A 229318-nucleotide genomic window follows, 5' to 3' on the forward strand; every position below is an offset into this window, starting at 1 on the left:
CGCGGAGGTAGGCGACGGCGACCCCGTACCCGAAGTACTCGTTGCGGGCCGGCAGTGGTCTCAGCAGCACGATCTGCTCCAGCAGTGCGGCGGCCCGCCAGTACGCGTCCGGTGAACCCACCGCCAGCTGCGGGGTGTTGACGCGGTGCCGGGCGACCGCGGCGACGAGGGCCGAGTAGTCGAGGACGGCCAGTTCCTTGCCGAGGAGTTCTTCCTGCCGGTCGAGGAGCCAGCGGACGTCGATGTGCAGTTCCAAGGTCAGGCCGCCCGGTGCGGGCGGTGCACGGCTGCCGGGAGGCCGCCGAAGTCACGGTCGAAGGCCTCGGCGATGCCGGGCCGGGAGACGGCCTCGCGGAACGCGGCGGTGGCGCGGCCCAGTGCGAGCTGGTTCTCCTCCTGCACGGCGAGCTCGGCGAGATAGGCGCGCACGCTCTGTCCGCGCGCAGCGGCGATCGTGGCGAACCGGTCACGCGTCTCGGTGTCGATCTTCACGGTGGTGTCGGCCATGCCCCGAGTATGCACCCGCGACTACCCGTACGAATACAGGAGGCGGCGGACGAGGCTGATTCCGGTCGTCCCTCCGGTGGGCCGGCCGTCGCCGGGAGCTGTCCGCCGCCGAGGACTCTCCGGCGGGCAGGTCCTAGGATCGGGCCCCATGATTGTATGGCTCAACGGCACCCATGGTGCAGGCAAGACGACGACCAGTGCGCTCGTGCAGCAACTCCTTCCGGATTCACGGGTGTTCGACGCCGAGAAGGTCGGCGAGACGCTCATGGACATCAAGCCCGGACTGCCCTGGACGGGCAACTTCCAGCACTGGCCGCCCTGGCGCCCGCTCGTCGTCGAGACCGCCCGCCGCGTGCTCGACTACACCGGCGGCACCCTGGTGATGCCGATGACGGTCCTGGTCGAGGAGTACTGGCGCGAGATCAGTGCGGGTCTCGCCCAGCACTCCGTCCCCGTACGGCACTTCGTCCTCCACGCCGACCGGGAGACCCTCGTCGGGCGCATCGAGAAGGACGACGCCATGGGTATCTCGTCGTTCCGCCTCGACCACCTCGATCCCTACGCCGAGGCGGCCCGCACCTGGCTGCACGACGAGGCCGAGGTCGTCGACACCACGCATCTCACTCCCGCCGAGGCGGCCTTGCGGATCGCGGAAGCGGTCAAAGGCTGAGATCCGTTACGGAAGTTCCCGTCGGCCGGTGTCCGCCGGTGTCCGCCGGGGCGTCGGGCTCGGCGCTCAGGGGCAGCAGCCCGGGACGTTTGGCGGTGCGGCCGTCGCCCGAGGACCGGCCGCGCAGCCGACGGCCGAGCCAGGGGCCCAGGAAGGCGGCCGCCCAGCGCAGTTCGGCTGCCGCGGCCCGCAGGCCCGCGGGGGTTTGCCGCGGGGGCAGCGGCAGCGTCCAGGAGTCGTCGCTGCCGGGCAGGTGGATGGCGTGGGCGACGGCCGCGGCGATCCGCTCGTGGCCGAGGGGACCGGCGTGGAGCCGGTCCGCGCTCCACAGCCGCGGGTCGGCGGTGACCGCCTGGCGGCCGGTTTCAGCGACCGTGACCCCGTGCCGGGCGGCCGCCGCCCGGACATGGGCATTGAGGTCGAACACGCGGGACCTGACGGGCCGGGCGAGGGGCACGAGCTGTCCCACGTCGGGAAAGGTCACGGTCACCACATGGGCCCCGGCGGCCGTGAGCGCGGCGAACATCTCCTCCAACTGCCCGGCCACCGCCGCGGCGTCGAACCGGGGCCGGAGGAGGTCGTTGACCCCGGCGACCACGGTGACAAGGTCGGGGCGCAGCGCCAGGGCGGGCCCCAGTTGTTCGGCGCGCACCTGGCCGGCGACCTTGCCCCGGACGGCCAGATTGGCGTACCGCAGCCCGGGGTTGACGGCCGTGAGCCGCTCGGCGAGCCGATCGGCGAAGCCCCGCAGGCCGACGGTGTCGTCCCCGTCACCGAGCCCCTCGGTCTGGCTGTCGCCCAGCGCGACGTAGCGCAGGTACACGCCCGCGCGCAGGTCGTCACTGTCGTGCGGGCGGTCGGTGTCACGCGGGTCGTCACTGTCGTGCGGGCGGTCGGTGTCACGCGGGTCGTCACTGTCGTGCGGGCGGTCGGTGTCGCGCTGGTCGTCCTTGTCGTGCGGGCGGTCGGTGTCGCGCTGGTCGTCCGCGTGGTGCGGGCGGTCGGTGTCACGCGGGTCGTCCTTGTCGTGCGGGCGGTCGGTGTCGCGCTGGTCGTCCGCGTGGTGCGGGCGGTCGGTGTCGTGCAGGTCGTCCTTGTCGTGCGGGCGGTCGGTGTCGCGCTGGTCGTCCCCGTCGTGCGGGCCGTCGCCGTCGCGCAGGTGCTCACCGCTCGGCACGGGTCGACTGCCTCTCCCTGAGTACGGCTGCGATCCGCAGGCACCAGTCCCGGTGCTCCTGCTCGAAGGAGAGACCGCGCAGGCAGGTCAGATACGGCCCGATCCGCTCGCCCCGGCGCAGGAATTCGTCCTCGTCGGCGTCGCCGCGCAACTGCCGCAGCAGCGTGCCGAGGAGTTCGATCTTGCCCTCCGCCGCGGACGCCCGCTCCTGGAGCTGCTCGATCACCGGGGCGGTGCCGATGCGGTCGGCGACCTGGACCTTGACGAGCAGATCGTCGCGGATGAACGAGGGCTTCGCCACGGCCGCGGCGAACCTCTCCAGCTCGGCCCGGCCCGCGTCGGTGACCCGGAACAGCCGCTTGTTGGGCCGCGTCTCCTGAATCACCTGCCGGCCCGCGACCAGCCCTTCCTTCTCCAGCTTGGTCAGCTCGGCGTACAGCTGCTGGGGCAGGGCGTGCCAGAAGTTCGCGACGCCCACGTCGAACGCCTTCGCCAGCTGGTACCCGCTGTACTCGCCGTCCAGCAGCGCCGCCAGCACGGCATGTCGCAAGGCCATCGGAGCAGCCCCTTCCTTTTCGTCGTCCGACACGGCACCATACTCAAGAATCTGACTAGTCGCATTCTTGAGTAATGAGTGAGTGCGAGTGAGTACGAGGAGGAGTCATGGAGGCTGCCGAGCGTTTCCGCGCCGCAGTGGAGAAGGGTGAACTCGCCGCGCTGGACGACCTGTTCACCGAGGACGTCCGTCTCTACAGCCCGGTGAAGTTCACCCCCTTCGAGGGCAGGCCCATGGTCCTGGGGCTGTTCGGCGTGCTGCTGCGCACCTTCGAGGACTTCCGCTACGTCGGGCACTTCGAGGGCGCTTCCGAGACCAGCACGGACGGCGAGGAGGCCCCGTCGGAGGTGCTGCTCTTCCGGGCCACCGTGGACGGCAAGGAGATCCACGGCATCGACCTGCTCCACTTCGACGAGGCGGGCCTGATCAAGGAGTTCACCGTGATGGTCCGCCCCCAGTCCGCCGTGCAGGCCCTGGGCCGGGCGGTGCTCGCCGGCCTGACGGCCGCCGGTCTCGTCCCCGGCCCCGAGGGCGCCGACGGCGAGCGGCGCCCGTAGGCTGGTGCCGCGGTGGATCAATCGGCAGGGGAGGGGCGTGAGTTGACCGGTCCAGCGGAACGTGAGTTGACCGGTCCAGCGGAACGTGGGTCGACCGGCACAGAGGAACGTGAGTCGACCGGTCCGGCGGAAGCCGAAGCGGAATCCGGCGGGGCGGCGGCCGGCGGGCTGGTCATCTTCTTGAACGGCACGTCCAGTTCGGGCAAGTCGAGCATCGCCAGGGAACTCACCGCGGCCCTCGACGAGCCGTCGTTCCACATGCCCGTGGACGCGTTCCACGCCATGCGGTCGGGGCCCGAGCTGACACCGGATCAGCTGCGGGTCGTGCTCAAGCGCACCTGGCTCGGGTTCACCGTGCGGTCGCAGGCATGGCCGCGGCAGGCAACACCGTCGTCGTGGACCACGTCCTGAGCGAGCCGTGGCGTCTTCGCGACTGTCTGGCCCTGTTCTCCCCCGGGGACGTCGTCCTCGTCGGAGTGCGCTGTCCGCTGCCGGAACTGGAACGCCGGGAGCGGGCGCGTGGCGACCGGCCGGCCGGGCTGGCCGCCCACCAGTTCGACCGCGTCCACGCCCACGGCGTCTACGACATCGAGTGCGACACCGGCAGCGCGAGCCCGGCCGAGTGCGCCCGGGAGATCAAGGACTTCCTGCGCCGACGGCCGACCCCCACCGCGTTCGAACGGATGGGTGCGGTGGCCCCGGCCGTCACCCCCGCATGACCCGGCACCGTTCGATGAACGCCTCCAGCGCCAGCTCGAACGCGAGGTCCGCCCGGCGGCCGTCCAGCGCTTCCAGCGCGCGGGCGAGCTGCGGGGTGGCGCCGCGGTCGGCGAGTTCCCACATCAGGTCGGGTGCGGCCAGGTCGAGTGCCGAGCCGAGCACCAGGTTCTCCAGGGCCGTGATCAGCACGAGTACGTCGGGGAGCGGGAAACCCTCGGCCAGGAGGCGGCGTACCGCGCGTTCGTAGTGGGCCAGCACTCTCGGGGCGCGGATGGGCGTCGTCATCACGAGCGGGATGACCCGGGGGTGGGTGGCCCAGGCGGCCAGGTAGGAGCGGGCCCAGACCATCAGGGCCTCGTCCCACGCGGGCAGGTCGAGGGCGGCGTCGTCGATGGCGTAGGAGACGTGCTCGCGCATCAGCTCGATGACCCCGGCCCGGCCTTCCACGTGGTGGTACACGGAGGCCGTCTGCACTCCGAGGCTGCGGGCGATCTGCGGAACGCTGAAGTCCCCCTGCGCCGCGACGAGTTCGAGAGCAGCCAGGGTGATGCGCTCGCGGTCGAGCAGCGGTGTGCGTGGTCGTCCCATGGCCCTGTGCGTCCCGTCGTTCCTGTTTCCGTCGTTCCTGTTTTCCCGGCGTCGGAAGGTCTTCCCGACTGCCCTGGCAGGAGGCTACATTGCCGAAACCATCAGCCTTTAGGTTTTCTGCCGCGGAAGGGCTCCTCCCGTATGCCCGAATCCCCTGCCGGTCCCGCCACGCCGCCCGCCGACGCGGACCCCCCGCACGCCCCCACCCTGCGCGGCAGCCTTGGCACCGTGGACATCGCCTTCTTCGTCGTCTCCGCGGCCGCCCCGCTCACCGTGATGGCCGGAGTCGCCCCCCTCGTGATCCTGCTGGGCGGTGTCGGCGCGCCCGTCGGATACCTCCTGGCCGGGCTGACGCTGGCGCTGTTCGCCGTCGGCTTCACCACGATGACCCGTCATGTCCGCGGCAGCGGCGCCTTCTACTCGTACATCACCCGCGGCCTCGGCCGCCCCGTCGGCCTCGGCGCCGCGCTCCTCGCGCTCGTCGGCTACAACGGGATGGCGATCGGCGTCTACGGGCTGCTCGGCTCGGCCACCTCCGACACCGCGCGGGCCCTGTGGGGGATCCAGCTGCCGTGGCTGCCGATCTCCCTGGTCGGCATGGTGGTGGTCTGGTACGGCGGCTTCCGCTCCATCGACTTCGGGGCCAAGCTCCTGGGCGTGCTGCTCGCCGCCGAGACCGGCATCCTCGTCCTGCTCGCAGGTGCGGTCCTGCTCAAGGGCGGCGCGCACGGCTTCTCGTTCGACGGCTTCACGCCGCAGCACGTCTTCGTCCCCGGCCTCGCGGTGGTGCTCGCCTTCGCGTTCGGGGCCTTCACCGGCTTCGAGTCCACCACGATCTACCGGCGCGAGGCCCGTGACCCGGGCCGCACCGTCCCCCGCGCCACCTACCTCGCGGTCGGATTCCTGGGCGTCTTCTACGCCTTCACCGTCTGGATCGTCATCCAGGCGTTCGGCCAGGACGGTGTCGTGCGCGCCGTGGCCGCCGACCCCGGAACGCTGTTCTTCACGGCCATCACGCGGTACGTCGGCGGATGGGCCGCGACCCTGATGCACCTCTTGATCATCACCAGCATCCTGGCGTCGCTGCTCGCCTTCCACAACGCGATCAACCGGTACGTACTCGCCCTGGCGGAAGAGGGCGTACTGCCCGCCGGGCTCGGCCGGGTGCACCCGCGCCACCGCTCCCCGTACCACGCGGGCTTCCTGCAGACCGGGCTCGGCGCGGTGGTGGTGCTCGCCTTCGCGGCCGCGGGCGCCGACCCGTACACCGAGCTCCTGCTGTGGGTGAACACCCCCGGCGCGCTGGCCCTGCTGGCGCTGCAGCTCCTCGCCGCGATCGCCGTCCCCTGCTGCTTCCGGCGGATCCCGCACCGGGAGGGACGGCTGCGCACGGTGGTCGCGCCGGTCGTCGCCGCCGTGCTGCTGACCGGGGCGATGTACCTCTCGGTCTCGAAGATCGAGCTGATGACCAGGGCCCCGACAGCCGTCAACGTGGTCCTCGTCTCGCTGGTGCCCGCGGTCTTCCTGGTCGGCGTCGCCCTCGCCCTCCGGCTCCGGCGGACCCGGCCCGAGGTGTACGCGTCCTTCGCCGCGGACACGGACGAGTAGGGCGGCGCCCTGCCCGCCGACACCGCATCCCACCCCCAACTCCCCTACCGCACAACGCTGGAGACCCGCCATGACCTCTGCCCCCAGCACCGTCCTGACCGGAGCCAAGGTCCGTACCCTCGATCCCGCCCGGCCGTTCGCGACCGCGGTGGCCGTGCGGGACGGGCTGGTCCTCGCCGTCGGCGACGCGCACGACGTACCGCACTGGCGCGGGCCCGGCACCGAGGTCGTCGACCTGGCAGGTGCCACCCTCACCCCCGGGCTCGTCGACGCGCACAGCCACCCGGTCTGGGGGCTGGAACTCACCGCGGGACTCGACCTCACCGGAGTCCGGGACCTCGACGGGCTCCGGGCCGCACTCGCGGGCGCGGAGCGCGTCGACGGCTGGGTCATCGGCTGGGGGCTCGACCACAACGCCTTCGGCGGCCGCCCCGTCGACCGGGCCCTCATCGAGGAGACCCTGTCCGGCGCACCCGCCCTGCTGCGCCTGTACGACGGACACTCCGCCCTCGCCACCGGCGCCGCACTGGCGGCCGCCGGAATCACCGGGCCGCGTACGTTCGCCCAGCACGCCGAGGTCGTCTGCGACGCGTCCGGACGGCCCACCGGACACCTCGTCGAGCACGCCGCGTGCGGCCTGGTCACCGCCGTGATGCCCAGGACCTCGTACGACCACCGCCGTGCCCGCCTCACCGAACTGCTCGGCGGGATGGCGGCGACCGGCCTCACCGGCGCCCACGTCATGGACCTCGGCGACGGCGACGTCCCCGACCTCCTCGCCGCGGTCGAGCAGGAGGACGACCTGCCGGTCCGGCTGCGTCTTGCCCCCTGGTGCATGCCCGGCGCCGACCGTGCCGCGCTCGACGAGCTGATCCGGCTGCAGGGCCGGGCGGGACGACGGTGGCAGGTCGCGGGCGCGAAGTTCTTCATGGACGGCACGGTCGAGGGCGGCACCGCCTGGCTGGAGCACGCGGACTGCCACGGCCAGGGCACCGAGGCCTTCTGGCCGGACCCGGCCGCCTACAGCGAGGCGGTGCGCACCCTGCACGAGGCGGGGGTACGCACCGCCACCCACGCCATCGGGGACGCGGCCGTCCGGCACGTCCTGGACACGGTCGAGGCGCTGGGGGAGAGCGGGCGGCTGCGCCACCGCGTCGAACACATCGAGACCGTGCCGGACGACACGATCCCGCGTTTCGCCCGGCTCGGCGTCATCGCGTCGATGCAGCCCCCGCACACCGCGTACACCAGGGCCGACCACAGCGACGAATGGTCGCGCCGCCTCGGCGGCGAACGGGCCGGACGGGCCTGGCGCTGCCGGGACCTGCGGGACGCGGGGGCCTTCGTCGCGCTCGGCTCGGACTGGCCGATCGCCGACTACGACGTCCGCCGGGTCCTGGCGACCGGCCGTGACCCGCTCGGCGCGGCCGCCGCCGGCCGGCCCCTCACCGGCCTCATGGCACTCGAAGGCTGCACCACGCACGCGGCCGTCGCGGCGGGGGAGGCGGAGGTGTCGGGCCGCATCGCACCGGGCCTGCGCGCCGACCTGACGGCGTTCGGCCTCGACCCGGTCGAGGCCCCCGCCGACGAGGTGGCCCAGGCGCCGGTGCGCCTGACCATGACGGGCGGTCAGATCGTGCACAGGGCCTGAGCAGGCGGCGCCCCATAGGGGCGCGGGGAACTGCGCGACCAGCCACGACGGCGCCGCAGATGAGCAACGGCGCCTCGCGGCACATCCAGCGGAGCGCTCAGCGCTTCGGCTTGGGCCTCGTCTCCGCCTCGTTGGTCATCCGTACGACGACGCCGGTGGCCGCGTTCGAGCCGGTCACGGCGTGCGGTCCGGAGACCGGGTTGCGCGGCAGCCGGTAGCCGTCGGGGGCGACGGTCTCGCGCACGTAGTACGCGCCGAGCGGCAGCCTGTCGAAGTCGCAGCGGCCCCGGCCGTCGGTGGCGCAGCCCGTGCCGATCTGCTGGTCGCGGTCCGGGCCCGAGGTCTGGAGGCCGGGCCTGCGGCCGCTCTCCCGCCACAGTTCCACGACGGCACGGGCCAGACCGCGTCCGGTGCGGGCATCGACCTTGCGCACCTGGAGCCGCCCGCGGACCTCGGGGACCACCGTCTTCTTGTTGCGTACGACGGTGGTGATGCCGGGCCGGGGGAGCGGGTCGGTGACGTCGAACGGCCCGTAGACGTTGGGGTCCGGCAGGTCGTAGCCCGCCGGGGCCTTGGTCTCCTGCCAGTAGTAGGAGTAGCCGACCCTTCCTGTTCCGCGGCACCCGCCCTGTGCGTCGGTGGTGCACGGCTTGCCGCGGCGCCGGTCGGGGCGCATGCCGGAGGTCTGGAGGCCGGGGACACCGTTGGCCTCGCGCCAGAGCTGGAAGACGGCGCCCGCCAGCGGTGCGCCGGTCGCCTCGTCCTGCTTGATGATCTTGAGATCGCCCTTGAGCGGCGCGGGCTTGCCGCAGGTGGGCAGGTCGCCGTTGAAGGGGTACGCGTGGAACTCCTGCCCTCCGCCGCCGGAAGCCGAGCTCTGGTGGGTGAGCGAACCGGTGGTGAAGAAGCGCCCGTTGACGCCCGGCAGCGATACGGACGTCTCCGAGGTCTGGTTGCCGATGAGCACGCTGCCCTGGAACTGGCCGGTGCCCTTGAGATCCACGGCCGTGGCGTCGGGGAAGTTCCACAGCAGCCGGTCGCGGATCCCGTTCAGCGCGTCGGTGGTGTCGTCGATGCCGCCGCTGTACGTGTTGATGGTGCGGTTCGTGCCGAGGACGTTGACCAGGATGGTCGCCCCGGCCGGGATGTTGTTGAAGACGATGCCCTGCTGGCCGCCGTTGGCCGACGTCAGGTCGAAGTCGGCGTTGAAGACCTGGAGGGCGGAGGTGCCGTCGCCGGTGAAGACGGTCTGGCCGCCCTGGTTGACCGAGGTGCCGGTGGCCGGGCGCATACCGGTGTCCCCGTCGGCGTAGCACTGGCTCGCGTCGGACAGTTCCTTGCGCAGCCCGGCGTACGGAACGGCCGCGGCGGGGTCGAGGGTCTTGGTGCCGACGACCGTGCCGGTGAGCGGACCGGCGTGCCGGACCACGCCGTCCTCCGCGATGAGACGCTGACCGGCGGCGATGGTGACGGCGCCGCCGGTGACGAGGTAGTCCGCGCCGACGGGCGGCGGGACGCGGGAACCGACGCCCGCGACGCCCACGTTGTAGATCTGGCTGCCCTCGGGCGACTTGTTCATGTCGAACGAGCCGAGCACGACGACCCGCCCCTCCGCCTCGGCCGCCTTGCCGCGCACCCGGAAGTCGCCGCCGGCGAAGACGTTGATGCCGTTGTCGTAACCGGCGATGGCGCCGTTGTTGATCGGCGGGTACGGATCCGGGCAGTCGCCCGGCACGCAGGGACCGAGCCCGCCGGGCAGCGGATCCGCCCGCACCGCCTGAGGTGTGGGCGGCTCCGCTGCGGCCGCCGGGCCGGGCGCGCCCAGCGGCAGGAGCACGGCGCCGGCGGCGAGCCAGGTCACCCCCGCCACTCTGAGCCCCGTACTGCCGAATCCGCCAAGGACCGTGTGCACCGTCGTCACCACTCCTCCGTCGTCACTCCAGAACTCCGAAACTTCGCTGCCCGTAATCTGCTGACGTCTCGTCAGTCCGGCGAGCGGGAAGCGTCCGGCCGGGTAGTGAATGCGCCCGAATGGCCCCTTTACGTGGACGGCTCGCGGGCCGGCTCCGCCCGCCGGGCCCGTCAGTGGCCACCCCGAAGTGCCTGATACCATAGCTTTCCGGTGTGATTGGAACTTATCCGGCGCTCTTGGAGCGACCCGACGCCCCTCCGCCGCCGAGCACGTCCCCCGCCCCGCCCGCGCCCGCCGCCTCCCGCCGTCTCCGCCTCCGGTTCGCCGAGGGGGCGGCCGTCGTGCTCGGCACCGTCGGCACGGCCGTACAGGCGGCGCGGCTCGGGCACTGGCTCATCGACGACGCGGCGATCACCTTCGCGTACGCGCGCAGCATCGACGAGGGGTACGGCCCGGTCCAGCAGCACGGCGCCGAACCGGTCGAGGGGTACTCCAACCCCTCCTGGCTGGCCCTCCTCGTCCTCGGCCGCCGCCTCGGCCTCTTCGACAGCGGTACGACCCTGGCGGGCGTCGCCGACCTGGTCTGGTACCCCAAGCTCCTCGCGCTGCTCTGCGTGGCCGGGATCCTGGTCGCCGTGACCGCGACCGCACGCGCCGCCTTCCCGGACCGGCCGCTCGCCGTCCCCGCCGTGACGCTCCTCGCGGGAGCGGCGGCCGCGGGCAACTTCTCCTTCGTGATCTGGCTGTTCTCCGGTCTGGAGAACCCCCTGTACGCGCTGGCCGTGTCCGTGCTCGCCGCCGTACTGGCCAGGGCCGCGGCCAGGGGCACCCTGCTCGCCGGGCGCACCGCGACGGCCGCCGGGCTGCTCGCCCTGCTGGCGGCGCTGACCCGCCCGGACGGGGCGGCCTACGTGCTGGCGTATCCGGTGGTGCTGCTGCTGTTCGCCCGCCGTACGGCATGGGGCCGCACCGCCCGCTCCGCCGCCGCGTCGCTCGCCGCGTTCGCCGTGCCGTACGGCTCCTTCCTGCTCTGGCGGCACGAGACCTTCGGGCGCTGGGTGCCGAACACGGCCGTCGCGAAGTCGCAGGGCGCACCCTCGCTCGCCGAACTCGCGCGCACCGGCGAGCTGTTGACGTACGCGGGCTGGCTGCTGGTACTGGTACTCGTCGGGTGCACCGGCCTGGCCCTCAGCCGTCCCGGCCGGGCCCGCCGGGCGGTGGCGGCCGTCCTCGTCCCCCTCGCGCTCGCACTCGGCGTGTACGGGGCGCTCGCCCCCGACTGGATGACGATGTACCGCTTCGCCACCCCCGTGTGGTCGGTGGGCGCGCTGGCGGCCGGGCTCGCCCTGGTCGCGGCCTGGCCTGCGGTCCCCGCCCGAGGGCGCCCCGTACTGGCCGCCACCACGGTCGTCGCGCTCGCACTCTCCGCCGCCGGACGGCAGGGCGCGGACACCCGCTTCGAAGCCCACCCGACCGTCCCGATGTGCCACGTGGCCGAGCGCTACGGGGAGACCTTCAACACCTACGCGGACCAACTGGGCCTGGACGAGGCCACGTTGGCGCTGCCCGACCTGGGCGGCACCCTCCTCACCACCCGGCTGACGGCCCTGGACATCGCCGGACTCACCGACCGCCGCCTCGCCGACGCCCACGCCGGCCACGACACCGCACGGGTCCGCGACCACGTACTGCGCGAGGCGCGCCCCGAGTTCATCCACGTGCACAGCGCGTGGGGTCGCAGGACCGGCCTCACCCGGGAGGCACTGACCGCCCACGGCTACGTGCCCCTGACGCTCAGGGGCACGCACGGCGACTGGCTCCGCCACGACGCCGTGCGCGACGAGCGCCGCATCGAAGCGGTGCGCGGCTGGGCCCAGGACCACGCGAACCGCCTCGACCGGCGGGAGTTCGAGTCCGGCAGGGCGGGCTGCGGCGACACGCTGCTCCCGGGGCGGACAGCGGCACGCGGGACGACCGACAAGCGGGACGAGCGATGAGGCGGGACATGGACGTGCGAGGACAGGACGCGGCGGATGGCCTGGAGGCCCGGCCACTGAGCAAGGAGGCGGTCTCCGCCTGGCTGGAGCTCCACGAGGCGGTCGAGCGGGTCGACCGGGTCGGTGCGCACGTCGACGCGGAGGAGCTCGCCGCGGTGCTGGACGACCCCAAGCTCGACCCGGCGCGGGACACCCTGGGGTGGTGGGACGGGCCTCGGCTGGTGGCGTACGCGGTGCTGCACACGCCGCACGGCGCCGTGGACGCGGCACGCTTCGAGGGGGACGCCGCGGTGCACCCCGACTGGCGGCGGCGCGGCATCGGAACCCGGCTCGTCGGCTGGCTGGAGGCCGGGGCCGCGGCGCGGCACGCGGCGGACCCGGAGCTGTCCGCCCTGGAGGGCGAGCTGCTGCTGGACGGGAAGGCCGGTGACGAGGGGCTGGCGAAGCTGACCGCGAAGTGCGGCTTCGTACCGACCCGTTGGTGGTTCCTGATGAAGCAGCCGCTGGGCGGAGAGCGGCCGGAGCCCCGCCCGGCCCCCGAGGGCACCCGGCTCGTTCCGTACGGGACGGAGTACGACGAGGCCACCCGGCTCGCGCACAACGACGCCTTCCGCGACCACTGGAACTTCGTCCGGCTCGACAGGTCCGACTGGCGCACCTGGCTCACGGGAGCCGGTTGGGCCAGGCCCGAGATGTCCCGGCTGCTGGTGTCGGGCGACGAGGTGGTGGCGTACCTCCTCGCGGAGGAGAGCGAGGCGGAGACGGCCGCGACGGGCCTCCGGGACTGCCATGTCGGCCACCTCGGGACCCGGCGGGCCTGGCGCGGCCGGGGCGCGGCACCGGCGCTGCTGGCCGAGTTCCTCGGTGCGGCCCGCGACGCCGGGTACGACACGGCGTCACTGACCGTGGACACGGCCAACCCGAGCGGTGCGCTGGGGTTCTACGAGCAGGTCGGGTTCGTGGTGGACCGTGAGACGGTGACGTACGCGCGCCCGTTGGGCGAGGTACGTCTGTCCTGAGGCCGGGCGCGAGCCGGGGCATGAGCGCGGAGCGCAGCCGCAGGGGGCACTGTTCGGTGACCTTCGGATCGTGAGAGGTTGCCCAGGCAGACCTTCCCTGGCTTTCCGTGCTTCCGCAGGAGACAGACATGCCCCAGCTCTTTCCCGCCCTCGAAACAGCGGGCCGCGCACCCGCCCTGCGGTTCGGCGACCGTTCGCTGGACTACGCGGGACTGAGGGCGGCGGCCTCGGCCACCGCGGTCCGCCTCGCAGGTGCCGGGCGGGTCGCCCTCTGGGCCACCCCGACCCTGGAGTCCGCGGTGGGGGCGGTGGCCGCGCTCCTCGCCGGAGTTCCCCTCGTGCCGGTCAACCCCGGCAGCGGCGCCCGCGAACTCGCGCACGTCGTGGCCGACAGCGCCCCCGAACTCGTCCTCGCGGCCCCCGGGGCGGAGCTCCCGGAAGCGCTGGCAGGACTGCCCGTCGTCCACCCGGACCTCGCACCGGAGGGCCCGCTGCCCGACCTCCCCGAAGAACCGGGCGACGAGGCGCCCGCGCTGGTCATCTACACGTCCGGCACCACCGGCCCGCCCAAGGGGGCGATCCTGCCGCGCCGGGCGGTCCGCACCACCCTCGACTCCCTCGCCGACGCGTGGAAGTGGACCGGCGAGGACGTCCTGGTGCACGGGCTGCCGCTGTTCCACGTGCACGGCCTGGTGCTCGGCGTCCTCGGCCCGCTGCGCCGGGGCGGCAGCCTCCGGCACCTCGGACGCTTCTCCCCGGACGGGGTCAGGGAGGAGCTGGCCGACGGGGCCACCGTGCTCTTCGGCGTGCCGACGATGTACCACCGGCTCGCCGAGGCGCTGCCGGGCGACCCGGCACTGGTCAAGGCCCTCGCCGGTGCCAGGCTCCTCGTCTCCGGCTCCGCCGCGCTCTCCCGCCGCGACCACGAGGCCATCACCGGGGCGACAGGACAGCAGGTCGTCGAGCGGTACGGCATGACCGAGACGCTCATGAACACGAGCGTACGGCCGGGCGGCCCGCCCCGGCCCGGCAGTGTGGGAACGCCGTTGGACGGCGTCGAGCTGCGGCTCGTGGACGACGAAGGACGGCCCGTCGACGCCCTTGACGGAGAGACGCTCGGCGAGATCCAGGTGAAGGGCCCGAACCTCTTCACCGAGTACCTCGGCCGGCCGGACGCCACGGAAGCCGCCTTCGACCAGGGCTGGTTCCGCACCGGCGACATGGCGACCCGGGACGCCGACGGATCCGTACGGATCGTGGGCCGCCGCTCCACCGACCTGATCAAGAGCGGCGGTTACAAGATCGGGGCGGGCGAGATCGAGAACGTGCTCCTGGAACACCCCGCCGTCGCCGACGCAGCCGTCACCGGCGAACCCGACCCCGACCTGGGGGAGGCCGTCGTCGCCTGGATCGTGCCGAGGGACGCGGCCGCCCCGCCGAGCGAGCAGGAGCTCGCCGACCACGTCGCCGGCCAACTCGCCCCGTACAAGCGCCCCCGGATCGTGCGGCTGCGGGAGGCACTGCCCCGCAACGACATGGGGAAGATCATGAAGAAGGCGCTGCGGGACTGACGGGAACACGTACCGACAGCGAGGACACGGAGGACCCCGTCCGAACCGGCGGATCGGGGCGGGAACTGCTCAGGTCACTGCTTGCCAGGGCGGTCGATGTCGGTGAACTGGAAGGGCTTCTGGACACGGTGCCCGCGTACACCAAGCGTCTGCTTGGTGTACGCGGAGAAACTGACGCAGCTCTGCGGGCAAGGGGGCGTCCGGCGTGGGTTTCCGCTATTCGTCGGCACCTGACTGCGAACCCGACGTCCGGCGGGGGCAGTTGACACGTTGAACGGGCGGATCCCGGCGTCCGGGTCGACCAGGAGATGCCCGGGAATTCCCACCTCTCCTTCGCGAGGAAGACAGCGCAGTGGGTGCGTACGGCCTGTTCCACCGGACCGGAACGCACCCCCCGTGCTCAAGGCGCTCGACGAGCACCGACGGGTGGTCCACCTCGCGGCGGAACGCCCCGCAGGGCCGACTTCTTCGTACTCGACCGGCTGCCGGCGCTCATCACTGACCGGAACTCCGGCCGCCGGGGCTCCCCTTGACATTCCACGGACCCGGATTGAAAGATGATCGACGGGGCGTTGAGGGGGTCGGCGAATTTCTTCCTGTTCTTCCGTGATTCGACGGGACGTTGGCCCGCAGGGAATCACCCCAACTTATCTTCGCTTTACCTCCAACATTGTTAGGGCGGCCGCGCCGCATGTGCGCTGTACTTCCGGACCAGTTCCTGGAGAGTCAATGACCGGAATACGACCGAGGATCTTCTCGGTGGGCACCGCGGTGCCTTCCACCTCCTACACACAACAGGAAGTCCTCGATTTCTTCGGCGTCGACGACCCGAGCATCACAGGGGTCTTCCTCAACAGCGCGATAGAGCGCCGCCACTTGACGCTCCCGTCCGCCGCGGCGGACGGCTCCCGGCGGACGGAGACCCAGGGCGAGCTGCTGCGCAAGCACCGCGCGAACGGCATCGAAATGGGTTCCCGCGCGGTGGAGGAGTGCCTCAAGCGCGCGGGCGCCCACCTGTCGGACGTCCGGTACCTGTGCTGCGTCACCTCGACGGGACTGCTCACGCCCGGCTTCAGCGCCCGGCTCGTCAAGGAGCTGGGGCTCGCCACGTCCTGCTCCAGGCTCGACGTGGTGGGCATGGGGTGCAACGCCGGCCTGAACGCGTTGTCGGCCGTGTCCGGCTGGGCCCTCGCGCACCCCGGGGAGCTGGCCCTCATGGTCTGCATCGAGGCGTGTTCGGCGGCCTACGTCTTCGACGGCACGATGCGAACCTCGGTCGTGAACAGTCTGTTCGGGGACGGTGCGGCCGCGATCGGGGTACGAGCGGACCCGGCCGAGGCCGAGGCCGTGACGGAGGGGCCCGCGCTGCTGAAGTTCGCCAGCACGATGATGCCCGAGGCCATAGAAGCGATGCGCTACGACTGGGACGACGACCAGGGCAAGTTCAGCTTCGCTCTGGACCGCGACGTCCCCTACGTGGTCGGGGCCAACGCCGAGGAGGTCGTGGGCAGGCTCCTGGCAGGCACCGGAGTGCGGCGCTCGGACATCTCCCACTGGCTGATCCACTCCGGCGGCAAGAAGGTCATCGACTCGGTGCGGGTCAACCTGGGGCTCACCGTGCACGACGTGCGCCACACGACCGGTGTGCTCAGGGACTACGGGAACCTGTCGAGCGGATCGTTCCTCTTCTCCTACGACCGGCTCCTCGAAGAGGGGCTCGCGAAGTCGGGCGACTACGGGGTCCTCATGACGATGGGCCCCGGTTCCACGATCGAGACAGCTCTAGTGCAGTGGTAAGGGGAACGGTGACCACACCGACGACGGACGGCGGACCCGCTACGGCCGCCCGCGGCGACCAGACGCCCATGACGGTCGAACTCGACGGGCGTGCGTCCCTGCCGGAGTTGACCGCCCTGCTCCAACAGGCCTGCGACCTGGCGGAGGACGGCCGGAGCTCGGCCGCCCTGCTGCTGAGACTGACGAACACCGGAGCATGGTCGGAAGACCTGGGGATACACCAGGTGAACCGCTGGGAGCGAGCCGTGCGCAGGCTCGAACTGCTCGGCGCCCTGACCGTCTGCACCGTCGACGGCACCTGCGGCGGCGCCGCCCTCGACGTCTTCCTGGCAGCCGACCGGCGCATCGCGGGCAGCGGCCTGCGCATCGTGCTGAACGGCCGCGACGGCCTGCCGTGGCCGGGCATGACGCTGTACCGCCTGACCCATCTGGCGGGCGCCGCGCAGACCCGGCGCCTGCTGTTCCGCGGCGACGGACTCGGCGGCGACGAGGCACTCGCCCTCGGCCTCGTGGACGAGATCAACGACGACCCGGCGCGGGCCGAGAGCGTGCTCGACGAGCTCGGCCGGGCCGGGGCCACGGAGCTGGCGATACGCCGCCGACTCGTACTGGAGGCGATGACGACCAGTTACGAGGACGCGATCGGCCCCCACCTGGCGGCCTGCGACCGCTCCCTGCGAAGCCGTGGACAGGCCGGTGAGCTCGCACTGTGACCGCCGATCCGATACTTGGCGGGGCCCTGGCGGACGACGCGAAGCTCCTGGCCGAGCACGTACGGACGGCCGGTGGGTCGGCCGAGGCCGTCGAGTCCTGCCGGCGGGTGCGCCAGGCCTTCATGCACCGCCACGCCGACGAGCTGTACGACCTGCTCACCGACCACCGCCGACGGCCGCTGCGGCTGGCCGAGCTCGTGGACGCGGCGGCGGAACGCTTCGACGGCCTGGTGCCGACCCCGGCCCAGATGGAGCGCGAGCGCGTCCGGCCCCAGGCGGAGAAGGAGGGCCGTGAGATCGACCAGGGCATCTTCTTCCGGGGCGTACTCGCCTCGCCGTCGGCCGGCGGGCACCTCCTTGACACGATGCTGAGCCCCACGCCCCGGGCGCTCTCGCTGCTCGACGCGTTCCGCAGGGACGGCCGGGCCGACCTGGGGTCCGTGCACATCGAGCGGCGGGACGGCGCCGCCCACCTGACGGTGAACAACCAGCACTGCCTCAACGCCGAGGACAACCGGCTGATCGACGACATGGAAACGGCCGTCGACCTCGCCATGCTCGACGAGGGGGTAAGGGTCGGGGTGCTGCGCGGCGGCGTCATGACCCACCCGCGCTACCAAGGGCGCCGCGTGTTCAGCGCCGGCGTGAACCTCAAGGACCTGCACGAGGGCCGGATCTCCTTCGTCGACTTCCTGCTGCGCAGGGAACTGGGCTACATCAACAAGCTGATGCACGGAGTCCTGGTGGACCCCGACCCGGGCGCCTATCCGCAGCGCACCGTCCACAAGCCCTGGATCGCCGCGGTGGACTCGTTCGCCATCGGCGGCGGCATGCAACTGCTCCTCGTCTTCGACCACGTGGTCAGCGCCGACGACGCCTTCTTCAGCCTGCCGGCCGCCCAGGAGGGGATCGTCCCCGGACTCGGCAACCTGCGGCTGTCCCGGCTGACCGGCGCGCGTCTGGCCCGGGGGGTGATTCTCGGCGGACACCGGATCAGGGCCACCGACCCCGAAGCAGCGCTGATCTGCGACCGGGTGGTGCCCCCTGAGGAACTCGACGAGGCGGTGCGGGAGGCGGTCCGCTCCCTGGACAACCCGGCGGTCGTGGCGAACCGCATGATGCTCAACCTCGCCGAGGAGCCCCGGGACGGCCTGCGCGGCTACCTCGCCGAGTTCGCCCTGGTCCAGGCCCGCCGGCTGTACGCGGCCGACGTCGCCGCGAAGGTGGGCCGGTTCTCCGCGGAGTCCGGTGCGCGGAAGGAGCACCCGTGATGCCGGAGCTTGAGCAGGACACCCTGCACGCCTCGCTCCAGGACCCGCTGCTCGACTCGATCGGCTTCCTCAACGAGATCATGTCGCGGTTCCCCCAGGCGATCTCGTTCGCTCCCGGCGCACCCCATCTGGCCCATCTCCTGAACGACGACCTCACGCGGTACGTGGGGCTCTACCTGGACCACCTGCGCCGCACCCGAGGCCTGGACCTGCACGGGGCACGCCGCCTCCTGTACGAGTACGGGCCGGCCAGGGGCCTGATCAACGACCTGGTGGCGGCGGCGCTGCGGGACGACCTCGGCAGCGCGGTGGAACCGGAGTCCGTGGTGATCACGGTCGGTGCGCAGGAGGCCATGCTGCTCACCCTGCGGGCACTGTGCCGCGACCGCACCGACGTCCTGGCAGTGGCCGAGCCCTGCTTCGTCGGGATCACCGGCGCCGCCCGGCTCCTGGACGTCGACGTGATCGCCGTGCCCGAGGACGGAAGGGGTCCCGACCTCGCCGCCCTGGAGCGGGAGTGCGCCCGGCTGCGGGCCGCGGGCCGTCGGGTCCGGGCGATGTACGTGGCGCCCGACTACGCCAACCCGTCCGGCACCGTGATGGACCTGGCCGCGCGCCGTCGCCTCCTGGACGTGGCGGCGCGGCAGGACTTCCTCCTGCTGGAGGACAACGCGTACGGGTTCACCGCACCCGAGGAGCACCGGCTGCCGTCCCTGAAGGCGATGCCGGGCGGCGACCGGGTCGTACTGCTCGGCACGTTCGCCAAGCTCTGCCTGCCCGGCGCCCGGGTCGGCTACGCCGTCGCGGACCAGCCGGTGCTCACCCCGGACGGCCGCGGGCGGCTGCTCGCCGACGAACTGGCCTCGCTCAAGAGCATGGTCACGGTCAACACCTCCCCGCTCGGCCAGGCCGTCATCGGCGGAATGCTCCTGGAGCAGGGCGGCACCCTCGCCAAGATCGCCCGGGAACGCAGCGCCCTCTACCGGCGCAACCTGGGACTCCTGCTCGACGCCTTGGACCGGCACCTGAGCCCGGACGGGCGGACGTTGCCGGGGATCACCTGGAACCGGCCGGAGGGCGGCTTCTTCGTCCGGATGCGGGTGCCGGTGCGGGCGGACGCGGCGCTGCTGGAACTGGCGGCCTCCCGCTACGGGGTGCTGTGGACACCGATGTCCCAGTTCTACCGGAGCCAGGACGGCGACGACGAACTGCGTCTTTCCTGCAGCTACCTCGACGCCGAGGGAATCGAGGAGGGCGTGCGCAGGCTCGCCGCGTTCCTGCGCGACCCGGTGTTCGGGCGATGAACGACCGACCCCGGCCGGTGGGTGGTGGCGTTGCCGGTGCGCTGCGTCCTTCCCACTCAGCGGGAAGCAGCTGCTGCGTTCGGCGGGCACCGGTGGAAGGCTCCGTGCGTGATAGCGCACTTGAGTGAGAACACACCCGCCACCGACACGGACGTGGTTGTCGTCGGCGCAGGAGTCACCGGCCTCTACACCGTCCACAGGCTCCGCACCCTGGGCCACCGGGTGCGGGGCTTCGACCGCGCCGCTGACGTCGGCGGCGTGTGGTACTGGAACCGCTACCCGGGCGCACGCTGCGACGTGGAGTCCTTCGACTACTCGTACTCCTTCGACGACCGGCTCCAGCAGGAGTGGGACTGGACCGAGAAGTACGCCACCCAGCCCGAGATCATGAGCTACCTGCACCATGTCGCCGACCGCTTCGCGCTGCGCGGCGCCTACACCTTCGAGACCTCCGTGCTCGGCGCGGAGCTGGACGAGCGGTCCCTGACCTGGACGGTGCGCACCGACGGCGGCGAGAAGGTCACCGCGCGGTTCGTCGTGTTCGCCGTCGGCTGCCTGTCGAGCGCGCAGCGCCCCGGCGTCCCCGGCATCGACTCCTTCGCGGGCCGCTCGTACCACACCGGTGAATGGCCGCACGAGGGCGTCGACTTCACCGGACTGCGCGTCGGCGTGGTCGGCACCGGGTCGTCGGGGATCCAGTCGATTCCTGAAATAGCCGAGCAGGCAGCCGAGTTGACGGTGTTTCAGCGGACGCCCAACTACTCGATCCCGGCCGGGAACAAGCCCCTGGACGACGCCCGGCGCGACGACCTCAAGGCCCACTACGCCGAGCGGCGCAGGCTCGCCCGGCTCAGCGGCGGCGGCTCGCCCTTCACCACGTACCCGAAGAAGACCTTCGAGGCCGACGAGGACGAACGGCGCGCGGCGTACGAGAAGCGCTGGGAGCTGGGCGGCGTCCTGTACTCGAAGACCTTCCCCGACCAGCTGGTGGACCGGGCCGCCAACGACGCCGCCCGCGTCTTCTGGGAGGAGAAGGTACGTGCCCGCATCGAGGACGGGGCCGTCGCGGAGCTGCTCGTTCCGAAGGACCATCCCATCGGGGCCAAGCGGATCGTCACCGACACCGGGTACTTCGAGACGTACAACCGGCCGCACGTACGGCTGGTGAGCCTGCGCGGCAATCCGATCGCCCGCGTCGAGGCGGACGGCGTGGTCCTGGCGGACGGGGAGCACATCGCCCTCGACGCGCTCGTGTACGCCACCGGCTTCGACGCGATGACCGGTTCGGTGGACCGTATCGAGGTACGGGGGAGGGGCGGGCGCACCCTCAAAGAGGCGTGGGCGGCGGGGCCGCGCACCTACCTCGGCCTCGGCACCGACGGCTTCCCGAACTTCTTCAACCTCACGGGTCCCGGCAGCCCCAGCGTCATGGTGAACGTCATCCTGGCGGGCGAGCAGCACGGCGACTGGCTCGCCGACCTCCTGCAGTACCTGGACGCGCACGGCCACCGCGCCGTCGAGGCCACCGGGGAAGCGGTCGACGACTGGGTGCGGGAGTGCCGGGACCGCGCTGCGGCGACACTCCTCATGGAGGCGGACTCCTGGTACCTGGGCGCCAACATCCCGGGGAAGCCACGGGTGTTCATGCCGTTCGTCGGCGGCTTCAAGGCGTACCAGGAGATCATCGACGGGGTCGCGGCCAGCGGGTACAAGGGCTTCGAGCTGATCTGAACCGTGCGCGGCGGACGGGGGCGCGACGAACCGTTGCGCCCCCGTCCGCCGCGCATCAACCGTGCAGCGCCCTGCGCAGCGCAGCGAAGGCGTCGTCGCGGGTCCGTGCCGCTTCCGGCAGCGCGCCCGCCATCGACAGGAAACCGTGGAACATCCCCGGCAGGTGCGTCATCCGCACCTCCACCCCCGCGTCGGCCAGTGCGCGGGCGTACGCCCAGCCGTCGTCGCACAGCGGGTCGAGCCCCGCCGTCACCATGTGGGCGGGCGGCAGCCCCGACAGGTCGGCGCGGCGCAGCGGCGAGGCGTACGGGTCCGCCCCGTGCGCGGGGTCGGCCAGGTAGCGGTCCCAGTACCAGCGGACGTGGTCGGCGGTGAGGAAGTAGCCCTGGGCGTTGCGCTCGTGGGAGGCGCCGTGCCGGGTCGGGTCCAGCATCGGGTAGTACAGCGCCTGGCAGACGAGCTCCGGGCCGCCCCGGTCCTGCGCGGTGAGCGCCATGACGGCGGCGAGGTTCGCGCCCGCGCTGTCCCCGGCGACCGCGAGCCGCCGCCCGGGGTAGCGCTTCGCCGCCCACAGCAGCGCCGTGTAGCAGTCCTCGGGGGCAGCGGGGAACGGGTGCTCGGGGGCGAGCCGGTAGCCCACCGACACGACAACTGCCCCTGTGGCAACGGTCATCGCCCGGCAGAAGCCGTCGTGCGAGTCGAGCCCGCAGAGGCAGAAGCCGCCGCCGTGCGCGAAGACGACGACGGGGACTTCGCCCGTGCCGTCCGTGCCGCCCGTGCCGTCCGTGCCGCCCGTGCCGTCCGTGCCGCCCGTGCCGTTCGTGTCGCCCGTGCCGTCCGCACCGTTCGTCGGGTCGTACACCCGCACGCGTACCCCGTTGGCGTCCTCGTCGGCGACGTGCGCCACTTCGATGTCCGATGCGGGGGGTGCGGGGCGGGCCGCGAAGAAGGCGCGTACGTCCTTGATGTCGGTCAACTCGCTGCCCAGTGCGGGGAATTGGGATGATGCGGCGTCGATCAGGTGCCGTACCTCGGGGGCGGGCTCGAAGGGGGCGGGTCCGAAGGGGGCGGGTCCGAAGGGGTTGGGTCCGAAGGGGTTGGGTTCGGAGGGGTTGGGCTCAACAGGCATCGTCGTCAGACCTTTCCTGCGCCGGTGTCTTCCCGGCTGCTGCCCGCCAGGGCCCGCAGCTCGTTCTTGAGGACCTTCCCGGCGGCGTTGCGCGGCAGGGCGTCCAGGGGGACGAAGCGGCGCGGCACTTTGAAGTTGGCGAGCCGCTGCCGCGTCCATGCGGTGAGCGCCTCCGCGCCGGGCAGGCCGCCGTCGGCCGCCGGTACCAGGAAGGCCACCCCGACCTCACCCAGCCGCTCGTCCGGGGTCCCCACCACCGCCGCATCGGAGATCGCCGGATGGGCCCGCAGGGTGTTCTCGACCTCGGCCGGGTAGGCGTTGAACCCGCCGACGACGTACATGTCCTTGAGCCGGTCGGTGAGGGTGAGATATCCGTTCTCGTCGAGGACGCCCACGTCGCCCGTGTGCAGCCAGCCGTCGGTGTCGATGGCGGCGGCGGTGGCTGCGGGATCGTCGAGGTACCCGCGGGTGACGTGGTGGCCACGGGTGACGACCTCGCCCTGCTGTCCGGTCGGCAGCGGCGTCCCGTCGGGGCCCACGACGCGTACCTCCACCCCCGGGATGGCCCGGCCGACGCTGCGCCTCAGCGTCTCGGTGGGGGAGTCGACCGGGCAGACGGTGACGACACCGGTGGATTCGGTGAGGCCGTACGCGGCGAACACGTCGCGCGCGCCCAGTACGTTGCGGATGTCGTCGATCAGCCCGGTCGGGATGTTGGCCGCCCCCGTGCCCGCCATCCGCAGCGAGGACAGGTCGAACTCCGTCCGGCGCGGATGGGTCAGCAGCCCGTGGAAGATCGACGGAGCGCCGGTGAGGACGCTGATCCGCTCGTCGGCGATCCGGCGCAGGGCGCGGTCGGCGTCGTACACCTCCTCGGGGACGATCGTGGCGCCGCGCAGCAGACAGGCGACGATCCCCGCCTTGTACCCGAAGGTGTGGAAGAACGGACTGATCAGCAGATACCGGTCACCCTCGCTCAAGGTGACGGCCTCGGCCCACGCGTCGAAGACGCTCACGGTCTGGTGGTGGGAGGTCATCACCCCCTTGGGGCGGCCGGTGGTGCCGGAGGTGTACTGGATGTCGGAGAGGTCGTCCGGGCGTACGGCGGCGGCACGCCGAGCCCGCACCTCGTCGGGTACGGACTCGCCCGCGGCGAGGAACTCCGCCCAACTCGTCGTACCGGCAAGGGAGTCGAGCCCGGCCTCGCGCAGTACGACGGTGCTGCGCAGCCCGCCCAGATCCTCGCCGGAGTCCCGCAGCATGGCGACGTGGTCCGTACCGAGGAACCCGCGCTCGGCGAACAGCACTGTGCACCCGCTGCGCCGAACGATGTCGGCCGCCTCGCCCGCCCGATAGCGGGTGTTGAGCGGTACGAGTACCGCACCGACGGAGACTGCCCCGAGCGCGGCCACGATCCAGGCCGGGCTGTTGGGCGCCCAGACCGCGAACCGGTCACCCGGCTCGATCCCGTGCGCGATCGCGGCCCGCGCGGCGGCCCGGACGCGGTCCCGCAACTCGGCGAACGACCAGCGCACTTCGTCGCAGACGAGCGCCTCGCGGGGCCCGAAGGCCAGGGCGGCGACCTCGGGCAGATCGGCGAGGGTCGTGGCGGCGGTGGGCATGGAGCCTCCGGAGTGGAACGGGGGAGAGCGGACGGGGAGCGATACCGGTGGCCCATGACATCGGGACGAGAGGGTCGTGGACCAGAGCGGTTTCCCGGTGAGCGGGATCATGCGAGCGAGGCGCGCCCCTTCAGGGGCGCGGGGAACTGCGCGACCAGCCACAACGAACCCGCACGAAGCCCCCAGCCCCGCGGCAGCGGTTTCGGGAAGGGGCGGGGAGGGGCCGATCCCGCGAAGCGGCCCACCCACGCGCACCTGTGCACCCGGGCAGCCGGCCAGGGACCAGAGCGCGACATCTCAACCGCGCCGCGCACGCGGGACTCACCCGGGAACGTCGCCGCGCAGCAGCAGGGCGGCCAGGGCCAGTGCGTTTCCGCGTGCGGAGGCGATGTCGAGCCCGGTGAGTCCGGTGATTCTGGCGAGTCGGTTGTCCACGGTGTTGGGGTGCAGCCCCAGGTGGTTCGCGGTGCTGCGCCGGTCGTGCCGGTGTTCGAGGTGGACGCGCAGGGTCTCGATGAGTTCGGGCCGGTCGCCGACGGGGTCGAGCAGGGCGGCGATGCGGTCGCTGCTCTCGTCGCGGCGGGAGAGGTGGTACTCCAGCAGGACGTCGTCCATGCGGTGCGGGCCGGGGGGCCGGCCGCAGGCGCGGGCGACCCGGACGATCTCGGTGGCGGTACGGGCGGCGGCCGGTACGTCCTGGGCGGCGGCAGCGGTGACCGCGGCCAGCCGGACACCGTCGCCGCAGAGCTGCCGGATCCGGGTCGCCAGCTCGGCGCAGACACGGACGCCGTCCGGGTCGTCGGCCGGCTGCGGAGCGATCACATGGCCGCCGTCGGCGCCGAGCAGGGACACCGCACCGGCGCCGAGCGTGCGGTCGAGAACGGTCTGGATCCGGCGGACCCGACGGCGGCCCGCGACGGCCGGGGTGGCAGGTGCTTCCTCCTTCGAGAGATGAACGTGGACGACGAGCGAGGGGCCTTCGAGGCCCAGCTCGTCGAAGGCGCGCGAGGGCGGCAGGGAGCCGTCCAACAGGCCGCGTACCAGCGAGCGGTGGTGCTCGCGGCGTTCGGCGGACAGCGCGGCCTGCTCGTCGAGGTAGGTCTCGGCGACGGCACCGATGATGGCCTCGTGACCGCGCAGGAGGAAGTCGACGAGTTCGATGAGCGCGCCCTCCTCCCCCTCGGCGGCCTCGGCCCGGAGCGCCTGCCACAGGACGTAGACGCCCGTGGAGTGGCTGCGCAGCAGGGTGTGCAGGGGCATGCCCTCGTCGGCGCGCTGGGCGGCGCGTTCGCGGAAGAGGCTGAAGTCCCCTGCGCGGCCACGGGTGTCGCGCACCCGGCGGAGGAAGAGGCGCAGCCCGCTGCGGACCGTCGCGGCTATCTCCACGTCCTTCACGTCGGCGGGGAGATCGGCGTACCCCGGCAGCTGCTCGAAGGTCTCGCGGGCCATGTGGCGGGCGAGCTCGTTCACCCGGCTCTCGCACCGGGCGGCGAGGGCCTGCGCGGCGGGTGACAGCGGCGGGTACGAGCCGTGGCGGTCGGGACGCAGGTCGGGACGCAGGTCGGGAGGCAGGTCGGGACGCAGCTCGGGAGGCAGGTCGTTCGGCACCGGGCGGCTCCTCCGTGGGGCTGTGCAGGGCTGTGCAGGGCTGTGCAGGACGGTTCGGGACCGTGCGGGACGGTGCGGGACCGTGCGGGACTGTGACGGATCACAAGCCGGGGCGCGTCCGACTGTGAGGACGGAGGGTATCTCCCCGCCATGATCCGGCACAGACTCCGTGGACATCAGCCGACCACCTGCGCGGGCGGGCGAGGTGGTCCCCGAGCGTGAGCACGAGGAGCCGGACGCCATGACAGAGCACAACCCCCAGGAGCACCGCGACGGCGGCGGCTACGTCGCGTACACGGACCGGGTCTGGTCGGGCCAGGAGTCGCTGCTGGCCCACTTCACCGGGAAGTTCACCGACGGCGGGCTCGTCCCCCTCGGCGAACGGACCGCCTTCTTCCCGGCCTTCGCGAACGTGGCGGTGTTCGACACCGGGGACGGCCTGGTGCTGGTCGACTCGGGCGACTTCCGTACGGCCGCCCCGCTGCACGAGTCGGTACGCGGCCGCTCGACGGCTCCGGTGCGCGCGGTGGTCTACACCCACGGCCACGTCGACCACGTCTTCGGCGTGGGCCCCTTCGACCGGGAGGCCGCCGACGCCGGGACCGCGCGCCCCGAGGTCTTCGCGCACGAGGCGGTCGCGGCGCGCTTCGACCGCTACCGGGAGACGGCCGGTTACAACACCTGGATCAACCGAAGGCAGTTCGGCGTGCCGTCCCTGGAGTGGCCGACGGAGTACCGCTACCCGGACACGACGTACCGCGACCGACTCACCGTACGGCGCGGGGAGTTGACCTTCGGGCTGGTGCACGCCCGCGGGGAGACCGACGACCACACCTATGTGTGGATACCGGAGCTGAAGACCCTGTGCACGGGCGACCTCTTCATCTGGAACTCGCCCAACGCGGGCAACCCGCAGAAGGTCCAGCGCTACCCGGTGGAGTGGGCGCGGGCGCTGCGCGACATGCAGGAGCTGGGCGCCGAAGTGCTGCTCCCCGGGCACGGGGTGCCGATCCTCGGCTCCGACCGCATCCATCAGGCGCTCGGTGACACGGCGGAGCTGCTCGAATCGCTGTGCACCCAGACCCGGGACCTGATGAACGCGGGCGCGCGCCTCGACGAGGTGCTGCACGGCGTGAAGGTGCCGGCCGGCCTCCTGGAGAAGCCGTACCTCCACCCGGCGTACGACGAGCCCGAGTTCGTCGTACGGAACCTGTGGCGGCTGTGGGGCGGCTGGTACGACCAGAACCCGGCGCACCTCAAGCCCGCCCCCGAAACCGCGCTGGCCGCCGAGCTCGCCGAGGCGGCCGGAGGCGCGCGGGCGCTGGCGGACCGGGCCGGGCGGTTGCTCGGCAACGGGGAGCTCCGGCTGGCCTCGCACCTGGCCGAGACCGCCGCGCTGGCCGCGCCCGCCGACCGCGAGGTGGCCCGGATCAGGGCCGAGGTCTTCGCCCGCAGGGCCGAGCGCGAGACCTCGACGATGGCGCGCGGCGTCTTCCACTGGGCGGCCGCGGAATCCGCAGCCGTGGCGGCGGGCACGGACGTCGCCACGGAACTGACGCGCAGCGACGAAGGGCGGCGACGGGCCGCCGGAGCCATCAGCGTCGGTGCCGTCGACAGTCCGGGCGCCGTCGACGACGACGGCTGCGGCTGTGGCAGCCCTGTGGTCGAAGGATCGAACGCCGGTACTGAGCAAGGGGCTTGACCGTGCGGGCAGAGCCGGCCGTGACCCGGCGCGAAGGCCCGGCCGGCGGCCCCGGCGGCCGGCAGGCCTGGACGACCACCTGGCTGCTGCTGGTCTTCATGCTGGTGAACTTCGCGGACAAGGCCGTGCTGGGACTGGCCGGGCCGGAGATCATGAAGGAGTTCGGCCTCGGCCGCCAGGAGTTCGGGGCGGCCCAGGCCGCGTTCTTCAGCCTCTTCTCGCTGTCCGCGCTGGGGGTGTCGTTCCTGACCCGCAAGGTGCGCACCTCGGTGCTGCTCCTGGGCATGGGCCTGCTCTGGTCGGCCGCCCAGCTGCCGATGCTCTGGGGCGCGGCGGGGTTCGGGACACTGATCGTGACGAGGGTGCTGCTCGGCTTCGCCGAGGGGCCGGCGGCGCCCGTGGCGGTCCACCACGTGCACGGCTGGTTCGAGCAGCGGGAACGCACCCTGCCGACGGCGATCCTCATGGTGGGTGCGGCGGCGGGGGTCGCGGTGGCGGCACCCGCGCTCGGTGCGGTGATCTCCCACTTCGGCTGGCGCTGGGCCTTCGGGGTCGCGGGACTCGCAGGCCTGCTGTGGGCGGCGGTGTGGGCGGTCAAGGGCAGGGAAGGGCCGCTGGCACCGCCCGTGGGCCGGGCCGCACGCCCCGCGGACGGCGAACCCGGGGCCGCGGAGGTGCCGTTGCGGACCGTGTTCCTCACCGGCACGTTCGTCACGGCGGCCCTGGGCGCGTTCGCGGCGTACTGGGTGATGAGCGCGAAACTGACCTGGCTGCCCGACTATCTCCACACGGTGGTGGGCTGGGACCTCGGGCAGTCCAGTGCCGCGGTCGGCGGAGGTGCCGTGGCCAACGGGGTGGTCCTGCTGGCGCACGGGCTGCTCGGCCGCCGGGCCGCCCTGCGCGAGACCGGTGGAAGACCGGGCGGACGGCGGGGTGGAAGACCGGGTGGAAGGCTGCCCGCCGGAGCGGGTGCCGGGTTGCTGCTGGTGGTCTCGGCGGGTGCGGTGACCGTGTTCGCCACCGTCGACGCGCTGTGGATCAAGATCCCGATGATGTTCGGCCCGATGGCGGTCGCCCTCGTCATGCTCACCGCCGCGCAGACGGCCGTCGCCCGGATCACACCGCCGTCCCAACGGGGCGTCGCACTGGGCGCCCTGGTCGCCGTCTTCGCCCTCGGCGGCATCGCGTCCCCGCTCGTCCTCGGCCGGATCGTGGACGGCGCGGCGACAGCGACGGCCGGCTACGAGAACGGCTGGCTCGTCACCGCCGCCCTGCTGCTGGTCACCGGGGTCCTGGCGGCCCTCTTCCTGCGCCCGGAAAGGGACGCCGGGCGCCTCGGCGTCCCGGAGTCCCCGGCCTCAGGAGTCCCCGTCAGTCACTGACAGCGGCCCTCGGGCGGCGTCGGGGTTCACCCAGCAACCGGGGTTCACCCAGCAACCCGGGTTCACTCAGCAACGCGCGTTCACCCAGCGCCCGTGATCACCCGCACAGTTCGGTGAAGCGGCGCACGTCGATGTTGCCACCGGAGATGATCACGCCCACCCGGGAAGGGAGTTGGCCGATCCGGCCGGCGAGCAGGGCGGCGAGGCCGGTGGCGCCGCTGGGCTCGATGACGATCTTCAGTCGTTCGAAGGCGAAGCGCATGGCGTCGCGGATCTCGTCGTCCGTGACCAGGGCGATCTCGTCGACGAGCCGCCGGTTGACGGAGAACGTCAGCTCGCCGGGCGTCTGGATCGCCTGGCCGTCGGCGATGGTGCGCGGTACGGGGACGGTGATCCGCCGGCCCGCCGACAGGGACTGCCTGGTGTCGTCCCCTGCCTCCGGTTCCACCCCGATCACCCGCGTACCGCCGTACAGGCCCTTGGCCGCGGTGGCGCTGCCCGCGATGAGCCCGCCGCCGCCCACCGGGGCCACCAGCGCGCCGAGTTCACCGCACTCCTCGATCAGCTCCAGCGCCGCGGTGCCCTGCCCGGCGATGACGTGCGGGTGCTCGTACGGCGGGATGAGCGTCAGGCCGCGCTCGGCTGCCAGCGCCTCGCCGAGCGCGATCCTGTCCCCTGCGTACCGGTCGTACGTGACGATCTCCGCGCCGTAGCCGAGAGTCGCGTCCACCTTGGACTGCGGGGCGTCCTCGGGCATGAGGATCACCGCCGTGGTGCCCAGCTCCCGCGCGGCAAGGGCGACGGCCTGGGCGTGGTTGCCGGAGGAGTAGGCGGCGATTCCCTTGGCCAGTTGCTCCGGTGAGAGACGGGAGGCGGCGTTGTACGCACCGCGGAACTTGAACGCGCCGATCCGCTGGAAGTTCTCGCACTTGAGCCGCACCTCGGCACCGACGCGCTCGTCCAGGGTGCGGGAGTGCAGGACGGGGGTGCGGTGGGCGACGCCCTTGAGGCGTGCGGCGGCGTCGCGTACGTCGTCCAGGGTCGGTTGCTGGGGGAGTGTCACGTCTGTGCTCCGTTTCCGGCGGGCCGGCTGGCGGGTGGACCGGCTGCCTGGTCCGACAGTAGTCCGTACATCACCCGCACCGGCAGCGCCGGGTTGGCGGCGGCGTGAGCGCCCAGTTCCTCGTCGTCGAGGAGGGCGAGCAGCCGCTCGGCGGGCAGTCGGGGGTGGCGTGCGGCGCCCGCGCGGACGGTCGGGTCCGGGTCGCGGGTGAGCAGGCCGGCGGTGTCGGGCCGGAGGCCGGGGTCGAGTACGGCGAGGCGCCGCTCGGCGGGGGCGTCCGCCTCGGCGAAGCGGGCCGCGAGTCCCGCGACGGGGAACCGCGGGTGTTCGGGCAGCAGGCCGCCGGTTCCCGACGGGTGCTCCAGATGGCTGCGCAGCAGCAACTCCGGTGGCGGGGCGGGGTGGTTGTGGGCGAGCAGCATCCGTACGCCCGGATCCTCGTCCCGGGCCAGCAGCGCCACCAGCGCGGCGGGCAGCCCGGGGTCCTGGGCGGCCCGCCGCCGCAGCAACGGGTGACGCGAGCGGGCGTACCGGGCGGTGTCCGCCGGGTCGGGGGCCGGGCGGAGATGGTGGGCGCGCGGGCCGAAGTCCTCGTCGTCCGGATCGGTGTTCACCGTGTAGTCGATCGCCGCCCGCTCGTCCTCGCTCAGCCCTGACCGCAGCGAGACCGCGGTGCGTACCCGTGGATCGGGGTCCCGTGCAAGGGAGTTGACCATTTCGGGCGCGAGGTCGTCGCGGTGGGCCAGCTCCAGTCTGACCTTCGGGTCGGGGTGTGCGACGAGAGCGGCGACGACGTCCGGGGGAGTGCTGTGGTTGTGGGCGAGGACCCACTGGTTCTCGTGGTCGTCCTCGCTCAGCAGCCAGTCGACGACCGTCCGTGTGAGGGGGCGGTTCACCAGGATGTGTGTGGTGGCGTGACTGCGCGGCGCGGGCAGTGGGCCCAGCTCGCGCTCCATCGCCTCGGCGTCCTCGGTCTCCAGTACGCGCTCCGCGGCGGCCCGCACCTGCGGGTGCGGGTCGGTCAGCAGCGCCGCCCGTTCGTCGTCGGAGAGAAGGGTCCACAGGGAGACGGCCATGCGTCGTACGGAGGCGAAGGGGTGTCGGCAGTAGGTGAGTTGGAAGCGAAGGGCTATCTGCCCGGAGACGACCAGCTCCTGCAGGCAGTCGTTGTCGTACGTCGTCAGCATCCGGTCGACCACCGGGTCGGGGAGCGGGCGCACGGGCCGCTTGCCGTCCCGCCCCGGACGGCCGGAGAGGTGTGCCCGCACGATCCACTCGGGATCGTCGACGAGCAGCCCGCGCACCGCGGGATCGACGAACGGGTTGCGGGCCAGGGCGCTGCGGACCCGGGGGAGCGGGTGCGTGACGATCGCCGCGGCCACCTCGTCGGGGAAGGAGGGGCGGCGCGAGGCCAGTGCGGTCCAGCCGCTTTCGTACGAGGGCTCCAGCAGCCGGAGGAGCAGGTGTGCGGGGGCGGCGGGGTTGACGGCGAGACCGTCGAGCAGGGAGGTCATGCCACGCTCCGATGGACGGGGGCGGGGACGGGGCGGGGGCGGGGGCGGGATCAGGCACATCCCCCGGCGTCACCCTAGACGACGGCCACAACGCGTGTGAGGCGAAAGCTTCTTGCCTGCGTGCGAGACGCAACGTATCGTCTTGGTGAGGGTCGCCGAGGGGCGCCCCAAGCACATCCGAAGGTCTGGTTCCGCATGCCGCGCACGCAGCAGGCCGCGCGGCGGACCGCGCACGCGCCGGACCGCGCGCGCCGGACCACGCACGCGCCGGACCACGTACGAAGGAGCACCATGGAGCAGTTCATCGAGGCAGCACCCGGAGTACGCCTGTGGGCCGAGGCGGTGGGTGACGCCGGGGCTCCGCCGCTGCTGCTGGTCATGGGCGCCCAGGCCTCGGGCAAGGGCTGGCCCGACGAGTTCGTGGACATGCTTGCCCGGCAGCACCGCGTGATCCGCTACGACCACCGTGACACCGGGCGTTCCACCTGGTCCTTCGCGGAGTGTCCGTACCGGGTCGTCGACCTCGCCGAGGACGCGATCGCGGTGCTGGACGGCTTCGGTGTCGACCGCGCGCACGTCGTGGGGTTCTCCCTGGGCGGAATGCTCACCCAGCTTCTGATCGCCGACCACCCCGACCGGCTGCTCAGCGCGACCGTGCTGGGCACCTGCGCGCTCAGCACCGTTCCGTACGTCCACCCGGACGGCACGCGCACCCCGCCCGGCCAGCTGCCGGAGATCGCGCCCCACGTGCTGGAGATGTGGGCCAGGCCGGTCGAGGACCGGGGCCTGGAGGCCGAACTCGACCGGAGGGTCGAGCACTGGCGGGTGCTCTCCGGCGACCAGCTCCCCTTCCACCCCGAGAGCGCCCGCGCCCTGGAGCGGCGGATCATCGAGCACACGGGGCACCACGGCACCAACACCGCGCACGGCAGCGCCGACCACAGCGGCATGGACCGCACCGAGGCACTCGCGAAGAGCGACGTGCCCACCCTGGTGATCTCCTCGCCGGCCGAACCCGTCTTCCCGCCGCCGCACCCGCAGCACATCGCCCAGGTGATCCGCCGCACGCATGTCGTCGAGATCCCGGGCATGGCCCACGCGCTGCCCGACGAGGTCCTGGCCCCGCTCGCCACCGCGGTCCTGGAACACACCGCGGGGCACTGATCCCGTCACTCACTCGGGGACGGAGGCCTGCGGGTCGACCGGGCGCTCGAAGAAGGTCTCCAGCACCACCGTGGCCCGCGTCCCGCTGACCCCGTCGACGGCGTGGATCCGGCGCAGTACGTCCTGCAGTTGCTCGGTGCCGGCGGTCCTGACCTTCACCAGCACCGAGGCGCTGCCCGCGATGACGTGCGCCTCCAGGATCTCGGGGAGCGCGGCGAAGTCCTGCGCCGAATCACCCATCCACGAGGTCGAGTCGACCATCACGTAGGACAGGACGGAGGCGCCCACCGCGGCCGGGTCCACCTCGGCCGCGGTGCGGCGGATGACACCGCGCTCGCGCAGCTTCCGTACGCGCTCGTGCGTGGCACCGGCGGACAGGCCGACGGACCGGCCCAGCGCGGCGTAGGACGTGGTGGCGTCCTGCTGGAGCCGTGTCAGCAGGACGCGGTCTATGTGATCCACAACTCTCCGTTCGTCAACGTCTTGTGCCGACCATACGACATCCTGCAGTCTCGCTATCAGGCCAAACAACGTTCGGCACAGGGGTGGTTGAGACATGTACGAGATGTTCGACGAGAGGTTCCGCACCGGGCGGTGCATGAACGGTGACGAAGCGCTGGAGGTGCTGTACACCGGCTGCCGCTGGGCGGAAGGCCCCGTCTACCTGCCCGCCTGGCGGCAGTTGATCTGGAGCGACATCCCCAACGACCGGATGCTGCGCTGGGACGAGGAGACCGGTGCGGTCAGCCTCTTCCGGCGCTCCGCCGGGCACACCAACGGCAACACCCTCGACCGCGAGGGCCGGTTGATCACCTGCGAGCAGGGCAACCGCCGGGTGACCCGCACCGAACACGACGGCACCGTCAGCGTGTTGGCCGACCGGTGGCAGGGCAAGCGGCTCAACAGCCCGAACGACGCGGCGGTGAAGTCCGACGGCTCGATCTGGTTCTCCGACCCGGACTTCGGCATCACCAGCGACTACGAGGGCTACCGCGCACAGAGCGAGATCGGCTCCAACAACGTCTACCGCATCGACCCGGTGACCGGTGAGGTGCGGCAGGTCGCCGACGGCTTCGGTGCGCCGAACGGCCTGGTCTTCTCGGCCGACGAGAGCCGGCTGTTCGTCTCCGACACCCGGGCCGGTCTCATCCGGGTCCTCGACGTGCGCGACGACGGCACGCTGTCCGACGGCAAGGTCTTCGCCGAGGCGGGAGCCCGCGAGAAGGCCCGCTTCGACAACCTCCGTTTCGACGACGAGGGCCGCCTCTGGGCCGCCGCGATGAACGACGGAGTGCACTGCTACGACCCCGACGGCACGCTCATCGGGCGGATCGACGTCCCCGAGGCGGTGGCCAACATCTCCTGGGGCGGCGCGAAGCGCAACCGCCTCTTCATCACCGCGGAGACCAGCCTCTACTCGGTGGTCATGGCCGTCACGGGCACCCACCCGACCGGACCCGGGCGTCGGCCCTGGCTGAACGCGTAACCACTGCCGCGTGTCCGAAAAGTGTCGAACCTGTGAACGAGACTGTTAGTCTCGCCTGGGTTTTCGACTATCTGACGGGGTGGCACATGAGGAAACGATTCATCGCGTTCGGCGGCGTGGCTCTGGCCGCACTCGCGGCGGTGCCGGCAGCGGCGGCGCCGCTGCCCCGGCCACCGCTGGTGAGCCTGAACGTATCGGGCAGCCACTACGGACTGACCGAGAAGACGGACCCGTACCAGACGCCGCCGGCCGCCGACTACACCTCCGTCGGGATCAACGGCGCGCTGTCCGGCGACGACCGCACCCCGATGGTCGGCCAGAAGGACCCCAAGTGCGCGGACTGGATCGACGCGCTGCCGCAGCCGACGATGCCGACCAGCGAGGCGTACTGCTGGGACACCGAGATGCAGGGCAAGCAGGGCAAGGAGAACGCGCATCTGATGCCCTGGGTGCCGCAGGGCATCGCCACCTCCGGCGAGGCGCAGCTGAGCGGCATCCCGATCGGCGGCAACAACCGGACTGCGGTGGTGAGTTGGACCTGGCAGAACACCAAGCAGGACCCGGTCACGGATCCCAACAACCCGCCGCCGGTCAAGAAGGACTACCGGCACAACTCCGTGAAGCTGGCCTTCGTCAACCTGGACGACATGAAGTACCGCTTCGTGCTCCCGGTCTGGATCGACGAGGCGGGCGTCCAGCGGCGGATCTACGGACACGGCGGCGGGCTGGCCTGGTACGGCCCGTACCTGTTCATGGCCAGCACCGCCAACTGGGAGGGCAAGCCGGGTCCCGACGCGGGCAAGGCCGGAGTCCGCGTGTTCGACACCCGCAAGATCTACAAGAAGAAGGACGGCAGCGGCGGCGACTACCAGTACGTCCTGCCGGAGGTACGGCACTACGTCTCCGGCGGCACCTCCTTCGACTACGTCTCGCTGGACCGCAACAGCGCCGGTGGCGCCAGCCTGGTCGGGGGCAACTACAAGAACTCGGGCGACCTGAACACCTACGCGGGCACCGAGGTCTACCGCTACCGGTTCGGCGACGACTACCGGCTGAACCCGACGCCCGTCCAGGGCTGGAAGTCGACCGTCCCGCAGGACGCCGCCGACGCGATCAGCGACGTCCAGGGCGTCCAGGCCAACGGCGACACGCTGTACTTCAACATGTCCAAGGGGAAGCTGGCCAACCGCCGCTTCGCCACGGCCGGTGTCGGCGGGGCCGCGTCGGACTGGACGATCAAGTCGCGCAAGGACTCGTCGTACCGCCCCCAGGACCTGTCCCTGTGGTACGCCACCAACGAGCTGTGGAGCCTCACCGAGGGCGAGGAGGACCGGGTGCTGTACTCGGTGAAGCTGGACGCGCTGAAGTAGGAACGGGCCCGTCCGTGCGGTGAGCCGAGGCGGGGCGTGCCCCGTCTCGGCGTGCCCTGCCTCGGCGCGCCCAGGGTCGGTGCGTCCCGTCTCGGCGTGCCCAGGGTCGGTGCGTCCCGTCTCGTCCGCGTCGTCGTCCTAGGGCGGCACGTCCCCCGACGTGCGGTGCTGACCCCTGAGCTGTCTGAGGAAGTACGCCGCCTCGCCGCTGACGCTGACCCCCGTGGCCAGGATGATCAGCATGGCCATCGCCTGCACCATCTGGGCGATCCCTTGCTGGACGTGATTGACCGCCAGCTCGCTCAGGGCCCGGTAGAGCATGCTGCCGGGCAGCAGGGGGGTGACGGCGGGGATGACCAGGGGGAGAGCGGACACGCGGGCCCGCTGTGCCAGGTACTGGCCGACCGCGCCGATGGATACGGCCATGATGCCGGTGGACGACAGCCGCAGGAAGCCCGCGTTGCGCAGGGCGAGGTACCCGATGACGCCCCCGACCCCGAGAAGGGCCGTGATGATCCACTTGCGGCGGGGCACATGCATCCGGGAGGCGAGCGCCACCGTGAACATCGCGGCGCCGAGCAGCCGCCAGGAGAAGTAGTCCAGGGACTTGGTCTGCGGCAGGATCGGCAGGCTGTAACCCGCCTTCGCCGCGAGGGCCATGACCGCCCCCGTCCCCGAGACGATCGCGAGGAAGACGAGCAGCGACTCCATGAGCCGGGCGTACGCCGTCACATAGTGACCGGTCAGGGCGTCCTGGACGGCGCTGATGATGGTGAGGGCGGGCAGCAGGGCCAGTACGCCGCCGACGATGATGGCCGGGCCGTAGTGGCCGTGGCCGAGATTGTCGGCCACGACGGCGAACACCGCGGCGGGCAGCACGGCGAGTGCGATCCGGTAGAAGGCGGGCACGCCGTAGGCGGCGAGCGCGGTGGAGACCCGTCCGGCGAGGGTGGCCGCGACGAAGGAGGGGATCACGACCGGCAGGTCGCCACCCGCGATCAGGCTTCCGGAAGCGGCGACCAGGCCCGCGTGGGCCGACTCCTTGCCCCAGAGGGCGGCACGGCTCTGGACGGCCTCGGTCGCGGGCGCGGGGCAGAGACCGATGACGCGCGCACGTGCCTCGACGGCGGTCAAACGGCCGTCGCTGATCTCCTGGATGAGCCGGTGGGTGCTTTCCAGCGCGGTGAAGTCGAGGGTGGTGCGGCGGATGACCCTGTGCTCGGACGTGGGTTCCGTGTCGTCGGCCATCCGGCCCGTCAGTGAGACCACCCACAGCGTCACATCGGGCTCGCACCACTGGAGTCCGTACGTCTCCGCCGTCACCAGCATGCCCGCGACCGTCTCTTCGGCGGCCGCGCCGTTGGCCATCAGGGAATCGCCGATCAGCAGCGCGAGGGCGATGACGAACGCGGCGTCCGGGTGCTCGGGGTCGGCGGGCGGCGCCATGAACGGATCCGGAGCGGACTCCAGACCACGCAGCCGCCCCAGGCTTCGCTGGAGCCAGGGCAGGGACTTGCTGGGCAACGGGCCCTCCAGCACTGGGGTTGGACTTCGGTGACTTCTCTGACTTCGGTGACTTCTCTGACTTCTGTACGGGTACGTGGGCCCACCTCGACCGTCCCGGGTGGGCCCACGCTGCTCGTGCGGTCTAGCAGTAGGGCTCGACCGCGCCGACGTTGGCGGCCCAGCCCGCCGGGATCCAGCCGCGGCCGTCGGACAGCTTGTACCAGCGCGGGTTGCCCCGGACGGGGTCGGAGTTGACCTTGCACCGGATGTTCATGATGCGCCCCTTGGGCAGGGAACCCACGGGCTTGTAGCCCAAGCCAGGGCCGCTGCGGATGGCGAGGCTGCTGGGGATGATCCGTACCCGGTAGCGGCTGTGCTTCGTGTCGTTGGTCGCCTCGCCCCCGGGGCCGCGGGGCCCCCTGGGCCCCCGATCACCCTTCGGCCCGGCCGGCCCGCGCCCGCCCTGGGGACCTGCCGGACCGGCGTTGCCCTTGGGGCCGGTGTTGCCCTGGGGCCCGACGTTGCCCTGGGGCCCGACGTTGCCCTGGGGCCCGACGTTGCCCTGGGGCCCGGCAGGCCCCTGCGGTCCTGCCGGGCCTTCGGCCCCGGTGCTGCCCTTTGCGCCCGTCGGGCCCGCATCACCGGTGTCGCCCTTCGCTCCTGCGGGCCCTGTGGCGCCTGCCGGACCTGCCGGACCTGCCGGACCTGCGGGGCCTGCCGGTCCTGCCGGTCCTGCCGGTCCTGCCGAGCCCGCCGGGCCGTCAGCTCCCGTGTCTCCCCGGGGACCCGCCGCTCCCGTGTCCCCCTTCGGACCTGCATCACCGGTGTCACCCTTGGGCCCGGTCGCGCCGTTGTCGCCCTTGGCGCCTGTAGGGCCTGTCTCACCTGCCGGTCCTGTTGGGCCTGCCGGTCCTGCGGGACCGTCGTTTCCTGGGTCGCCTTGGGGGCCTGTGGCTCCTGCGTCGCCCTTGGGGCCTGTATCGCCGGTGTTGCCCTTGGGTCCGATCGCACCGGTGTCGCCCTTCGGGCCTGCCGGGCCTGCCGGTCCTGCGGGGCCGTCAGTTCCTGGGTCGCCCTTGGGGCCTGCGGCTCCTGCGTCGCCCTTCGGGCCCGTGTCGCCCGTATCACCCTTCGTGCCTGCCGGACCTGCCGGACCCGCTGGGCCTGTCGGACCCTCCGGGCCTGCGGGACCGTCAGTTCCCGGGGTGCCTTGAGGGCCCGCCGCTCCCGTGTCCCCCTTGGGACCCGTGTCGCCGGTGTCGCCCTTGGGCCCGGATGTCCCGGTGTCGCCCTTGGGGCCTGCCGGACCCGTAGGGCCGTCAGCCCCCGCGTCGCCCTGCGGACCCGTCGCTCCCGTGTCCCCCTTGGGGCCTGTATCTCCGGTCTCGCCCTGGGGCCCGGTCGCGCCGGTGTCGCCCTTCGGGCCTGCTGGGCCTTCGGCCCCCGTGTCTCCCTTCACACCGGTGGGGCCTGCGGGACCGTCAGCCCCCGTGTCGCCCTTGGGACCTGTGGGGCCGTCAGCCCCTGTGTCGCCCTTCGAGCCCGCCGGTCCTGCTGGTCCCGCCGGTCCTGCGGGGCCTTCCGCTCCTGTGTCGCCCTTCGGGCCCGCATCGCCCGTGTCGCCCTTCGCGCCTGTGGGACCGGCAGCCCCCGCATCGCCCGTGTCGCCTTTCGCGCCCGCAGGTCCTGCAGGCCCTGCGGGGCCTGGAGCCCCCGTGCTGCCGGGGTCTCCCTTGTCGCCCTTCGGGCCGGCGGGGCCTTGCTTGGTGACCGGTGGGTCGAACGTCGAGTCACTCACGTCGGCGGTGACCGGACCGTTGTTCGCCGTGTCGGAGTCGGGCGTGATCGCGTTGACCCATGCCTGGTTCACCGGCAGGTTCGCCGCGGTGGACGTCATGGTGCCGTTGACCACGATCGTGACGGATTCACCGGCCGGAATGGAGGGGATCGGGCAGTCGAGCTGCGTCCCGGCGCCCCCGGACAGTGCCGTGGTCGTGCAGGGACCGCCTCCCTGGACGACCGAGGCCTGTGGGTTGACGACAGTGGGAGGCAGACGGTCGTGCACCACTGTCGCCCGGGCGGTGTCCGGGCCCGCGTTGCTGACGGTGATCTGCCAGGCGACGCCACCGCTGGGGCTCACGGTCTTGGTCGTCATCTTCTTGGTGACGCTCAGGTCCGCGTCCGGCGGGTCCTGGGTGACCCGGATGTTGGCGAGCATGGGGCCGCATGCCGCGCTGGACCGTGTCTCCGTCGACGTGAAGGTGACGGTCGGATTGTCCGAGCCGGCCGTGAACGTATACGTACTGTCGCGCCAGTTGCCCGTGTTCCGGGTGGCGACGCCCGGCGTGGTGAAGGCCATGGTCTGACCGCCGGTGCCCGACACGGTGAAGGGCTGGCCGGTCGCCAGCTGCGTCAGGGAGCAGCCGTTCCAGGTGTTCGGGCTGCTGCCGAAGGTCACGGTGACCGTGGCGCCCTGCATGATGCCGTTGAGCTGCTGGCTGAGGCTGACGGGGGAGCCGCCGTTGAGGTCGACCGCCTGGAGCCCGTCGGCCCGTTTGGCCATGGCCGCCGAGTAGACCTCTGTCGTGCCGTTCCAGTTCGGCACCGTGACGCCGCTGAAGGACTGGTCGCCGTTGGACACCGCAGGGTTGGCGAAGGTCCCGTTCGTGACCGGGACGGGTACGGGGGCGCGCTGGGCGGCATGTGCCGCCACCGGCAACGATGCCGCCTGCAGAGCGAGAAGCAAGGGGGTCACCACTGCGGTGCGTCTGCCCGGCCTTCGCGACGTGTGTCTTCTGCTGCGCATGGCACTCTCCACGGTCGAGGTGGCGGGAGCAGGGCACCTGCGCGGCGCAGATGATCATACTTCCGCCGTTGCTGGCGTCGTGCAGCCAGCAGCATGGAATCTGATGGGGAGTCATACCGTTTTGCGACACGCCGCCGGGCCCGCCGTGCCTTCTCCCGGTGGCCGCAGCCGGGGGCGGCGTGCGGCAGCGGTTTGTGGCGGCAGGCGGCGGAAGGTGGGGGAAGAGCGGCCCGGGGCCGAAGTGTTGGCTGGTTTCCCGCTGGCAACGGCCCGGCCGGGCTGGTGAAACTGAGGACGTGGAGCCCCACCCGCCCCGCTCCTCCCGCGCGCCGCTGTACCGGTGCCGAGGAGGCGGGAGCGGAAGTGGCGCGCCGCGCACCGGCTTCGGCCGCATTCCTGCGGCTGTCGATTCCCTTGCACGGCGACGCACGTCAGGAGGCTTCCATGACTGCACGACCGAGCAGCGCCACCACTGATGCCGACACGAAGCACGGCACGAAGCACGGCACGAACGCCACCACCGGCGCCGACTGGGGCAAGGCGGACTTCGACGACATCTACGACCGCCCCGACCCCCGCTCGTACTTCGCCACGATGCGCCCCCTGGCGTACCAGATCCCCCACCACGGCCAGGCCGTCTTCCGGGCGCTGACCGGCGCGCTGCGCGGTCTGCGCCCCGACCGGACACCGCTGAACGTCGTCGACCTGTGCTGCTCCTACGGGATCAACGCGGCCCTCCTCAACCACCGGGTCACCCTGACCGAGCTGTACGCCCGCTACACCGCCCGCCACCTGGCCACGCTCTCGGCCCCCCGCCTTACGGCCGAGGACCGGGCCTTCTTCACCGCACGCCGCATCCCCGATCCGGTGTCGGTGACGGGCGTCGACGCGGCGGCCCGCGCCACCGGATACGCGCGTGACGTCGGCCTCCTCGACCACTCCTTCGCGGAGAACCTCGAAGTCGGCGGGCCGAGCCCCGCCCTGCGCCGCGCGCTGGCGGGCACGGACCTCATCACCGTGACGGGCGGCATCGGCTACATCCGCACCCGGACCTTCAGCGGGCTCCTCGACTGCATGCCGGTCCCGCCGTGGGTGGCCTCGTTCGTGCTGCGCACCGTGCCCTACCGGCCGATCGCCGAACTGCTCGCCGCCTCGGGCCTGGTGACGGAGAAGCTGCCCGCCCGCACCTTCCGGCAGCGCCGCTTCGCCGACGACGCCGAGCGGAACGCGGCGTTCGACGCCCTGGCCGCGGCCGGTCTGCGTACGACGGGCAAGGAGGCGGACGGCTACTACCACGCCGACCTGTACCTGTCCCGGCCCGCGGCCGACGTCGCCGCGCTGCCCCTCGCGCGTCTGCTGTAGCGGAACTCCGTAACCGAACCCCGTTGCGGGGACCCCTCTCATCCCGCACTTCTGCGGCTGGTACTTTTCACTCCGTCGGGAAAGTTGGCTATACAACTTCAGGCGACCCTGAGGAGTGCGTGTTGACCGAGTCACTGTCCGTAGACGTAGTAGACCTGCCGCTCATGTGGCTGCGCGACAACTGCCCCTGTTCCCGGTGCCGGGACCCGCGCAACGGCCAGAAGCTGTTCCAGATAACCGACCTGCCGGCCGGCCTCGCGCTCGGCGCGGTCCGGCAGAGCGCCGACGGTGGCGACGGTGCCGACGGCGCGGCCGTGGAGATCGACTGGGCGCCCGACAGCCACCGGTCGACGTACTCCGCGCGGTGGCTGGCTGCCAACCGGCCCGGGGCCGACACCTGCGAGGGCCCCGGCGACCGGCGCGGCGAGACGGGCAAGACGCTGTGGACCGCCGCGGACCTGGAAGGCCGGATTCCGGAGGCGGACTGGGCCGCCTACCTGGGCGACCCGGCGGTCAGGGCACAGGTGCTGGAGTCGGTGCTCGCCCTCGGCTTCGCCCTGCTGCGCGACGTGCCGTGCCGGGAGGGCCAGGTGCTGGAGGCGGTCGAGTCCTTCGGCTACGTACGCGAGACCAACTACGGGCGGCTCTTCGACGTACGCGTCGAACCCGACCCCACCAACCTGGCCTTCACCGGTGCGCGGATCACGCCGCACACCGACAACCCGTACCGCGACCCGGTGCCCACGCTCCAGCTGCTGCACTGCCTGTCCAACGCGGCGGTCGGCGGCGACTCCGGTCTGGTGGACGGGTTCAAGGCCGCCGCGCTGCTGCGCGAGGAGGACCCCGGGGCGTTCGCGGTACTTGCCCGGACGCCGGTGCCGTTCCGCTTCAGCGACTCCCGCACCGTACTGGAGGCGGACCGGCCGATGATCGACGTGGACGGGCACGGCCGGATCCGTGAGGTGCGCTTCAACAACCGCTCCATCGCCACCCTGCGACTGCCCGCCGACCAGCTGGACGCCTTCTACCTGGCCTACCGGACCTTCGCCGAGATCACCCTGCGCCCCGCCCTCCAGCTGAACTTCCGGCTCTCGCCGGGCGACTGCCTGATCTTCGACAACGTCCGCCTGCTGCACGCCCGTACCGCATTCGAGGAGAGCGGCGCCCGCCACCTGCAGGGCGCGTACGCCGACATCGACGCGCTGGCCGGCACGCTTGCCGTACTGCGCCGCGAACGGGCCGCGGCGGGCGGGGAGTTCCTCGACGGGCTGGCCGCGCTCTTCGAGGGCGAGGGCGCGGGCGTCTACCTGGGCGAGGAGGTGACCATGGCCCAGCACATGCTGCAGGCCGCGGTGCGCGCCGAGGCGGCGGGCGCCCCCGACGCGCTGGTGGCCGCCGCACTGCTGCACGACCTCGGCCACTTCCACGGGCCGGTCAGCGGCGAGGAGCTGATGACCGGCACCGACAACCGGCACAGCCACACCGGCGCGGACCGGCTCGCCGAGTGGTTCGGCCCCGAGGTCACCGAGCCGATCCGACTGCACGTGGCGGCCAAGCGCTATCTGTGCGCGGTCGAGCCCGAGTACTTCGGCCGGCTCTCCGAAGCCTCGGTATACACCCTCAAGGTGCAGGGTGGTCCGATGAATCCGACCGAGGTGGCCGCGTACGAGAAGAACCCGTACGCGGCGGACGGGGTCGCGGTGCGTCGCTGGGACGACGAGGCCAAGGACCCTGAAGTGACCGCCCCCGGCTTCGCACACTTCCGGCCGATGCTGGCGGGCCTGCTGCGGACCGCCTGATTCCGATCGTACGTACGGTCTGGGGCTCGCGCCCCGTCAGCTGTCCCCGGCCGGGCGGCGGGCCAGCGAACCGGTGGCGGCCGAGCTGTGAACGGTGAAGGACACGGTGTCCGGCAGGTACCGGTCATCGGACCATTCGATCGGGATGCCTGCTGGATCCGTACTGCACCGACGCTCGCGCAGCAGCGGGTCACCTGGCCGGCAGCCGAGCAGCCGGGCGTCCTCCTCGTCCGCCCGGCACAGGTCGACGGTGTGCTGGGCATCCGCGAACAGCACCCCCGACTCCTCCAGGGCCAGGGTGTACGACACCGTGTCCGGCGCCAGCCGGGCCACCAGCGCGCCGACGGCCGGCGGAAAGACGGTGTGCTCCACCATCACCGGGCGCCCCGAGAGCGAGCGCAGCCGTCGCACCTCGTAGACCTCGGTCCCCTCGGGCAGGCGCAGCTGCGCGCGCTCGGCCGCGTCGGCGGGCCGGGTGCCCGCGGCGACGATCCGGCCGCCCGGCTCCTCGCCGGTCGACCGCGCCCAGCGGGTGAAGCTCAGCAGCTCGCCGAAGCTCTGCGGCCGCGGTGCCCCGAGCACGACCCGCCGGGTGCCGCGCCGCGAGGCGATCAAGCCCTCGGCGCGCAGCGCGGCCATCGCCTGGCGCACGGTGCCCCGGGAAACCCCGTACCGCTCGGCGAGTTCGGCCTCGGCGGGCAGCCGCCCGCCGGAGCCGTACCTGCCGTCGCCGATCTCCCGGCCCAGGTCCGCGGCCACCTTCCGGTACAGCGCCTGATCCTTCGGCGGACGCTTCCCGGCTCCGGCTCCGGCTTCGGCTCCGGTTCCGGCTTCGGTCCCGCTCCCGGCTCCGGCTCCGGTCCCGGCCTCGGCCGAGTCCTGGGTCACCGGGCCTCCGAGCCGGAGCGGGCGTACCGGGCGTACCGGGCGTACCTGCGGATGCGGTAGCGCAGTCCGGACGTCGAGTCCTGCCAGCCGGTGTCCTCGGCGACCTCCCAGGTCCGGTCAGGCGTCGGGGCGTAGGTGTCGCCGCTCACCGTCGCGTCGACCTCGGTCACCGAGAGCGTCGTGGCGTACTCCAGGGCGGCCCGGTAGATCTCCCCGCCGCCGATCACCCAGACCGCTTCAGGGGCGTCGGTCTCCTGGGTGTCCGACCGCAGCGGCTCGGCCGCGAGCTCCAGCGCCTCGGCGACGGACCCGGCGCGTTGCGCGCCGTCGGCGGTCCAGTGCGGATCGCGGGTCACCACGATGTTGCGCCTGCCGGGCAGCGGGCGGAACCGCGGCGGCAGCGAGTCCCACGTCTTGCGCCCCATCACCACGGGGCGACCGAGGGTGGTCGCCTTGAAGTGCGCCATGTCCTCGGGCAGCCGCCAGGGGATCGCGTTGCCCGCGCCGATCACGCCGGCAGGGGTCTGCGCCCAGATCAGCCCGACGTCCATCCCGACGTCCATCCCGACGTCCATCCCGGCGTTCGTCCCGCCATTCAGCCCGCCATTCATCCCGACGCTCATACCGCGACCGGGGCCTTGATGGCCGGGTGGTGCCGGTAGCCGACCACTTCCACGTCGGAGTAGGCGTAGTCGAAGAGCGAGTCGGCCCGGCGCAGCTTCAGCCCGGGGAACTCCAGCGGGGTGCGCGACAGCTGCTCGGTCACCTGCTCCACGTGGTTGTCGTAGATGTGGCAGTCGCCGCCGGTCCAGATGAAGTCGCCCGGCTCCAGGCCGACCTGCTGCGCCACCATGTGCGTGAGCAGGGCGTAGCTGGCGATGTTGAACGGGACGCCGAGGAACAGGTCCGCGCTGCGCTGGTACAGCTGGCAGGAGAGCCTGCCGTCGGCGACGTAGAACTGGAAGAAGGCGTGGCACGGCGCGAGCGCCATCTTGTCCAGCTCGGCGACGTTCCAGGCGGAGACGATCATCCGGCGGGAGTCCGGGTTCCGGCGCAGGGTGTCGAGGACCTCGCTGATCTGGTCGATGTGCGAGCCGTCCGGGGTGGGCCAGGAGCGCCACTGGGCGCCGTAGACCGGGCCGAGATCACCGTTCGCGTCGGCCCACTCGTCCCAGATGGTGACCTTGTGCTCCTGGAGCCAGCGGGCGTTCGAGTCGCCGCGCAGGAACCACAGCAGCTCGTACACGATGGACCTGAGGTGCACCTTCTTGGTGGTGACCAGCGGGAACCCCTGCGAGAGGTCGTAGCGCAGCTGGTGCCCGAAGATGCTCCGGGTACCGGTGCCCGTCCGGTCGGCCTTGGCCGTTCCGGAGGTGAGTACCAGCCTCAGCAGGTCTTCGTACTGGGTGTCTGTCTGGGTGTCTGTCTGGGTGTCCGCCACGGCCGTCGAGTCTACTGTCCGCGCGGACGGTGACCTTCCGGCCGGGTCGGTGGCGTGGCCGCGAGGGGTCACCGGCGGGCGTCGAGCCAGTGCCGGCGGCCCAGGCTGACCAGGCGCAACTGGCGGCGGGCCAGTTCGGCGGTGGTCTCCTCGTCGCCGGGTTCCGTGTCGAGGAACGCCGACGCGGTCATCACCATGTGGTCGACGTACACCCCGGCCAGCATCACCAGGTCCTCGCGCGACCAGCCCGCTGAGTCCGGCAGCGTGCCGAGCGCGTCGGCCACCTCGTCGGCGAACAGCCGCAGTTGGGCTCCGATCGCCTCGCGCACCGGGCGCACCCCGCCGTGCCGCTCCCGGGCGATGAACCGTACGTGGGCGGGGGCGGACCGGACGAGGTCGGCGATCAGGGCGACGGTGAGGGCGATACGGGCCTCGCTGTCGTCGGCGTCGGGCGCGGCCAGGCTCGCGCGGATCGCGCCGTGCAGGCCGCCGAGCGACTCCTCGACCAGGGCGACGCCCAGCTCGGCGGTGTCCTTGAAGTGCCGGTAGAACGCGGTCGGGGCGACCCCGACCGCCCGGGTCACCTCACGCAGACCGAGGCTGCTCAGGCTCTGGTGCTCCAGGAGGCCGAGGGCCGCGTCCATGAGGGCCTGACGGGTCCTGAGCTTCTGGGTCTGCCGGATCCCCGTGGTCCCTGTGGCGCTACCTGCGGTGTGACTCATGTCATCCAGTAAACAGTCGTACTCCGAAGAAGGGAAGCGCGGATATGTGCTTCAGTGGACAACTGTAACTACAACTGTTCACTCAACCCATCAACCCCCCTTCCCTCGCGAGGTGTTGAACCCGTGATCGCTCTCGTCGCCGTACTCCTGCTCCTGGGCGTCCTGCTGGGCCCGGTCGCCCACATGCCGCTGCCCGTCACCCTGATCGCCGCCGCGCTGATCGGCTGCTGGCTGCTGGTCTTCGCCGTCCGGGAACGCCGACACCGCTGAGATCCGGCACCACCTGAGAGGACTCGTCATGCAGCTCACCGCACCCACCGCACCCACCAGCACCAGCACCAGCACCGACCGCGCCCGCCGCGTCGGCCTGCGCGACGCCGACGGGATGGCCGTCGCCTCGTTCGTGCTCGGCCTCGTCGGACTGCTCGCCATGAACATCCTGCTGGGCCCGGCCGCCCTCGTGCTCGCCACCCTCGCCCTGCGCGGTGGCACCACCCGCAGGTTCCGGGCCTGGCTCGGACTCGGCCTCGGCGTCGCCGACCTCGTGGTGCTCGTCACCGTCGTCGACCTGAGCAACACGGTCTCCTGGAGCTTCGGCGGCTGAGGGCGGCCGGCGTCCGACGGCTAGACGAGCAGAGTGCGCAGATCGGCGATCTCGTAGCCGCGGGTGCGGACCGCGTCGATGATCTGCGGCAGCGCCTGGGCGTCGAGAATGGGGACCTGCCCGTCGAGGGAGCCGACGTGCATCTGCAGGATCGCGCCCGGCCGGAGCGCGTCCATGGCCCGCTCGACCGCCTTCTGTACGGTCATGCCGCCGAGCAGGCCCTTGTAGCCGTTGGTGTCGGTGGTCCACTCGATGTCCGCGAACCCCATCGCGTTGACCTCGGTGATCCGAGCGGGCGAGGTGGCGCCGTAGGGGAAGCGGAAGAACGGCAGCGGCTCCGTGCCGATGGCCCGGCGGATGGCGTGCTGGGCGAGGGTCACTTCCGCGGCGCGCTCGGCCGGGGTGAGGGCCTTGAAGCGCGGGTGGGTGTGGGAGTGGTTCCCGAGCCCGTGTCCGGCCGTGGCGATCGCGTGCGCGGCCCTGGGGTGGCGCTCGGCGAACTGGCCGGTGAGGAAGAAGGTCGCCCTGGCCTCCTGCTGCCGCAGCACCGTCAGGACCGTGTCGAGGCCGGAGTCGTCCCAGGCCGCGTTGAAGGTCAGCGCCATCACCCGGCGCGAGGTCGGGATCGTACGTACGGCTCGGCCGAAGAGGCGCTCCAGCGGTGCGGGGGCGACGGCCGGAAGCGGGGCGGGCCGCGGAGCGACGGCCGGAGGCCGGCCCGCCGGACGCGCGGCGGCCCGTGCGTCGGACGGCGCCGCGAATCCGGCCGAGGCCGAGGCGGTCAGGGCGGGCAGCAGGGCGTGCAGGACGGCCCGTCGGGGCAGGGAGAGGCTCATACGCCGCAACGTAGCGGTCCCCGATGCGCCGGACGGGACGCCGCGCGTCCGCTCAGTTGTGCCGGATCAGCGAATCCACCAGTCCCGTGCGGGTGTTCGGGAAATCCAGCGGAATGATGCCCAGGCCCCGCCAGCCGCTCGCCTCGGAACCGTCCACCAGGGCGTGCACCTTCGGGTTCAGACGGTCGGAGTTCCACCGGGGCGGCAGACCGGCGGCGGTGCTCACGAAGTTGATGTACTGCTTGCCCGGCTGGGTGGCGGCCTTCCTGAACTGGGCCTCAATCTTCGGGTACTTGGCGAACGGCTCCGCCTGGTAGTCGTCCTGGAGGTCGAAGACCGACGTGTCGCCCCAGCGCACCCCGCCCGGCAGCCCGCCGTTGTCCGCGAGCAGGACGACCCGGCCGCGCGCCTGCCCGAGGGACGGCAGCGCGTCGGCGATCAGGAACAGCGAACGCCATCCCCTGCGGTCGAGGTAGTCGGTGAACAGTGCCCCGAACTCCGTGTCGGAGACTTCCGAGTACTCCTGCTTCACCCGCATCAACACCGTCTCCGACGGCCGCGCCGCCAGGAAGTCCCGGCAGGCCGTGAGGACGTCGTCGAAGTTGAGCTTCTGGTAGAACGCGCCGTGATGGATCGAGAACGACCCGTCGAAGGCCCGGCACCGTACGTCGAGGAAGCGGATGCCGGACACCAGCTGCTCCGCGATCGTGGTGTTCTGGCACTCCACCCACGGGCCGCCGAACCGGGCTCCCGAGTCATGGGTGCCGGGCACCGTCAGCGTGCGCAGCGGCCGCGCGGAGTCGATCCCGGCCATCCAGTCCTGCGTCCCGTGTACCCGTACCCCGCGAGTCCGGACCCCGGCGCCCGCCGGAGCCGTGCCCGCGTAGGTCAGAAGTCCGGTGGCGGAGAGGGCCGCCGCACCCCTGAGGAACCCTCGTCGGTCCATGCGCAACTCTTCTCCCTGGCGTCGCTCCGGTCACACGTGCGAATCCAAGCACATATGAGGGAGCCTCAACCAGGGTGTAAAAAGCCGCACTTGGGGCAAATTGGGGAGTGATGTCCCCGTCTTCTTAGTTCCCGTCCACGTTTCCGCTCCCGTCCCCGTCCCCGTCGCCGGCTGCTTCCGCGTTGTGCCTCTGCCGCTTGCCGACCACCACGGCCGCCGCGACCGCGCTGCCCACGAATGCGGCGGCCACCGTCCACGGCTGGTCGAAGCGGTGGCCGGTGGCATGGTCGAGCGAGTGGCGTCCAGGACCCACGAGACCGATCGCGGCCGCGGTGAATCCGAGGAAGGCGGGGTACTCGTACCCGCCCGACTGGGCGAAGAACCCGGCGGGAGCGTGTACGGCGACAGCGCCCGCCATGGCCCCCGCGGCAGCCGCACCGGCCGCCGGAGTGGCGAGGCCGAGTGCGAGGAGCGCGCCGCCGCCCGCCTCACCGAGACCCGCGGCGACCGCGCTCTGCGTGCCCGGCGTGAACCCCATGGACTCCATGGCGGCGCCGGTCCCCCGGATGCCGCCACCGCCGAACCAGCCGAAGAGCTTCTGCGTGCCGTGCGCGGCCAGCACCGCGCCGGTGCCCACCCGCAGCACGAGCAGACCGAGATCGCGGCGGTGGTTCATGCAGGAGGCCATGTCTTCTCCAGGCTTCGGTGAGGGGCCCCTTCTTCGGGGTGACGTTTCCACTCTCCGATGCCCGCGGTGCCCGAGTGGCGCGGTACTACGCCAGACGAGAACCGCACGAGAAGTGCACCAGCACCGCATGAGCACCGCACGGGAATCCCGCCGCCGGGCCCACGACGCGCGTGCTGGCGCGCCGTCCGCCCCGGTCGCAGACTTGACGGCATGGCGATGGGCAGGCGCAGTGCCGGACTCCTCCTCTTCCGGATCACGGGCACCGGGGAGGGGACGGGTGCGGAGACGGGTGAGGCACCGGAGACGGAACGGGACGTCGAAGTGCTGATCGGGCACATGGGCGGCCCGTTCTGGGCGCGGCGCGAGACGGCTGCCTGGTCGGTGCCCAAGGGCGAGTACGGGCCCGACGAGGAGCCCGCGGCCGCCGCCCGCCGGGAGTTCGAGGAGGAGCTCGGGCTGCCCGTCCCCGACGGAACCTGGCTTCCGCTCGGTGAGGCGCGTCAGAGCAGCGGCAAAACGGTCACCGTGTGGGCGCTGGAGGCGGATCTTGACCCGGCGGCCGCGGTGCCGGGGACGTTCGTCATGGAGTGGCCGCGCGGGTCCGGCGTACAACAGGAGTTCCCGGAGCTGGACCGGTTCGCCTGGTGCACGCCGGAGCAGGCGGCGGAGCGGCTGGTGGCGGGCCAGCGGATCTTCGTCGACCGGCTGCGGGCCCGGGTGCGCGGTACGGCCGCCCCGTAGCCGCGCCGACCGGCCCGCCGCGACGTCAGTTGAGGGTGTCGGGGTCGGGACCCGTACGCATGCCGCGGTCCAGCGCCCCGATGGCGTCGATCTCCTGCTCGGTCAGTACGAAGTCGAAGACGTCGAGGTTCTCGCGGATGCGGGTCTCGGTGACCGACTTCGGGATGACGACGTTGCCGGTCTGGAGGTGCCAGCGCAGCACGACCTGGGCAGGGCTCTTGCCGTGCCGGGCCGCGATGGACACGATCGCCTCGTCCTTGAGGACGGCGCCCTGCGCGAGCGGGCTCCACGCCTCGGTGAGGATGCCGCGGCGGGCATGGACCTCGCGCAGCTCCCGCTGCTGCAGGCCCGGGTGCAGCTCGATCTGGTTGACCGCAGGGACGACCGAGGCGCCGGCGAGCAGACGCTCCAGGTGGGCGGGCTGGAAGTTGGAGACGCCGATGGCGCGGGTGCGCCCGTCGGCGAGCAGCTTCTCGAAGGCCCGCCAGGTGTCGGAGTAGAGGTCGCGCTCCGGGGTCGGCCAGTGGATCAGGTAGAGGTCGACGTGGTCGAGGCCCAGCTTGTCGAGCGTGGCGTCGAAGGCGGCGAGCGTGGCGTCGTACCCCTGGTCGGCGTTCCACAGCTTGGTGGTGATGAACAGCTCGTCGCGGGCGATGCCGGACGCGGCGATCGCCCGGCCGACGCCGCGCTCGTTTCCGTAGACGGCGGCGGTGTCGATGCTGCGGTACCCGGCGGCGAGTGCGGCGCCGACGGCGGCGGTGGTCTCCTCGTCGGGGACCTGGAAGACGCCGAAGCCGAGCTGGGGCATCGTGACGCCGTTGTTCAGGGTGACGGTGGGGACGTGGGGGAGGGAGGTCATGATGCGCTGTTCCTTGTCGGTGCGGTGACTGTGTACGGGGGTGGGGTGTGGTGGTCAGCGGTGGGCGGTGACGGCCTTCCCGGCGGAGGTGGTCCCGGCCGGGGAGGGGGCGGGCGCCGTGACGCCGGGGGATGCGGCGCCGGGCGATCCGGCGACCACACCGGAGGTCGTCGGGCGGGCGGGCTCCCGGCGCTCCAGCAGGCTGGAGACGACGGCGAGGACCAGGGCGGCGGCGGCGAGGGCCGCGCCGACCCAGTTCGCGGAGGTGTAGCCGTGTCCGGCGGCGATGACGATGCCGCCGAGCCAGGCGGCCAGGGCGTTGCCGAGGTTGAAGGCGCCGATGTTGACCGCGGACGCCAGGGTGGGCGCGCCGTGCGCGTAGTCCAGTACCCGCTTCTGGAGCGGGGGCACCGTGGCGAAGCCGAGGGCGCCGATGAGGAAGACGGCGACGGCCGCCGTGACCTTGTTCTGCGCGCCCACGGTGAAGAGGGCGAGGACCACGGCCAGGCCGCCGAGCGCGGTGAGGAGCATCGGCATGAGCCTGCGGTCGGCGAACTTCCCGCCGGTCAGGTTGCCCGCCACCATGCCCAGGCCGAAGAGGACGAGGAGCCAGGTGACGGAGGACTGCGCGTAACCGGTGACGTCGGTCATCATCGGGGCGATGTAGGTGATGGCCGCGAAGACCCCGCCGAATCCGAGCACGGTCATCGCCATGGCCAGCAGTACCTGGGTGTTCTTGAAAGCGGCCACTTCGTGCCGCAGCCGGACGCCCTCCGCCTTGGGCATGTCCGGCACCAGCTTGGCTATGCCCGCCAGGCCGGCGATGCCGAGCGCAGCGACGAGGTAGAAGGTGACGCGCCAGCCGGCGCTCTGTCCGACGAAGGTGCCCAGCGGCACGCCGACGACGTTGGCGACGGTCAGGCCGGTGAACACCATGGAGAGGGCGGCGGCCTTCTTCTCGGGGGCGACCAGTTCGGCGGCGACCACCGAGCCGATGCCGAAGAACGCGCCGTGGGTGAGCGAGGCGACCACTCGGCCGACGAGCATCACGGAGAAGCTGGGGGCGGCCGCCGAGACGACGTTGCCCACGATGAACAGGCCCATGAGCAGCATCAGCATGTTCTTGCGGGAGATCCGGGTGCCCAGGACGGTCATGAGCGGTGCGCCGAACATGACCCCGAGGGCGTATCCGGTGACCAGGAATCCGGCGGTGGGCACCGAGACGCCGAAGTCGGCGGCGACGTCGGGGAGCAGCCCCATGATGACGAACTCGGTGGTGCCGATTCCGAAGGCCCCGATGGCGAGGGCCAGGAGCGCGAGAGGCATGGGAGGGACCTTCCGAGGTACGTTGCGTTAGCGCCTTACAAGCGAAGACAATAGTTGCAGACGCGGGCTAATGCAAGCGCGGTGTATTGAGTGGGGCGTGCGGGGCGCTTGCCGCGGGGGTGCGGGAGAGTGCTTGCCGTACGGGTGTGTGTGGGTGAGGACTCGCCGTCGAGGCGTGCTCATGAGCGAATGCTCGCTGCGCGGGGACGGGCGAGGGGCTGCCGCGAGGGTGCGGGTGGGTGCTGGCTGTACGGGTGTGGGTGAGTGCTCGTCGTCGGGGCGTGCTCGTGAGTGAACGCTCGCTGTGCGGGGGCGGGCGAGGGGTTGCCGCGTGGGTGAGGGTGGGTGCTGGCTGTGCGGGTGTGGGTGAGTGCTCGTCGTCGAGGCGTGCTCGTGAGTGAAGGCTTGCTGCGCGGGGGCGGGTGAGGGGTTGCCGCGTGGGTGAGGGTGAGCGCTTGCCGTACGGGCATGGGTGAGTGCTCGTCGCCGAGGCGTGCGCATGTGGCCGAGGCGTGCGCATGCGTGCGTGCTTGCCGCGCGGGCATGGGCGAGTGGTTGCCGTGCGGGTGCGGGTGAGCGCTCGCTGTACGGGTGTGGGCGAGTGCTTGCCGGTGCGGCATGTGCATGCGTGCGTGTTCGTCGCCGAGGCATACGTATGCGTGTGCGCTCGCCGTATAAGGGATGGGTCGGTCGTCCGCCACATGCCGTTCGCGGAGGCGTGGCCGATTGTCGACGCGCTCCCGGTGCCGCACTCGCCGGGCGGCCGGAATGTGCGGCGGGTGTGCCGGGCGTACTCGGCCGGATTCCGACGGCACCCGGGCAAACCTCGCGCGGACACGATCATCGTATCGAGCTAATGTCACCCGATTCTCCGGGTCGAAGGGCCGGATCGGTCGCTACTGTCCCCGGTGTCCGGACGGATTCCCTGGCCTTTGACCCCAGTTGTGCCTCTTGCTCGGCAAGGGGCGCTCGGCAATGGGCACAGGCCGGCCGCCGCCCCGACCAAGCCGCCGCCCCGACCAAGGAGAGCCCGCCCGATGAGTGTTGACACGAGCGCCGAGCCGCAGGCGGCACCGCCGCAGCAGTCGCTGGGCACGGCAGCGGCCCGCAACCTCGCCACCACGACCAAGTCCGCCCCGCAGATGCAGGAGATCACCTCCCGCTGGCTGCTGCGGATGCTTCCCTGGGTGGAGACCAAGGGCGGGGCGTACCGGGTCAACCGCCGGCTCAGCTACACCGTCGGGGACGGGCGGGTGGACTTCGTCCAGGACGGTGCCGACGTCCGGGTGATCCCCCGCGAGCTCGGCGAACTGGCCCCGCTGCGCGGCTTCGACGACGTCCAGGTGCTGACCGCGCTCGCCGACCGGTGTGTCCAGCGCGACTTCCGGGCGGGCGAGACGCTGGCCGAACGGGGCGCGCCCGCGGACCGGCTCCACCTGATCGCCCACGGCCGCGTCAGCCAGACCACCGTCGGCCAGTACGGCGACGAACTGTCGCTGGCCGTGCTCGCCGACGGCGAACGGTTCGGGGACAACGCCCTGTTGGACGAGGAAGCCCAATGGGAGAGCACCGCCACCGCCGAGACGGCGGGCACCCTGCTCACCCTGTCCCGCGCCGACTTCGCGGCCGTCGCGGACGCCGCGCCCGGCCTCCGGGAGCACATCGCGGCATTCCGGGAGCTCCCGCGGCAGCGGCAGAACCACAAGGGCGAGGCGGAGATCGCGATGTCCGCCGGACACGCGGGCGAACACCAACTGCCCGGCGCCTTCGTCGACTACGAGCTGAAGCCGCGCGAGTACGAACTCTCCGTCGCGCAGACGATCCTGCGGGTCCACAGCCGGGTCGCGGACCTCTACAACGGGCCGATGAACCAGACCGCGGAGCAACTCAGGCTCACCATCGAGGCGTTGCGGGAGCGCCAGGAGTACGAGCTGATCAACAACCGGGAGTTCGGCCTGCTCCACAACGCGGACTTCAAGCAGCGCGTCCAGACGCACTCGGGCCCGCCCACCCCGGACGACATGGACGAGATCCTCTGCCGTCGCCGGGGCTCCAAGTTCTTCCTCGCCCACCCCAGGACGATCGCGGCGATCCGGCGCGGATTCACCGAGTACGGGCTCTATCCGGCCCAGGTCGACCTCGGCGGGGAGCAGGTGGCGGCCTGGCGGGGCGTCCCGATCCTGCCCTGCGACAAGATCCCGATCACCGAGGAGAACACCAGCTCCATCCTCGTGATGCGCACCGGCGAGGACAACCAGGGCGTCATCGGCCTGCGCCAGACCGGCCTGCCGGAGGAGTACGAACCGGGCCTTTCGGTCCGCTTCATGGGGATGAACGAACAGGCGCTCATCTCCTACCTCGTCACCACGTACTACTCCGCCGCCGTCCTCGTGCCGGACGCGCTCGGCGTACTGGAGAACGTGCAGATCGCCCACTGGAGTGCATAGAGGGCCGTGAGAGCCACCCGTTGGGCGCGCGCGGCTGCCGCCCACAGCCGCGCGCGCATGCCCGCCGAGCCCCCGGCTGCCGCCACAGCCCGGGCCGCGTACGCCTGCTGAGTCCCCGGGCCCCGAGCCGCGCCCGTCCGCCGGGCACACCCCGGGGCCCTTCACAGCCGAACACCCCAGCAAGGAGCCATGGATGCCCGCGCCTGAGCCGACCCCTCCGCAGTCGAGCCTCCCCGAGGCCGCCTCGCGCTTCGGGGCGCACGTCCTCGCCGACGCGGCGGCCCGCGCCTGCGACGTCGCGGCCGCCACCGGAGGCCCGCCCCGCGTGCCGTCCCTGCCGGGACCGCCGGGAGCGCCGGGAGCGCCGGAGACGGCTGCGCCCACTGCTGCCGCGCTCACTGCCGCCGTGCCCACCGTCACCGTTCCCGCCGCCGCGTCCCCCGACACCGCTCCCGCCGGTGGACTCGCCCTCGCCGAAGCCCCGTTGCCCGCCGTGTTGCCCGCCTTGCCCACCGTGCTGCCCGCCGTCGACCTGGCACGGATCCTGCGGGGTCCCAGCGGAATCGGTACGGCAGCCCTGCGCCTGGCACCGCAGGAGGAGCCCCCCGCACGGTCCGGGGCGGCCGAGGCAGCCGAGGGCAGACCGATCCCGGGCCTCTACCACCACCCCGTACCGGAACCCGACCCCGTACGGGTGGAGGAGATCGGCCGCAGGATCAAGTCCTGGGCGCTGGACGAGGTCGAGCTGTACCCCGACGACTGGGAGGACCAGTTCGACGGCTTCTCCGTGGGCCGGTACATGGTCGGCTGCCACCCGGACGCCCCGAGCATCGACCACCTGATGGTCGCCGCCCGTCTGATGGTCGCGGAGAACGCCGTCGACGACTACTACTGCGAGGACCACGGCGGCTCCCCCGTCGGACTCGGCGAACGGCTGCTGCTCGCGCACACCGCCCTCGACCCGCTGCACACCACCAAGGAGTACGAGCCCCCGTGGGCGCGGTCGCTCCACTCGGACGCGCCCCGGCGCGCCTACCGCTCCGCCATGGAGTACTTCGTCCAGCTGTCCAGCGCCTCCCAGGCCGACCGGTTCCGGCACGACATGGCCCGGCTGCACCTGGGCTACCTCGCCGAGGCCGCCTGGGCCCAGGAGGACCGCGTACCCGAGGTGTGGGAGTACCTGGCGATGCGCCAGTTCAACAACTTCCGCCCCTGCCCCACCATCACCGACACCGTCGGCGGCTACGAACTCCCCGCGGACCTCCACGCCCAGCCCGCCATGCAGCGCGTCATCGCGTTCGCGGGCAACGCCAGCACGATCGTCAACGACCTCTACTCGTACACCAAGGAACTCGCCGCCCCCGGCAAGCACTTGAACCTGCCCGTGGTGCTCGCCGAACGCGAGGACCTGTCGGAACGCGACGCCTACCTCAAGGCGGTCGAGGTCCACAACGACCTCATGCACGCCTTCGAGGCCGAAGCGGCCGCCCTGGCCGCCGACTGCCCCGTGCCGAGCGTGCAGCGCTTCCTGCGCGGCGTTGCCGTCTGGGTCGACGGCAACCACCACTGGCACCAGACCAACACCTTCCGCTACAGCCTTCCCGACTTCTGGTGAGAAGACCTCTGCGCCGCTGAGGACTCTCCGCCACCGAAGGCCTTTCCCCTGCCCATGAGAAGAATGGAATCATCTGTGACCAGCACTGAATTCACCACCGCCGCCACCGCGTTCGTCCCCTCGCCCTCGACGCCCTACCAGGGCGACATCGCCCGCTACTGGGACGGCGAGGCCAGGCCCGTGAACCTGCGCCTCGGCGACGTCGACGGCCTCTACCACCACCACTACGGCATCGGCGACGTCGACCGCGCCGCGCTCGGCGACCCCCAGGACAGCGAGGCCGAGAAGAAGCTGATCGCCGAGCTCCACCGGCTGGAGTCGGCCCAGTCCGAACTCCTCCTGGACCACCTCGGCGACATCGGTTCTGGCGACACCCTGATGGACGCCGGCTGCGGCCGGGGCGGCTCGATGGTCATGGCCCACCAGCGCTTCGGCTGCAAGGTCGAGGGCGTCACGCTCTCCGCCAAGCAGGCCGAGTTCGGCAACCGGCGCGCCCACGAACTCGACATCGACGACCACGTCCGCGCCCGCGTCTGCAACATGCTGGCCACGCCCTTCGAGACCGGGCAGATCGCCGCCTCGTGGAACAACGAGTCGAGCATGTACGTCGACCTCCAGGACCTCTTCGCCGAGCACTCCCGCGTCCTTGAGGTCGGCGGCCGCTACGTCACCATCACCGGCTGCTGGAACCCGCGTTACGGCCAGCCCTCGAAGTGGGTCTCGCAGATCAACGCGCACTTCGAGTGCAACATCCACTCCCGCCGGGAGTACCTGCGCGCCATGGCCGACAACCGCCTCGTACCGCAGGCCGTCATCGACCTCACGCCCGCGACGCTGCCCTACTGGGAGCTGCGGGCCACGTCCTCCCTGGTCACGGGCATCGAGGAGGCGTTCATCAACTCCTACAAGGACGGCTCCTTCCAGTACGTCCTGATCGCGGCCGACCGCGTCTGACCGCAGCTCAGTAGCTCAGTCAGAAGGGCCGGGGCCGCATCCCGCGGTCCCGGCCCTTCTGCGCTTGTGCCCTTCAGCGGGTGCGTCGAGTGCGGTGCTGTCGGGCGCGGAATCTGATGTCGGCGTGCAGGGGAGTGGGGGCGAGGGCCGCTCGTGCTCGGTCGAGCGGTCCGTCCTCCAGGGCGCGGAGCACTGCTCTCGGGTCGGAGCGCTGCTCCAGGAAGACCGTGATCCGGACGTACGGTGCACGACCCGCCCGGCCGAGACCGACCCGTGCGCGGCGCACCCCGGAGACCCCTTCCACCTCGTCGGTCATCGCGGCGGTGAGCGCGTCAGGACTCAGCCACAGCCGGGGCCCGGCCAGCGCCAGCCGACTGCGCCGGCGCGCACCGCGTACGACGAGCCGGACCGACAGGCCGAGCACGGCCAGCAGGACGGCCGCCAGCGCACCCATGACCGAAGGCGCCCACCAGTCGTACGTTCCCGCCGCGCCCGCCTCCGCCCTCGGCAGCGGCCACCAGCCGGGCAACCGCCGGGCCCAGTCGGCCCCCGGCTGCACCGCGCGGTTGCCGACCACGAGCCAGAGACCGCCCACCAGGGAGGCGACGGCCAGAAGCAGGAGAGCGGTACGGGGCGCTGCGATACGGCGTGCGGTCATGCGTCCGCCTCTCGGGTCGCCCCCTGGGTCGCTCCCTGGGCCACTTCTTTGGGCCCTTCCCCGGTCGCTCCATCCGTGTGGTCGGACGTCGCGCGCAGTCGTACGCGCGGGCGCAGCGGCCGTGCCAGGCCCAGGGAGTCGAGCGCGCCGCTCACCGCCGCCGTCAATTCTGCTTCTACGGAAGGGAGTTCGCCGTAGGCCGCGCGGGCGCGCACCGTCGCCCTGCGGCGGCCCGCCCGTACCCGGACCGAGGTGACGCCCGGCACCGCGAGCGCCTCGTCCCGCAGTAACAGCGCGACGGCCGAACGGTCCAGCACGGCACTGGTGCCGTCCGTGCGCACGGTCATCGGCACCCGGTTGCGCAGCCCCGGCAGCACCGCCGCACCCAGCAGCCACAGCCCGCACCCGAGGACCACGGCCCCCGCAACCAGCGAGGCGGGGTCGGCGAGGGACGTGGTCGCGATGCGGTGCAGGACGTCCGGTCGTGGAGCGGCCGGCAGGACACTGTGCCCGGTGCGCCGCGCGACGGCCTCACCGAGCAGGTACGCCGCCCCGGCCGCACCCACGAACGCCACCAGGAACACGGGCAGCCGACGGGGCGACCAGGGACGGCGCGCCTTGGGGGGAGCGGGCTCGGGTGCGCCCAAGTACTCGGCAGCGGGCGGTACTTGAGGGACGTCGACGGCTTGTGGGCGTGTGACCGTCACCCTGCCCCGGCGCTGAATCCCGCTCAGCGACGTCACCCGAACCTCCGGCGGCGGGACCGTCAGCCCCGTCAGTTCCGCCGTGCGCCGTGCCACGTGCTGCTGGAGCCGTTCTCCGGTATCGGCGAGATCGGCTTCGTACGGTACGGAGAGGCGCAGGGCGACGGTGGCGGTGCGGCCCGTGCGGCTGACCGTCGCCGACGGGAGAGCGGACGGGGCAGTGGTCGGGGCAGTGGTCGGGGCGGCGGTAGCGGCACCTGTCGGGTGAGCGGTCCGGGCGGCGGGGCCGTCGCCGTGCAGGGCTTCCAGTGCGGACCGGGCGGCGATGCGGCGCACCGCCCGGTCCGCGATCGTGGTGGTGCCCCGTTCGGCCGGAGCGACGGCGGCGGCACGCGGGCCGTCCTGCCGGTGCGGTGGGGCGGTCATCGTGGCCTCCGGTCGGAACCGTTCGAGCGGTCCAGCCGGTCCCGCACGCGCTGCCGTGCGTCCTCGTCCTCCAGCACGTACCCGACCGCCCAGCCGACGGCCCCGCAGAGCGCGATCACGAGGAACGCGCCGAAGCCGCCGAACCAGCCCGCGAAGCCCAGGGCGATGCCCGCGAGAACTCCCAGCTGTGAGCTGTTCATGGGTGACCCGTTCATGAGACGCGCGCCTCGTCCTGTCCGGAGTCCTGGTCGTCATCGGGCAGGTGCACGTCGTTGACCGTAATGTTGACCTCGACCACTTCGAGGCCCGTGGTGCGCTCGACCGCCGAAACGACGTTCTCGCGGACGTCGCGGGCGAGGTCCGCGATGGCCACGCCGTACTCGACGACCAGGTCCAGGTCGATGGCCGTCTGCACCTCGCCGACCTCGACCTTGACGCCCCGGCCCACGCTCGGCCGGCCGACCGGGACCCGGTCGCGGACCGCACCGATGGTGCGCGAGAGACCGCCGCCCATGTCGTGCACGCCGGGGATCTCGCGGGCCGCGATGCCGGCGATCTTCACGACGACGAGGTCGGCGATGGCGGTCCTGCCCCGGGTGGCGGCCGGTTCGTCCGCGCCGGTCCTGCCGGGGACGGGAGCGGCGGAGGCGCGGGACGTTTCGGCGGTGCGGGTGTCGGTCTGTTGTGCGGCCATGAGAAGTCTCCCGGGACGGCGGTGCTCTTGCTGGTTCGCCTCGTTGGACTCCGTACCCGTCGATTCGTCACGCGCCCGGTCCGAATTCCTTCCGCGGTCCCTTCCGCGGAATTCAGTGATCCGCACGCGTGACGGAACGGGGCACACCGTGTCGAAGAGACGCAGGTGAGGACGAGGGAGAGGAGCCGGCAAGTGCCCGGAAACGGGGATGGGGATGACGGAGGCGGCGGCATGGACGCCGAGGACGCCGGGGATTCCGAGGGCGCGGAGAGCGCCGTGCCGCTGCCCGACCACTTGCTCGCCCTGCGCGCCGGGGAGGGCGACGAGGGCGCCTTCGAGGTGCTCGTACGACGGCATGCCCCCGAGCTGCTGCGGCTGGCCACCCGCATGCTCGGCGACACGGCCGAGGCGGAGGACGCCGTCCAGGAGGCCTTCGTGAGCGCGTGGCGGAGCCTGCCGGAATTCCGCGGCGACGCGGCGTTCCGGACCTGGATGTACCGCATCGTCACCAACCGGTGTCTGAACCAGCTGAGAACCAGGCGGCCCACCACCCGTCTCGACGCCGTACCGGAACGGGAGACCCCCGGCCACGAGGGCTCCCCGGTGCGCGACGCGGAGGCGGGCGCGGCGCTGCGCGAACTGTCGCGCGCCCTGGAGGGTCTTTCGCCCGAACAGCGGGCCTGCTGGCTGTTGCGGGAGATGCACGGACTGTCGTACGAGGAGATCGCGGATACGGTCGGAATCAGCCCGCAAGCGGTACGCGGCCGGATGTTCCGCGCACGCCGAGCTCTGACGGAGGCGATGGCGGCATGGCGATGAGTGGACACACGGGGCCGCCGGGCGACGGCGGTGCCGGAGACAGCGAGGGCGAGGACCTGCTGCCGTGCGGGCGTTCCCTGTACGAGGTGTGGGAGGACAACGAGACCGGGGCCCAGGCGGAATCCTCGACGGCGTCCGGCCACCGGCCCGCCGACTGCCCGCACTGCACCGCCGCGCTCCGGGAACTCCGGGCGCTGGACGACTTCGTACAGCAGGCGCGTACGGAGGACGAGGCCGCGCCGCCGCCCGACGCGGCGGCCGTCGCCGCCCGGGTGATGGACCTGGTCCGGCTGGAACTGCGGCCCGGCCGGACGCTGCCCCTCGGCGAACCCGAGGAGGACCACTGGATCGTGGAGGCGGCGGTCGCGAGGACGCTCAGGACCGCGGCCGAGAGCGTTCCCGGCGTACGGGCGGGAAGCTGCCGGGTCGCACCGGCGGCGGGTGCCACGGCGGGGCCGCGCGCCCCGGTGCGGGTCACCATCGAGGTCGAGGCGGGCTCCGGGCGTGCGCTGCCCGAACTGGCCGAGGCGGTGCGTACGGCGGTGACCGGTGCGGCGGACCGGGCGATCGGCATGCGGGTCGCGGTGGTCGACGTGGCCGTGGTCGACCTCTTCGACGAAGTCGAGGCCGAGTCCGGAGCCGAGTCCGGAGCCGAGTCCGGGGCCGAGTCCGGGGCCGAACAGCAAGCGGCGGAGGAGGACCAGTGGTGATGCACGGCGAGCACGGCGGGGAGGGCGGGCAGGGCGGACGCCCCGGTGCGGCCGGGCCCGTACCGCGGGAGACTCCGCGCGAGACCGGCGAGCGGCTGGCGCGGGCGGTCGCGGAGGCGGCGGTCCGGGTGCCCGGAGTCGCGTTCCTGCGGCCCCGGCTGAGCGACCTGATCCGGGGTGCGGCGGCGGTGGACCGCCTGCGGGGGAAGCCCGCCGGGGACCGGGCCCCGGCCGGCGTCCGAGCCCGGCGCGACCCGGACACGGCCCGCTGGCAGGTGGAGGTGCAGCTCACGGTGCGGCACGGCCACCGGGCCGTGGACGTGGCCCGGGAGGTCCGGGCGGCAGGCGAACGGGCGGTGGCCGGGACACCGGTGGAGATCGCGGTGACGGTGGCGGGGATCGCCTGACGGCCACCGGACACGGGTGACGGTGGCCGGAGCGGAGCGGTTCACGTGCCGCCGGTCGGAGGCCTGCACCAGCGGGCTCCATCCGATGGGTGTCGCCTGCGCCGTCATCACCGTGCTCAGCGCGACCCTCGCACTCACCGTGCTGCGCCCGCGCCCTTCAACGGACCCGCGAAAGCAGGTGCGTTGAACAGCGCGGACGCGCCGGACAGCCCCCGTGCGAGGTGGGCCCCGCCGACCGCGTCGCCGCGATCCACGACGCGATCGGCGGGCTGCCCGGTACGGAGGTGTGCGGGGCGCTCTACGAGAGCGTCGGCAGCGCCGCCTGCATCTCCTCGGGCCGCACGGCTGCCGCCCGCCTGTCGGCGGGCTGACCCGCGCGGCCCTGCTGCGCCGGAAGGGAAGCTTCCCGGGGCGCGGTGCCGGAGCCGGAACCGGTCGCCGTGCCGGGGCCCGGGTCCGTGGCGGACCACCGGCCGTCCCCGCGCTGTTCGACCAGCCCGCACCGGGACAGTCCGTCCAGGTGCTTGGCGACGGTGCGTGCCGTGAAGCCGACCGCCTCGCTGAGGTCCTCCGTCGTGGCGCCCCGCGCCCCGCTGTCGTGCAGACAGTCCAGGGTGCGCTGCGCGTGCCGGCTCACACCGTCCGGAGGCGTCCGCCCGGCGCCGGACGCCGCCACCCGCTCGGTTCCGACGGACGTCTGCTCGGTGCCCGAGGACGTCTGCGCGACGGCGCTGGACGCCTGTGCGACACCGGTGGATGTCCGTGCGGCGTCCGTGGCCGTCCGCGCGGCGACAGGCTCGCGGACGGGCCGGTCCTTGCGCCGGTCAACGGGGGTCACGGGCCGGGGAGTCCGGTTCACCCGACGGTGTTTACGGCCCTTCTGTTTGTCGTTCCTGCTCGTACGGCTCAACACGATCTCCTTCGGTGTACGAACGGTCACTCGATCCAACGAAGAAGTCCGGGAAGGGAGTCGACGGTTGACGCACTTTTCTGAGGAGTCACCGATCCGGGCCAACGGGACGGGAGCTCAGGGCCAGCCGGACGGCCTCTTCCGGCTGCGGGCCGTGACCCGCCGCACGTGCGTGCGGGGCGACGGACACCTCGGCGTCGGGGGCCGGGCCGGACCCGCCGCAGCACGCACAGCGGGGCCGCCACCGACGAACACTCGCGTCGGCGGCGGCCCCGCTCAGCCATGGTCCCGTTCAGGCTCAGCCCCTGCGGAACCGCAGCGTCCGCAGTTCGAACGGGCGTAGCCCCACGGCCACCCCGCCCGCCACCGGCTCCGGCTCCGCGCCGTCGAGCGGCCGCTCAAGCAGGTCGGTCGCGACCACGTCCGCCGCCGCGAAGCCCGGCGTGAGGACCGTACGGGCCCGGCCGCCGTGCGCCTCGTGGAAGCGGACCACCACGTCGCCGCTGCCGTCGTCGGCCAGCTTGAGGGCGGTCACCACGACCGCGTCGTCGTCGACCGTGACCAGCGGGGCGACCTCGCCCGCACCGGTCAGCGCGCGCTCCGGCAGGTTCACCCGGTAGCCCTCGCGGACCGCGTCTCCGATCGTGGCGCCCGGCACCAGCGAGTGCCGGAAGCGGTGCACGCCCTGGTCGGTCTCCGGGTCGGGGAAGCGCGGGGCGCGCAGCAGCGAGGCCCGCAGGGTCGTCGTCGTACCGCCGTCGCCTTCATCTCCGTCGCGGACCGTGCGGGTCACGTCGTGTCCGTACGTCGAGTCGGTGACCAGCGCGACGCCCCAGCCGGGCTCCTCCATGTGCACGAAGCGGTGGTTGCACGCCTCGAACTTGGCCGCTTCCCACGAGGTGTTGGTGTGGGTCGCCCGGTGGAAGTGCCCGAACTGGGTCTCCGAGGCGTACCGCTCGGCGTGCACGTCCAGCGGGAAGGAGAGCTTCAGGAACTTCTCCGTCTCGTGCCAGTCCACCTCGGTGTCGATGTCCAGGCGGCGCGACCCGGGCCGCAGGCTCAGCACCTGCGTGGCCTTCGAGCCGCCGAAGGAGCGCACGACCCGCACCGCCGCGACACCGTCCCCGACGTCCTTGAGAGCCGCGACCTCGTCCGCGTCCGTCAGGTCCGTGACCGTGTTGCGGTAGAAGGCGTCGACGTCCCAGGCGTCCCACATGTTGGGGAAGTCCGGGTGGATCTGGAGCAGGTTCGCGGGCAGACCCGGGGCGACGGTCTCCCGGCCCGCCCCGATGTCGTACGCGGAGACGACCAGCCCCCGCGAGTCGACGACGACCCGCAGCAGCCCGTTGTCGAGGACGAACGAACCGTCCTCGCCGTCACTGAGGAGCGCGTCCCCCGCCCGTACCGCGGCAGCCGCACCACCCGCGGGCACCCCGTCACGCCCGTGCGGAGCCGAGTTGAAGACCAGCGGTGTGCTGCCCTCGCCCGCCAGCGCGCGCTGCGCGCCGTCGATGATCGCGGTCAGCTCCTCGGCCACCTTCCGGTACGTGGCCTCCGCCTCGCGGTGCACCCAGGCGATGGACGAGCCGGGCAGGATGTCGTGGAACTGGTGCAGCAGCACCGTCTTCCAGATCCGGTCCAACTCCTCGTACGGGTACGGGAATTGGGTGCGGACCGCGGCGGTGGCCGCCCACAGCTCGGCCTCCCGCAGCAGGTGCTCGCTGCGCCGGTTGCCCTGCTTGGTGCCCGCCTGGCTGGTCAGCGTCGCCCGGTGCAGCTCCAGGTACAGCTCGCCCACCCAGACCGGCGGCTTCGGGTATTCGGCCTGCGCCTTCTCGAAGAACTCCGCGGGCGTGCCCCACTCGACCCTCGCGGAGCCCTCCAGGTCCTTCAGTCGCGCCGCCTTGGCGATCATCTCGCGGGTCGTGCCGCCACCGCCGTCGCCCCAGCCGGTCGGCGCGAGCGACACCGAGGCGACGCCCTTGTCCTTGAAGTTCTTCGCCGCGTGGGCGATCTCGCTGCCCTTCATCGAGCAGTTGTAGGTGTCGACGGGCGGGAAGTGCGTGAAGATCCGGGTGCCGTCGATGCCCTCCCACTGGAAGGTGTGGTGCGGGAACTTGTTCACCTGCGACCACGAGATCTTCTGCGTGAGCAGCCACTTGGCGCCGGACGCCTTGATGATCTGCGGCAGCCCGGCCGCGAAGCCGAAGGTGTCCGGCAGCCACGCCTCGTCGTTCTCGACGCCGAAGTTCTCGATGAAGAACCGCTTGCCGTGCACGAACTGACGGGCCATCGCCTCCGACCCCGGCATGTTCGTGTCGGCCTCCACCCACATGCCGCCGGTCGGCACGAAGCGGCCGTCCTCGACCGCCGCGACGACCTTGGCCCACACCTCGGGCCGGTGCTCCTTGATCCACGCCCACTGCTGGGCCTGCGACATGGCGAAGACGAAGTCCGGCTCCTCCTCAAGGAGCGCCGTCATGTTCGACGTCGTACGGGCCACCTTGCGGACCGTCTCGCGCAGCGGCCACAGCCATGCCGAGTCGATGTGCGCGTGCCCGACGGCGGTGATGCGGTGCGCGGACGGCTCGGCGGGCGTGGACAGTACGCCTTCCAGGTGCGAACGGGCAGCGGCCGCACTGCCGTTGACATCCTGGAGGTCCACCGCGTCCAGCGCCCGGTCCACCGCGCGCAGGATGTCGTAGCGGCGCGCGGACTCCACAGGCAGCTCCGCCATCAGCTCGCCCAGCACCTCCAGGTCGATGACCAGCTGCCAGACCGTCTCGTCGAAGACGGCGAGGTCCATCCGCTCGATCTTGTACAGCGGGTTGGAGTGCGAGGTCTCGATGTCACCGAGCCGGGTCGGCAGGAAGGGGTGGTAGTCGAGGAGCACGGGGTTGGAGGCGCCCTCGATGCGCAGCTCGACCTTCTCGCCGCCCTCGACGGGGGCGCCGATCCGCACCCACTGGTTGCGCGGGTTGAGCCCCTTCACCGGGGTGCCGTCGGGCCGGTAGACCAGGCCCTCGCACTGGAAGCCCGGCATGTTCTCGTCGAAGCCGAGGTCGAGCAGCGCCTCGACGTGGCAGCCCGCCCACTCCTTCGGCACCGTACCGGTCACCGTGAACCAGCTCGTGCCCCACGGCCTGCCCCACATGTCGCCCACGGCGACCGGCTTCGGCTCGGCCGCCAGGCCCTCCTCGACGGGCACCGGCTCACCGGGCGCGTCCCACACGGCGACCTCCAGGGGCACCGAAACGGGGTATACGGCAGGACGGATGCGCTCGTCGAGTACGCGCTTGAGCCGGGCCTCGACAAGTCCGCGGTCGTCGTGCATGGGGAGGTCTCCTTCGGTGCGTGTTGCTGGTGCTACGAGAATGAGGGGAGGGGTGTGAGAGGGGTGTGAGGTGTACGAAGCGCCCGCCGGGAGGACGGGAGCGTCAGGCGACCTGCTCGACGGTGACCACGTCCGTGATCCCCCGCGCCGCCAGGTGCGCCGCGTCCTCGGCGCGCGAGGCGAGCACCGCGGTGGGACGCACGCCGTCCGCGGCGAGCCGGAAGAACGCCTCGTAGAAGGCGCCGCCCGGTGCGCACACCGACCGGGCCGGGGTGGTCAGGCTGTCGCCCGCGTCCACCACCAGGGCGGTCGTACGGGGCGCGGGCGCGAAGGTACGGGTCCCGTCGGCGTACTCACGGGCGTACCGCTCCAGGACCCGCGCCGTGTCCTTCGGCTTCCGGTCGTTGGTGAGCACTCCGAGCCCGTACTCCAGCTCGGGGAAGTCCGCCAGCGAGCGCGACACGTCGTGCGAGCACCACCAGGTGACGCCCCACAGCCGCGGGCAGTCCAGCGCGGCCCGCAGCGTCGCGTCGGTGAACGCGGCGGCGTGCTCCGGCGGTACGAGGGGGGCCGGCGCGCCGACCTCCTGGAGCCACACCGGGCGGTGCGGGTCGCGCGCCCAGGCCTGCGACAGCTCGACGAGGTAGGCGGCGTGGTGCTCGCTGGGCACCGAGGCCCGGCCGTGCAGCTGGGCGGTGCCGTTGAAGACCCAGGAGTGCACCGCCGTCATCGCGCCGTGCCGGGCGGCGTGGTCGGGGGTGAAGGGCATGTCGTCCTGGTACCAGGTGGCGTCGTACTCCGCGTGCAGGTGCGGGCGGCCGGGCGCACCTTCCTCGCAGGCGGCGAGCATCCGGGTCAGCCAGGCGTCGATCTGCTCGGGGGTGGCCCGGTCCGGGTCGGGGTGCGGGTCGGCGGAGAACTGGTTGACCTCGTTGCCGACGGTCATCCCGATGAAGTTGGGCCGGTCGGACAGGGCCTGGGCGAGCGTCTTCAGGTACTCGGCCTGCCCCGACATGACGTCCGGGTCGGTGAAGAGGTTGCGGCGGTGCCAGGTGCGGGTCCAGGCGGGCAGGAAGTCGAAGCTGGACAGGTGCCCCTGGAGGCCGTCGACGTTCACGTCGAGGCCGAACTCGGCCGCGGCGTCGGCCATGTCGAGCAGCTGCTCCACGGCGCGCGGCCTGATCAGCGACCGGTTGGGCTGGAAGTACGGCCACAGCGGGAAGACCCGGACGTGGTCCAGGCCGAGCGCGGCGATCGACTCCAGGTCGGCGCGGACGGCGCCCGGATCGTAGTCCAGCCAGTGGTGGAACCAGCCCTGGCTGGGGGTGTAGTTCACGCCGAAGCGGGGTGCGGCCATCGAGGAGCTCCAGAAGAGGTACGGGGGCGGGCGTGGCGGGCCTGACGGGCGAGGGAACTCAGCCCTTGACCGCGCCTTCGCCGACGCCGCGGAAGAAGAAGCGCTGCAGACCGGCGAACATCACGATCAGCGGCGCGACGGCGATGATGGTGCCCGCCGCGACCACGCGCTGGTTGTTGGCGAAGGTGCCGTGCAGGAAGTTGAGCCCCACGGTGAGCGTGAAGTTGTCGGAGTCCGACAGGACGATCAGCGGCCACAGGAAGTCGTCCCAGGCGCCCATGAAGGAGAAGATCGCGACCACGGCGAGGGTGCCCTTGACCGAGGGCAGCGCGATCCTGGTGAAGCGCTGCCACACGTTGGCGCCGTCGACGACGGCCGCCTCCTCGATCTCGTACGGGATGGCGCTGAAGGCGTTCCGCATCAGCAGCACGTTCATCGCGCCGATGCAGCCGGGCAGGACGACCGAGAGGAGGGTGTCGTTGATGTCGAGGCTGCGCATGGTCGCGAACTGGGCGATCATGATCGCTTCCATCGGCACAAGGAGCGCCGCCACGAAGACGAGCGAGGCGACGCCGCGCCCCTTGAAGCGCAGCCGGGCGAGCGCGTAACCGGCCATGGCCGCGCCGACGATGTTGGTCAGGACGTTGGTGACCGCGACCTTCAGCGAGTTCAGGATGTAGTCCCAGACCGGGATGATGTCCGCGACGCCCTTGTAGTTGTCGAACGTCGGGTGCTGGGGCAGCAGTTGGGGCGGCGAGGTGAAGATGTCCTCGGTGGCGCCCTTGAGCGACGTGGACAGCTGCCACAGGAACGGGCCGATCATGACCAGCAGCACCAGCGTCAGCGCCAGGTAGCGGACCACGTACCGCCAAGTGGGCGTCCTGCGGCCGGACTTGCGGGCCCGGCCGGGGCGTACGGGGCGGGAGTCGGACTTGCGCGCGGCCGCGGGGACCGCCGGGGAGTCGGTCGTGGTGCTCATCAGTCCTTGTCCTTCCGGTCGGCCCGCAGGACGAACAGCATCAGGATCAGCGTCAGTACGAACAGCGTGATCGAGATCGCGGAGGCGTACCCGGTGCGTCCCTGGAGCCCGGTGCCGACCCGCTGGATCAGCATCACGAGGGTGGTGTCCTGGCCGCCAGGACCACCGGTGGGACCGGCGATCATGAAGACCTCGGAGAAGACCTTGAAGGCGGAGACCGAGGACAGCGCGCCCACCAGGACCATGGTCGGGCGGACCGCGGGAACAGTGATGGAGAAGAAGCGCCGGACCGCGCCCGCCCCGTCCACCTCTGCCGCCTCGTGCAGCTCACGGGGCACGTTGGTCAGCGCCGCCAAGTAAATGATCATGTAGTAGCCGAGGCCCTTCCAGACCGTCAGCAGCATCGAACTCAGCAGCAGCAGCCACTGGTTGGAGAGGAACGGCACGGGGTCGACGCCGATCATCTGCAGCACGCCGTTGATGAACCCGCGGTCGTCCAGCATCCACACCCACATCAGGGCGACGACCACGACGGACGCCACCACGGGGGTGTAGAAGGCGGACCGGAAGAAGGCGATGCCCGGTACGTGCTTCTGTACGAGGAGCGCCAGCAGCAGCGGCAGGAACACCAGCAGGGGCACGACCACGACGACGTACAGCGCACTGTTGCGCAGCGCCACCCAGAACTGCTCGTCGCCGAACAGCGCCTGGAAGTTGGCAAGGCCGACGAACTTGCCCTCGGTGAGGGTGCGGGCGTCGGTGAAGGACTTCCACACCGTCGCCAGGAACGGATAGAGGTTGAACGCCAGGGTGATCAGCAGACCGGGTGCCAGGAACAGCCAGGGGCTGAGGGCGCGGTGGGTGCGGCGGCGCCCGTCCTGCCCGCCGCCGCGCGCGGAGCCGCGACGGCGGGTGACGGGGGACCCGCCGGAGGACCGGGAACCGGAGGACTGGGAACCGGCGGACGCGGAACCGGCGGCCGGGACCGCCGTTCCGGGTCCGGTTCGGGTTTCGGAGGAGGTGCTCACGGGGGCGGCAGTCCTGTCAGTTCTGTTCGAGGAGCTTGTTCATCTGCTCCACCGCGCTGTCCAGCACGGCCTGCGGAGACGCCTTGCCCTGGAAGCACTTGGCTATCTCGTTGCGCAGGATCGTCTTCATCTCGTCGCTGAAGAGCACCGGCGTGTAGTTCACCGCGGTCGGCAGCATCTTGGCCGACGCGACCCGGATCCGGCCCTCCTCGGTGCCGTCCGCCTTGGTCCAGTACTCCTTCTCCAGGGAGCCCTTGGTGGAGGGGAAGACCGCGACCTTGTGGCCGAAGGCCTCCTGGTTCTTCTGGTCGGTGACGAAGTGCGCGAAGGCGACGGCGGTGGCCGCGTTCTTGCTCTGTGAGTTCACCGACAGGCCCTGCAAGTACATGTTCTGCTTGCCGGTGTTGGTGGGTACGTCGGTGATGCCGAGGTTGTCGTACAGCGAAGGGGCGTTCTTCTTGAACTTGTCCAGGTCGTGGGCGCTGCCCGGGTTCATGGCGATCTCCTGCTGGAGGAACTTCGTGCCCGTCCCGTCGTCCTTCAGCGTCAGGGTCTGCTTGTGCAGCGCGCCCTGGTCGTACAACTTCTTGTACTTGGTGAGGAGTTCGACACCCTTGGCGCTGTTGAGCGTGAACTTCTTGCCGGCCTTGTCCATCGGCTCGACGCCGTAGCGCCCGAAGTCCTCGATGGTGGGCGGCTGGCCGAGGGTGGCCCTGCCCTTCTTCGCGAGCTGCCCGGCCGTGGCGAACAGCTCGTCGAAGGTCTTCGGCGGCTTCTGCGGATCGGCGCCGCCGTCCTTGAACATCGTCTTGTTGTAGAAGAGCGGCCCGCTGTTGAGGTACCAGGGGAAGGAGTACGTGCCGTCCATGCCCGGCATCCCGAAGCCCTGCCAAGCACCCTCCAGGTACTCGGACTTGAACTTCGACGCGACCTTGTCCTTGTCCAGGTTGAGCAGCAGCCCCGCCTTCGCGAGCGGGTAGGCCAGGTCCGGGGAGAGGTTGACGACGTCCGGCAGCGAGCCGGCCGACGCGTCGGCGCTCAGCTTGTCGGCGTAGTTGTCGGCCGGCTGGTCCACCCAGTCGACCTTGGCACCCGGGTACTGCTTCTCGAAGTCCTTGATGACGCCTTCGAAGTAGCCCTTGAAGTTCGCCCTGAGGTTCCAGGTCTGGAACTTGATGGTGCCCTCTACCTTGCCGTCGGTGGACGAGGCCGCGTCACCGCCGCCCCCGCCACCGCACGCGGTGACCACGGAGAGACAGAGGACCGTACCGAGACCGACGGCTGCCCGGATCGCGACGCTGCGACGAATGGACATGGGTGACTTACTCCTTGCCTGGGTTCTTGCCTGGTGCGAGAAGCTCGGCGTCAGCCTGTAATGCGATTCCCTTTACGTCAACGCTCGATAAGCCCTCCGAATTTATGAAAGCGCAGGTCAAGGGCGCTAAAAAGAACTAAATTCTCTAAACTCGGGGCAGTCGTACCGCATAAGGTGAGCGATATGAGAGGCGTTACGACGACGCCCAGGAGCAACCCGAAGGGATCTCTGCGGACATGGCAGCGCCCAGGGCAATGGAGCCCTCACCGCCCCGCATACCGACGCTGAAGGAGATCGCCCGCGAGGCCGGGGTGTCCACGAGCGCGGTGTCCTTCGCCCTCAACAACCGCCCCGGTGTCTCGGACGCGACCCGCCGCAGGGTCATCGAGGTCGCCGAGCGGCTGGGCCGGGGCACGGGCCCCGGCGGCCGGAGCCCCGCGGCCGAGCGGTCCCGGGCGATCGGGATGGTGCTGGCCCGCCCCGCCGGAAGCCTCGGCGTCGAGGCGTTCTTCCTCCAGGTGGTCTCCGGCATCCAGGCCGGTCTCGCACCGCACGGCCACGCCCTGGTCTTCCAGATGGTCGACGACATCGAGGCCGAGTGCGACCTGTACCGGCGCTGGTGGGCCGAGGGCCGCGTCGACGGGGTGATCGTGGTCGACCCCAGGGTGAGCGACCCGCGCCCCGACGTCCTGTCGGTGCTCGGACTGCCCGCCGTCGTCGTCGGTGCGATGGACACGCCGGGCGCCGCACGCCCGGGATCCGCCAGGTCCGGCCCCATGCCCGTCCTCGGCTCGGGCCGCCGGGCCCGGCTGTCCAACCTCTGGGCGGACGACGCAGGCGCGATCGACCTGGTCATCCATCACCTGTACGAGCTCGGGCACCGCCGCATCGCGCACATGGCGGGCCCGCCGGGCCTGGCCCACACGGCCCGCCGCATCGCCGCACTGCGCTCCACCGCCCGACGCCTCGGGCTCGACCACACGGTCTCCGTGACCACCGACTTCACCGACCGCCAGGGCGCCAAGGCGGCCCGCCGGCTCCTCTCGGGCGCCATGCAGCCCACCGCGCTCATCTGTCACAACGAGGTGATGGCGGTCGCGGCGGCGGGCGTCGCCACCGAACGCGGACTGCGCATCCCGCAGGACGTGTCCGTGGTGTCCCTGGAGGACTCGGCGATCTGCCGCACCTTCCACCCCCGGATCACCTCGCTCTCCCGCGAACCGGGAGCGTTCGGCCACCGGGCGGCCACCGAGGTGCTGAGTCTCCTCGCGGGCTCCGAACCGCGCTTCCTGCAGGACCCGCTGCCCCGCCTCGAACCCCGCGAGAGCACCGCGCCGCCACCGGCGGAGAGCCGGCGGCCCCCTGCGGTGCCGCCACCGCGCGCTAGGCCCTGACTCCACGAAGTCGTCGGCCTGCCCAGCCCGGCCTTGCCCAACTAGCCCAGCCATGTCCTGCCCAGGCCTTGTCCTGCCCTGCCCAGTTCAGCCCAGCCCACGAGACGAGTGAGCACCAGCCACATGAGCCTTCCCCTGCCCCTCCCGTCCGGCACCGCCCCGCACCCGGCCCTCGTCGCGGCGATCGACATCGGCGGCACCAAGATCGCCGGAGCGCTCGTCGACTCCACAGGCGCGCGGCTGGTCCGTACCCAACTGCCGACCCCCGCCACCGAGGGCGCCGATGTGCTGACGGCGCAGGTGCACAAGGTGCTCGACGCACTGCGCGCCCACCCCGACTAGTCCCGGGTCGCGGGCGTCGGCATCGGCTGCGCGGGACCGGTGAACACCGTCGAGGGGACCGTCAGCCCGGTCAACATCCCCGGCTGGCGCGACCATCCCCTGGTCGACCGGGTGCGTACGGCCGTCGATGGGCTGCCCGTACGGCTCATCGGCGACGGGCCCGCGGTGGCCGCGGCCGAGTTCTGGTGCGGCGCGGCCAGGGGCCGTACGAACGCCCTGTGCATGGTCGTCTCCACCGGCGTCGGCGGCGGCCTGCTGCTCGACGGCAGGCTCTACACGGGACTGAGCGGAAACGCGGGACACATCGGGCACATGAGCGTGGAGCTGGAGGGCGAGGAGTGCCCCTGCGGCGCCCGCGGCTGCGTCGAGCGCCTGGCCAGCGGCCCCAGCATCGTCCGGTACGCACTCGCGCACGGCTGGACCCCGCAGGACGGTGCGTCCGCCTCGGCCCAGTCGGTGGCCGAAGCCGCGCGCAACGGCGAGGCGGTGCCACTGGCCGCGTTCGGCCGTGCCGCGCGTGCGGTGGCCGCGGCGGTGGCCGCCACCGCCGCACTGGTCGAGCTGGAGGTCGTGGTCGTCGGCGGCGGGGTGGCCGGGGCGGGCGACCTGTTCTTCGGGCTCATACGCGGCGAACTGGAGCGGTACGCCACCCTCTCGTTTACCCGGAACGTACGCGTCCTGCCCGCCGAAACGGGCACCGACGCGGGCCTGGTGGGCGCCGCGGCGGTCGCTTTCGGCGCGGTCGCCGGGCCTGCGGCCTGAGCACACCGGGAAGCCCGTGCCCCGAGCCCGCCGAACCGTGGGTCCTGGCCGATCGGGCGGTTCACCCGGGGTCCTTGCCGGTGTGCAGGAGACCCGCGAGGTCGGTGCCCCACCGGGTGAGGTACGGCACGGCGTCGGGGAGCAGGACGGCGAGGGCCGCGGCGGCGCAGGTGCCGAGGGCCAGCGTGACGTTCAGCGCCCACCTGCCCCTGCCCGGTGCCACCAGCCGGTTCGCGGCCGCGAAGAGGACGGTCACGAGGACGGCGAGGGCCCCGAGCAGGCCGGCCGTCTGCCAGCTCCGTCCGCCGTCCAGCAGGGCGGTGGCGGCGGACGCGGCCAGGCTCGTCCCGCTCGCCAGGACCACGAGGACGAGGGCCGGGACGAGAACGGTGCGCAGCAGCAGCCGAGCACGGCGGGCGGCCCTGCCCCGCCAGGTGGCCCGGTCCTGCCGGGCGGTTCTGTCCTGCCGGGCGGTTCTGTCCTGCCGGGCGGAGCGCGGTGCCTTTCCCCCGTTCCGCCCCACCCACTGCTCCGGCCGGTGCTTGCGGTGCACCCGGTCCGCCCTGCTGATGAACCACCAGCCCAGCGCGGGAGTGAGCCCGGTGAACGTTCCGGTGAAGGCGGACACGGCCGGGGAGTGCCACGACACCTTCGCGTTGCCCCGCCCCCGCCCCACCAGGAGCACGAGGCCGACCAGCGGCGGCGAGTCCGGATCGAGCGTCCAGGAGACGCTGCCCGCCGATGCCGGGGGACGTTGCTTCTTGACGGCGGACTCGATCCGGACGATCCGCCGCGACCCGCCGAGGGTTCCCCGCGCCAGCAGCTCTCCGGAGGAGATGTCCTCCAGGACCCAGTGCACACGGACGCCCGGGGTGGTGCTGGAGATGCGCAGCCAGCCGGTGGCGCGCCGGTGGTCTCCCCAGAACTTGTCGGAAGGCAGCGCGGACAGCACGGCCGAGACGCCGGAGAAGTCCTTGTGCCCGATGTACCAGGCGATCTCGGGCTGGAGCGGGAGCCGCCGTACGGACACGTGGGCGGCCCGCGGAGGCGATCCCTGGACGTACCGGAGAGGGAAGTTCCGTAGCTGCTGCGGGACTTCGGCGGCGAGGACGGCCAGCCAGAACAGGCCGAGCAGTACGAGCAGCCACACCGTGGGCCACGCCCAGTGGACCGATCCCGCGCACATTAGGACCAGGCCGAGGGTCACGTAACCGCGGGGTCCTCTGCGGCCCTCGGGGTCGGCGGGGCGCGAGTGCTTGACGCCGTAGTACTCCCGCATGGCGGCGCGGGACCGGTGCGGCAGGTCCCAGCCGGACCTCAGCGTGGTGATCGACCAGGCGGAATCCAGGGCCTGTTGGGGCAGGCCGTTGTCAGCGGGGCCGACGGCGACCGCTCGATGACTGGCGGTGCCGATACCGGTGCTGGTGTTGCTGCCGTGGGGGCGGGGATCGGACTGCCCGGTCGCCGCGGACGACCGCGACCACAGTTCCCACAGCGCCTCCAGGGCCCGGCGCTGCTCCGGCTGCTCGTCAGCGGGCAACAGCGGGAGGCAACTGCCGAGGATCTGGTCGAACCGGTGGCGTTCCATGGTCTGTCTGCCGTTGAGCATCTTCGACAAGGAGTCGTCGGTCATCGACGATCCCACGGCCCTCACCAGGCCCCGCTGCGTACCCACCGTGGCCTTTATCAGGGAGCGCAGCGCTTCGCTCACCTTGATCCACTCGGCGGGCACACCCTGTTCTGCCAGCTGTTCTTTCCCGTAGGCGCTCCGGCCGGTGCGGGGCGGCGGGGGCGCCCCGGTGGATCTCGCCTCATTTTCTGGAGTTTTCTTCGGCATCCGCACCTCTCCTGAACTGGGCAGACATTTTCTTCCGGCAGTTGTATCAGCTCGTCAGAAAACCACCAGGGCTGCTTTCTTGGAAGGCACAAACGAGGAAGGAACCCTCAGCATGATCGAAGTGGTCAGCCTGCTGACGGCAGTTGCCGGAGCCGTCCAGGCAACACTGCTTGTACTCAACAGCGTTCAGCGCCGCAGGACCCGCAGGCCCGAGAGGGCGCAGCGGGTGCGGCGGACGCGGAGGGCGCAGCGGACACGGCGGGCCCAAGGCGCGCAGCAAGCGCAGCGGGTGCACTGGGAGCAGCGGGCGAGGCGTCGGCGCCAGGAGTGACGCTCCCGGGTGGTGCGGGCAAGGAGCGCTCTCGTGAAGTGGCTGAAGTGGGCTGCCGTTTCGCACGGTGCGGACGTTCCGAGCCGGAGCCCCCATATGTCGTATCAGCGGGAAATCCGATAACACTCGGTCAGGTGAATATGCCACCTGTTTATCGCAGCGGGGCTCGGAATCCCGCTAGCTTCGACCTGAAAGCCCCGCGCCCCGAGAGCAGTTGAAGGGCCGGGTCGGAAGGGCCAGAAGGAGAGGAGATCTTCGTGGAACGGGAAAATGAGATCTACGAGCCGCCCGAGGTGATGGAGGTCGGCGAGTTCGCAGAGCTGACCCTCGGTTCGAGGGACGGCACATTCTACGAGGGGGGCCTGAGGGCCTGGTACGTCCGACCGTAATCCGGAAAGGACCGAAGGGCTTTGACCAGTGAGGCGTGGTTCGCCGTCCTTCCGGACGCCGAATCTGCATGCATCGCGGCGCGGTTGTTGCGGCCCCTGGCCGCCGGAGTGGTCGCTCACCACTCCGGTCGTCCGTGGCTGCTGGGCAGTTGGCCGCCCGGCCATGTGGTCGTCGCCTCGGTGGGTGATGCCCGACTGGCGGTGATCGGACGGTGTCCGGTCACCGTCGGCGGACTGTCGGACCGGCTGAGCAGGGTGCGGGACGTCGCCGACGTCGACCGGGCAACAGCGGGGCTGGCGGGCAGTTTTCATACGGTCGTCTCCGTCGGCGGCCGGGTGTCCGTCCGAGGCACCGCCTCGGGGGTGCGCCGCGTCTTCTACGCACGGGTGGGCGGGGTGACGGTGGCGGCGAGCCGTGCCGACCGCCTTGCCGTTGCCGTCGGATCCGGCGTGGACGAGGGGCAGTTGGCCCTGCATCTGCTGTCCTCCCCTCCTCCGTACCCGCTCGGCGAGGCGCGTGGACTGTGGCAGGGCGTCGATGCGGTGCCCGCCGGGAGCGGGCTGCTGCTCGGACCGGCCGGGCGCGTTGCCGTCCGGCGGTGGTGGAACACCCCGCAGCCGCATCTCCCGTTGGAACAGGGGGCGTTGGAGGTGCGCAAGGCACTCGCGACGGCAGTGGGGTCCTGCACGGCCGGTGCGGGGACGGTGAGCGCGGACCTGTCCGGAGGCATGGACTCCACGAGCCTGTGCTTTCTGGCGGCAGGCGGTACGGCTGGTGGTGCCACCGGCGGTACGGCTGGAAGTGCCACCGGCGGCACGGCCGACGACGGCACCAGCGGCGCGGCCCGCCTGATCACCTTCCGCTGGGAAAGCGTCGACGCGGCCAACGACGATGCCGCCTGGGCCGGAGCGGCAGCCGCCCTGCTGCCCGCCGCGGAACACGTGGTGCCCGAGCGCTCCGAGGCACCGCTGTGGTTCGGCGGCATGAGCAGCCTGCGGACGGTGACCGACGAACCGGGCATCTGGGTCCGGGACAGCGCCCGTCTCGTCACGCTCGCCCGGCTGATGACCGCACGCGGATCGCGACTGCACCTGTCGGGCGCCGGCGGGGACGAGCTGTTCTGCGCCCCTCCGCCGTACCTGCACGACTACGTACGCAGCAACCCGCGGGACTCCCTCGCCCGAGTGCGCGGACAGCGGGCCCTCCAGCGGTGGCCGCTGTGGCCGCTGCTCAGGGAGCTCGCCGACCGCCGCACGTTCGGCCAGTGGCTGGCCGCCTGGTCCGGCCGGCTCACCGCCCCCGCCCCTCCCGGGTCCGGCACGGACTGGGGGACGTATCTGCACCTGCCGCCCTGGGCCACCCCGGAAGCGGTCCACGTCGTGCGGCGTCTGCTGCACGAAGCGGCGGCCCGGGACCCGCGGCCGCTCGCGCCCCAGCGCGGCCAGCACGCGGCGCTCTCCACCACGCAGGAGTGCGGCCGCGCCGCCAGGCAGGTGGATCAGGTCACCTCAGGCCTGGGACTGCCGTACGCCGTGCCCTACCTGGACGACGGCGTGATCGAGGCGGCGCTGTCCGTACGGGTCGCCGAGCGCGCGGTGCCCGGCAGGTACAAGCCGGTCCTCGCCACGGCGATGCGCGAGATCGTGCCCGACGCGCTGCTGGCCCGGTCCACCAAGGGCGAGTACTCCGCCGACTTCCACCGGGGGCTGCGCCACCACAAGGCCGCGCTCGTCGAGCTCTTCGACGATTCGCGGCTGGCCGGGGCGGGGCTTCTGGACGCGGCCCGGCTCCGCGAGAGCCTGCGCCGCCCCCATCTGTCCGCGCACGTGATGCGTTCCCTCGAAAACACCCTGGCCTGCGAGCGGTGGCTCCGTACCGCTCCCACCCCCCGAGGAGCACCATGTCCTTGATCCTTCGCCCCGACGTGTCCGTGGCCGAGACCGAAGACGGTGCGGTCCTGCTCGACGAAGTCACGGGCCGGTACTGGCAGCTCAACAGGACCGCCGCGTTCATCCTGCGGGCACTGCGCGACGGGGCCACCCAGGAGCAGACCGCGGGCCGGCTCCGCGAGAGACATCCGGCGCTGCCCGCCGACCGGGCGGCCGACGACGTGGCGTCCTTCGTCGACGCGCTGGCCGAGGCACGTCTGGTGGCACCCGCATGAACGGGCGGCCGGATCCGGGGGACACCGGGGACAGCAGGGACACCGGGGACAGCGGCCGTCGGCCCCGGCGCCCCGCGGTGCTGGCCGCCCTGGCCGCCGCCAGGCTGCTGATCCTGCTGCCGCCCCGGCGGATCCGCCGGGCCCTGTCGTTCCTCCGTCGCGGTGCGGCCCCGGCCACCATGGAGCAGGCGCTCGCCGCCCGGCGGGCCGTCGTCGCGACGAGTGCGCGCTGCGCGGGCGAGGGCTGTCTGCAGCGTTCCGTGGCGACGGCACTGCTCTGCCGCCTCGGGGGAGCCTGGCCCGACTGGTGCACCGGGGTGCGTACGGCGCCCTTCCGGGCACACGCCTGGGTGGAGGTCCAGGGGCGGCCGGTCGACGAGCCCTTCCCCACCGGCTACTACCAGCTGCTCATGACGGTGCCCGGCAGGCCCCGGGAGCGGGGTTGACCCGGCGGCGGGAGCGCCGGGCCTCCCCTCCGGAGCAGTTGCTCTTCGGCGGCCGGCTCAGGACCGCCGACGGCTGGACGGCGTACGAGGGCGCACACGCCAAGGCTTCGTTCTGGGTGATCCTGTGCCAGGTCCCGCGGCTGATCGGCGAGACCGTCCGGCTGGCCTGGCGCGGCGACCGTACGGCACTGGTCGCGGTGGCCGTCGCCCAGCTCGGCCAGGCCGTGGCGACGACGTTCGGTCTGCTGGCCACCAACCGGGTCCTGGTCAGTCTGTTCGCCGCCGGGCCCACCGCCGACCGCATCGGCGCCGCGGTGCCCTCGCTGCTGTGGGTCGGCGGGGCCAGCGCCCTGGCCGCCACGCTCCGTGCCGTCTCCCTGGGCGCCGCCGGGCGGTTGGAGCCGACCGTCGAGCGCATCGCCGCACTGACCATGCTCACCCCGGTGGTCGAGGTCGAGATGGCGCACCTGGAACAGGCCCGCTTCCAGAAGCTGCTGGAGTCGGGACAGCACGGGCAGACCGCGGCCCGCCGCCTGATCCAGCACGCCCTGGGCATCGTCGAGTCCGTCATGGCGCTGGCCGCCGTCACCGGAGTGCTGACGATCCTGCACCCCGTGCTGCTGCCGCTGCTGATCGCCATCGTCGTCCCGAAGGCCTGGGGAACGGTACGGGCCGCACGGCGCACCTACACGTCCATCCAGGTCTGGGTCGAGCACGTGCGCCAGCAGGACGCGCTGCGCCGCCTGCTGATCGGCCAGCAGGCCGCCCCGGAGCTCCGGGTGCACGGCGCCGGCCCCTTCCTGCTCGAACAACTCGACCGGATGGGCCGGGAGGCCGCCGCCGAGCAGACGGTCCTCGCCCGGCAGGAGGCCACCACGGACCTGGCGACGTCGGTCCTGTCCGGCCTGACCGCCGCGGCCACGTACGCCCTGCTGGCCTGGCTGCTCACGCACGGGCACATGCCCCTGGCGTCCGGCGCCACCGCCGTCCTGGCCCTCACCACCGGCACGGTCGGGCTGCGCCGGCTGGTCACCAACATCGACCACCTCTACGAGCAGTCGCTGTTCATGACCGACCTGCTCAGGGCCAGGGACGAGGCGGCGGCCCACGCCATTCCCAGCGGCGGCACCCCGGTGCCCGCCCCGCCGGAGCTGATCGAGTTCGACGGAGTCGGCTTCACCTATGCCGGGCGGGAGAAACCGGCGCTCGACTCGGTGTCCCTGCGGATCGAGCGGGGCCAGGTGGTCGCCCTGGTCGGTGCCAACGGCAGCGGGAAGACCACCCTCAGCAAACTCCTCGCGGGTCTCTACCTGCCTTCCGAGGGGCAGATCCGCTGGGACGGCGCGGATGTGCGCGACCTGGACCGCCGCCAGCTGTTCGACCATGTCGCGCTGGTGCTCCAGGACTACCAGCGGTGGCCCTTCACGGCCCGGGCCAACGTCGCCATCAGCCGTCCCGAGACCTTCCACGATCGCGCCCGGCTGGAGGAGGCGGCCCGGCTGGCCGGTGCGCACACGGTGGTCGAGGACCTTCCGCGCGGCTGGGAGTCCCTGTGCGAGAAGGGGTACGAAGGCGGCGTCGACCTGTCGGGCGGGCAGTGGCAGCGGCTGGCGCTGGGACGGGCCTACTTCCGCAGGGCGGCCCTCCTCATCTGCGACGAACCGACCAGCAGCATGGATCCGGCCAGTGAGATCGCCGCGTTCCGGCAGATCCGCGAGCTCGCCGCCGACGGGCAGACGGTCATCCTCGTCACGCACCGTCTGCACAGCGCCCAGACGGCCGACGTGATCCATGTCCTGGACCGCGGCAGGCTCGCCGAGTCCGGCGACTTCGCCTCGCTGATGGCCCCCGGCGCCCCCGGTCCCGGCCTGTTCCGGGAGATGTTCCTGGCCCAGGCGGAGCAGTACGGCAGACAGTCGAGCGACCCATCTTGTTGCATCTAGATGCTTACCGATATATCGTTACGAGTGTCGGTGACGATACCGGCACGAGTGCGACGACATCGGAGGAGTTCGATCATGAAGAGCATGCGCAGGAATCACGAGTTCGGTCCCGAGGGACACCACCGCTTCGAGCGGCGCGAGCGTTTCGGCGGAGGCCCGGGAGCTCCGGGCGGCTTCGGCGGAGGCCCCGGAGAAGGCGGCGGCCGCGGCGGGTTCGCACCCGGTGGGGGCTTCCAGGGGGAAGGCCCCGGGCGACCCGGCGAGTGGCGCGGCAGGAGCCACCACGGAATGGGCGGCGGCCCGCACGGCATGAGGGGCGGCGGCCCGCGCGGCGGCGGCCGTGGCCGGGCGCGGCGCGGCGACGTGCGCGCGGCGGCGCTGGCCCTGCTGGCCGAACGGCCGATGCACGGTTACGAGATGATCCAGGAGCTGGAGTCCAGGACCGGTGGCGTGTGGCGCCCCAGCCCCGGCTCCCTCTACCCCGCACTGCAGCTGCTGCAGGACGAGGGCCTGGTCACCGCGGACGACTCCAGCGGCAAGCGGCTGCTGACCCTCACCGACGCCGGCCGGGAGGCCCGCGAGGCGGCCGGAGCGGACCAGCGCCCCTGGGAGCACATCACCGCGGGAGTCCCGCCGGTGCACAAGGTGCTGCGGGACGGCATCGAGCAGATCGCCACCGCCACGCGCCAGGTCGCCGCGGTGGGTACCGAGGAGGAGAAGGCCCGAGCGGTCCAGATCCTCACCGACACCCGCAAGGCGCTGTACAAGCTGCTTGCCGACAGTGAGTGAGCAGATCTGTCCCCCGTCGTGCGCGGGGGGTCCGTCATATGTGTGTGGGGTCCGGCCGTCGGTCGGACCCCACACACATATGCGGAGCAAATCCGGGCACATTCTTGCCTGATTGGCAATATTGCCCTGAAGATAATCTTGCCGTGGCGGCAAAATCTGCTACGTTGCCCGTATGGCACCTGAAGAAACCGCTCGTACGACGGGGCAGCCCGGACTCCGCGAGCGCAAGAAGCGGGAGACGCGGGTCGCGCTGAGCCGGGCGGCGATCCGGCTCTGTGTTCTGCACGGCTGGGCCGAGGTGACGGTCGATCAGATCGCTGCCGAGGCCAATGTCTCCGTCCGTACCTTCCGCAACTACTTCTCCGGCAAGGCCGAGGCGATCGCGGCCAGTCACCTGGAGCGGATGCTCGGGGTCGCCGACGACCTGCTCGCCCGCCCGGCCGGCGAACCGCTCTGGGACTCGCTGCGCCACGCGGTCCTGGGGCAGTTCGCACCGCCGGGGGACTCCGCGCCGCAGGGCGAGCGCTGGCGCGAAGGGGTGCGGCTGATGCTGGCCGAGCCCGCGCTGGCGGGGGAGATCATCAAGGCCGGCGCCGCCGCCGAGCGGGAGCTGGCCAGGGCCGTCGCCCAGCGCACCGGCACAGACGCCGAGCGCGACATCTACCCCAAGCTGGTCGCCGGCGTGATCACGGCCGCCAGCTCGGCGGCCGTCGAGCACAGCATGCGCGCCGAGGGGCCCGTGCCGCTCGGCGAAGCCCTGACCCAGGTCTTCGAGCACCTCGCCACCGGCCTGCGTGTTCCTTCGTCACACCATCAGGAGGCATGATCGTGACAGCTGACGTGGTCATAGTGGGCGGCGGTCCGAACGGGCTGATGCTGGCCTGCGAACTGAGCCTGGCGGGCATCCACCCGGTCGTCCTGGAGCAACTCCCGCACCCCGGCACCGAACCCAAGGCCAACGGCCTGGTCGGCCAAGTGGTGCGACTGACCGACCACCGCGGACTGTACGAGCCGCTCAGCGGCAGCCCGGAGCCCCCGCAGCCGAACTCCGCCTACTTCATGTTCGCCGCCATGGGCCTCGACCTCGGCCTCCTCGACACCAGTCCGGTGTACGGGCTGGCAGTCCCGCAGCCGCGCATCGTCGAGGTCCTGGAGGAGCGCGCCCGCGCACTCGGCGTCGACGTGCGGCGCGGGCACCGGGTCACGGCCGTCGCCCAGGACGAGGCCGCCGTCACCCTCGACGTCTCAGGCCCCGACGGCGACGAGCGGCTGCGGGCCCGCTACGCGGTCGGTGCGGACGGTGCGCGCAGTGTGCTCCGCAAGCTGTCCGGGATCGGGTTCCCCGGCGTCAGTTACGACCGGCGCACCAGCCGCACCGCCCACGTCACCGTCCCGGCCGACCGGGTCGACCCGGCCAACGGCGCCCTCACCGTCCCGGGGCACGGTCCTGTCCTGCCCTTCCTGCCCCACCAGACCGAGCGGGGCGGCTTCTCGTACGCGCCGTTCCCCGGCCGTCCGCCGCTGGTCAGCACCACCGAGTGGGACCAGCCCGCGACGGACGAACCGATGACCCTGGCCGAAATGGAGTCGAGCGTCCGCCGGGTCCTCGGCGTCGAACTGCCACTGGGCCCGCCGGACGGGGAGGGCCCGCACGTGCTGCGGCGGCTGGACGGCGGCAACACCCGGGTCGCCGACCGGTTCCGTGACCGCCGGGTCTTCCTGATCGGCGACGCCGCCCACGTCTACGCCGCCGGCGGCGGGCCCGGCCTGAACCTCGGTCTGCAGGACGCCGCCAACCTCGGCTGGAAGCTCGCCGCAGCCCTGCACGGCACCGCCCCGGCAGGCCTGCTCGACAGCTACGACACCGAGCGCCGCCAGGCCGCCCGCCGCATGGTGCTCCACGCCGAGGCACAGGCCGCGCTCACCGCGCCGGGCAGCGACACCAGGGGCCTGCGCGAGCTCTTCACCGAGCTGCTCACCCGCAAGGAGGTCGTCCAGCACCTCGCCGACCTCACCGCGGGCACCGATGTGCGCTACGAGATGGGCCTCGCCGATCCCCACCCCGCGGTCGGCTACTTCGCACCGGAGCTGGAACTGATCACCGAGTCGGGGAAGGTGCGGTTCGCCGAACTCGCGCGCGGCGCACGGCCGTTGCTGGTGGACCTCACCGAAGAGCATTCGCTGACAGCAGTACTGACGGAGAGTCAGACGGCCGAGGGTGCCGTTGACGTCGTCGTCGCGAAGGGCGGCCAGGCCGGGCTCACCGGCCTGCTGGTCCGTCCCGACGGTTACGTCGCCTGGGCCTGCGCCTCACCCGTACCGGATCCGGCCGAGACGGCCGCGCTGCGGACGGCCGTCGCGCGCTGGTTCAGCGTTTAGCAGAGGGTGTCCCGGGGTGGGGGCCCCTCACCCCGGCGCGGACAGTGCAGCAGCGATACGGGTGGAATGCCTGGCCAGCCAGGGCAGCCCGCAGGCGAACGCGTTCACCCCCTGGGTGAGCGTGCCGAGCGCATGGACCGGGGCTCCGGCGCCGTCGGCTCCCGTCAGGAGTCCGGTCAGCGGATCCGCCTCGACGCCGCCCAGCGGATGCGCCCTCGCGTGCCCCTCCCGGACCATCCTCGCCACCGGCCCCTCCCGGGAGTCGGGCGGAACCCCCTCCGCTTCCGTGAGGTGCTCGTCGGACGGCCGCAGTACGGCGTTCACCACCAGGTCCGCTTCCCGAACGGCGCCGACGCCCGGTGCGTCGGGCAGCACGCGGAACGCTGCCCCGCCCCGGCCCCCGCCCCGTTCGATGCGCCCCGCCACCACGCGCAGCACCTCGCGGTCGAAGAGTTCCCGCACCCGCACCGCGGTGTGCGCCGGCATCGGGAAGAGCAGGCTCCGCAACTTCCGGCCGGTGCGCCCGTCCAGCCGTCGCCGGTCCGCGAGCCCCAGGAGCCCGGCCGCCTCCGCTCCGGTCCCGCCCACCGCATGCCGCAGCACGCGCAGTGCCCGCGCGGCCGTCCCCCCGTCGTCCAACTGCCGCCGCAGCCGGTCCGCCGCGCTCTCCGAGCCGCCCCACTCCACCCGGAGATCCGCGAACGAGAGTCCCTCGGCCGCCAACTCCGCACCCAGCAGCGCCAGTAGACCCCCGAGCCCGCCCTCTGTTCTGATCCGGTCGAGGGTGAAGTGCCGGACCGGATGCGGGGGACCGGCAGGCCGTACGGACGGCAGCAGCCCCCGCCGCGACACCAGCGTGATCTCCCGGCACCGTCCCGCGTCGGCCAGCGCGCACGCCACGTCCACGGCCGTCAGCCCCGTGCCCGCCACCGCGACCCGGGCGCCCGGCGGTACCGCGGCCACCAGTTCCTCCAGCGGATACGGGGCCAGCACCCGGCCGTCCGAGCGCGCCAGGCCGTACGGGTCGGCGGGCTCGGACGCCCCGCAGCACAACACCGCCGCCGCGCTCTCCAGCCGCCGTACCGCGGCACCGGCCGTGCCGGGCAGCGGTTCCCACCGCGTGTCGACACCGTCCGGAGTGCGGCGCACGCGGGTCACCCGGCCGGTCAGCACGTCCACCCGGCAACCGCGGCGCCGCAACCGGGCGGCGGCCTCACCCGCCGTGTGTTCCAGGTACCGCCCGAAAACGGCCCGGTGCGGAAAGGCGGTGCCGGCCGTCCCGGTCGCCTCGGCCCAGCGGAGATAGTGACCCGGATCCCCCGGCCGTACCGACATGGCGGCCGCCCCGATGTTGGTCAACGACGCCACCGCGTCCGCCCCGAACGCGAGGCCGCGCCACCGCCGCACTCCCGGTCCCACCACGGTGATCCGTCCCGGCGGAGCCGCCGCGCCCACCGACAGCGCGTCCAGCAGCACGGCCGCTCCCACGCCGTCCCCGACCAGCGCCACGGGGGCCAAGGCACCGACTCCTCCCTCAGCTCCCGGACTTCAGCTTCCGGCCGATCGTACGGAGTGGTGCGGGTCGCCGGGGACGTGTCCGGCGATCGCCCGGAACGTGGGCCGCAGCTGACCGGTGTTCAGCGCCGTCAGTACGAGGGCCAGCCCGAGGTAGACCCACATGAGGATCATCCGCGAGGACTCGTCGGGCAGCGCGAACTGCGCGGCGAAGAGGGCGAACAGCCCGGCCGCCTGCCACGGCGCGAACCGCAGATTGAGCAGCACGCTCACCGCGAGCAGCGTCTGGGCCGCGGTGAGCGCGACCTCGTCGACCTGGCGGGTCACCAGCGGCAGGGACGCGCCGCCGCCACCGATGGCGTGGGCCAGCGGCAGACAACCGACCAGCAGGGTCCACTGGTTGACCTTGCTGGACAGCAGCGCGCCGAGTCCGTCGGAGGCCCGCAACCGCCAGGCGAAGACCACCGCGACGATGAGTTCGGGTGCCTCGGAGGCGAGCGGCGCGACCCACTGGACCAGCAGGAACCGGTCGATGCCGAACCTGGTGCCGGAGGTGATCAGACTGTTGGCGAAGGGCTCCGCGCACACGAAGATGACGGCCGCCGCCCCGAGGAAGAGACCGGCCGTGGTCAGCCGCCGTCGCACCGTGGGGAACAGGGCGAGCCGGGCGGGCACGCCCTGGAGCTCCTCCAGATCGGCGGAGGAGCACCTGCTGATCCGGAAGAGGTAGTAGCCGTACCAGGGGATGGCGATCGCCGCCACGTACCAGCCGATCTCGCGGGTCAGCGGCATGACGAAGGAGAACACCGCGGCGACCGCGAGGAAGGCGACGTCGATCCTGCGGTGCGGTTCCAGCGTCACGGTGGCCGAGACCCTGCCGTCGTCCCCGCGGGCCTTCCGCCACCTGCGCGCGGCGACGAGCGCGGCCAGCGCGACCATGGGCCAGCCGACGCCGACGAGCAGCCGGTTGGCACCGGTCATGTTGGCCGCCGCGTAGGCGCCGTACTCCGGCCTGCTGCCCGCGGTGTAGGCGAAGTAGAGGTCCACCGCGTATTCGGGGAGCACCGCGATGAAGGCCAGGATGGCCAGGGCGAGCGAGCCGGAGATGTCGGCGCGGGCCGTTTCGGCCGCCCACATCAGCAGTACGGCCGAGGACAGCACGCCAAGACCGAACACGAGGAGCGCCCAGCCGGGCGCGAGTTCGGCACCCGTGACACGTACGAAGATCGCGGGCAGCGTGCCCAGCACGGCGACCGCGATGCGCGTCACCGTGGCAGCGGCGGCGGGAGGAAGAAGGCCGGGGGAGTCCGGGGACTCTTGCGGTGGGGTGCCGCTCATGTGCGTTGTCCTCGCTGCTGGACGGGGAAGTGAAGCCCGTCGGCCGCTCGCGGGTGCCGGCTTCGATACGGGCGAAATGCCAGATTAGGCACGAGGGCTCCGGCCGGACCGCAGGCCGGACGCGTGTGACTCGGATGGCCGAGCCGGTGCGCTGCGACTGTCCCGCTGCCGCTCACCCTCGGGCACGAGGGCGCGGGAACCGTCGCCGCTCCCGGCGAAGGCGTCACCGGCTTCGCGGTGGGCGAGTCCGTCGCCGTGTACGGGCCGTGGGGCTGCGGAAACTGCCTCATGTGCGCTCAGGGCAAGGAGAACCTCTGCCCGCGCGCGGCCGGACTGGGCATCCGGCCGCCCGGCCTCGGAGCACCCGGCGCCCTCGCCGAGTACATGATCGTGGACGACCCGCGCCACCCGGTCCCGCCGGGCGACCTCGACCCCGTCACCGCCGTGCCCCTCACCGACGCGGGCCTGACGCCGTACCACGCCGTCAAGACCTCGCTGCCCAAGCTCACCCCCGGCAGCACCGCCGTGGTCATCGGCGCCGGCGGTCTGGGCCACGTGGCCGTCCAGCTCCTGCGCGCGCCGACGCCGGCCAGGGTGATCGCCCTGGACGTCAGCGACGAGAAGCTGGACCTCGCCCGTGAGGTCGGCGCGCACGAGGTCGTCCTGTCGGACCGGCACGCGGCGAGGGAGGTCCGCGAGCTGAGCGGAGGGCTGGGCGCCCAGGCCGTGTTCGACTTCGTGGGAGCACCGTCCACCGTCGCCACCGCGACGGCCTGTGCCGCCGTGGAGGCGGACCTCACCCTCGTCGGCATGGCGGCGGTGCCGCCACCGTCGGTTTCGGCACCGTCCCCTACGATGCCGCGGTCCGCGCCCCCCACTGGGGTTCGAGGTCCGAGCTGATCGAGGTGCTCGACCTGGCGCGTTCCGGCGCCATCGACGTGCACGTCGGAGCCCTACGCGCTGGACGACGTCCCCGAGGTGTACGAGCGGCTGCACGCGGGCCGGATCAGCGGCCGCGCCGTCGTCCTCCCCCACGGCTGATCCGGCCAAGGGTCGATCTCCCCTGGCCAGAACCGCACGCCCCCGCTCCCGGACGCCCCGCTCCCGGACGAACCCGGGACGGGGGCGTTCGGCATGTCCGCCCGACGCGTTCCGGACCCTGCCGGTTGCTCCGTACGGCCGTGTCAAGCGACACAATCATCCGACATTGTCACTCGACAATGTCGGGCGCTAAGGTGAAGGCAGTCACACGCAGACGACTGCCGACACGGCACGGAAGGCGGGCTCATGACGCACGCGGCCACGACCACCCCGATGACAGACCCGACGGCGACCCCGACGGCCGTCCCGACGCTCACCCCGGCCCTCACCCCGGCCCTCACCGAGATCCCCGAGCGTCCGGCGCTCCCGCTGATCGGCCATGCCCTGGGCATCCCGAAGGGTGCCGACGGGCTGGTTCATCTGATGAAGGAGGTCAAGGAGTTGGGCCCGCTGTACCGGGTTCGCGTCTTCGGCACCGAGTCCGTGGTCGTGGGCGGTCTGGACCTGGTGGCCGAGCTGTCGGACGAGAGCCGGTTCCGCAAGAACGTGCACCCGGACCTCGTCGAGATCCGGGGGATCGCGGGGGACGGCCTCTTCACCGCCTTCGGCCACGAGCCGAACTGGCAGAAGGCGCACGACATCCTGATGCCCGCGTTCTCCCTGGGTGCCATGCGCGGCTACCACCGGACCATGCTCGACGTCGCCCGGTCGCTGATCGCCAAGTGGGACAGGGCTGTTGAGGGGGACGGGGACGGGGGCGTCGGCGGCGGCCCGGTGGACGTGCCCGAGGACATGACCCGGCTGACCTTCGACACGATCGGGCTATGCGGGTTCGACTACGACTTCGAGTCGTTCCGGCGCGAGCAGGCGCACCCCTTCGTCGGGGCGATGGGACGCGCGCTCGCCTTCACCCAGGCGAAGGGCGAGTCGATCCCGGGCACGGAACTGTTCAAGTGGAAGCAGGCCGAGCAGTTCCGGCAGGACGCCGCGCTCATGTCGGACCTGGTCGACGAGGTGATCCGGCAGCGCAGGGCCTCCGGAGACACCAGCACCGACGACCTGCTGGGCCGGATGCTGCACACCCGCGACGCCGCGACCGGCGAGCCGCTGGACGACCTGAACATCCGCCACCAGGTGATCACGTTCCTCATCGCGGGACATGAAACCACCAGCGGAGCCCTGTCGTTCGCCCTGTACTACCTGACCAAGCACCCCGAAGTGCTGGCCCGCGCCCAGGCGGAGGTCGACGCGCTGTGGGGCGACACCGACGCACCCGACCCCGAGTACGGGGACGTCGGGAAGCTGACGTACCTGCGCCAAGTCCTCAACGAGAGCCTGCGGTTGTGGCCGACCGCGCCCGCCTTCGCCCTGGAGCCGATCGAGGACACCGTCATCGGCGGCAGGTACCCGGTGCGCAAGGGTGAGACGCTGATGGTGCTGACCCCGGCCCTGCACCGCGACCCGGCCTGGGGCGAGAACGTCGAGCTGTTCGACCCCGACCGGTTCACGCAGGAGCGGGAGGCGGACCGGCCCGTCCACCTCTTCAAGCCCTTCGGCAGCGGTGAACGCGCCTGCATCGGGCGGCAGTTCGCCCTGCACGAGGCCACTCTGCTCCTCGGTCTGCTGGTCCACCGCTACCGGCTGATCGACCACTCCGACTACCGGCTGAAGATTCACCAGTCGCTCACCATCAAGCCGGAAGGGCTCACCCTGAAGCTCGCACGGCGCACGGCAGGGGAGCGCCGAGTGCCCGCCGCGGTGGTCGGCGCGCCCACGGACCGGAACCGGCCAGGGGTCCGCCGCGCCGCCGCGACCGCACTGACCGTCCTGCACGGCTCCAACCTGGGCACCTGCGCGGGCATCGCCCGGGACCTGGCCGCCGACGGCGGTACGCACGGGTTCACCGGCTCGGTCGCCCCGCTCGACGAACGAGCTGGCGAGCTCACCGCGGCCGACGGCCCCGTGGTGATCGTCGCCGCCTCCTACAACGGCCGGCCTACCGACGACGCCACCCGCTTCGTCGACTGGCTGGAAGGCCTGGCACCCGGCTCGCTCGAAGGACTCCGGTACGCCGTACTCGGCGTCGGCGACCGCAACTGGGCCGCCACCTACCAGCGCGTACCGACACTGATCGACGAGCGGCTCCGCGCGGCAGGGGCCGTCCCGCTGCTCGATCGCGGGATCGCGGACGCCTCCGGGGACTTCGCGGGGGCCGTGGACCGTTGGACCGGTGACCTGTGGACCTCCCTGCTCGACCAGTACGGACTCGACCAGTACGGACTCGACCAGTACGGACTCGACCAGTACGGAGAGGAGACCGGTGCGGCCGTCATCGGGACGAGCCCGCCCGCACCGCAGGAGGACCAAGGGCTTTACGAGCTCGCGGACGCCACCGAATCCGTCGTCGGGGAACTCGCGGCCCGGCACGGCGTACGGCCCATGGAGGTCCTCGACGCGTACGAACTCGTCGACACCGCACACCCGTTGGGCCGCTCCAAGCGCTACCTGAAGCTGCGGCTGCCGGACGGCGTCAGCTACCGCACCGGTGACCACCTGGCCGTCCTGCCGCGCAACCCCGAGGCCCTCGTCCAGCGGGTCGCCGACCGGTTCGGCCTGGACCTGGACCGCACCGTCCGGCTGAGCGCCCGCCGCCCGAGCCGGGGCGCGCTGCCCGTCGACCGGCCGCTGACCCTGCGCCGGCTGCTCACCGACTTCGTGGAGCTCCAGCACCCGGCGGTCCCGGCCCACGTGGCCCTCCTCGCCGAGCACACCGCCTGCCCGCCCGAGCGGCGCCCGCTGGCCGCGCTCGCCGCGTCCGACCCCGAGACCTTCCGCGAGCAGGTCACCACCGCAGGGCGGAGCGTCCTGGACCTGCTGGAGAGCCACCCCGCCTGCGAGCTGCCGTTCGAGCGCTTCCTGGAGACGCTGCCGGTCCTGCGGCCGCGCCACTACTCGATCTCCTCCTCCGCGCAGGCGGCGCCGGACGAGGTGGAGCTGATGGTGTCGCTGCTCGCCGCGCCCCGCCGCGCCGGTGAAGGCACCTTCGAGGGCGTCGCCTCGGCCTACGTACAGACCCTCAGGGCCGGGGACCGCGTCCGGGCCAGGGTCCTCCCCTGCGCCGAGCCCTTCCGTCTGCCCGACGACGCCGCCCCCGCCGTCCTGGTCAGCGCGGGCACCGGCCTGGCGCCCTTCCGAGGGGCGGTCCTGGACCGGCTGCACACCGGGTCCACCAGCACGCTGCTCTGCTACTTCGGCTGCGACCACCCGGAGGTCGACCAGCTGCACCGCGAGGAGTTCGAGAGGGCGGAGGCGGCCGGTGCGGTCAGCATGCGCCCCACGTTCTCCCGGGCCCCCGAGGACGGCGCACGGTACGTCCAGGACCGCATCGCCCGGGAGGGCGACGAGATCTGGGCCGTACTCGAAGCGGGCGGCCATGTGCGCGTCTGCGGCGACGGCCGTCGGATGGCCCCGGCGGTACGGGAGGCCTTCATGGCGGTCTACCGCAAGCACACGGGCGCCGATGACGAGGAGGCCGCCGCCTGGCTGGCCGCCCTCGTCGAGTCCGGCGCCTATGTCGAGGACGTCTGGACGGGCTGACCCGCATGCCGCACCAGCAGAAGCCCCCGCATCCGGGACGAGCCGGATGCGGGGGCTTCGCGGTGCCGGGAGACCTCAGAGGGCGGGCATCGGCACGGGGGTCAGCGTGCCGTCCGCCAGAGCCACGACGCTGGACACCAGGGCCTGCAGGCCGGGCAGTTCGGCCTCCTCGTCGGGGAGGGTCAGATGCTGCAGGGAGAGCCCGTCGAAGGCGGCGAGGAAGAACCGTGCGACGGTCGGGGCGGGTACGGCGAGCCGGTGTCCTGTCCGCTCGGCCGCCTCGCTCACCAGCGTCGTCGTCACGTCCACCACCTCGCGGTAGTGGCTGTCCAGGACTTCGCGCAGCGCCGGTGTCCGCAGCGCGAGCAGGGTCAGTTCGGTCAGGAGCTGGTGGTCGGCCGGCCGCTCGCGCACCGTGCGCCACAGGGCGGCGGTCATGGCGGCGACGGTCTCCTCGAACCCGGCGTCCACCGGCGCCGACTCCTTGACGTGCCGGACCAGGGTGTCGGTGAGCTGTTCCATGACGGCCCGGTACAGGTCCTCCTTCGTACCGAAGGTGTAGTGCACCGTCGCCTGTGCGACGCCCAGCTCGGCGGCGATGGCGCGGGTGCTTCCGGCGGCGACGCCCTCCCGGGTCATGAGAGCGATGGCTGCCTTGATCAGCTGGGGGCGGCGCTCGGCCGCGGTCACATGAGCCATGACCGCATCGTACCGACTCGGTCGGTCGAGCAAGTCACTCGATCAATGATGTGTGGATCCGGCCGACGGCGCGCAGGACCTCTTCCCGGTTCTTCGCCCGCTTGATCCACACCGGCAGGCGGGCGACCAGGGTCGTCGCCGCTCCGATGTCGTACCAGGGAGCCCGTTCCCGCAGCGAGGCTCCGACGAAGCGGTGGATCAGGTCGAGGTGTTCGAGGTTGTACGCCCACAACCACCCGTGCCGGGTCTCCACCTGGAGCCACAGCGGCAGGCCGAAGTACGGATCCGTCGCGGGCCGGGCCGTGCCGCGGGTGAGCCCGACGTTCTGACGGCTCTCCCACGTGCGGGACAGCCCGCAGCCTCGGCAGACCAGCCGTCGCGCCTGGAAGAGCACCCGGCCCCCGGGTTCCGGGGCACCGGGCACCGGCACGACGTGCGCGGCCTTCGCGCAGCCGGGACAGCGCACCACGATCAGGCGGATGAAGTCGTACGGGGTGGCCCGCGGGTCCCGGAACCGGATGGTGGCGCGCGGGTGCCGGGACCGGGCGGTGGTGCGCGGGTCCCGGGACCGGGCGGTGGTGGGCGAGGTCATGCGGCGAGTATGCGACAGCCGGGGCGATTCTTACGCGCCTTTTTCATTGCTCTTCCGTCGCTGTGAAACGCGCCCGGCAATGTCGTTCTCGCAGCTGAGAGACGCAGGTGCGAGACACGCTGAAGACGCACCCGAGAGACGACGGAGTGGGCATGACGTACAAGAGCAGGGCGAAGCGCGCGGGACTGGCCGTCACCATGACGGCACTACTGGCAGCGGCGCTGCCGACGACGGCAACGGCCGCCCCCGGAACGGCCCCGGCAGCCCCGAAGGCCCCGGAGTGGTGCCCCACCGTCCCCGGCCACCGCGTCGACTGCGACGCGCTGGACCGCCCGCTGGTCGCCGGAAAGCCCAACCTCGGCAAGATCAGGGTGAGTTACGCGGTCGTACGGCACAGCGCGCCCGGCCCCGCCAGGGGCACCGTCGCCGTCAACCCCGGCGGCCCCGGCGAAGTCGCCATCGACCGGGCCGAGATCTTCGGTCACGCACTGGGCGACCTGCTGGGGGACCACGACCTGCTGCTCGTCGACCCGCGCGGCACCGGACGCTCGGATCGACTGCCCTGCGGGGTCACCGACGCCGAGTACCGCTTCGGCACCCGCGCCCAGCAGCGGGCCGCCGTCGAGACGTGCGCGAAGAACCTCGGGCCGAGGGCCGCCGCATACACCTCGGCCGCCACCGCCGACGACATCGACGCCGTCCGGGCCCGGCTGGGCGTGCCCCAACTCTCCCTCTACGGGCTGTCGTACGGCACCTACCTGATGCCGGTGTACGCCTCCCGCCACCCGGAGCGGGTCCGGTCGATCGTGCAGTCGGGCGCCTACCCCCTCGGCTTCGACCCCCTCTCCCGGCCCAGCGCCCAGGCCGTCTCGAAGTCCCTGCGCCGCGTGTGCGAGCGCAGCGTGCCCGCGGCCTGCGACGGGAGTACGGCCGTGCGGGACCTCACCACCGTCGCCGCACGCCTGCGGGCCCGGCCGATGACCGTGCCGGTCACCACCGACCACGCCGGGTACTCCGTACGGTTCACCGAGGGCAAGCTCGCCAACCTCCTCTATGAGGCGGCCAGCCGGGAAGTGGGGATGGCGCCGGACGAGCCCTCGCTGCTCGGGCGGCTGCCGTCCGCCCTGCACCGCTTCGTCGCGGGCGACACCGCACCGCTGCGCGCGCTGGTCCAGGAGGACGGGGCTTCCGGCAGCCAGGAGGACCAGGCGCCGTACATCGCGGTCGTCTGCAACGACTACCGCAAGGCCTGGTCGAAGGACGCGCCGCTGTCCGTACGGTGGCACCAGTACCGTGCCGCGCTGGCGTCCGCCGCCCCCGGCGAGCACGGGGCGTTCAGCGCCAGGGGGTTCACCGAGGGGCCCACGGACGGCGGCGACGTGTGCATCGGCTGGCCGCGCGAGAACACCGCGCCGCACCCGCAGCCCACGCACCCCGAGCTGCCCGACGTCCCGGTCCTGGTGCTCTCCGGCGACCTCGACGCCAACACGCCCGACGCGAACGGGCGGAAGGCCGCCCGGCAGTTCCGCGACAGCCGGTTCATCTCCGTACGCAACACCGGGCACGTGCCCGAGTGGGAGCAGGGCGGCTGCGTCACCGGGGTCTCCACCCGCTTCCTGCGCACCGGCGGTCCCGGCGACACGTCCTGCCTGCGCAACCTCCCGCCGATCACCGTGGCTCCCGTGCACACCTCCGCGCACGCCTCCGTACACAACTGACGGGCCAGTGCCGTGACCGTGACCAGCACCGACGAAGATGATCACATGACAGAGGAAACGGGGCACCGTCGGACGGTGCTGGTCGCCGAGGACGATCCCGGAGTGCGCAGCACCCTGGATCAACTGCTGCGCTTCGAGGGCTACAAGGTGCTGCTGGCCGCCGACGGACTGGAGGCCCTCGGTCTCCTCGAACGGGAACGGCCGGACGTGGCGGTGCTGGACGTGGTCATGCCGAACCTCGACGGCCTCGGCCTGTGCCGGATGCTGCGCAGGCGCGGCGACCGGCTGCCCGTACTTGTTCTGACGGCCCGTCACGAAGTCGGCGACCGGGTGGCGGGCCTCGACGCGGGCGCCGACGACTACCTGGCCAAGCCGTTCGCCACCGAGGAACTCTTCGCCCGCATACGGGCGTTGCTGCGGCGCACCGAACCGGCCGAGGGCAGCGGGGTGCTGGCGCTCGCCGACCTCACCCTGGACCCCGAGGCGCGGCAGGCCTTCCGTGGCACGCGCCAACTGGACCTGACCAAGACCGAGTTCGACGTACTGGAACTGCTGCTCTGCCACCCGGGCACGGTGCTCACCCGGTCCCAGATGTACGAGCGCATCTGGGGCTTCGACTTCGACACCACCTCCCGCTCCCTCGACGTCTACATCGGCTATCTCCGCCAGAAGACCGAACAGGGCGGCGAACCCCGGCTGATCCACACCGTGCGCAGCGTCGGCTACACCCTCCGGGCCGCGTGATGCTCCGTACCAGAGTCACCGCGGTCGTCGTCGCGGCCGCCGCGCTCGCCATGGCCCTGGCGGCCGTCATGTCCTACCGGGGCGTCAGCGACCTGGTCTCCGGTGAACTCGACCGGGGGCTCGACGACCGTACGAACACGGTCGTCACCCTGCTCGCCGCCGGCCTCACCCCGCAGCCCCGGAAGGACATGACCGAACAGGTCGTGTCCGCCCAGGGGGCCGTACGGCAACTGGCCCCCGGCGGGCGGGAGTTGCCGGTCTCCGCGGCAGCCCTGCGGGTGGCCGGGACAGGACGGGGGGAGAGCCGTGAGGACGTCGTCGTCGGCGGAACCGAGTACGGCACCCTGACCCGGCCGCTGCCCGGCGGGGGAGCGGTCACGGTCGGGCAGAGCTACGAGGGCGCCGCGAGCGTCGACGACGCGTTCCTCTGGCGCATCTCCTGGACCACGGCGGCCGCCCTCAGCCTCTCCGCGCTGCTGAGCTGGCTCGTACTGGGCCGGATCCTGCGCCCTGTCCGTCAGCTGGTCCGTATCACCCGGCACATCACCACCACCCGGGACCTCTCCACCGCGCTGCCGCCCGCCGGGTCCGACGAGATCGGCCAGCTGACCCGCAGCTTCGAAGCGATGCTCACGGAACTGCGCCGCTCCCGCACCCAGCAGCAGCAGCTCGTCCAGGACGCGAGCCACGAGCTGCGCACCCCGCTGACCTCGGTGCGCGGCAGTGCCGAGCTCCTGCAACGGGCCCGCGGCAGGCTCGACCCCCGGGACGAGGCGCAGATCCTCACCACCCTGGTCACCGAGACGGCGGCCCTCGACGACCTCGTACGGGAACTCGTCGAGCTGGCCACCGACAGACACACGGACGAGGACCAGGCCGCGGTCGACCTGGCCGCCCTGGCCGAGGACACCGCACACCGCCACCGGACCAGGACCGGCCGCACGATCTCGGTCACCACCGACGCCCCTGTTCCGGTACGGGCCCGGCCGCGCGCGGTGCAGCGGTGCGTCGACAACCTCCTCAGCAACGCGGTGAAGTTCAGCCCCGAGGACACCCCGGTCACCGTGCACGTCGAAGGCTGCCGCCTTTCGGTGCGCGACCGGGGCCCCGGCATCGCGGCGGACGAGCGCGCCGCCGTCTTCGACCGCTTCTACCGGGGCTCCCGCACGCAGGCCACCCCCGGCTCGGGGCTGGGTCTCGCGATCGTGCACGACATCATCACGGCCGACGACGGCACGGTGTTCGCCGAAGGCGCCGCAGGGGGAGGCGCGGAGGTCGGCTTCGTCCTCCCGCCCGACGGTCCCGACGGCTCGGGCGAGCCGGTCACGGGGTCGCGTCGTCCCGGCTTCCGGGCGCGCGCCGCCCGGCAGCCGTGAGGGATTCGCGCCGCCCGGCGGCCGTGAGGGACTTGCGTCGGCCGGCAGCCCTGAGGGGTTCCCGTCGGCCGACCGCCGTGAGGAGGGCGTGCAGCAGGACCGCCGTGAGCGTGCCCGCGACGACTCCGGATCCCAGCACGGTGCGGACCCAGGACGGGAAGCCCGCGTAGAGCTGAGGGGCGACCACAGGCAGCAGCCCGACGGCCAGGGCGAGCGCCGCGACCATCGACTGACCCTGCCGGGCCAGGTCGGACCTGGCGAGCATCTGGACGCCCATGACGGCGATGAGCGCGTAGACCACGAGCGCGGAGCCGCCGACCACGGCCGGCGGCACACCGGCGACCAGGCGGGAGACGGGGGACAGCAGGCCCACCGCGACGAGGAGGACGCCGGCCGCCGCGGTCACGTACCGGCTGCGTACACCGGTGAGACGGGTGATGCCGATGTTCTCGGAGCTGGTCACCATCAGGGACGTGCCCCAGACTCCGCCGAGCAGTGACATCAGCGCGTCGGCGCGGGCGACCCTCGGGACGTCGCGGCCGGGAGCGGCTTCGCGGCCCGCGGTCTCGCTGTTCAGGACCGTCTGGCCGGTGATCTCGGCGAGCGTGGTGAGGCTGAAGATCAGCAGGGGGAGGGCGGCGACGACGTCGAACCGCGGTGTCCCGTAAGGGAAGAGGTCGGGCAGCGCGAAGCCGCTGCCGGCGGCCGGGCCGAAAGCGCCGAGCCCGCTCGTCACGGCGATGACGGTGCCGGCCGTCATCCCGATGAGGACCGCGCTCTGCCGCCACACTCCGCGCATCAGCAGGTACGCGGCGAGGGTGACGGCCACCGTCAGTCCCGCGAGTACGACGGATCCGGGCGGCGCGGCCCCGGTCGGCCCGGTGATGAGCTGGGCGGCCACGCGCACCATGGCGATGCCGATCAGCAGCACCGTGACGCCCATGACCAGCGGCGGGAAGAGGCGTACGATCCGCGCGTAGAGCGGCAGCACGGCCAGCAGCAGCGCCGCGGCGAGCAGCACCGAACCGGTGGCGACGGCCGGACCGTGATCGGCGGCGATCTGCAGGAACAGTGCGGCCGCGGCACCGCCCGGCAGCATCACGAACGGCAGCCGCGCCCCGACGCGCCAGACCCCGAGCGACTGGAGCAGCGATCCGGCACCGCACAGGACGAGAACGGCGCTGAGCAGCGACGCCGTGCGGGCGGGGGACAGGTGCAGGGCGGCGGAGGTCAGGAAGACGGTCGATATGGGCGCGGCGGCCATCGCCAGGACGTGCTGGAGCGCCAGGGGCACCAGGCGGCCGAGGGGGACCCGTTCGTCGGCCGGGGCGAGGGAGCGGGGTGCGGTCGCGGGCGTGGGCGTGGTCGTGGGCGTGGTCGTGGTCGTGCGGGCCGGGGTCACCACGCGCCTCCCTGCTCGGGCAGTTGGCCGGAACCGGTCACAACGCCGCCTCCGGCCAGGACAGTCGGTCGGCCGGGCGCGCACGGCGCCCTCCTGGCCGGGTCGCATACGGGCCTCCCCGGTCGGGGCAGTCGGCCGTTCGAGGTCACAGCCCGCCCTCCAGCCACGGCAGTTCGTCCGCCGCGTACCGGTACGCGCGGAAGACCGCGTTCGGCTCGGCCGGGAACAGGCCGCGGACCTCGGACTCCTCGTAGCCGCCGAAGTACGGCACGACGTACTCCCACACCACCTGTCCCCCGGCCGTGACTTCGAACAGACGCCCCGCCGGGGAGTCGGTGACCAGGGTGTTCCCGTTGGGCAGCCGCTGCGCTGACCCCATGAAGGGCGCGAAGAACGACTCCCTGGCGGGGTCGTGGTACTCCCACACCACCTCCCTGGTGACCCGGTCAATCTCGATCACCCGTGAGTACGGGACGTCGTGCCCCGGCCGGAAGACGCCGTTGTCGAAGACGAGGAAGTTGCCGTCGGCCAGCTCAGTGGGGTGGTGCTGCTGGGAGACGGTGCCCGGATCGGTGCGCCACAGGACCTCCCCCGTGGCGCGGCTGATGACGACGACCGCCGAGACGCTGCGCAGGCTCGCCAGGATGTTGCCGTCCGCCAGCGGGACGACGGAGTTGATCAGCGGCCAGTGCTCCCGCGCGTAGTCGGGATGCAGGGCGTACTCCTCGCGGTCGAGGTGCTCGGAGGCCCGCCAGGACCAGACCTCGGTGCCGTCGGCCGCCACCTGCGTGAGGGTGTCGGCCCAGACGGTCCCGCCCTTCGCCTCGGAGCCCGCCACACCTCCCCGTACACCGTCCGCCCGTGCCCCGGTGAGGGGTTCGACGGCGGTGTAGAGGATTCCGCCGTCGTCCAGGTGGTGGGCGTCGTGGTGCTGCAGGGGGTCGAGGTGCTCGCGCAGCGGCGTCCCGTCGGGCGCGTACACACCGAGGACCCCGCCCCGGTACTTGTGCCACATCGGGAACAGCGCCTCCTCACCGGGCAGTACGCCGTTGTGGGCCAGGTTCCCGCCGGGCAGGATCCGCGCGTGCCGACCGGCCCGGTACGGCAGCCGCCAGCTGTGGACGCTCTCGCCGCGCAGGTTGATCAGGTGCACCGCTCCGCCGCCGGTGAGCGGCGCGAAGAGGGTGAGGCCCTCGAAGGCGAGGTCGGGGTCGAGGGCGATGAGGCCGGTGCCGCGGCGGCGGCGCTGGTTCTGGTCGACGGAGGACACGACGACTCCTTGTCAGAATTTCTTTGACTCAGTGGAATGCCTTTGAACGTAGGGGAGTTGTGTGTCAGCGGTGTGACAGGAGTACGAAACCTCCGGCGACGCTGCGTATGGTGATCACCAGGGGTGAGGTGACGACCATGGAAGAAACGCAGGGGCGCGGGCTCGGCGGTGCGGTGCGCCGCCGTCGGCGGGCGCTGGACCTGACGCTGGCGGTGCTGGCCGACCGCAGCGGCCTGTCGGTGCCGTTCCTCAGCCAGATCGAGAACGAACGCGCCAGGCCCAGCATCCGCTCCCTGCAGCGCATAGCCGACGGCCTGCAGACCACCGCGGTCCAGCTGATGGCGGCCGCCCACGACGCGGGAAACCCCCTGCACGTCGTCCGCGCCCAGGACGACGCGGGCCTGGCCTCCGACACCGGGGTGCGCCCGCTGGTCCGGGGCAACCGCCAGATGCACGCCCTCGAATTCACCGGGACCCAGCACGCGGACCGCGAATTCCTGCACCAGAACGACGAGTTGATGTACGTGGCGGACGGCACGGCCGAGGTGCACGCCGAGGGCCGCACGATCGTGCTCGACCGCGGCGACACCCTCTACCTCACGGGCGGCGTGCGCCACCGCTGGCGCGCGACGAGCCCGGAAACCCGGGTCCTGCTGGTGGCCGTCTCGGACGGCGGCGACCTTTGACCCACGCGGTCGGGGGTCAGGCGGACACCAGGAGCGAGGTGACCGTGCTGATCGTCAGCGTCCGAGGCGGAGGGCCTGGCGGGGCGGCCGGCCGGAGTTCCGGGAAGCGGGCGAAGAGGGCCGACAGGGCGGTACGGAGCTGGAGCCTGGCCAGCGGTGCGCCCAGGCAGAAGTGCGGGCCCCGGCCGAAGGCGAGGTGCGGGCCCTCGGGGCCGGGCAGCCGGAAGGTGCCGTCGTCCCCGTTCGCGTCCCTGTCTCCGTCCCCGCCGTCGGGGGACGCCTCGCGGGACGCCCCCCGGGCCGGGTCGCGGTTCGCCGCCGCGTAGCACAGCAGCAGTGCGTCGCCCGCGCGGATCCGCCGCCCGCCCAGCGGCACGTCCTCGCGGGGGAAGGCGAACGGCAGCGAGAACACGCTCGCGTCGAAGTTCAGGGCCGCTTCGACGACTTCGTCCCAGGACACGGCCCCTTCGAGGACGCGCGCCAGCTCGCGGGGATGCTCCAGCAGCGCGCGCACCGCGTTGACCAGGGCGGACACGGTCGTGTCGAAGCCGGCTCCGAGGAAGAGCCAGAGGGTGTCCCTGGCCTCCTGCGGGCTGAGCCCGTCCCCGGCTTCCGCCGCCTCCTTGAGCACGGTGACCAGCCCGCCGTCCGCGCCCGGCGCGACCGGCCGGTCCAGCAGATGGTCGAGGTAGGCGCGGATCTCGGCGCTCAGCAGCCGCGACTCCTCCGGAGGCAGGGCTGCCCGGGACAGGGCGCGGAAGACCAGTGAGGTGGCCCGGGGCTGTTCGTCGGCGGGGACGCCGAGCAGCGAACACAGCACGTTCAGGGCGAGCGGCAGGGCGAACTCCGCACGCAGATCCACCGGTCGGGACCTCGGGTCGAGGCCGTCGAGCAGTCGCTCCACGGTCTCGGTCACCGTGGGGACGAGCGCCTTCACCCGGCGCGGCGCGAAGGCCCCGGCCGCCGCCCTGCGCAGCCGGGAGTGGTCCGCGCCGTCGGACGTCAGCATCCACTGCCGGTTGAGGTGGTCGAGCATGGGCCAGTCCGCGGGAACCTCCCCGTCGCGCAACGCCCGCCAGTGGGCGGGGGAGCGGGCGAACAGCGGCCGGGTGAGGACCTCCTCCAGCTCCGCGAATCCGACGACGGCCCAGCAGTCCACACCGCCGGGCCACCGGGCCGGTACGACACTGCCGTGGGCGCGCAGGATCCGTGCCTGCTCCCGGAGGTCCAGGTCGGGATCGAGGGTGACGCGGTCCGGCCCCATGGGGTGCCTCCTGCGGAAGGGGGACGACGGAGGGAGCCGGGGTTCGGCATCGTTCTCCATGCTGCCCCCGACCGCGCGTCCGTACGCGCGGACCGGAGGGTGACGCGCGATCCGGAGGGCGACGCGCGGACCGGAGGGTGACGCGCGGACCGGCGGGCGACGCTCCCGGTCGAGTGAGTCCTGGCCGGGTGAGTCCCGGTCGGGTGAGCCGTGTCTCACCCGGGTGTCGCGGCTTGTTTGTGCAACAAGTTGCATAGGAAGATCGCAGCAGGGGACTCGACCACGCGATACGCCTCTCGCCGTCGGCCCCACTGATCGGCGACCCCCCACGCGAAAGGCGGACCCTCATGGCCGAGTCCCTCCTGTTCAACCCGCACACGTACGACCCCCAGGGCTTCGACGCGGAGACCCGCAGGCTGCTGCGCGCCACCGTCGACTGGTTCGAGGCGCGCGGCAAGCGCAGGCTCATCGAGGACTACCGCACCCGCGCCTGGCTGGCGGACTTCCTCGCGTTCTCCGCCAAGGAAGGGCTCTTCGCGACCTTCCTCACCCCCGCCGCAGAGGCCGGGGGCAACCCCGACAAGCGGTGGGACACCGCCCGTATCGCCGCCCTCAACGAGATCTTCGGCTTCTACGGACTCGACTACTGGTACGCCTGGCAGGTCACCGTCCTCGGCCTCGGCCCCGTCTGGCAGAGCGACAACGCCGCCGCCCGCAGCCGCGCGGCCGAACTCCTCGACCAGGGCGAGGTGTTCGCCTTCGGTCTCTCCGAGAAGTCCCACGGCGCCGACATCTACAACACCGACATGCTGCTGACCCCGGACGGCGACGGCGGCTTCCGCGCCACCGGCTCCAAGTACTACATCGGCAACGGCAACGCCGCGGGCCTCGTCTCCGTCTTCGGCCGCCGCACCGACGTCGAGGGCCCCGACGGGTACGTCTTCTTCGCAGCCGACAGCCGCCACGACGCGTACCACCTCGTCAAGAACGTCGTCGACTCCTCCAAGTACGTGAGCGAGTTCCGCCTGGAGGACTACCCGGTCACCGCCGCCGACGTCCTGCACACCGGCAAGGCCGCCTTCGACGCCGCGCTCAACACCGTCAACGTCGGCAAGTTCAACCTCTGCACCGCCTCCATCGGCATCTGCGAGCACGCGATGTACGAGGCCGTCACCCACGCGAGCAACCGCATCCTGTACGGCCGTCCCGTCACCGCCTTCCCGCACGTGCGCCGCGAGCTGACCGACGCGTACGTACGCCTCGTCGGCATGAAGCTCTTCAGCGACCGCGCCGTCGACTACTTCCGCACCGCGGGCCCCGACGACCGCCGTTACCTCCTCTTCAACCCGATGACGAAGATGAAGGTGACCACCGAGGGCGAGAAGGTCATCGACCTCATGTGGGACGTCATCGCCGCCAAGGGCTTCGAGAAGGACAACTACTTCGCCCAGGCGGCGATCGAGATCCGCGGCCTGCCCAAGCTGGAGGGCACGGTCCACGTCAACCTCGCCCTGATCCTGAAGTTCATGGGCAACCACCTCCTCGCCCCGGCCCCGTACGAGCCCGTCCCGACCCGACTCGACGCGGCCGACGACGACTTCCTCTTCCGTCAGGGCCCGGCCCGCGGCCTCGGCGACATCCGCTTCCACGACTGGCGTCCCGCTTTCGACGCGTACGCGAGCCTCCCCAACGTGGCCCGGCTGCGCGAACAGGCCGACGCGCTCTGCGAGTTCGTCACCACCGCGGCCCCCGACAAGGAGCAGAGCCGCGACCTCGACCTGCTGCTCGCCGTCGGCCAGCTGTTCGCGCTGGTCGTGCACGGTCAACTGATCCTGGAGCAGGCGAAGTTGACCGGCCTTGACGAGGACGTCCTGGACGAGCTGTTCGCCGTTCTCGTACGGGACTTCTCCGCGCACGCGGTGGAGCTGCACGGCAAGGACTCCGCGACCGAGCAGCAGCAGGACTGGGCGCTCTCCGCGATCCGCCGCCCGTCCGTGGACGAGGCCCGCTCGGCCCGGGTCTGGGAGCGGGTCGCGGCCCTCTCCGGGACGTACGAGATGGCGCCGTAGCACGGGCGCTGCAGCGGCGCTGCGGTGAAGTCGCGGCAGCGATCCGGCCGGCCATCGGGGGAGACCCGATGGCCGGCCGGTCTCGTTCGGCGGCCGGTGCGTCCCTTACCCGGCAGGTCCGGTGAGGGACGCCGCCGCGTTCACGGCGTCGGCGATCGTGCCCGTGTGCGGCGGGCGGACGATGTCGTAGTGCGTCGCGTCGAGTGCCCCGAAGTCTTCGAGCAGGGGCAACTCGGCCTTCCAGGCGACCAGTTGGACATCGGGTGAGACGGGCTCCGGGAGGCCCGCCACCGGGCGGCTCGCCAGCCAGAGGTGGGCGGGCGTGCCCGTCAGGCCGGGCAGTTCGTGCTCAGCCATGGCCGCGAGATTGGCCCGGCAGCAGCGTGCGAGCCGCTCGGCGTACGCCTGCGCCCCCGCGCTGGGCCCGGCCTCTCCGGACCCGGGACCCTGTCTGCCGTGGTTGAGCTCGTGCGTGAAGACCGCTTCGATCCCCGCCTCGTCGTACGTGCGGAAGCGCGGCCCGGCGTCCGGCGCCGGCGGGTCCAGCAGATGCAGCCCCTCGGCGGGACGGCCCGCCGCCTCGGCCTCCGCGGCCATGGCGTGGGCCACCCAGGCGCCGAAGGACCAGCCCGCCAGCTGCCACCGCCACTCACCGTGCGGGAAGCGCGCCTGGAGCGCGTCGTGGTAGCGCCTGGCGCGCTCCGCGAGCGACCAGGCCGGGCCGGGACCTGCCGCAGCCCCGCCGGGGTGCTCCGGCGCAGCTCCGCCGGGGTGCTCCGGCGTCTGGTCGCGCAGGGCGGGATCCGCGATCAGGCACACCGTGAGGCGCGGGTCCAGCGCCGACACCAGGTCGCGGTACGCCTGGATGTCGCCGCCCACCGGATGGACCAGGCACACCAGGTCGGCACCGGTGCCCTCCTGCCACACCTCAAGCGCGACCTGTTCCCGCGGGGAGGACTCCTCTTGAGGGGAGTCCACCTGTAGCTGCGTCAGGAGCTCGTCGAGGCTGACGCGGTGGCTGAGGCCGGAGAGTTCGAGGCTCACTCCGAGGTGCTCCTCCACCTTGACGATGAGGTCGATCAGGGTGAGGGAGTCGGCGCCGTAGTCGTACAGGGAGGCCCCGGGGTCGAGCTCCTCCTCGGTGAGCCCCAGCCACTGGCAGAGCCAGCCGGAGAGGAGCGCGGCCGCGTCGTCGGCTTCGCCGTCGCCTTCGCGTACGGCGGCCGCGTCCTGTGGAACCGGTACCGGGGCGGCCGGTCCCGCGTAGAAGACCGGGGCCCGTTCGATGTCCGTGGTGGACACCAGCAGATGCGGCAGCTGGAGGCGCAGCGCCCGTGCGAACAGCTGCTTCCCCTCCTCCGCTGTCAGGCCGACCGCGAGGTGTGCCTGATGGCGGGCGTCCGTGTGCAGGGCGCGTTCGGCCATGCCGCCCTCGCGCCAGATGTCCCAGCCGAGCGCGATGCGCAGCGTGCTCCCGTCCGCACCGGAACTGTGCCGGGCGAAGCCGTCGAGGGAGCCGTTCGCGGCGGCGTAGTCGAACTGGCCGATGCCGCCGAACAGCGCCGACATCGACGAGCAGTACACCGCGAAGCCGGGGCTATGCCGCTCGATCAGCCGCTCTACGAGCAGCGCACCGCGCAGCTTGGCCTCCGTCGTCCACCGCAGCACGGCGGGATCGCGCCGGGCCAGCAGCCCACCGCCCGCCACGCCCACCGCGTGCACCACGCCGTCGATCCGAGGGGCGCGCCGGTCGAGCAGGGCCAGGACCTCTTCGGGGGCGGCCACGGCCAGATCGGCCTCGACCAGCTCCACCCGGTCCGCCCACGGCGTCAGCTCCTCGGGGAGGAGGGACTGCCGGGACACGAGAACCACCCGGCAGTCGGACTCCGCGAGCAACCAGGCGGCGATCGCCCGGCCGATGCCGCCCGTGCCACCGAGCAGGACGTACGTCGCGGGTCCTTCCGGCAGCGCGGACGGCACCGCGGACGGCACCGCGGACGGCACGACGGACGGCATGACGGACGGCATCGCCGGGTGGGGAGCGGGTACGGGCGACAGCGCCTGGTACCACCAGTACCCCTGCCGGAGCGCGAGGCGGCGGTGCGGCACCGGTGCTCCGGCCCCGCCGCCGTCGGTCTCCCCAGCCGCGGCGAGCAGGCCCGCCAGAGCGGGAGACCAGGCCGGGGGCCAGGCGGAGGACCGGTCGCCGTCCCCGTCGCCCGGCAGGTCCAGCCACCGTCCGTCGACGGCGCACTCCTGCGGTGCCACCTCCGCCGCGCCCGCCAGCAGCCCCAACTCCGGCCGCTGTACGGGACCTTCGACCGGCTGGGCGCCGTACGAGAGCCACCACGGGCGCAGCCGCACCGGGTGCGCCAGCTCGGCCGCCGCGCGGAGCAGTGCGGCCGGAGCGTCCAGGCAGGCCCACCGGGCAAGGGCGAGCGACTCCTCGCCGACCGGCCCCCGTACCGCGAGCGGCAGGGCGTGCAGCCAGTCGACGCTCTCCTCGGTACGTCCTGTCCCGGTCAGCGTTTCGAGCAGCTGACGGAGCGAGCCGGGGTCGGCGGGGTCCACTTCGTAGACGTCGTCGGCGAGCCGGGCGAAACCGTCGGCGGCGACTGCCGCCACCACCCGCTCGTACCCCGCTTCGAAGGGCCGCAGCGCCTCGGGCGGCAACGGCTCGGCCGTCACCACGACCAAGAGGTCGCGCCTGTGCGTCACTTCGCGGGCGGCGGCCCGGCTCAGGCGCACCCAGTGCGGCTGGTGCAGCCAGTCGGCCTCGCCGATCCGCTCGGGCCACGCGCTGCCCGACGCTCGGGCAGCCGGAGCCTCCGACGTGGTGGCACGCTCGAAGTCGTAGGGGGCGAGCGCGAAGGCGGGCGGCGGGAAGTCCCACGGCGCCTGCGCCGGTCCTGCGGCCCAGTGGACGGTACGGGCGGCCAGCCAGGCCTCGACCAGGACGGCGGGCGGGTGCTCCTCCGCACGCAGGCCGTCGTCCGCCTCCTCCCCCTCGCGGGAACCCGGAGCAGGGCCCGGAAGGGGGCCCGGAGCGGGGCCCGGCACGGCCGTCACCGTCAGCTCCGTGCCGCCGTCCGCGACCGTACGCAGCCAGGCCAGCGCCTCCGGCACGTCGGCGCACACCGCGGCGGCGCGCCAACGGCGGTGGGGGCGTCCGGCCTGGAGATGGCGCAGCACCTCGTCGTACGTCTCGGGCCGGGCCCGGAGGTGATCGGCGATGCGCGCGGCATCGGCGCGCAGCGCCTGAGTGCTGCTGCTGGAGAGCAGCAGGCAGCGCGGCGCCCCGGCGGCGTGCACCTCCGCGCCTTCGCCGTCCGCCCGGCCACCCTCTTCGAGGACCAGGTGGGCATTGGTGCCGCCGATGCCGAAGCTGCTCACCGCGGCCACCCTCGGCCGTCCGGCGGGCCAGGGCGCGGCCTCGGTCGGGATGTGGAACGGGGCCGCGTCGGACCCGATCTGCGGGTTGAGCCTGCGGAAGTCGACCTGCGGCGGGATCACCCCGTGGTGGACCGCCAGCACGGCCCGCACCAGGCCGACCACGCCGGCCGCCGCGCCCAGATGCCCGATCTGGCTCTTCGCCGAGGACAGCGCACACCGGTCACCGCCCGACAGGTCGAAGGCCTGCCGCAGCGCGCCGACCTCGACGGGGTCGCCCAGCGGGGTGCCGGTGCCGTGCGCCTCGACGTACCCCAGGTCGGCGCTCGTACGGCCGCTGCGGCGCAGCGCGGCGCGGATCACCTCGCGCTGGCCGGTCAGCGAGGGCGCGCTGTAACTGAGCTTGCCCGAGCCGTCGTTGTTGACCGCCGAGCCGGAGAGGACCGCGTACACGGTGTCGCCGTCGCGCCGTGCGAGCCGCAGCGGCTTGAGCACCACGACGCCCACGCCGCTCCCGCCGACCGTGCCGCTCGCGTCGTCGCTGAAGCCGCGGCAGTGCCCGTCCTCGGAGAAGATGTGCTGCGGGCGGTACGCGTAGCCGTCGGTCAGCAGCGTGTCGACGAGCACCCCGCCCGCCAGCATCACATCGGCGTCGCCCTGCCGCAGCAGCCCCGCCGCCACGTGGACCGCCACCAGTGAACTGGCGCAGGCCGCCTGCAGGGTGAAGGCAGGACCCGACAGGTCGAGGTGGTAGGCGACCTTGGTGGTGAGGAAGTCCTTCTCGTGGTGGAGCGCCAGCTGGAAGCCGTCGGGCAGCCGCTCGGGGTCCGCCTCGCGCAGCAGGGACTGGAAGTACGTGTTCTCGCCGCAGCCCGCGACGAGCCCGATCCGGGCGGCCCCCGGGCGCTGACCCCCGGCCCGCGCGATCCCGGCGTGGGACAACGCCTGTACGCAGCTCATCAGGAGGTGGCGCTGCTGGGGGTCCATCAGCCGGGCCTCCTGCCTGCTGATGCCGAAGTGCTCCGGATCGAACGACAGCAGTTCCGACATCTGGCTGCGCGCCCCGACGAGGCCCTCGGCGGCCTCGAAGTGCTCGATGCCCCGCCTCCCGGTGCGTATCAACTCCCAGAAGGCGGCCAGGTCGTCGGCGCCGGGCACGCGTACGGCCATGCCGACGACGGCGATCGGCTCGGCAGCGGTGTACGACGGCTCGGCAGCTGACGGCTCGTCAACGACCTTGGCGCTGCTCGGCTGTTGACCGTCGAGGAAGGCCGCGAGACGGCGGACCGTGACGTGCTCGAAGAGGTCCGGGATCGAGAAGCGCAGATCGGGCTCGGCGGTGCAGCGCAGATGGAAGCGCATCAGGCCGAGGCTGGACGCACCCGCGTCGAAGAACCGCTCGTCCGGCCGTACGGGCAGGCCGAGCACCTCCTCGAACAGCTCCGTGAGCCGGGCCTCGCGCGGCGACAGCACCGGCCGGTCGGGCACGGCGGCGCCGGCCCCCGGCCGCAACTCCTCGCCGGGCGCGGCGAGCGCCGCCCGCCGGTCCAGCTTGCCGCTCGGGGTGAGGGGCAGCCGCTCCAGGATCCGGAAGCGGTCGATGCGTACGTACGAGGGGAGCAGCGGCGTCAGATGCCGGACCAGCTCCTCGTGACCGGGGGCCGCGGCGGTGTCGCGCACGTGCAGGCACGCGACGAGACGTCCGCCCTGCTCCTGCCCGACCACGGCGTTGACGACCTCCGCGTGCTGCAGGAGAGCCGCCTCGATCTGGCCCAGTTCGAGACGGTGGCCGCTCAGCTTGATCTGCTGGTCGTCCCGGCCCCGGTAGTGCAGCAGGCCCTCGTGGTCGAAGTGCGCCAGGTCGCCGCTGCGGTAGAAGGTGCCGAGCCCCGGCAGGTCGACGAAGCGGTCCTCGTTGAGACGGTTGTCGCCGGTGTAGCAGGGGGCAGCCATGGGGCCGCCGATGAGCAGGCGGCCGGGACGGCCGGGCGGCACCGGCTGGTCGGCGGCGTCGACCACCCGCAGCCAGGCGCCCGCCACCGGCGTGCCGATGGCCGGGCGCTGCGGCCAGCCGGCCGGATCGCCTTCCAGGCACAGAGCGCTGACCACATGGGTCTCGGTCGGCCCGTAGTGGTTGAACAGACGGGCGCCTGGCAGCCCCGCGAACCATCGCCTGATCGCGTCCGTGCACAGCAACTGCTCGCCCGCGGTGACGACTTCGCGCAGCCGCGAGGGGTAGCGGCCGAGCCGGACGCCGTGCTCGGCGAGGAGCTGGAGCGCCACGTACGGCAGGAAGATGCGCTCGGCGCCCGCCGCTTCGAGCTGGTCGAGCAGCGCCGGGGCGTCCTGCCGCCACTGCGGGCGCACCAGGTGCAGACGGCCGCCGCCGCACAGGGTGCTGAAGATCTCCTGGAAGGAGACGTCGAAGGAGAGCATGGAGAACTGCTGGGTGACGGCCGGTCCGGCCGGGCCGCCCGCCTCCTGCTGCCACTGCAGCAGATTGCACAGGGTGCGGTCGGGTACCTGCACCCCCTTCGGGGCGCCGGTGGAGCCCGAGGTGAACAGCGTGTACAGCGGCCGCCGCCCGTCGTGGGCCGCGTACGCCAGCTGTGAGGCGGCCGACGGCGGACGCGGCGCGAGCACGACGGGGCGGCGCGGCAGCGAGTCCGGCGCGATCCCGTCGAGCGCGTCCGTGTCGCCGCCGGCCACCAGCACGCAGAGCGGTTCCACCTGGGCGAGGATCTGCCGCAGCAGGGCCGGAGGGTACGAGGGGTCGAGCGGGACGGCGGTGACATTGAGCCGGGCCAGCGCGAGGAGCGCCACCACGTGCGTGTCCGACGGCTGGAGGTACAGCGCGACGCAGCGGGGGCTCCCGTCCCCTTCGGGCAGCGGGTGCTCACGGCGCAGCTCGGCAGCCAACCCGGCCGCGTGGGCGTCGAGTTGGGCGTACGTCAGAGTCCGCTCGCCGGTCACCAGCGCGGGTGCGTCGGGTGTACGGCGGACCTGTTGGTCGAACCCCTCGGCGACGGTGGTGAAGACCGGCGGCAGCGGGGCCGCACGGCCGGGCTCGGGCAGCTGCTGCCGGTACGGGGCGACGAGTTCGGCCAGCGAGGGGTCGGCCGGCGAGGGGTCGGCGGTCTCCGCCGTGAGACGGTCGAGGCCGTCGCGGAACAGCCCCGCCATCGCCGCCACCTCACCGGCGTCGAAGTAGCGGGCGTCGTACTCCCACAGGCAGTCGAGCGCGCTCGCGGGCTCGTCGTCCGTCAGTGCGGCGCGCTCGACCACCGACAGGGTCAGCGGGCACTTCGCGGCGGTCGGTTCGGGCCAGCGCGGACGGACCCGGCAGCCGGGGACGGCCAGTGCGCCGAAGTCGGTGTTCTCCAGTACGAAGAGGAAGTCGAAGGGGGTCTCCCCGGTTCCGCCCCTGCCGTCGGCCGACGCGTCACTCAGTGCGTCGGCCAGCGTCACGTCCTGGCGGTCGAGGACCGCCCGCGACATGGAGCCGAGCCGCCGCAGCAGCGGACGCAGCCGCTCGCGCACGTCCAACTCGCAGGGCAGCAGCACCGTGTTGGCGAACATGCCGACCCCGGACTCGAACTCCTGGACCGGCCGGTTGGCCACCGGGGCCGCGACCCGGAGGCGGGTGCGTCCGGTGACCCCGTACAGGCTCCAGGCGTACACGCCGAGGAGCACCTGGAACCGGGTGAGGCCGAGTTCGCCGCAGAGCCGGTCGAGCGCGGCACGACGGCCCGCGTCGAGCGTGGTGTGCAGCAGGCGCCCGGTGTCGCCGTCCGCTGCGTGGACGGGCTCCAGGGGGCCGCTCTGCTCGTCCGCGGCCGGAGCCTCCCACTCCCCGTAGGCGGCGCGCAGTTCGCTGCGCTGTGTGCGGTAGGCGTCGCGGGTGAACCACTCGGTCTGCCAGGCGGCGTAGTCGAGCGGCGTCGGGGCGTCCGCGACTGCCGGGCCCTGCGGCCGTTCGCCGCGCGCGGCGGCCTGGGCGTGGGCGTAGCCGTCCGACAGGTCGCCGAACAGGACGTTGAGCGACCAGCCGTCGACCGCGATGTGGTGCAGGGACAGCAGCAGCTCACCGCCGCCGGGGCCGGGCAGCCAGCACGCCCTGAAAAGTTCGCCGTGGCTCAAGTCGAAGGCGCTGTCGAAGAGTTGGGCGGTGAAGGCGGAGCGGCCCGCTTCGTCGCGGACGGCCTCGGGGCCGGGCCCGACCCACGGGTCGTACGGTTCGGCCACCACCTGGCGCAGCCCTTCGGGCCCGGCCTCGAAGGCGGTGCGCAGCGCCGGGTGCCGGACCACGAGGCCCCGCAGCGCCTCCCGCAGCGCGGCCGCGTCGACCTCGCCGTCCACCTGGAAGGCGAGCGGCACGTGGTACGCCCGGGAGGCGGGATCCTGCTGCTGGAGGAGCCAGAGCCGCTGCTGTTCGGCGGTGGCGGGGGCGGACCGGGCCCCGGCGGGGGCGGCCGGACGGGGGTAGAGGGAAACGTTGTCGTCACGGCCCCGGGTGCGGCGACCCGCGTCGATCACGTCAGCCAGCTCGGCGAAGTCGGCCCGCAGTACGAGGGCCTGGGGCAGTTCGACCCCCCAGCGCCCACGCACCTCGAAGCGCAGCCGCAGCGCCTTGAGCGAGTCGCCGCCGACGGCTATCCAGCGGTCGGTGGGGCGCAGGCCGTCAACACCCGTGATCTCACTGGCAAGTTGGAGCACCGCGCGCTGCCACTCCGTGGGCTCGGACCCGGCACCGGGACCGGGGAGGTCGCCCGCCCCGGTCCGCCGCCAGGGCGTGCCGGCGTCGCGCAGCAGCGCCTCCCGGTCGACCTTGCCGTTGGAGTTGAGCGGGAGTTCCGCCACCAGGTACGTGCGGTGCGGGCGCATGTACGCGGGCAGGCCCGCGGCGAGGTGCTCCTCGAACGCGTCGTAGGACAGGTCGGCGCCCAGCACCAGGTGGGCCAGCAGCTCGTTGACGCCGTGTGCGTCGCGCCGGGTGCACACGTACGCCTGGCGCACCGCCGGATGGGCGGTGAGCGCCCGCTCCAGCTCGCCCGGCTCGATGCGGAAGCCCCGCACCTTGACCTGCCGGTCGGCACGTTCGACGTACGTGTAGCGGCCTTCGGCGTCGCGGCGCACCAGGTCGCCGGTGCGGTAGTACCGGGTCTCTCCGCCGTCGTACCAGGGCAGGGTGACGAAGCGGCGCCCGGTCTCCTCCGGGAGGTTGCGGTAGCCCGCCGCCAACGCCTCGCCGGACAGGTGGAGTTCGGCCACCTCGCCGGGTTCTGCCACCCGAGCGCCGTCGGCCACCGGCAGCGCTCCGGTGCCCGGCAGTGCGCGGCCGATCGGCACCACGTCGCCCTCGAAGTCCCGGGGGATCGGGTGGAGGAGTGCGAACGTGGTGGCCTCGGTGGGGCCGTAGACGTTGTGCAGGCGGGTGCCGGAGGTGCTGTTGTGCCGGTACCAGCGCGTGATCAGACGTGCGTTGAGCTGCTCGCCGCCCACGAGCACCTGGCCGATGCCGGAGAAGCAGTGCGGCACCTTGTCGACCACCGCGTTGAACAGCGCCACAGTGATGAACAGGACGTCGATGCGCAGCCGTTCGAGCTCGGCGGCCAGCACCTCGGGCGTCTGCGCGGTCTCGTCGTCGAGGATCACGCAGCAGCCGCCGGTCAGCAGCGGGGCCCAGACCTCGAAGCTGAGCGCGTCGAAGGCGGGGTTCGACATGCAGGAGAACCGTGCGCCCTCGGTCAGCTGGAGGTAGCCGGGCCGGGCGAGGCGCAGGATTCCGGCGTCCCGCACCTCGACGCCCTTGGGGCGGCCGGTGCTTCCCGAGGTGTAGAAGAGGAAGGAGGGTGCCGCAGGGTCGGCCGCACCCGTGTGGGGCCGGTCGTCGTCGTGCCCAGGACTTCCAGTGGGGGAGCCGAGCAGTGAGTCCACGGTCAACTGCGTGACGCCGGACGGCAGTTGATCGGTGTCACCCGCGCCGTCCGCCCCGTGCACCACCAGCACGCTGCCCGAGTCGGTCAGGATGTGGCGTCGGCGCTCCGGTGGGCTCTGGGCGTCCAGCGGTACGACCACCGCACCCAGGCGCAGCACCCCGAGCATGACGCACACCAGCTGCCAGGAGCGGGGCAGGCAGAGTGCGACCGCCTGGCCCGGACGTACGCCGTGTGCGTGCAGGGCGTCGGCGACCGAAGCGCTGAGGGCCGCCAGTTCCGCGTAGTCGAGGCGGTGCGTGCCGTCCACGAGCGCGGGTGCCGAGGGGTGGCTGCGGGCGCGGGCGAGCACGGTCGCGGCGAGGCTGGGGCCGGGATCGGCACCCGTACCGGCACCGAGATCGTCGACCCCGGGGCCGTGATCGGCACCGGCGGACAGGGGCTGGGGGGCGGGCTCCCCGAGAAGGGGTGCGTGGTCGCTCATGCCGGGTCCGCCTGTTCGCCGTAGCTCGCCAGCTCGGACACGATCGTCTTCGCCACCCGGGGTACCTCCGCGGACTCCAGCATGTCCCAGTGGCCGCAGTTCACCGACTCGACCGGGCAGCCCTCCTCGTCATTGCCGGTGAGGCCCTGCCAGAAGTCGCGGACCTCCCGCAGTTCTTCCTCGGTCGCGCCCTCAAGGGCCTGGATCAGGACGGTCCTGGCCGACGTCGGCGCCGCCGTGTGGTCGACCATGGTGAGCCGGTTGTGGTTGTAGAGGTGGAAGTACTGCTCGATCTGCTGGTCGTCGATGCCCGGGTACATGCCGTTGAACTTGATGAGCTTGTCCCGGAACTCCGCCATCTCCACCGGTTCGCCCCCGGCCCGCGCCTGCGGACCTTCGGAGCTCGGGGTGTCGAGCAGCACCACGCTCAGCGACTTGCGGCCCGCCGCGGCGAGGCGGCGGCCCATCTCGTGGGCGACCAGGCCTCCGTACGAGAGCCCGGTGAGGACCAGCGGCCCGTCCGAGGCGAGCAGCGGCTCGATCAGCGCCAGATAGGACTCGGCCATGGCCTCGACCGTGGGCAGGAAGGACTCGCCGGGGTTGACGCCGGGCGACTGGATGCCGTGGACGCCGAGGGCGTCGGGCAGGGCTTTGGCCAGTGACAGGTAGCAGAAGGCGGTGCCGCCCGCCGGGTGGACGCAGATCACCTGGGCGCGGCCGTCGCCCGGACGGAAGGTGAGGAGGTTGCTCGGCGGCGCCCCGTCGGCGCCCCGGCGCAGCAGTCCGCCCAGTTCCTCGATGGTGGGATGGGTCAGCAGGTCGCGCAGCGGTACCTCCTGGCCGAACTCCTCGCGGATCGCATGGGCCAGCTTGATGGCGGAGATCGAGCTGCCGCCGATGTCGAAGAAGCTGTCGCGGATGCCGATGTCGGCGTGCAGCAGCAGCCGTTGCCAGATCTGATAGAGCGTCAGCTCGATGTTGTCGCGCGGGCTGGCCTGGTTGACCTGGGCCGGGCGGGCGGCCCGGGAGAGTTCCAGCAGGGCGGTGCGGTCGAGCTTGCCGTTGACCGTCTGCGGCAGGCTCGGCAGCTCGACGAAGAAGGCCGGGATCATATGGCTCGGCAGGCGTCGGGCGAGTGCGGCCCGCCAGTCTGCGGCGGTGCGTGCCGGGGAGCTGTCCGCCGCGTCGGGGACGGGATGGCTGCCCGCGGTCTCCGCGGCCGCCGTGGTGCTGATGGCGGCCACCAGGTACGGTTCGCCGCTCGCGTCGAGGTCGGTGAGTACCGCCGCCTCGACCACACCGGGCTGGTCGCGCAGCGTGGCCTCGATCTCGCCGGGTTCCACCCGGAAACCGCGCAGCTTCAGCTGGTGATCGCGGCGTCCCACGAACATCAGCTGCCCCTCGGGCAGCCAGCGGACCAGGTCCCCGCTGCGGTACATGCGCGCACCGGGCACGAAGGGGTCGGGCACGAACCGGTCGGCGGTGAGAGCCGGACTGTTCAGATAGCCGCGCGCCAGTCCCGCACCCCCGATGTACAGCTCACCGGTCACGCCGATCGGCACCAGCTCGCGCCGTTCGTCCATGACGTACGCGTGGAGGTTGGGCACCATCCTGCCGATCGGGGACTGGCGGTTGAGCGGGCGCGGCTGGTAGGCGGTGCAGTACAGCGTGGTTTCGGTGGGCCCGTAGCTGTAGAGGACGAACAGCCCCGGGAGCGTCCGCTCCAACAGGTGCATGCTGTCCTCGGGCAGCGGCTGGAACGCGGTGCGTATGCAGCGCAGCGCGAGACCGGCGAGCCGCTCCTGCGGCGACTCGCAGAACCACTTGACGAAGGCGGGCGGCAGCAGCACGTCCACGATGCGGTGCTCGTCCAGCCAGCCCACCAGTGCCTCGGGGTCCTCGCGCACGCCCTGCGGCACCAGATGCAGGATGCCGCCGGTGGTGAGGGGCAGCATGAACTCCTGCACCGAGGCGTCGAAGGCGAAGGAGGGCCACATCGACGACGGCAGTCCCGGCGTGGCACCGAAGGCGTCCAGCCAGTAGTCGAGGAGGTTGAGGATGCCCCGGTGGGTGGCGGCCACGCCCTTCGGGCGGCCGGTCGACCCCGAGGTGTAGATGACGTAGGCCAGATCGTCGCGGCGGACGGAGAGGGCGGGGGCCGCCGCCCCTGCCTCTTCGGCCGACTCGGCCTCCACCTCGGTGAGGGACAGCCAGTCGTCCGCGGGCGGCGTCGCCGCGTTGCTCAGTACGACCACCGAGCCGGAGTCCTCCACCATGTCGTTCAGCCGCTCGATCGGCAGCGTCGGGTCCAGCGGCAGGTACGCGCCGCCTGCCTTGAGCACACCGAGGATGCCCACCACCATCTCCAAGGAGAGCTCGGTGTGCAGGCCGACCACCCGGTCGGTGGTCACGCCACGGGCTCGCAGCGCGTGCGCCAGGCGGTTGGCGCGCCGGTCCAGGGCGGCGAAGTCGAGCTGTTCGCCCCGGTGCACGACGGCGGTCTGCCCGGGGCGCTCCCGCACCTGCGCCTCGAAGCGCTCGATCAGCCCCGGCCCGGCGACCGGGGTGCGGTTGGCGTTGAAGTCCACCAGCAGCTGCCTGCGCTCCTCCTCGTCGAGGAGCGTCAGCTCGGCGACGGGCCGGTGGTCGGGGGAGGTGGTCAGCTGCTCCAGGACGCGGCGCAGCTGACGTCCGTACCGCTCCGCCGTCGACTCGTCGAACAGCGCGGCGGCGAAGCCGAGGGTGCCGCTGATGCGGCCCGCCGCCTCACCCAGCGACAGGGAGAGGTCGAACCGGACCGGTGTGTGCTCCGGCTGACGCGGCAGCACGTCGAGGCCCGGCAGTTCCCACGCCTCCTCCTCCGCGCCTTCCAGCCAGGCGAACGTCACCTGGAACAGCGGTGTGCGACCCAGGCTCCGGGGCGGCTTGACCGCGTCGACGACCTGCTCGAACGGCAGCTCCGCGTGGTCCAGCGCGGACCGCGTCACCTCGCGCACGTGAGTGAGCAGCCCGGCCGCCGTCAGATCGCCGTCGCCGTCGCCGGAGAGATCCGTCCGCAGTGTCAGCATGTTGGCGAAGGGCCCGATCAGGCCCGCCAGTTCGGTGCGCGGCCGGTTGGCGGCGGGCGTGCCGATCACTATGTCCTGCTGGCCGGAGAGGCGGGACAGGACCAGGGTCCAGCCCGCGAGGACGGCCGTGGAGACGGCGCACTCGTGACGCCGGGCGAACTCCTTGAGCGCGGCGGTCAGTTCCTCGTCGAAGTGGACGGGCACCTGCCCGCCGCGGTGGTCCTGCTCGGCGGGCCGGGGCCGGTCGGCGGGCAGCTTCAGGAGTACGGGGGCGTCGTCGAGGGTCCGTTGCCAGTAAGTGCGCTGCCTGGCAGCCTCGTCGCCGGCCAGCCACTCGCGCTGCCCGGTGGCGTACTCGGCGTACTGGACGGGCAGCGCGGGCAGTGAGTCGCCCGCGCCGCCTTCCGGTCCTGCGAAGGCGGCGTACAGGACGCCGAGTTCACGCCGCAGAATCCCCGCCGACCAGTCGTCCGCCGCGATGTGGTGCAGCGTCAGGAGCAGTATGTGCCGGTCGGTGTCCAGCGCCACCAGGCAGCCCCGCACCGGGTGCTCCGCCGCCAGGCCGAACGGTGCGGTGGCCAGCTCCCGCTGAATGTCCGCGAGTTCGTCCTCGGGGCGGGGATGCGCACTCAGATCCCGTACGGGGAGCGGGAAGCCCGCACCGGGCGGGTCGACCCGCTGGACGGGCGAGCCCGCCACGGCGACCAGCCGGGTGCGGAGCACCTCGTGCCGGTCGACGAGGGCGTCCAGCGCCCGGCCGAGCGCCGTGCGGTCGAGCTCGCCCCGCAGTTCCACCGCCAGGGGTGTGTGGTACGCCTCGCCCGCTCCCCGCATCTGCGCCAGGAACCACAGCCGTTGCTGTGCCGAGGACGGCGGCGCCGTGAACTCGGCGGCGGACTCGGCTGTGGTTCTGGCCGTGGACCTGCCTGTGGGCTCGGCCGTGGACACAGGAGAGGAATGGCGGGAATTCTGGTTCGCAGTCAAGGCCAACTCTTCCACTCTGGGGGAGCTGCCGGGCCGTACGAACGAGAAGCAAGAGCCGCACCGTCGACCGGTCCGGCCTTGCACCGGATGATTGATCAGCATGTCGGATTCTGTCAATAAGTGCCTGACTTCGGTCAGGGTGTGGCAGGTGTGACCATCTCCGCCAGCACCGTACGGAAGTCCTCGCCCTCGCCCGGCCTCGGGCGCAGCGCGCAGGCCAGCCGCTCCGCCCGGTAGTGCCAGTGGTGGTCGAGATCCGGGTGCACCTCAGTGCCGGACAGTACGGGGCTGTCGCTGCCCAGCAGGCCGCTCAACTCGTCCGTGAGCTCCGGCCAGCCGACATGGCCGCTCACGGCGTTGGCCACGCCGTGCACCGGGGTGTCGAGGCACGAGGTCACCGCGCGGGCCAGCGCCGCCGCGTGCACCCACGCGGTGCCGTACCACTCGTGGCCGCCCGCACCGGGCGACGGCAGGGTGACCGGGGTGTTGTTGCGGGCGGCCTGGTACAGCAACCCGGTGGCGCCCCACCGCAGTTGGTCGCGCAGCCGGTCGTGCGGGCCCCACACGAGGGGGGAGCGGACGGCGCTCGCGCCGCCGCGCCCGCCGGTGCCCGCGGCCTGCAACAGGATGCGCTCGCAGTCGACCTTGGCCTGGCCGTACGGGCTCAGCGGCTGCCGGGACGGGGCCTCCTCCGCCACCCGGGCGTCCGCCGGGTGCCCGTACGCGTCGACGCTGCTGACGAAGACGAACGGGCCGCTGTTCCACGCCTCGACCATCGCCCGCATCGCGGCCACGTCGACCTCGGGCCTGGTGAAGGTGCAGGCCGCGTGGATCACCGCGTCCGCACCGGCGACCGCGGCACGCAGACCGTCGAGGTCGCCCAGGTCGCCCGCCACCACCTCGACGTTGTCCCCGGCCACCAGGTGCGCCGACTCGGGGCGGGCGAGCGCGAGGACCGGCCTGCCGATGGCGGCCAGTTCGCGCAGGACGAAGGCGCCGACACCGCCCGTTCCGCCGGTCACCAGGACCGTCCCCGGCTTGGTGGCGCGGCGCTTCACGGACCGTACGGCGGGCGACGCCGTCGCTGCCGCGTCCCGTACCGCCGCGCGGGCGTCGAGGAGCGCCAGCAGGGCGCGCGGGGTGCGCGCCTCCATGATGTCCAGCCCTGTCAGGGGCAGTCCGAGCCCGGTGCGCAGCCGCTCGGCCAGCTGTACGGCGGTCAGCGAGTGGCCGCCGAGCGCGAAGAAGTCGCCGTCCGGCGCCGGACGACGTCCGAGCGTGTGGGCGAACGCGTCCGTCACGGCCTCGGCGCGCGGCCCGTGCAGCGCGCCGGGCGCCGGCGCACCGGGCAGCCGGTTCGCGTCCGGCGTACCGTCCGCCGTGCGCGGCAGCGTGTCGAGGAGCATGACCGTGACCGGCACCAGGTCCGGGTCCAGCGCGTCCCGCACGGCGGCGCGCAGCTGGACGGGCGAGGGCCCGCTCCACTCCCGCAGCACGGCGTACGCGAGGAGGGGGCCGCCCGGCGGGGCGAGGACCGCGGCGTCGGCGACCCGGGGGTGGGCGCGGAGCACGGCCTCGGCCGGATGCGGGGCGGCGCCCGCAGCAGGTACGGATTCCGTACCTGCGCCGGCCGGTCCCGCCTGCACCGGGCCGGGCAGCCCGGAGACCCGGCAGGACGGATCGGCGGCGACGGCGGTCAGCAGCGCCGCGAAGGAGCGGCCCAGCGCCGCCCCCGTCGCGTCGTCGAGCGCGGCCCGCCCGTACTGCACCAGGCTCGCGGGACCGCCCGCGAGCACCAGCCCGAAGGTCAGGTCGAACTTGGCCTCCGCGACGGTGACTTCGACCGGCTCCGCCCGCAGCCCCGGCAGCCGAAGCGCCGTCGGCTCGCCCAGCACGTCGGACGTCACGCGGACCAGCGCCGTGCCGTCGGCGCCGCGCGCCGCGGCGCCGAGCCGCTCCATGATGAGGTCGTACGGCACCTGGCGGTGCTGCTGGGCCTCCAGCAGCGCGTCACGCACCCGCTCCACCAGCACCCCGAACTCGGGGTCGTCGGCCAGGTCCACCCGTACCGGCAGGGTGTTGACGCACAGCCCCACCAGACCGTCCATGTCCCGGCCCTCGCGGTGCCCGGCCGCACAGCCGATCACCAGGTCGTCCTCGCCGGTCAGGCGGTGCAGCGCGGCGAAGGCTGCGGCGAGCTGCACCGTGAACAGCGTGGCCCGGCGCTGCCTGCCCACCTCGCGCAGGGCGTCCGGCACCTCCGCGCCCAGGGGTTCGACACGGGTGGCCGCGGGCCGGTCAGCCAGGTCGGCGGGCGGCGTCGCGGCCCGGGACAGCACGGGCGGCACTGCTCCGGCCAGCTTGCGGGCCCAGTGGTCGAGGCCGCGGCCGAGCCGGTCGGCCGCCGTCTGCTCGCGCCGGGCGAAGTCCGCGTACTGCGGCGGCGCCACGGACAGCGGCGGCACAGTCGCGCCGGCTCCGGCGGCGCGTGCGTACAGCCGGGCGAGTTCGTCGGCGACGGTCTCCAACGAGTGGCCGTCCACCGCTATGTGATGGAACGTCAGGAGAACGGTGTGGTCCTCGGGCCCGTGCCGCAGCACCAGCGCGCGCGGCAGCGCGCCCGCCGCGAGGTCGAACGGGAGACGGGCCTCGGCGGTCAGCAGCGGGGCCAGGTCCTCGTCGTCGGGACCGCCCGCGGTGTCGACCACGCGCACGGGCACCGAGTCCGGGGCGGGCAGCGCCTCCTGGTACGGCACGTCGTCGAGCTGTCCGTACCGGGTGCGCAGGATCGTGTGCCGGTCGACCAGCGCGGTGAGCGCCTCGCCGAGCGCGTCCAGGTCCAGGGGACCGGTCAGCCGTGTCGCGAAGGGCACGCTGTAGACGCCGTCGCGGTGACCGAGCCGGTCCATCAGCCACATGCGCCGCTGGGCGTGCGAGAGCGGCGCGGGCCCGGAATCCGGACCCGTGACCGTGGCAGGGGCCGGCGCGGAGGGCCGGGACGCGGCACGGGAGCGGGCCCGGCGCAGCAGTTCCTCCTGGAGGGAGGCGGGGGTGTCAAGGGACATCGGGGTGCTCCGGCGCGTCGGGGTGCGAAAGGGAAGAGGGCTGGGCGGGCGGTGAGGCCTGCGGCAGGGCAGAGGCCTGCGGCGGGACAGAGGCCTGCGGCAGGGGGTGCAGATCGGTGTGGGCCGCAAGCAGCGCCCGCTCGACGAGGGCCGCGTGTCCGGCCACCGTGGGCGAGGCGAAGAAGTCGGCGAGCGACAGTTCGACGCCGAGGTCCTCGCGGAGGTCGTCGGTGACGACGAGGGCGAGCAGCGAGTGACCGCCGAGGGCGAGGAAGTCGTCCTCGGGGGAGGTCACTTCACATCCGAGCGAGCGCGCCCACACCTCGGCGACGGCCTCCTGGAGCGGGGTCAGCGGCGGTGCGCTCCGAGCCGTCCCGGCCTGGGACTCGGCGGCCGGGTCGAGCGCCGCGAGCGCCCGCCTGTCCACCTTGCCCGTCGTGGTGAGCGGCAGCCGCTCCACCACGGTCAGCTCGTCCGGCACCAGATGGGCGGGCAGCAGCCCGGCGAGCGCGGACCGCAGCGACTCCTGGTCCGGTGCCGCTCCCGCCTCCGCCACCACGAAGGCGGCCAGCCGCGCGTCGTCCGGAGCGGGACGGCGCACCGTCACGGCCGCGTCGTCCACCTCGGGAAGGGAGCGCAGTACGTGCTCGATCTCGCCCGGTTCGATCCGGTGGCCGCGCACCTTCACCTGGTCGTCGGTGCGGCCGTGGAAGTCCAGGACCCCGTCGGGACGGACCGAGGCGAGGTCGCCGGTGCGGTAGAGGGTGCCCAGGTCGGCGTGGGCGACGAAGCGTTCCGCGGTCAGCTCCGGCTGTCCGACGTACCCCCGGGCCAGCCGGGTGCCGCCGATCCACAGCTCGCCCCGCTCGCCGGTCGCGACCGTACGGCCGTCCTCGTCGAGCACGTGGGCGGTGGCCCCGGCGATCGGACGGCCGACGGGCATCGGCCCCTCGCCGTCCGCCGCGGTGACCCGGTGGGCGGTGGCGAAGGTCGTCGTCTCGGTCGGCCCGTATCCGTTGACCAGTTCCAGCCAGGGGAACTCCCGCAGCACCGACCGCGCGTGCAGCGCGGACAGCGTCTCGCCGCCCACCACCACGGAACGCAGCAGGGCGAAGACGCGGGAGCGGCGGGCGGCGAGCTGGTGGAAGAGCGCCGTGGTGAAGAAGGCGACGGTGACGCCGTGCCGCTCCACCTCCCGGACCAGGTCCTCGAAGGACGGCCGGTCGGCGGGGCAGACCACGACGGCCGCACCGTTCGCCAGGGCGACCCACACCTCGAACGTCGAGGCGTCGAACGTCGCGGGGGAGTGCAGCAGCACCCGGTCGCGGGCCGTCACCGTGACGTACGCCGGGTCCGTCACCAGCTCGGCGACGGCCCGGTGCCGGACGGCCACGCCCTTGGGCCGGCCGGTGGACCCCGAGGTGAACATGAGGAACGCGGCGGCGTCCCCTGCCACCCCCGCGAGCGGCGTCGACCCGTCGTACGACGGCAGGTCGGAGCCGACCACCAGGCGGGGTCCTGCCACCTCGGCCGACTCCAGCAGCTCGCCGTCGCCGACCGTCAGCACGGCCCCGGAGTCGGCGATCATCGCCTCGGTACGTGCGCGGGGGTGCGCCGGATCGAGCGGCACGCACACCGCGCCCGCCCACCACAGGGCGAGCTGGGCGACGACGGCACGGGCCGAGCGCCGCATCAGCAGCGCCACGGGGTCACCGGGACCCACGCCGCCCTTCTGAAGGTGCACGGCCAGCCCGCGGGCGGCCGACACCAGCTGTCGGTACGTCCACGTGGCCTCGCCGTCCACCAGCGCCAGGGCGTCGGGGGTCAGCTCGGCACGGTGGGCGAGGAGGGCGGTCAGATCGGGGTGCTGCTCCTGCATCGCGGACACCTGCATCTCGGACACCCACATGCCGGATTCCTGCATCCCGGACTCCTGCATTTCAGACGTCTGCATCTCGGACACCTGCATCTCAGACACCCGCCTTCTGCGCCGCCGCGGCACACCGCTTGTCGAGCACGGCGACGACCGCCCGCAGGTCGCTCTGGCGCAGCAGCTCCGGCGCGCGCAGCCGCACCCCGGTCTCCTGCTCGACGGCGGCCAGCAGCCGGGCCGCGACCAGCGAAGTGCCACCGATGTCGGTGAAGTTGTCCTCCAGCACGGTGCCGGGGCGGCCGAGGAGTTCCCGTACGGTCCCCAGCACGAGCCGCTCGGTCGCGGTCGCCCCCTCGGCGAACCCGGCGGCTCCGCCGGTTCCGGAGGCCTCCGGCTGCTCCCGTACCGCCTCCTGCTTCAGCAGCGCGGCCCTGTCGACCTTGCCGTTGGCGTCCAGCACGAAGGCGTCCACCAGCCGCACCGCCGAGGGCACCGCCTGCTCGGGCAGCCAGGCGCGCACCGAGGCGATCAGGGCGTCCGGCTCCGGCGGCGCGAGCCGGGAGTCGGCGGCGGGCAGTACGTACGCGACGAGGCGGGCACGGCCGTCGGCGTCACGGGGTGCGACGACCACCGCGCTGCGGACCGCCGGGTCCTGCTCCAGCGCGGTCTCGACCTCGGCCGGTTCGATGCGCACGCCGCTGATCTTCACCTGGTCGTCGAGACGGCCGAGGAATTCGACGATCCCGTCGGCGCGCATCCGCACCCGGTCGCCGGTGCGATAGACGCGCGTCACCTCCGCGGGCACGCCCGCGGGCGGCGGGCCGGTGAAGCGGCTCGCCGTGAGCTCGGGATCGAGATAGCCGAGCGCCAACTGGGCGCCACCGATGAGCAGTTCACCGTCCTCGCCGCGCGGTACGACCCGGCCGGCCGGGTCGGCCACCAGGACGCACACCCCGGGCAGGGGCAGCCCGATCGGCGGCGCCGCCTCCTCGCGCACGTCGTCGTCGGTGGCCCGCATGGCGTGCGTGGTGGTGACGACGGTGGCCTCGGCGGGCCCGTACGCGTTGTGCACCGTGGCGGTCACGTCGGCGCCAGGACGGCGGCGCATCCGGTCGCCACCGACGAAGAGGTGCCGCAGCACCAGGTCCTGCGGCCAGGGGCGGTCCAGGAGCGGTTCGATCATCGGGGTGGCCGTGACGGCGACCGTCACGGCGGCCTCGCGCCACCAGTCGGTGAGCGCGCTCGGGTCCCAGCGGACCGCGTCGGGTGCGGGTATCAGGGCCGCGCCCGAGGTCAGACCGGCCCACACCTCCATGACGTGCGGGTCGAAGGCGACGCCGATGAGGAGGGACTGCCGGTCGCCGGGGCCGAGTCCGGTCTCCGCCCGGAACCAGGCGAGGAGCGCGGCGAGTGCGGGCTCGGCCACGGCGACCGCCTTGGGGCGGCCGGTGGAGCCCGAGGTCAGCACGGCGTACAGCGCGCCCGAGGGGGCGGGCAGGGCGCCGGGCGCGGGCGGCAGGAAGGCGGCGACCGCCCCGGCCACCGCGTTGGCACCCTCACCGGGCAGCGGCAGCACGAGGTGCTCCGCCTCCTCGCGGTGGCGCTGCGGCAGCACCTCGGGCGTGCCGATCAGACAGGCGACGCCGACGTCCTCGCCGACCGCGGCGAGACGGCGCTCGCCGGGGCGCGGCCCCAGCGGCAGGTAGACGGCGCCGACCCGGGCCAGCGCCACCGCGGTCACCACCAGCGCGGCGGACCTGTCCAGGCAGACCCCGACCAGATCGCCGGGGCGCACCCGCCCGTTCCAGGCCGCTACGACGGCGTCGGCCGCCTCGTCGATCTGCCGGTACGTCCAGGAGTGCGCCCCGTCGATCACCGCGGGAGATTCGGGCGCACGGCGCACCCACTCCTCGAACCGGGCGAGAACGCCCGTCGCGGGAGATCCCGCCGCATCCGCCTCAACGGCCTTGCCGTGCACCACACTTGGTGCGACGTCCTGACGCTCGGTCAACTTGTCGTTCATCGTGCATCCTTCGAAGCGGTCGTGGCGGTGAGCGAGGCGGCCGTGGCGGCGAGCGCGCGGGCCTGGTCGGTGAAGACCGGGTTCGTGAACAGCACGCGCAGCGGCGGCCGGTCACCCAGGTGCGGCTCCAGCCAGGCCGCGAGCTGCGCGGCGAGCAGTGAGTGCCCGCCGACGCGGAAGAAGTGCGAACCCTCCTCGAAGCGCCCGTGCCCGAGCACCTCCCGCCACCCCTCGGCGAGCAGCGCCAGCGCGGGGTCGTCGGACCGGCACAGATCGGGCAGCGCGTCCTGCTCGGCTTCCTGCTCGGCGGCGGTCGCCACCGGCTCCAGCTCCGCGGCGAGCTTCGTCAGCGCCGCCCGGTTCGGCTTGCCGCCGGGCAGCGTCGGCATGGTGTCGAGCCGCACCCAGTTGCCGGGCACCAGCGCCCCGGGCAGCCTGCCGCTCAGCGCGGTGTGCAACTCCTGCTCGTCCCAAGCCGCTTCGCCGTCGGACCCGGATTCGGAGCGCTCCAGGAAGCCGACGAGACGCGGGCCCCCGGCGGACTCCCGGTCGAGCACGACGGCACAGGAACGGCCGCCGAGCACCGCGGACGCCGCGGCCTCCACCTCTTCCAACTCGATCCGGAATCCGCGGAGTTTGATCTGGTTGTCGCGCCTCCCCAGGAACCGCAGCAGCCCGTCGGGACCGCGGAAACCGAGGTCGCCCGTGAGGTAGACCCGCTCGCCGCCGAGTGCGGGTACGGGCACGAAGCGGGCGGCGGTGGTCTCCGGGTTGCCGACGTACCCCTCGGCCAACCCGGCCCCCGCGACGGCCAGTTCACCGATCGCGCCGTCCGGCAGCGGGCGCAGACCCGCGTCCAGTACGTGGATCCGCTCGCCCGGCAGCTCGGTGCCGAGCGGAATCTCGGCCCCGTCGTGCAGGGCGTCCGGGTCGATCTCGTACACGGTGGAACTGACCGACGCCTCCGTCACGCCGTACGCGTTCAGCACCCGCACGTCGGTGCCGCTGCCCGATCCGGTGTCCCGCAGGAAGGCCCGCAGCACGTCCGCCGGGAGGCGTTCGCCGCCCAGCACGAGCAGCCTCGGCGCCCAGCGGCCGTCCCGCAGCGCGGGCGTGAGCTCCTCGCGGGTGGCGAGGAAGTAGCTGGTGGGCAGGTTGGCCACGGACACCCGGGCGCTGGTCAGGAGCTCGGTCAGCTCGGACCCGGTGGGCACCTCGAACTCGGGCGCCACCAGACAGGCACCCGCGTACAGCGAAGGCAGCATCTCTTCGAGCGCCACGTCGAAGGACGGCTGCGCGAACAGCAGCACCCGGTCCCCGGCGGCGAGGTCGAACCGGTCGGCGACGCCGGTCAGATGGTTGCGCAGCGCGTCCCGCCCGACCGCGACCGGCTTGGGCGTCCCGGTCGAGCCCGACGTGTGGATGACGTACGCGGCACCGGGCACGGTGTCGGCCGGTGCGGCGGGCGGCAGCACGGCGTCCTCGACCCCGGCCGAAGGCAGCCCGGCCGGCACGCTCACGCCGCTCTTGGCCGAGGTGAGCACCATGGCCGGACCCAGCCGGTTCAGCAGCAGCTCCAGACGGGCGGCCGGGTCGGACGGCGACAGCGGACAGTAGACGGCGCCGCTGCGCAGACAGGCCAGCAGCGTCACCACCGAGTCCACCCCGCGCGGCAGCACCGCGGCGACCGGCTGACCCGCCGTGACACCGGCTTCGCGCAGCCGCCGTACGAGGGATTCGACCCGCTCGTCCAGCTCGCCGTACGTGATCCGCCGCGCGCCGACCAGGACGGCGGGCAGCGCCGGGTCGTGGGCGGTGACCGGGTCGAGCGGGTCGCGGTCCGCGGCCACCGGCAGCTCCGGTTCGGGAGCGGGCGGCGCGGCCGGGGGCGCGAGGGCGGCGAGCGCCGTCCCGGGTGCGTCCAGATAGGCCCGCAGCAGGTCGAGGAAGCGCCCGGCGAGCAGCCGCGCCACGTCCTCGCCGAACAGGTCGGCGTCGTAGTCCCACACCATCGTCATGCCCGCCACGCCGTGCCGGGGGCCCACCCCGCGCCGGTCGTCGGGCAGCAGCACCACGTCGAGGTCGAAGCGGGTGGTCCCGGTGTTGAACCCCTCGAACAGGGAGATGTCCAGGCCCGGCACCTCCAGGTCGGGCAGTACCGCGTCGTGCGCGCTGAACATCACGCTGAACAGCGGGTTGTCCGCGCCCGACGTGTGCAGACCGAGCGCCCGGGTCAGCTCCTGGACCGGCACCTCCTGGTACGGCAGGGCCCGTACGAGGGTGTCCGTCACCTCGTCCATGGTGTCCTCGGCGGGGGCGTCCGCATCGAGGCGCAGCCGCAGCGGGATGGTGTTGACGAACATCCCCACCGCGTCCTCGAAGCCCAGCGGACGGTTGCCGACGGCGGTGCCGACGACCATCTCGGAGCGCCCGCTGTGCCGCCGCAGCAGCTCGGCGAACAGCCCGAGCAGCGTGGCGAACGGGGTCAGCCCGCGCTCCTTGGCGTGCGCCCGCAGCCGCTCCGCCAGGTCCGCGCCGATCGACTGGCGCAACTGCCCGCCGTGGTGGCGGCGTTGGGCGCCCGGCCGGGTCAGCCCAGGCAGCGGCATGTCGTACGAAGCGCCGTCCAGCTCGCGGCTCCAGTACTCCAGACCGGCGCGCACCTCGTCGGCCCGCGCGGGTCCTGCCTGGGCGCGGATGTGGTCGGCGTAGGAGGAGGGGGCCGGCAGCGCGACGCTCTCGCCGAGCACCTCGGCGCGGTAGACGCCGAAGACGTCGGCCAACAGGATCGCGAACGAGTGCCCGTCGTGGATCAGGTGGTGCTCGACGTGGATCAGCCGGTGCCGGTCGTCGCCCATCCTGACCAGCGTCCAGCGCAGCAGCGGAGCCTCGAAGGTGTCGAGCGGGCTCTCGGCCTCGGACCGCAGCAGCGTCTGGAACGCGGCCTCGGGATCGGCCTCCGCGCTCAGGTCCGCGGTGTGCAGCCGGAGCGGGCAGTCGTCGGCGACCCGCTGCCCCGGCATCGCGCCGGGCACGTCGACGAGTTCGAGGCGCAGGCCCGGGTGGCGCTCCAGTGCGGCGGTGAGACCGCGCCGCAGGGCGTCGGTGTCGAGGGTGCCCCACAGGTCGAGCGAGGCGGTGAAGTTGTAGGCGCGGCTGCCCGGCTGCACTTGTTCGTGCAGCCAGACGATCTCCTGCGAGGAGGAGAGGGGGAGCATGGCGATCCCTTGGGTTGTCGGGTCGGATGTCGAGAAGAGGCGGGGGTACGGTCGTGCCCGCCGCCGGGCGGTGCCCCGGCCGGTCCGCGGATCGCGCGGGCCGCACCGGAGGTGGTAAGGGGCGTACGGGGCGGAGACAGTGGGGCGTGGTGGGAAGCGGGGGCGCTCCGGGGCAGGGCTCAGCCGACGGGCAGGCCGGCCCGCAGTGCCCCGCCCAGCGCGGCGAAGGCGTCCTGTGCGCGGTCGTCGTCGAGGACGGTGCGGTCCCACACCATCCGCAGCTGCAGCTCGGGGCCCTGGACGACCGAGACGGCGAAGGGCGCCCGGATCTGCCGGCCGTCGACGTGCGTCTCCCGGCCGGTCACCCCGTCCAGCCGCAGCGCCGGGCGGCGCCGGGCGTCGTCCACGGTCAGCAGGCCGTCCAGCGCCCCCGACCACTGCGAGCCCGCCGCGCGTGCGGCGTGCACGACCTCGTCGAAGGGCGTGTCGGCCCGGTCCAGGTCGTCCCACCACTGGGTCGCGGTCAGCTCAGGCGCGGGGCGCACGGTGTCGGTGGCCGCGGGGAAGACCACCGTGTTGAGGAAGCAGCCGAGCACCGGCGGCGCCGCGGCCGGACGCCCGCCCCACGGATAGCCGATCGGCGGCACCTGCCCGGCCCCGTACAGCACCTCGGCGGCGGCCCGGCAGGCGTCGAGCAGCGAGGCGAACGGCACCCCCGACTGGTCGGCGGGTATGCGGAGTTCGGCGGCACCGGTCGGTGTGTGGACGGAGGTGTCGGGCTTGGGGGCGAGCTCCCGCACCGTACGCAGCCGCTCGCCCCAGTACGCGAACGCGTCGGGGGATCCGGCCCTGTGCTCGGCCTCCAGCTGGAGCAGCACCGCCTCCCGGTAGTCGGCGAGCCCCGCGGCGACGTCGGCGGCCGACGGGTCCTCGGGCCCGAGCCGGTCCCGGTAGGCGTCGCCCAGTTCCTCGACGATGCGGGCGAGCGACTGTCCGTCGCAGGCGGCGTGGTCGAGCACGACCGCGAGCACCTCCTCCGCAGTGCCCTGCGCGAGGAAGAGGCGCAGCGGCGGCCCGTCGTGGGTCCACGCGCCCACGGCTCGGCGCAGCGCGTCGTGGACGTCCTCGCCGGGAGCACAACTCACCTGTTCCAGCGGTACGTCGGGCTCCGCGGGGCGGAGCACCGGGGTGCCCCTGAAGACGTACGTCCGGGAACGCAGCGCGGGGTGGCGGGCGGCGAGACACTCCGCGGCGGCGCGCAGCCGCGCGGTGTCCACGGTGCCGCGCGGGAACGCGAAGAACATCGGGACGGTGTCCGGGCGGCCGGCCGGGTCCATGGCGCGTACCAGGACGAAGCGGCGCTGGGCGCCGGTGACGGGCAGCAGGCCCGTCCCCTCGTCGCTCGCGGCGAGACGCTGGTAGCGGTTCAGGTACTGGCCGGTGATGCTGGGACGTCGGCCCGTGATGCTGGTGTGCACGTGATCCTCTCTCGGAAAGCCTCGTAAAAGGGGTGACGGGGATGCCGTCAGTCGGTGGCGGCCTTCACCGGCCGGTCGTCCGTGCCGGAAGGGCCGTGCCCGTCCGTGCCGGAAGGGCCGTGCTCCTCCGCGTCCTTTGCCTCTTGGAGCTCGGCGGCCGGGAGGTCGCGCATCGTGCGCAGCGGTGAGAGCAGCAGGGGCAGCGGTACGACGAGGAAGCCCACCGCGCACACCCACAGGGCGGCGCGTGCGCCGAGGCCGTCCGCGATCGTTCCGCCGACGAGGGCGCCCAGCGGCAGAGTGCCCCACATCATGAACCGGAGGGTGGCGTTCATCCGGCCCAGAAGCCTCGGGGGGCACAACATCTGCCGGAAACTCACCTGGGCGACGTTGTAGACGACCGCGCCGAAGAAGACCACGCCGGAGGCGACCGCGAACAGTGCCGCCGCTGCCCCCTTGCCCGACAGCGGCCACAGCAGGGCGAAGGGCCCGGTGGCCAGCGAGGCCAGCCAGATGATCCGCGCCTGGCCGAACCGCCGGGCGATCCGGCCCGCGCAGAGCGCACCGGCGAGCCCACCCACGGCCGACGCCGACAGCATCAGCCCCAGGACGCCGGGCTGCAGGCCGAGCACCCGCACCAGATAGACCGTCTGCGTGGCCATCAGCACCGCGGCGAAGAAGTTCCCCAGGCCGGTCGCGGCGGCGATGACCCGCAGCAGCGGATGGCCGAGCACGAAGCGCAGCCCCTCGCCGACGTCCTTGCGCAGCGAAGCGCCGGGCACCGGTTCGGGTTTGCTCTCCGGCTGCCGTATCGCCATCAGGAACAGTGCCGATACGGCGTAGCCGATCGCGTCGGCCACGATCGCGAGATGCGCCCCGACGAGCTGGACCAGCCCGCCGCCGAGTCCGGGCCCCGCCACCTGGGCGGACGACCGTACCGTCTCCAGGGCGCCGTTGCCCGCCACCAGCTGTTCCCTGGGCAGCAGTTGGGGCAGATAGCTCTGGTGCGCCACGTCGAAGAAGACCGTGGCCACCCCGGTGACCAGGGCCACCAGATACAGCTGCCACATCGTGAGCACCCCGCCGACGGCCGCCAGCGGCACGCTCGCCATCGCGACGGCGCGCACCACGTCGGCCCGGATCATCAGCGTGCGCTTGCGCATCCGGTCCACCCACGCTCCGGCGGGCAGCCCGATGAGCAGGAACGCGGCGGTCTCGGCCGCGGTGAGCAGGCCCACCTGGAAGGCGGGGGCCCGGAGTTCGAGTACGGCCACCAGCGGCAGTGCGACCAGGGTGACTTGGGCACCGACCTGGCTGGCCGCCGCTCCGGCGAGCAGCAGGCGGAAGTCGCGCAGACGGAAGAGGCCGCCGGGGGCGGCTGGTGACGAGGTGGGCATGCACGAGACCTTCACCAAGGGAAGATCTAGAGTCAAAACAAACAGGAGAGTTCCGGTCGTTTTTCCTGCGGTAGAGCCCAACTAACGCAAATATTTTGGCAGATGCGGGCATCTTGCAGATGAACTACGCGTATGAACGGCTATGTGTGAACAGGCCGTGGGGCGCTGGCTGCCGGAGTGCCCGGTGCGTGACGAGGAGTTCCGGGCCTCCTGGCGCACGTATGTCCGAAAGTAGTCACTCGGGGACGAGTACGGACGTTCCGAGCAACCTCAACGCGTCGAACCACGTCGGGAGTTGAGCGGTGCACCGAGCCGCACACGCCCCCTGCCTGCGGGAAGGCCCTCGGTGGACCTGGCCCCACCCCACGGCGGGGTGCTTCCCGCATGGTCGTCCGCCACCCGCTCCACCAGGGTTGAGGGCATGAGACGACACGGTTCCGCCTTCCTCGCACTGGCCCTCTCCCTCGGCGCGGCGGCCGCCGCCCTCCCGGCCCAGGCACAGCCGCGCGGCACCCCGGCCCTCCCCGTACACCTGGCGCGGTCGCCGGTGCCCGACCTGGAGCGGAGCGCGCTGCCGCTGCGCACCACCGACCCCCGGGGCGGCCTCGACGACCTGCGCCCGCTCGGCCGCATGGTGAACGACGCCCGGGTGGTGGGTCTCGGCGAGGCCACCCACAGCTCGCACGAGTTCTTCCGCCTGAAGCACCGGGTCTTCCGCTACCTCGTCGAGGAGAAGGGCTTCCGCGGCTTCGCCCTGGAGGGGAACTGGAGCACCGGGCTGCGGCTCAACGACTACGTCCTGCACGGCAAGGGCGACGTCCGGCGGATCATGCGGGACGAGCTCCAGGGCAGCTACTCGTGGTGGAACAACGAGGAGTACTTCGACCTGCTGACCTGGATGCGCGACTACAACCGCCAACACCCCTACGACCCGGTGCAGTTCATGGGCAACGACCTCGGCCACGCGGGCCCGGAGCTCTACGACCTGGTGACCGGCTACGTCGCCGGAACCCACCCGGCGCTGCTGCCCCGCTTCACCGAGCTCTACCGCGGCCTGCGCCCCACCACCGGCGTCGCCGCACACATGACCCAGTACCTGGAACGCCCGCTCGCCGAACGCCGGGAGATCGCCGACCGCACGGGCCGGGCGCTCGCCCTGCTCAAGGAGCACGAGCCCGCACCGGACGCGAGCCGGCCGGAGTCCCGGGCGTACACCTGGGCACTCCAGCACGCCACCGCCGTCGACCAGACCGCACGGGGCTTCGCCTTCGACTTCACCGACCCAGGGGAGACGGGGAAGGCCATGCGCTACCGGGACGCCGTCATGGCGGAGAACGTGGCCTGGTGGACGCGGCACACCGGCGACAGGGTGCTGCTGGCCGCCCACAACGGACACGTCGCCCTCGCCACGTACCACCCCGAGCAGTACCCCAAGTCCCAAGGGTCCTTCCTGCGCGACAAGTTGGGGAAGAGGTACGTGAGCATCGGCACCACCTTCGACCGCGGCTCCTTCAACGCCACCGGAACCGACGGAAAGGTGCACACCACCACGCTGGGGGCGGCGAAGCGCGGCACCAACGAACACACCCTGGACCGGGTGCGCCACCGCGACTACGTCCTGGACCTGCGCACCACCCGCCCCGCCGCCCGCGCCTGGCTGGACCGCGCGCGCACCACCAGGAGCATCGGCACCGACCACCCCCACCCCGGCAACGAGTCCCAAGTGGCGCTCTCCCGCTCGCACGACATCCTCGTCCACCTGCACCGGGTCGGGGCCGCACGCCTGCTGGACACCGCAGGGGCAGGAACGGAGTAGCCCACCGCCGCTCTTTGTCACCCAGGTGTCTGTTCCCCGGCGCCCTGCTGGTCCACGGTGGTCACTCCTGTCCGTGTGGAGTGTGAAGTGTGGAGAGGGAAGGGGACACCGGTGGGACGAGGAACGTCTCGGCTGGGGCCAAGAACGTCCCGCGGCGCGAAGCGGCTCCGGTACGGTGCCGCGCCCGTCGTGCTCGTGCTGCTGTGGATCACGGGCTGCGCGGAGGTCACGAACCCGGCGGATCACCCCGCCGAAGTGGAGCAGGGCCCGGCGGCGGTGGCCGCGGCCGGGCCCGGAGGGCCACCGGAGACGTCGGAGCCCGCACCGCCGCCTCCGTCCGGGCCCGCGCCGCCGTCGTCGTCAGGGCCCCCATCGCGGTCCTCGCCCGAACCGCTCCCACGGCCGTCGCGCGAGAAAACCGGCGAGAAGTCCGGCGAAGAGTCCGGCGAGAAGTCCCCGGTGCTCTACCTCGGGGACTCGCTCGCCATGGAGAGCCAGCTGGTGCTCGGCGAGCACGTCGAGTCCGGGGGCCGGGCGACCGTGCACAGCGCCCCCTACTCGGGCACGACGCTCTGCGACTACCTGACCGGCCGCTCCACCGGCTCCCTGGTCCCGCCGCAGGACAAGGCGGCGGTTCTGGTCGGTACGCACCGGCCGCGTGCCGTCGTCCTCCAATTCTGGGGAAACTCCTGGGGGTTCACTCCCTGCATGGACAACATCCCGCAGGGGAGCGCCGAGTACTACACGAGGTACGCCAAGGACGCCGAGGCGCTCACGGAGCAGATCGCCCAGGCCGCGCGGTCCGCGGGGATTCCACGGCCGCGGATCGTCTGGGTGCTGCAGGGCCCTGACGCCTTCTCGACCGACAGGACCCGCCGGGTCAACGACCTCTACCAGGCACGGGCGGCGGCCTCGGGCGACACGGTCGCCGACGCGGGGCAGGCGGTGAGCGCGCCCGGCGAACGGTACGTCTGGCGCCAGCGGGTCCCCTGCAACGACGAGGAACGCACCAGTCCCGGCCAGTGCCAGAACGGCCTGACCACACTGCACAGGGACGACGACCCCTTGCATTTCTGCCTGGCCCCGACCACCACGACACCGCGTCCGTGCCCGGCGGTCTCACCGGGAATCGTGCGCTACAGCAGGGCCATCGCCGCGGTCGTCGACCGGTACGTGCGCAGGGCCGGCTAGCCGACGGCACGGGAGAGGACAGTCGACGGCGCGGGAGAAGACAGCCGGTCGGCCGCAGGTCATCCGTCTGCCCTCAGCCGTGCAGCGCGACGGGCAGGGCGGTCAGCCGGCTGCCCTGGAGGCCGCCGGTGCAGGCCTGCCGGAGCTCGGTGAGGGGGAGGGCGAGGCGGGCGTCGGGAAATTCCGTGCGCAACACCGTGGCCACTGCCCGCAGTTCGAGCTGGGCGAGCCGGGCACCGATGCAGTAGTGCGGACCGGCGCCGAAGGCCAGGTCGGGGCCGGGGGAGCGGGCGGGATCGGTGTTGATGCCCCGGATGTCGACGAGTACGGGTGCCCGGGCAGGAAGCCGGATTCCGGCGAGGTCGATCTCGGTGGTGGTGAACCGCCAGAGGCTGAACGGGGCGGGCGGGTGCAGCCGGAGCGTCTCGCCGACCAGCTCGTCGACACCCCCTTCGTCCACCGGGCCCGGCTGCGGCCCGTCCGCGAGCGCGTACGCGACCAGGGTGCCGAGGGCGGCGTCGGTGGTGAGCTGCCCGGCGAAGATCAGCGCGAACAGGTGGTACCGCAACTGCTCCTGGGTGGTGTGCGCGGGCACACGGTCGCGCAGCTCGGCGGCAAGCCCCCGGCCGAGCTCGCCGAGCCCCGCGGCGGCGACCCGGGACAGTGCCGCGATCGCGCTGCCCTGTGCGTCGGGCCGACCGCTGACCATCAGCCTGCAGGCGTCGGTGGCCTCGTCGAGGTGATCGAGGTGTATGCCGAGCAGGTCGAGCAGCACCGTGAGCGGAAAGCGGGTGGTGAAGTCGGCCATCAGGTCGACCTCCGTACGGTCGGTGGCCAGCTCGGTGAGCAACTTCCGGGCGATCTCGTGGACCCGGCCGGACTGCAGGTGGATCCGCCGGGCGTTGAGCAACGGAGCGTGGGCGCGCCGGAGTTCGGCGTGGCCGGGTCCTTCGAGGGTGGTGAGGGACGGCTGTTCGGCGGCGGTCGGCTCAAGCCCGGCCGTACGGGGGTCCCAGCAGGGCGGGGCGAAGGCGGGGTCCTTGGATATCAGGGGATCGGCGAACACCTCGCGGGCCAGGGCGCTGTCGGTGATGATCCAGGCCGGCCCGCCGGCCGGGGCGTCCACCTGGACGAGAGGTCCTGCGGTGCGCAGGGCGGCGTGCACCGGATCGGGTTCGGCGAGACCGCGGACGGTTGCGGCGAACGGGTCGATGCCGTCGAGACGGGGGGCATTCAGCATCCGGACTCCACTCCAATTGGCTTTACCGAGAAGTGACTTTACAAAGAAGCTATTCTTCGGGGTGACAGGTTGTCAACGCACGCCGACGGGACGGTCCGGCGGCGGCAGGAAGAAGGGGGAAGCCCGGTGGACGAACCGGAATCGGTGCCCGACAGCGTCATGGCACAGCGCGAGCGGCTGGCGCAAGAACTCAAGGGCTACGGCGCGAGCTTCACGGAACTGGGCCGGCGCTTCGCCGACCGGCTGGGCGTGCACTCGACGGACGCCTTCGCCCTGCTGGAGATCGCCTCCGCCGAAGCCGGGGGCGTCCCGCTGTCCCCGGCCCTGCTCAGGAGGCGCATCTCGCTGACCTCGGGGGCCATGACCGTACTGCTCAACCGCCTCGAACGGGCCGGATACGTCGTCCGGACCCGCGAGCACACCGACCGGCGGGTCGTCACGCTGCGCAGCACCCCCCAGGTCAAGGAACTCGCCGATGAGTTCTTCGGACCCGTCAACGCGCGCCAGGACGCCGTCCTCGCCCAGTACCCGCCCGAACTGCTCCAGCAGCTGGAGACGGTGCTGGTTCGACTGTGCTCCGCCCTGGACCCCCAACCCGCCCGGAAATCAGGGGACATGTGAGGTCACGGCCCCTGGTCCCGCCAAGTCCGGCCCGGGGACGGGATGACGAGGCGCCGGTCAGGAGAGTTGTTCGCGCACCCATTCAGGATCGGGGTTGACGTGCGGCCGGCCCGCCACGAACACCGTGGGCACGGTCTCATTGCCGTCGTTGGCAGCCCGCACCGCTGCCGCCCCGGCCGGGTCGCGCCAGATGTTGACCCAGTGCAACTGCCGGGCGCTGCGCCCCAGTCGGATGCGCAGCCGCAGGCAGTACGTGCAGCCGGGCCGCCAGAAGACGACCGGCCGGCCGTCGACCGCGCTGCGGCGCTGTGCCTCCAGCGCACCGATCGACTTCGGGAAGACCACGGGCGAGTGCGCGCCTGCGAGCAGCACGAAGAACACCAGGAATGCGACGGCCGGGCCGGGGCTCCCCCGGAGGATCAGCCCGGTCGCCACGGCCGAGCCGCAGAGTACGAGCAACGTCGGCAGGATCCAGACGCGTGTCATGAGTGCGCAGCCTACAGATGCGCCCTCCCGTCCGGGCGTGCACCCGGGCGGTGCCGGCATCAGGCTCCGCGGCGGCGATCCGTGCTGGTCGGTCGGGGCGGGGTGCTCCAGCCGTGTTCGAGCAGGTCGAAGGCGACGTCGACGGCCTGCTCGGGGTTCGCGGCACGGTGGGCGAGCGCGGAGGTCTCCAGGGCGAAGCGGGCCAGCGCGGTGCTGCGCGGGTCGTCGGGCGGGGCGCCGGCGTCCTGGGCGATGGCTCGGGCCAGGGCGTCCTGGTGCCGCATCCACATGCGGTGGCCGTACTCGCTGAGGGCGGGGGTCCTCGTCACCAGGTCGTGGAAGTCGGCGTACGACGTGCCGGAGCCGGAGCCGGAGCCGGAGCCGGAGCCGGGGCCGGGGCCGGGGCCGGTGTCGGTGTCGGTGTCGGTGGGGTGGACGCGGACGTGTTTGACGTACGCGCACAGGGCCTGGGGGACGGTCGTGCCGGAGGCGCGTTCCTGGACTGCGGCGACGAGTCCGGCTTCCTGGTCGGTCTCCTCGTCGAAGACCAGGGCCTCCTTGCCGGGGAAGTACTTGAGGAGCGTGGTGGTGGACACGTCCGCGGCCTCGGCGACATCGTGCAGGGTCACCGCGTCGTAGCCGTGCCGGCGGAAGAGGGTCAGGGCGGCGTCGGCGAGCGCGCGGCGCGTGGCGGCCTTCTTGCGCTCGCGCCGTCCCACAGGGGTCGTCATGCTCACACCGTACACAAGGTTTCCTGACTAAAAAAGTTGTGTCGTTGCACTTTCTTGGTGAGCGTGCTTTTGTGGCCCGACGTTCACCACACGGAGATGACACATGAACCCCACCCCTGTCCGGCCCCCTGCCCGCATCGCCGTCGTCGGCGCCGGGCCCGGCGGCCTGATCTGTGCCCGCGTCCTCCAGCGCCACGGCATCGACGTCACCGTCTACGACCTCGACGCCTCCGCCACCGTCCGCGACCAGGGCGGCACCCTCGACATGCAGCCCGACACCGGCCAGTACGCCCTGCGCGCCGCCGGTCTGTGGGACGACTTCACGCCCCTGGCCCGCCCCGAGGGCGACCAGTGGCGCCTGGTCGGGCGCGACGGGCGGACGATGTTCGACGGGGCCCCGCCCGGCGACGGCCAGGTCAGTCCCGAGATCGACCGGGGGCAGCTGCGCGACCTCCTCATCGGCTCCCTCGCCCCTGGCACCGTCCGGTGGGGCCACCGGCTGGACCACGCCGAACCGCTCGGCGACGGCCGCCACCGTCTGCACTTCGCCCACGGCGAGAGCACCGACACCGACCTGGTCGTGGGCGCGGACGGTGCGTGGTCACGGGTGCGCCGCCTGGTGTCCGACGCCACGCCCCGCTACACCGGAGTCACCTTCGTCGAGACCGGCCTGAACGACGCCGACACCCGCCACCCCGAACTGGCCGCCCTCACCGGCGCCGGCACCATGATGGCCCTCGACGACAACCTCGGCCTCGTCGCCCAGCGCAACAGCGGCGGCCACATCCGCGTCTACGTCGGCATCCGCACCCCCGAGGACGGGCTCCGGCAGGCAGGCGTCGACCCGGCGGCCCCGGCCGACCCCGCCGCCGTCCGTGAAGTCCTCCTGGCACGCTTCGCCGACTGGAGCCCCGCCCTGCACGGCTTCATCACCGACACCGACACCGGCTACATCCACCGCCCCCTGTTCGCGCTCCCCGTCCCGCACGCCTGGGACCACACCGAAGGCGTCACGCTGCTGGGCGACGCGGCCCATCTCATGTCCCCGTTCTCCGGCATGGGAGCCAACCTCGCCATGCGCGACGGCGCCGACCTCGCGCGGGCCCTCGTCGACCACAGCACCGTCGACGAAGCCCTCACCGCCTACGAGAAGGTCCTGCTGCCCCGCTCGGCCGAAGCCGCCGAGGGCGCGGCCGGAGCCCTGGACAGCGCCTTCGCCACCGACAGCGCCGAACAGATCCTGGCGCATATGACCGCCCACCACTGACCCGCACACAGCGGCAGGAGGGTAGCGGCCGCGTAACCCATGATCAGGTCCGGCGTTGATCATCTCGCTCAGGGGTTCACACGCCGGACGCTGTGATCCACCCGGGCCCGACAGAGAACAACCGGATCCAGCGCCCCGCACGGGGCCGGGAAGAATGCCCGAGGTCGCTCGCCATGCACTCCATCACCAAGAAGGTCGCCGCGGGAATCGGCACGGCGGCAGCCGCACTCGGCTGCGTCGTCGCCGCAGGACCGCCCGCGGCCGCCGACGGCAAGTGGTGCAACAACTCCGTCTGCATCGAGACCTACGACCACGGCACCTACTTGGGCAGGGTGGAGGTGTCGGTCGTCAACACCAACCAGCCGAACCGCATCAGCGCCCGCGTCTGGACCACCAACGGCTGGAGCGCCAACACCAAGGTGGAGGACGTCGCGAAGTTCCGGACCTACCGGGACCAGGCGTACCCCCAACGGCACTTCCCCGCGGGCACCCGGCTCTGCGCGGAGGGCTTCCGCGGAGGGGCCAGCGTGGGCCTGGCCTGCGTCACGATCACTGACTGACTGACCGACTGACTCACTCACTGACTGACCGTCCGGCGGACGAACTCCGGGCTGCGACGAGCAGCGGACCTGCTGGGTCACCACGAGGTTCCCCAGTCACCGAAAAGTGCGTTCTTCCCCGTCGGCGGACACTCTCCTACGGTTCCCGGGTAACCAGCAGAGACCACCGAGGTCTCTCGTACGGAAGGAGACAGCCGGCATGGCCATCACCCTGGTGAACCCCAGTGAACTGCCCCGGATCGACGTCTACCGGCAGGTGTCGATCGCGACCGGTTCGAAGCTGGTCTTCGTTGCCGGACAGGTCGCCTGGGACGCCGAGGGAGTCACGGTCGGCGAGGGCGACCTCGCCGCGCAGGTCGAGCAGTGCTACCTCAACATCGCGGCCGCCCTGGCAGCGGCCGGTGGTTCCTTCGACGACGTGGCCAAACTGACCGTCCACGTCGTCGACTGGACCCCCGACAAGATGCCCCGACTCCTGGAGGGGATCTCCCGGGCGGCCGCGAAGCTGGGGGCCGCCCCGACGCCGCCGGCCACACTGCTGGGCGTGGCGGCGCTGGACGTCCCCGAGCACCTGGTCGAGATCGAGGCCACAGCGGTCCTCGACTGAACGGACCGTGTCCGAAGGCCCGGTGCGCGGGTCAGCGCGACGGGTGCTGGATGTGGTGGGCGCGGGCTTCGGCGGTGGACTTCAGGTCGCGCAGCCACGCTTCGAGGCCTGTACGGAGGATCTCGGTCGCGACGGGGACGTTCGCGTCGACCTGGGGGCCGGTGTGGGTCTCCTCGGTGCTCACGCGGACGCCGCCCTTGACCTTGGTGAAGTTCCAGACGTGGACGCCGTCGATGTGCAGTCCTTCGCCGGTCGCCGGGCCGGTCCAGCGGATGCACGAGTTGTGCTTGACCTGCTGGACGGTCGAGGTGATCTCCAGGCTGGTGGCGGGGGTCGACGGGTTGGGGGGTATCGGGGTCGTCCACCGGAACGCCGAGCCCTTGCGGAAGGGGCCGTGGTCGAGGCGTTCCACGGTCTCGACGGGGGCCTGCCAGGACGGCCAGCGCTCCACGTCGGTCTGCAGTTTCCAGATGGTGTGCAGCGGGGCGTTGATCACGATCTCGGACCGGTGGCGGACCCGGGCGTCGGGATCGACGCCCTTCCCGCGGCAGGTGAGGGACTCGCCGGGGCGGGAGGAGGCGGGGCGGGAGTCGGAGGGGTGGGAGCCGGTGGCCCCCGCGGGTGCGGCGGCGGCGCCGACGAGGCCGAGGACGAGCGGGACGGTGCACAGGGTGGCGCGGATGCCGGTGCTGCGGATGCCGGACATGGGGTTCTCCTCTGGCTGTTGAGATAGATACTCACGCTTTCGTTAGAAGTTATAACGCGCTGCGGAACGGCGGGTCAAGAGTTGGAGCGATACCTTCTAACCAACCCTTGAGGATGTAGCGCGCCACCCGTGTCACCCACCACCCGTGCCACGTCCACCACCCGCGCCACCCGCATCACCTGCCCCAGAGCACGAGGGCCGTGGAGAGGGCGACGGACCCTGCGGCGAGGGCCGCTGTGGCACCCCAAAGCACCGTGGCGCACGGGGGGTTCGGTTCGGACGGGTGAAGGGTGCGATGCCCGCAGGTGCATGCACCGAGCGGGTCCGACGGTGCGTGTTCGAGCCAGTAGGCGCCGAGCAGATCGTGGGGGTCGCGAAGGGTGTGGGACGGGGATGCCGGCTCCGCCGTGGGCTCCATGAAGGGGCAAACACCGCACGCGCGTGCCAGGAAACCGTTGCGGGCCGGGTGCCACCCCATCGCACCCTTCGCCCGATGGGCGTATCAGCGACCTGGTCCGAGGCCGGGCAGAGGCTCAGCCCGTGCCGCGCTCGCTGAGACCCCACAAGTCCGTGTCGCTGGTGTCGGCCCGCCAGTTCGAGGTCCGGACATGGGTGCCCGTCTGCGGACGGAGGGGTTCCGGGCGCCCCGCCAAGGGCCGGAAGTCTCTGGGCCTGGGGCTGGGTAGCTGGCGTCCCTGTTCCTGCCAGGCGCGGGCGAGCGCGTCGTAGATCGGGGTGCCGACCTCCGCGCCGGGGTCCGGCTGCGGAGGGACGGGCGGAGGGACATGGGTCCAGACGGGGGCCGGAGGGGGAAGAAACGTTGCTTCTTGTCGCATGACATGTCCAACGACACTGCCGGGCATCGCGTGTCGGGCCGAGGCCGTTTCGTCACCTGCGGCCCGGAAGATGGCGGGATTTCACCCCATGTCCCGCCGTGGCGGCCTCGAATCCGGAGGCAGGGCGGCGGCTTTCGTACCCGTACGCGGAGTGGGGACGCAGGATCGGGTCAGGCTTGTCGTCAACACGTCAACACGTTGACCCGCCGCAGGGAGTTCGCCATGAGCCACCAGCCCGTCCGTACCCGTACCGCCGCGTTCAGCCGTCGGCGAGGGCGACGCGTATCGGCACTCGTACTGGCTGCCGTCGCGATGACCGTCCCGATCGCCGGTTGCTCCATCCAGGACGCGATCTGCGGCGGTGGCGAGTACCCGGTGCTGAACGTGGGTTCCACCGGCAGGGCCTGCGTCCCCAACGGCGAGGAGCCGCCCAAGGGCTACGTCCGGTTCCCGGAGGGCAAGGTGCCGGAGCACGTGGGCGACGAGTGGGACGAGTACTGGCAGAGCCACACCGTCGACAAGGACGGGAAGACCGTCACGGTCCCCGAGGAGGCCCCTCAAGAGAGCCCCAAGGAGTAGCCGTCCGGTACGTGTTCCCGCCCGAAGGCCCGGACGGGAACACGTACCCCCGCCCGAAAACCCGGGCGGGAGCGCGAAGGTCCAGCGGTCCGCCGGTCTCAGTCCTCCGTGAGCCGCACCGGAAGGGCGCGGAGACCGCCGACGATGAAGCCCCCCGCCGGCTCCAGGGACTCCTCCGGCACCGCCAGCCGCAGCGCGGGGAAGCGGGCGAAGAGGGCCGGGAGGGCGATCATGGCCTCCATGCGGGCCAGCGGGGAGCCGATGCAGCGGTGGACGCCGTGGCCGAAGCTGAGGTGCTCGGGGCTGGGGCGCCGTACGTCGAATTCGCCCGCCGTGTCGCCGTGCTGCTGCGGGTCGCGCCCGGTGGCCGCGAAGGACGCCAGGATCGCCTCGCCCTTGCGGATGGTGGGCCCGTCCGGGATCTCGATGTCCTCGACGGCGTACCGCAGCGGCAGGTTGGCCACGCTGGGCGCCCAGCGCAGGGTCTCCTCGACGACGTCGCTCCAGGCCACCTCGCCCGCGCGCACCAGGGCCAGCTGCTCGGGGTGCGTGAGCAGGGCGTGCACGGCGTTGCCTATGAGGTTGACGGTGGTCTCGTGCCCGGCGACGAGGACCAGCAGGAGCGTGTCGATCAGCTCCTGCTCGCTCATCTTCCGGCCGTCCTCGTCCCGCGCACCGACCAGCACACTGGTCAGGTCCTCCGCGGGCTCCCGGCGCTTGAGCCCGGCCAGGCCTTGCAGCAGCTCCTGGACACCCACGTACGCCGCACCGGCCTCCTCCGGGTCGACGGAGGTCATGATGATCTCCGACATCCGGGCCAGCTCGGTGCGGGTGTCGCCCTCGGGGACGCCGAACAGTTCGCAGATGACCTGCATCGGCAGCGGGTGCGAGAAGGCCTCGCGCAGGTCGATCACGGCATCGGCCGGGGCCTCGGCCGATGCCGCCAACCGGTCCGCCATCCGGTCCAGGAGGTCGGCGGTGATCCGCTCGACCGAGGGCAGCATCGCGTCGGTGCGCCGGGCCGTGAAGGCCGGGGCGATCAGCTTGCGCAGCCGCCGGTGGTCGCTCCCGTACGCCGTGAACATGTTGTTCACGCCGACCCAGGTCGCCAGCCAGGTGTCCTGGTACTCGCCGCGCTGCCAGGGGGGCCAGTGCTGGCGGGCGTCCTTGGAGACCCTGGGGTCGGTCAGCAGCTCCTTGAGCAGCCCGTGCCGGGTGATCGCCCAGGCCTCGGGGCCGTCCGGGAGCTGGACGAGCGTGGCGGCGCCTAGCTCGCGGAGGCCGGCTGCCTCGGCGTGGACGTCGGTTCCGGCCGGGTCGATGGCGACGGGCTGCTGTCCCATGGGGTGGCTCCTGCCTGGTGGGGGGTGATGGGCGTGAAACGGGCCGGCAGGGCGACGAGGGCCCGCTGGAAACCACCCGGCCGCCACTGCATCCGCTGCTCGGGACGGGCGAGTTCGATGTCGGAGAGCCAGGCGGTGAGCCGCTCGATCGCGGTGGTGGCGATCACCAGCGCGTGCCGCTGCACCGGGCACGCGTGCGGGCCGGCCGACCAGGACAGATGGGCGCCCGCGCCCGAGCGGACCTCCTCCGTGGAGACGGTCCCCGACTGCGTGTTGGCGGCGGCGTACGACACCAGGACGAGCTGTCCCGCCCTGACCCAGGTGCCGTGGAAGAACACGTCGCGGCGCGGGTAGTGCGCGGCGTAGTTGGCCATCGGCGGGTCGTTCCACAGCACTTCCTCGATGGCGTCCCGCGCGGTGAGCGCGCCGCCGGAGAGGGTGCTGTAGTAACGGTCGTCGGAGAGCATCCGCGACAGCGCGTTGCCGATGAGGTTGCCGAGCGGCTCGTTGCCCGCGGCCATCGTCAGCACGATCTGCTGGATGACCTCCTCCTCGGACAGCCCGTTGGGGTGGTCCAGGAACCACGACGTCACGTCCGGGCCGCGCTGCGCCTTCTTGGTGGCGACCATCTCCGTGATGTACGCCTGGAACGCGGCGTTCGCGGTGTTGGCCTCCTCCTGCGAGGCCCCGTCCATCATCCTGCCCACGGCCGAGATCAGTTGGTGGCCGTACGACTCCGGCATGCCGAACAGGTTGTTGAACATCAGCATCGGCAGCAGCTGGGCGTACTGCGAGACGAGGTCGACCTCCCCCGTCGCGCCGAAGCCCTGGATGAGGGTGTCCGCCGCGTGCCGCACGCGGGCGCGCAGTTCGTGCGGTTCGACGAGCCGGAAGCTGTCGGTGATCACCTGGCGGTAACGGCGGTGCACCTCCCCGTCGTTGAACAGGGCGTTGGCACGCCAGCCCAGCATGGGGATGACCGCCGAGTCGGGCGGCACCGTCTCCATCCAGGCACGCGAGTCCTTGGACCAGGTGGTGTCGTCGTTCAGCAGCTCCAGCGCGGCCCGGTAGTCGGTGACCAGCATGGCCGTCACGCCGGGGGCGACCTCCACCGGGGCGAGGGCCCCGTACTGGCGCAGGTGCGCGTAGTGGCGGTGCGGGTCCGCGGCGAACTCCGGGGCGTAGAGCCTGACGAGCGGGTCGCTGTCGGTCGCACCCTGGTCGTGCGCGGGGCAGCCCGGCGGGGGTGCGGCACCTGGTGGGTGCGGGGAGGTCACGGATTCTCCTGGGGAGTGTGGGCCAGTACGTGACCGACGAGGGCGATGAGCGCGTCGACGGACTGGTTCTGGTCGCGGGCGTCGCACATGACGAGCGGAGTCTCGGGGTGCAGGTCGAGGGCTTCGCGGAGCTTCTGGGCGTCGTAGTGCGGGGCGTCGGGGAAGGTGTTGACGGCGACGGCGTAGCGCAGCCCGGCCTCCTCGATGATGTCCATCACCTCGAAGGAGTCCGCGAGGCGGCGGGTGTCGGCGAGGACCAGGGCGCCGAGGGCGCCGCGTGCGATGTCCTGCCACAGGGGCCGGAACCGCTTCTGGCCCGGCGTGCCGAACAGGTAGAGCACCAGGTCGCCGGGGAGCGTGAGCCGCCCGAAGTCGATGGCGACGGTGGTGGTGGTCTTGTTCCGGACGCCGGCCAGGTCGTCGACGACCGCGCCGGACTGCGTCATCACCTCTTCGGTGTGCAGCGGCGGCGTCTCGGAGAGCGTCCGGATGAGCGTGGTCTTGCCGACTCCGAACGGTCCCGCGACGAGCAGCTTGACCAGGGTCTGATCGGCGCTCGGAAGGTACATGCCGCCGGTGTGCGGACCCGCGGGGACGGAGTCAGGACTTGAGAGAGCGGAGTCCATCGAGAACCCTCTCCAGGATCTGCCGGTCGAATTGCTCGGCTTCGGGAATGGGGACACGGGCGTACAGCCGCCCGGCGTCGACGAGGTCGGCCACCAGGACCTTGGCCACACTGACGGGCAGCCCCAGATGGGCTGCCACCTCGGCCAGAGACAACGCCCCGGGCTGGAGAAGCTCCAGGATCCGGTGCTCTTCCGGGCGTACCTCACTGGTGATCGGCATTCCCGAGCTGCTCAGCAGCGAGAGCCTGTCCAATGTGTTGCGGCTGGGCCGGGCACGTCCGCCGGTCGCTAAATAGGCCGGTACGAGGCGCCTGTTGCTCTGGCGCGGGGTCATGCGGGCGTGCCGAGTTCCCGAGCCGGGCTGTTCATGACCTTGGTGCCGAGGGTGTTCACCTGGACCTGCATGTGGTGGGCGACGACTCCCATGTTGACCTCCGGTGCCGCGAACACGGCGAGGCAGGTGTTCCGCCCCGCGGGGATCGCGAAGACCCAGCCTTCCTCGGACTCGATGACGGTCTGGCGCAGGGTCGCGTCCTCCTGTTCGGCGAAGGCCGCGGTCACCGCCCGCCCGGCGCCCTGGAGCGCGGACATCATCGCGGCGACGCCCTCGGCGGCCTCCCGCCGGAGGCCTGGCGAGGCGCCCTCGATGAAGCCGTCGCCGGAGATCACGGCGGCATGGGTGACGTGCGGCAGCTCCAGGAGCGGGGCCAGCACCCAGGACTTGTCCTCGGTGACACGGCGGCGTGCGGGGCTGTTCATGAGAGTGCGTTCCCTTCGGGACTACGAGGGGGCTCGGGGGTACGGGACGGATCGGGGCCGGGAGAGGGCTGGGTGGCGGCCCGTCCTGATTCGGTGCCCTGTTGGAGGGCGGACCAGCGGGAGGCGTTCTCCTCCGGGGTACGTGCGGGGGCCGGTTCGGTGCGCGGGGTGCCGGGAGCGACGTCGCCGCCGGGCTTGCGGCGGTGCCTGCGGGGGAGTTCGGCACCGTCCTGAAGGGGCGTCGGCAACTGCGCGACCGGCCCCGACGAACCCGCGGGTGAACCCACCGAAGCCTCCGGACTCGCCGCGGAGCGCTGGGCGGCGCGGGACGGCAGCGGGGTGTGCGGGTGGTCCGGCGTGCCGGAGTGGTGCGGGTGGTCCGGTGTGCCGGAGCGGTGCGGCAGCGGGGCCATCACGGACATGGGCTGGCTGCTCTCGTCGAGCACGGTCAGGAGGGGGTCGCCCGGGATGTACACGACGGCGCGCACCCCGCCGTACGGGGACGGCTCGACGTGCACGCCGAAGCCGTACTGCCGCACGAGCCGGCCCGCCGCGGCGAAGCCGGACCTGGGCGGGTCGCCGAGCTGGGTGAACAGCAGCTGGTCGTCGCCCGACAACAGCTCCTTGGCACGCTGGAGTTCGTCCGCGTGCATGCCCACGCCGTAGTCGTCGATGATGACCGAAGCGCCGCGGTTGCCCTGCTGGAGGGTGACGGCGACGGGCAGCCCGTGGTGCGAGTGGTGCAGCGCGTTGGCCAGCAGCTCGGTGACGGTGATGGCGATCGGTTCGACGGCGCGGGCGACCACGGCGACCGGGTCGCGCAGCTGGTTGCTGACCTGCACCCGCTCGTAGCCGCGCAGCCGGGACGAGGCCCCGACGACGAGTTCCGCCAGGTAGGAGTCCTCGCGGGTGAGTCCGGGCCAGGCCCCGCAGACCACGCCGGTGGCCTGGATGCGGCGCAGCGCCTGCTCGTTGAGGAAGTCGGCGGTCAGCAGGTCCTGTGCGACGGCCGGGTCGTCGTAGCGGTGCTGCATGTCCTGGAGCGCCGTCTGGAGCTGGTAGAGCAGCGCCTGGATGGTGGTGGTCGCGCCGCGCAGCGTGGACTGGGCGGCCGCGTCGACGCGCTCCCGCTCCTTGGTGACCGCCGCGCCGGTCTGCTCCAGTACGGCGCTCAGCGCGCGGTCCGTGCCGGTGCCGGCGAACCGGGTGTCGAGCAGGCCGCGTACGGGCACGTGGGGGTGCGCGAGGGCCATCGACAGATCGGGCAGCCGGGCGCCGGCGAGGTGCTGGATCTCCGCCTCGACGGCCCGCAGCCGGGCGTTGAGTTCGTTGTTCGTCTGCAGGGAAGCGGTGTTCTGCCCCTCGGACGTGGTGAGGCGCTGTCGAAGGTCGGCGCTTTGCATCCGGGCGCGGACCACGGTCGCCGTCAGCACCACGGCGGCGGCCGTACCTGCGCTGAGGCACCACAACAGCGCCTCGGGTATGGATGTCATCGAGATCCTCGGGTGGGGGACGATTCCGGTCGGCCCGTATCAGGAGCGGAGCCGATCTTCGAGCGATGCTACCCGCGAGTTGACGGACCGTGAGCTGCTTCCCCCGGCTGCGACTGAGAAGTGCGGAAGATGTCGTTCCGCCCGTGATGCCCGGTGGATGGCGAACTTGAACTCCCGTGAGAATGCAGCAAGTTGATGGCGGCCTGCAATGGGGATCGGTGTCCAGAACCCGACAATCCACACAACTCCGTGAGGTTTCAAGGGAGTTCACTCATGTCCCGACTGTCACGCGGTGTTCGGGGGTAGAGCGTGCGGGAGACCTTGCGACTCCGAGGTGTCATGACCGGAAACAGCGCATCCTCGGGGGTGCAGGGAGAGGGGCGACGACGCCATGAACAGATCCGATTCCACGGGCCCGGCCCGTGCGGGCCTCGCGCTGGGCGCAGCCCTGGCGTCGGTCGTGCTCTGCGCGACGGCGAGCGCGGCCGCGCCCGGGACCGCGAGCGGCACCACGGGACCGGCCACCGCCGTGCGCACGGGTGCCGAACGGGGCTGCCCCGTCGTGTACTTCGACCTGGGCGAGACCCTCGTGCACACCGCCGCGGACGGCAGCACCGGCTACCAGCCCGGTGCGGCCTCCTATCTGCGCGCCCTGCGCGCAGGCCACATCACGGTCGGCCTGATCACCAACGTTCCGTCCTCCTGGGGCACGACCGACGCCGCGCGCGCGGCCAGGCTGAAGAAGGAGGTCGACGCCACGTGGCGGGGCGCCGTGCCCTTCGCCTGGCAGGACTTCGGCGGCCGGATCCTCACCCCCCGCACCGAGGCGGAACGCAAACCGGCCGCCGCGCTCTGGCAGCGCGCGAAGGCGAACGAGGGCCGCTGCCGGCTCGTCTACCAGGCGGAGACGGCCGAGGAGGTCGGGGTCGCGGCCTCGCTGGGCTTCGTGCCCTACCAGGTCGGACGGCCCCACCGGCCCACGTTCCTTCCGGTCGGGCTGATCGAACGCCTCGGCCACAGGTCCCGCTGACCGGCCACAGGTCCCGCTGACCGGCCGGCGGGCCCGCTGACCGGCCCGCGGCCCGGCTGACCGGTCGTCTGCCTCGCTGACCGGTCAGCCGGGAGGTCGGTCAGCCGGTCCGCGACATGTCCGGCGCCTCGGCTCCGGCGCGGTCCCGCTTCATCACCCCGCTCCGCAGCAGCAGTTGGAAGGCCCCGAGCAGCACCGCCGTCGCGAGCGCGCTGTGCCACAGCAGGGCGTCCAGATGCCCGGCGGAGAGATAGGCGCCCGCGGCGATCGCGGCCAGTGCGCACACCGCGCGGTCCACGATGCTCTCCACCGACAGCAGCGTGGCGCGCGGGGCGTGCGCGGGCACCGCGTCGTTCACCAGCTTGCGCTGGATCGGATACGCGAAGCCGGTCGCGGCGGCGAACAGACAGAGCAGCGCGACGACGGCCCACGGCCCGCCGAACGTCATCGCCACCAGCGTGCCCGCGAGCGCGAGGCTGAGCACCGACACCCAGGCGACCGGTGTCAGACGACGGCTCAGCCACTGGGGGCGCGCCGAGGCCACCGCCTCCGCCACCGTCATCGCGGCCAGCACTCCGCCGTGCGAGGCCTCCGCGATGCCGTGGTCCAGCAGGATCGGCTGGAAGAGGTTGACCTGGCAGATCCGGGACAGCGTGAAGACGGCCACGCCCTGCACCATCACCAGGGCCAGCCACCGCGAGGACGCGACGCAGCGCAGTGCGGAGCCCGCGTCCCGCAGGAGCGCGCCGCCCCTGCGCCCTCCGTCCGTCCGGCCGGCCGCCGCCTTCCCCGTACCGCTGCCCCTGTCGTCGCCCGTACCGCCGCCCGGCCCCGCGAGGCGGGGCAGTGCGACGGCGCAGGCGAGGGAGCCCGCCGCACTGACGGCGCTGAGTACGTACGGGGCCGCGTGCGCGACGGACATCAGAGGTCCGACCAGCGGCCAGCAGACGACCTTCGCCGCCAGCCCCAGGGCCCGCGCGGTGCCCTCCGCCTTCAGGTAGTGCGCGTCGCACTTCTCGGCCCGCAGCCCGTCGTACAGATAGGCGCTCGCCGCTCCCGAGGTGAGCGAACGGCCCGCGGCGATCGCCAGGAAGTGGAGGAGGAAGCCGGTGTACGAGGCGCTGAACACCGGGGCCAGGTTCGCGGCGGTCATGACCACCGCGCCCGCCCGCAGGCAGTTGCGGGTGCCGATCCGGTCGGCGATCAGCCCGGTCGGGATCTCGAACAGGCAGAAGGCCACGTAGTAGATGCTCTGGATGCCGAAGATCTCGCCGTCCGAGAGCCCGGCCGCCTTCTGGTAGGCGTAGAACACCGGCATCCACCACAGCAGGTTGAACAGCAGCTGGAAGCCGTAGTTGAGCCGGATGATCCGGCGGGCGGTGGCGGTCACAGCGCGTACGGGCGGATCTGGACCAGCCGGAAGTCGCCCGACCCGGTCATCAGCCACTCGATGTCCAGCGGCCTGTCCACGTCGGATCCGCCGGAGTCCGGTCCGCCGACGCCGGTCCCGCTGAAGTGGGACTGCAGGAGCCGCCCCGTCAGGGACAGGGCGGCGAGCCGGGCGCGGGTGGCCGCGGACAGGCCGTCGCCCCAGGAGCCCAGGGCGACGGTGCGGCCGCCGCCCTCCACCGTGTTGTACAGGTACTGCTGCGGCAGCACCGAGCCGTCGACCACCTGCTCGGGGGAGCCGGGGGAACAGTTGAGGTAGACGTTGCGGAAGTCCTCGCGGCGGGTCGGGTTGCAGGTCACCAGGACGCCGCCGAGGGCGGCGGGCACGTACTCCTGGACGATCACGCCCATGTAGGTGTCGTCGAGCGAGATGCCGACCTGGTGGCGGAGCCGCACGCTGCGGGGCGACACCAGGGAGGCCCACACCTGGCGCACCGCGTCCAGGAGTTCACCGGTGCCGCGGACGGTGGTGACGGAGTCGTAGACGCCCGCGGCGGAGAAGCCCGGCAGGTCCTCGGCGTTGGACGAGGAGCGCACCACCAGGCGCTCGCCCGAGGCGGCGGCGGGGAAGGCCCTGCTGATCTGCCGGGTGATGCACCCGGGCACGGGCGTGTGCCGGATCAGCTGCTGGAGCTGCAGACAGAGCGGGTCCAGGACGTCGGTGGCGTCGAGTTCGAGCGCCATCTTGAGCTTGCCGATGCCCTGCTGGACGGCGGGCGACGAGGCGAGGAAGCGCTGCTGGAGTGCGAAGGGGAGCGCGACGCCCTCGGGCGCTGCGACCGTGCGGGCCGCGAAGTCGGCCGCCCGGGAACGGAGTTCGGCCGGGGCGGCTGCGCTCAGGCCGAGCCGGGCCGCGAGGTGCTGGTAGAGGTCCTCGCGGGGCGGGCGGGGCCGCCCGTAGAAGGCGGTCAGGTCGGCCGTACGGCCGGTGAGCACGTGGTGCAGTTCGCCGAGGTTGGCGGCCTTGGTGCCGTACCGGTCCCGGTCCGATCCGCGCAGCCGGTGCAGGGCCAGTACGGGGGCCTCTTCGAGCAGGGGCGGCTCCAGCCGGATGCGCTGCTGGTGCCAGGCCGGAGCCCGCAGGTCCGGTGCGTGCTCCAGCCGCTCCAGGGTTATCTCGTCCTCGTACACCCGGTAGTGGACCCACGCGCCGTCCAGGCCGTCCTTCTCGACGAGCTGCTCCAGGTCGCGCACGATCGCGTTGGGTATGCCCCAGCCCGATGCGAGGACGTTGGTGTGCGAAAGCGGGGTGATCGGCGCGGTGTTGAGGAAGCCGGCCACCCGGGGGACCTCGTCCGGCAGACAGGGCATGGCCACGATGTCCGTCCAGCCGAGCCCGGCCGCCACCGCCGCGTACTCCTCGTGCGTACGGAAGAACCGGAGCCGCCCGGTGGCCTCGCCGGGGTTCAGCGGCGTCCGCGTCCTGGAGCCGAAGAGCTCGTGGCTGAGGATGCGGGGCACGCGCTGTTCGCTGATCGCCGCCAGCTCCTCCTCCTGCCCGTGGTTGGCGGGCTTGAGCAGCACCGGGAGCCTGCCGTCGACCCGTTCCCTCACGAACTCGTAGAAGAAGTCCAGCAGTTCGCCGTGCATGGTGTCGGCCTCGGTCGTCTCCAGGACGAGGAAGGTGCGCTCGCGGCCCTCCTGGTCCTCGTCGGTGTGCAGGGAGAGCACGCCGAGCAGGAAGCGGCGTCCGGGGTCCATGTAGACGGAGGCGTTGAAGGCGTCCAACTGCGCGTCCAGCGCGTCCAGTTCCATGCCCAGGACGCGGGTGGCGATGTAGTTGACGTGGAAGGGGTGCGCGGCGGTGTCGAGCAGGTGCCAGGTGTTCTCGGCGCGGTCGACGACGACCTTGAGGTACGGATGACCGGCCAGGACCCCGGAGAGCGTACGGAAGAGCGGCAGGGAGAGGTTCTCGCCGACGACCGTGCGGTCCGTGGCCGGTTCGGTGACACCGGTGAACAGCGGCGCGGTCATCGGGAAGCCTCCTCGGGCTGCGCGGTGGCGGGGGCGGGAGCCTGGGTCTGCGCGGCGGGCACGACCCGGGGCCGCGCGGCGGCCAGGGCGTTGGGCAGGGCCTGGGGGTGTGGGGCGGGTAGGGCGTCGGTCTGTGCGGTGGCCAGGGCCTGGGGGTGTGGGGCGGCCGGGGCCTCCGGCTGTGCGGAGGGTAGGGCGTCGCGCTGTGTGGCGGCCCGGGGCTCGGTCCGTGCGGCGGGCAGGGCCTGGGGTCGTGCGGTGGGCAGGGCTTGGGGTTGTGTGGCGGCCGGGGCCTGGGGCTGTGCGGCGGGTAGGGCGTCGGTCTGTGTGGCGGGCAGGGCCTCGGGTCGTGCGGTGGGCAGGGCCTGGGGCCGTGCGGCGGCCGGGGCCTCCGGCTGCGCGGCGGCCAGGGCGTTGGGCAGGGCCTGGGGTTGGGGGGCGGGCAGGGCCTCGGGCTGTGCGGTGGCCAGGGCTTGGGGTTGTGGGGCGGCCGGGGCCTCCGGCTGTGCGGCGGGTAGGGCCTCGGGCTGTGCGGCGGGCGGGGCCTGGGGCCGTGCGGTGGCCAGGGCCTGGGGTTGTGTGGTGGCCAGGGTCTGGGGGCGTGGGGCGGCCGGGGCTTGGGGCCGTGCGGCGGGTAGGGCCTCGGTCCGTGCGGTGGGCAGGGCCTCGGGCCGTGCCGCGGGCAGGACTCGGGGCAGGGCGTCCACCAGGGTCTCGAAGTCGTGGAGCACCGTCCGCGGGTCGGTGGCGGAGAGCAGGCACAGGGCTGCCATGGTGTTGGCGCCCGCGGCCGGGTCGTAGACCGGTACGGGGCTGCCGTCGGCGAGCGAGCTCTCCGCGACCACCGACAGCGCGCTGCCCCGGCTGAGGGGGACGTCCGCCGCGACCACGGGGAAGTCCCAGATCCTGCGGTCCTGCCAGGCCGCGCCCCGGCCGTCGACCGCGAGGACGACGAGGGAGCCCGCCGCGCCGCGCGCCCGCGCCGGTGTGAGCGCCTCCTTCGGCCACTCGACGGGCCGGCCCAGCAGCTGGTCGACGAGCATGCCGACGAGGTCGAGCCCGAAGACCTCCTCGATCTGCGGCACCGTCATCGCGCCGCCGAACCTGGCGGCCGTCTCGATCAGCCACATGCGGCCGTCCGCACCGAGCTTGACCTCGGTGTGGATCCCGCAGTCCCGCAGGCCGAGGGCGTCGACCGACTCCCGCGCGAGGGCCACGACGCGGTCCTGGGCGTCCTGCGACAGCGGCGCGGGGGTGATGCCCGCGCGCTCGGTGAACGGCTCGACCGTGGGCATCCGGCCGCTGAGACAGACCGGATGGAAGGTGCCGTCCGCCACGACGCCCTCGACACTGACGTAGTCGCCCCAGCCGGGCTCGTCGAACCAGTCCGCGGCGCTGCCGGTCACGATCTCCTCGACCACGAAGTCCGCGTCCGCCTCGGCCACATGGAGCTCCGAGAACCCCAACTGGGCCGATTCGGCCATCACTTCGCGCGACCGGTGCCAGGCCGCGGACAGCTCGTGCGGGGAGCGGACGATCTGGTGCGCGGTGGAACCCGCGCTCCAGGCCGCCTTGAGGAGCAGCGGGAAGGACAGCGAACCGGCCGCCTCGTGCAGGTCCGCCTCCGTGGCGACGGGCCGGAACTCCGGCTGTGACAGGCCGTGTTCCCGCCAGGTGCGCCGCATCAGCCGCTTGTCACGGGCGAGCGCCGCCGCGCTGCCCGCCCCCGGGAGACCGAGCGCCCCGCACGCTTCGGCCACGGCCACCACCGCGTACTCGGAGAAGGTCAGCACCGCGTCCGCGCCCACGGCCCCCGCCCGCGAGACGATCGTGGACACCAGGTCGGACCGCTGCGCTTCGGTGGGCGTCACGACCGAGGCGCACAGCCGCCGGGCGGAGTCCGCCACGGCGGGAGGAAGAGCGCTGAGCGCCAGCAGGTGCACTTCCGCCCTCGCGGCCGTCCTGGACAGGACGTGACCGAGCGGCGGACCACCCTTGGCATGCACTAACAGCACCTTGCTCACTGAAATTCGTCTCCATTCATCCGATTGATGCGGGACATCCGGTACGTGCCGTCGTAGAGGCCCGGTTGATGCGCGTAGAGCGCGGGGGGATCATCCGGTGTACGTCGCGGGGAGTGTTCACCCGCACACTCAAGGAGACCAGGCGGCAGGCGCCCGCAGCGCCATCGGGGACGCCCGCGACTCAGGCAAATGCCTGAGTCGCACGCCGCGTTGGACCGCCGGCCGGGTTCCGCGAGGGCCTGGACGGTCTCCGCGAGGAGCCGCATATGGACGGAGATACCGCTGTGGACGATTCCACTCTCAAGGCACTGCTGGGGAACCTTCCCCTGTACCGGTGGGAGGTCGACGGGCCGTGGCAGACCCGGTTCGACGGCTGCGCCCCCGGCCGTACGAGCGACCTCGCGGCGGAGGCGGACGCCCGACCCGGCGCGGACGCCCAACCCGACGCGGACGCCCGACCCGGCACCAGCGCCCAGCCCGGCGCCGACGCCCAGCCCGACGCCCCGCCCGGGTCCACCCGCCGGTACGCCGCCTTCGCGGGCCTCGTCGACCTCGCTCCGGCCGCCGCCTTCATCCGCGACAGCGACGGCCGCTACCTGTGGGCCAACCACGCCTACGCGCACCTCTACGGCACCGTTCCCGAGCAACTCGCCGGAAGGTGCATCGAGGACTTCGACGCCCCCGCGGAGGCCGACCGGTTCCGCGCCCTCGACCAGGAGGTGCTCGCCCGGGGCAGGCCGGTGCGCCACACCCTCGGCTACCGGCGCCCGGACGGCAGCACGGGCCAGGCGGTCGGCCACCGTTTCCCCGTACGGGAGAACGCGCGTACCTGCGTCGCCGGAATCTACGTGGACATCACGGACCACCTCCGCGCCATGGTCCAACGGCAGGAGGCCCAGGAGCACCTGCAGGCGCTGCGCGACCACAGCGGCCTGCCCTGCGCCCTGCTGTCGGCGAACGGACGCGTGATCGAGGCGAGTTCGGCGGCCGCCGAACTGTTCCACCTCAGCCCGCCCGACCTGGTCGGCCGCCGCGCCCACACCCTGCTCGCCCCCGAGCCCGGCCTCGACCGGCTGCACCGCAGGTGGAACGGGCTGATATCCCGCCGCACCAGGCGGGTGGAGACGTCAGCGACGCTCGTCGACGCCCGGGGGCGGCAGCGCCGCGCACAGCTCCACCTGACCACGGTCGGCCACTCCGCCGTCCGCGCCCGGCACGTCTGGGCCGTCGTCACCCAGCAGAGCCTCGCCCACGAGGCCCATCCGCCGCTCACCGCCGCGCAGATCCGGATCCTCTCCCTCCTGGCGGAGGGCAGCAGCAACGGCGACATCGCCACCTCGCTGAAGCTGTCCCGGCAGACGGTCGACTACCACCTCAGCCGGCTGCGGGACCTCCTGGGCGCCGCGACCCGCCCCGCGCTCGTCGCCCGCGCGTACGTCCTCGGCATCCTCGCCCCCCGCGCCTGGCCGCCGCGCTCCGCCACGGCGGCCCACCCGCTCAGCACCGCCTGACGCACCCGGCCGGGCCCAGCACAGAAGGCCGGGCCCGGCCGGAACCCTCAGAACTTGCCGTAGTTCACCTGCCAGGTGGGCAGCCCCATCCGGCGCCACAGCTCGACCACCCGGTCCCGGTCGTCCAGCGAGACCCGTACCGCGTACCGCTCGCGGACGTGCGCGTCGAAGAGCTCGGCCTTGACGATGTCGTCGCGCCGCTGGTCCTTCGCGGGCCGCATCCACAGCTCGTCGTACGGCACGTCGTGCCGCTTCAGCCACTCCTCGGTCTGCTCCCGGAACTCCTCGCCGCGGCCCGAAAGCAGCACGAGCTTGTCGCCGTGGGCCTGCCGGAACGCGAGCAGGGCGTCCCGTACGGACGGGTTCAGCACGTCGAGGCCGCAGCGCGTGAAGTCGAACGGGCCCCGGTTGCCGGTCAGCGCCAGCGTGCCGTCGATGTCGCACATGACCGCCGAAGGCAGCGCGGGGTCAGGGACGTAAGGGGCCACCGGCGTCTGGTCGTTGAACCAGTCGGCGGTGAGCCGCCACCCGCTCTTCCTCGCCTTGGCGTGCTTGTCGGCCAGTATGCGGATGACGTCCTCGCCGACGGGGCTGTCGCGCGCGGCGTCCCTCCGTACGCACTCGTCCACCGGGACGTCGGTGAAGTCGTGCACCACGAACACCGCCTGCCCCGCCACCGCCGCCTTGAGCCGCTTCGGGATGTGCGGGGTGAGGTGCGTGTTGTCGACGACCACGTCGAAGCCGTCGTCGACGGCCGCCCGAACCGCCGTGTCCTGGACGGAGAGGACGGTCTGCTCACGCGCGTACGAGCGTGCGCGGCCCTCGGGGGACTCGTCGCGGACGCGAGAGGCGGGCAGGTCGAGCATCGCCCGCAGGTCGTCGAGGTTGACCCGCCGGATCCGGCCGTCGGACTCCGCCTGGAGGGCGCGGGCCGCGGTGGTCTTGCCGGACGCCGGAAGACCGGTCATCACGTGCACGACGGGCAGCGCGGGCGCTGCGGCCGCCACAGGAGCCGCGCGCTTTGCGGGCTTCACAGGATTCGCGGGCTCCAGGGGCTCTACGGGCTTCACGGGCTTCACGGGCCTTGCGGGTTCTGCAGACACGGTTCCGCTGTCCTCATCGGTCTTGAACGGATCGGCGGTCACCGGCTTCAGTGCGCGCCACACCACGAGCTCGGTCGGCTTCCCCTCCAGCCGCTGGAACATCGCCGCCCGTACCTCACGGTCAGGGAGCGCCAGCGCGGCGCGGGCGAACGCGGCCCGGTCGGCGCCGAGGTGGGAAATCGTCGCATACGCGGCGTCGATCGCCCGCTCCCGGTCGGCGAGTGCCTCGTCCAGCCGGGTGATCACCCCGCGCACCCAGGCGTCGAACTCGTCGGGCACCTGCTCCAGCAGGTCGTCCAGCGGGGTCGAGCCGGTCGCCTCCGCGATCGAGCAGCCGACCGCCTGCGCCACCAGCTTCGGCGGACGGCCGCTGTCGCGGAAGCGCTGGATCCCGTACCCCCGCCAGACGTCCCGCTCGGTGATCCCGGTGAGCACCTTGTGCAGCCGTACGTACTCGGCGATCTTCACCTTGGTGCGCAGGCCGGAGGCGAACCGCACGACGAAGCCCTCCGCGTCGGTGCCCGTGGAGGCACCCCCGTCGGGCAGGGTGCTCGACGCGCTCAGCTCCAGCAGCTCGGCGAGCGGCATCGCGGGCCGGACGCGGACGACCGAGCCGATCGGCTGCCAGCCCACGGCGGCCTCGGCGAGCGGCACTTCGGCGCCGTCCGGGCCGTACGCGGCGAGCAGCACGAGGTCGCGCCGGTCGCCGTAGTTCACGACGATGCGGTTCTCCGGGTAGAGGATCTCCGCGAGGTACGTCGTGCCCGGTACGAGCCCGCTGTCGTCCTTGGTCGCGAGGAACCGGCGTGCCCAGGTGGCCTGTTCGCTGATGAAGGAGCCCTTGGACGCGACGTGCCAGCGGCCGGAGTGGTGGAAGACGATGCCGAGGCTGCCGTCGACCTTGTCGTACACCTCGAAGGGCTCGTCGGGCAGCGCCGGTGCGTACGCGCGGCCTCGCGCGTGCTCGGACGCGTTGAAGAACTTCGGCAGCGGCAGCGCCACCACCTCTCCGCTCTCGTCGTCGACGACCAGCCCGCGGCAGCGCGTCGTCACCTCGGTCCAGTTCTGTTCGTACTGGCAGGTCCGGGTGTACGCGTAGATCGACAGCGGCAGTTCGGGGTGCGACCTGCGCGAGACGTGACCGATCTCGACGGCCTTGGCGAGGTCGTCGTGGTGCATGAGGTGGTCGAGACGGATTCGGGCGGAAGCCATGGGTTTCTCCTGTTTCAGGTGGACCCATTCTCCCGTGCCGGATGATCCGAACGGAAACGATTTAGACGGTCGGCTCAGCGCACCGGCCGGGGCAGCCGGACGCGGACGAGGGTGGTCTCGACGCCGCTGTCGACCAGGCGGCCCTTCGCGTCGAAGGCCTTCGGGCCGTCGGTCATGCCGAAGTCGTTGTCGTTGAGCAGGACGAGCGTCGACGAGCCCTCGACCGCGATGCCTTCGATCTTGCCGGGCACGCCCTTCACCTTGTTCAGGTCGACGACCAGGCGCTTGCGCAGCACCGGGACGCCGGCCGCCGCGGGGTCGTGGAGCTGCTCCAGGGAGGGTGAAGTGGCGGACTCCCAGAGGGAGTTCAGGATGTCGTTGCCGGGCCGCAGCCGCACTTCGTGCAGCCGGGTGGACTTGTCCGTACGCTCCTGCACCAGCAGCCGGTCGCCGCCGAGCGCGACCAGCGCGGAGATCTTGAGCTCGGACGTCTTGGTCTGGCCCGGCTCGACGACACCGACGGCGTCGAACCGGTACGCGTACTCCGCGGTGACCTTGTTCTTGCGCGGCGAGAAGCGCAGCAGCCGCGTCGTCCGCGACTCCTCCCCGGCCGCCTTCCCCGGGTTGAGCAGCGGGCTCTGCAGACCCATGACCAGATCGCCGCCGGGCAGCAGCGCCAGCCCCTCGAAACCACGGTTGATCTTGCGCTTGAGGAGGACCGGGGGCAGCGACTCGACCACCGGGTAGCCGGCCCCGGTCAGCTTCAGCCCCTTCGGCACGTGCCTGGCGATGACCCGGCCGTGCGCGGAGACGTGGACGAGCGAGGGCCCGTACTCGTCGACCAGCCAGAAGCTGCCGTCATCGGCCCGGACGAGACCCTCGGTGTCCAGACCGTTCGGGTTGTACGCGAGCGGCTTCGTGGCGTTGTAGTTGTACGGGGCCTCGTCGCGGTCCGCCCGGTTCGGCAGGCCCGTCACGGGCGCGCCGCCGGAGGTGGTCAGCGGGATCGACCGCAGCACCTGGACGCGCCCGCCCACGGCACGGATCTTCACGATGGCCGGGTTGAACCCGGGCACCGGGAAGGTGCGCCGCTTCTCCTTGCCCACCTCTATCTGGCCGTTGGGGCCGCGGTCGGTGACGGTCCAGTACTCGCCGCGCCGCTCGGCCGGGTACAGGTCGCTGCCGATGCCGCCCAGGTCGACCCCGCGGTCATTGCCGACGGTGCCGGGCAGCAGCCGGTTGCTGCAGGCGCCCAGCGGAATGTCCGGCAGCGTAGAGGTGGAGACGACGCGGGCGCGGTCCGGGTGGTGGTGCCGCGTCGGGGCCGCGTCGGCGGTGCCCGCGACGGCCGTGAGCGCGAGCACGGTGGACAGCGGCAGCACCACGGTGGCGGGGCGGCGCAGGGGACGCGGATTCATCTGAGGAACTCCCTTGAACTTCACGGCACTTCGCTTGCTGGACAGGCCCTGCTCGGCAGGCCCTGCTCGACAGGTCCTAGTAACGGTCGAGAATGAGCTGCGTCTTGAGGATGTCGCCCCGGTACAGCCAGCCCTTGGCCTCGGCGACGGCGATGGAGTCCTTGTGCAGGTCGGCCGCCACGGCGGCGGAGTCGGTCTTGAACGACAGCTCGACGACGTACTCCGTACCCGAACCGCCCGCGCCGACCACCGGCAGCACCTCGATGCTGGCGTCGTCGGAGTCCCCCCACGCACCGCCGTACACCTTGGCCGTCACCGGTCCGTGCGCGCGGGAGGCGCCCAGTGTGCTCGCGCCCCAGCCGCCCGGCTTCGCGTCCTTCAGCTTGCCGGGGACGTCGCTGACCAGCCAGCCGCGCCCGGTGTCGCTCGACGGCAGGGACGTGCCGGAGTAGCCCGAGGCGCTGCGCTTCTTCTCGTTGCTGAAGCTCAGGGTCTGCTTGGCGTAGCCCCAGTCGACCTCGGCCTTGTAGTTGGTGTCGCTGCTGTCGAAGCCCGCCGCGTTGGCCGTGTTGAGGGCCGCGTCGAGGTTCCCCTCGGTGACGGGGAAGCGCTTCTTGTACGTCTCCTCGAAGGACGAGCCGTCCTTGTGGCGCAGCCGGACGCTCCAGCCCTCGGCGTCGAGGGCACGGTCGTCGGTGTCGTAGTAGCTGTACGAACGCGCCTTCGCGGAGCCGGTGATGCCGAACGCCGACCGGACCGCCGCGCTCGGGGCGTGGGACGCGTCGAGCGCCGCAGCCGTGAGGTTGATCTTCACTTCGTAGGTGGGGACGGCGTTGCCGGCGGCGTGCGCGGGGGCGGCGGGGGAGAGGAGCGCGGCGGAGACGGCGAGGGCGAGCACCGAACCGGCGGCGGCCGGGCGGATGGCCCGAGAAGTGGAGGTCATGTGCCAGATGATCACGGCCGTGCATGAGGGCCGGGTGACCTTCGGGCGTGGGTTCGGTGAACCGTGGGCATCCAGCAGGGCCGACTCCTCCCTGAGGAGGAGGCCCACCGGGCCGCTGGTCCCGGGTGCGGCGGCGGGCGGGACCGGGGTCCTCGTGCCCGTGGGCGATGTGCCGCACCTGGCCGGATTCCTAGCCTCGGGGCAGCAGACGGACCGACGACCGACGGACCGACGGCCGACGGACCGACACCAGACAACCTACGGAGACCCATGCCCCCTCTCCACCCCGCCGCGCGCCGCGCCTCCGCCACCGGGCTGGCCCTCGCCGCCTGCCTCGGCACGGCCCCCGCCCTCGCCTCCACCCCGGCCACGGCCGCCGCGACTCCCGCAGGACACGGCTCTGCGGCGCCGCTCGACCGCTACTACCAGCAACGACCCGACTGGGGCAGCTGTGCCAAGGGCGCCCAGGACGCGGCAGGCCGCGAGACGGGCCGCCAGATGGACAGGACCGGCCTGCAATGCGCCGACCTGACCGTGCCGTTGGACTACGCCGACCCCCGGGGGCGCACGATCACCGTGGCGGTCTCCCGGCTCAAGGCCACCGACACCCGCCGCCGCATCGGTACCCTCCTCCTCAACATCGGCGGGCCCGGCGGACCCGCGCTCCAGGTCCCGCCGGTCATCCGCAAGGCGATGAAGGACGTCGGACCGCGCTACGACATCGTCGGCTTCGACCCGCGCTTCGTCGGCCGCAGTACCCCCCTGGACTGCGGCTGGCCGGTCGGATCGGCCTGGTTCTCGGCCGGTGCGGGCCGGGCTGGCTTCGACCGCCAGGTCACCCTGCAGAAGAGCCTGGCCGACAAGTGCCGCTCCGCGGGCGCCTCGGTACTCCCGCAGGCCTCCGTACGCCCGCGCACCTCGGTGCTCCCGTACATCAGCACCCGCAACACCGCCCGCGACATGGACGTCCTCCGAGGCGCGCTCGGCGAACGGAAGATCTCCTACCTGGGTTACTCGTACGGCACCTATCTGGGCACGGTCTACACGCAGATGTTCCCCGGCCGGTACGACCGGGTGGTGCTCGACGGCGCGTTCGCCCCCGGCGACTACGGCCCCCGGATGCTCAGGGGCTCCGAGCGCGAGAACGAGAAGGCGCTCGGCGACTGGGCCGCCTGGGCGGCGGAGCGGCACGACACCTACGGCCTCGGCCGTACCCGTGCCGCGGTGCTCGCCACCGTCGACCGCATCGTCGCGGCGTCCGCGCGCGGGCCGCTGGAGGTCGGCACCGGCGCCGACACGTTCCGGCTCGACGACACCCAGGTGCCCGCTCTCCTCTTCACGGCCACGGCGGACGACACCGACCAGGCGCGGGCCTCCTTCAGCGAGCAGATGTCGGTTCTGGCCGAGGCGGCCGACGGAGCGGCGCCGACCGCGCTGTCACCGGAGTTCACCGCGACGCTGCGCTACCTGCTGCACGGCGGGACCGAGCCCTCGGGCGTACAGCAGGCGATCATCTGCGGGGACGTGGCCGCCCCGCGCGATCCCCGGTCCTACTGGCGGGACATCGAGCGCAGCCGCGGCGCCCACCCGCTCTTCGGACCGATGACCCGCAACATCGGCCCGTGCGCCTTCTGGGACCGGCCGCGCGAGGAGCCCACCCGGGTACGGCGCGACGCCCCGGCGCTGATCGTGGCCGCGACCGGCGACCCGCGCACCACGTACCGGAGCAGCGTCGCACTGCACGACCTGCTGCCGAGCTCCAGACTGCTCACCCTGGAGGGCGCCAACCGGCACGGCCTCTACGGGCGTTACGGCAGCACGTGCGTGGACGACGAGGTCAACCGGTACCTGGCCACCGGCGAGCTGCCGACGAAGGACAGGACCTGCGTCAAGGAGCCGCGTACGGACCAGCGCGGGTAACCGAACCCAGGACACGACCCGGGCGCGTCAGTCCCGGGGCCACGGGCGGCCGTCGAGGCGCTCGATGTCGCGGTTGAAGCGGCCGAGGCCACGGGCGAACTGGGCCGCCTCCTGCGGGGTCCAGTTCTCCAGGACGCGGGCCAGTCCTTCCAGGTTGGAGTTGCGGTCGCTCTCCAGCCGCCGTCTGCCCTCGTCGGTGATGGCGAACTTCCGGGCGATGCCGCCCGCCGGGTCGGGGATGCGCTCGACGACCCCGGCCCGGAGCATGGCGGCGGTCTGCCGGTTGAGGGTGGAGGCGTCCAGGCCGAAGGCGTGACTCAGCTCGCTGATCGACAGCGGGCCCTCGGCCAGGATCCGGCTGAGCAGGATGTAGGCACTGCGGTCGAGCCGGCCGTCGCCCCGATGGGTGAGCAGACTCATGTACCGGCCGAGCAGCATCGTCTCGAACTCGATCTGGTCCAGGGGCATTTCCACGCCCGTAGATATACCACGGAGCGTATGCATGATGAACGAAGTGTGCATCATGCATACCCCTCTCGGCGGGCCCGTCAGACGGCGGCCCAGCCGTCGTCCACCGGCAGGACCGCGCCGTTGACGAACGCGGCCGCGTCCGATGCGAGGAAGACGATGGCGGCCGCCTGCTCCTCCGCGCTGCCGAGCCGGCCGATGTTCGCGCCGATCAGCGGACTGATCAGGGCGGGCCCGTGCGCCTGCGGGTCGGCGTCGACGTGGATCCGCGTCCTGGTCGGCCCGGGGGCGACGGCGTTGGCGCGGATGCCCTGCTTGCGGTACATCACGGCCAGGTTCTTGACCAGGCCGACGACGCCGTGCTTGGCGGCCGTGTACGCGGCGCCGGCCGCGCCGCCGCGCAGACCGGCCTCGGAAGCGGTGAAGACGATCGACCCGTGCCCGGCCGCGAGCATGTGCGGCAGAACGGCCCTGGTCAGCAGGAACGGTGCGGTCAGGTTGACCCGCAGAACGCGCTCCCACTCCGCGTCGTCGGTCTCGCCCAGGGCCGACATCCGGTCCATGATCCCCGCGTTGTTCACCAGGACGTCCGGCCCGCCGAAGGCCGCCACCGCCCGCTCGACGACGGCGTCCACCACCTGCGGGTCGCTCAGGTCGCCGACGACCGCGAGCGCGGTGCCCCCGCCCCGCTCCACGTCACGGACGACCTTCTCGGCGCCGCCCCCGTCCAGGTCGGCGACCAGGACCCGGGCCCCCGCCGCGGCGAACTTCAGCGCCGTCGCCCGCCCGATGCCGGACGCGGCCCCGGTGACGACGACGCTGCGGCCCGCCCATTCGCTCCGCTGCCCGCCGCTCTGTTCACTGCTCTGTTCACTGCTCTGCATCAGGGGTCCTTCCGGTGGAACTCGATGACTGACGGGGCGTCAGCCGCAGTACGGTGCCCTCGCCGTTGGCCGACAGGAGCAAGGAGCCGTCGGGCGCCGCCGCGAGGCCCGCGAACGGGTGGGCCACACCGGGCATCCCCTGGGCGAACAGCGCGGGCCGGACCCGCGGACCGGTGCCGGGCGGCAGCCCCACCGCCAGGTCCTCGGCGTCCACACGCTGCTCCCCGGTGGCGAGCGAAACCGCCCGCAGTGTGCGCGAGCCGGTCTCCACGACGAACACCTCCCCCTCCCGCACCACCAGCCCCTGCGGGGCGTCGAGCCCCCCGGCGACGGGGAGCGCCCGCCCGTCGTCGCCGAGCAGGAGGACGGCCCCGAGCTCCTCGTCGCTGACGTACACCCGGCCGTCCTCGTCGAGCGCGACGTCCACGGGACGGGGCAGACCCTCGGCGAGGACGGTCACCCGGTCGTCCCCGTCGGCCGCGAGGTCGATCGCGAGCACCCGCCCGGCGTCCGTCTCGGCGACGACGAGTCCGCCCCCGGGCCGTGCCGCGATCCCGGTGGGCCGCCGCAGACCGGTCGCCCGCACGCGCGTGGTTCCCCGTACCGGATCGAAGGTGGTCACCTCGCCGTACTGCGAAGTGAGGTGCAGGAGCCCGCCGTCGGCGCTGATGCCGTGGGCGAACGGCCGTAGGACGTGGGTGCTCACCCCGCCGGGCGCGCCCTGTCCACTCTCTTCCCCTTCCCCTTCCCCTTCCCCTTCCCCTTCCCCTTCCTCTTCCGCTTCCGGACCCGCCACCCGGTAGTGGTCCGCGGCGTACACCCGGCCCGCCAGGTCGACGGTCACCCCGTACGGGCCGTCGAGCCCCCGGGGCACGACCTCGCGGGTCCGGCCGTCGGGGTGGAGCTCCGTGATGCCGCCGCTCGCGAAGCTGGAGACGAACATCCGGTTCTCGGCGTCGAACGCCGCGTTGTCGAGACCCGCGAGCCCACTGGTGATCAGCGATCGGGCGCCCGTTCCGTGCAGATCGACACGGGTCACGAGACCGGCCGCGCCCCGGGAGAGCACCAGCATCGCGCCGCCCAGGTCGAAGCGGACCGCCACCGGCTCGTGCACGCCGTCGGCGACAAGATCCGGCTCCCCGCCGTCGGGCGACAGCCGCCAGACCTGACCGGTCACCATGTGCGGGTAGTACAGGCAGCCGTCCGGGCCCTGCTGCATCGCGTTGCCCAGGGCGAGACCCTCGGTGAGCACCCGGGGAGGCTCGCCGCTGTCCGGGAAGAGTTCGAGCAGCCGCCCGTTCATCCGCATCTCGTTGACGAAGAGGCGGTCGCCGACACAGGTGATGCCGTTGGGCACCTTCACCTGGTCCGAGACGAGCCTGTACGTCCCGGAGGGGCTGCGGCGCCACACCCTCCCCGGCACCAGGTCGGCCACGTACATCGAGCCGTCCGCACCGAAAGCGAGGTCGTCGGGCGACTGCACGGGGCCGTCCATCGGCACCACCGTCTCGACGTCCCCGGTGGCCGTGTCCACCGCGCTGATCTTCCCCGCCAGGAACTGGGCGGCGTACAGCCTGCCGTCCGGGCCGAACGCGACACCGTTCGAACCCCACAGCGGATTGGGGGAGTTGAGCCTGCGCACCGCCCAGCGGGTACGCGACCGGGGCGCCGGTACGGACGCGCCGTACCGGCTGCCCGCGGACCCCGTCACGGCCGGTCGTCACCTTCGGCGTCGACGAGCACCTCGCTCAGCCCGCCGTTCGCCCGCCAGTCCCGCAGCAGCGCGTGGAAGGCGACGGGGCCGTCGCCGTACGACTCGCTGCGCTTCCTGGGCCTGCCCTCGTTGTTGTAGTAGCCGGGGGTGCACTCGGCCTGGAACGCGTACAGGTCGGCGGCCTTCTCGCGGATCGTCGCGACCCACGCCGCCTGGGCCCCTGCGCTCGGATCCACGTACCGCGCCCGCCGCGCACGGGCCGCGGCGACGACCTCCGCGACGTGGGTCGCCTGCTCGTCGAGGATGTGGACGTAATTGACGGAACTGGCGTTCTGGAGCGGCCCGAGCTGGAAGAGGTTGGGGAAGCCGTGGCTGTAGAAGCCGTGCAGCGTACGGGGCCCCTCCCGCCAGGTGTCGGTCAGCGCGACCCCGTCCCGCCCGTACACCGGCAGCCGGCCTGAGGTGATCCCGGAGAGGCCGACCCGGAAGCCGGTGCCGAAGATGATGCAGTCGACCTCGTACGTGGTGCCGCCGACCACCACGCCGCTCTCGGTGATGCGCTCCACGCCGTGCTGGTCGGCGGTGTCGACCAGGGTGACGTGCGGCAGGTTGAAGGTCTGCAGGTAACTGTCGCTGAACGTGGGCCGCTTGCACATGTAGCGGTACCACGGCTTGAGCTTCTCGGCCGTCCGGGGGTCGGTGACGACGGCGTCGACCCGGGCCCTGATCTCGTTCATCTTCTGGAAGTCGGCGAGCTCGTAAGCGCGCTCGTTCTCCTCGGCGGACAGCTCCGGGTGTCCTTCCCGGTGGCTGTCGCTGGGGATGAGCTTCTGGTGCAGCCGGGCGCTGCTGGTCCAGCCGTCGTCGACCAGGTCCTGCTCCGTCCGGTCGCCGGTGACCAGCGCCAGGAAGTTGTCCCGGCGCCGCCGCTGCCAGCCGGGCGTGAGGGAGGCTGCCCAGGCGGGGTCGGTGGGCCGGTTCGCCCGTACGTCCACGGAGGAGGGCGTGCGCTGGAACACGTACAACTCCGCCGCACCCGCGGCAAGATGGGGGACGCACTGGATGGCCGTGGCGCCCGTGCCGATCAGGGCGACGCGCTTGCCCGCGAGCCCGTGGAGGTTCCCCTCCGCGCTGCCGCCGGTGTAGCCGTAGTCCCAGCGGCTGGTGTGGAACGTGTGCCCGGCGAAGGTCTCGATGCCGGGGATGCCCGGCAGCTTGGCCTCGCTCAGCGTGCCGCTGGCCGTGACGACGTACCGCGCCCGGATCCGGTCACCGCGGTCGGTGGACACGAGCCACTCCGACTCGGCCTCGTTCCACCGGAGTTCGGTGACCTGCGTCTGGAACACGGCGTCGCGGTACAGCCCGAAGACCCGGCCGACAGCCCTGGCGTGCTGCCGGATCTCCTCGCCTGGCGCGTACTTCCACTTCGGTACGTACCCGACCTCCTCAAGCAGCGGGAGGTAGATGTACGACTCGATGTCGCAGTGGATGCCGGGGTACCGGTTCCAGTACCAGGTGCCGCCGAAGTCGCCGCCCTTCTCGATCACCCGGATCGACTCCACGCCGGCCCGGCGCAGCCGTGCGCCCGCGAGCAGACCGCCGAACCCACCGCCCACGACCACCACTTCGACCCGGTCGCACAGGGGGTCGCGGTCGGACGGGGCTTCCGTGTACGGGTCCTCGTCGTAGTACCCGAACCGGCCGGCGGCGCGCTCGTACTGGCCGTTGCCCTCCGGCCGGATCCTGCGGTCGCGCTCGGCCCGGTAGCGGGCCCGCAGCTCGGCGGGGTCGAACCCGAGGTCCTGTGCGTCCGGCGACGACCGGCCGTGGGGGAGGGGCATGGAGATCCTTCCTCGTGGCAACTGCCTTGCGGGACCGCGCCGTTGGCAGGCGCCCGTCCACACCCTGGCGATGTGCATCATACATGTCACGTGTATTGCACACACTGAAGATCCAGGGGTTATCGCGCGGGCGGTCCGGTGTGCCGCAGGAGGCCGTCCACCACGGCCGTGAGCTGCTCCGCCATCTCGTAGTCCTCGGTCAACTCGACCCATTGCGGGGCGAGTTCGGTCAGCCGGGGAAGCTTTCCGGTGCCGGTGCCGGTGCCGGTGCCGGTGCCGGTAGAGGTATCGGTATCGGCCTCGGTGAGGATCTCGGGAAAGTAGCGCTTGCGGTCCGGGTCCGCGCTGCGGCGGGTCATCGCCCGGTGGAAGACCAGCTCGCCGAACACGCAGTGCCAGAGGGTCCGGTACAGGCGCACTGCCGCGCCCGGTGTCAGCCCGCACCGGATCGCCGAGTCGACGATCTCCTCGATCATCCAGAGGGCGCCCTTGTCCGTCAGGTCGCCCAGGCTCAGGATCTCCACCACCCACGGCACCTGCCGCAGTGTGGCGTGCATGTGGACGGCGACCGCGATCAGCCGCTCGCGCGGATCCTCGGGCAGCTCCGGGCGGGGGAGGGTCGCCGCCGTGCCCGCGAGCACCAGCATCAACAGCTGGTCCTTGTCGCGCACATGGTGGTACAGCGCCATCGGCGTCACGCCGATCTCCCGCGCCACCCGGCGCATGGTCACGGCGTCGACGCCCTCCTCCTCCACGATGCGCCGCGCGACGGCGACGATCGCGTCCGGCTCGACGCGGCGGGGCCGCCCCGCGCTCCTGGCGGCACCCCGCCCCGTGGCGCCGCCCTTGCTGGTGCTGTCGCTCTGCGAACGCTTGTCCTGCGGACGTTCGCCCCGTGTGCCGCCGCCGCTCGCCCTGCCTGCCGTTTCTGCCATGTGCGCATTCTCCCCCGGCGCATTTCTATACGCGTATAGTAATGTGCGAGCCATGATGAACTCAGCTCCTTCGCAAGGGCGTTGGTTACTTCCCGTCCTGCTCACCGTCCAGTTCCTGGTCTCTCTCGACATGTCCGTCGTCAATATCGCCCTCCCTGCCATCCGCGACGATCTCGGCTTCACGCCGGAGGGTCTGCCGTGGGTGGTCAACGCCTACGCGCTGGCCTTCGGCGGACTGCTGATGCTGGGCGGCCGCATCGCGGACCTGGTCGGCCACCGCCGGATCCTCGTCGTCGGGTTCGTCCTGTTCGGAACGGCGAGCCTCGTCGGCGGGCTGGTCTCCAGCCCCGGCGCACTGATCGCGGCGCGCGCCGTACAGGGCGTGGGCGCGGCCGCCCTGGCGCCGGTCGCGTTGACCCTCATCACCGTCAACTTCCCTGCGGGGAAGGAGCGTTCTCGGGCGCTCGGACTGTGGGGGATGGCAGGCGCGGCAGGCGGCGCGATCGGCGTGCTGGCGGGCGGACTGCTCACCGACCTGGCCGGCTGGCGGGCCGTGATGCTGGTCAACGTGCCCGTCGTACTGGCGGTCCTGGCCGTGACCGGACGCGGTGTGCCCGCCGACCGTCGTACGGAACAGGCCGAGCGTCCGGACGTGACCGGCGCACTCCTGGTCACCGGCGGCATGACGCTGCTGGTCCTCGGCCTCGTACGCACCGAGACTCACGCCTGGGGCTCCGTGACCACCCTCGGCACGCTCGCCGCGGCCGCCGTACTGCTCACCGCGTTCGTGCTGGTCGAGCTGAGGGTACGTCAACCCCTGTTGCGCATCGGTCTGTTGAGCGGCCGCCCGGTGCTGGCGGCCAACAGCTTCGCGCTGCTGATGTCCTGCGGCCAGTTCGCCGCCTTCTACTTCGCGTCCCTCTATATGCAGCAGGAGCTGGGGTACGGACCGACTGCCGCCGGGGCCGCCTTCCTGCCGTTCTGCGCGGGAGTCGTCGCCGGTTCGGTGCTCGCGCCGCGCGCGGTCGGCCGCTTCGGGCCGGGACCGGTGCTGGTGGTGGGCGGACTGGTCGGCGCGGCCGGATTCGTCTGGTTCGGGCTCGCGGTGTGGGCGCAGGCGGGACTGCTCAGCGCGATCGTCGGCCCCTCGCTGGTGACCAGCCTCGGCATCGGCGCCTGCTTCGTCCCGCTCGGTACGGCGGCCACCTCGGGCGTCGCGGCGCAAGAGGCCGGAATGGCTTCCGGCCTGCTCAACACCAGCCGCCAGATCGGGGGTTCGCTGGGCCTCGCCGTGCTGGTGCCGCTGGCGACCGGAGCGGGAACGACGGCCTCCGACGGCTACGGCACCGCGTTCCAGTTCGCCGCGGGCCTGCTGGCGGTGGCGTCGGTGCTGGTCCTGGCACTGCTGCCGCGCGCGACCCGCACACGCCCCCTCGCACCGGAGGGCAAGGAGGCGGCGGCTCCTTCCCGCACGCCGTAGCCGGTACTCGGTGCGGGCCCGCGGGCCCTGATCCGCGTCCTACTGCGCCAGAAGCTCGCGGACCAGGGCCTGTCCCCACCACTGCTCGATACGAGCGGGCTGCCAGCCGCGTTCACCGGTGAGCGTGGTGTAGACGTCGATGTTGCAGACGGCGGCGTAGACATCGACGGCGGACCGCAGGTCCAGGTCGTGGCGGAGGGTGCCGGCCGGCCAGGAGGAGAAGACCTGGACCCGGGTCTCGTCGCCCCGCTCGCGGCCGCCGCGGTAGGCCGTGGCGAGTTCGGGTTCGGTGCGACCGGCTTCACGCATCAGCAGGATGACGTCGCCCGCGCGCTCGAACAGCCGCCGGTCGTAGCCTGCCATCGCCGCGAGCTGACCCGCGGGGTCCGCCGCCGCGGTCTCCAGCTCCGTGAGCATCCGGGGCGCGTCGGCGGACAGGTCGGCGGCATCGGCCACCGCCTGGATCAGACCGGTCTTGTTTCCGTACGTCGCGTACACCGTGGGCACGGAGACTCCCGCTTCGCGCGCCACCTCGCGCACGGTCGTGTCCGCCCACCCCCGGGAGGCGAAGAGCCGGCGCGCGGCGCGGGCGATCTCGGCCCGGGTCTCCCGCGCCTGCGTGGTGCGGCGCAGCGAGTCGTAGCGGCGTCGGTCCTGCTCCGGTTTCATGTCCTGCCCTCTCTGGTGCGAGGTCTTGCCCTCTTTGGCTTTACGCCTCATATAATGAATACATGACCCATCACCTCAAGTTAACAGCCCCCGCTTCCTCCGATCCCGGTTTCTCCGGCCCCGGTTTCTCCGGCCCCAGCACCTTCAGTCCCGGCTTCTCCCGGATCGGTGGCATGGCCGCCCTGGGCTTCGCCGCCATGATCACCCTCAGCAACGCGATCATGGTGCCCGCCGGTCTGCCCCTGACAGGCGCGGGGCCCGGTGAAGTCACCGCGTTCTTCGCCACGCAGGGCACCGCCGTCGGCATCGGCTCCGCCCTCGCCCCCGGCGGCTGGATCCTGGCCACCCTGTTCGGCGCCGGCGCGCTCGTCGCACTGCGGCGGTCCGAGCGCGACCGCGGCGACGCGTGGTCGCTCCTCGGTCTCGCCGGCCTGGTCCTGCAGAACGTCACCTTCGCCGGAGTCGTCGCCACCCGTCTCGCGCTGACCTCGACGGCCCCGCACGACCCCTCCGCGACCGTGGGACTGTGGGCGCTGCACGACGCGGTGTTCACCCTCAACGGGACGTTCCTGGCGCTCGCTCTCGTCGGTCTGTCCGTCGGAGGACTGCGTGCCGGTCTGATCCGGCCGTGGCACGGCACCCTGGGACTGCTCGCCGCCGTACTGCAGTTCAGCTCGGCCACCCTCGCCCACTGGGTCGTCGACGACGACGGAGCCCTCGCTCTCCTCGGCCTCGCCGGCTGGCTGATCTGGGTCGTCTGGATCGTCGCGTACGGAATCACCCTGATCCGGCAGAACGGGGAGGCCTCCCGCCCGGAGGTCCGCCGGTGACGCCCATGACGCCCATGACAGCCGTGACGCCCGTGACCGGATCCAGGGCGAGGCGTCGCCTCACCACCGCGCTTGCCGTACTGAGCGCTGCGGCGGTCCTGCTCTTCGGGCTCAACTTCCTGCTGAACCCCGGCGGCGCACCCCAGGGGTTCGGGATCGCCCCCTGGCCGCAGGGGAACGCCGACGGCTACTTCGCCGTCAAGGGCGTACGCGACGTCGCCGTGGCGTCCACCGTGTTCCTGCTGCTGGCGCTGGGGCAGCGACGCGCCCTCGGCTGGGTGCTCCTCGTCGACGCCGTCGTCCCGCTCGGAGACGCCCTCACGGTCATCACCCACGGCGGCACCTTCGGCACGGCGCTGGGCGTGCACATGTCGGCGGCCGCCCTCGTCGTACTCTGCGCCGTCCTGCTGCTCACCGAGGGCGGCAGCCGCGCGACACCGCAGCCGCACCCCTCACCGTCCGCATGACGCCCCAACTCCCCGGGCCATGGGCACCCTTGGCCGCATCACCGGGACCCTCTGCGTCGTCGCAGATCAGCGGTGTGCAGAATGATCCTCATGCCGAAATCGATCACTCCTCAGACGGCAACGGCCGACGACGCACCGCTGATCAGCCGTACCCTGAGCCGCGCCTTCGTCGACGACCCGATGATGCGCTGGTTCTTCACCGACGAAGCCACCCGCGAAGCGGCGCTCGCCCGCTACTTCAGCACCCTGTTCACCCGGCAGTACGTCCACCACGGCGTCTGCGAACGCACCGCGGCCGCGGCGGCCTTCTGGGTGCCGGCGGAGGCCCAGGCCAAGGCCGTGCCCGACGCGGACACGATCCTGGAACTCCAGAACATACTCGGCGACCGGGCCGAGCAGTTCGGGAACGCCGTCGAGACGGCCGCCGGGCACACCCCGCAGGAACCGCACTGGTCGCTGTCGCTCATCGGCGCCGACCCTGAGGCCCGCGGCCAGGGCCACGGAGCGGCACTGCTGCGCTCGGGGCTGGCCCAGGCCGACGCGGCGGGGCAGCCCGTCTACCTGGAGTCCTCCAAGCCCTCCAACCTGCCCGTCTACGAGCACTTCGGCTTCACCATGCGCGAGGAGTTCACGCTGCCTGACGGCGGCCCCGCACTGTGGGGGATGTGGCGCGAGCCGAAGTAGCCGTCACCGGGACCGACGGCGAGCCGGGGCTCGCCGTCGGCCGTCGTCACGGCGCGGGGAGTGCCCGGGGCTGCTGGGTGTTGAACAGCGGCTGCAGGATCTGCGCGATCTTCAGGAAGTTCTCCAGCTGGGTGAGGACCGCCGAGAGTGTCCGCAGCTGTCTGATGTTCGAGGTCAGCTTGGGGAAGTTCTCCCGGAGGCTCTCCTTCGCTTCCTCGCTGAGCGCCTTGTACTGCTCGATGATTTCGTTGGCCGCCCTGCGGACTTCCGCCAGGTTGGGCTTCTCGCCCGTCCTGGGCTGGAGAGTCTTGATCTTCTCGATCACTCCGGTGACGAAGGTTTTGGCGTCCGGGGTCAGCTTGTCGACCTTCTCCTTCAGGAGGTTCCGGAGCTCGACGAGTTTGGTGTAGAGGGTCTCGGACTCGGCCTTGATGAGGGCGAGGATCTCGTCCTCCGTTGCCCCGGCAGGGTTCTCCAGGAGCCGTTCCATGGCGACGGACGTGCCTGCGACGGGATGGGAGTGCCGGGATTCCGTGACGGTGGCGGCTGCGGCGGGCCCGGCCGCGGCGATCACAAAGGCGGTCAGGGTACCCAGGGTCGCGGTCAGTTTCGCGACTGTCCTGGCCGGTTTCTGAGGCATGGCGTGCTCCGTCCGTGTGCGGGCGCTGCACCCGTGGCGGGGCCGCCCGGGCACACTCGGTCTGCTCTGTCGTCAGGAGAGAACGTCACACGTAAGCGGTGACGGCGCATGAGGTGGCAGGCCAAACGAATGACCGCCGAAGCCGGTCTTGACGATCCATCAGAGATTCCCCCCGCGCCGGTCGGCGCTCTTCCGCGACGCAAACCCGGGTTCGGTCACAGCGGAAGCCAGGCGGCGCACTCCGATGGAGGAAGCCGCCTCCGCACGCCGAATACACAGAGCGCCCAGTTCGATACGGTAAGTGACTTCTGCGGGTCGCGGCAGGTGCGGCCCGCTCCGTATGAGGGGATCTGCACATGATGCGACGACGCATGGCCATGGCCCTGGGGGCTCTGGCGGCCGCCGCCACCATGACGGTCGCGGTGCCGGGATCGGCGTACGCGGCGGAAGGCGTCCTGGTCGTCAACGGCACTGCACACGAGAACCCGAGCGGCTGCTACGCCGTCGACTGGTTCCCGTCCTCGGTGACCAACAACACCGACGCCATCGCCGAGGTCCACTCCGGACCGAACTGCACGGGCCAGGTCGAGTGGCTGGTCTACCCCGGCGAGACGTACCACACGGAGACAGCCCAGAGCGTCTTCATCCTCTGAGCCCACTGGATCCACCGATGTCACTGGCGCCTCGCCACCAGCGGGGCGCCGCGTGTCCGGACCCCCTACCGCCGGACGACCGAGTGGATCCAGGCGAGTTGCCGGGAGATGCCCGTCACCGGGCCTCCTGAATGGCCGCCCGCGGGAATCCCGGACACCGTCTCCCTGCAGAAGTCCGAGCGGCCCGGCGCGGTGCGACCGGCGCACCGCGGGTCGTCCGGCCGTACGGCCCGCAGATCCGCCTGCTTGAGCACGGGGGACTGGCAGGCGTTCTCGTCCTCGGTGCAGGTGGCGCCCCACCCGTACTGACGCACTGCCTGGCCGGGCTGGACACCGGCGGTGGCCAGGCGCACCGTACGGACCTTCATCGGCGGGACCTTGACGAGCATCATGTCGGCGTGCGCGCTCCTCGCGCGTGTCCCGGGCACCGGACGGACCGTGCTGCCCTTCCTCGTACGATCCGGAACAGCTCCTCTCAGCGGGACCCGGGCGTACCGATCACGGTGGCCTTCCCTGAGAGAACCGTTCCCACGCCCCGTCCTCGTGCAGCGGCCGCCCCGCCGCCGGGGATCACCGTCCCGGCGGGCCGGCCTCCGGGATTCCCTGCGCGCCGAACGCCTCGGCGATCAGCTGGTCGTCGTGGGCCTCGGACGTCTGTACGGCGCGGGTGGGCTTGCGGCCGAAGATGTAGAGCCTGGCACCCACCTTGAGGTACTTGTACAGCCGCTCGGCGTCCTTGAGGTACATGTTGATGCAGCCGCCGGACCCCGAAGAGAAGAGGTCGTGGTACGTGCCGTGCAGGGCCTGGCCCCCGTTGAAGAACTGCGAGTACGGCATCGGGGCGCCGTCGTAGATCGTGGAGAAGAACGTCCGGTTCTTGCGGTAGATCCGCTGCCAGCCGGTGCGGGTCTCCAGCCCCTTGCGGCCGGTGCGGATGGGGATGGGCGAGAACATGACCTTCTTGCCCTTCTGCACCCACAGAATCTGCCGGGACAGGTCGATGCACGTCAGCCGGTAGTTGGGCGCCGGGCAGCGCTTGTTCGCGTTGGGGTTCTTCTTCACCTCGTCGATGAGCAGCAGCCGGTACGTCTTGATGTCGGCGGCCCCGTTGACCGGCGTGATCTTCAGCCGGGTCTGGAGCTTCTTCAGGGCGACGCAGTCGTCCGAGGACATCCGGCCGTCCTCGGGGAGCTTCAGCTTCTTCTCCAACTGCCACTGGTACGCGCCGGTCGTCGCCTTGCAGGCGGGGTCGGGCGGCGCGGCGGGCGCGGCTTGGGCCGCGGCCGGGAGCACGGCGGTGGACAGGGAACAGGCCAGGACCAGGGCGGTGCCCGTGGTCCAACGCAGCGGCGGCCAACCAGGCATGGACGTTCTCCCGAGGCTGGGGGCGGCCGGGGCCGCCTGTGCAGGTGATCCAGAGCTACCCGGTCCGGACGGGGACTGCCATCCGGGAGGGGCCACCAGCGTGAGGGGAGCCGGGTCGGACGCCGCCGCACACCCCGGTCCTAGAACAGCGTGTCGCCGAGGTTTCCCGTCGCCCCGGGACCGGGCAGGACGTAGGCCAGCGCGGAGGCCCGGTGCTCGATGAAGCGGGAGAGCGCGTCCTTCACCGCGAGCCGCTCCTGCACCCGTACGAACAGGTGCGGATCATTCATGCAGGCGAGGAAGAGCAGCCCGCGGTCCTGCGGCCCGTTGTCGTAGGTGTAGCCGCGGCGCAGCATGCGCGCACCCTGGTCGAGCCGGGAGTGGGCCTGGCGCACGTGGGCGTCGACGGGCAGGATGTAGCGGCCCTCCGGGGTCTTCTCGAAGAGGTCGACCTCCCGGTGCTCCTCCCGGTGTCCGAGGGGGGCGCCTTCCGCCCTGGTACGGCCGAGGACGGCTTCCTGACGGCGGGTCGGAAGCACGTCGAACGCGGCCGTGTCCATGTGGATGCGGCGCGCCACCAGGTAGGTGCCGTGCTCGTCCGGCCCACCGCCCACCCACACCCATCGCTCGGCCTCCGCCGGGGTCGGGTTGATCGTGCCGTCCTTGAACCCGAAGAGGTTGCGCGGCGTCTCTCCCGGCGCGTGCGGGGGGAGGTGTCCGCGCTGCTCCCACCGGGTGCGCAGGGTGCCGTCCGCGAGGCGGGCGAGTGCCCGCGCGGTCTCGGCCACCGCCGCGGGCCCGGCGCCGCAGATCTGCACCAGGAGGTCGCCGCCGCCCTGCTCAGGCCGCAGCCGGTCCCCGGGGAAGGACGGCAGCTCCCGGAGGAGGGCGGGTGGACGCAGACCGAGGAGGCCGGGCAGCCGGGGGCCGATGCCGACGGTCACCGTCACCGGGTCGGGCCGCCCCGCGGCCGGGTGCGCCGCACTGGCGGACGGCGTGCCGCCCCGGCTCCGGGACGTCCAGGCGGCGAGGACCTGCTGCAGCAGGCGGGCGCCTGCCGGGCCACGCCGGCCGGGAGCCAGGTCGAAGGCCAGCACGTTGACGTGAGGCTGCTGGGGGTCGGTGACGCCGGGCTGCCGCCGCTGCGGGACGGCCCGGTCGGCAGTGGCGCCTGCCGGGGCGTGCTGTTCCTCGGCGGAACATCCGGTGACGAAAGCGGCCGCGGTTCCCGTGAGCGTTCCCTTGAGCAAGGCACGCCTGGCCGGGCCGCGTTCGTACGAAAACGATGACATGGAATTCCGCTGCTGCAGGAGGGAAAGAGAGTGATGGCCAAAGAGGACATCCGCGAAGGACGGTACACCTGCACGCATGCACATTTCAGCAACACCCCTTCGGCTCCGCCGAATTCATACCGCCGTCGGGCGGATCTCCGTACTCATCGCCCTGCTGGCAGGGGCCGTGGCGTGCGCGGAGAACTCTTCCGTCCGTCCCGCACCGGGCTCCGACGGCCACTCCGTCATTCGCGTTCCGCAGAACGCCCCGTCAATTCAGGAGGCAGTCGATTCCGCTCGCCCGGGTGACCTGGTACTGGTCTCTTCGGGTGTATATCGCGAAAGCGTGGTGATGAAGACCGACCGGGTCGTCCTGCGCGGCACCGACCGCAACAAGGTGGTCGTCGACGGGGAGTTCCGCCGCGGGAACGGCATCACGGTGACCGGTGCGCAGTCCGTGGTGGAGAACCTCACGGTCCGCAACCACCTGGTCAACGGGGTGCTGTTCACCGGCGTCACGGACACCCAGCTGCAGGCCCGCGGGGCGGGCGGCGCGGGCTACAGCCCGCTCGACACCGCCAAGTTCCCGCCCCTGAAGGGCTTTCGGGCCTCCTACGTGACCGCCCACAACAACGCCCTGTACGGAATCTACGCGTTCGACGCCCAAGAAGGCGTCATCGAGCACTCGTACGCATCGGGCCATGCGGATTCCGGTATCTACGTCGGACAGTGCCGCCCCTGCTCCACAGTCGTCCGCCACAACAACACCGAGCACAACGCGGTGGGCGTGGAAGTCACCAACGCGTCGGAGAACCTCTATTTCCTGGGAAACACCATGCACCGCAACCGGGTGGGCATGACGGTCAATTCCAATGACCTTGAGGCGCTGGGCCCGCAGCACGCGGCGGTGGCCGTGGGCAACCGGATCACCGACAACAACGACGCCGCGGGGCCCGAACAGGCCGACGGCGGTTTCGGGATCGGCGTCGGTGTCGGCGGAGCCCTGCGCAACACCTTCGAACGCAACCTGGTGACCGGCAACCGGGCCGCCGGCTTCCTGCTCCAGGACCTCCAGGGCTACCCGGTGCGCGACAACACGGTGCGCGGCAACCGCGTCCGCGGCAACGGGGTCGACCTCGTCCTCAACGCGGCCACCGCGGGCGGGAACTGCTTCGCCGGCAACGTGGAACTGAGGGTCAGCCCCGGCGGACTGGCCGGAGCCGCCCGGTGCCCCGCCGGAGGCGGGCGCGCGCTCGGCGGCAGGGGACAGGCGGCCCGTACGGACGCCCCGCCCGGAGTCTCCTTCCGGCGGGCACCGGTGCCCCCGGCCCAGGCACAGCTGCCCGGTGCGGCGGGGGCGCCGCCGGTACCGGCCACGGGGCTGCCCGGCGCGGTGCGTCTCCAGGACTTCCCGCTGCCGAGCTGACGCTCAACGCCCCTGGCGGCGCGGATGCTCAGCGCTTCCGGGCGAGCCGACGCTCAACGCCCCTGCTTGCCCGTGTCGTTCCCGCCCGTGCGCGGTGCCTTCCCCCACGGCTCTCCCGGCACCTTGGTCTTCACGGTCGGGCCGAAGTCGATCCGGGACGCAGCCGCGGCACTGGCCGGGCGGATCTCCACCCGGCCCAGGCCGCTCTGCTCATTGATCCAGTAGGTGAGCGGTGAGCGCGCCCCGGCCGGCCCGGCAGGGGCGGTCCGCCCGGCATCCCGGGCCGTGGGGTGCGCGGCCTTGCGGGCGGGCGCCGGGCGAGGACCCGAGTAGAGGTGGTAAGCGGCGCCGTTCCACTCGCCCTGGCCCAGGTACAGGGCGCCCTGCTGGGCGAGCAGCTGCGGATTGTCGGGGCGGTCGGTGCCCAGACCCATGGCGACGCGCAGCACGGCGTCCAACGGGTCGCCGCTGTACGCCCGGGGCGACCAGGCACGGGAACCGAGGCGGACCGCGGCGGCGGTCGCGTCCGCGGCGGACCCGGCCGTGCCCTCGGCGACGGCAAGCCCGGTGGCGTCCCAGGCGATCAGTCCGCGCGAGCCGCCCGCCGTGTAGGTGCCGACGGCGCGTTGCGCGCGGTAGTCGATCACCGCGCGCACTTCGACGGCGCTGCTGCCCATCGGAGCCCGCGCGACCACCTCCAGCGGGCTCTTCTCGTACAGGCTGAACCGGGAGAGCGCCATCTGCTCGGCCTGTTCGGTGCTGAGCGGCCGCGGATCGTCCGCCGGTCCTGAAGCGAGGAAGAGGACGGCGACGAGGGCGCTCACACCGAGCCCGAGGGCCGCGAGGAGCACGCCGCGGTGCAGGGACCGGGCGGGCAGGAACGAGGTGGGGGCACGCATACGGTGATTCCTCCGGTCTGGTGCGCTGACGGGTCCGACGCGTCTGCGATCGTCACCGTTGCCGCTCCGCACCGGAAGTTGCCGCTCCGCACTCGAAACGGCGCGCGCGCAGGGTCACTCGAACGGCCGCGGCGGGACGCGCCACACGGACCGGGCGCACCCGTCAGGCGTCGAAGCGACCGCGCGCGTCCTCGATGTGACCGAGGTACTGGTGGGTCCAGCCGCACAGTCCGTCGATCGTGGCGCGCAGGGCCCGGCCGGGCCCGGTGAGGGTGTACTCGACCCGCGGCGGCACGGTCGGGTACACCTTCCGGTCGACCAGACCGTTGCGCTCCAGCATGCGCAGGTTCTGGGTGAGCATCTTGTGGCTGATGCCCTCGACCTCGTTCCGCAGTTCGCTGAAGCGCAGGGTGTGCTCGCCGAGCGCCTCGATGATCAGCAACGCCCACTTGTTGGCGACGTCCGAGAAGATCTCCCGCGCCAGCGAGTCCGCGCGCCTCAGGTCCGCGTCCTCGGGCAGGCCTTTGAGCAGCTGCTTGGTCACCATCAGGTTCCTCACTCACCGAAAAGTGCGTTCTTCCAGGTTGGCCGCCACTCTCCTAGGGTTCCTGAGTAACCACAAGAGAGCGCACCAGAAAGGTGAACACCGTGCCCCCTCGCGACGCCTTCCACTTCCACGTACCCGCGGAGAGCGACTTCGGCTACTCACAGGCCATCAGGTCCGACGGGCTGATCCACGTCTCGGGACAGCTCTCGCTCGACGGGGCGGGAGAGTTCCGCCACGCGGACGACTTCGCCGCCCAGCTCCGGCAGACCCACGCGAACACGGACAGGGTCCTGGACCACTACGGCGCCACCCGGAACCAGATCGTCTCGCAGACCCTGTACGTGGTGGACCTGCGGCGGAACGCCGCGGCGACGGCGGCGGGCAACCTGGCGTACTTCCGCGACCACCGGCCGGTCAGCACGGTCCTCGGCGTCACCGAACTGACCTTCCCCGGCCAGGTCGTCGAGATCAGCTTCGTCGTCGACACGGGACTGCCCGCCTGAGCCTGTCCAAGTGCCGCTCCCCGGGCAGCGGGTATCCGGTCCACGAACGGACCGGCAGCGGGTACCCGTCTACGAACTGACCGCTGCGGCAGGCCGGACCGCCGGGAACCGGGCGGCCGTCTGCTGCAGGGCGAGTTCGCGCACGGTGGCCATGTCGCTGAACGGAATCAGTTCCTCGCGGACCGTCTGATGCGGTTCGCTGCCCTTGCCCGCGACGAGGACGGTGTCCTGGGGACCGGCCGCCGACAGGGCGAAGGCGATCGCTTCGCGCCGGTCGGCGATCCGCTCGTACGGTGTGCCCGTCGCGGCCAGGCCGGGGACGATCTGGTCCAGGATGGCCCCCGGGTCCTCGTTGCGGGGGTTGTCCGAGGTCAGGACGCACAGATCGGAGTGCGTCCCGGCGATCCTCCCCATGTCGGCCCGCTTCGTGGTGTCCCGGTCGCCGCCGCAGCCGAAGACCGTGATCACCCGGCCGCGTGCGTAGCCGCGGAGGGTGGTCAGGACCTTGTCCAGGGAGTCGGGGGAGTGGGCGTAGTCCACGATCACGGAAGTGCCGTCGGGCGTCTCGAAGCGTTCGAACCGGCCGGGGACGGGCGGCATGTGGCCGAGCGCGGCGACGAGGGCGTCCAGGTCGTGGCCCAGGACGTGGCAGGACGCCAGTGCGGCGAGGGCGTTGGCCACCGAGTACCGGCCGGGGAACGGAATCGACGCCGGGTACGCGTGCCCGGCGTGCCGGAGGGTGAACCGGGTGCCCGAGGCGCTCACCACGAGGTCGGTCGCCCGGTAGTCCGCCGGTACGTCCAGCGCGTACGTGGTCACCGCACCGGGCATCATCGCTCCGATCCCGGCACCCACCGGGTCGTCGGCGTTGACCACCGCGTGCCGGCACAGGCCCTGGAAGAGCCGGAGTTTGGCATCGCGGTAGTTGGCCATGGTTCCGTGGTCGTCCAGGTGGTCCTGGGTCAGGTTGGTGAACACCCCGACGTCGACGAACGTACGGTCCACCCGGTGGGTCAGCAGAGCCATCGAGGTGGCCTCAAGCACCACGCTGCCGGTCGCGCGGTCCCGCATGTGCCCCAGCAGGTACTGCAGGTCGGGCGACTCCGGGGTGGTGAGCACCGAAGGCGGCATGGGGATCACCTCGTCGCCGATCCGGCTGCCGGCCGTCCCGATGACTCCCACCTTCGCCGCCGCGGCGAGCCGCAGGACGGATTCGACCATGTAGGAGACCGAGGTCTTGCCGTTGGTGCCGGTGATCGCCACCATGTCCATCGCGTGCCCCGGTTCGCCGTAGTACCGGGAGGCCACCACCGCGGCCGCCCGCCGGGCGTCCGGCACCCGCACGGTGCATCTGCTCGCCGGCCACAGCGTCTCCGGAAGCGCCGGATCCGTCTCTTCGACGAGTACGGCGGCGGCTCCGCGGGCGAGCGCCGCGGCCACGGAGGCGGGCCCGCCCTCCCGGTGTCCCGGCACGGCGATGAAGAGGGAACCGGGCGTGACCCGGTCGACGTCGAAGGTCGCGCCCGCGGTGATCGTGGTCGTACCGGGGTCGCCCTGGAGAATCCGGTGTTCCCATCCGGCCAGCAACTCGCTCAACTTCACGATGATCCCTTCGAAGTGGCGCGGCCCGGGGAATGCGGTCGCAGCCGGGCGGCAGCACCGGCGGAGGCCGGAAGCTGCTGTGGTGACGTGGAGCAGGCACGGGGAACGCCCCGCGCGGCTGGAAACAGGGCGGCTCGCGACCGGGCGGAGAACCGGCGCACGGCAGGGAAGCGCGGCGGGCCGGTGCGAGGAGCGCCGGCCGTGACGCTGGTGGGAAGGCGGACCGGTGGGACGGCGTGCTGGCGTGCTGGTCGCTGGGCGGCCCCACGCCCCGAGCGGGTCGAGCAGCGCGATCCGTGTCGACGGGTGGTGCTGCACCGGTTGGCGGTCGCGGACCTCGGATGAGTACTTCGTCGTCGAGCAACCGCTGTTGATGCCGCTGTGGGAGGAGGCGTTCGAAACGGTTGGATCGTTCACGCCTCGCCCCGAAGCTACAGCCAGATCGTTGCTGGGGCCAATCGCTTCTGAACCCCGACCCGTTCGACCCGCCCGACCGGGACGGGCACACCCTGCTCCCGATGCCGGTCGAGGTGATGGGCCTGCCCTACCTCAGAGGTAATCGCCCCGGCCGGCCCGCTCAGGCAAGGTCGGTGATCCGTCCACGTCGACAGGACGCGGACCAGGAGGGGAGACGTTCGCCATGCCCACAACCGCACCCGCACACACGCGCACGGTGGTCGAGGAACTGCTGCGCAGGATCGGAGAGGGCGACCCCGAGCGCATCTCCGAGCTGTACGCGGAGCGGGGCGACTGGAAGCTGGACTGGCCGGAGGCCGAGCACGGCCGCAGCGCCACGCCGTGGATCCGTCACCGGTCCACCCGGGCCGACGCGGCCGCCCACTATCGCGAGCTTGCCGAGCACCACGTCCCGGAACATGTGGCGACCGAGGTCGAGCGCATCCTCGTTGACGGCGACGAGGCGGTCGTGCTCGGCGAGATCCGCCAGACCGCCCGGCCGACCGGCCGCGCGTATCGCGCGCGGTTCGCCCTGCATCTCACCGTTGAGAACGGTCTGGTCACCCGGCACCACGTCTACGAGGACAGCCTCGCAGTTGCCCGGGCATTCGAGGCGGAGACCCCGTGAGCGGCTGCCGAGCCGACCGCGAGGCTGCAGCGGATCCCGTGACGCCGCTTCTGCCGTGGTGTGCGCCCTAGCTCTGGTGGCGGCGGCGCCACAGGACCGTACCTCCGAGCAGTACGGCGGCGGAGAGGCCCGCTGCTCCTGCTATGAGTCCGGTGTCCAGGCCGGTGCCGGCGGAGGAGGCGGCCGAGGCGGCGGAGGAGGTGGAGGAGGTGGTGTCGGAGGCGCCCGCGTTGACGGCGCCCTTCGGGATCTTGCGGCTTTCGACGTTCACAGGGGCCACGTTGTGGTGGGTGTTGAGGTGCCGGTGCGGCTGCTTGTGGTGGTGCGGGTTGTTGATGACGGCGTCGGCGATTCCGAACTTGACCGAGTCGACCTTCTGGTTTCCGACGTAGCCGTCCACCCGGTAGTAACCCGGCTTGGTGTGCGCCGAGACGGTGGCCGTGCCGTGCCAGCTCGAAGTTCCCTCCTCGGGGGTGAGGTTGACGCTGCCGCCGAACGCGCCGGACTCGATACGGGCGCTGCCCTTGAGGTCGCCGCCGTCGATGGTGACCTGAACCCGGTCCCCGGGCTTCCCGCCGTCCGTCGACAGGGCCAGAGAGGCCTGCTGAGGAACGGGGGTGGGAGTGGGGTCGGGGGTGGGGTCGGGGTCGGGGGTGGTGACCGTGTTGACCAGGATGTTGGCCGTGGCCTGGGTGCCGGTGTCGCCGTAGTCCGCCACGATCTTCACCGGCAGGGTGCCGATTCCGGCGTTCTTGGAGATCGTCGCCGTACCGGCCCAGGTGGAGCCGGTTCCGTCGGTCGGGGCGAGATGGGTCGTGCCGAACGCGGAGGACGACGCGGTGACCCCGCCGGACGCGTTGCCCGAGGTCGTGGCCGCAATGGTCACGACCTCACCGGCCCGGAAACCGGCCGGGTCGCCGGGCGACGACAGCTGGGCGGTGACCTGGGCGGTGACCTGTGCCGAGACCTGTGCCGAGCCCTGGGCGGTGACCTGGGAGGGGACCTGCGCCTGCTGCTGGTCGTCGGTCTGCTGCGTCGACGAAGTGGCGGCCGGGCCAGGTGAAGGTGCGTCGGCGAACGCGGTCGCGGGAACCGCGAGTACCGCAGCAGTGACAACGGTGACCGCCGAGGCGGTGAATGCCTTGCGCAACATGGACGACCTCCTTGCACGGCGAGGAGCCAATTCCTCGCTCGGTGTTTCACATCTCCATGCTGCATCGAATAGGGCATACCGTTTTTTGTCCTAGAGCGAAGGAGGAGCCGAAAGTCCCCGGGGTATTTCCTTGGTACCGCTCGCTCCTTTGAGGAATTCCGCACGGCTCGTTACTCGCCCTTTGCATTAAATTCAGGAAGAAGGTCCCCCTGCGGGCTCCGGTGCCCGCACCCCTTCCCTTCTCGCGCGGCATGGGCTCGGATGCCGCAATGACAGAAGCGACCGAGGCACCGGATCCCGGGAACGGCCCGCCGCGCGGGTTGCCCGCCCCTCCCTCGCCGGGCGCGAGCGCACTGCCCCCGGCGACGTACGACGGCCGGACCGTACTCGTCACCGGCGGAGGGACGGGGCTCGGCAAGGCGATCGCCGCGGAGTTCGCCCGGCTCGGCGCCGACCTGCTGCTGGTCAGCCGCGACGACGCACATCTCGCAGGCGCACAGGCGGAGTTGGCGCCGCTGGGCGGCGAGGTGCGGACCGCGACGTGCGACATCCGGGACCCGGAGCGGATCGCCGAGGTCTTCGCGGCGCACGGCACTCCGGACGTACTCGTGAACAGTGCCGCCGCGAACTTCCCCGTACCGGCCGAGGACATGTCGCCGAACGCCTGGCGGGCGGTCGTCGACATCACCCTGACCGGGACGTGGTTCATGACCCGGGAGTTCGGGCGCCGCCACCTGGCGGCGGGCACGCCGGGGTCGATCGTCTGCGTCGGTGCGTCGTACGCGTGGACCGGCGGCCCGGGGTTCGCACACAGCTCGGCGGCCAAGGCGGGGGTGAAGAACCTGGTGGAGACGCTGGCCGTGGAGTGGGGGCCGTACGGGATCCAGATCAATGGACTCGTCCCGGGGCTGATGCCCCACGAGGACATGACGGCGGACATCCGCGAGGGCCTGCGATCCGCCGTTCCGCCATCGGATTCAGTCGGTCCGCAAGCGGCTCCAGCTGGTCCGTATGCGGATTCAGTCGGTCCGTATTCGGGGTTGGCGGCGCGGCAGCCCGCCCTGCGGGTGGGGCTGCCGCGTGAGCTGGGCTGGGCGGCGACCTTCCTCGCCTCCCCGTACGCCCGGTACATCACCGGGCACACCCTCGTCGTGGACGGGGCCAACTGGCAGCGGCGCGGGGTGGTGAGCCCGCCGGTGGTCACGGTGCGCGAGCAACTGGGCCGGGGCCCGTTCCGGCCCGACGGTCTCCCGTAGGTCCGGGATCAGGTTCCTTCGACGGGATCAGGCTCCTTCGCCGGGATCAGGTTCCTTCGAATCGCGGGGTACGGCGCTCCGCCCCCGCCGCGTACCCCTCCCGCGCGTCCTCGGAGGTCAGGGTGAGGGCCGCGGCGAGGGCGGTGCGCTCCAGCGCGGCGGCCATCGCCGCGTCCGCGTAGGCGTCGATGGAGCGTTTCACGGACTGCACCGCCAGCGGTCCGTTGGCCGCGATCTCGGCGGCGGTGGTACGGGCCGCCTTCGCCAACTCTTCCGGAGCGACGACCTCTTGGAGCAGGCCGAGGCGCTCGGCGGTGGCCGCGTCGATGCGGCGGCCGGTCAGCGCGAGCAGCTTGGCCCAGCCGGCCCCCGCGTCACGGGCGATGCGCAGGTCCCCGCCCGCGTCCACGGCGACGCCGAGCCGGGCCTCGGGCAGCGCGAGAACGGCGTCGTCCGCGGCGATCCGGATGTCGGCCATCAGCGCCAACTCGAAGCCGAAGCCCAGGCAGTAGCCCTGGACGGCGGCCACCACCGGCTGCGGGAGGCGGGCGAAGGCCGTGAACCGCTCGTGTGCCCACCGGATGCCTTCGTGGTAGTTGCGGGTGCGCTGCGCCGCCGTGCGGCCGGTGATCGCGCCGCCCGGTGCGGTGACGTCGATTCCCGCGCAGAAGGCCCGCCCCTCGGCCCGGAGCAGGACCGCCCGGATGCGGTCGTCGAATCTGATCCGGTCGGCCAGCAGGCCCAGTTGGCGGGTGGACTCCCAGCTCCAGGCGTTCAGCTTGTCGGGCCGGCAGAGGGTGAGCACGCCGAGACCGTCCTCCCCGACGTCCAGGCGCAGCCGCTCCTGTTCCTCGGGGATCTCCGTACCGATGGTGTCGATCATCCGTCACCCTTCCCGCGTCGCCGAGGGGGAAATGCTGATGGACCGTCAGATTACGCGGGCCCCGGGGATTCGTGCCCGCCCGTTCGGCAAGCGGTGCCCCTTCGTACCTGGTGCCCGTGGGTTCCGCCGAGTAGCAAGTGAAGATGTTGATGATCTCGCGCCGGGAGAGGCACCTTGCACGCTCATGAGAAGGTCGGCGACTCCGGAGCCGACGACCGCCTTGCCGTACGCAAGGTGACGACCGCCGCACCCGAGGCCCCGGGCGGGCTGCGCGCCCTGCACGCCGGAGCGGGCAACGCCGCCGTCGTGCAGATGCTCCGTCAGGCCGGTCACCCCTGGGCCCAGGACGAGCACCAACACGGCGCCGGATGCGGTCACTCGGAGAACGGACAGGCGCCGATGCCTGCGGTGCAGCGGTCCGCCGCACAACGGCCCGCCGTGCAGCGGTCCGCCGTTCACGACGTGCTGGGCACGGCGGGGCGACCCCTGGACGAGGCCGTCCGCACCGACATGGAAGCGCGTCTGGGCGCCGACTTCTCCGACGTCCGCATCCACAGCGACACGGCGGCCAAGGCGTCCGCCGCCGAGGTCGGCGCCCGCGCGTACACCAGTGGCAGCCACGTCGTCCTCGGGGACGGCGGCACGGACCGGCACACCCTGGCCCACGAGCTCACCCATGTCATCCAGCAGCGCACCGGCCCGGTCGCCGGGACCGACAACGGCAACGGGCTGAAGGTCTCCGACCCGTCCGACCGCTTCGAGCGCGAGGCCGAGGCGAACGCCACCCGGGCCCTGGCGGCCGACCCCCGTCCGGCGTCGTACGAACAGCGCCAGGAAGGACTCGCGCAGCCCTCTGAGCAGTCCTCGGCGCAGCGGTTCTCGGCGCAGCAGTCCGCTGAGCAGCCCTCCGTGCAGCGCGCCTACGACCAGGACAACCCGGAGAATCCGCAGAACCTGATGTCCGTCGAACACTGGGAACGCAGAGCGGGGCTGCGGAACTCCGACGGCAGCTCCACCAAGCAGCAGTCCCAGGCGGCGGCCGACCTCCTGACGGGGAAGGGCCAGCAGGCCAAGCCCAAGGGAGCGAAGGGCGCCAAGGGGGCCAAGCCCAAGGGCAGGAAGCGCTCGATGAACGAGATCATCCAGACCGTCGGCCCGGCGCTCCTGCAGCAGCTGGCACAGGACTCGGCGAAGAAGTCCGGTCGGCTGGAGCTGTTCCGGGCCATGCAGGCGGAGGAGGCGGACAACATCCTGGCGTACTGGGGTACGGGCACGAAGAGTGCCGCCGTCGAGGAGTACGTGAGCGCCGGGGGCGGGACGTCCGACGAGTTCAAGGGGACCCACGAGGTGATGAACCTCGGTTCGCACCTGGGCGACCGCGAGCAGGCCGACTCGTACCACGCCCAGCAAGGCCCGGCGTACAGCGTCCTGTTGAAGTTCACGCTGAAGCCCGGCGCCCACGAGCTGCTGTTCCATCCGGACCACATGGCTCTCGGGACCAGCTACGCGGGCAAGTTGATCGACAGGGCGACCGGCGAGGACTACGAGCAGGCGGCAGGCGGCGAGGGAATGCTGCCCGGGTACGTCGGAGTGAAGTCGGAGAAGCGGGGCCCGTTCAGCCTGTCCATCGCGCAGGACCCGAAGACGAAGGACGCCAGCCCGAGTCAGCTGCTGTTCCAGCTGTTCGTCGAGAGCGTCAGTGAGGTCAGCAGGAAGCCGGTGTAGCCGTACGGCTGCTCCCGAGCTGTACGGCTGGTCCCGCGCGGCTGTGCCGGTTCAGGGCTTCCCGCCCAGCCACGGCAGGGGATCGGTGTAGTAGCCGTCGAGGATCACCTCGAAGTGCAGGTGCGGGCCGGTGGACAGGCCGGTGGAGCCGACGTCCCCGACGACCGTCCCGACGGTCACGGCCCGCCCCTTCGAGACGCGCAGGACGGACAGATGGCTGTACGTGGTCTGCAGCCGCTTGCCGCCGACGGAGCCGTGGTCGATCACGACGCGGTTGCCGTACGCCTTGGTCAGGCCCGCGAAGACGACCGTCCCCTGCCACGCGGCGGTCGCGGGCGTGCCCCGGCCCGCGGCGAAGTCGACCCCGGTGTGCAGCTTCGTCACACCGGTCAGCGGGTGTTCGCGGGTACCGTACGGCGAACTGACCGACGTCGTACGAGCAGGCCACTGCAGGACGCTCGGCGGCGGGGCGGTGTCCGAACCGGGCAGCGGCTCCGGACTGTCGAACGCGCTGTACCGCGCGGACAGTTGATCGATCCGTACGAGGTAGGGGCGGGCCTTCGCCGGGACGCGGCCGGCGCTCTCCACGGCGCCGCGCCCCGCCGTGTGCGCGGCGAGAGTGAGGTCCAGGAGCTCACCGGTGACCGTGCCCCGGGTCCTGAGCTCGGCCATCTGCCCGGCCAGCGCACAGTCCTGCCTGCCGAGGGCCATGATCGCGTCGATCGGATCCAGGGGCGAGGAACGGCCGTTGCCGTCCTCGTCCTTGCCCCACTCGCGCCACTGCGCGGCGCTGAAACCGGCGATTCCGGTGGCGTCGGACAGCGCGGCGGTGTCCGTGCTCCAGCCGGAGTGCGCGTCGATCTGCGCGGCCAGCACCGAGGGGCGGAGCACGGCGCACTTCTTCGCCGACTCCTTCAGCCAGGGCACGTAGGACTTGTCCACGCGGTCCGCAGCCGAGTTCTTCGCCGTGTCCGCCGCTGTCGAGCCCTGTCCGTCCTCGCTCCCGGTGCCGGGCAGCTGCCCCGCCGCGGTCAGGAAGATCGCGGAGCCGATCACGGCGGCCAGCCCCGGCAGCGCCAGCAGCGTGAAGGGCCCCGGGCCGCGCCGCCGTCGGGGGGCGGTCCCCGCCTCGTCCTGATCGGGGGAGGACTGGGTCAACGGTCGGATGCTTCCTGAGAGAAAGAGACGGAGAGAACGGAGGGAACGGAGAGAGAGGAGGGAGAAAGGGGGAGTGTGGGGGGCGGCTTGCGCACGGTGGCGCAGGCCGGCTCACCGGACGCTACCGGTGTTCCCTCCCGCCGTCAGGGGACCGGGAGGCAGGAGAACGGGGCCGGGCGGGCAGCCCTTCCCGTACGGAGGGACAGGGACGGTCTGCCCGTACGACCGGTGGGAGGGCGGAGGCGGGCGCCCCGTACGACCGGTGGGAGGGCGGAGGCGGGCGGGGGAGTCACTCCTGCGTCTGTGAGGCGGGCGGGGGAGCCACCCCTGAGTCACTCCCGCGTCTGTGCGTCCAGCGCGTCCAGCGCCCTGCCCAGCTCCGTCCTGCGCCGGATCCCCAACTTGCGGTACGTGTGCGTCAGATGGGTCTCGACGGTGCGCAGCGCCACCTGGAGCAGCTTGGCTATCTCGCTGTTCGTACGGCCGTCGGCGGCCAGCCGTGCGACCCGGCCCTCGCCCGAGGTGAGGGCGCCGGAACGGGTGGCGGGGTGGAATCCCGCGGAGCCCAGGGCCCGGTCGGCACGGTCCCGCAGCCGTACGGCGCCCAGCCGCCCGGCCCGCGCGGCGGCCTCCCGCAGCAGCTCACGGCCCTCCGTCGACTCGCCGGCGGCGAGCAGCTCGCGCCCCCGGGCGAGCAGCGCCTCCACCAGTTCCGCGGCGGCCGGTGAACCGTGCAGCACGTCCACCGCCTCGCCGAGCAGCTCCCGCCCCCGCGCCCCGCCGACCGCCAGGCCCAGGGCCCGCAGCGCCCGCCCCATCGTGCGCGGCGTGCGCCACACGGTGGCCAGCCGCAGCTCCTCCTCGGCCAGGGCGACGGCGTGCTGCCGCGCCCCCAGGCGGAGCTGGCACTCCGCCGCCGCCGACCGCCACGGAGTGACCACGGGGCTGATCACGGCGCGGGTCGCCTGCCGCCGCCCGCACTCCAGGAAGTCGTGCAGTGCGCCGGTGGTGTCGCCCCGCGAGGCCCGGAACCGGCCGCGCGCGTACAGGAACCGGTTCAGCTCCCAGGAGTCGGCGGCCTCGTGCAGGTCGAAGCTCTCGACGAAGCGCTCCGCCTCCTCCGTCCGGCCGGTCTCGACGAGGGCGACGAGGGCATGGGCGTCGATGTTGGCGGGACCCCGCCGGCGCAGCGCGGCCGGACGGGCCCGGGAGACCGAGAGCAGCCGGTCGTACGAGCCGCGGGCGGCCGCGATGTCTATGCGGGTGTTGTGCAGCGAGTGGTGCGTCGGGTGCAGCAGGGACGGGCGCTGGCCCACCAGGCCGCGGTCCACAAGCCGGTCCGCCTCGTCGAGTTCGTCCGTCCACTGGGCCACCGCCGCGACCGTACCGAGCAGGACGGGCTCGGACAGCGGATCGGCGGGCTCGGCGAGCAGTGCCCGGATCCGCCGGGTGGCCTGGCGCGCCGAACAGGCGCCCGCGGTGGCCGCGTAGCGCAGCAGCAGCGCACGACCGGCGGGGCCCACCGTGTCCGGGCTGTGCTCCGCCGCGTCGGCCAGCCACTCGTACGCCTCCCGGCGCATCGTCAGGTTCTGGTCGGAGAGGAGGATGTACGCCGCGCGGGCCGCGCGGGCCGGTTCCGGATGGCCGGTCAGCTGGCCCGTGATGCTCTGCAGCACCTCCGCGCCCGCCCCGGTCTCCCCGCGTCCGAAGAGGGCAGTGCCGAGCGCGATGGCCGTGTGCGCCCTCTCGTTCGGGGTGACCGGCAGGTCGAGCGCCTCCGAGAGGTGCGGTACGCCGTCGGCGGCGACGGCCGACGCGTACTCCAGGGAGCCCAGTTCGGTCAGCAGCCGCTGCCTGTGACCGTCGGGGAGGGGCTCCCGCAGGGCCCGGCGGAGGAAGCCGACGGCGTCGTCCACCCTGGACTCGCCCAGGGCCGCCGTCGCGGCGTCACCGAGAACCGTGGGCACCCACGGGGCTCCGACGGCGTCGGCGTGGAGCAGCTGCCGGGCCACCGGCTCGGCGCGCTCGCCCCGGTGCAGCATCGTCTCCGCCGCCGCCCGGTGGGCCTCCTGCCGCCGGGCGACGGGCCAGTCCGCGAGGACCGCGTCACGCAGCAGCGGATGGGGGTAGCGGGCCGCGCCCCCGGGGTCGGACACGAGCAGGCCGAGGCCGGTCATCGCGGCGAGCCACCCGGCCGTCCGGTGGGTCTCGGCGCGGGCGGCCCCGGCCAGCACTTCGGGGCCCACGTCGGCAGCCGTGCCGGGGCCGGTGCCCTCGCTGGGAGCCACGCCGGGACCCGGGGCGGTGCCCTCGCGGGCAGGTGGCTGCTCCAGCGCGGCGAGCGTCCTGGCCAGCCGGGTCGTGTCGGGTCCTGCGCTCTCCAGCCACCAGGAGACGGCTGCCGCGTAGGCGCCGGGGTAGAGCGCGGCACACGACTCGGGCACGGCGTACGGGGGCGCGCCCGCCAGGTCCTCCAGCAGGGCACGCAACAGCAGGGGGTTGCGCGCGCCCGCCCGTACGACGGACGCGATCCACTCCTCGGTGGCGTCCGGCCGGGCGTCGCGCACCAGAGCGGTGGCCGCGGCCGGGCCGAGCGGGGCGAGGGCGTGGGCGCGCACCAGGTCGGGCGGCAGGGCGTGGGCGAGCCCGGCCGGCCGCTGTTCGACGTCGTACTGGCTGCGCTCGGTGGCCACGACGAGGACCGCTAAGTCGTCGATACGGCGGGCCGTTTCGGCGAACCAGAGGCGCGAGGCGTCGTCGGCGAAGTGCACGTCGTCCACGGCAAGCAGCACGGGACCGGCCGCCGCGTACCCGCACAGGTCCTCCCAGAACTGCTCGGCATCGGCGTGCGCGGTGGTGCCGGGGACCGGGGTGCCGGGCACCCCGGGGCCTCCGGCTGCGCCGGGGACCGTGCGGGGACGTCCGGGACCGGGGGCGCCCGCCAGCAGTTGCCGGACCGTGGAGAGGGGCCCGCCCGCCCCGCCGGGGGAGCAGCGGGCCCGCAGCACCCGCATGCCGTCGTCGGCCGCGAGGCGCGTCGCCGCCTCCAGCAGGGCCGTCCGGCCGGTGCCGGTGGCCCCGCGCAGCAGGACGAGACGACCACGGCCGGTCCTGGCCCGCCCGGCCTCGGCCGCGATCATCGCCAGCGCGTCCTCGCGCTCTCGCAGCGGTCCGGTCATGGCTCTCTCCGTAGGTTGTCGATGGACACGGCGCGGCCGGGGCGGGTCGTGGTCCGGGTGGTCAGGCCGTGCCACGAGGACCACGGCGACCGGGCGGACCACGAGGAGGGCAACGGCCACGGCGGCCACGAGAAGCGCGGTGGCCACGAGAAGCACGACGCCCGCGATGACCACGACGCCCGCGATGACCACGACCGCCACGACGGCCACAGGGGTTCACGGAGGTCACACAGGGGTTCACGGAGGTCACCGCCGAGGGCTGTGGGGCAGCCTCCCAGGTCCTTCGGGGCATCCAAGTCGGCCCGTGCGGACGCTGGTTGTCGTGGGCGCTTCGTGGTGGGGTGCGTGATGGGATGGCCACCCGTCTCGTTCGATCTCGTGGTGTGCCTCGTGGTTCTCCACAATTGCGCCTGCCCCACCCGCCTCATGAGTATGGAGCCGACCAACACACCCGCCGGTCTGTGCCGGCGGGTGCACTGCTGACCTGGGGAATCCGGTTGATTGAGACGTCCGGGACGCCCGCGCGCGATGTGCGGGAGCGGATATCCGTAACGGTGACGGCACCCGACCCCCTCACCCGCGAAGGTGCCGTGAGCCAGCTGCGTCGGCAGCCGGAGATCGAGCTGCGGGAGGAGCCTGGCCCCGGCACGGTGGCCCTGCTGATCGAGGACGGCCTCGACGACGACGCCTTCGCGCGATTGCGCCGGGTGGTGCGCAGCGAGGGCTCGCGCGCCGTACTCGTGGTGGGGGCGATCCGCGAGAGTGACCTGCTGGACGTCATCGAGGGCGGCGTCAGCGCTGTCGTCTGGCGCCGCGAAGCCACCGGCCACCGCCTGCTGCAGGCGCTGCGCGTCGCCGCGCGGGGCGACGGCGATCTGCCCGCCGATCTGCTCGGCCGGCTCATCAGCCAAGTGGGCACGCTGCACCGGGGGACCACCGGCACGACAGGACCGGTACTGGGGCTCGCACCCCGTGAGGCCGATGTCCTGCGCCTGGTCGCCGACGGGTTCGACACGGGAGAGATAGCCGGCAAGTTGTCCTACTCCGAGCGCACCGTCAAGAACGTCATGCACGGCCTCACTACGCGGCTGCACCTGCGCAACCGCGCGCACGCCGTGGCGTATGCCCTGCGGCAGGGCTACATCTGACCGAAAAGACGGCGATGCCTTTCGTGAGAGCCAATGTCTGAACGAATTGGTAACTTATCAGGCCCGTTGGTGACTTGAGCGGCCCCCCGGTGGGCCGCCGACGTCCCACGCGTGCGTGGCATCCGTACCTCACTGCGCGGCATGCGCAGAGAAACCAGACAGCACGGCGCGGCATCCGCGCAGCATCCGCACGGGGCACGGCACTTGACGCGCTCGTCCGGGTGGCGAAGAGAAGCGAAGAGAAGAGAGCACGACGGTGATCCACGAAGTGGACGAGGTCCTCAAGAGGCTCCTCGGTGGCGGAGCACTGACCGGGTCGGGGATCGACGTCTCCTTCGAGGCCCCCACCCGGGAGTGGGCGGCCCGGCGGACCGGCCCGGCGATCAACGTCTACCTGTACGACATCCGCGAGGAGCTGAGCCGCCGCCAGCGCGGCCAGATGCCCGTGCGCGACTCCCGCGACGTGGTCGTGCGCCGACGGCAGCCGCCGCGCTGGTTCCGGCTGTCGTACCTGGTGAGCGCCTGGACGAAGGCGCCGCAGGACGAACACCGGCTGCTGGCCGCCGTGTTGGCGACACTGCTGCCGTACGAACTGCTGCCCGCCGAGGAACTTCCCCCGGCGCTGCGGGAGCTGGGGCTCGCGGTGCCGCTCACCGTGGCGAGCGCCCAGACCGAAGCCAGGTCCTTCGCCGAGATCTGGTCCGCACTCGGCGGCGAGCTCAAGCCCTCCCTCGACCTGGTGGCCACCGTGCCCTTCCCCGCGTTCCCGGAGTACGACGCGGGACCGCCGGTCACCGAGGGCGCGGCGGTACGGCTCACCGGCATGAACGGCGACCCGCCGCCGTCCGGGGAACGTGCCCACCGGCCGCACCAGATCGCGGCGGCCCGCGCGGCCCACCGGGCCGCCCACGGCTCGCAGACGGAGAAGCGATGACGACCGGCCTCGCGAGCGAGCCCGTGCCCGCCCTCCGCACCGCCCCGGCGCCGCTGCTCACCCGGCTCGCCGGCCTGCGCGAACGTATCGCCGCCGTGGTCGAAGGCCGCTCAGCGGGCGACCCCACGGCCGACGACCCGCTGCGCGGCCTGTACGTGTCCGAGGAGACGGTACGACGTCTGCTGCGGGCGACGCGCAGTGGGCACGACGAGCACGACGAGCACGACGGCGCCACCGTCGGCGGTGCCCTCAAGGGCATGGACATGGGCATGCGTACGGGCACGCACACGGGCACGGCACCGGCGGCGCCCGCCGACCGGCTCGCCGCCCTGGCGGCCCGCACCGGCCTGACCGAAGTGGACACCGCGATCCTGCTGGTCACGCTCGCGCCCGACCTCGACCGCGGTTTCGAGACGTTCTACGGCTACCTCAACGACGACGTCGGCCGACGTCGCGCGACCATCGGTCTGGCACTCGACCTGTGCGGCCTGTCCGCCGGCGACGCCGCGGCCCGGGACCGCTTCCACCCGGCCGCACCGCTCTCCCGGCTGGGCCTGCTGCGCGTCGAGGACCCGGACGCGCCCTTCCTCGGCCGCGTACTGCGCGTCCCCGACCGGCTGATCGCCCACCTGCTGGGGAGCGACACCCCGGACCCCGCGCTGAACGAGCACCTCCACCCGCTGCTTCCGCCGCCCGCCGCGCACGCGAAGGACCAGGACCCCCTGACGTCCAGGCTCGCCGTGCTCCTGGCCAGGACCCGGCCGCCGATGGTCTATCTGCGCGAGCGCCGCGAGGGCGACTCCCTGGCCTGTGCGGTCGCGGCACTGGCCGCGGCCGGCCGCCCCGCGCTGCACTTCGGCACCGCAGCGGGACCACGCAGGCCCGGGACGGCCGACGACCCGTCCGGCGCCGGGGCGCGCGCGGACGGCGCGGCCACGCACCGGCCGCCGGTGCGGGAACTGTTGCTGGAGGCCCGGTTGCGCGGCTGCGCGATCGTGGTGTCCCCGCTGCCCGACGACCCCACCGGCCTCGTCAGGGAACTCGCGGCCGCCGACGTGCCGGTCGTCCTCGCCGGGCCCGGGGCGTACGACCCGAAGTGGTGCGGTGACGCCGACCCGGTGGTCCTGGACGCGCCGAGCGCGCGCACCGGTGCCCTGGCCCAGTGGACGGACGCGCTCGGCCTCGGCCCGAACGACCTCGCCGTGGACGGTTCCACCTCGGACGGTTTCACCTCGAACGCTCCCACCGCGGACGAGCTCGCCCCGGACACCGGCCCCGGTTTCGACCTGGCCTCGACCGTCGCCCCGTACCGCATGCGCGGCGACCGGGTCCGCAGGGCCGCCCGATCCGCCCTGGAACTGGCCGCCTTCGACGGGACCGGCCTCACCGCCGCCCACGTGCGGCAGGCCGCCCGGCACCACTCCGCGTCAGGGCTGGAGCAGCACGCCCGGCGGATCGTGCCGGACGTCGGCTGGAACGACCTGGTGCTGCCCGCCGCCTCGCTGGAGCACCTGCACGAACTGGCCGTCAGGGCCCGGCACCGCGAGCGGGTGCTCGGCGACTGGCGGCTGAGCGCAGGGGGCGGGCGGGGGCGCGGTGTCCTCGCGCTGTTCGCCGGGGAGTCGGGCACCGGCAAGACCCTCGCAGCCGAGGTGCTCGCCGCGGACCTGGGCCTCGACCTGTACGTCGTACAGCTGTCCTCGGTGGTCGACAAGTACGTCGGGGAGACGGAGAAGAACCTGGAGCGGATCTTCTCGGAGGCCGACCGCACCGATGCCGTGCTGCTCTTCGACGAGGCCGACGCCGTGTTCGGGAAGCGCTCGGAGGTCAAGAGCTCCCACGACAGGTACGCCAACCTCGAAAGCGCCTATCTGCTGCAGCGCCTGGAGGCCTTCAACGGCATCGCGGTGCTCACCACCAACCTGCGGTCCAACATCGACGACGCGTTCACCCGGCGGCTCGACCTGGTGGTGGACTTCCCGTTCCCGCAGGAGGACCAGCGGCTCGCGCTGTGGCGGCACAGCCTGGCCCACGTTCCGTGCGCGGACGACCTCGAACCGGCCGGCTGCGCCCGTGACTTCGAGCTGGCCGGCGGCTCCATCCGCAGTGCGGTGGTGACCGCCGCCTACGCGGCTGCCGCGCGCGGCGGCCCGGTCACCACGCCCGACCTGCTGAGCGGCGCCCGCCGCGAGTACCGCAAGGCGGGGCGGCTCGTCATGGAGGACGTCGGCTGGTGAGCACGGCCTCCCGGGAGAGCTGGTGAGCACGGCCCCCGGAAGAGGTGATGAGCACGGTCCCCCGGAAAAGGTGGTGGGCGCGGCCTCCCGGGGGAAGAGACCGCGCCCACCCGTGTGCGGGCCGACCCGTCAGACGGTCAGCTTGATGGCGTCGATCCAGGCCTCGTTGTCATTGGTGCCGATGAAGAGGTAGTTCGGCCGTGCGTCCGCGCAGACGTGGTCGCCCCAGGCGTTGTTGCGGAAGTGCACGACGTGGCACACCTTCCCCGAACCCACGTTGATGCCGAGCCCGACGAAGAACGGGGCGTCCTTCCCCTTGCCGCCGATGTAGATGTCCTTCTCGTTCAGGATCGGCGTCCACTCGGGGAGCCACTTGGGCGCCTCGCCCTGGTCGTTGTGGCGGTACGCGTTGGCCGACGCGCCCTCCACACCGGTCACCGCGATGTTCATCTCTTTGATCTTCTTGCCCTGGCCCGTGGTGCCGGCCATCGCGCCGTCGCACACCGGCCGCTGCCACCCGCTGTCGGTGATGCGGACGCGGTAGCAGATGTGCCGTCCGCCCGGGTCGTCCGACGCGACCCGGCGCACGGCCGTCTCGGCGGTCTCCACGGGAGGCGGCTTGGGGGCGTCCGGCTTCTTGTCCGGCTTCCCTCCGTCGTCGCCTCCCGGCTTCGGCTTCTCCTGCGGCACGTCGGGTTCGGCCGGCGCCGACGGCTGCTTCGGGAGGGCGGGCGCGGAGGGGCTGGGCGCGAGCGTCGCTCCGGCCTGCAGCTGCTGCTCCGACGCGGCGGTCGCGAGGGACGGCTTGTAGGCGATCCACAGCATGACGAAGGTGATCGCGAGGGCGACGGCCATCCCGAGGAAGGTGGCGAGCCAGCGCGGCAGGAAGCCGCGCTGCACGAAGGTCCCCTCCACGGTCTCCGGGGCGACCCCGGAGCGCTGCACCGCGAGCGTGTACGGCCGCTGCTCCTTCGAGCCGAACCAGATGATCTGCTTCGGCCGCAGCGTCATGTCGACGAACTGCGCGCGCCCGGGCTCGATCTGCGCGCTGCCCGGCCGGATCTCGTACGACAGGTTGTCGCCGTTGTCGCTGCCGCTCACGGAGGCGGTGAGTTTGGTGTTGCCGAGGTTGTCCACCGCCAGGCGGGGGCGCCCGCGCAGGCGTCCCCGGACGGTGGGCGGCACCAGCTCGGTCCGCATCTCGGTGAACGGCAGGATCGTCAGGTTGCCCTCGGGGACCGTCACCGCGTCCGGATGCTCGGTCGGGATGATCCGTACCGCGTACGGATTCGGGCCGGCCGTCGCGTCCGGGGTGCGCGGCGGGGAGAACGTCAGCTCGACGGTTCCCGTCGTGCCCGGATAGAGCCGCAGCGAGGGCGGTTCCACCACGGTCCAGGGCGCGAGGTCCCCGACAGGTTCGAAGCGGTACTCGTCGACGACGTCGCCCGTGTTGCGCACTCGCAGGCGCACGCGCGTGCTGCTGCCCGGGTCGACGGTCGCGGATGTGGGTTCGAGGGAGGTCCAGAGGCTCACCCGGGAAGGCTAGGCGGCGGCCGAGCGGGCGTCAGGAGGCTGCCGGGCAGACTCGGGTGCGCGAACGGGCGCCCGTGGGCACGCTCCTGGGCACGTCCGTGGACAGCGGAACAGGCATTTCCCCGTACGAGGAGGGGGCGGGCCGGGACGGCGCCGGTGCCCTCCGCCCGTGCGGCCCCCGACGGCCCGGCGGGGGAGGGGCGTCCGGCCGGGCCGGGAGGGTCCGTACCCGCCCTTCTGGGCAATGACGATGCCCGTGATGAGGCACCTGCGGACGTTTCGGCCGGTGCGCCGCGCGCGTGAGGATCACAGACGAGCCATTGGTTACCCCGAGGAGAGCAGAGCATGCCGTCGTACCTGTCGCCCGGTGTATACGTCGAGGAGGTGGCCAGCGGATCCCGCCCGATCGAGGGCGTGGGCACCTCGGTCGCGGCCTTCGTCGGCCTCGCACCGACCGGACCGCTGAACGAACCGACCCTGGTCACGAACTGGACGCAGTACACAGCGGCCTTCGGGGAGTTCACCGACGGGTACTACCTGGCGCACTCCGTCTACGGGTTCTTCAACAACGGCGGATCCGCCGCCTACGTCGTGCGCGTCGGCGGATCCGCCGAGGGCATCGCGGGCGAGACCGCGTCCCCGCCCGAGGTGGCGGCCCCGGCGGCCCCCGCGGCGCTGCCCGCCGCCGAACCCCGGCAGCTGGGCACCTTCGCGGTCGCGGCCACCGGCACCGGACAGAGCGGCAACCTGAGCGTCGAGGTCTCCGACCCCGAGGGCGAAGGACCGGCCGAGCGCTTCAAGCTGACCGTCAAGGACGGCGACAAGGCGGTCGAGTCCTTCGACGTGAGCGCGAAGAAGGGCAACCGCTCCTACGTCGTCACACAGGTGAAGGAGCAGTCCAGGCTCATCACCGTGACCGAGGCCGCACCGGCCGGTCAACTGGCCCGCCCCGAGAACCAGTCGGTGGCGCTGCCCGCACCGCCGCCCGCGCCCGCCGCCGCTGCCGCCCCCGCGCGCAAGGCCCCCGGCGTGCGGCCGGCCGGCCCCGCGGAGTACCTCGGCGACAGCGCCGACCGCACCGGCTTCGGCGGCCTGGAGGCCGTCGACGAGGTGTCCATGGTCGCGGTCCCCGACCTGATGGCCGCCTACCAGCGGGGCACGATCGACCTGGAGTCCGTCAAGGCGGTCCAGCTCGGCCTCATCGCGCACTGCGAGCTGATGGGCGACCGCGTCGCGATCATCGACCCGCCGCCCGGGATGAACGCCCGTCAGATACGGGTGTGGCGCCAGGAGACGTCCAACTACGACTCCAAGTACGCCGCCCTGTACTACCCGTGGATCAAGTCCTTCGACCCCGCCACCGGCCAGGCACGGCTCGTCCCGCCGAGCGGCCACGTCGCGGGCGTCTGGGCGCGCAACGACTCCGAGCGCGGAGTGCACAAGGCTCCCGCCAACGAGGTCGTACGCGGCGCCGTCGACCTCGAACTCCAGATCACCCGCGGCGAGCAGGACCTGCTCAACCCGATCGGGATCAACTGCATCCGTGCCTTCCCCGGCCGCGGCATCCGCATCTGGGGCGCGCGCACCCTCTCCTCCGACCCGGCGTGGCGCTACCTGAACGTCCGCAGGTACTTCAACTACCTGGAGGAGTCGATCCTGATCGGCACCCAGTGGGTGGTCTTCGAGCCGAACGACCACCAGCTGTGGGCCCGCATCCGGCGCAACATCTCCGCCTTCCTCGTCAACGAGTGGCGCGGCGGGGCCCTGTTCGGCGCCAAGCCGGAGGACGCCTACTACGTCAAGTGCGACGAGGAGACGAACCCGCCGGAGTCGGTCGACGTGGGCCGGGTCGTGTGCGAGATCGGCATCGCGCCGGTCAAGCCGGCCGAGTTCGTCGTCTTCCGGCTGGCCCAGTTCTCCAGCGGCAGCGGAGACCTGGAGGAGTAACGGCCCTCAGGGCCGCCTCCCCGCACCCGCACCTCCGGGCCACTCCCGTAGTGCCCCCGTGACCCTCCTCAGTACCTCAGCGCGAAGGACCAGCACATGAGTCTCCAGCCCGGCGACGCCCTCACATCACACAATTTCGGCCTGCAGATCGACGGCGTCATGGTCGAGTACCTGGCCGAGGTCAGCGGCCTCAGCCTGGAACAGGACGTCATCGAGTACCAGCAGGTCTCCGCCCAGGGCGTGCCCGTCGTCAAGAAGATGCCGGGCGTGCAGAAGGCCGGCAACTGCACGGTGGTCCGCGGCATGACGCAGTCGAAGGCGTTCAACGAGTGGATCAACCAGTCCGTCAGGGGCGAGATGGGCAGCGCGCGCAAGAACGCCACCATCATGGTGATGGACTACCAGAACAACCCGGTCAAGCGGTACAACATGCGCAACGCGTGGTGCAGCAAGATCGACACCAGCTCGGTGAAGGCGGGCGAGGCCGCGGCGCTCACCGAGACCGTGACCATCACGTTCGAAGAACTGGTCATCGAATAATGCGGCGCACGGCTGTCCGGGCCGCGGGCGGGGGCGTCCTGCCGCCCGCCCCTTCGGGGAGCGCGGCGGCCGACGGGGGAGCGGCACCCGTCCCCGTGCCCGAACCGGCGGGTGTCCCGGTGGCCTCCGCGCCGCCGCGGCGCCTCCAGACGGAGTTCCCCTTCGAGCTGCCGCGCGGGTACGTGGACGACGCGGGCACCGTGCACCGCGAGGGCGTGATGCGCCTGGCGACGGCCCGCGACGAACTGGTCCCCCTGCGGGACGTCCGGGTCCAGGAGAACCCCGCGTACCTGTCCGTCGTGCTGCTCGGCCGGGTCATCACCCGGCTGGGCACGCTCGCGATGGTGCACGACGGGGTCGTGGAGAACATGTTCGCCTCCGACCTGGCGTTCCTCCAGGACTTCTACCGCCAGGTCAACGCCGAGGGCCACACGCGCGCCTCGGTGGAGTGCCCGCACTGCGCGGAGCCCTTCGAGATCGACCTCGGCGGGAGCCGCCTGGGGGAATCGTGACGTACGCGACCGACCGACTGCACGAGGAGATCGCGTACGTCGCCTTTCACTTCCACTGGGGCCTGGAGCAGATCCTGGACCTGGAACACCAGGACAGGCGCCGATACGTGGATCACATCGCGTCCCTGGTGGCGCGCGGGTCAGGAGGCTGAGCCATGGGGTTCCTGGACCGATTGAGGCGTCACCCGCAGGGCGGATCCCCGGCGTCCGGTACGACCGGGCGCCAGGGGTCCCCGGGTGCGCGCGGTGACGACGGGCCGGTGGATGTCGGGCCGACGGACGTCGCACCGTCACACACCGGGTCGGTGGACGTCGGGGCACGCCCTGCGGCGTGGTCCGCTCTGCCGCCCCTCCAGCGGGCGGTGTCCCCGGGTGCCGCAGGCGTCGCCGATTCGGGCTTCCCGGAGCGGCTGGCCACCTGGCAGAACCCTTCCTCCATCGGCGCGCACTCGCCTGCCGTCCTCGACGGCACCTCGGGTGGGGTTCTCGTCAACTCACCTTCTGGGCAGGCGAGTTCGCGTGCCGTGCAAGTGCCGCGTGCGGTACAGCGGTCGGCGGTGCGGGAACCGGTGGCGGAGCGGCCGACAGAGCGGCCGACAGAGCGGCCGATAGAGCGGCCGACGGAGCGCGCCGCTTCTTCGGTCCCGGTCACAGGGACGTGGGTGTCTCCGGTTCTGCCGGAGCCCGCGCGAGCGGAACGGGAAGGGGCGACGGCGCGACCGGTTCCGGCACGGCAGGCCGGGAGGACACCGGGGTCGTTCACCACGGCGGCGCCCGCTCCGGTGCAGCGGCGCTCGCTGCCCGCGCGACTGCCTTCGCCTGCCGTGGCCGACCGGGTTGCGGACGTGCCTCGTGGTGAGGACGGGGCGGACGGGGGAGCGGGAGGACGGGGCGGGAACGTCGGTCCTTCGTCCGGCCCGCCTTCGTCCGGCCCGCCGTCCGCCGGACCCCGGGGCACGGGCGGGGTACCCGCGTCTGCTCCTGCGCCCGCGTCTGCTCCTGCACTCGTATCCGCTCCGTCACCCGCACCCGGTCCTGCACCCGCCAGGGCTTCCGGTGGGGAGCCGTCGCCCGTGCAGCGGGCGGTGGCCCCGCGCGGCGGTTCCCGGAGCGGGACTTCCGGCGTGCAGCCGGGCGGCGCGAGCGCACGACAGGCGTCCGTACAGCGTTCGGGTACGGGTGTGCCCGAGGCCGAGCGTCCTGGTACGGGTGCACCCGCGGCCGAGCGTTCCGGTACGGGTGAGCCCGAGGTCCGCGCGTCCCGTCCCGTCCCCGCGGCGGCGGCACCGGCTGCCGAGGCTGTGCCCGTGTCCCGCGCGGGTGCCCCCGTCCCTCGCCGGGTGACCTCGCGGACAGGCCCGGGAGCCGGGCCGCCACGTACAACCGGGGCCGCCCGCAAGGCGGATGCGTCTCCCACGGCAGGGGCCACCGCCCCGACCGGAGACCTTCCCACATCACAGACCTCCGGGCCTGCCGCCACGTCCCCTGCGTCCGGCACGCCCCGGGGGACCGCAAGGACCGCTGGAGCGGCGTCGACCGTTCCGGCGGTCCCCAGCGGTCCGTCTGCACGCCCGGCCGCCCCCGCCCCGTCCGAGGGCGCGGGTCCGGCCGTCGTACAGCGGGCGGCGCTCACGAATCCGGCGACCACGCCACGCCGGTCCGCAGAAGCTCCGTCCGCTGCGGCACCGGCTGCGGCACCGGCACCGGCCGACCGCCCGGACTCCTCCCTCGGCTCCACCGCACCACCGGTCGGTCGTACTCCGGTGTCCCGCTCCGTGTCCGCCACGCCGTCCCGGCAGAACCCGGCCCAGCAGTCACCCCCTGCCGCACGCCCCCACTCCCGGGCGGCGTCAACCCCTGCTGGCCCCGAGCCCGCCGGAAGCTCCGGCCTGCCCGGACTTCCCGGGCCCATCGGAGCTGGGCAGCCCACTGGACTTGGGCAGCCCACCGGACCTGGGCCGTCCGGCGGCCCGGCCGCGGGGCCCGTCGCAGGCCCCGGTGCCTCCGCCGGGAGTGACACCGGCGCCTCGCGCAGTGCCACCGGTCCTTCAACCGCTCCGGTGGGGCCTGTTGCCGCCACGCCTTCCGTGCCGGGGGCCGCCACGACCCCGGGTTCGACCCCGGGTCCGAGTGCGAGTGTGCAGCGCCGGGTGGCCTCGCCGTCGGGAAGTTCCTCGTCCCGGCCGGACGCTGCCACGGACTCCTCCCGTCCGAACACGTCCGTTCCCAACACTCCCGTTCCGAACACGCCCGTTCCGGCTGCCTCCTCGCGCGGAGTCCGTACGTCCTCCGCCAGTTCTTCCGGGCTGGGCGTGCCCGCCGTGCAGCGCGCCGTCGCGCCCGCGGAGCCCGCGGCCCCCGGCGCGAGCGCGTCGTCGCCGTCCCGAACTGCCGGACGTGCCGGGCTCGGTGCTCCGCTGCCGCCAGGCCCCGCGTCCGCGCAGGCTCCCGCGACGGGCCGTCCCGCCGTACGTCCGGGCCCCGCCGCGCCCGCGACCGCCCCACCGGCAGCCCACGGAACACCGGCGCGCGGACTCGGCCCCACCGGACTCGGCCCCACCTCCGGGCCTGCCGCCGTACAGCGGTCCGCGCAGCACCCCGCGCAGGTCCCCACCACCCCGGCGACGCCCACCCGCCAGCCGGTGGAAGGGTCGCGCCCCGTCGTACCGCACACCACAGGGGCCAACGCCCCAGCACCCGGCACCTTCGCGCCCTCGAACCGGTCGGCCGACTCCCCGGCCGCCGCGCGTCCTGCCGCCCCGGCCCCCGGCGCGGTGCCGGACAACTCCGCGACGGTTCCGGCGGTTTCCCCGCGCCCTGCGCTCGGCGCACCGCTGCACGCCCGCCCCGCGCACGTCACACCGCTCGGCCCCCCGGCAAGCACCTCGCCAAGTACCTCGCCAAGTACCTCGGCGGCGCGAGGCGGCGCCGCGCCCGTACGCTCGACCCCGCTTCCCGTCGCCCGCGCGACCGAAGCACGAGGTCCCGAAGCCGGTCGCCCCGGCGTTCCGGCGCCGACTGCCGCCCCGGCTCCGACTCCGGTTCCGTCCACCGTCCAGCGCAGTACCGCGCCCGCCGCACCCGTCGCGCCCGCTTCCCTTACCCCCGCCGTACCCCTGCTGCCCCTCAACTCCCTTGACCGGAAGGCCGACGGACCCGCGGCGTCCGGTCACCCGCCCGCTCCGACCTTCCCCGCTCCGACCTTCCCCGCTCCAGCCTCCCCCGCTCCCGCTCTCCCCGCTCGGACCGCCTCCACCCCGTCTCCCCAGGACAGCGCAACACCCGTGCTCCCACAGCCCGTTCACCCCGTCGCGGCGCCCGCCCACCTGCCACGTCCCGCCCCCGTCGGCACGACGTCGGCCTCCTCCCCGTCAGGCGCCGTACCACCGGCCCACCAGCCCGCCGTGCAACGGCGCACCGGTCCCGCAGCGGTGCCGTTGCGGCGTACCGCCCCCGGAGCGGCCGCCCTGCCCCTCGCGCGCCCGCGTCCGGCGGCCGCCCCCGGCACCGGAGCCACCCGGCCACCGTCGCCGGCCACCCCCGCCCAGCCGGTCCCACCGTCCGCGCCCGCCGCCCCGGCCGCTCGCACGCTGCCCGCACCCGCCGCGCCAACCACCGTGCAGGCGCCCGCAGTTCAGCGCGCTCCCGAGTCCCGGTCCGCTTCCCAGGGTGCGCCCCCGCCTCCCCCGTACACCCCTGTCGCACCCCCGCCGGCGTCCGACTCCGGAGGCCGTCCGCCGGCCTATACCGAGGTGGCGGAGGGGGGCTTCGACCCGCGGACCCTGACCGACTTCCAGTTGGACGAGCTGACCCACAAGCTGACCGGCCGGATCACCCGGCTGCTGCGCACCGAACTCCGGCTCGACCGCGAACGGATCGGCAGACTCCGCGACCCCCGGTGAGCACGCCCCCACGGCTCCCGGTGGTGAAAGCACCCCCGTAGCCCCGGCCGCCCGCCGAACGCCGCCCGCCGAAAGCGCGCAGCGCCCCGTACCACCCGTCCTCAGAAAGGCCCCGCGATGTCCCGCGATCTCGACCCGGGCTCCACCATCTTCTTCACCCTCACCATCGACGGCGAGAGCCTCGGGTTCTTCAACGGGTGCGAGGGCCTGTCGTCCACCGTGGAGATCGAGCAGCGCCAGGAGGGCGGCAACAACGGCTTCGTCTGGCAGCTCCCGTCCCGCGTCACCTTCTCCAACATCCGGCTCACCCGCCCCCTCACCCCGGACACCACCAAGGTCGCGAAGTGGATCTCGTCGGTGACCACCGGGGTGAACCGGCCCACCGCCCAGATCGCGGCCCTGCGCGCGGACGGGTCCGAGGTGGCGCGCTGGGGGCTGATCGACGTGCTCCCGGTCAGCTGGCAGGGACCGTCCCTCGATCCGGCGAGTCCGGGAGTGGCGAAGGAGGTCCTGGAGATCACCCACCACGGCTTCACGGACTGACCGGCCGCAGGGCCCGCAGGAACACAACGGACTGACCGGCCGCAGGGCCCGCAGGAACACAACGGACTGACCGGCCGCAGGGCGCGCAGGAACACATCGGGAACGCAGGAGAAGAAGAGACACACATGGCCAAGGGAAGCGGCGGCGCCGGCAAGAGCCTGGTACGGGCCACCCTCGCGATTCACGAGCCGCCCGTCGGCACGAGCACCACGCCGGGCGGACTCATCAAGACCTTCGACTTCGACTTCAACCCCGCGCAACTGTCCATCGGCATCAGGTCCCAGTGGAAGGTGACGCCGGCCCCCGCCGTGCGCAACGGAGCGACGCCCGAGTTCATGGGCCCCGAACCCCGCGAGATGGGAGTGGAGATCTTCCTCGACTCCTCCGACCGGCCAGGCAGCAACTCCGTGCTGCGGAAGGTGGAATCCCTGCTCGACTGCTGCCAGGTGACCGCCAGGAGCATCGCCGCGAAGCAGCCGTCGCCCCCGTGGGTGGTCTTCCAGTGGGGCTCCTTCTCGACGGCCAGGTTCACCGCGTACGTCAGCAGCGTCGAGGCGGCCTACTCGCTCTTCGGGACGACGGGCGTGCCCATCCGCGCCACCTGCCAGGTGCAGCTGCACGAGATCCCGAGCAAGACCAGGCTGCAGAACCCGACCTCGGGCGCGCTGACCGCGCGGCGGGTGCACCGGGTGGTGGCGGGCGACTCGCTCCAGTCGCTCGCCTGGCGCGAGTACGGCGAGACCTCCGCCTGGCGGGCGATCGCCGAGGCCAACGACATCGACGACCCCACGAGCCTGCGCAACGGCACCGAACTGGTGCTGCCGGCCGCCGAGGAGGTGCGGCCCTGATGACCCAGTCCGCCTACTCCAGCGTCATCCACGTCACCCTCGGCGGCAGTCCGCTGCCCCCCGACCTCGCCCCGCTGCTCGTGGACGGCTGGGTCGACCAGGGCATCGGCGTGCCCGCCGCCTTCCGGCTCACCTTCCGCGACCCCTACCGGCTCCTGCTCGGCAAGCTGGGCGTCGACTTCGGCACCCCGGTGGTGATCGCCCCCGTCGCCGACGGCAAGGGGGCGTCCGACCCGCTGCTGACGGGCGAGGTGTGCGGTTTGGAGGCCGACTACGACGGCACCGGCTCCTTCACCGTCATCCGCGGCTACGACGCGGGCCACCGGCTGCTGCGCCAGCGCCGGGTGGCCGCCTACCGCAACCAGTCCGCCTCCGACATCGCCCGCAAGCTCGCCGCGCTCGACGGGGTGCCCGTCGGGCGGATCCAGTCGACCAAGACGGTGTACGAGTTCATCAGCCAGGCCAACGTCACCGACTGGGACTTCCTCGGCCGCCTCGCCGACGAGAACGAGATGGTGATGTCGGTCGACGCCAAGGGCAAGTTCCAGTTCGTCCGCCCCGACCCGGCGTCCGGCGCCCCGGCCGTCAGCACCCCGGGCGACCGGTCCCCCTACGTGCTGGAGGCCGGCACCGACATCCTGCGGCTGCGCACCTCGGTGACCGCCGCCGAGCAGGTCGGCACGGTCGAGGCGCGCGGCTGGGACGTCACGGGCAAGAAGGAACTGACCGCGACGGCACCGGCGAAGTCCAACCCGGGCATCAGCATCGGCACCACGCCCGGCAAGGCGGCGAGCCGCTTCAAGGCCGCCAAACTGGTCGAGGCGCAGCGGCCCCTCGACCGCCAGTCGGAGGTCAAGTACGCCGCCGAGTCCCTCGCCAACGACGTCACCTCCTCCTTCGCCGAACTGGAGGTCGTCGCACGCGGCACCCCCAAGCTGCGGCCAGGTCTGCCCGTCACGCTCGCCGACGTCGGCACGCCCTTCGAGGGCAAGTACACGGCCACCTCGGTACGGCACGTCTTCGGCGACGGCAAGCACTACGAGGCGTGGGTGACCGTCAGCGGCCGGCAGTGGCGATCGCTGTACGGGCTGACCTCGGGCGGAGGCGGCGGCTCCCAGCAGGGGCTGCGGCTGGACGGCCTGGTGAACGCCCTCGTCACCGACGTGCAGGACCCGCTGCGCCAGGGCAGGGTCAAGCTCCGCTTCCCGTGGCTCGACGACGCGTACGTCAGCGACTGGACGCGGGTTGCGCAGTCCGGCGGCAAGCGCGGCGGTTCCATCTTCCCGCTGGACGTCGGCGACGAGGTGCTGGTCGGCTTCGACCGGGGCGCCCTGGACCACCCGTACGTCATCGGCGGCCTCTACAACGGCAAGGACAAGCCGACCCCGGTGAAGGACGTGCCGCTGCACGACGGGGCCAGGCAGCGCGCCTCCCGGCACACCCTCTCCGACCGCACCGGCAACCGCATGGACCTGCTCAGCCAGCGGACGGGCGGCAAACAGGGCGTACGGCTGACCACGGGCGACAGCAAGCTCGTCATCAACCTGGACCGCGCGCAGACCGAGATCACCGTGGACAGCAAGGGCTCGGTCAGCATCAAGGGCAGCCGCTCGGTGTCGGTGCAGGCGGGCACGGACCTCACCCTGAGCGCCGCCCGCAGACTGACCATCAAGAGCGGCGGCCCGCTGGACATCCAGGGCCGCGGCATGGTCAACCTCAGATCGCTCGGCGGCGCGGTGAACGTGGACGCCCTGGGCGCCCTCAGTCTCAAGGCGGCGGGCGCGGCGACCCTCAGCGCCGCGGGCACCGTCCAGGTCAACGCCGCGGCGAACGTGGGCATCCGCGCCGCCACGCTCCTGCTGCAGGGCATGGTCATGGTCAACAACAAGCCCTACCCGATCCCGTGACGGGTCGTCATGTGACCCTCGGTCATGCAGTGGCCGGTCCCAGGTCCGGCGGCCCGTCGGCGGAAGACGAAAGCAGGTGCACCTTCGATGGCTGAGCAGTTCGTCGGCTCGGGCTGGGCGTTCCCCCTGCGCATCGGCCCCACCGGGGGCATCGCGCTGGTCAGCGGCGAGCGGGAGGTCGAGGAGGCCATCCGGCTCGTCCTGGCCACCGCGCCCGGCGAACGCCCGATGCGCCCCGAATTCGGCTGCGCCATCCACGACATGGTCTTCGCCCCGGTCAACGAGGCGACGGCGGGCCGCATCCAGTACGAGGTGTACGCCAGCCTCGACCGCTGGGAGCCGCGCATCGAGGTGCACGAGGTCGAGGTCAGCGCGGGCACCGAGCAGAGCGTGCTCTTCATCGACGTCCGCTACTCGATCCGCGGCACGAACAACCCGCGCAGCCTCGTCTTCCCCTTCTACGTCATCCCCTCCCACGAGGAGCCCGGCGCGCCCGGCCCCGGCCCCTCCCACGAAAGCGACCGCTGATGGCCCTGCCCTCACCCAATCTCGACGACCGTCGGTTCCAGCAGTTCGTGGACGACGCCAAGCGCTACATCCAGCAGCGCGCACCCGAGTGGACCGACCACAACGTCTCCGACCCCGGCGTCACCCTCGTCGAGACCGTGGCCCACATGGCCGACCAGATCGTGTACCGGCTCAACCGGGTGCCCGACAAGAACCATCTGGCCTTCCTGGACCTCGTGGGCATCACCCTCTTCCCGCCGACGGCCGCCCGCACCGACGTCACGTTCTGGCTGTCCGCACCGCAGGACGAGACGGTGCTGCTGCCCGTGGGCACCGAGGTGGCCACCCTGCGCACCGAGAGCGAGCAGGCGGTCGTCTTCGCCACCGAGCGCGAACTCCCGCTGCTGTCCTGCTCGTTGCGGCACCTGGTGGTGCAGGCGGTCGGCGAGCCGGTCGCCGACCGGACCACCGACCTCGCCGAGAACAAGGACGTGAACTGCTTCGCCGAGGCCCCCCGGCCAGGCGACTGCCTGCTGTTCGGGCTGACCGCGGCGGTCCCGCACTGCGCGGTGGCACTCGAACTCGACAGCCGGGTGGACGGCGTCGGCGTGGACCCGCGCCAGCCGCCCCTGGTGTGGGAGGCGTGGACCGAGGACGGCTGGCGGGAGTGCGAGATCGACCGGGACGGCACCGGCGGCCTCAACCGGCCGGGCGACGTCGTGCTGCACGTCCCCGGCGGCCACGTACTGTCCCGCTCCGGCGGGCAGGAGGCGGGCTGGCTGCGCTGCCGGGTCACCGAGCCGCTGGCGAACCAGCCCTTCTACGCGATCTCCCCGACCGTACGGTCCGCCGACGCCTGCACCATCGGCGGAACCACCCCCGCCGTGCACGCCGAGACCGTCACCGACGAGGCGCTCGGCGAGTCGACGGGACTGCCGGGCCAGCGGGTGCAGCTCGTGCACGCACCCGTGGTGGGCGACGACCCGCCGCTGCTGCTGCAGTCCGCCGAGCGCGAGGGCTGGCAGGACTGGCAGGTCGTCCCGCACTTCGCCGCTTCGAGCCCGGACGACCGGCACATCACCCTGGACGCCACCACCGGCGAGATCGCCTTCGGGCCCTCCGTCCGCGAACCCGACGGCACACTGCGCCAGTACGGCGCCGTCCCCGTGAAGGGAGCGGTGCTCCGCGCCCGCCGCTACCGCATCGGCGGCGGCCGCGCGGGCAACGTGGCCCGCGGCGCCGTACAGGTGCTGCGGACCTCCGTGCCGTACGTCTCCGAGGTCGTCAACCGCGAGGCCGCGCGCGGCGGTGTCGAGGGCGAGACCGTGCAGGAGGCCAAGGTCAGGGCGCCCATCACGCTGCGCGCCCAGGAACGCGCCGTGACCCTGCGCGACTACGAGGAACTGGCCCGCCGCGCCGCCCCCGAGACCGCGCGCATCGCCTGTCTGGAGGGCGCCGAGAACGAACACGGCTCGTACGCGGTACGGGTCCTGGTCGTGCCGCAGGCCGTGCCGGACCCGGGCGGGCGGCTGCGCTTCGAGCAACTCGTCCTCGGCGACGCCCTGTTGGGCCGGATCACCCGCCATCTCGACGAACGCAGGCTGATCGGCACCCGGCTCGCGGTCGGGCCCCCGTACTACCAGGGCGTCACCGTCGTGGCCACCGTGCACGCCTTCCGCGGCGTGGACACCGACCGGGTGCGGCGGCAGGCGCACGACGCCCTCTACCGCCACCTGGACCCGCTGACCGGCGGGGTCGACGGGACCGGCTGGCCGTTCGGCAGGCCCGTGCAGTCCGGGGAGGTGTTCGCCGTCCTGCAGCGCGTGCCGGGCGTGGAACTGGTCGACGAGGTCACCCTCCACCCCGCCGACCCGCTGACCGGCAAACGGGGCGAGGCGACCGACCGGATAGACCTGGAGGCACCGTCCCTGGTCTTCTCCTTCGACCATCGCGTACGGGTGCTCGGGGGGACGTCGTGAGAGCCACTGGCCCGCAGGGCCCGCGCGCGGGAGCATGCGGCTCGGTGCGCTTCCGTAGCCTCGCCGTACGCACCTGCCCCGTGAGCCTCTTCGTCCGCACGTGTCCCGTGCGTCAGCACTGTCCGCGGAAGGGGAACGTCCGATGAGGGGGTCAGTCGACGGGCTCGGCTCGTCCGCCCCGATCGGCGCCATGCTGCCCGCGGTGTTCGCCGACGACGACCTCGCACAGCGGTTCGTGGCCGGACTCGACGAGGTCATGGCCCCCGTGCTCAACGTGCTCGACTGCCTGCCCGCCTACTTCGATCCGGCCCTCGCCCCGGTGGACTTCACCCGCTGGCTGGCCGAGTGGGTCGGCGCGGAGACCGACGGCAGCGAACCGGAGCCGCGGCTGCGCGCCGCCGTGGCCGCCGCCGCGTACCTGCACCGCGTCAGGGGCACCCGGCACGGCCTGGCCGAGGCGGTGCGCCTCGCCTTCGGGGTCGAGCCGGAGATCACGGAGAGCGGCGGCGCGGCGTGGAGCGCCCGCCCGCTCGGCCCCTTCCCCGGCGAACGGCGGCCGTACCTGCACGTCACCGTCCGTCTCGCCGACCCGGGCCCCGCGGACGAACACCGCTTGAGAGCCCTCGTGGCAGCGGCCCGCCCCGCCCACATGCCCTACTCGGTCAAGGTGACCGCAGCCGAAAGGACCTCGGAAAGATGACCACGCAGAACTGCGCCGAATGCGGTACGCGAGCGGAACCGGGCCAGTCGTTCTGCGACGCCTGCGGCGCCGTACTGAGCTGGAACGACCGGGCACCCCGGGCGGCCCGGACGGCCGCCACGGCGCCGAGCGCCGCGCGGTCCACCGCGGCGGCCGACGTTCCGGCACCACGCGCGAGCAGTACGTGGGAGGGGAGCTGGGAGGAGGAGCGCACCGCGCCGACGGCGCGTACGGGCACGACCGGCCGGACCGGGGCGGGCGCGCCGCGCACCGGCGCTGCGGGCGCGGAGGGTGCGGGCGCGCAGGCGCACGGGGACGTTCCCCCGCGCGACCAGGCTCCCCCGCGCGACCAGGTCCCCTCTCGTGACCACGGTGACCCTCATGGCCACGGTGCCCCTCGCGATCCCGGTGATCCTCGCGACCACCGCGGGTCCGAGCCCGGTGGCGCCACGGGAACCGCAGGGCCGGTCCCGGCCACACCCCAGCCCGCGGCCCACGACCCGGCGCCCGCAGCTCCGCCCGCGGCCTATGGCTCCCCGCCCGCGGCCCACGACCCGGCACCCGCGGCCCACCGCACCGCGCCCGCCCCCGATCCCTACGACACGATGGCCGACCGGGCCCGTTCCCTGCTGGTGCCGGTGTCAGAACCGGACGGCCGTCCCGCCGAGGCCCCGTCGGTCGCCCCGGTCCTCCCTGGCCGGCCGGTCGCGGACCGGCCCCAGGTACGGGCCCCCGGCCACGAAGCGGGCGACGGGCACGGCCTGCCGTGCCCGTGGTGCGCCACACCCAACCGGCCCGACCGGCACTTCTGCGCCCGCTGTGCGATGCCCATGACCCGGAGGGAGGAGCAGTCGCGCACCCGCCTCCCGTGGTGGCGCCGGCTGCTGGGCGCCGGCCGGCACGAGATCCCGTGGGCCGGCGACCGGCCCCGGATGCGGCGCACCTTCGAGAGCGTGCTGCGCTGGGTGGTCGGTGCCGTCGTCCTCGCGCTGCTGATCGTCGCGGGGATCAACGCGCCGACCGCCGTGCAGGCCACCCGCGACCACTTCGCCAAGCGGGCCCCCGTCGCCCCGGACGGGTTCGGCGCGTCGCGTTCGTTCCCCGGCCACCAGCCAGGGCTCGCCTTCGACAAGTACAGCAACACCTGGTGGGGTCCCGGGGTCGTGGACTCGGGCCAGGGCGAGTGGATCGAGGCCCGCTTCGACGAGCCGACCCGGCTGCTCGACCTGATCCTCACACCGGGCGTCTCCAGCAAGGCGAACCGGATCGGGGAGTCGGCCCTGCCGCACCGGCTCAAGGCCACCATCACCACGAAGGACGGCAGGACCACGACGCGGACGATCACCCTGGACCAGGGCCCCGGCGGACAGCGCCGCGCGTTCCGCGTCGGGGACGTCACCAAGGTCCGCTTCACCGTCGAGTCCTCGTACGGCGCTTCCTCGAAGAAGCAGGTCGCCCTCGCCGAGGTCGAGTTCTTCGGTCCTTCGCGCGGCGACAACGCCTGACGCGTGGGTACGGGCGATGCGTCGGCACCCCACCGTACTGGTGGGGTGCCGGGCTTCAGCCGGTCAGCACTCGCCGCCCCACCTGGCGTAGTTCATGGTCATCGCACCGCCGGTGAAGTAGTGGGAGTTGGAGTCCGGCGGGTAGTGGAGACAGCCCGTCACGTACTGCCCGCCGACCCAGGTGACCCGGTAGCGGATGTGGTCCGCGCCCGGGTAGGCCGTGCCGTTGTTGATGATGGACATGCCGTTGGACGACGACATGTTCGACAGGTTGCCCTGCGACTTCCACGTCGGAGCGCCGGAGAAGTTCGGGTTGTTCCAGACGCACACGTACGAGCGCGGGCAATCGGCGGGCGATGCCGATGCCGACGGGGCGAGCACGAGGCCCGCCGTGGCCAGGCTCAGGGACGCGACGCCGACGGCCGCGATCCTGTGCAGGTTCTTCATGGTGATCCGTTCCCTTCTCTCCGTTCCGTCTCTGCCGCCCACCACTGTGGTGGGTCCGCCCTCGCGGGGCATATGTGCGTTCCGGTCATGTCGTGACCGATTCCTCACGCTGTCCCGCAGCGGCGGCGGAGAAGCGCGACGCCCTCGCCTTCGAGGTCGTCGCAGTACGCGGGGCGCCCGGTCATCGCCATCACCAGGGCCAGCGTGGTTCCGGAGACGAGCGGCCCGGAACCGGCCGTGAAGGGGCCGTCGTTCGCGACGAGCCGCAGGCCGCGGACGCGTCCCTTGGCGAGGACCACGAGGTCCGAGCCCCGGTAGTACTCGGCCACCTGCGTGACCACCCCGACCGGGTGGTCACGGCCGATGCCCAGCGGACGCCGGATGTCCGCTCCGTGCACGAGGGTCTCGCCCAGCATGGCCACGACGGGGAGCGGAGGCTTGGTCGTGCTCAGGACCACGCGCCGGAACCTCTCCAGCGTCTCGGCCGGGGTGGCACCCAGCTGCTCCGCCAGCCGCACGGCCACCTGCTTGTCGAAGTCGAACCGGCAGCGGATCACCCCCGCCAGCCACCGAGGGGGGTTGAGGCTCGCCGCCGCGGTGAGGTGTGCCAGCACCTCGCGCACCGTCAGTTCGGCGCACAGCGACGGTGTGCTCCACTGCTCGTCCGTCAGGCCTGCGAGATCGGCCGCCAGCGCCCTTCGCTCCGCGTGGACGAGGGCCCAGACCTCACTCCTCGGGCTGCGGCCGCCTGCCGTCGGTTCCGAATCAGTCATACGAGAGCGTCTCCTGTCACGGGTGGTGCGGCCCGAGCCGCAACAGGCTACGCGGGCCGGAAGGCGAGGACCGTGTTGTGGCCGCCGAAGCCGAAGGAGTTGCTCAGGGCCAGCCGGACACTCTGCCGCAAGGGGGCTCCGGTCACCAGGTGCACCGGGGCCTCGTCCGGATCCGGCTCGTGGAAGTTCGGTGTGGGGGGTACGAGGCCGTGCTCGACGGTCAGCACGGTGAGCGCGGCCTCGATGGCCCCCGCCGCGCCCATGGTGTGCCCGATGACTCCCTTCGCCGAAGTGACCGAAGGGGGGTGGTCGCCGAACACGCGGTGCAGCACCGAGGCTTCGGCGCGGTCGTTGAGCGGGGTGCTCGTGCCGTGTGCGTTGACGTGGTCGACGTCGCCGGGGGCGGCTCCGGCCGAGCGCAGCGCCTCGCCCACGGCACGCAGGACCCCGCCGCCCGCCGGATCCGGCGCGACGCAATGGTGCGCGTCGGTGGCGGCGCCGTACCCGACGAGTCTCGCGCGGACGGGTGCCGACCTGGCCTCGGCGTCCGATCCGCGTTCCAGGACGAGTACGCCCGCCCCTTCGGCCAGTACGAATCCGTCGCGCCCGCGGTCGAAGGGACGGGAGGCGGCGGCCGGATCGTCCTGGCGTCTGGAGAGCGCGCCCATCCGGGCGAACGCGGTGGCGCACAGCGGGGTGACCATGGCGTCGCTGCCGCCCGCCACGGCGATGTCGCAGGCGCCGCTGCGCAGCAGCAGGGCCGCGGTGATGAGGGCGGTGGCCCCGGACGCGCACGCCGTGGCGGTGTGCAGCGCCGGGCCCTGTGCGCCCAGGGCGATCGCCAACTGTCCCGCGGCCATGTTGGGCAGGAAGGAGGGCAGCGTCATGGGCGAGACGGCCCGTGGGCCCGAGTCGACGAGCCGCAGGTGCTGTTCCTCGTACGTCCCGACGCCGCCGGCCGCGGACCCGAGGACCACCGCGACCCGGAGCGGGTCCCAGGAGGCCGGGGAAAGACCGGCGTCCCGCACCGCTTCGTCGGCCGCCGCGAGGGCGAACTGGGTGAACCGGTCGAACCGCCAGGGCTGGGCGCCGGGCACGTGCGTACGGGGGTCGAAGCCGGGGACGCGGCAGGACAGGGCGACCGGACGGCCGGCGAGCGACGGGTCGTGCGCCGCGGTCGGCTGTCCCGCACAGACCCGTGCCCAGGTCTCCTTCGCGCCCACTCCGGCGGGCGTGACGAGTCCGATGCCCGTGACGGCGATGTCGCCGTCCGCCGGCCTCCTGGTCATGTCCGCTCCGCATGTCCGGCCGCGGGGTGTCCGGCGTCCAGCTGGGTGCCTACCGCCTCGGCGACCTGGCGTACCGTCGTGTCGCCGGTCACCGTGTCCTCCTCCAGCGGGACATCCCAGTGGTCCTGGAGGGTGACCAGGAGTTCCACCACGGCGAGGGAGTCGAGCTCCAGGGCGTTGAAGGAGCTGTCGGGGTCGATGGACGAGGCGTCGACGTCGAACTTGTCGGTGAGAACGGTCACGAGGTGGTCGTAGACGGCCTGCATGGCTTCCTCCTGGATGCGGTCTGCTCTGCGGTGTGTTCGGTGGTGTATCCGGTGGGGGCGGACGTGGGGCGGGATTCCGGGTCGGCGGTGCACGGCACGGCCGACGGCCAGAGCAGTGCGACCGAACCCCAGGTCAGACCGCCGCCGAAGGCGGTCAGCAGGCTGCGGGAGCCCGGCGGTACGAGGCGTCCCGCGACGGTGTGGGCCAGCGCCAGGGGGATCGAAGCCGCCGCGGTGTTGCCGACTTCGCGGATGTTGCCGAAGCGGCTCCGCGGGGGCACGCCGATCCGTTCGGCGACCGAGTCGAGGATGCGCTGGTTGGCCTGGTGCCCGATGAAGGCCCCGAGTCCCGCGGCCTCCCAGCCCGCGTGGGCGAGCACGGTGCGCGAGGACTGCGTCATGCGCTGCACCGCCTGCGCGTACACCTCGCGGCCGCGCATGCGGAAGTAGCGGGCGTCACGGGCCAGTCGGCGGGCGGTGTCCGGGGCGCGCGAGCCGCCCGCGGCGATCGCGATCAGATCGCTGCCGGAGCCGTCCGCGCCCAGGTCGACCGCGCTCACCGCGCCCGGCTCCCCGTGCTCGCCGGGGCCCAGCAGTACCGCGCCCGCGCCGTCCCCGAAGATCAGGGCGGTGTCCCGGTCCATCGGGTCGACGATGGTCGAGTACGTCTCGGCCCCGATCACCAGGGGGCTGGCGCACACACCGCTGCGGATCAGCGCGGTGGCGACGGTCAGGCCGTACAGGAATCCCGAGCAGACCGCGGAGAGGTCGAAGGCGGGCACGGTGCCCAGGCCCAGCCGGTGGGCCACCTCCGGTGCGGTGGCCGGGCAGCGCCGGTCGGGGGTGGTGGTCGCCACCAGGACGAGGTCGGCGCGGGCGTCCGCGGAGGCCATGGCGGCGCGGCCCGCGGCGGTCGCGAGGTCTCCGGTGCTCGTCCCGGCACGCACCTGGCGACGGTGGGCGATACCGGTACGGGTGCGGACCCATTCGTCGGTGGTCTCCAGGCCGCCGCGGCGCGCCACGTCCTCGTTGGAGAGGACCTGCGGGGGGAGGCAGCTGCCGAGACCGGTGATCACGGCGGTGGGGGTGTGGTCCTTCATCGGTGCTGTCCTGAGTCTCTGGGGGGCGTGCCGGTCACCCGGCGAGGAAAGGCGAGGGGGGTTTGGGGATGCCGGCCAGTCCGCAGTCCGGCACCGAGGCACCGCCGTCGAGGAGCAGGGCCTGCCCGGTGAGGAAGGACGCGGCCTGGGACGCGAGGAAGAGGGTCGCGCGGGCCACCTCGTCCGGTTCGGCCCACCGGCCCATCGGCACGTGCGCCATCAGCCAGTCGGAGAGCGGTCCCACCTCCTGCACCGAGGCCGTCATGTCCGTACGGGTCCAGCCGGGACACAGGGCGTTGACCCGGATGCCGTCGCGGGCCCAGCCGACCGCGAGGGAGCGGACGAGGGAGATCTGCGCCGCCTTGGTCGCCGCGTACGCCTCCATGAGGGGAGCGCCGACCACCCCGGCGAGCGAGGACATCAGCACGACACCGGCGCGGGGCGAGGCGCTGAGGTGACGGTGCGCGTGCCGGCACAGGGCGGCCGTGGCGTTGAGGTTGACCGCGACCACCTGCTCCCAGGACTCCTGGGTGGAGGCCTGCAGCGGGACCATGGCGGGGCTGCCGTCGGGCTGCGAGGGGAGGATGCCCGCGTTGTGCACGAGGACGTCGAGACCGCCGAGTGCTTCGGCCGCCTCGTCGACCACCCTGCCCGCCGTGCCGGGTTCGGCGAGTTCGCCCACCACGCGCACCGCGTCGTGGCCTTCCTTGGCCAGCAGCCGCGCCGTCTCCTCCAGGGCGTCCGACGTACGGGCCGACAGGGCCAGCCGGCCTCCGGCGCGGGCGAGGGTCACCGCCACCGCGCGGCCGATGCCGCGCGAGGCGCCGGTGACCAGGACGCGCGCCCCGTCCAGCCGGAAGGGGTCGGGGGCGGTGCCCAGGGCGAGGCCGGGGGCGGTGTCGGGGGTCGTGGTGCTCATGAGGGGCTCCTTTGTCCGGTGGGTACGGGGGCGAGGGGCTGCTGCGACACCGGGGCGGGGCCCTGGTGCGGTACGGAGGCGGGGGACTGGTGCGTCAGCGCGGCGGTGCCTGCCCTGCCTGCCGTGGTGGGGGCGATCCGGATGGAGGGGGCGCCCGTCCACCTCAAGAGGGCTCCGCCCCAGGTGAGTCCGGCTCCGAAGACCGCGATGAGGACACGGCCCCCGGTCGGCAGGCCGCCTCGCGCGGCGGCGCTGGCGAGTGCGTAAGGGGCGCTGGCGGCGCCGATGTTGCCCACTTCGTCGCCGACGATGGCCATGCGGTCGTGCGGGATGCCGATCCGGTCGCCGAGGCTGCGCAGCAGGACCGGGTTGGGCTGGTGGACGATGAAGGCGTCGATGTCGTCGAGCGCGATCCGGTGGCGGGTGAGGGTCTCGCGGACGATCACCGGGAAGATCTCCGCGATGAAGTCCCGTACCGCCCGCCCGTCCATGTGGATCCGGTGCCGGAGCGCGTCGACGGTGTCCGTACTGGCCGGTGCCCGGCTCCCGCCCGCCGGGATGAGGACGTGGTGCGCACCGGTTCCGTCGGAGCCGAGGCGGAAGCCCTCGAACCCGCCGTCCGCCGCCACTGGCCCGAGGACCGAGGCCGCCGCGCCGTCGGCGAAGAGCACGGCGGTGCCCCGGTCGGCGGGGTCGAGGAACTTCGAGTAGACCTCGACGCCGACCACCGCCGCGTAACGTGCCGAGGGGTTGGCGGTGAGCCAGTTGTGGGCGACCTGGGTGGCGAACAGCCATCCCGAACAGGCCGCTCCGACATCGAGGGCCACCGCGTGCCGGGCCCCGGTGAGCGCCTGCACCCGGCATGCGGTGGAAGGACCGAGCTCGTCGGGCGTGGAGGTGGCCACGATCAGCAGGTCGAGCTGGTCGATGTCGATGCCCGCCGCGGCGACGGCGGCCCGCACCGCGGCCGCCGACAGGTCGGACGCGGCCTCCTCAGGTGCCGCCGCGTGCCGCGACCGCACCCCCGTGCGCCGGCTGATCCAGTCGGCCGTCACGCCTGCGGAGTGCGCGACCTCCTCGTTGGTCCGGATGCGCCGGGGCAGATAGCTGCCCATGCCGAGAACGCCGATGCGCCGGTCCTTCGGACGTGTGGTCATGTCAGAGCTCCTTGGTGCCAGGACAGGGTCGTGACGAGTGCTCCCGGGTAGTCGTCGGCCGCGAGGGGAGCACCCACGAGATCCGCCGGGTGGTCGAACGCCTCTTCAAGCAGCGGGAGTTGAGGCAGCAGCAGGTCGCACAGCCCGGCGGCGGTCCGCTCAAGTCCCGCCATCTGCTCGGGCCGCAGGGTGCCCGCGGTGAGCAGTGATCCGGCCCAGTGGCGGGCCGCGACCACACCGTGCAGCGCGGCGAGCGCGGACAGGGTGTCCTGAGTTGCCAGGTCCGGGGAGCGCGCCACGTCCTGTGCGGTGAGCCGTGCGGCGTAGACCTCGCCCAGCTCTCCCGTCCTGGGCAGCAAGGGGTTCCACAGCTCGAACCCCTCGGCGCCACGGGCGACTTGAGCATCGTGGTCGCGCCGCAGCTGCCCGGCCAGCAGCCGCTCGTGGGCCCGGACGACCGCGGGCCACCAGGCCGGGTCCGACGGGTCGGGGAGGGACAGGTCCTCGGGCGGCGGTGCGGCCGGGTCGGCCTCGGCGACCAGGGCCTGCCCGAGGTCGTAGAAGATCAGCTGACTGTCCCCGCCGGCCGCGTCGAAGGCGTGGTGGAAGCCGTGGTACCCGGCCAGCCGGTTGGCATCGAGGTGGCCCGAGTAGCCGCAGAGGCGCTGGCAGGTCGCGGTGGTGCGGGCGGCGGCGCGCACGCAGTGCGCCTTGTACGCCGAGAGCGGGCGGCTGACGGCCGACCACGGTGCGAAGGTCATCGCCTCGCTCGCGTCCGCCTCCTCGCTCGCGCCCGCAGAGCCGTTCGCGTCCCCCGTACGGTCGTACGGGCGGAGCAGTGTCCGGGCGCGGTCGGCGGCGCAGGTCAGGGCGAACGCCTCGGCGAAGGCGCCCAGTAGCGCGTACTGATGGCTCCGGTACGACAGCAGCGGAGTCCCCGGGGCCAGCCGCCCTTGGGTGCGGCGCTGTCGCGCGTACCGCAGCGCGAGGACGGCGGACTGCCGGGACATGGCGGCGGTGGCCGACGGCAGCGTGCCCCAGAGCCCCTGGCCCACGCACAGCGTGCGGCGGAGCCGGTCGTCGGGGCCCAGCAGCGGGTCGCGGAAGACGCCGTCCGCGGTGAGCGAGGCGTCGTCGCGCAGCCACCGCTCGTACGGCAGACGGACACCGCGGAACCGTACGAGGGCGTAGTCCAGCGGCAGGGCGCCCAGTTCGAGCGGCGCGGAGATCCCCACTCCTGGCCGGGGCCCCCGGTCGTCGCTGAGGTCCACGACGAAGGAGAAGACGCCGCAGTCTTCCCCGCGCACCCGCAACCGGGCGAGGACGACGACGGTGCGCGGAGCACCGTGCGCGGCGACCCCGCAGAACTTCGCCGCCCCGTCGTCGGGGGTGGTGAGCACGAACTCGCGGGTCTCCGGGTCGAAGACGGCTTCGGTCCTGGTGGCCAGATGGCTGTTTGCCAGGCCCGCCTCGGTGATGAGGTAGCCGCCCTTGGCCCGCCCCGTCTCCAGCGCGTCGAACTCGTCCGCCAGCGCGTCGTGGTCCGGCGCCAGCTGTGCCATGGACCCCAGGCACAGCACCTGGTGGGTGACCAGGGTCATGCAGAGCGCGGGGTCGCTGACCGCGGCCCAGGAGAGCACCGCGGCGAGCTGATCGGGGTCGGCGAGCAGCGCGCGGGCCGGTGGGAGGGAGGCGCACAGGGCCCGCAGCCGCCCGGTCAGGCGCTGCTCGCGGGAGACGGGAGGTCCGTCGTCGGGAGCGGGGTCGCAGGTCAGTGCCTTGTGGAGCTGATCCAGAACGTGCGGTGGGCAGTTGCCGTGGGCGAGCCGGTTCAGGTGCGTCACCAGTGACGACGCTGGCTCGGTGGGGGACCCGGTGGACACAGAGCACCTCCAGGAGGTTCGGCGGGGGGATCCGAGAACACGAAGGGGTGTACGGGCGCGGGGGTTCGGCCGCGTCGGGTCAGCGGGCAGGGGCTCCGGGCAGTCCGGCGGAGGACTGCGGCGGCCCGGCGGAGGACTGCGGCAGTCCGGCAGAGGTCTGCGGCAGTCCGGCGGAGGTCTGCGGCGGCGCGCCGGAGGTTTGCGGCGGCCCGGCGTCGGCGGGTGACGCCCAGTCGAAGTCCCCGTCCGCGAGCGGCGCGCGGACGGCGGGACCGTGGATGGTTCCGTGGGCGGCTCCGTTGCCGGGCCCTTCGGCGGCCAGGACCCTGCCGACGCTGCGGGCGAGGGCGCTGCCGGTGCCCGCCTCGTAGAAGTCGCAGGTACGGAGCTTTCCGAGCCGCCCGAGGACATCGGGCAGCCGGACGGGCCTGACCAGGCAGTCCGCCAGCCGCAGCGCGAGGTCGTCGTCCTTCTCGTACCGCCTGCCCGCCACCGCCGAATAGGCGGCGGTACGGGCCTCGGCGACCGGGTAGCGGCGCACGTCCCGGGCGAACCGCCGGGCCTGGGAGGTGTACGAGGGGTGGTGGGAACCGAAGGGGAGCCGAAGGCGCACGGCCGCCGTGCCGCTGCGGCGCGCTTCCTCCTCCACCCGCTCCAGTTGGGCGAGCGGACCGCCCACCAGAGTCTCGGCGTCGTCGTTCACACAGGCCACGACGACGTCCCTGGTGTCCGCCCGGCCGATCAGCTGTTCCGCCGCGCGCTCGTCGCCCGACAGGAGGGTCAGGCCGCCGGGGCAGGTGGCGAGGACGAGCGCGAGGTCATGGGCTATTCCCGCACCGTCGGCCACGGTGTAGACCCCGGCCGCGGTCAGCGCCGCGATCTCCCCGAAGCTGACCCCGAGCACCGCGTCCGGCTCGCCGAGCCGGGCGCACAGTGCGCGGTGCACGCTCATGCTCGCGCCGAACAGGGCGAGTTGGAGGGTGCCGGGGGCCGCGTGCGCGAGTTCCCTGCCGCCCGGCGGGCGGTCGCCGAAGAGCCAGCGACGCAGCGGGCGCAGACCGCGGCCCACCGCTCTCTCGTCGATTTCGTCGAACACAGATTCCGCCGTACGCCGCAAGGGTGGCGAATCGGCGGCCCCGCGCAGCAGCATGCTGACGGCGAAGTCCCCCTGACCGGGGAAAACATGGACCGTACCGGGCATGAAGTGCTCCCTCGGACGTGGCCTCCACCGCCCGCCGCAGACTCGGCGGGCATATGCGGCATGGACGCGTGGGCCGGTCGTGCCGCACTCTGAAGCGTGCTCCAGTTCCGGTCCCGGATGGGCCCCCGCACGGCGCCAAGGTGTTGAAAGTCAGCCGACGTTGAAACTCCTCTCGGTTCCCGCCGAGCCGCGCCTTCCACCCGTCGCCCCGTGGAGGAGGCGCCTTGCGCGCGACCCGACAGCAGAACCCGGCCCGACCCCCGAACCGGACGTTGCGGGCCCTGCTCGGCGAAGCCGGGTGGAGCGGTGCCCGGTTCGCCCGCGAGATCAACGCGGTGGCCGCCGCACACGGTCTCGGCGTCAGCTACGACAGGACAGCGGTCAGCCACTGGCTGGCCGGCACCAGACCCCGGCCGCCCGTGCCGGAGATCGCGGCGGAGGTCCTCTCCCGGCGGCTGGGCAGAAGCGTCGTCGCCCCGGACACCGGCCTCGCCGCGCCGCACGACCACCACGACACGGACCGGACAGCACGGGGAGGCGGATCAGCCTTGGACGATCTGGAACGGCTCGGGGCCCTGGCCGACCGCCGCGACGCCGCGCGCACCGGCGTCTTCTCGGTGGCCCCGCTGCTGCTGCCGGGCTGGGACTCCCTGCTGCCGAGCGTCGTACCGGCGGCGAGGGCGGCGGCCCCGGCCCCGCCCGACGCGCGGTCCGCCACCCTGCTGCTCTCGCTCTTCTCCCGGCACGAAGCGGCGTTCGGCGGCGGCCAGGTGCGGGATCCGCTGCGCTCCTACCTGGCCACCACCGTGACCTCCTGGCTCCGCCAGCCCACCGCGCCCCGGGTGCGCGGCGAACTCCTCACCGTGGCGAACCAGTTGACCTACCTCTGCGCCTTCACCCACTTCGACGCCAACCTCCAGGCCCACGCCCAGCAGTACTACCTCACCGGAATCAATCTGGCCCGCGAGGCCGGGGACCGGGTCGGGTTCGCGCTGGGCGCCCGGGGGCTCAGCGTCCAGGCGCTGTCGCTGGGACACGTACGGGAGGCCGACAAACTGGCCGAACTCGCCGTCCGCGTCGGTGCGCCGCAAGCCCCCGCGCACCAACAGGCCCTCCTGCTGGGGCATCTGGCCGTCACCCAGGCGCACCTGGGCAACAGGCGGGCCGCCGCCCGGCACCTCATCGATTCGGAGAAGCGCCTGGAGGCCTCCGACAGCTCTCCCACTCCGGTGGGAGCCTTCCACTCCAGTTCGCTGGCCCTGCAGCACGCCGCCGTCGCCCGTGCGCAGTCGGACCACGCGCTGGAGGCCCGGCACCTGGAGTCCTCGCTGCGCGGGCGCCCCCCGGAGGAGAACCGCGCCCGGTCCATCAGCCTGGCGACCCTCGCCGAGGCCCAGTTGAACGAGGGACATCTCGACCGGGCCTGCCGGACCTGGAGCGCCTTCCTGGACCTCTACGGGGACGTCAGCAGTGCGCGGGTCCACGACCACCTGAGGGTGCTGATCTCCCGGCTGCGTCCGCACGCCGCCCACCGTCTCGTCCCGAACGTGCTGGACCGGGCCAGATCGCTGGCGGCGCAGCACGCCGCCCACTGATCGGGCGCGGACCGCCCCTTCGTCCGGCACCGCTGCGGGTTGGCCGGAACTGGCAGTCACCCGGCGGGGTGAAGAAAGCATTCTGCCGCAGACCGTGAGCCCAACGCTGGTGAGTGGGCGCAGAGCCCCCCGCCCGGACCGGGTTCCCCGGCAGCTCCCCACCCACCATCGAAGCTCACCACCCGAAGCTCACAGCCCGAAGCTCACGCCCCCGAAACTCACACCCCGAACGGGACCATGAACCGCAGCGTCCTTCTGGAAGAGTTCCCCTGTGCACTCCCCCTCTCCGCACCTCTGACCGTCGCGACCTCCTGGGCCCACCCGCGCAGGGGGCAGGTGCGCTCTCCCGCGCACGCACTGCTCTCCTCGGCCGCCGGCCGGGCGGGCCTCCCGCCCGGCCAACGGGCCTTCACCGCGCACGACCTGGACGCGGACACGGCGGAATTCCGTCTGATCACGGTCTCCTACGAGGACCGGCACTCGGTGACCACAGGCCTGGCCGTAGCGGTACGGGCGGACAACGAACCGGCCCTGTCCTTCGCCCGGAACCAGATCCGCGAGTGGCGGACCGCCCTGCGCACCCGACGCCTGCTCCTGCCCGACCAGGACTACGCCCGTACCCCGGCCCTCCCCCTCCCGGCGCAGACCACGGCACTGTGGAGCGCGTGCGGCTGCCCCACCTCGGCCGGCTGCCCGGCCGCCAAGGACGCCTCGGCCACGCTCCGGGCCTTCCGGGAGCGCGGTGACCGGGTCCTCCTGGTCGGCGGCCCGCTCCCGCCCCCGGCGGCCGAAGCGCCGTTCACCGTACGGGAGCGGGCGGGCCTGACGGAGATCAGCACGCCCGAGCAGGCGACCGACCTCGTGATCGAGGACCCGTCCGTCCTGGCGTTCGTCGTCGTCCCCGGAACGGCGGCCGCCCAGCTGTCGCCCATCCTGGCCGTACTGCGCCGCAGGCTGCCGGGTCTGCGCGGGCAGCATCCGTGCCAGTGGTGCTACACGATGACGGACTGGTGGCAGGCGGCGGAGGCCACCGTGCAGGAGAGCGACCTGGTCCTCATCACGGGTTCCGGCCACCACCCCGGCGCGGCGGTGACCCGCGCGGCGGCCGAACGCCTCGGCGTCCCGGTCCACTTGATCGACTCCCTGGACGAGCTCCGCACCACGCATGTGGACGCCGCGACGATCACCCTCGTCGACGCGGGAGCCACCGACGCCGGCCGGAACGCCGTGGCCGGAGTCCTGGAAGGGCTCGGCCCGTGCAGCACGGTCCGCCGTACGGTCCGCTCCCGGCGGGAACCGGCGTCCGCGCGGCAGAACCTGCCCGCCCCCGGAACGAGCCCCAGGGCCGAAGGGACCCGTCCCGGCTGAGGTCACCTGCCGCGGAGGCCGTACGTCCGCGGCAGGAGCTCGGGCCGGGCGTCGTTCCGTACGCCTCGGCGGAAGTCCCGTACGTCTCAGCAGAGCACGTCCACCCGGACGACCAGGTTGTTGCCGTCGAGCGGCCGTTCCGTCCACGCCTCGACGCGGTCCCACCGGCCGTCCGCGTAGGTGACGGTGAAGGCGTTCCCGTGAGCCTTGGCCCAGTTGTAGTGGTCCTGGATCGGGTTGTAGCCGCAGGACTCCACGTTCCAGATCTTGTTCGGCGTGTTGGCCAGGAAGATGCACGCCCGCCCGTAGTCGCACTGGGGAGACCAGTAGTCGGCGCCGGGGGGAGCAGCGGAGGCCGGGCCGCCGGCGAACGCGGCGGCGGCTCCCATGACGTACTGCGTAGTCAGGGGCAGTGGATCTGCCCTCCCGCACCCCCAAGAACAGGGGCACCGACCGGCGGCAGTTCCCGGCAGCCCTTGCCGCCGCCCAGAAGAACGGGAATATGCCCCTGCTGCCGCGGTGGCCGGAAACCCGCGAGATCGCTGCCCGGCCGAACGGCAGGGCCGGAAACCTGCCGTTCGGACCGGCGGACCCGGGCCTCCCGGTGAACAAGGCTTGTTCTACCGGGAGTTGATCGCCCGCAGCATGTCCAGACGGGACGCCCGCCCGGCCGGCCAGATCGCGGCGAGGACGCCGACGACCACGGCCAGGCCGAGGAAGAGGGCGAGGCGCGGCCAGGGCAGTGTCGTCGAGTAGTCGGGCAGGCCCGATGCCGTGAGGCTGCCGCCCGTCCAGGCGAGGAAGACTCCGGTGGCGATGCCGAAGAGCGCGCCGAACAGCGAGATGACCACCGACTCCAGGCGGACCATCCGGCGGATGCCCGTACGGTCCAGGCCGATGGCGCGCAGCAGGCCGATCTCGCGGGTGCGCTCGAACACCGACATGGCCAGGGTGTTGACCACCCCGAGGACCGCGATGACGACGGCCATGCCCAGCAGCCCGTACATCATGTCGAGCATCAGGCCGATCTCGACGAAGCCCTCCTCGGCGAGCTGTTCCTGGCTCTGCACCTTCAGCAGCGGGCTGTTGCCGAGCGCGGAGCGGATCTCGCGGTCGAGGCCCGCGGCCCTGCCGGGTGCGGCCTTCACGAGGACGCTCTCGTACTTTCCGTCCACGGTGTACGGCAGGACGTCGGCCAGGTCGCCGATGACACCCGCCAGGACGGGGTTCTCCCGGTAGACGCCGACGACCGTGAGCTCCCTGAGGTGCGCGGTCCCGCCCGAGTCCGGGGCGAACTGGTCCTTGACGAATCGGCCCCGCACGGGCGCGCCGACCCGCAGGCCGGCCCGCCGGGCGTAGGTCTCGGACACCGCGATCCGGCCGGGGCCGACCGCGTCGGCCGAGCCGCTGGTGAAGTCGACGTCGGCGACCTCGTCGAGCTGCTCCGGGTCGAGACCTGAGACCTTCGCGTACTCGCCGTTCACCGTGAGGCCGGCCGAGGCGAGCGGGGTCGCTCCGGCGACCCCCGGGACGTCGGCGACCTTGTCGCCGAGGGCCGGATCCAGGCCCAGGTACGCGGAGTTGACGACCCGGTAGTCGGCGGTGAGGCCCTGCACGGCGCCCCGGCCCACGGCCCGGTCGACGGAGTCGCCCACCACGGTCAGGCCGGTGATCAGGGCCAGTCCGATCATGAGGGCCGAGGCGGTGGCGGCGGTACGGCGCGGGTTGCGCAGCGCGTTCTCCTGGGCGAGTCTGCCGCTCACGCCGAAGAGGCGGGAGGTGACCCGGCCCGCCAGGGACACCACAGGACGGGACAGCAGCGGGGCCAGCACGATGGTGCCGGTCATGGTGAGGAACGAGCCGAACATGGCGAGCAGCAGGTTCTTCTGCGCGCCGTTGCCCAGGGTCGACACGTACAGCATGACGGCGACGCCCGCGCCGGTGAGCAGCGCGCCGAGGACGTTGCGCACGAGCAGGCCACGGACCGCGGCGGGCGCCTCCACACTGCTGAGCGCCTCCATCGGGGCGATCTTCGCGGCCCTGCGGGACGGCAGCCAGGCGGCGAGCACCGTGACCAGGACGCCGACGGCCGGCGAGCCGAGCAGCACGGTCGGCGAGACGACCAGCGGCCCTTCGGGAAGCCCGGCGCCGCTCGCGTTGAGCAGCGGACGCAGCCCGGCGGCGATGCCGAGACCGAGGACGAAACCGGCGGCGGACGCGCCGAGTCCGAGGACACCGGCCTCGACGAGGACGGCGCGCACGACCTGGCGCCGGGAGGCGCCCACGGCGCGCATCAGGGCGATCTCGCGGCTGCGCTGGGCGATCAGCATGGTGAAGGTGTTGGCGATGATGAACATGCCCACGAACAGGGCGATCCCGGCGAACACCAGCAGCATCTTGGTCAGCGCCTCGGAGTCCTCCGCGGTCTGCCGGGCCTGCTCGGCGGCGAGTTCGGCACCGCTCGTCGCGGTCGCGCCCTCCTTCGGCAGCAGTGCGCGGACCTGCTCGGTCAGGGCGTACCGGTCGGTGCCGGGCGCTGCGGCCACGGAGATCTCGTGGAACCGGCCGGGGGAGCGGAACAGGCCCTGCGCGGTCCTGGTGTCGAACAGGACGAGGGTGGAGCCCGCGGTGACCCGGGGGTCCTCGGTACGGACGGTGCCGACGAGCTTCTTGGTGAGGGCGGGCCCGGTCGTGGCGAACCGTACGGTGTCGCCGATCCGGTATCCGGCCTTCTCGGCGGTCGCCGCGGCCAGCGCCAACTCGCCCTCGGCGGCCGGTCCGCGGCCGGACACGATCGGGTACCGGGCGTCCTTGCCGTCGGCGCCGGGGGCGTAGTCGCCGGCCAGGTTCTGCCGGTTGCCGTCGGCGTTGACGGGCTCGCCGTCCTTACGGGCGAGTGTCGCGCTGCCGTTCACGGAGGGCCGCACGGAGGTGACGCCGGGCAGGTCGCGGAGGCGGTCGACGAGACGGGGGTCGAGACCGGCGGTCGGCTTCTCGTCCCCGGTGCCGGTGCCGGTGGCAGGGGTGGTTTCGGGGACGGTGCCGGTTTCGGGGACGTCGGCCTGCACCAAGACCGCCACGTCCTTGAGGTTCTTGCTGGAGGCGGCGCGGAAGGCGTCCGCGACCGTGTCGCCGAAGACGAAGGTGCCGGAGACGAAGGCGACACCGAGCATCACCGCGAGCGCGGTCATGACCAGTCGGGCTTTGTGCGCGAGGACGTTGCGCAGAGCTGTTCGCAGCATGGAGGGGGTCCAGGAGGTCAAGGGGAACGGGAGTTTCAGGAGGCACGGGGTGTACGGGGCGTACGGGGGCGCGCCGACGGACGTGCGGGACGTGCGGGATCCAGCGGCTCGTGAGGGCGCCTGCTTCCGCGCATGCGCCCGCGCCCGCGCCCGCGTCTGTGTCCGCGCTCGCGCGCCGTTCAGCTCGTACGGTTCCTGGCGTCGAAGCGCCGCATCCGGTCGAGGACGCCCTCCGCGGTCGGGGCGAGCAATTCGTCCGTGACGCGGCCGTCGGCGAGGAACACGACGCGGTCGGCGTGCGCGGCGGCCACCGGGTCGTGCGTGACCATCACGACGGTCTGGCCCAACTCCCATACGGATTCCCGCAGGAAGCCCAGGACCTCGGCGCCCGAGCGGGAGTCGAGGTTGCCGGTCGGCTCGTCAGCGAAGATGATCGCCGGCCGGGAGGCGAGGGCGCGGGCCACGGCGACGCGCTGCTGCTGCCCGCCGGAGAGCTGGCTCGGTCGGTGGCCGAGGCGGGCCGACAGGCCCACGGTCCGTACGACCGTGTGGACCCAGTCCTGGTCCGGGCGGCGGCCCGCGATGGCCATGGGCAGCGTGATGTTCTCGTACGCGGTGAGCGTGGGCAGCAGGTTGAACGCCTGGAAGACGAAGCCGACCTTGTCGCGGCGCAGCCGGGTGAGGCTGCGGTCGTTCAGGCCGGCGAGTTCGGTGTCGCCGATCAGGACCGAGCCCGAGGTGACGGAGTCGAGGCCGGCCATGCAGTGCATCAGCGTCGACTTGCCGGAGCCGGACGGGCCCATGATCGCCGTGAAGTGGCCGTGCCCGAACTCCACCGAGACCGAGTCGAGGGCGACCACACGGGTCTCACCGGTGCCGTAGACCTTGCTGAGCCCGGTGGCGCGGGCCGCGGCGGAGGTGGCTGGGGAGTGGATCGGGGCGGGCGCGGCGGCATGGGACATGGCTGCTCTCCAGTGAGGTGGGGGGAGGGATCGAGGGCCGGCCGGTGTGGGCGGTCGACTCCGTTCCATGCTGGGCGCGCGCCACGGCCGATCCGTAGCCCTCAGGGCGTGCATGCGCGGCCTGCCGAAGGTCAGGAGGAGAGGGGAGAGGTACTCCTCGGGGCGGAGCGGGGGTCCTACTTCTGGCAGAGGGCAGAGGGCAGAGGGCAGAGGGCGGGGCGGCCTGGGGTGCGGCTACTTGGTGTCGGTCAACGGGCCTGCGGTCAGCGGGAGTCGAGCGAGGTAGCGGGCGGGCCTTCAGCCGGACCGGTCCTGGCCTCCAGCTGGATCGGGCCCGGACTGCGGGGTGATCCGGTCCTGGTCCTCAGCCGGCTGGCCCCGGCCTTCAGAGGGAACCGGGCCTGGCGCCCGGTCGAACTGGCTCTGGCCCTAAGAGCGATCCGGGCCTGGCCGTCAGAGCGAACAGGGTCTGGCCCTCGGCCGAGCTGGGCTCGGCCGTCAGGGTGAACCGGGCCTGTTCCCCCGTCGAGTGGGACATGGCCGGCAGGGCGATCCGGGCCATGGTCCCCGGCCGGGCAGGCCCTGGCCCCCGAGCTGAACCGGCCCCGGCCTCCAGGGTGAACCGGCCCCGGCTCACAGCCGAACGGCCCCATCCCTTCGTCGACCCGGGCCCGGCCTCCAGTCGAACCGCCCCCATCCCTCCAGCCGAACCGGCACCGGCCCCGGGGGCGACCCGGGCCCCGTCCGCACGGGCGATCCGATCCCGGCCCTCAGGCGACCAGGCCCGTCCGGTGTGCGAGGACCGCCGCCTGTACGCGGCTTTCGCAGGCCGTCTTCTCCAGGATGGATCCGACGTGCGTCTTCACCGTGCCCACGCCGATGCCGAGCCGTCGTCCGATCTCCAGGTTGGCGAGACCCTGGCCGAGCAACGTCAGGACCTCGCGTTCGCGGTCGGTGAGGCGGGCGAGGCGGGTGAGGCGTGCGCTCCGGTCGTCGGTGTCGTGCGGTGCGGTGCCGCCCTGCAGCATCCTTCGGATGACCGTGCCGGTCACGCCGGGGGAGAGGACCGCGTCGCCCGCCGCCGCCGCGCGTACCGCGCTGATGAGTTCGTGCGGGCCCTCGTCCTTGAGCAGGAAGCCGGTGGCGCCTGCGTGCAGGGCGCGCGTCACGTTCTCCTCGTCGCCGAACGTGGTGAGCATGACGACGCGCGGCGCCGGGTCGAGGGCAAGGAGCCGCTCGATCGCCGCGAGCCCGTCGAGCACCGGCATCCGGACGTCCACCAGGGCGACGTCCGGCCGGAGTTCGGCGGCGAGCTCCACGGCCTCCGCACCGTTCGCGGCCTCCCCGACGACATCGATGTCGTCGGCGTGCCGCAGGATCAGACGTACACCGTGCCGGATCAGCTCCTCGTCGTCGGCGAGGAGTAGGCGGACAGTGTTGGCGGGGGCGGCGGGGTCGGTCATGGCTGTTGCTCCTGGGGGCCGGTCGGTTCGGTGATCAGGGGGACCTTGAAGCGGTCCACGGCGGTGAGGGTGTCACCCGTGAAGCAGTAGCGCACGAGCTCCAACTCGCCCCGTGCCCGGTGCTCCTGTCCGGTCGTCGAGGACGGGTACACGCAACTGGTCGCGGACCTCGGGCGGGTCGGCTCGTGCCCCACCGCGGCGGCGCGTGCCTCGTCGCTGTCCATGGCGGTGGCCGACCGCACCTCCTGGCGGCTCATGCCGATGCGGGGCGGCTCCCGGTGCTCCTGGTCGGGGCCGGGCATCGCCTCGTCGACGAGGGACATCCCGAACAGCGTCAGCACGCTCACCCCGGCAAGCCCGAGCAGCCCGGCCGCGGTGGCGACGAGCCTCCGCCGCACCCCGGACAGGGCCTGCCCGGAGGGCACTTCGGGCACATCGGCGTACGGGGACGGGCCGGCCGGTCCCGTCCGTGCGGCGGTGTCCGGCTCGGCCGGCAGTTCCGCCGACACCGCGAACCCGCCGCTCGGGGTCGGGCCCGCGTCCAGGGTGCCGCCGAGCAGCCCGACGCGTTCGCGCAGCCCGGTCAGGCCGCGTCCGGTGCCGATACGGGTCGGAGGTCTGGCCCCGGAGGGCGGTACCCCGTTGCGTACCGCGATCGTCACCCGCCGCTCGTCGTGCGTGACCCGGACGTGGACCCGGGCGCCGGCCGCGTACCGGTGCACGTTGGTCAGGGCCTCGCGCACCACTCGGTGTACGGCGCGGCGCACCCTGGCCTCGCGCCCGTCCAGATCGGGTCCTTCCCAGGCGAGGTCGACGCGGACGCCGCCGACGCGCGACTCGGCGACCAGGGACTCGACGTCGGCGCGGGTGCCGGTGGCGTCGGTGAGGGCTGCGGTGCCGGTGTCGCGGCCCAACGGGCCGAGCACGTCGAGGACTTCGCGCAGTTCCCGCATCGCGTCCTGGGTGGCGCCGCGCACCAGGGCGGCCTCGCCCCGCAGACCGGGTGCCTGCTTCTGCAGGGCGAGCTCCAGGCCGCCCGCGTGCAGCGAGATCAGACTGAGGCGATGCCCGACCAGGTCGTGCATCTCGGCGGCGATCCGGGACCGTTCGTGGATCCGGGACGCGCTGTCGGCCTGCCGCTCGGCCTCCTCCGCGGCGGCGGTGCGCTCCCGCAGCGCCCGCAGCAGCCGGTCCCGTTGACCCGCGGCGGCACCGACCAGGCCGGGCCCGAGCACGGTGGTGGTGGCGAGCACCGCGCCGAGGGCGAGGCCGAAGGGACAGCGGTCGATCCCGGAGTACGGGGCGAACGCCGCGCAGCCGACGGTGGCGAGAGCGCTGCCCCCGACCAGCAGCACGGTGCGGCGCCGGGCGGCGGCGACCTGCCGGGACGCGGCGTACGAGGCGACGGCGGTGAGCAGCCCCACGGCCGGGACCGCGCCCACGACGGCGGCGAGCCCGAGCACGGAGGCGACGGGACACCGCCGCCGCACGACGAACAGACCGATCGCGAGCAGCGCGAGCAGCACCCGGAGGGCGACGGGCAGGGAGTCGCCGAGCCCGTTCACGGCCGGGAACGCGAGGATCACCAGAACCCCCGCG

176 protein-coding genes and 4 pseudogenes (2 of these 180 only partly in view) are annotated in these 229318 nt (G+C 72.6%); 83 read left to right on the plus strand and 97 right to left on the minus strand.

Annotated features, from left to right (window positions below; all coding sequences use genetic code 11):
- Both ACH4SP_RS09540 and ACH4SP_RS09545 read right to left on the minus strand, forming a co-directional pair.
- Window positions 1-256, minus strand: partial view of a toxin Doc gene (locus tag ACH4SP_RS09540; RefSeq protein ID WP_398412283.1) — the 5' portion only. 122 nt of this gene lie to the left of the window's left edge; only the first 256 of its 378 coding nucleotides appear in the window; it begins with the start codon at window positions 254-256; the stop codon falls past the left edge of the window.
- 2 nt (window positions 257-258) lie between these two features.
- A complete protein-coding gene (locus tag ACH4SP_RS09545) occupies window positions 259-507 on the minus strand; it encodes an antitoxin MazE7 (RefSeq protein WP_398412285.1) in 249 nt (82 codons plus the stop codon).
- Between the two features lie 148 nt (window positions 508-655).
- Here ACH4SP_RS09545 and ACH4SP_RS09550 point away from each other — a divergent pair, with 148 nt between their 5' ends.
- Window positions 656-1177 carry an ATP-binding protein gene (locus ACH4SP_RS09550; protein ID WP_398412287.1) on the plus strand — a complete coding sequence of 174 codons (522 nt, stop codon included), beginning with the start codon at window positions 656-658 and terminating at the stop codon, window positions 1175-1177.
- On the opposite strand, the gene ACH4SP_RS09555 is transcribed toward ACH4SP_RS09550, so the two are convergent.
- Window positions 1167-2012, minus strand: coding sequence for an SGNH/GDSL hydrolase family protein (locus tag ACH4SP_RS09555; protein WP_398413502.1), 846 nt, complete (start codon window positions 2010-2012; stop codon window positions 1167-1169). The two genes, ACH4SP_RS09550 and ACH4SP_RS09555, sit on opposite strands and share 11 nt — an antisense overlap.
- A 328-nt stretch (window positions 2013-2340) precedes the next feature.
- Window positions 2341-2910, minus strand: coding sequence for a PadR family transcriptional regulator (locus tag ACH4SP_RS09560; RefSeq protein WP_398412289.1), 570 nt, complete (start codon window positions 2908-2910; stop codon window positions 2341-2343).
- Window positions 2911-3017: 107 nt separating this feature from the next.
- On the opposite strand from ACH4SP_RS09560, the gene ACH4SP_RS09565 reads away from it, so the two are divergent.
- Together ACH4SP_RS09565 and ACH4SP_RS09570 are read left to right on the plus strand one after the other, a co-directional pair.
- Window positions 3018-3467 (plus strand): nuclear transport factor 2 family protein, encoded by a 450-nt coding sequence (locus tag ACH4SP_RS09565; protein WP_398412292.1) that lies wholly within the window; start codon window positions 3018-3020, stop codon window positions 3465-3467.
- Window positions 3468-3635: 168 nt separating this feature from the next.
- A pseudogene (locus ACH4SP_RS09570) lies at window positions 3636-4186 on the plus strand (chloramphenicol phosphotransferase CPT family protein).
- Here ACH4SP_RS09570 and ACH4SP_RS09575 read toward each other — a convergent pair.
- Entirely contained in the window at window positions 4173-4775 is a 603-nt protein-coding gene (locus ACH4SP_RS09575) for a TetR/AcrR family transcriptional regulator (RefSeq protein WP_398412296.1), read from the minus strand. The pseudogene ACH4SP_RS09570 and the gene ACH4SP_RS09575 overlap by 14 nt on opposite strands.
- Window positions 4776-4916: 141 nt before the next feature.
- Here ACH4SP_RS09575 and ACH4SP_RS09580 point away from each other — a divergent pair, with 141 nt between their 5' ends.
- Together ACH4SP_RS09580 and ACH4SP_RS09585 are read left to right on the plus strand one after the other, a co-directional pair.
- On the plus strand, window positions 4917-6383 hold the full coding sequence (locus ACH4SP_RS09580; RefSeq protein WP_398412298.1) for an APC family permease: 1467 nt from the start codon (window positions 4917-4919) through the stop codon (window positions 6381-6383).
- A 70-nt stretch (window positions 6384-6453) separates the two neighbouring features.
- Window positions 6454-8034, plus strand: a complete 1581-nt coding sequence (locus ACH4SP_RS09585) for an amidohydrolase (RefSeq protein ID WP_398412299.1) — start codon at window positions 6454-6456, stop codon at window positions 8032-8034.
- A gap of 97 nt (window positions 8035-8131) precedes the next feature.
- Here the strand turns inward: ACH4SP_RS09585 and ACH4SP_RS09590 are convergent, their stop codons facing one another.
- Window positions 8132-9955, minus strand: coding sequence for a choice-of-anchor A family protein (locus ACH4SP_RS09590; RefSeq protein WP_398412302.1), 1824 nt, complete (start codon window positions 9953-9955; stop codon window positions 8132-8134).
- A gap of 227 nt (window positions 9956-10182) precedes the next feature.
- Here ACH4SP_RS09590 and ACH4SP_RS09595 point away from each other — a divergent pair, with 227 nt between their 5' ends.
- The 8 genes from ACH4SP_RS09595 to ACH4SP_RS09630 all read left to right on the plus strand — a co-directional run bounded on the left by ACH4SP_RS09595 (window position 10183) and on the right by ACH4SP_RS09630 (window position 21349).
- Window positions 10183-11943: a hypothetical protein gene (locus ACH4SP_RS09595; protein ID WP_398412305.1), complete on the plus strand. Its 1761-nt coding sequence runs from the start codon at window positions 10183-10185 to the stop codon at window positions 11941-11943.
- An 8-nt stretch (window positions 11944-11951) separates the two neighbouring features.
- Window positions 11952-12962, plus strand: coding sequence for a GNAT family N-acetyltransferase (locus tag ACH4SP_RS09600; RefSeq protein WP_398412308.1), 1011 nt, complete (start codon window positions 11952-11954; stop codon window positions 12960-12962).
- Between the two features lie 128 nt (window positions 12963-13090).
- Window positions 13091-14533 carry an acyl-CoA synthetase gene (locus tag ACH4SP_RS09605; protein WP_398412309.1) on the plus strand — a complete coding sequence of 481 codons (1443 nt, stop codon included), beginning with the start codon at window positions 13091-13093 and terminating at the stop codon, window positions 14531-14533.
- A gap of 729 nt (window positions 14534-15262) precedes the next feature.
- Window positions 15263-16330 carry a 3,5-dihydroxyphenylacetyl-CoA synthase DpgA gene (gene dpgA / locus ACH4SP_RS09610; RefSeq protein ID WP_398412312.1) on the plus strand — a complete coding sequence of 356 codons (1068 nt, stop codon included), beginning with the start codon at window positions 15263-15265 and terminating at the stop codon, window positions 16328-16330.
- An 8-nt stretch (window positions 16331-16338) separates the two neighbouring features.
- Window positions 16339-17043: an enoyl-CoA-hydratase DpgB gene (gene dpgB / locus ACH4SP_RS09615; RefSeq protein ID WP_398412315.1), complete on the plus strand. Its 705-nt coding sequence runs from the start codon at window positions 16339-16341 to the stop codon at window positions 17041-17043.
- Window positions 17040-18314: a (3,5-dihydroxyphenyl)acetyl-CoA 1,2-dioxygenase DpgC gene (gene dpgC, locus ACH4SP_RS09620; RefSeq protein ID WP_398412317.1), complete on the plus strand. Its 1275-nt coding sequence runs from the start codon at window positions 17040-17042 to the stop codon at window positions 18312-18314. The genes dpgB and dpgC overlap by 4 nt, the downstream gene beginning before the upstream one ends.
- Window positions 18314-19618 carry a PLP-dependent aminotransferase family protein gene (locus ACH4SP_RS09625; RefSeq protein ID WP_398412320.1) on the plus strand — a complete coding sequence of 435 codons (1305 nt, stop codon included), beginning with the start codon at window positions 18314-18316 and terminating at the stop codon, window positions 19616-19618. The genes dpgC and ACH4SP_RS09625 overlap by 1 nt, the downstream gene beginning before the upstream one ends.
- 120 nt (window positions 19619-19738) lie before the next feature.
- Entirely contained in the window at window positions 19739-21349 is a 1611-nt protein-coding gene (locus ACH4SP_RS09630) for a flavin-containing monooxygenase (protein ID WP_398412322.1), read from the plus strand.
- Window positions 21350-21404: 55 nt separating this feature from the next.
- Here the strand turns inward: ACH4SP_RS09630 and ACH4SP_RS09635 are convergent, their stop codons facing one another.
- The 3 genes from ACH4SP_RS09635 to ACH4SP_RS09645 all read right to left on the minus strand — a co-directional run bounded on the left by ACH4SP_RS09635 (window position 21405) and on the right by ACH4SP_RS09645 (window position 25708).
- Complete coding sequence (locus ACH4SP_RS09635) at window positions 21405-22478, minus strand: alpha/beta hydrolase (protein WP_398412324.1); 1074 nt, start codon at window positions 22476-22478, stop codon at window positions 21405-21407.
- Window positions 22479-22483: 5 nt separating this feature from the next.
- A complete protein-coding gene (locus ACH4SP_RS09640; protein WP_398412326.1) occupies window positions 22484-24100 on the minus strand; it encodes a FadD3 family acyl-CoA ligase in 1617 nt (538 codons plus the stop codon).
- Between the two features lie 321 nt (window positions 24101-24421).
- Window positions 24422-25708 (minus strand): PucR family transcriptional regulator, encoded by a 1287-nt coding sequence (locus tag ACH4SP_RS09645; protein ID WP_398412328.1) that lies wholly within the window; start codon window positions 25706-25708, stop codon window positions 24422-24424.
- A 241-nt stretch (window positions 25709-25949) separates the two neighbouring features.
- Between ACH4SP_RS09645 and ACH4SP_RS09650 the strand changes: the two genes are divergently transcribed.
- Both ACH4SP_RS09650 and ACH4SP_RS09655 read left to right on the plus strand, forming a co-directional pair.
- Window positions 25950-27410 carry an alkyl sulfatase dimerization domain-containing protein gene (locus ACH4SP_RS09650; protein ID WP_398412331.1) on the plus strand — a complete coding sequence of 487 codons (1461 nt, stop codon included), beginning with the start codon at window positions 25950-25952 and terminating at the stop codon, window positions 27408-27410.
- Between the two features lie 2 nt (window positions 27411-27412).
- Window positions 27413-28792: an MFS transporter gene (locus tag ACH4SP_RS09655; RefSeq protein WP_398412333.1), complete on the plus strand. Its 1380-nt coding sequence runs from the start codon at window positions 27413-27415 to the stop codon at window positions 28790-28792.
- Between the two features lie 97 nt (window positions 28793-28889).
- Here ACH4SP_RS09655 and ACH4SP_RS09660 read toward each other — a convergent pair whose 3' ends face one another.
- Window positions 28890-29855 (minus strand): pyridoxal-phosphate dependent enzyme, encoded by a 966-nt coding sequence (locus ACH4SP_RS09660; protein WP_398412335.1) that lies wholly within the window; start codon window positions 29853-29855, stop codon window positions 28890-28892.
- Window positions 29852-31369 (minus strand): translation initiation factor 2, encoded by a 1518-nt coding sequence (locus ACH4SP_RS09665; protein WP_398412336.1) that lies wholly within the window; start codon window positions 31367-31369, stop codon window positions 29852-29854. Before ACH4SP_RS09665 ends, ACH4SP_RS09660 begins: the two co-directional genes overlap by 4 nt.
- A gap of 291 nt (window positions 31370-31660) precedes the next feature.
- On the opposite strand from ACH4SP_RS09665, the gene ACH4SP_RS09670 reads away from it, so the two are divergent.
- Window positions 31661-32533 carry an alpha/beta fold hydrolase gene (locus ACH4SP_RS09670; protein WP_398413504.1) on the plus strand — a complete coding sequence of 291 codons (873 nt, stop codon included), beginning with the start codon at window positions 31661-31663 and terminating at the stop codon, window positions 32531-32533.
- A 9-nt stretch (window positions 32534-32542) separates the two neighbouring features.
- On the opposite strand, the gene ACH4SP_RS09675 is transcribed toward ACH4SP_RS09670, so the two are convergent.
- Window positions 32543-32995: an Lrp/AsnC family transcriptional regulator gene (locus ACH4SP_RS09675; protein WP_398412338.1), complete on the minus strand. Its 453-nt coding sequence runs from the start codon at window positions 32993-32995 to the stop codon at window positions 32543-32545.
- Window positions 32996-33089: 94 nt separating this feature from the next.
- Between ACH4SP_RS09675 and ACH4SP_RS09680 the strand changes: the two genes are divergently transcribed.
- Both ACH4SP_RS09680 and ACH4SP_RS09685 read left to right on the plus strand, forming a co-directional pair.
- Window positions 33090-34019 (plus strand): SMP-30/gluconolactonase/LRE family protein, encoded by a 930-nt coding sequence (locus ACH4SP_RS09680; protein WP_398412341.1) that lies wholly within the window; start codon window positions 33090-33092, stop codon window positions 34017-34019.
- 86 nt (window positions 34020-34105) lie between these two features.
- Window positions 34106-35389: a hypothetical protein gene (locus tag ACH4SP_RS09685; RefSeq protein WP_398412343.1), complete on the plus strand. Its 1284-nt coding sequence runs from the start codon at window positions 34106-34108 to the stop codon at window positions 35387-35389.
- 138 nt (window positions 35390-35527) lie between these two features.
- Here the strand turns inward: ACH4SP_RS09685 and ACH4SP_RS09690 are convergent, their stop codons facing one another.
- Together ACH4SP_RS09690 and ACH4SP_RS09695 are read right to left on the minus strand one after the other, a co-directional pair.
- Complete coding sequence (locus ACH4SP_RS09690) at window positions 35528-36913, minus strand: threonine/serine exporter ThrE family protein (RefSeq protein ID WP_398412345.1); 1386 nt, start codon at window positions 36911-36913, stop codon at window positions 35528-35530.
- Between the two features lie 124 nt (window positions 36914-37037).
- Window positions 37038-39641, minus strand: a complete 2604-nt coding sequence (locus tag ACH4SP_RS09695) for a DUF642 domain-containing protein (protein WP_398412347.1) — start codon at window positions 39639-39641, stop codon at window positions 37038-37040.
- A 504-nt stretch (window positions 39642-40145) separates the two neighbouring features.
- On the opposite strand from ACH4SP_RS09695, the gene ACH4SP_RS09700 reads away from it, so the two are divergent.
- Window positions 40146-41063 (plus strand): hypothetical protein, encoded by a 918-nt coding sequence (locus ACH4SP_RS09700; protein ID WP_398412349.1) that lies wholly within the window; start codon window positions 40146-40148, stop codon window positions 41061-41063.
- Window positions 41064-41185: 122 nt separating this feature from the next.
- Window positions 41186-42862 carry a TauD/TfdA family dioxygenase gene (locus tag ACH4SP_RS09705; protein WP_398412351.1) on the plus strand — a complete coding sequence of 559 codons (1677 nt, stop codon included), beginning with the start codon at window positions 41186-41188 and terminating at the stop codon, window positions 42860-42862.
- 36 nt (window positions 42863-42898) lie between these two features.
- On the opposite strand, the gene ACH4SP_RS09710 is transcribed toward ACH4SP_RS09705, so the two are convergent.
- The 4 genes from ACH4SP_RS09710 to ACH4SP_RS09725 form a co-directional block, all read right to left on the minus strand.
- The gene (locus tag ACH4SP_RS09710) at window positions 42899-43750 is read right to left on the minus strand and encodes a GntR family transcriptional regulator (RefSeq protein WP_398412353.1); all 852 of its coding nucleotides are present in this window, start codon (window positions 43748-43750) and stop codon (window positions 42899-42901) included.
- Complete coding sequence (locus ACH4SP_RS09715; protein WP_398413506.1) at window positions 43747-44301, minus strand: dihydrofolate reductase; 555 nt, start codon at window positions 44299-44301, stop codon at window positions 43747-43749. The genes ACH4SP_RS09710 and ACH4SP_RS09715 overlap by 4 nt, the downstream gene beginning before the upstream one ends.
- A 68-nt stretch (window positions 44302-44369) precedes the next feature.
- On the minus strand, window positions 44370-45191 hold the full coding sequence (locus tag ACH4SP_RS09720) for a thymidylate synthase (protein WP_398412356.1): 822 nt from the start codon (window positions 45189-45191) through the stop codon (window positions 44370-44372).
- A gap of 68 nt (window positions 45192-45259) precedes the next feature.
- The gene (locus tag ACH4SP_RS09725; protein WP_398412358.1) at window positions 45260-45913 is read right to left on the minus strand and encodes a TetR family transcriptional regulator; all 654 of its coding nucleotides are present in this window, start codon (window positions 45911-45913) and stop codon (window positions 45260-45262) included.
- Between the two features lie 123 nt (window positions 45914-46036).
- Between ACH4SP_RS09725 and ACH4SP_RS09730 the strand changes: the two genes are divergently transcribed.
- Both ACH4SP_RS09730 and ACH4SP_RS09735 read left to right on the plus strand, forming a co-directional pair.
- Entirely contained in the window at window positions 46037-46183 is a 147-nt protein-coding gene (locus ACH4SP_RS09730) for a hypothetical protein (protein ID WP_398412361.1), read from the plus strand.
- Window positions 46184-46211: 28 nt separating this feature from the next.
- The gene (locus ACH4SP_RS09735) at window positions 46212-46517 is read left to right on the plus strand and encodes a DUF4190 domain-containing protein (RefSeq protein ID WP_398412363.1); all 306 of its coding nucleotides are present in this window, start codon (window positions 46212-46214) and stop codon (window positions 46515-46517) included.
- A gap of 20 nt (window positions 46518-46537) precedes the next feature.
- Here the strand turns inward: ACH4SP_RS09735 and ACH4SP_RS09740 are convergent, their stop codons facing one another.
- From ACH4SP_RS09740 to ACH4SP_RS09750, 3 genes are all read right to left on the minus strand, one after another.
- Window positions 46538-47353 (minus strand): polysaccharide deacetylase family protein, encoded by an 816-nt coding sequence (locus tag ACH4SP_RS09740; RefSeq protein WP_398412366.1) that lies wholly within the window; start codon window positions 47351-47353, stop codon window positions 46538-46540.
- Window positions 47354-47405: 52 nt separating this feature from the next.
- The gene (locus ACH4SP_RS09745) at window positions 47406-48299 is read right to left on the minus strand and encodes a phosphatidylinositol-specific phospholipase C (protein WP_398412368.1); all 894 of its coding nucleotides are present in this window, start codon (window positions 48297-48299) and stop codon (window positions 47406-47408) included.
- A 124-nt stretch (window positions 48300-48423) separates the two neighbouring features.
- On the minus strand, window positions 48424-48987 hold the full coding sequence (locus tag ACH4SP_RS09750; RefSeq protein WP_398412371.1) for a DoxX family protein: 564 nt from the start codon (window positions 48985-48987) through the stop codon (window positions 48424-48426).
- A 210-nt stretch (window positions 48988-49197) separates the two neighbouring features.
- Between ACH4SP_RS09750 and ACH4SP_RS09755 the strand changes: the two genes are divergently transcribed.
- Window positions 49198-49728, plus strand: a complete 531-nt coding sequence (locus ACH4SP_RS09755) for an NUDIX domain-containing protein (RefSeq protein WP_398412373.1) — start codon at window positions 49198-49200, stop codon at window positions 49726-49728.
- Between the two features lie 25 nt (window positions 49729-49753).
- On the opposite strand, the gene ACH4SP_RS09760 is transcribed toward ACH4SP_RS09755, so the two are convergent.
- The gene (locus tag ACH4SP_RS09760) at window positions 49754-50587 is read right to left on the minus strand and encodes an aldo/keto reductase (protein ID WP_398412376.1); all 834 of its coding nucleotides are present in this window, start codon (window positions 50585-50587) and stop codon (window positions 49754-49756) included.
- A 54-nt stretch (window positions 50588-50641) separates the two neighbouring features.
- On the minus strand, window positions 50642-51913 hold the full coding sequence (locus ACH4SP_RS09765; RefSeq protein WP_398412378.1) for an MFS transporter: 1272 nt from the start codon (window positions 51911-51913) through the stop codon (window positions 50642-50644).
- Between the two features lie 1037 nt (window positions 51914-52950).
- On the opposite strand from ACH4SP_RS09765, the gene ACH4SP_RS09770 reads away from it, so the two are divergent.
- The 3 genes from ACH4SP_RS09770 to ACH4SP_RS09780 all read left to right on the plus strand — a co-directional run bounded on the left by ACH4SP_RS09770 (window position 52951) and on the right by ACH4SP_RS09780 (window position 56929).
- Entirely contained in the window at window positions 52951-54360 is a 1410-nt protein-coding gene (locus tag ACH4SP_RS09770) for a family 2B encapsulin nanocompartment shell protein (RefSeq protein ID WP_398412381.1), read from the plus strand.
- A gap of 193 nt (window positions 54361-54553) precedes the next feature.
- Complete coding sequence (locus tag ACH4SP_RS09775) at window positions 54554-55975, plus strand: family 2 encapsulin nanocompartment cargo protein terpene cyclase (RefSeq protein ID WP_398412383.1); 1422 nt, start codon at window positions 54554-54556, stop codon at window positions 55973-55975.
- A gap of 75 nt (window positions 55976-56050) precedes the next feature.
- A complete protein-coding gene (locus ACH4SP_RS09780; protein ID WP_398412386.1) occupies window positions 56051-56929 on the plus strand; it encodes a geranyl diphosphate 2-C-methyltransferase in 879 nt (292 codons plus the stop codon).
- 73 nt (window positions 56930-57002) lie between these two features.
- On the opposite strand, the gene ACH4SP_RS09785 is transcribed toward ACH4SP_RS09780, so the two are convergent.
- From ACH4SP_RS09785 to ACH4SP_RS09800, 4 genes are read right to left on the minus strand one after another with little or no spacing between them, the layout of a single operon-like run.
- Window positions 57003-57587 carry a hypothetical protein gene (locus ACH4SP_RS09785; RefSeq protein ID WP_398412389.1) on the minus strand — a complete coding sequence of 195 codons (585 nt, stop codon included), beginning with the start codon at window positions 57585-57587 and terminating at the stop codon, window positions 57003-57005.
- On the minus strand, window positions 57584-58717 hold the full coding sequence (locus ACH4SP_RS09790; RefSeq protein WP_398412394.1) for a DUF6286 domain-containing protein: 1134 nt from the start codon (window positions 58715-58717) through the stop codon (window positions 57584-57586). The genes ACH4SP_RS09785 and ACH4SP_RS09790 overlap by 4 nt, the downstream gene beginning before the upstream one ends.
- On the minus strand, window positions 58714-58917 hold the full coding sequence (locus ACH4SP_RS09795; RefSeq protein WP_398412396.1) for a hypothetical protein: 204 nt from the start codon (window positions 58915-58917) through the stop codon (window positions 58714-58716). The genes ACH4SP_RS09790 and ACH4SP_RS09795 overlap by 4 nt, the downstream gene beginning before the upstream one ends.
- An 11-nt stretch (window positions 58918-58928) precedes the next feature.
- Complete coding sequence (locus ACH4SP_RS09800) at window positions 58929-59411, minus strand: Asp23/Gls24 family envelope stress response protein (RefSeq protein ID WP_398412398.1); 483 nt, start codon at window positions 59409-59411, stop codon at window positions 58929-58931.
- Between the two features lie 231 nt (window positions 59412-59642).
- Here ACH4SP_RS09800 and ACH4SP_RS09805 point away from each other — a divergent pair, with 231 nt between their 5' ends.
- Genes ACH4SP_RS09805 through ACH4SP_RS09815 form a run of 3 tightly spaced genes read left to right on the plus strand, consistent with a single transcriptional unit; the run spans window position 59643 to window position 61347 of the window.
- Window positions 59643-60230: an RNA polymerase sigma factor gene (locus tag ACH4SP_RS09805; protein ID WP_398412404.1), complete on the plus strand. Its 588-nt coding sequence runs from the start codon at window positions 59643-59645 to the stop codon at window positions 60228-60230.
- On the plus strand, window positions 60221-60940 hold the full coding sequence (locus tag ACH4SP_RS09810; protein ID WP_398412405.1) for a hypothetical protein: 720 nt from the start codon (window positions 60221-60223) through the stop codon (window positions 60938-60940). The genes ACH4SP_RS09805 and ACH4SP_RS09810 overlap by 10 nt, the downstream gene beginning before the upstream one ends.
- The gene (locus ACH4SP_RS09815; protein ID WP_398412408.1) at window positions 60940-61347 is read left to right on the plus strand and encodes an Asp23/Gls24 family envelope stress response protein; all 408 of its coding nucleotides are present in this window, start codon (window positions 60940-60942) and stop codon (window positions 61345-61347) included. Before ACH4SP_RS09810 ends, ACH4SP_RS09815 begins: the two co-directional genes overlap by 1 nt.
- A 298-nt stretch (window positions 61348-61645) precedes the next feature.
- Here ACH4SP_RS09815 and ACH4SP_RS09820 read toward each other — a convergent pair whose 3' ends face one another.
- From ACH4SP_RS09820 to ACH4SP_RS09845, 6 genes are all read right to left on the minus strand, one after another.
- Window positions 61646-62185, minus strand: coding sequence for a winged helix-turn-helix domain-containing protein (locus ACH4SP_RS09820; protein ID WP_398412414.1), 540 nt, complete (start codon window positions 62183-62185; stop codon window positions 61646-61648).
- Between the two features lie 370 nt (window positions 62186-62555).
- Window positions 62556-65591 (minus strand): alpha-mannosidase, encoded by a 3036-nt coding sequence (locus ACH4SP_RS09825; protein ID WP_398412417.1) that lies wholly within the window; start codon window positions 65589-65591, stop codon window positions 62556-62558.
- A gap of 103 nt (window positions 65592-65694) precedes the next feature.
- Window positions 65695-66948: a glycosyl hydrolase gene (locus ACH4SP_RS09830; RefSeq protein WP_398412419.1), complete on the minus strand. Its 1254-nt coding sequence runs from the start codon at window positions 66946-66948 to the stop codon at window positions 65695-65697.
- 58 nt (window positions 66949-67006) lie between these two features.
- Window positions 67007-67927, minus strand: coding sequence for a carbohydrate ABC transporter permease (locus ACH4SP_RS09835; RefSeq protein ID WP_398412424.1), 921 nt, complete (start codon window positions 67925-67927; stop codon window positions 67007-67009).
- Entirely contained in the window at window positions 67927-68955 is a 1029-nt protein-coding gene (locus ACH4SP_RS09840) for a carbohydrate ABC transporter permease (protein WP_398412427.1), read from the minus strand. Before ACH4SP_RS09840 ends, ACH4SP_RS09835 begins: the two co-directional genes overlap by 1 nt.
- A gap of 16 nt (window positions 68956-68971) precedes the next feature.
- Window positions 68972-70270, minus strand: a complete 1299-nt coding sequence (locus ACH4SP_RS09845; protein WP_398412431.1) for an ABC transporter substrate-binding protein — start codon at window positions 70268-70270, stop codon at window positions 68972-68974.
- 236 nt (window positions 70271-70506) lie between these two features.
- On the opposite strand from ACH4SP_RS09845, the gene ACH4SP_RS09850 reads away from it, so the two are divergent.
- Window positions 70507-71664, plus strand: a complete 1158-nt coding sequence (locus tag ACH4SP_RS09850) for a LacI family DNA-binding transcriptional regulator (RefSeq protein WP_398412441.1) — start codon at window positions 70507-70509, stop codon at window positions 71662-71664.
- Window positions 71665-71787: 123 nt separating this feature from the next.
- Window positions 71788-72768, plus strand: a pseudogene (locus ACH4SP_RS09855) (ROK family protein).
- Between the two features lie 61 nt (window positions 72769-72829).
- On the opposite strand, the gene ACH4SP_RS09860 reads toward ACH4SP_RS09855, so the two are convergent.
- Complete coding sequence (locus tag ACH4SP_RS09860) at window positions 72830-74605, minus strand: hypothetical protein (protein WP_398412443.1); 1776 nt, start codon at window positions 74603-74605, stop codon at window positions 72830-72832.
- Between the two features lie 588 nt (window positions 74606-75193).
- Between ACH4SP_RS09860 and ACH4SP_RS09865 the strand changes: the two genes are divergently transcribed.
- From ACH4SP_RS09865 to ACH4SP_RS09900, 8 genes are all read left to right on the plus strand, one after another.
- A complete protein-coding gene (locus tag ACH4SP_RS09865; RefSeq protein WP_398412446.1) occupies window positions 75194-75325 on the plus strand; it encodes a lasso RiPP family leader peptide-containing protein in 132 nt (43 codons plus the stop codon).
- A gap of 21 nt (window positions 75326-75346) precedes the next feature.
- Window positions 75347-77236 carry an asparagine synthase-related protein gene (locus ACH4SP_RS09870; RefSeq protein ID WP_398412449.1) on the plus strand — a complete coding sequence of 630 codons (1890 nt, stop codon included), beginning with the start codon at window positions 75347-75349 and terminating at the stop codon, window positions 77234-77236.
- Entirely contained in the window at window positions 77227-77490 is a 264-nt protein-coding gene (locus ACH4SP_RS09875; RefSeq protein ID WP_398412452.1) for a lasso peptide biosynthesis PqqD family chaperone, read from the plus strand. Before ACH4SP_RS09870 ends, ACH4SP_RS09875 begins: the two co-directional genes overlap by 10 nt.
- Complete coding sequence (locus ACH4SP_RS09880) at window positions 77487-77936, plus strand: lasso peptide biosynthesis B2 protein (protein WP_398412454.1); 450 nt, start codon at window positions 77487-77489, stop codon at window positions 77934-77936. The genes ACH4SP_RS09875 and ACH4SP_RS09880 overlap by 4 nt, the downstream gene beginning before the upstream one ends.
- Entirely contained in the window at window positions 77933-79879 is a 1947-nt protein-coding gene (locus ACH4SP_RS09885) for an ABC transporter ATP-binding protein (protein WP_398412456.1), read from the plus strand. Before ACH4SP_RS09880 ends, ACH4SP_RS09885 begins: the two co-directional genes overlap by 4 nt.
- 75 nt (window positions 79880-79954) lie before the next feature.
- Window positions 79955-80668, plus strand: coding sequence for a PadR family transcriptional regulator (locus tag ACH4SP_RS09890; protein ID WP_398412458.1), 714 nt, complete (start codon window positions 79955-79957; stop codon window positions 80666-80668).
- Between the two features lie 172 nt (window positions 80669-80840).
- The gene (locus ACH4SP_RS09895) at window positions 80841-81494 is read left to right on the plus strand and encodes a TetR family transcriptional regulator (RefSeq protein WP_398412460.1); all 654 of its coding nucleotides are present in this window, start codon (window positions 80841-80843) and stop codon (window positions 81492-81494) included.
- Window positions 81491-83047 (plus strand): FAD-dependent monooxygenase, encoded by a 1557-nt coding sequence (locus tag ACH4SP_RS09900; protein ID WP_398412463.1) that lies wholly within the window; start codon window positions 81491-81493, stop codon window positions 83045-83047. Before ACH4SP_RS09895 ends, ACH4SP_RS09900 begins: the two co-directional genes overlap by 4 nt.
- Window positions 83048-83074: 27 nt before the next feature.
- Here the strand turns inward: ACH4SP_RS09900 and ACH4SP_RS09905 are convergent, their stop codons facing one another.
- Together ACH4SP_RS09905 and ACH4SP_RS09910 are read right to left on the minus strand one after the other, a co-directional pair.
- Complete coding sequence (locus ACH4SP_RS09905; protein ID WP_398413508.1) at window positions 83075-84556, minus strand: FAD/NAD(P)-binding protein; 1482 nt, start codon at window positions 84554-84556, stop codon at window positions 83075-83077.
- 39 nt (window positions 84557-84595) lie between these two features.
- Window positions 84596-85900, minus strand: coding sequence for a hypothetical protein (locus tag ACH4SP_RS09910; protein ID WP_398412466.1), 1305 nt, complete (start codon window positions 85898-85900; stop codon window positions 84596-84598).
- A 165-nt stretch (window positions 85901-86065) separates the two neighbouring features.
- Between ACH4SP_RS09910 and ACH4SP_RS09915 the strand changes: the two genes are divergently transcribed.
- Both ACH4SP_RS09915 and ACH4SP_RS09920 read left to right on the plus strand, forming a co-directional pair.
- Entirely contained in the window at window positions 86066-86800 is a 735-nt protein-coding gene (locus tag ACH4SP_RS09915) for a zinc-binding dehydrogenase (protein ID WP_398413510.1), read from the plus strand.
- 414 nt (window positions 86801-87214) lie between these two features.
- Window positions 87215-90538 carry a bifunctional cytochrome P450/NADPH--P450 reductase gene (locus ACH4SP_RS09920; protein ID WP_398412468.1) on the plus strand — a complete coding sequence of 1108 codons (3324 nt, stop codon included), beginning with the start codon at window positions 87215-87217 and terminating at the stop codon, window positions 90536-90538.
- 75 nt (window positions 90539-90613) lie between these two features.
- Here ACH4SP_RS09920 and ACH4SP_RS09925 read toward each other — a convergent pair whose 3' ends face one another.
- Both ACH4SP_RS09925 and ACH4SP_RS09930 read right to left on the minus strand, forming a co-directional pair.
- The gene (locus ACH4SP_RS09925) at window positions 90614-91237 is read right to left on the minus strand and encodes a TetR/AcrR family transcriptional regulator (RefSeq protein WP_398412470.1); all 624 of its coding nucleotides are present in this window, start codon (window positions 91235-91237) and stop codon (window positions 90614-90616) included.
- A gap of 34 nt (window positions 91238-91271) precedes the next feature.
- A complete protein-coding gene (locus ACH4SP_RS09930) occupies window positions 91272-91829 on the minus strand; it encodes a hypothetical protein (RefSeq protein WP_398412472.1) in 558 nt (185 codons plus the stop codon).
- Window positions 91830-91981: 152 nt separating this feature from the next.
- Between ACH4SP_RS09930 and ACH4SP_RS09935 the strand changes: the two genes are divergently transcribed.
- Genes ACH4SP_RS09935 through ACH4SP_RS09945 form a run of 3 tightly spaced genes read left to right on the plus strand, consistent with a single transcriptional unit; the run spans window position 91982 to window position 95667 of the window.
- Entirely contained in the window at window positions 91982-93547 is a 1566-nt protein-coding gene (locus tag ACH4SP_RS09935; protein ID WP_398412474.1) for an alpha/beta fold hydrolase, read from the plus strand.
- 45 nt (window positions 93548-93592) lie between these two features.
- The gene (locus ACH4SP_RS09940) at window positions 93593-94291 is read left to right on the plus strand and encodes a response regulator transcription factor (protein ID WP_398412477.1); all 699 of its coding nucleotides are present in this window, start codon (window positions 93593-93595) and stop codon (window positions 94289-94291) included.
- Window positions 94291-95667 (plus strand): sensor histidine kinase, encoded by a 1377-nt coding sequence (locus tag ACH4SP_RS09945; protein ID WP_398412479.1) that lies wholly within the window; start codon window positions 94291-94293, stop codon window positions 95665-95667. Before ACH4SP_RS09940 ends, ACH4SP_RS09945 begins: the two co-directional genes overlap by 1 nt.
- Here the strand turns inward: ACH4SP_RS09945 and ACH4SP_RS09950 are convergent.
- Together ACH4SP_RS09950 and ACH4SP_RS09955 are read right to left on the minus strand one after the other, a co-directional pair.
- Complete coding sequence (locus ACH4SP_RS09950) at window positions 95615-97069, minus strand: uracil-xanthine permease family protein (RefSeq protein ID WP_398412481.1); 1455 nt, start codon at window positions 97067-97069, stop codon at window positions 95615-95617. The two genes, ACH4SP_RS09945 and ACH4SP_RS09950, sit on opposite strands and share 53 nt — an antisense overlap.
- Window positions 97070-97214: 145 nt before the next feature.
- Complete coding sequence (locus ACH4SP_RS09955) at window positions 97215-98339, minus strand: arylsulfotransferase family protein (protein WP_398412483.1); 1125 nt, start codon at window positions 98337-98339, stop codon at window positions 97215-97217.
- 137 nt (window positions 98340-98476) lie between these two features.
- Between ACH4SP_RS09955 and ACH4SP_RS09960 the strand changes: the two genes are divergently transcribed.
- Entirely contained in the window at window positions 98477-99025 is a 549-nt protein-coding gene (locus ACH4SP_RS09960; RefSeq protein ID WP_398412486.1) for a helix-turn-helix domain-containing protein, read from the plus strand.
- 16 nt (window positions 99026-99041) lie between these two features.
- Here the strand turns inward: ACH4SP_RS09960 and ACH4SP_RS09965 are convergent, their stop codons facing one another.
- Window positions 99042-100289 (minus strand): cytochrome P450, encoded by a 1248-nt coding sequence (locus ACH4SP_RS09965; protein WP_398412489.1) that lies wholly within the window; start codon window positions 100287-100289, stop codon window positions 99042-99044.
- A gap of 347 nt (window positions 100290-100636) precedes the next feature.
- Here ACH4SP_RS09965 and ACH4SP_RS09970 point away from each other — a divergent pair, with 347 nt between their 5' ends.
- Window positions 100637-102358 (plus strand): acyl-CoA dehydrogenase family protein, encoded by a 1722-nt coding sequence (locus tag ACH4SP_RS09970; protein ID WP_398412492.1) that lies wholly within the window; start codon window positions 100637-100639, stop codon window positions 102356-102358.
- A gap of 105 nt (window positions 102359-102463) precedes the next feature.
- Here ACH4SP_RS09970 and ACH4SP_RS09975 read toward each other — a convergent pair whose 3' ends face one another.
- The 8 genes from ACH4SP_RS09975 to ACH4SP_RS10010 form a co-directional block, all read right to left on the minus strand.
- Window positions 102464-112168, minus strand: coding sequence for an amino acid adenylation domain-containing protein (locus tag ACH4SP_RS09975; RefSeq protein ID WP_398412495.1), 9705 nt, complete (start codon window positions 112166-112168; stop codon window positions 102464-102466).
- Window positions 112165-116184, minus strand: coding sequence for an amino acid adenylation domain-containing protein (locus ACH4SP_RS09980; RefSeq protein ID WP_398412499.1), 4020 nt, complete (start codon window positions 116182-116184; stop codon window positions 112165-112167). The genes ACH4SP_RS09975 and ACH4SP_RS09980 overlap by 4 nt, the downstream gene beginning before the upstream one ends.
- 170 nt (window positions 116185-116354) lie before the next feature.
- On the minus strand, window positions 116355-119285 hold the full coding sequence (locus ACH4SP_RS09985) for a condensation domain-containing protein (protein ID WP_398412501.1): 2931 nt from the start codon (window positions 119283-119285) through the stop codon (window positions 116355-116357).
- Window positions 119275-121194 carry an amino acid adenylation domain-containing protein gene (locus tag ACH4SP_RS09990; RefSeq protein ID WP_398413512.1) on the minus strand — a complete coding sequence of 640 codons (1920 nt, stop codon included), beginning with the start codon at window positions 121192-121194 and terminating at the stop codon, window positions 119275-119277. Before ACH4SP_RS09990 ends, ACH4SP_RS09985 begins: the two co-directional genes overlap by 11 nt.
- 61 nt (window positions 121195-121255) lie before the next feature.
- Window positions 121256-123181 carry a non-ribosomal peptide synthetase gene (locus ACH4SP_RS09995; RefSeq protein WP_398412503.1) on the minus strand — a complete coding sequence of 642 codons (1926 nt, stop codon included), beginning with the start codon at window positions 123179-123181 and terminating at the stop codon, window positions 121256-121258.
- On the minus strand, window positions 123178-126399 hold the full coding sequence (locus tag ACH4SP_RS10000) for an amino acid adenylation domain-containing protein (protein ID WP_398412506.1): 3222 nt from the start codon (window positions 126397-126399) through the stop codon (window positions 123178-123180). The genes ACH4SP_RS09995 and ACH4SP_RS10000 overlap by 4 nt, the downstream gene beginning before the upstream one ends.
- Before the next feature lie 179 nt (window positions 126400-126578).
- Window positions 126579-127877 (minus strand): non-ribosomal peptide synthetase, encoded by a 1299-nt coding sequence (locus ACH4SP_RS10005; protein ID WP_398412508.1) that lies wholly within the window; start codon window positions 127875-127877, stop codon window positions 126579-126581.
- Between the two features lie 47 nt (window positions 127878-127924).
- On the minus strand, window positions 127925-129274 hold the full coding sequence (locus ACH4SP_RS10010) for an MFS transporter (protein ID WP_398412510.1): 1350 nt from the start codon (window positions 129272-129274) through the stop codon (window positions 127925-127927).
- Window positions 129275-129695: 421 nt separating this feature from the next.
- Here ACH4SP_RS10010 and ACH4SP_RS10015 point away from each other — a divergent pair, with 421 nt between their 5' ends.
- Together ACH4SP_RS10015 and ACH4SP_RS10020 are read left to right on the plus strand one after the other, a co-directional pair.
- The gene (locus ACH4SP_RS10015) at window positions 129696-131090 is read left to right on the plus strand and encodes an erythromycin esterase family protein (RefSeq protein ID WP_398412512.1); all 1395 of its coding nucleotides are present in this window, start codon (window positions 129696-129698) and stop codon (window positions 131088-131090) included.
- 189 nt (window positions 131091-131279) lie between these two features.
- Window positions 131280-132281, plus strand: a complete 1002-nt coding sequence (locus tag ACH4SP_RS10020) for an SGNH/GDSL hydrolase family protein (RefSeq protein WP_398412515.1) — start codon at window positions 131280-131282, stop codon at window positions 132279-132281.
- Between the two features lie 73 nt (window positions 132282-132354).
- Here ACH4SP_RS10020 and ACH4SP_RS10025 read toward each other — a convergent pair whose 3' ends face one another.
- Window positions 132355-133521, minus strand: coding sequence for a cytochrome P450 (locus ACH4SP_RS10025; RefSeq protein ID WP_398412517.1), 1167 nt, complete (start codon window positions 133519-133521; stop codon window positions 132355-132357).
- 126 nt (window positions 133522-133647) lie between these two features.
- Between ACH4SP_RS10025 and ACH4SP_RS10030 the strand changes: the two genes are divergently transcribed.
- Entirely contained in the window at window positions 133648-134142 is a 495-nt protein-coding gene (locus tag ACH4SP_RS10030) for a MarR family winged helix-turn-helix transcriptional regulator (protein WP_398412520.1), read from the plus strand.
- Window positions 134143-134199: 57 nt separating this feature from the next.
- Here the strand turns inward: ACH4SP_RS10030 and ACH4SP_RS10035 are convergent, their stop codons facing one another.
- A complete protein-coding gene (locus ACH4SP_RS10035; protein ID WP_398412523.1) occupies window positions 134200-134628 on the minus strand; it encodes a glutaredoxin domain-containing protein in 429 nt (142 codons plus the stop codon).
- Window positions 134629-134687: 59 nt separating this feature from the next.
- A complete protein-coding gene (locus tag ACH4SP_RS10040; protein WP_398412525.1) occupies window positions 134688-135359 on the minus strand; it encodes a TetR/AcrR family transcriptional regulator in 672 nt (223 codons plus the stop codon).
- Window positions 135360-135462: 103 nt separating this feature from the next.
- Here ACH4SP_RS10040 and ACH4SP_RS10045 point away from each other — a divergent pair, with 103 nt between their 5' ends.
- The 3 genes from ACH4SP_RS10045 (at window position 135463) to ACH4SP_RS10055 (ending at window position 137793) form a co-directional block, all read left to right on the plus strand.
- Window positions 135463-136626, plus strand: coding sequence for an FAD-dependent oxidoreductase (locus ACH4SP_RS10045; RefSeq protein ID WP_398412527.1), 1164 nt, complete (start codon window positions 135463-135465; stop codon window positions 136624-136626).
- 173 nt (window positions 136627-136799) lie between these two features.
- Window positions 136800-137186: a hypothetical protein gene (locus tag ACH4SP_RS10050; RefSeq protein ID WP_398412530.1), complete on the plus strand. Its 387-nt coding sequence runs from the start codon at window positions 136800-136802 to the stop codon at window positions 137184-137186.
- Window positions 137187-137385: 199 nt separating this feature from the next.
- The gene (locus ACH4SP_RS10055; protein ID WP_398412532.1) at window positions 137386-137793 is read left to right on the plus strand and encodes a RidA family protein; all 408 of its coding nucleotides are present in this window, start codon (window positions 137386-137388) and stop codon (window positions 137791-137793) included.
- A gap of 31 nt (window positions 137794-137824) precedes the next feature.
- Here ACH4SP_RS10055 and ACH4SP_RS10060 read toward each other — a convergent pair whose 3' ends face one another.
- Complete coding sequence (locus tag ACH4SP_RS10060; RefSeq protein WP_398412535.1) at window positions 137825-138499, minus strand: SRPBCC family protein; 675 nt, start codon at window positions 138497-138499, stop codon at window positions 137825-137827.
- Window positions 138500-139557: 1058 nt separating this feature from the next.
- On the opposite strand from ACH4SP_RS10060, the gene ACH4SP_RS10065 reads away from it, so the two are divergent.
- Entirely contained in the window at window positions 139558-139914 is a 357-nt protein-coding gene (locus ACH4SP_RS10065) for an SCO0607 family lipoprotein (protein ID WP_398412537.1), read from the plus strand.
- A gap of 98 nt (window positions 139915-140012) precedes the next feature.
- Here the strand turns inward: ACH4SP_RS10065 and ACH4SP_RS10070 are convergent, their stop codons facing one another.
- From ACH4SP_RS10070 to ACH4SP_RS10095, 6 genes are read right to left on the minus strand one after another with little or no spacing between them, the layout of a single operon-like run.
- Window positions 140013-141257, minus strand: a complete 1245-nt coding sequence (locus ACH4SP_RS10070; protein ID WP_398412538.1) for a cytochrome P450 — start codon at window positions 141255-141257, stop codon at window positions 140013-140015.
- A complete protein-coding gene (locus ACH4SP_RS10075; protein ID WP_398412541.1) occupies window positions 141182-142534 on the minus strand; it encodes a cytochrome P450 in 1353 nt (450 codons plus the stop codon). The genes ACH4SP_RS10070 and ACH4SP_RS10075 overlap by 76 nt, the downstream gene beginning before the upstream one ends.
- On the minus strand, window positions 142531-143103 hold the full coding sequence (locus tag ACH4SP_RS10080; RefSeq protein WP_398412543.1) for a GTP-binding protein: 573 nt from the start codon (window positions 143101-143103) through the stop codon (window positions 142531-142533). Before ACH4SP_RS10080 ends, ACH4SP_RS10075 begins: the two co-directional genes overlap by 4 nt.
- 31 nt (window positions 143104-143134) lie before the next feature.
- Entirely contained in the window at window positions 143135-143494 is a 360-nt protein-coding gene (locus tag ACH4SP_RS10085) for a DUF742 domain-containing protein (RefSeq protein ID WP_398412545.1), read from the minus strand.
- On the minus strand, window positions 143491-143919 hold the full coding sequence (locus ACH4SP_RS10090; protein WP_398412547.1) for a roadblock/LC7 domain-containing protein: 429 nt from the start codon (window positions 143917-143919) through the stop codon (window positions 143491-143493). Before ACH4SP_RS10090 ends, ACH4SP_RS10085 begins: the two co-directional genes overlap by 4 nt.
- Window positions 143916-145412 (minus strand): ATP-binding protein, encoded by a 1497-nt coding sequence (locus tag ACH4SP_RS10095; protein ID WP_398412552.1) that lies wholly within the window; start codon window positions 145410-145412, stop codon window positions 143916-143918. The genes ACH4SP_RS10090 and ACH4SP_RS10095 overlap by 4 nt, the downstream gene beginning before the upstream one ends.
- A gap of 391 nt (window positions 145413-145803) precedes the next feature.
- On the opposite strand from ACH4SP_RS10095, the gene ACH4SP_RS10100 reads away from it, so the two are divergent.
- Window positions 145804-146442 carry a hypothetical protein gene (locus tag ACH4SP_RS10100; RefSeq protein WP_398412554.1) on the plus strand — a complete coding sequence of 213 codons (639 nt, stop codon included), beginning with the start codon at window positions 145804-145806 and terminating at the stop codon, window positions 146440-146442.
- A gap of 100 nt (window positions 146443-146542) precedes the next feature.
- Here ACH4SP_RS10100 and ACH4SP_RS10105 read toward each other — a convergent pair whose 3' ends face one another.
- The 3 genes and pseudogenes from ACH4SP_RS10105 to ACH4SP_RS10115 all read right to left on the minus strand — a co-directional run.
- On the minus strand, window positions 146543-147832 hold the full coding sequence (locus tag ACH4SP_RS10105) for an MFS transporter (RefSeq protein ID WP_398412556.1): 1290 nt from the start codon (window positions 147830-147832) through the stop codon (window positions 146543-146545).
- Window positions 147829-149865: a PEP/pyruvate-binding domain-containing protein gene (locus tag ACH4SP_RS10110; RefSeq protein WP_398412558.1), complete on the minus strand. Its 2037-nt coding sequence runs from the start codon at window positions 149863-149865 to the stop codon at window positions 147829-147831. The genes ACH4SP_RS10105 and ACH4SP_RS10110 overlap by 4 nt, the downstream gene beginning before the upstream one ends.
- A 674-nt stretch (window positions 149866-150539) precedes the next feature.
- A pseudogene (locus tag ACH4SP_RS10115) lies at window positions 150540-151889 on the minus strand (acetyl-CoA carboxylase biotin carboxylase subunit family protein); the annotation flags it as partial.
- Between the two features lie 284 nt (window positions 151890-152173).
- Here ACH4SP_RS10115 and ACH4SP_RS10120 point away from each other — a divergent pair.
- The gene (locus ACH4SP_RS10120; protein ID WP_398412561.1) at window positions 152174-153400 is read left to right on the plus strand and encodes a PAS domain-containing protein; all 1227 of its coding nucleotides are present in this window, start codon (window positions 152174-152176) and stop codon (window positions 153398-153400) included.
- Between the two features lie 47 nt (window positions 153401-153447).
- Here ACH4SP_RS10120 and ACH4SP_RS10125 read toward each other — a convergent pair whose 3' ends face one another.
- The 3 genes from ACH4SP_RS10125 to ACH4SP_RS10135 form a co-directional block, all read right to left on the minus strand.
- Complete coding sequence (locus tag ACH4SP_RS10125; protein WP_398412563.1) at window positions 153448-155715, minus strand: RNA ligase; 2268 nt, start codon at window positions 155713-155715, stop codon at window positions 153448-153450.
- Window positions 155716-155789: 74 nt separating this feature from the next.
- A complete protein-coding gene (locus ACH4SP_RS10130) occupies window positions 155790-157133 on the minus strand; it encodes an esterase-like activity of phytase family protein (protein WP_398412565.1) in 1344 nt (447 codons plus the stop codon).
- Window positions 157134-157209: 76 nt separating this feature from the next.
- The gene (locus ACH4SP_RS10135; RefSeq protein WP_398412568.1) at window positions 157210-158076 is read right to left on the minus strand and encodes a hypothetical protein; all 867 of its coding nucleotides are present in this window, start codon (window positions 158074-158076) and stop codon (window positions 157210-157212) included.
- Window positions 158077-158346: 270 nt separating this feature from the next.
- Here ACH4SP_RS10135 and ACH4SP_RS10140 point away from each other — a divergent pair, with 270 nt between their 5' ends.
- On the plus strand, window positions 158347-159996 hold the full coding sequence (locus ACH4SP_RS10140) for an alpha/beta hydrolase (RefSeq protein ID WP_398412571.1): 1650 nt from the start codon (window positions 158347-158349) through the stop codon (window positions 159994-159996).
- A 27-nt stretch (window positions 159997-160023) separates the two neighbouring features.
- Here ACH4SP_RS10140 and ACH4SP_RS10145 read toward each other — a convergent pair whose 3' ends face one another.
- The 5 genes from ACH4SP_RS10145 to ACH4SP_RS10165 form a co-directional block, all read right to left on the minus strand.
- Window positions 160024-160464 (minus strand): MarR family winged helix-turn-helix transcriptional regulator, encoded by a 441-nt coding sequence (locus ACH4SP_RS10145; RefSeq protein ID WP_398413514.1) that lies wholly within the window; start codon window positions 160462-160464, stop codon window positions 160024-160026.
- A gap of 80 nt (window positions 160465-160544) precedes the next feature.
- On the minus strand, window positions 160545-161348 hold the full coding sequence (locus ACH4SP_RS10150; RefSeq protein WP_398412574.1) for an SDR family NAD(P)-dependent oxidoreductase: 804 nt from the start codon (window positions 161346-161348) through the stop codon (window positions 160545-160547).
- Window positions 161335-163059, minus strand: a complete 1725-nt coding sequence (locus tag ACH4SP_RS10155) for a PQQ-binding-like beta-propeller repeat protein (RefSeq protein ID WP_398412576.1) — start codon at window positions 163057-163059, stop codon at window positions 161335-161337. The genes ACH4SP_RS10150 and ACH4SP_RS10155 overlap by 14 nt, the downstream gene beginning before the upstream one ends.
- The gene (locus tag ACH4SP_RS10160) at window positions 163056-164903 is read right to left on the minus strand and encodes a flavin-containing monooxygenase (RefSeq protein WP_398412578.1); all 1848 of its coding nucleotides are present in this window, start codon (window positions 164901-164903) and stop codon (window positions 163056-163058) included. The genes ACH4SP_RS10155 and ACH4SP_RS10160 overlap by 4 nt, the downstream gene beginning before the upstream one ends.
- A gap of 119 nt (window positions 164904-165022) precedes the next feature.
- Window positions 165023-165838: a TetR/AcrR family transcriptional regulator gene (locus ACH4SP_RS10165; protein ID WP_398412580.1), complete on the minus strand. Its 816-nt coding sequence runs from the start codon at window positions 165836-165838 to the stop codon at window positions 165023-165025.
- A gap of 55 nt (window positions 165839-165893) precedes the next feature.
- Here ACH4SP_RS10165 and ACH4SP_RS10170 point away from each other — a divergent pair, with 55 nt between their 5' ends.
- Window positions 165894-167318 carry an MFS transporter gene (locus ACH4SP_RS10170; RefSeq protein ID WP_398413516.1) on the plus strand — a complete coding sequence of 475 codons (1425 nt, stop codon included), beginning with the start codon at window positions 165894-165896 and terminating at the stop codon, window positions 167316-167318.
- 39 nt (window positions 167319-167357) lie between these two features.
- On the opposite strand, the gene ACH4SP_RS10175 is transcribed toward ACH4SP_RS10170, so the two are convergent.
- Window positions 167358-167987 (minus strand): TetR/AcrR family transcriptional regulator, encoded by a 630-nt coding sequence (locus ACH4SP_RS10175; protein WP_398412582.1) that lies wholly within the window; start codon window positions 167985-167987, stop codon window positions 167358-167360.
- A 62-nt stretch (window positions 167988-168049) separates the two neighbouring features.
- Between ACH4SP_RS10175 and ACH4SP_RS10180 the strand changes: the two genes are divergently transcribed.
- The 3 genes from ACH4SP_RS10180 to ACH4SP_RS10190 all read left to right on the plus strand — a co-directional run bounded on the left by ACH4SP_RS10180 (window position 168050) and on the right by ACH4SP_RS10190 (window position 169968).
- On the plus strand, window positions 168050-168817 hold the full coding sequence (locus ACH4SP_RS10180; protein ID WP_398412584.1) for a 2-oxoglutarate/malate transporter: 768 nt from the start codon (window positions 168050-168052) through the stop codon (window positions 168815-168817).
- Between the two features lie 5 nt (window positions 168818-168822).
- Window positions 168823-169284, plus strand: coding sequence for a DUF4267 domain-containing protein (locus ACH4SP_RS10185; RefSeq protein WP_398412587.1), 462 nt, complete (start codon window positions 168823-168825; stop codon window positions 169282-169284).
- 90 nt (window positions 169285-169374) lie between these two features.
- On the plus strand, window positions 169375-169968 hold the full coding sequence (locus ACH4SP_RS10190; RefSeq protein WP_398412591.1) for a GNAT family N-acetyltransferase: 594 nt from the start codon (window positions 169375-169377) through the stop codon (window positions 169966-169968).
- 46 nt (window positions 169969-170014) lie between these two features.
- On the opposite strand, the gene ACH4SP_RS10195 is transcribed toward ACH4SP_RS10190, so the two are convergent.
- Complete coding sequence (locus ACH4SP_RS10195; RefSeq protein ID WP_398412594.1) at window positions 170015-170608, minus strand: hypothetical protein; 594 nt, start codon at window positions 170606-170608, stop codon at window positions 170015-170017.
- 356 nt (window positions 170609-170964) lie between these two features.
- On the opposite strand from ACH4SP_RS10195, the gene ACH4SP_RS10200 reads away from it, so the two are divergent.
- Window positions 170965-171261 (plus strand): hypothetical protein, encoded by a 297-nt coding sequence (locus ACH4SP_RS10200; RefSeq protein WP_398412596.1) that lies wholly within the window; start codon window positions 170965-170967, stop codon window positions 171259-171261.
- A gap of 65 nt (window positions 171262-171326) precedes the next feature.
- On the opposite strand, the pseudogene ACH4SP_RS10205 reads toward ACH4SP_RS10200, so the two are convergent.
- From ACH4SP_RS10205 to ACH4SP_RS10215, 3 genes and pseudogenes are all read right to left on the minus strand, one after another.
- Window positions 171327-171701 (minus strand): annotated as a pseudogene (locus tag ACH4SP_RS10205) (trypsin-like serine protease); the annotation flags it as partial.
- Window positions 171702-171831: 130 nt separating this feature from the next.
- Window positions 171832-172626 (minus strand): L,D-transpeptidase, encoded by a 795-nt coding sequence (locus ACH4SP_RS10210; protein ID WP_398412600.1) that lies wholly within the window; start codon window positions 172624-172626, stop codon window positions 171832-171834.
- A gap of 140 nt (window positions 172627-172766) precedes the next feature.
- A complete protein-coding gene (locus ACH4SP_RS10215; protein WP_398412604.1) occupies window positions 172767-173918 on the minus strand; it encodes a Dyp-type peroxidase in 1152 nt (383 codons plus the stop codon).
- Window positions 173919-174249: 331 nt separating this feature from the next.
- Here ACH4SP_RS10215 and ACH4SP_RS10220 point away from each other — a divergent pair, with 331 nt between their 5' ends.
- Complete coding sequence (locus ACH4SP_RS10220) at window positions 174250-175323, plus strand: right-handed parallel beta-helix repeat-containing protein (RefSeq protein WP_398413518.1); 1074 nt, start codon at window positions 174250-174252, stop codon at window positions 175321-175323.
- 53 nt (window positions 175324-175376) lie between these two features.
- Here ACH4SP_RS10220 and ACH4SP_RS10225 read toward each other — a convergent pair whose 3' ends face one another.
- On the minus strand, window positions 175377-176222 hold the full coding sequence (locus tag ACH4SP_RS10225; protein ID WP_398412606.1) for a hypothetical protein: 846 nt from the start codon (window positions 176220-176222) through the stop codon (window positions 175377-175379).
- A 163-nt stretch (window positions 176223-176385) separates the two neighbouring features.
- Window positions 176386-176769 (minus strand): winged helix-turn-helix transcriptional regulator, encoded by a 384-nt coding sequence (locus tag ACH4SP_RS10230; RefSeq protein WP_398412609.1) that lies wholly within the window; start codon window positions 176767-176769, stop codon window positions 176386-176388.
- Window positions 176770-176861: 92 nt separating this feature from the next.
- Between ACH4SP_RS10230 and ACH4SP_RS10235 the strand changes: the two genes are divergently transcribed.
- Window positions 176862-177272, plus strand: coding sequence for a RidA family protein (locus ACH4SP_RS10235; RefSeq protein ID WP_398412612.1), 411 nt, complete (start codon window positions 176862-176864; stop codon window positions 177270-177272).
- 69 nt (window positions 177273-177341) lie between these two features.
- Here the strand turns inward: ACH4SP_RS10235 and ACH4SP_RS10240 are convergent, their stop codons facing one another.
- Window positions 177342-178874 (minus strand): UDP-N-acetylmuramoyl-L-alanyl-D-glutamate--2,6-diaminopimelate ligase, encoded by a 1533-nt coding sequence (locus ACH4SP_RS10240; protein WP_398412615.1) that lies wholly within the window; start codon window positions 178872-178874, stop codon window positions 177342-177344.
- A gap of 640 nt (window positions 178875-179514) precedes the next feature.
- Here ACH4SP_RS10240 and ACH4SP_RS10245 point away from each other — a divergent pair.
- On the plus strand, window positions 179515-179958 hold the full coding sequence (locus tag ACH4SP_RS10245) for a nuclear transport factor 2 family protein (RefSeq protein WP_398412617.1): 444 nt from the start codon (window positions 179515-179517) through the stop codon (window positions 179956-179958).
- Between the two features lie 67 nt (window positions 179959-180025).
- Here ACH4SP_RS10245 and ACH4SP_RS10250 read toward each other — a convergent pair whose 3' ends face one another.
- Complete coding sequence (locus ACH4SP_RS10250; protein ID WP_398412620.1) at window positions 180026-181111, minus strand: hypothetical protein; 1086 nt, start codon at window positions 181109-181111, stop codon at window positions 180026-180028.
- 269 nt (window positions 181112-181380) lie between these two features.
- On the opposite strand from ACH4SP_RS10250, the gene ACH4SP_RS10255 reads away from it, so the two are divergent.
- Window positions 181381-182367, plus strand: a complete 987-nt coding sequence (locus ACH4SP_RS10255; protein WP_398412622.1) for an SDR family oxidoreductase — start codon at window positions 181381-181383, stop codon at window positions 182365-182367.
- 46 nt (window positions 182368-182413) lie between these two features.
- Here ACH4SP_RS10255 and ACH4SP_RS10260 read toward each other — a convergent pair whose 3' ends face one another.
- On the minus strand, window positions 182414-183250 hold the full coding sequence (locus ACH4SP_RS10260; protein ID WP_398412624.1) for an enoyl-CoA hydratase/isomerase family protein: 837 nt from the start codon (window positions 183248-183250) through the stop codon (window positions 182414-182416).
- A 174-nt stretch (window positions 183251-183424) separates the two neighbouring features.
- On the opposite strand from ACH4SP_RS10260, the gene ACH4SP_RS10265 reads away from it, so the two are divergent.
- Window positions 183425-184975 carry a DUF4157 domain-containing protein gene (locus tag ACH4SP_RS10265; RefSeq protein WP_398412626.1) on the plus strand — a complete coding sequence of 517 codons (1551 nt, stop codon included), beginning with the start codon at window positions 183425-183427 and terminating at the stop codon, window positions 184973-184975.
- 51 nt (window positions 184976-185026) lie between these two features.
- On the opposite strand, the gene ACH4SP_RS10270 is transcribed toward ACH4SP_RS10265, so the two are convergent.
- Both ACH4SP_RS10270 and ACH4SP_RS10275 read right to left on the minus strand, forming a co-directional pair.
- On the minus strand, window positions 185027-186133 hold the full coding sequence (locus ACH4SP_RS10270; protein ID WP_398412628.1) for a M23 family metallopeptidase: 1107 nt from the start codon (window positions 186131-186133) through the stop codon (window positions 185027-185029).
- Between the two features lie 332 nt (window positions 186134-186465).
- Entirely contained in the window at window positions 186466-189522 is a 3057-nt protein-coding gene (locus tag ACH4SP_RS10275) for an AAA family ATPase (RefSeq protein WP_398412630.1), read from the minus strand.
- Between the two features lie 281 nt (window positions 189523-189803).
- On the opposite strand from ACH4SP_RS10275, the gene ACH4SP_RS10280 reads away from it, so the two are divergent.
- From ACH4SP_RS10280 to ACH4SP_RS10290, 3 genes are all read left to right on the plus strand, one after another.
- Complete coding sequence (locus ACH4SP_RS10280) at window positions 189804-190460, plus strand: LuxR C-terminal-related transcriptional regulator (RefSeq protein WP_398413520.1); 657 nt, start codon at window positions 189804-189806, stop codon at window positions 190458-190460.
- Window positions 190461-190716: 256 nt separating this feature from the next.
- The gene (locus ACH4SP_RS10285; RefSeq protein WP_398412632.1) at window positions 190717-191394 is read left to right on the plus strand and encodes a DUF4255 domain-containing protein; all 678 of its coding nucleotides are present in this window, start codon (window positions 190717-190719) and stop codon (window positions 191392-191394) included.
- Window positions 191391-193631, plus strand: a complete 2241-nt coding sequence (locus ACH4SP_RS10290) for an ATP-binding protein (RefSeq protein WP_398412634.1) — start codon at window positions 191391-191393, stop codon at window positions 193629-193631. Before ACH4SP_RS10285 ends, ACH4SP_RS10290 begins: the two co-directional genes overlap by 4 nt.
- A gap of 129 nt (window positions 193632-193760) precedes the next feature.
- Here ACH4SP_RS10290 and ACH4SP_RS10295 read toward each other — a convergent pair whose 3' ends face one another.
- Window positions 193761-195164 carry a hydrolase gene (locus ACH4SP_RS10295; protein WP_398412637.1) on the minus strand — a complete coding sequence of 468 codons (1404 nt, stop codon included), beginning with the start codon at window positions 195162-195164 and terminating at the stop codon, window positions 193761-193763.
- Between the two features lie 345 nt (window positions 195165-195509).
- Between ACH4SP_RS10295 and ACH4SP_RS10300 the strand changes: the two genes are divergently transcribed.
- From ACH4SP_RS10300 to ACH4SP_RS10355, 12 genes are all read left to right on the plus strand, one after another.
- Window positions 195510-197111, plus strand: a complete 1602-nt coding sequence (locus ACH4SP_RS10300; protein WP_398412639.1) for a phage tail sheath subtilisin-like domain-containing protein — start codon at window positions 195510-195512, stop codon at window positions 197109-197111.
- A 96-nt stretch (window positions 197112-197207) separates the two neighbouring features.
- Window positions 197208-197651 carry a phage tail protein gene (locus tag ACH4SP_RS10305; RefSeq protein WP_362421830.1) on the plus strand — a complete coding sequence of 148 codons (444 nt, stop codon included), beginning with the start codon at window positions 197208-197210 and terminating at the stop codon, window positions 197649-197651.
- Window positions 197651-198163: a hypothetical protein gene (locus tag ACH4SP_RS10310; protein WP_398412642.1), complete on the plus strand. Its 513-nt coding sequence runs from the start codon at window positions 197651-197653 to the stop codon at window positions 198161-198163. Before ACH4SP_RS10305 ends, ACH4SP_RS10310 begins: the two co-directional genes overlap by 1 nt.
- Window positions 198160-198315: a DUF6760 family protein gene (locus ACH4SP_RS10315; RefSeq protein ID WP_398412644.1), complete on the plus strand. Its 156-nt coding sequence runs from the start codon at window positions 198160-198162 to the stop codon at window positions 198313-198315. Before ACH4SP_RS10310 ends, ACH4SP_RS10315 begins: the two co-directional genes overlap by 4 nt.
- Window positions 198316-201915: 3600 nt before the next feature.
- On the plus strand, window positions 201916-202065 hold the full coding sequence (locus tag ACH4SP_RS10320) for a hypothetical protein (protein ID WP_398412645.1): 150 nt from the start codon (window positions 201916-201918) through the stop codon (window positions 202063-202065).
- Window positions 202066-202182: 117 nt separating this feature from the next.
- The gene (locus ACH4SP_RS10325) at window positions 202183-202608 is read left to right on the plus strand and encodes a phage tail protein (RefSeq protein ID WP_398412647.1); all 426 of its coding nucleotides are present in this window, start codon (window positions 202183-202185) and stop codon (window positions 202606-202608) included.
- 125 nt (window positions 202609-202733) lie between these two features.
- Window positions 202734-203456: a LysM peptidoglycan-binding domain-containing protein gene (locus ACH4SP_RS10330; protein WP_398412650.1), complete on the plus strand. Its 723-nt coding sequence runs from the start codon at window positions 202734-202736 to the stop codon at window positions 203454-203456.
- Window positions 203456-205363, plus strand: a complete 1908-nt coding sequence (locus ACH4SP_RS10335; protein ID WP_398412652.1) for a VgrG-related protein — start codon at window positions 203456-203458, stop codon at window positions 205361-205363. The genes ACH4SP_RS10330 and ACH4SP_RS10335 overlap by 1 nt, the downstream gene beginning before the upstream one ends.
- 87 nt (window positions 205364-205450) lie before the next feature.
- Window positions 205451-205891, plus strand: a complete 441-nt coding sequence (locus ACH4SP_RS10340; protein WP_362421811.1) for a GPW/gp25 family protein — start codon at window positions 205451-205453, stop codon at window positions 205889-205891.
- Window positions 205891-207849, plus strand: a complete 1959-nt coding sequence (locus ACH4SP_RS10345; RefSeq protein ID WP_398412654.1) for a putative baseplate assembly protein — start codon at window positions 205891-205893, stop codon at window positions 207847-207849. The genes ACH4SP_RS10340 and ACH4SP_RS10345 overlap by 1 nt, the downstream gene beginning before the upstream one ends.
- 142 nt (window positions 207850-207991) lie before the next feature.
- Window positions 207992-208549, plus strand: coding sequence for a phage tail protein (locus tag ACH4SP_RS10350; protein WP_398412656.1), 558 nt, complete (start codon window positions 207992-207994; stop codon window positions 208547-208549).
- Window positions 208546-210054, plus strand: coding sequence for an NADase-type glycan-binding domain-containing protein (locus ACH4SP_RS10355; RefSeq protein WP_398412658.1), 1509 nt, complete (start codon window positions 208546-208548; stop codon window positions 210052-210054). The genes ACH4SP_RS10350 and ACH4SP_RS10355 overlap by 4 nt, the downstream gene beginning before the upstream one ends.
- A gap of 63 nt (window positions 210055-210117) precedes the next feature.
- Here the strand turns inward: ACH4SP_RS10355 and ACH4SP_RS10360 are convergent, their stop codons facing one another.
- The 9 genes from ACH4SP_RS10360 to ACH4SP_RS10400 all read right to left on the minus strand — a co-directional run bounded on the left by ACH4SP_RS10360 (window position 210118) and on the right by ACH4SP_RS10400 (window position 219089).
- Window positions 210118-210501 (minus strand): peptidase inhibitor family I36 protein, encoded by a 384-nt coding sequence (locus ACH4SP_RS10360; RefSeq protein WP_398412660.1) that lies wholly within the window; start codon window positions 210499-210501, stop codon window positions 210118-210120.
- Window positions 210502-210605: 104 nt separating this feature from the next.
- Window positions 210606-211274 carry a maleylpyruvate isomerase family mycothiol-dependent enzyme gene (locus tag ACH4SP_RS10365; protein ID WP_398412662.1) on the minus strand — a complete coding sequence of 223 codons (669 nt, stop codon included), beginning with the start codon at window positions 211272-211274 and terminating at the stop codon, window positions 210606-210608.
- Between the two features lie 47 nt (window positions 211275-211321).
- The gene (locus tag ACH4SP_RS10370; RefSeq protein WP_398412665.1) at window positions 211322-212563 is read right to left on the minus strand and encodes a beta-ketoacyl-[acyl-carrier-protein] synthase family protein; all 1242 of its coding nucleotides are present in this window, start codon (window positions 212561-212563) and stop codon (window positions 211322-211324) included.
- A complete protein-coding gene (locus ACH4SP_RS10375) occupies window positions 212560-212829 on the minus strand; it encodes an acyl carrier protein (RefSeq protein WP_398412668.1) in 270 nt (89 codons plus the stop codon). The genes ACH4SP_RS10370 and ACH4SP_RS10375 overlap by 4 nt, the downstream gene beginning before the upstream one ends.
- Window positions 212802-213929 (minus strand): beta-ketoacyl-ACP synthase III, encoded by a 1128-nt coding sequence (locus ACH4SP_RS10380; protein WP_398412671.1) that lies wholly within the window; start codon window positions 213927-213929, stop codon window positions 212802-212804. The genes ACH4SP_RS10375 and ACH4SP_RS10380 overlap by 28 nt, the downstream gene beginning before the upstream one ends.
- A gap of 34 nt (window positions 213930-213963) precedes the next feature.
- Entirely contained in the window at window positions 213964-214848 is an 885-nt protein-coding gene (locus ACH4SP_RS10385; protein ID WP_398412674.1) for an SDR family NAD(P)-dependent oxidoreductase, read from the minus strand.
- The gene (locus ACH4SP_RS10390) at window positions 214845-216005 is read right to left on the minus strand and encodes a 3-oxoacyl-ACP synthase III family protein (RefSeq protein WP_398412676.1); all 1161 of its coding nucleotides are present in this window, start codon (window positions 216003-216005) and stop codon (window positions 214845-214847) included. Before ACH4SP_RS10390 ends, ACH4SP_RS10385 begins: the two co-directional genes overlap by 4 nt.
- Window positions 216002-217849: an acyl-CoA dehydrogenase gene (locus ACH4SP_RS10395; RefSeq protein ID WP_398412680.1), complete on the minus strand. Its 1848-nt coding sequence runs from the start codon at window positions 217847-217849 to the stop codon at window positions 216002-216004. The genes ACH4SP_RS10390 and ACH4SP_RS10395 overlap by 4 nt, the downstream gene beginning before the upstream one ends.
- A 118-nt stretch (window positions 217850-217967) precedes the next feature.
- On the minus strand, window positions 217968-219089 hold the full coding sequence (locus ACH4SP_RS10400) for an ACP S-malonyltransferase (protein WP_398412682.1): 1122 nt from the start codon (window positions 219087-219089) through the stop codon (window positions 217968-217970).
- Between the two features lie 224 nt (window positions 219090-219313).
- On the opposite strand from ACH4SP_RS10400, the gene ACH4SP_RS10405 reads away from it, so the two are divergent.
- Window positions 219314-220684: a hypothetical protein gene (locus ACH4SP_RS10405; protein WP_398412684.1), complete on the plus strand. Its 1371-nt coding sequence runs from the start codon at window positions 219314-219316 to the stop codon at window positions 220682-220684.
- Between the two features lie 237 nt (window positions 220685-220921).
- Entirely contained in the window at window positions 220922-222052 is a 1131-nt protein-coding gene (locus ACH4SP_RS10410) for a hypothetical protein (protein ID WP_398412686.1), read from the plus strand.
- Between the two features lie 86 nt (window positions 222053-222138).
- Here ACH4SP_RS10410 and ACH4SP_RS10415 read toward each other — a convergent pair whose 3' ends face one another.
- The 5 genes from ACH4SP_RS10415 to ACH4SP_RS10435 all read right to left on the minus strand — a co-directional run.
- A complete protein-coding gene (locus ACH4SP_RS10415; protein WP_398412689.1) occupies window positions 222139-222441 on the minus strand; it encodes a hypothetical protein in 303 nt (100 codons plus the stop codon).
- A gap of 231 nt (window positions 222442-222672) precedes the next feature.
- Window positions 222673-225294: an ABC transporter permease gene (locus ACH4SP_RS10420; RefSeq protein WP_398412691.1), complete on the minus strand. Its 2622-nt coding sequence runs from the start codon at window positions 225292-225294 to the stop codon at window positions 222673-222675.
- Between the two features lie 179 nt (window positions 225295-225473).
- Window positions 225474-226256: an ABC transporter ATP-binding protein gene (locus ACH4SP_RS10425; protein WP_398412694.1), complete on the minus strand. Its 783-nt coding sequence runs from the start codon at window positions 226254-226256 to the stop codon at window positions 225474-225476.
- Between the two features lie 770 nt (window positions 226257-227026).
- Entirely contained in the window at window positions 227027-227719 is a 693-nt protein-coding gene (locus ACH4SP_RS10430; protein ID WP_398412696.1) for a response regulator, read from the minus strand.
- A protein-coding gene (locus tag ACH4SP_RS10435; RefSeq protein WP_398412699.1) for a sensor histidine kinase crosses the window boundary here: on the minus strand, window positions 227716-229318 show its 3' portion. 146 nt of this gene lie beyond the right edge of the window; only the last 1603 of its 1749 coding nucleotides appear in the window; the start codon falls outside the window, past its right edge; its stop codon occupies window positions 227716-227718. Before ACH4SP_RS10435 ends, ACH4SP_RS10430 begins: the two co-directional genes overlap by 4 nt.

This window comes from Streptomyces sp. NPDC021093 (genome assembly GCF_044333135.1).
Classification (GTDB): domain Bacteria; phylum Actinomycetota; class Actinomycetes; order Streptomycetales; family Streptomycetaceae; genus Streptomyces.

Excerpts from the sequence above, each read along its gene's own strand:
- ACH4SP_RS09770 (WP_398412381.1), top strand. The coding sequence starts at position 52,951 with ATGAGTGTTGACACGAGCGCCGAGCCGCAGGCGGCACCGCCGCAGCAG.
- ACH4SP_RS09650 (WP_398412331.1), top strand. The coding sequence starts at position 25,950 with ATGACAGAGCACAACCCCCAGGAGCACCGCGACGGCGGCGGCTACGTC.
- ACH4SP_RS10130 (WP_398412565.1), bottom strand. The coding sequence starts at position 157,133 with ATGAATCCGCGTCCCCTGCGCCGCCCCGCCACCGTGGTGCTGCCGCTG.
- ACH4SP_RS09580 (WP_398412298.1), top strand. The coding sequence starts at position 4,917 with ATGCCCGAATCCCCTGCCGGTCCCGCCACGCCGCCCGCCGACGCGGAC.
- ACH4SP_RS10040 (WP_398412525.1), bottom strand. The coding sequence starts at position 135,359 with ATGACGACCCCTGTGGGACGGCGCGAGCGCAAGAAGGCCGCCACGCGC.
- ACH4SP_RS09880 (WP_398412454.1), top strand. The coding sequence starts at position 77,487 with ATGAACGGGCGGCCGGATCCGGGGGACACCGGGGACAGCAGGGACACC.
- ACH4SP_RS10170 (WP_398413516.1), top strand. The coding sequence starts at position 165,894 with ATGAACTCAGCTCCTTCGCAAGGGCGTTGGTTACTTCCCGTCCTGCTC.
- ACH4SP_RS10300 (WP_398412639.1), top strand. The coding sequence starts at position 195,510 with ATGCCGTCGTACCTGTCGCCCGGTGTATACGTCGAGGAGGTGGCCAGC.
- ACH4SP_RS10255 (WP_398412622.1), top strand. The coding sequence starts at position 181,381 with ATGACAGAAGCGACCGAGGCACCGGATCCCGGGAACGGCCCGCCGCGC.
- ACH4SP_RS09800 (WP_398412398.1), bottom strand. The coding sequence starts at position 59,411 with ATGGCCGCACAACAGACCGACACCCGCACCGCCGAAACGTCCCGCGCC.
- ACH4SP_RS10195 (WP_398412594.1), bottom strand. The coding sequence starts at position 170,608 with ATGCCTCAGAAACCGGCCAGGACAGTCGCGAAACTGACCGCGACCCTG.
- dpgA (WP_398412312.1), top strand. The coding sequence starts at position 15,263 with ATGACCGGAATACGACCGAGGATCTTCTCGGTGGGCACCGCGGTGCCT.
- ACH4SP_RS09925 (WP_398412470.1), bottom strand. The coding sequence starts at position 91,237 with ATGGCTCATGTGACCGCGGCCGAGCGCCGCCCCCAGCTGATCAAGGCA.
- ACH4SP_RS09550 (WP_398412287.1), top strand. The coding sequence starts at position 656 with ATGATTGTATGGCTCAACGGCACCCATGGTGCAGGCAAGACGACGACC.
- ACH4SP_RS09810 (WP_398412405.1), top strand. The coding sequence starts at position 60,221 with ATGGCGATGAGTGGACACACGGGGCCGCCGGGCGACGGCGGTGCCGGA.
- ACH4SP_RS09680 (WP_398412341.1), top strand. The coding sequence starts at position 33,090 with ATGTACGAGATGTTCGACGAGAGGTTCCGCACCGGGCGGTGCATGAAC.
- ACH4SP_RS09970 (WP_398412492.1), top strand. The coding sequence starts at position 100,637 with ATGGCCGAGTCCCTCCTGTTCAACCCGCACACGTACGACCCCCAGGGC.
- ACH4SP_RS10400 (WP_398412682.1), bottom strand. The coding sequence starts at position 219,089 with ATGCCCGGTACGGTCCATGTTTTCCCCGGTCAGGGGGACTTCGCCGTC.
- ACH4SP_RS10055 (WP_398412532.1), top strand. The coding sequence starts at position 137,386 with ATGGCCATCACCCTGGTGAACCCCAGTGAACTGCCCCGGATCGACGTC.
- ACH4SP_RS09545 (WP_398412285.1), bottom strand. The coding sequence starts at position 507 with ATGGCCGACACCACCGTGAAGATCGACACCGAGACGCGTGACCGGTTC.
- ACH4SP_RS10190 (WP_398412591.1), top strand. The coding sequence starts at position 169,375 with ATGCCGAAATCGATCACTCCTCAGACGGCAACGGCCGACGACGCACCG.
- ACH4SP_RS10390 (WP_398412676.1), bottom strand. The coding sequence starts at position 216,005 with ATGACCACACGTCCGAAGGACCGGCGCATCGGCGTTCTCGGCATGGGC.
- ACH4SP_RS10350 (WP_398412656.1), top strand. The coding sequence starts at position 207,992 with ATGAGGGGGTCAGTCGACGGGCTCGGCTCGTCCGCCCCGATCGGCGCC.
- ACH4SP_RS10370 (WP_398412665.1), bottom strand. The coding sequence starts at position 212,563 with ATGACCAGGAGGCCGGCGGACGGCGACATCGCCGTCACGGGCATCGGA.
- ACH4SP_RS09920 (WP_398412468.1), top strand. The coding sequence starts at position 87,215 with ATGACAGACCCGACGGCGACCCCGACGGCCGTCCCGACGCTCACCCCG.
- ACH4SP_RS10365 (WP_398412662.1), bottom strand. The coding sequence starts at position 211,274 with ATGACTGATTCGGAACCGACGGCAGGCGGCCGCAGCCCGAGGAGTGAG.
- ACH4SP_RS09845 (WP_398412431.1), bottom strand. The coding sequence starts at position 70,270 with ATGTCCATTCGTCGCAGCGTCGCGATCCGGGCAGCCGTCGGTCTCGGT.
- ACH4SP_RS10430 (WP_398412696.1), bottom strand. The coding sequence starts at position 227,719 with ATGACCGACCCCGCCGCCCCCGCCAACACTGTCCGCCTACTCCTCGCC.
- ACH4SP_RS10375 (WP_398412668.1), bottom strand. The coding sequence starts at position 212,829 with ATGCAGGCCGTCTACGACCACCTCGTGACCGTTCTCACCGACAAGTTC.
- ACH4SP_RS10305 (WP_362421830.1), top strand. The coding sequence starts at position 197,208 with ATGAGTCTCCAGCCCGGCGACGCCCTCACATCACACAATTTCGGCCTG.
- ACH4SP_RS09560 (WP_398412289.1), bottom strand. The coding sequence starts at position 2,910 with ATGGCCTTGCGACATGCCGTGCTGGCGGCGCTGCTGGACGGCGAGTAC.
- ACH4SP_RS10385 (WP_398412674.1), bottom strand. The coding sequence starts at position 214,848 with ATGAGCACCACGACCCCCGACACCGCCCCCGGCCTCGCCCTGGGCACC.
- ACH4SP_RS10230 (WP_398412609.1), bottom strand. The coding sequence starts at position 176,769 with ATGGTGACCAAGCAGCTGCTCAAAGGCCTGCCCGAGGACGCGGACCTG.
- ACH4SP_RS10200 (WP_398412596.1), top strand. The coding sequence starts at position 170,965 with ATGATGCGACGACGCATGGCCATGGCCCTGGGGGCTCTGGCGGCCGCC.
- ACH4SP_RS09740 (WP_398412366.1), bottom strand. The coding sequence starts at position 47,353 with ATGAGCCTCTCCCTGCCCCGACGGGCCGTCCTGCACGCCCTGCTGCCC.
- ACH4SP_RS09900 (WP_398412463.1), top strand. The coding sequence starts at position 81,491 with ATGATCGTGACAGCTGACGTGGTCATAGTGGGCGGCGGTCCGAACGGG.
- ACH4SP_RS10335 (WP_398412652.1), top strand. The coding sequence starts at position 203,456 with ATGACCCAGTCCGCCTACTCCAGCGTCATCCACGTCACCCTCGGCGGC.
- ACH4SP_RS10035 (WP_398412523.1), bottom strand. The coding sequence starts at position 134,628 with ATGACACGCGTCTGGATCCTGCCGACGTTGCTCGTACTCTGCGGCTCG.
- ACH4SP_RS10000 (WP_398412506.1), bottom strand. The coding sequence starts at position 126,399 with ATGCTCCCCCTCTCCTCCTCGCAGGAGATCGTCTGGCTGCACGAACAA.
- ACH4SP_RS09930 (WP_398412472.1), bottom strand. The coding sequence starts at position 91,829 with ATGACCTCGCCCACCACCGCCCGGTCCCGGGACCCGCGCACCACCGCC.
- ACH4SP_RS10345 (WP_398412654.1), top strand. The coding sequence starts at position 205,891 with ATGGCCCTGCCCTCACCCAATCTCGACGACCGTCGGTTCCAGCAGTTC.
- ACH4SP_RS09765 (WP_398412378.1), bottom strand. The coding sequence starts at position 51,913 with ATGCCTCTCGCGCTCCTGGCCCTCGCCATCGGGGCCTTCGGAATCGGC.
- ACH4SP_RS09795 (WP_398412396.1), bottom strand. The coding sequence starts at position 58,917 with ATGAACAGCTCACAGCTGGGAGTTCTCGCGGGCATCGCCCTGGGCTTC.
- ACH4SP_RS09805 (WP_398412404.1), top strand. The coding sequence starts at position 59,643 with ATGGACGCCGAGGACGCCGGGGATTCCGAGGGCGCGGAGAGCGCCGTG.
- ACH4SP_RS10090 (WP_398412547.1), bottom strand. The coding sequence starts at position 143,919 with ATGAACAGCCCCGCACGCCGCCGTGTCACCGAGGACAAGTCCTGGGTG.
- ACH4SP_RS10045 (WP_398412527.1), top strand. The coding sequence starts at position 135,463 with ATGAACCCCACCCCTGTCCGGCCCCCTGCCCGCATCGCCGTCGTCGGC.
- ACH4SP_RS09965 (WP_398412489.1), bottom strand. The coding sequence starts at position 100,289 with ATGGGGCCGGACCGCGTCACCCTCGATCCCGACCTGGACCTCCGGGAG.
- ACH4SP_RS09985 (WP_398412501.1), bottom strand. The coding sequence starts at position 119,285 with ATGTCCCTTGACACCCCCGCCTCCCTCCAGGAGGAACTGCTGCGCCGG.
- ACH4SP_RS09890 (WP_398412458.1), top strand. The coding sequence starts at position 79,955 with ATGAAGAGCATGCGCAGGAATCACGAGTTCGGTCCCGAGGGACACCAC.
- ACH4SP_RS09735 (WP_398412363.1), top strand. The coding sequence starts at position 46,212 with ATGCAGCTCACCGCACCCACCGCACCCACCAGCACCAGCACCAGCACC.
- ACH4SP_RS10110 (WP_398412558.1), bottom strand. The coding sequence starts at position 149,865 with ATGACCGCGCCGCTGTTCACCGGTGTCACCGAACCGGCCACGGACCGC.
- ACH4SP_RS09975 (WP_398412495.1), bottom strand. The coding sequence starts at position 112,168 with ATGAGCGACCACGCACCCCTTCTCGGGGAGCCCGCCCCCCAGCCCCTG.
- ACH4SP_RS10425 (WP_398412694.1), bottom strand. The coding sequence starts at position 226,256 with ATGTCCCATGCCGCCGCGCCCGCCCCGATCCACTCCCCAGCCACCTCC.
- ACH4SP_RS10245 (WP_398412617.1), top strand. The coding sequence starts at position 179,515 with ATGCCCACAACCGCACCCGCACACACGCGCACGGTGGTCGAGGAACTG.
- ACH4SP_RS09575 (WP_398412296.1), bottom strand. The coding sequence starts at position 4,775 with ATGGGACGACCACGCACACCGCTGCTCGACCGCGAGCGCATCACCCTG.
- ACH4SP_RS10010 (WP_398412510.1), bottom strand. The coding sequence starts at position 129,274 with ATGCCCACCTCGTCACCAGCCGCCCCCGGCGGCCTCTTCCGTCTGCGC.
- ACH4SP_RS10340 (WP_362421811.1), top strand. The coding sequence starts at position 205,451 with ATGGCTGAGCAGTTCGTCGGCTCGGGCTGGGCGTTCCCCCTGCGCATC.
- ACH4SP_RS09640 (WP_398412326.1), bottom strand. The coding sequence starts at position 24,100 with ATGCCCACCGCCGCCACGACCCTCGCCGATCTGCCCGAGGTCGCCGCC.
- ACH4SP_RS10100 (WP_398412554.1), top strand. The coding sequence starts at position 145,804 with ATGAACAGATCCGATTCCACGGGCCCGGCCCGTGCGGGCCTCGCGCTG.
- ACH4SP_RS09935 (WP_398412474.1), top strand. The coding sequence starts at position 91,982 with ATGACGTACAAGAGCAGGGCGAAGCGCGCGGGACTGGCCGTCACCATG.
- ACH4SP_RS10225 (WP_398412606.1), bottom strand. The coding sequence starts at position 176,222 with ATGCGTGCCCCCACCTCGTTCCTGCCCGCCCGGTCCCTGCACCGCGGC.
- ACH4SP_RS10025 (WP_398412517.1), bottom strand. The coding sequence starts at position 133,521 with ATGCTGAATGCCCCCCGTCTCGACGGCATCGACCCGTTCGCCGCAACC.
- ACH4SP_RS09860 (WP_398412443.1), bottom strand. The coding sequence starts at position 74,605 with ATGCCGAAGAAAACTCCAGAAAATGAGGCGAGATCCACCGGGGCGCCC.
- ACH4SP_RS10420 (WP_398412691.1), bottom strand. The coding sequence starts at position 225,294 with ATGCTGCGAACAGCTCTGCGCAACGTCCTCGCGCACAAAGCCCGACTG.
- ACH4SP_RS09830 (WP_398412419.1), bottom strand. The coding sequence starts at position 66,948 with ATGGCCGCACCCCGCTTCGGCGTGAACTACACCCCCAGCCAGGGCTGG.
- ACH4SP_RS10180 (WP_398412584.1), top strand. The coding sequence starts at position 168,050 with ATGACCCATCACCTCAAGTTAACAGCCCCCGCTTCCTCCGATCCCGGT.
- ACH4SP_RS10410 (WP_398412686.1), top strand. The coding sequence starts at position 220,922 with ATGAACCGCAGCGTCCTTCTGGAAGAGTTCCCCTGTGCACTCCCCCTC.
- ACH4SP_RS09625 (WP_398412320.1), top strand. The coding sequence starts at position 18,314 with ATGCCGGAGCTTGAGCAGGACACCCTGCACGCCTCGCTCCAGGACCCG.
- ACH4SP_RS10380 (WP_398412671.1), bottom strand. The coding sequence starts at position 213,929 with ATGAAGGACCACACCCCCACCGCCGTGATCACCGGTCTCGGCAGCTGC.
- ACH4SP_RS09775 (WP_398412383.1), top strand. The coding sequence starts at position 54,554 with ATGCCCGCGCCTGAGCCGACCCCTCCGCAGTCGAGCCTCCCCGAGGCC.
- ACH4SP_RS09725 (WP_398412358.1), bottom strand. The coding sequence starts at position 45,913 with ATGAGTCACACCGCAGGTAGCGCCACAGGGACCACGGGGATCCGGCAG.
- ACH4SP_RS10185 (WP_398412587.1), top strand. The coding sequence starts at position 168,823 with ATGACGCCCATGACAGCCGTGACGCCCGTGACCGGATCCAGGGCGAGG.
- ACH4SP_RS09895 (WP_398412460.1), top strand. The coding sequence starts at position 80,841 with ATGGCACCTGAAGAAACCGCTCGTACGACGGGGCAGCCCGGACTCCGC.
- ACH4SP_RS10310 (WP_398412642.1), top strand. The coding sequence starts at position 197,651 with ATGCGGCGCACGGCTGTCCGGGCCGCGGGCGGGGGCGTCCTGCCGCCC.
- ACH4SP_RS10355 (WP_398412658.1), top strand. The coding sequence starts at position 208,546 with ATGACCACGCAGAACTGCGCCGAATGCGGTACGCGAGCGGAACCGGGC.
- ACH4SP_RS10050 (WP_398412530.1), top strand. The coding sequence starts at position 136,800 with ATGCACTCCATCACCAAGAAGGTCGCCGCGGGAATCGGCACGGCGGCA.
- ACH4SP_RS10015 (WP_398412512.1), top strand. The coding sequence starts at position 129,696 with ATGAGACGACACGGTTCCGCCTTCCTCGCACTGGCCCTCTCCCTCGGC.
- ACH4SP_RS10260 (WP_398412624.1), bottom strand. The coding sequence starts at position 183,250 with ATGATCGACACCATCGGTACGGAGATCCCCGAGGAACAGGAGCGGCTG.
- ACH4SP_RS09600 (WP_398412308.1), top strand. The coding sequence starts at position 11,952 with ATGGACGTGCGAGGACAGGACGCGGCGGATGGCCTGGAGGCCCGGCCA.
- ACH4SP_RS10150 (WP_398412574.1), bottom strand. The coding sequence starts at position 161,348 with ATGCAGAGCAGTGAACAGAGCAGTGAACAGAGCGGCGGGCAGCGGAGC.
- ACH4SP_RS09940 (WP_398412477.1), top strand. The coding sequence starts at position 93,593 with ATGACAGAGGAAACGGGGCACCGTCGGACGGTGCTGGTCGCCGAGGAC.
- ACH4SP_RS10140 (WP_398412571.1), top strand. The coding sequence starts at position 158,347 with ATGCCCCCTCTCCACCCCGCCGCGCGCCGCGCCTCCGCCACCGGGCTG.
- ACH4SP_RS09910 (WP_398412466.1), bottom strand. The coding sequence starts at position 85,900 with ATGAGCGGCACCCCACCGCAAGAGTCCCCGGACTCCCCCGGCCTTCTT.
- ACH4SP_RS09745 (WP_398412368.1), bottom strand. The coding sequence starts at position 48,299 with ATGGACCGACGAGGGTTCCTCAGGGGTGCGGCGGCCCTCTCCGCCACC.
- ACH4SP_RS09850 (WP_398412441.1), top strand. The coding sequence starts at position 70,507 with ATGGCAGCGCCCAGGGCAATGGAGCCCTCACCGCCCCGCATACCGACG.
- ACH4SP_RS10250 (WP_398412620.1), bottom strand. The coding sequence starts at position 181,111 with ATGTTGCGCAAGGCATTCACCGCCTCGGCGGTCACCGTTGTCACTGCT.
- ACH4SP_RS10135 (WP_398412568.1), bottom strand. The coding sequence starts at position 158,076 with ATGACCTCCACTTCTCGGGCCATCCGCCCGGCCGCCGCCGGTTCGGTG.
- ACH4SP_RS09665 (WP_398412336.1), bottom strand. The coding sequence starts at position 31,369 with ATGACCTCCCTGCTCGACGGTCTCGCCGTCAACCCCGCCGCCCCCGCA.
- ACH4SP_RS09960 (WP_398412486.1), top strand. The coding sequence starts at position 98,477 with ATGGAAGAAACGCAGGGGCGCGGGCTCGGCGGTGCGGTGCGCCGCCGT.
- ACH4SP_RS09990 (WP_398413512.1), bottom strand. The coding sequence starts at position 121,194 with ATGTGGGTGTCCGAGATGCAGGTGTCCGCGATGCAGGAGCAGCACCCC.
- ACH4SP_RS09635 (WP_398412324.1), bottom strand. The coding sequence starts at position 22,478 with ATGCCTGTTGAGCCCAACCCCTCCGAACCCAACCCCTTCGGACCCAAC.
- ACH4SP_RS10145 (WP_398413514.1), bottom strand. The coding sequence starts at position 160,464 with ATGCCCCTGGACCAGATCGAGTTCGAGACGATGCTGCTCGGCCGGTAC.
- ACH4SP_RS09605 (WP_398412309.1), top strand. The coding sequence starts at position 13,091 with ATGCCCCAGCTCTTTCCCGCCCTCGAAACAGCGGGCCGCGCACCCGCC.
- ACH4SP_RS10290 (WP_398412634.1), top strand. The coding sequence starts at position 191,391 with ATGACGACCGGCCTCGCGAGCGAGCCCGTGCCCGCCCTCCGCACCGCC.
- ACH4SP_RS10175 (WP_398412582.1), bottom strand. The coding sequence starts at position 167,987 with ATGAAACCGGAGCAGGACCGACGCCGCTACGACTCGCTGCGCCGCACC.
- ACH4SP_RS10125 (WP_398412563.1), bottom strand. The coding sequence starts at position 155,715 with ATGGCTTCCGCCCGAATCCGTCTCGACCACCTCATGCACCACGACGAC.
- ACH4SP_RS10325 (WP_398412647.1), top strand. The coding sequence starts at position 202,183 with ATGTCCCGCGATCTCGACCCGGGCTCCACCATCTTCTTCACCCTCACC.
- ACH4SP_RS10160 (WP_398412578.1), bottom strand. The coding sequence starts at position 164,903 with ATGCCCCTCCCCCACGGCCGGTCGTCGCCGGACGCACAGGACCTCGGG.
- ACH4SP_RS10210 (WP_398412600.1), bottom strand. The coding sequence starts at position 172,626 with ATGCCTGGTTGGCCGCCGCTGCGTTGGACCACGGGCACCGCCCTGGTC.
- ACH4SP_RS09995 (WP_398412503.1), bottom strand. The coding sequence starts at position 123,181 with ATGAACGACAAGTTGACCGAGCGTCAGGACGTCGCACCAAGTGTGGTG.
- ACH4SP_RS09815 (WP_398412408.1), top strand. The coding sequence starts at position 60,940 with ATGCACGGCGAGCACGGCGGGGAGGGCGGGCAGGGCGGACGCCCCGGT.
- ACH4SP_RS10060 (WP_398412535.1), bottom strand. The coding sequence starts at position 138,499 with ATGTCCGGCATCCGCAGCACCGGCATCCGCGCCACCCTGTGCACCGTC.
- ACH4SP_RS10215 (WP_398412604.1), bottom strand. The coding sequence starts at position 173,918 with ATGTCATCGTTTTCGTACGAACGCGGCCCGGCCAGGCGTGCCTTGCTC.
- ACH4SP_RS09755 (WP_398412373.1), top strand. The coding sequence starts at position 49,198 with ATGGCGATGGGCAGGCGCAGTGCCGGACTCCTCCTCTTCCGGATCACG.
- ACH4SP_RS10165 (WP_398412580.1), bottom strand. The coding sequence starts at position 165,838 with ATGGCAGAAACGGCAGGCAGGGCGAGCGGCGGCGGCACACGGGGCGAA.
- ACH4SP_RS10080 (WP_398412543.1), bottom strand. The coding sequence starts at position 143,103 with ATGTACCTTCCGAGCGCCGATCAGACCCTGGTCAAGCTGCTCGTCGCG.
- ACH4SP_RS09785 (WP_398412389.1), bottom strand. The coding sequence starts at position 57,587 with ATGACCGCACGCCGTATCGCAGCGCCCCGTACCGCTCTCCTGCTTCTG.
- ACH4SP_RS09685 (WP_398412343.1), top strand. The coding sequence starts at position 34,106 with ATGAGGAAACGATTCATCGCGTTCGGCGGCGTGGCTCTGGCCGCACTC.
- ACH4SP_RS09790 (WP_398412394.1), bottom strand. The coding sequence starts at position 58,717 with ATGACCGCCCCACCGCACCGGCAGGACGGCCCGCGTGCCGCCGCCGTC.
- ACH4SP_RS09670 (WP_398413504.1), top strand. The coding sequence starts at position 31,661 with ATGGAGCAGTTCATCGAGGCAGCACCCGGAGTACGCCTGTGGGCCGAG.
- ACH4SP_RS09715 (WP_398413506.1), bottom strand. The coding sequence starts at position 44,301 with ATGGACGTCGGGCTGATCTGGGCGCAGACCCCTGCCGGCGTGATCGGC.
- ACH4SP_RS10065 (WP_398412537.1), top strand. The coding sequence starts at position 139,558 with ATGAGCCACCAGCCCGTCCGTACCCGTACCGCCGCGTTCAGCCGTCGG.
- ACH4SP_RS10070 (WP_398412538.1), bottom strand. The coding sequence starts at position 141,257 with ATGGGACAGCAGCCCGTCGCCATCGACCCGGCCGGAACCGACGTCCAC.
- ACH4SP_RS09825 (WP_398412417.1), bottom strand. The coding sequence starts at position 65,591 with ATGCACGACGACCGCGGACTTGTCGAGGCCCGGCTCAAGCGCGTACTC.
- ACH4SP_RS10360 (WP_398412660.1), bottom strand. The coding sequence starts at position 210,501 with ATGAAGAACCTGCACAGGATCGCGGCCGTCGGCGTCGCGTCCCTGAGC.
- ACH4SP_RS10415 (WP_398412689.1), bottom strand. The coding sequence starts at position 222,441 with ATGGGAGCCGCCGCCGCGTTCGCCGGCGGCCCGGCCTCCGCTGCTCCC.
- ACH4SP_RS10330 (WP_398412650.1), top strand. The coding sequence starts at position 202,734 with ATGGCCAAGGGAAGCGGCGGCGCCGGCAAGAGCCTGGTACGGGCCACC.
- ACH4SP_RS09945 (WP_398412479.1), top strand. The coding sequence starts at position 94,291 with ATGCTCCGTACCAGAGTCACCGCGGTCGTCGTCGCGGCCGCCGCGCTC.
- ACH4SP_RS09835 (WP_398412424.1), bottom strand. The coding sequence starts at position 67,927 with ATGAGCACCACGACCGACTCCCCGGCGGTCCCCGCGGCCGCGCGCAAG.
- ACH4SP_RS10085 (WP_398412545.1), bottom strand. The coding sequence starts at position 143,494 with ATGACCCCGCGCCAGAGCAACAGGCGCCTCGTACCGGCCTATTTAGCG.
- ACH4SP_RS09750 (WP_398412371.1), bottom strand. The coding sequence starts at position 48,987 with ATGGCCTCCTGCATGAACCACCGCCGCGATCTCGGTCTGCTCGTGCTG.
- ACH4SP_RS09585 (WP_398412299.1), top strand. The coding sequence starts at position 6,454 with ATGACCTCTGCCCCCAGCACCGTCCTGACCGGAGCCAAGGTCCGTACC.
- ACH4SP_RS09875 (WP_398412452.1), top strand. The coding sequence starts at position 77,227 with ATGTCCTTGATCCTTCGCCCCGACGTGTCCGTGGCCGAGACCGAAGAC.
- ACH4SP_RS09565 (WP_398412292.1), top strand. The coding sequence starts at position 3,018 with ATGGAGGCTGCCGAGCGTTTCCGCGCCGCAGTGGAGAAGGGTGAACTC.
- ACH4SP_RS10095 (WP_398412552.1), bottom strand. The coding sequence starts at position 145,412 with ATGACATCCATACCCGAGGCGCTGTTGTGGTGCCTCAGCGCAGGTACG.
- ACH4SP_RS09760 (WP_398412376.1), bottom strand. The coding sequence starts at position 50,587 with ATGACCTCCCTCCCCCACGTCCCCACCGTCACCCTGAACAACGGCGTC.
- ACH4SP_RS09700 (WP_398412349.1), top strand. The coding sequence starts at position 40,146 with ATGACTGCACGACCGAGCAGCGCCACCACTGATGCCGACACGAAGCAC.
- ACH4SP_RS10220 (WP_398413518.1), top strand. The coding sequence starts at position 174,250 with ATGAAGACCGACCGGGTCGTCCTGCGCGGCACCGACCGCAACAAGGTG.